This is a genomic window from Streptomyces fractus (assembly GCF_049844455.1).
Lineage (GTDB): Bacteria > Actinomycetota > Actinomycetes > Streptomycetales > Streptomycetaceae > Streptomyces > Streptomyces fractus.
In genome coordinates this window covers 3310817-3537953 of the sequence record NZ_JBMYHI010000002.1, presented here as the reverse complement: position 1 = coordinate 3537953, position 227137 = coordinate 3310817, and the positions used below count along the sequence as shown (strand labels likewise).

Below are 227137 nucleotides of genomic sequence, written 5' to 3'. Positions count from 1 at the left end.
GCATCGTCGACAAGCTCACGTCGGACGACCTGACCGGCGGCAAGTTCGTGGCCGGCACCGGCACCATCGACGACGACGGCAAGGTCGGCCCCATCGGCGGCATCGGCATGAAGACCGTCGGCGCGCGCGCCAAGGGCGCGCAGTACTTCCTGACGCCGAAGGACAACTGTGCCACCGCGGCCAAGGACACGCCGGACGGGCTGACGCTGGTCAAGGTGAACACCATGGACGACGCGATGCACGCCCTGAAGGACATCCGCAGCGGCGACACGGCGGACCTGCCCACGTGCACGGCCAAGAGCTGAGCGGGCGCGAACACCGCACTACGTAGAGGGGCGCCACCGGAACCCACCGGTGGCGCCCCTCTACGTAGACGAAGAAAACGTCACTCGGAGAACGTCACCGACAGGGCCTCCGCGAGCCCCGGTACGAGATTCGAGCCCGTGAGGACCTCCGTCGTCGCGTCCTTCTCGCGCAGCCGCAGCGCCGAGTCGCGGGTGCCGTCGCGCAGGACGCCGACCGTCATACGGACCTCCTGGCGGTCCGGGTGCTCGGCCACCCACTTGGTGAGCTTCGCGTCGCTGAGGCCCTCAGGGACGGACGCCTCCGCCGACGGCGGCAGCATGAGGCGCTCGACCGTCAGTGCGCAGCCCACGACGGCGTCGGGCCACGCGATGGTGCCGAGGAACTCGTCCAGCGGCTTTCCGGCAGGGATCTCGTCCTGCTCGATGGGGGTGAGGCCGGGGGCCTCCTGCTCGCCCTCGAGCCCGAGCTGGGCGGCGAGAGCGGGTTCCTGGGCGCGCAGCGCGGCGGTGTCGACGAGGGCGAAGAGGCGAGCGGGCTGGTCCCAGCCAAGCCCGGCGGCGTACTCGTCGATCTCGAGTACGGCTCGGGTGAGGGGGCTCGCTGCCATGGGAGTGTTGGACATGGTCACAATCCTGCCTCGTTCGTAGCCCGAACCGGGAACTGAGTAAAGCGTGAGTAAGTTGCATAGGTGATGGGTCCGCGATCTCGGGGGCCCGACCGACCGATCGAATACCGAACTTCGAGGTGCACACCTTGGCTTTCCAGATGCCGGACCGCGGCGGGGGCCCGACGGGACCGCGGATCAGAGTCGGCCGACCCTCCCGGCGTGCCCGGACGCTGTTGTTGACGCTGGGCGTCCTGGCCGTGCTCGGCATGGCCTTCGTCATGTTCGCCGGATTCTGGACCGACTGGCTCTGGTACCGCTCGGTCAAGTTCTCGTCCGTCTTTACGACCCAACTGTGGACGAAGATCGGGCTCTTCTTCGTCTTCGGACTGCTGATGGCGCTGGCCGTCGGCGTGAACGTCTGGCTGGCGCATCGGCTGCGTCCGCCGCTGAGCGCCATGTCGATGGAGCAGCAGAGCCTCGACCGCTACCGGATGGGCATCGCGCCCTTCAAGCGATGGCTGCTCGTCGGCATCACCGCCCTTGTGGGCCTGATCGCGGGAGCCTCGGCCGCCAGCCAGTGGCGTACGTGGCTGATGTTCGTGAACGGCGTGCCGTTCAACCAGAAGGACCCGCAGTTCCACATGGACGTGTCCTTCTACGCGTTCGATCTGCCCTGGTACCGCTTCCTGCTCGGCTTCGGGTTCGCGGCAGCCGTCATCGGCCTGGTCGCCGCCGCGCTGACGCACTACCTGTACGGCGGCCTGCGGATCACCAGCCCGGGCGCGCGTGCCACGGCCGCGGCGACGGGGCATCTCTCCGTCCTGCTGGGCGTGTTCGTCGCCCTGAAGGCGGTCGCGTACTGGCTCGACCGGTACGGGCTCGCGGTGAAGCAGAGCGACTTCAAGGCCACGGACAACTGGACGGGCCTCAGGTACGTCGACGCGAACGCGTATCTGCCAGCGAAGACGATCCTGTTCTGCATCGCCGTCATCTGCGCGATCCTCTTCTTCGCGACCCTGTGGCGGCGCACCTGGCAGCTCCCGGTCATCGGCTTCGGCCTGATGGTGCTCTCGGCGATCCTGATCGGTGGCCTGTACCCGGCCATCGTCCAGAAGTTCCAGGTCCAGCCGAACGAGCAGTCCAAGGAAGCCCCGTACATCAAGAAGAACATCGAGGCGACCCGTAAGGCGTACGGCATCGACAAGGCCAAGCCCGTGGACTACAAGGGCAAGGGTTCGGACGACGCCAAGAAGCAGCGGACGGAGTCCGACTCGGCGGCCAGCTACCGGCTGAACGACCCGAACATCGTCTCGCCGACCTTCCAGCAGCTCGAGCAGCAGCGGAAGTACTACCAGTTCCCGACGACCCTGGACGTGGACCGCTACAACGGCCAGGACACCGTGGTCGGCCTGCGCGAGCTGAACCTGAGCAAGCTCGACAAGCGCAACTGGATCAACGACCACTTCGTCTACACGCACGGCTACGGCGCCGTGACGGCGAAGGGGACGGCGACCTCCGGCGGCGCCCCGCAGTTCACCGAGTCGGGCCTGCCGACCGGCGGCGACCTGGGCAACTACAACCAGCGCATCTACTACGGCGAGAAGACGTCGCAGTACTCGATCGTCGGTGGCCCGCAGAAGGAGCTGGACTACGAGCAGGACGACGGCACGCAGAAGACGACCAGCTACAAGGGCAAGGGCGGCGTCAATCTGGCGAACCCGCTCAACCGCGCCGCGTACGCCGTCGCCTTCAGCGAGCCGCAGATCCTCTACTCGGGGGCCATCGGTGAAGGCTCGCGGATCCTCTACAACCGCACTCCCAAGGAGCGCGTCGAGGCCGTCGCGCCGTGGCTGACGATCGACGGAGACCCGTATCCGACGGTCGTGAACGGCAAGATCAAGTGGGTCATCGACGCCTACACGACGTCGAACGGCTATCCCTACGCGTCCCGTACGACGCTGGGCGACAGCACCGCCGACTCGCTCAACGAGGCGGACAGTCAGCGCGCCGTGGTGGCCCAGCAGAACCAGGTCAACTACATCCGCAACTCGGTGAAGGCGACCGTCGACGCGGGCACGGGCGAGGTCAAGCTCTACACGTGGGACGACAAGGACCCGGTCCTCAAGACCTGGAAGAAGGCGTTCCCCGGCACGGTCGAGCCCAAGAGCGCGATCCCGGCGTCCTTGAAGGAGCACCTGCGCTACCCGCAGGACATGTTCAAGGTCCAGCGTGAGCTGCTGAGCCTCTACCACGTGACGAACTCGAACCAGTTCTACAACGCGTCCGACGCGTGGCAGGTGCCGAACGACCCGACCAAGAAGGACAACAGCGCGGTCCCGCCGTACTACCTGTCCATGAAGATGCCGGGTCAGAACAGCCAGCAGTTCTCGCTGACGACGACGTTCACGCCGAGCGGGCGGCCCAACCTGAGAGCGTTCATGGCGGTCGACGCCGACGCGACCAGTAAGGACTACGGCGCAATAAGGCTGCTCAGAGTCACCGAGGACAAGGTCGCGGGACCCGAGCAGGTGCAGAACACGCTCAACTCCTCGAACACCGTGGCCAACTGGGTGCGCGATATGAAGGGTGCCGACTCGACGGTCCTGTACGGCAATCTGCTGACGGTGCCGCTCGACAAGGGCTTCCTCTACGTGGAGCCGATCTACGCCCAGGGCCGCAATGCCGAGTACCCACTCATGCGCAAGGTCGCGGTCTCGTACGGCAGCAAGATCGGGTTCGCGGACTCGCTGTCCGAGGCGCTCAACCAGGCCTTCGACGTGAACGCGGACACGCCATCCGAACCGGAGAAGCCCGGCGGTACCCAGCCGCCGGAGAACTCGACGGTGAAGGAGGCGCTCTCGGACGCGGACAAGGCGTTCCAGGACGGCCAGAAGGCCCTCAAGGACAACGACTGGACCGCGTACGGCAAGGCCCAGGACCGGCTGCAGGACGCCTTGCAGCGCGCCGAGGACGCGCAGAACAAGGCCGACAAGGCGGCAGGGGACAACAAGAACGGCAAGAGCGACAAGAACAGCGACAACAAGGAGGCGGCCGGCGGCTGACCGGTCAGGTGCCCCCTCCGCGCCGTGGTACGGTTTCAACACAACGGCGCGGGGTGGAGCAGCTCGGTAGCTCGCTGGGCTCATAACCCAGAGGTCGCAGGTTCAAATCCTGTCCCCGCTACTGATGATCGAAGGCTCGGAAGCTAAGGCTTCCGGGCCTTCGGTGCGTCGGGGCCCCTGATGTCATGAGCCACTGGCATGTGCGAAGCGTGTGCGAACGATGCCCCGCTCGAGGGGAGTTGAGAATTCCGTGTTTCACTTGTCGCCCTGTGGGCATGTCGACAAAACGCTGAAGTGACCTCACTGGCTGCGGTATACCAGGTGTACCCAGGTTGCAGGTGGTGCGACGATGGACGTTATGGGGGACAAGGCAACTCTGTTGGAGACAGGGCGGTTTGTGCAGCCGACAGATCGGGACGAACCCGGCGAGGCTGCGGAAGAAGCACGCCAGCGGCTGGCCGCGGAGGCCGGCGACGTCGAGGCGATGAGCGTCCTCGGCGCCATGCTGCTGCGCCGCGGAGATCTCGCCGGAGCCGAGCCCCTTCTTCGTGCTGCCACCGGCGCGGGTGACCGGGCCGCTGCCAACAACCTCGGAGTCCTGCTCCACCAGCGCGGTTACGCGGACGAGGCCGCAGGCTGGTGGCGCGTCGCCGCCGTCGCGGGCTCCGCGCCCGCCGCGCACGCCCTCGGCCGGCACTTCCGCGAGCGCGGTGACGAGCCCGCCGCCGAGTACTGGCTGCGCCAGGCCGCCGAGCACGGCCACACGCTGGGCGCGTACGCGCTCGCCGATCTTCTGGAACACCGCAGCGACGTCGGCGCCGAGCGCTGGATGCGGGTCGCCGCGGAGCGCGGGCACCGTGAGGCCGCGTACCGGCTCGCTCGCGCGCTCGACCGGAAAGGCGGCGCCGACGTACTCGTCTCCGGGGACGGCAGGAACCCGGCGGAGGAGGCCGAGCAGTGGTATCGGCAGGCCTCCGCGCGCGGGCACCGGCGGGCCGCGCTGCACCTCGGCTCGATCCTGGAGAAGCGCGGCGAGCTGAAGGAGGCCGGGCGCTGGTACTTGACGTCCGCCAAGGACGGTGAGGCGCGCGCCGCGTGCGCCCTCGCGTTCCTGCTGCGCGACGCGGGCGATGAGGAGAGCGCCGCCGTGTGGTGGCTGCGGGCCGCCCAGGACGGCGACGGCAACGCGGCGAACGCGCTGGGCGCGCTGCACGCCGAGCGCGGCGAGACGCAGACCGCCGAGCGCTGGTACCGCGCGGCCATGGACGCGGGCGACATCAACGGCGCGTACAACCTCGGCCTGCTCTGCGCCGAGCAGCAGCGCACCGCGCAGGCCGAGGGTTGGTACCGGCGCGCCGCCTACGCGGGTCACCGAGAGGCGGCCAACGCGCTCGCGGTGCTGCTCCTGCAGAACGGGGACGCGGTCGGCGCCGAGCCCTGGTTCTCCAAGGCCGCGGAGGCCGGCAGCGTCGACGCGGCGTTCAACCTGGGGATCCTGTACGCGAGTCGGGACGACGAGGCGGCAGCGTTGCAGTGGTACGAGCGGGCCGCCGCCGGTGGGCACACCGAGGCGGCGCTGCAGGCCGGCATCGCGCGCCAGCGTGAGGGTGACGAACAGGCCGCCGAGCGGCACCTGCGGTGTGCGGCCGGGGGCGGCAGCGGAGAGGCCGCGTATCGCCTCGCCTCGCTGCTCGATGTGCGGCGGCCGCCTGCGGTTCGGCACGAGCTGGGGGAGCCCGTCACCGAGAAGAGCGAGTGCGAGGAGTGGTACGAGCGGGCTGCCGAGCACGGGCATCGGCGGGCGCAGGTACGGGTCGGGATGCTGGCCGCCGCGCGGGGCGATGTGGTGGAGGCGGCGCGGTGGTACCGGGAGGCCGCGGAGGCCGGGTCGCGCAACGGGGCGTTCAACCTTGGGCTGTTGCTCGCCCGGGAGGGCAGTGAGCCGGAGGCGGCGTTGTGGTGGACGCGGGCGGCCGATGCGGGGCATGGGCGGGCGGCGCTTCGGCTTGCGTTGCTGTGTGCGCGGCGGGGTGATCTCGCCGAGGGGCAGAAGTGGGCGTCGCGGGCGGTGGAGTTGGGCCCCGCGGAGGTTGCGGAGCGGGCGGGGCGGTTGCGGGACGCGTTGCGGCAGGAGCTGTCGGCGTAGCGTCACGCGTGTGCGGCCTGCACCGGGGTTTCCGGCTGCGCCGGGGCGGGGCGCGATACATGTGCGGCCTGCACCTGGGTTCTCGGCTGCACCGGGGCCGTGGCCCGACGCGTGTGCGGCCTGCACCGGGCGCCGCCTTGCCCACCCTGCCGCCCAAGGCGGCAGATTGCCCAAGGCGGGGGTGGGGTCGACCGCGGCGGGTGGGGAGCGTTTTCCGGCGGCGGGCCGCCGAAGGCGGGGGTGGGGTCGACCGCGGCGGGTGGGGAGCGTTTCCTGGCGGCGGACCGCCCAAGGCGGAGGTGGGGTCGACCGCGGCGGGTGGGGAGCGTTTTCCGGCGGCGGGCCGCCGAAGGCGGGGGTGGGGTCGACCGCGGCGGGTGGGGAGCGTTTCTCGGCGACGAACCGCCCAAGGCGGGGGTGGGGTCGACCGCGGGGGGTGGGGAGCGTTTCCCGGCGGCGGGGCGCCGAAGGCCTGGTGGTCCACCGCGCTCGCACGTCCGTTCCCCGCGGAGCGGTTTGCGCTGGTCGGGGGCGTGCCGTACTGTTGGGTTCACCGACGCGGGGTGGAGCAGCTCGGTAGCTCGCTGGGCTCATAACCCAGAGGTCGCAGGTTCAAATCCTGTCCCCGCTACTGAAGGCCTGAGGCCCGGAACCAGAAATGGTTCCGGGCCTCAGGTGTTTCTCAGGGGGGGCTCAGGGCTTGTGGCCGACCGCCTCCTCGTACAGCTTCCTGTTCACCGTCTTCGACTCCGGCAGCGGGTCGCCCTCGGAGACGCCCGCCGCCTTGTACGCGGCCTGCAGCCGGTCCGTCGTGCCGGAGCGGATCTCCCAGTCCATCCGCAGCGACGGCGTCTCCTCCAGGACCTTCTTGTCCGTCTTCAGGAGGCTTGCCAGTTCGGTCACGAAGGCGGGGTCCTTCTTGTAGTCGCCCCGGAAGTACGTGTTCACGGTGCGGATGTACGCGCGCAGGAGCGCGACGCCCGCGTCCGGGTCCTTGGTGAGCAGGTTCGGGCCGAACAGCATGCCGCCGAGCGGCTCGCCCTGCGGCTGGCCGCCGAGGAACGCGTAGCGCTTGTCGCCGTCGACCTTGCGCCAGATCGGGTCGAGGAGCCAGGCCGAGTCGACGCCGCCGTTCTGGAGCCCGGTCAGCACGTCGGCCGAGCCGAGCTGCTGGAACTGGATCTTGCTGAGGCCGCCGCCGTGCTTCTTCAGGGCGATGTTCATCGGGTACGAGGCGACCGATCCCTTGCCGATCAGCGTGCCCATCTTCTTGCCCGCCATCCGGACCTGCGACGCGCTCTGCCCCTTCTTGAGGCGCACCCACAGCCCGCTCTTGGACTTGGGGTCGGGGGAGAAGTTGCCGGACACCCACTTGATGTCGAAGCCGCCGAGGATGCCGTTCATGACCGCCGCCTCCGGGGCGGCCCACTGGGCGTCGATGTCGCCCTTGGCGAGGAGGGGGAGGGCGTCGGGCGTGGGGAGGACCTTGAGCTTCACATCCAGGCCCTCCTTCTTGAACTCGCCCTTCTTGACGGCCATTTCGAGCGGGGCGACGTACTCGGCGCTCAGCGTGCCCGTCGCGATCGTCAGCTTGCGGGGCTTGCTGAGCTTGACCGGGGCCGGCGCGCCCTTGTCGCAGCGGGCCGGCGCGCGGCCCGGGGAGCGGTCCGCCGGATCGGTCCAGGAGCCCTTGCCGCAGCCCGCGACCGCCTTGATCGCACGCGGCTTGGCCGCGGCGTCGGAAGACGAGGTGTCGTTCTTCGCGCAGGACGTCGTGCCGAGCAGCAGGGCGCCGGCCGCGAGCAGGGTCGTACCTACGTATCTGGTGCGCATGGAGCCTCCGTACGGGGTGCGAATGGTGGGCGTCAGGACTGGCCGCGGCCGCGGTCGCGTGGCGCCCATGGGGTGAGGAACCGGCCTGCCAGGCGCACCAGTTCGGAGAAGAGGACGCCGAGGGCGGCGACGCAGACGATGCCGACGAACATCACGTCGTTCTGGAAGAGGGCGCGGGCGTCGAAGATCAGATGGCCGAGGCCGTCGTTCGCGGCGATCTGCTCCGAGGCGACGATGACCAGGACCGCGACCCCCGCCGCGATGCGCGCGCCGACCAGGACGGCGGGGAGCGAGGCGGGGAGGAGTACGTGGCGGAACATCTGCCAAGGGGAGGCGCCGAAGACCTGGCCCGCGTCCCGGTGGCCGGTGGGGACGGAGATCACCGCCGCCATCGTCGAGATCCATACGAAGAAGAAGACCGTCGCCGCGACGAGCGCGATCTGCGGTCCCTCGCCCAGGCCGAACATGTTCAGGAAGATCGGCAGCAGGGCGAGCTTCGGGACGACGTAGAGGGCGTCGAGGAGAGGTTCGAGGGCCGCGCGGACCAGGGAGATCGAGCCCATGAGGAGGCCGAGGAGGTAGCCCGACACCGTGCCGATGACGTAGCCGGCGAGGACCCGCTTCAGGGTGGCCCACACGTCCGGCCACAGCTCGCCGTCGGCCGCGCGCTGCCAGCCGTCGGCGAGGATCGTGGACGGGGCCGGGTAGACGCGCGCGTCGATCCAGGACTGGGAGGCCGCGAGCTGCCAGAGCAGGATCAGGACCACGGGGACCGCGACCGCGAGGGAGAGTTCGAGGGCGCGGCGCCTGCGCCGTGCGCGGACGGGGTGGAGCTCCTCGGGGCCCGGAGCGCGGACCAGCAGGCCGTCCGTGGCCTTCGTCTGGGTGAGGGAGCTCATGCCGGGACCGCCTCCTGGTGCACCTCGCCGCGCAGCAGATCCCACAACTCGCCCTTCAGGGACGTGAATTCGGGGGTGTCGCGGATGTCGCCGGTGCGCGGGCGCTCGAACGGCGGCCTGCGCTCGGCGATCACGCGTCCCGGCCGGGCCGACATCACCAGGACCCGGTCGCCGAGGACGATCGCCTCCTCCAGGCTGTGCGTGATGAAGAGCGTGGTGGTCCGCGTCGTCTGCGTGAGCGCCAGAAGCTCGTCCTGGAGGATCGTGCGGAGCTGGGCGTCGAGGGCCGCGAAGGGCTCGTCCATGAGGAGGATCTCCGGTTCGACCGCCAGCGCCCGCGCGATCGCGACGCGCTGGCGCATGCCGCCGGAGAGGGCGGACGGGTACGCGTCGGCGAAGTCGGCGAGGCCCATCCGGCCGAGCCAGTCGCGGGCGCGGGCGTTCGCCTCCTTGCGCGGGGTCTTCTGGATGTCGAGGCCGAAGCGGACGTTGGCCAGGACCGTCTTCCAGTCGTAGATCCCGTAGTCCTGGAAGATCATGGCTGCCGGCCGGGCGCTCGTCGTACGGATCTCCAGGGTGCCGCTGGACGGACGGGTGAGGCCAGCGGCCGTCCGGAGCAGGGTGGACTTCCCGCAGCCCGAGGGGCCGACCACACAGACGAACTCGCCGGGGGAGACCGCCAGGTCGAGCGGTCCGAGGGCGTGCGTGGTGCCGAAAGTCCTGGTGAGTGCGCGGGCTTGGAGCTTGGGATGCATGGGCCCTCCGGGGTGCGGCGGATTCACGTGGGCGACCGCGAGAATATGACGACCCGTCAGATTGCGGAAGGGGGTGCGTGGTCGGCGCACGCGTGGCCGGGTGGCGCCGCCCGGTGGGCGCACAGCAAAAGGCCCGCACCGTACGGTGCGGGCCTCATCGGCTGAAGAGGGGCTACGCCTTCGCGGCGCAGTCCGGGCACAGGCCCCGGTAGGTGACCTCGACGTCCGAGATCGTGAAGCCGAAGCGCTCGCCGGACGGCAGGGCCGTCAGCGGATTGCCCGTCGGGTGGACGTCGCGGATCTGGCCGCACAGGTCGCAGACCAGGTGCTGGTGCGGGCGGTGCGCGTTCGGGTCGTAGCGCTTGGCGCGCTTGTCCGTCGCGACCTCGATCACCTCGCCGAGCGAAACCATCTCGCCCAGCGTGTTGTAAACGGTGGCCCGGGAGATCTCCGGAAGCTTCGCTGTCGCCCGCGCATGCACCTCGTCAGCGGTGAGGTGTACGTGGTCCCCGTCGAGAACCTCGGCCACGACGCGTCGCTGCGCGGTCATCCGCCAGCCGCGTCCGCGCAGCCGTTCCAACAGGTCACTCATAAGGACCAGCCTAACAGTCAGGGGACCTGGGCCCCGATTGGATGTGACTTTGGAGCTTTCCTTGACTTAGACATTGTCCATTGTAGGATCAGGCTCGGCTATAGCCAAGCGACAGGACGACTCGGGAAGGGCAGCCAATGTCCGAGAAGAACGAAGAATTTGTCACGGACCCCAACGCGGAGGCGGGCGGTTGTCCGGTCGCGCACGGCCGAGCCGCGCACCCGACGCAGGGTGGCGGCAACCGGCAGTGGTGGCCCGAGAGCCTCAATCTGAAGATCCTTGCGAAGAACCCGGCCGTGGCGAACCCGCTGGGTGAGGAGTTCGACTACGCCGAGGCGTTCAACTCTCTGGACCTCCCCGCCGTGAAGCGGGACATCGCCGAGGTCCTGACCACCTCGAAGGACTGGTGGCCGGCCGACTTCGGGCACTACGGCCCGCTGATGATCCGTATGGCCTGGCACTCCGCCGGTACGTACCGGATCAGCGACGGCCGCGGTGGCGCGGGCGCGGGCCAGCAGCGCTTCGCCCCCCTGAACAGCTGGCCGGACAACGGCAACCTGGACAAGGCCCGCCGCCTGCTCTGGCCCGTGAAGAAGAAGTACGGCCAGAGCATCTCCTGGGCCGACCTTCTGATCCTCACCGGCAATGTCGCCCTGGAGACCATGGGCTTCGAGACCTTCGGCTTCGCCGGCGGCCGCCCGGACGTGTGGGAGCCGGACGAGGACGTCTACTGGGGCCCCGAGCAGATCTGGCTCGACGACAAGCGCTACACGGGCGACCGTGACCTCGAGGACCCGCTCGGCGCCGTCCAGATGGGTCTCATCTACGTCAACCCCGAGGGTCCCAACGGGAACCCGGACCCGATCGCCGCGGCCCGCGACATCCGTGAGACGTTCCGCCGCATGGCGATGAACGACGAGGAGACCGTCGCCCTCATCGCCGGTGGCCACACCTTCGGCAAGACGCACGGCGCGGGCGACGCGGACCTCGTGGGCGCCGAGCCCGAGGGCGCGCCGATGCAGCAGATGGGCCTCGGCTGGAAGTCGGGGCACGGCTCCGGCAAGGGCCGCGACGCCATCACCTCCGGCCTCGAGGTGACCTGGACCGAGACGCCCACGCAGTGGAGCAACTACTTCTTCAAGAACCTCTTCGAGTACGAGTACGAGCTCACGCAGTCCCCGGCCGGGGCCAACCAGTGGGTGGCGAAGAACGCCGAGGCGATCATCCCGGACCCCGAGGACCCCTCGGTCAAGCGTCTCCCGACGATGCTCACCACGGACCTCTCGCTGAAGTTCGACCCGATCTACGAGCCGATCTCGCGGCGCTACTACGAGAACCCGGAGGAGTTCGCGGACGCCTTCGCCCGCGCCTGGTACAAGCTGACGCACCGTGACATGGGACCGGTCGTCCGCTACCTCGGCCCGGAGGTCCCCTCCGAGGAGCTGATCTGGCAGGACCCGCTGCCGGCGAGCGAGGGCGAGGCCATCGACGCCTCCGACATCGCCACGCTCAAGCAGCAGGTCCTCGCCTCGGACCTCACGGTCCCGCAGCTGGTGTCCGCCGCCTGGGCCTCGGCCTCCTCGTTCCGCGGCAGCGACAAGCGCGGCGGTGCCAACGGCGCCCGTATCCGCCTCGAGCCGCAGCGCGGCTGGGAGGTCAACAACCCGGAGAGCCTCGCGCAGGTGCTCCGCGTGCTCGAGGGCATCCAGGAGTCCTTCAACGCCGCCGGCGGCAAGAAGGTCTCCCTGGCCGACCTGATCGTGCTCGCGGGCTCCGCGGCCGTCGAGCAGGCCGCCAAGGACGGCGGCGTCGAGGTCGAGGTGCCGTTCACGGCGGGCCGTGTCGACGCCTCGCAGGAGCAGACGGACATCGAGTCCTTCGCCGCCCTCGAGCCGAAGGCCGACGGCTTCCGCAACTACGTGGGCAAGGGCAACCGCCTCCCGGCGGAGTTCCTGCTCACCGACAAGGCGAACCTGCTGACCCTCAGCGCGCCCGAGATGACCGTCCTCGTCGGCGGCCTGCGCGTCATCGGGATCAACACGGGCGGTTCGAAGCACGGCGTCCTGACCGACCGGCCGGGCACGCTGAGCAACGACTTCTTCGTCAACATCACCGACATCGACACCCAGTGGGAGTCGACGTCGTCCGCGCAGGACGAGTTCCAGGGCCGCGACGCCTCGGGGCAGGTCAAGTGGACCGGCACCCGCGCCGACCTGGTCTTCGGCGCCAACTCCGAGCTGCGTGCGCTCTCCGAGGTGTACGCGAGCGACGACGCCAAGGAGAAGTTCGTGAAGGACTTCGTCGCGGCGTGGGCGAAGGTCATGGACCTCGACCGGTTCGACGTGCGCTGATCGAGAACCGTTGAGCACAGCGGGCCGGTTCCCTCACGGGGAGCCGGCCCGCTGTGTCGTGTCCGGGCCCGTCGTGTCTAGGCCGGGAGCGGGGCGGGTCGGCGCCGGGCCGGGGCCCAGCGGCGGATGATGTCGCGGACCGAGACGATGCCGACCGGCTCTTGTCCCTCGAGCACGATGAGATGCCGGAAGCCGCCGTGCGCCATGGCGGCGGCGGCCTCGTCCACGGTCCACGAAGGAGTGGCGAAGACGACGTCCGTCGTGGTGTGCGCGCCGGCGGTCTCCAGGTCCGGATTCTGGTTCCGGCCCAGGGCGTTGAGGATGTCGCGCTCGGTCAGGATCCCGATGCCGCTGCCGTCCGGGTCGAGGACGACGGCGGCGCCGACGCGGCGCTCGGACATCAGCCGGGCCGCCTGGCGCAGGGTGTGGTTGGGGCCGATGGTGAGGACCATCGTGCTCATGGCGTCACGGACGAGCATGGATGGAGCCACCTTCCTGTGTGAGGCACTTGTGGAACCGGTCCTGTGTCGAACGAGAAACGGTTCACAAGTTCACAAGTGGGGGGACTCTCAGAGTTGCAGGTAAAGGGAGTGTCAACAAGGGGGCGCGGGAGGCGAGTTCAGGCGCGCGAGTGACTCAACACGCGCTCACACCGAAGCGCGCAGGTAACTCAGCAACTGGTCGTGCAGCAGGCCGTTCGAGGCCGCCGCGTTGCCGCTGTGCGGGCCGGGGCGTCCGTCGAGCCCGGTGTAGCTGCCGCCCGCCTCCGACACGACGATCGCCGGCGCCGCCATGTCCCACAGGGAGAGCTCCGGTTCGGCGCACATGTCGATCGCCCCCTCGGCGACCATCATGTACGGCCAGAAGTCCCCGTAGCCGCGCGTGCGCCACACGGCCCGCGTCAGGTCGAGGAACCCGTCGAGCCTGCCCTGCTCCTCCCAGCCGGTCAGCGAGGAGTACGCGAACGAGGCGTCCTCCAGGCGGCCCACCTTGGAGGCGTGGATGCGCGTTGCGGAGGTCAGGCTGCGGCCCGTGTACGCGCCCGCTCCCTTCGCGGCCCACCAACGACGCTGGAGCGCGGGGGCGGAGACGACGCCGACGACCGGCTGGTAGCCGCCCTCGCCCGCCTCCATCAGCGAGATCAGCGTGGCCCAGACCGGGACGCCGCGCACGTAGTTCTTGGTGCCGTCGATCGGGTCGATGACCCAGCGGCGCGGGCCCGTGCCCTGAATCCCGTACTCCTCGCCCAAGATCGCGTCGCGCGGCCGGGCCCGTTGCAGATTGCCGCGGATCAACTCCTCGGCGGACTTGTCGGCCTCGCTCACCGGAGTCATGTCCGGCTTGGTCTCCACCTTCAGGTCGAGAGCCTTGAACCGGTCCATCGTCGCGGCATCGGCGACGTCCGCGAGGACGTGGGCGAGCCGCAGATCATCTTGGTAGTCGGGCATGAGTGAACAGTATCGATCGTGATACGCCGACTGCTACAGGGACCGATCCGGCGGCGGGCCCGGTGTGCTCGACGTGAGGCCTTGACACCGCGTACGAGCGCGTCAACTCTGGCCACACAGGCCTTACGAAGCCCGGCGAACCGGGGAGGCGACCATGCCCGCAGCGCGGGAATCCCTATTGGAAGCGGCCTACACGGCGCTCGCGCGGCGACCCTGGGGCGGGGTGCGGATGGTCGACGTGGCGGCCGTCGCCGGGGTCTCCCGGCAGACCCTCTACAACGAGTTCGGCAGCAAGGAGGGGCTCGCGCGCGCCCTCGTACGCAGGGAGGCCGACGCCTATCTCGCGGGCGTGGACCGGGTCCTGAAGGAGGGCGGGCTCGACGGTGTGGCCGAGTGGACCGTCGCCAGCGCGCGGCGCAATCCGCTGGTGCGGGCCGTGCTCACCGGGTGCTGGAGCGAGCGCCTGCCCTCGCCGACGCTGTCCGCCGTGCCGTCCTCCTCGTCCGTGCCGGCCCAGCGCCGGGCGGACGGTCCGCTGCCTGCGCCCGGCGACTTCGTGGCCGCGGTGCGGGACCGGAGCGTGGCCGCGCTCGGGGTGCCGGGCGTGGCGAAGAGCGAGACGGAGGCGCTGGCGCGGGACTGCGAGGTGGCGGTGCGGCTCGCGTTGTCCTGCGTGATGGCGCCGCCGGGGGAGGGCGGGGTCGCGCGGATGGTGCGCGAGGTCGTACGCCGGTAGCAGTGACGCCGGTGGAACGGACGCCGGTGGAACGGGCGGCTCAGTGCGCCGAGCCCGAGAGTTGCAGGCCGATCACGCCCGCGATCACCAGGCTGATCGAGACGATCTTGAGGACCGAGACCACGTCGCCGAGGAAGATCATGCCGTAGATCGCCGTGCCGGCCGCGCCGATGCCCGTCCACACCGCGTAGGCAGGACCCACGTCGAGCTTCTTCAGGGAGAGCGTGAGGAGGCCGAAGCTGCCGAGGGCGAACGCGGCGAACGCGATCGTCGGCCACAGCCGCGTGAAGCCGTGGGAGAGCTTCAGACAGACGGCGAACCCGGTCTCCAGGATCCCCGCGACGACGACCAGCAGCCACGCCATGTCCTTGTGCCTCCCGCGTTCCACTGATCTCTGAGTGCCCGTGATCTTGCGTCCGGCTTGGTGCGATTATGCCCTTACCTATGTGGCGCGGCAGCAAACAAGTGCGAGTTCAGTCGCCCTCGCGGCGCTCCCGTGTCGCGAGGAGGCGGCGCAGCGAGTACAGCCGGGCCGGATCCGCGTGCCCCTCCTCCACGTAGGCGTCCAGGGCGCAGTCGGGCTCGTCGTGGCTGCACGCGCGCGGGCAGTTCTCCGTGCCCGGCTCCAGGTCGGGGAAGGCGTGGATGACGCGCGACGGGTCGACGTGGTGCAGTCCGAACGACCGCACGCCGGGCGTGTCGATCACCCAGCCCGCGTCCCCCGACAGCGGCAGCGCGAGTGCCGACGTCGTCGTGTGCCGGCCGCGCCCCGTCACCGCGTTGACATGCCCTGTCGTACGCCGCTGATCGTCCGGCACCAGGGCGTTGACCAGCGTCGTCTTGCCGACGCCGGAGTGCCCGACGAACGCGGTGATCTTCCCGTCGAGCTGCTCTCGCACCCGCTCCACGGCCGTGCCGTCCTCCAGCTCGGCGCGGCTGGTGACGACGTACGGGATGTCGAGCGCCCCGTACAGGTCGAGCATCGCGTCCGGCGGGGCGAGGTCCGACTTGGTCAGGACGAGGAGCGGTGTGAGGCCGCCGTCGAACGCCGCCACCAGGCAGCGGTCGATCATGCGCGGGCGCGGCTCCGGGTCGGCGAGCGCGGTGACGATGGCCAGCTGGTCGGCATTGGCGACGACGACCCGCTCGTACGGGTCGTCGTCGTCCGCCGTGCGGCGCAGCAGGGAGCTGCGGCCCCCGATGCGGACGATGCGCGCGAGGGTGTCCTTCTTGCCGGACAGATCGCCGACGACGGAGACCCGGTCGCCCACGACCGCCGCCTTGCGGCCCAGCTCGCGGGCCTTCATGGCGGTCACGGGGACATCGTCGATGAGGACGGTGAGGCGGCCGCGGTCGACCGTGAGGACCATGCCCTCGGCCGCGTCCTCGTGCTTGGGACGGATGTTGCTCCGCGGCCGGTTGCCCTTGCGGTTCGGGCGCTGGCGGATGTCGTCCTCGTCGGTGTGCTTGCCGTAGCGGCGCATCGCGATGTGCCCCTACGCCCGGTCGGTCCCGAGCATCGCGGCCCACATGTCGGGGAAGTCCGGCAGCGTCTTCGCGGTGGTCGCCACGTTCTCGATCTGTACGTCCTTGACCGCGAGGCCGATGATCGCGCCCGCGGTGGCCATGCGGTGGTCGTCGTACGTGTGGAAGATCCCGCCGTGCAGCTTGCGGGGGCGGATGTGCAGACCGTCGGCGGTCTCCGTCACGTCACCGCCCAGCTCGTTGATCTCCTTGGTGAGCGCGGCGAGGCGGTCCGTCTCGTGCAGGCGCAGGTGGGCGACGCCGCGCAGCGTTGACGGGGAGTCGGCCAGGGCGGCCACCGCGGCGATGCCGGGGGTCAGCTCGCCGACCTCGCTCAGGTCGACGTCGATGCCGTGGATCGAGCCCGAACCGGTGAACTCGAGCCCGCGCTCGGTCAGTTCACAGCCGCCGCCCATCCGCGTGAAGATGTCGCGCAGCGCGTCGCCGGGCTGCGTGGTGTGCTCCGGCCAGTCGGGGATCGTCACCTTGCCGCCGGTGACGAGGGCCGCCGCCAGGAACGGCTGGGCGTTCGAGAGGTCCGGCTCGATGGTGATGTCCCGGCCGAGCAGGGCGCCGGGCGTGACCCGCCACACGTTCGCCTCGCCGCCCGACTCCGGGGAGTCGACCTGGGCGCCGACCGCCCGCAGCATGTCGACCGTCATGCGGATGTGCGGCATGGAGGGGACGGACGAGCCCGTGTGCCGGATCTCGACGCCCTGGTTGAAGCGGGGGCCCGACAGCAGCAGGGCGCTCACGAACTGGGAGGACGACGAGGCGTCGATCTCGACCGGGCCGCCCTCCAGGGCGCCCCCGCCGTGCACCGTCAGCGGCAGCGCGCCGCGCCCCCCATCGTCGATCCGGGCGCCCAGCGCGCGCAGGGCGTCGATCACGCCGTGCAGCGGACGCTCGTACGAACGCGGGTCGCCGTCGAACCGGATCGGACCGTCGGCGAGCGACGCGACCGGCGGCAGGAAGCGCATCACGGTGCCCGCGTTGCCGACGTCGACCGTGGCGGGCCCCTGAAGGCCGGACGGGATGACGCGCCAGGCCTCACCGGACCCGTCGGGACCCACGCCTTCTTCGATGCCCACGCCCATCGCGCGCAGCGCGGCCGCCATCAGCAGCGTGTCGCGGGAGCGCAGCGGGCGGCGCAGCCAGCCCGGCTCCGCGGCGAGCGCGGCGAGCACGAGCGCCCGGTTGGTGACGGATTTGGACCCCGGCACCTGAACAGTCGCGTCGACGGCTCCGCTCGCGAGAGGGGCGGGCCAGAGGGCGGTGTGGGCCGGGTTCGTGGTCATGCCCCAACTCTAGTCGGCCCCCGGGAAGGCACCTGCTCACAGCCCCAGCAGCCAGCGGCCACCGCCGAGCAGTGAGCACAGTGAGACGGCGTGGAAGAAAAACAGCCACATTCCCGCGGGGACGTGCGTGAGGCGCGAGAGCTGGTCGGCGTCGGAGTCTCCGGCGCCTCCCCTATGGCGCTTGCGCTGCAACTCGAAGGCGGGGCGTACGCCGCCGAGCAGCAGGAACCAGACGACGGTGTACGCGAAGGCCGCCTGGACCTGCGGCCCCGCGAGCCAGGAGACGAGGAGGAAGGCGCCGCCCGTGATCACCACGGTCAGCGCCCCGTACGCGTTCCGGATCATCACCAGCATCAGGACGAGCAGCGCCGTGGCCAGCCACAGCAGCAGCGTGATGTGCCCGTCCGAGAGCAGCGCCGCGCCGCCGAGGCCGAGCAGCGGCGGCGCCGTGTACCCGGCGGCCGCGGTCAGGATCATGCCGAGCCCGGTCGGCTTGCCCCGGCTGACGGTCAGGCCGCTGGTGTCGGAGTGCAGCCGGATGCCGTCGAGCCTGCGGCCCATGAGGAGCGCGATCAGGCCGTGGCCGCCCTCGTGGGCGATGGTGATGGCGTTCCGGGTCAGCCGCCAGATGTTGTGCGGGACGATCACGGCGAGCGCGACGACGGCCGTGGCGATCGTCACCCACTGGTCGGGGTCGGACTGGGTTCCGAAGATCCGGTCCCAGAGGCTGGCGTCCATGTGTTTCGGCTGCTCCCGTTCGGGTTCGGTGGCGGGTCGGCATCTGGCACTGTGGCACGTATGTGCGGACGTTATGCATCGAGTCGCAGGCCCGAGGATCTCGCAGGAATCTTTGAGATCGAGAAGTGGGAACCGGAGGAGGCCTATGAGGCCGACTTCAACGTGGCTCCCACCAAAGAGGTCTACGCGGTTCTCGACCGCCCGGTGAAAGACGCCGACGACCCGCGTCCGGTTCGCCAGCTGCGCAAGCTCAAGTGGGGGCTCGTGCCGTCGTGGTCCAAGACGCCGGAGGGCGGCGCCCGCATGATCAACGCGCGGGCCGAGACCGTGCACGAGAAGCCCTCGTACCGGCGGGCCTTCACCACGCGGCGCTGCATCCTGCCCGCGGACGGCTATTACGAGTGGGTGACCGCGGCGGCCGAGCGCGACCTGGAGGTCGAGGGCAAGAAGAAGCGGCCGCGCAAGCAGCCGTACTTCGTGACGCCGGCGGACGGATCGGTGTTCGCCATGGCGGGGCTGTACGAGTTCTGGCACGACCGCACGCTCCCGGACGAGCACCCGCTCGCCTGGTGGGTGACGTGCTCCGTGATCACCACGGAGGCGGAGACCGGGCCGCTCGGCGTGGCGCCGAAGGAGGGGCCGCGGTCACTCGCCGACATCCACCCCCGGATGCCGTTGATGCTGACGCCGGAGCGGTGGGACGCGTGGCTGGACCCGGCGCGTACCGACGTCGAGGACCTGCGGGCGCTTCTCGCCCCTCCTCCGGAGGGGCTGATGAAGGCGTATCCGGTGTCCACGGCCGTGAGCAACGTGCGGAACAACGGGCCGGAGTTGCTGAAGGAACTGGAGGGGCCCGAGGAGGGCACGCTGTTCTAGGCGGCGCCCACGGTGCACGATGGCCGGGTGACCAGCACCACTGAACTCGTCCCCACCGAGACCGGCGACGCCCGCATCACCTGGCACCCCGCCAAGAAGCCGAAACTGGTCCTGGCCGCGAGCCACGGCGCCGGTGGCGGTATCGAGGCCCGCGACCTGGTGGCCCTCGCCGCCACCCTGCCCGCCCACGGAGTGACCATCGCGCTCGTCGAGCAGCCCTGGCGCGTCGCGGGGAAGAAGCTCGCGCCCGCGCCGAAGACGCTCGACAAGGGGTGGCGGGGGATCTGGCCAGCGCTGGAGAAGCCCGGCCTCCCGGTGATCGCCGGGGGCCGCAGCGCGGGCGCCCGCGTCGCCTGCCGGACCGCGGGGGAACTCGGCGCCGCCGCGGTGCTCGCGCTCAGCTTCCCGCTGCACCCGCCGGGCAAGCCGGAGAAGTCGCGGGCCGAGGAACTGCTCGGCGCCGGCGTGCCCACCCTCGTCGTCCAGGGCGGCAACGACCCCTTCGGGAAGCCCGCGGAGTTCCCCGCGACCGGCACGTACGAACTCGCCGAAGTCCCCTATGGGGACCATGGATTCGCCGTCCCGAAGCGCGCCGACATCACCCAGGACGAGGCCCTCGCCGTCATCACCGACGCGGTCACGAAGTGGGCCGGATCACTCGTCTAGCGTCCGGGAATGTTGAGAGCGGTACGGCTGTTGTGCGGACTGTCGGTGCACAGAGTTCGTACGAGAGGAAGTCCGCCGCATGGGTTCAGTCGCTTGCCCCAGCCGTGCCACCGCTCCTGACCTGGAGTGGAGCGTGCTGAGCGCGGCCAAGACCGCTCCTGTTCGGGCGGCGGGCGGACCGGATCGTCGTCTATCCTCCGATTCGAGCGGGGTCTCGTTCGTCCCCGCGACGTCGCTTGAGGAGGTGGGTCCGGTCACAGGGACCGACGCAGGGACCGAGCACGGCCAGGCGGACGAGCGCCCGGAGAGCACTGCTGAGCGCAACGCCCGCTTCGAGCGGGACGCGCTGGAATTCCTCGACCAGATGTATTCGGCGGCGCTGCGCATGACGCGCAACCCGGCCGACGCCGAGGACCTGGTGCAGGAGACGTACGCCAAGGCGTACGCCTCGTTCCACCAGTTCCGTGAGGGCACGAACCTCAAGGCGTGGCTGTACCGGATCCTGACGAACACCTTCATCAACTCGTACCGCAAGAAGCAGCGCGAGCCCCAGCGCAGTGCCGCCGAGGAGATCGAGGACTGGCAGCTGGCCCGGGCCGAGTCGCACATGTCGACCGGTCTGCGCTCCGCCGAGTCGCAGGCGCTCGACCACCTGCCCGACTCGGACGTGAAGCGGGCCCTGCAGGCGATCCCCGAGGAATTCCGCATCGCGGTCTATCTCGCCGACGTAGAGGGCTTTGCGTACAAGGAGATCGCGGACATCATGGGAACACCTATCGGTACGGTGATGTCCCGGCTGCACCGTGGCCGTCGCCAGTTGCGCGGCATGCTCGAGGACTACGCCCGTGACCGCGGGCTCGTCCCGGCCGGTGCCGGTCAGGCGAACGAAGCGAAAGGCTCGGGCTCATGAGCTGCGGAGAGCCGCACGAGACGGACTGCAGTGAAGTCCTGGACCATCTCTACGAGTTCCTCGATCACGAGATGCCGGACAGCGACTGCACCAAGTTCGAGGTGCACTTCGAGGAGTGCTCCCCGTGCCTGGAGAAGTACGGCCTGGAGCAGGCCGTGAAGAAGCTGGTGAAGCGGTGCTGCGGTCATGACGACGTACCCACCGACCTCCGGGCCAAGGTCATGGGGCGGATCGAAGTGATCCGCTCGGGCCAGGCCACGCCCGAAGAGGGCATGGGTAACCCGCTCGCCTGAGCCGCTTCGGCGCCTTGTTCACCCGATCGTGCGAATCCGGGGCCCACGGCCCCGGCAATCCCCGCGATGCCGCGCGAGCGCCTTCCCACGCGTCCTATCCTCCCTGAACTGGACGCCTTGGGGAGGGAGTTGAGGCATGCGGTCGGTTCCGCCCGTGGCCCGTGCGTATGTGCTCCTGACCGCAGCTCTCGCCGCTTTCTGCGCCGCGCCCGCGTTCTCCGCCGCCACGTCGTGGCCCGGCGTCGCCCTGCTCGCGCTCCTCTACGCGGGATGTGAGCAGCTCGGCCGCTGCCGGCTCATCGGGCGGCGCGCGCCCAAGGGGATGGGTACCTTCTTTCCCGTACTGCTCGCCGGGGCGTTTCTGCTGCCACCGGCCGCCGCCGCGCTCGTCGCGCTGCCCGGCGCCCTGCTCGCCTCCGTCGAGCGGCGACCCGCGTGGCTGCGCAAGGTGTGGCGCGCGGCCCAACTCGCCCTCGCCTCCTGGGCCGCGGCCCAGGTCTTCGGGGCGCTCGGCGGGCCCGACGCGGTCTCCGCGCTCTCCGGGCCCCGGTTCCCCTACGCGCTCGTGCCCGGTGGCGCCGCGGTCCTCGCGTTCTGCGCCGCGCTCACCGTGCTCGACGGGGGCGTGCTCGCCGCCGCCGAGCGGGTCCCGGTGCGCAGCGCCTGGCGTGGGCTCTTCCTGCGGATGCTCGCGCCGGTGGCCGCGCACGGGCTCGCCGGTCTGGTGATGGCGACGATGTGGACGAGTTCGTACGGTCCGCTCGCCGCGCTGCTCGTGCTCCTGCCGATGTACATCTCCTGCTGGGTGTTCGCCCAGTACCAGCGGGAGTGGTCGGCCCACCAGGCCACGATCCGGGCGCTCGTGCAGGCCGTCGACATCAAGGACGGGTACACACGCGGGCACAGCGAGCGGGTCGGTCAGGCGTCGATGATGATCGCGCGCGAGCTCGGGATGGCGGGCGAGCGGGTGGAGGCGCTGCGGTTCGCCGGGATCCTGCACGACGTGGGGAAACTCGGCGTGCCCACACGGCTGTTGCGGAAGGACGGACCACTGACACCCGAGGAGCGCGAGGTCATTCAGCTGCACCCCGAGTACGGGCACGAGATGGTGCGCGGGATCGCGTTCCTCGGTGAGGCGCGGGCCGCGATCCTGCACCACCACGAGCGGCTCGACGGGAGCGGCTATCCGTACGGGCTCGCGGGAGCGCAGATTCCGGAGTTCGCGCGGGTGGTGGCGGTCGCGGACGCGTTCGACGCGATGACCTCCACACGCACGTACTCGCGGGCGCGGCCCGTTCCGGTGGCGTTGGCGGAGCTGGAGCGATGTGCCGGCTCGCAGTTCGATCCGGTGATGGTGGAGGCGCTGGTGCGGGTGCTGGTGCGGGACGGGTGGCATCCCGTGGTGACGGCGGACGAGGCGGTGGTGCCCCCGCCCCGTCCGGAAAGCGTCGCCGCTCCGCCGGCGGCGTCCCTGTGACGGCGGCCGAGCCGGAGCACGGCGCCGAAGGAAGCGACCTGCCCAGGGCGGGGCGGGTGCCCGGAGTGCTCGTGGTGGTGTTCGGGATCGCCGTGGTGGTCGCCGCCGTGGCCCTCGGGGACACCGTCTGGCACGGCGTCGTCGAGCGGGGGAACGCCCTCGCCTTCGGGGTGCTCGTCGCCGTGGGGGAGCTCACGCGATGGGGCGGAGCCGAGGACCGGGAGGCCGCGCCGCTCGGGTCCGCGGGGGCGCTCGCGTACGCGCTGCTCGGGGAGGTCGCGGGGCGGCCCACGCACCACGGCGCGCTACAGGTCGTCGCGATCGTCGTCGCCGGCACACTCGTCGGCTGCGTACCGCACGTGGCGCGCGGCAGGGGCGCCTCGCTCGACCACGTGGCGCGGCGCGTGCTCACCGTCGGGTTCGCCGCCATCTGCTTCCAACCGCTCTACAACCAAGGCGTGTTGGCGGAGTGGTTCGGCGACGGGGCGTACTACGCGCTGCTCCTCATCGGGCTGCTGGTGCTGACCGCGCTGTGCGACGCCGTGCTCGCCGCCGCCATGGCGCACGCCAGGACGCGCTGGCCGTTCGGCCCGCTGCTGCGCGACGAGCTGCGGGCGATGCTCGGCATCGGCTCGGCCGTGTGCGCGACGGGGGCCGTCATGGCGCTCGCCGTCGCCGTCGCCGGGCTGTGGGCGCTGCCCCTGATCAGCCTGCCGCTGCTGCTCACCCAGTTGGCGTTCCGGCGGTACTCCGTGGTCAAGGCCACGTACCGGCAGACCATCACCTCACTGGCCCGCGCCACCGAGATCGCCGGCTACACCCCGCACGGGCACGCCCGCCGGGTGGCCGCGCTCAGCCGGGCCGTCGGCCGCGACCTGGGCCTGTCCCAGCCCGACCTGTCGGTGCTGGAGTACGCGGCGCTGATGCACGACATCGGGCAGCTCTCGCTCGTCGACCCGGTGGCCGAGGGCGCCACCGCCGCGCTGCCGCCCGCCCAGCAGCGGCGGATAGCCCTGCTCGGCGGCGCCGTCGTCCGCCAGACCGGGGTGGACACCCAGGTGGCCGTGGTGGTCGAGCGGCAGGCCGATCCGTACCGCGAGCAGCCGCTCACCGCCCGGATTGTGCGGACAGCGAACGCGTACGACGAGATGGTGAGGGAACAGGGACCACAGGGGCCGCTCAGGGCGCTGGAGAGCCTGCGCCTGGCCACGGGCCGCGACTACCAGCCAGAGGTCGTGGAGGCGCTGGCCAGGGTGGTTTCCACGGCCGGTCTGAGCCTAGGGTCGGTTGGGTAACCCATGGGTAATGAGCGGTCGTCCGACCGTACGTGGTTGGATGCGAAGCAAGGCAGAAAACGCAGAGAACTCGAAGTCCGGGGGCACAGCCTCGAGTATCGGCAGGCGGGAATCGTGAGGATCTTCGGCAAGGGACGGCACCGGCCCTCCGCCTCCTGGCGGCAGGCCACGGATCGCGCGTTCACGCTGATCGGCGACGGCCGGTACGAGGACGCGGGAGCGCTGCTCACGCGGGCCGCCGACCTGGAGCCCTGGCTGTCGGAGTCCTGGTTCAACCTCGCGCTGCTGCACAAGTTCCGGCACGACTGGGAGCAGGCCCGCACCACGGGCCTGCGGGCCGTCGCCCTGCTCGAGAAGGAGGGCGGGGCACCGGACTGGTGGAACGTGGGCATCGCCGCCACCGCGCTCCAGGACTGGCCGCTCGCGCGCAGGGCCTGGCAGGCGTACGGGCTGAAGGTGCCGGGCGGCGTCGCCGCCGCCGGTGAGCCGACCGGGATGGACCTCGGGAGCGCCGCCGTACGGCTCTCGCCGGAGGGCGAGGCGGAGGTCGTGTGGGGGCGCAGGCTCGACCCCGCGCGCATCGAGCTGCTCTCGATCCCGCTGCCGTCGTCCGGGCGGCGCTGGGGTGAGGTCGTGCTGCACGACGGCGTCCCGCACGGTGAGCGGACCACGGCGTCCGGGCACTCGTACCCGGTCTTCGACGAGATCGAGCTGTGGGCGCCCTCCCCGGTACCCACCTGGGTGGTGCTGCTCGAGGCCGCCACCGAGGACGACCGGGACGCGCTGGAGCGGCTGGCCGCCGACGCGGGCTTCGCCGCCGAGGACTGGTCGTCCTCCGTACGGCTGCTGTGCCGGACGTGCTCCGAGTCGCGGATGCCGTCCGACGAGGGGGACGGCACGCATCTCGATCCGCACGACCACAGCGAGCCGGGGCACCCCGGCCCCCTCGGGCACCGGACCGACGGGCAGCTGTGGGTGCCGGAGCGGGAGTGCGGGGTGGCCGCGCCGGCCTCCCTGGTGCGCGGGCTGCTCGACGGGTGGGTCGCGGATTCGCCGGACTCCCGGGACTGGCGGGACCTCGAAGAGGTGTGCTGAGCCGCGCCGCGGAGCCCCCGTACCCTGTTAACCAGCATTCTCACCCCGTTTCCCAGGAAGGCTCGCGCCCGTCATGGCTCAGCAGGACACCGATCAGCAGCACACCGATGGGGTCCTCCCCGTGGACGACGAGGGTTTCGTCATCGACACCGAGGACTGCGAGGCGCGGGAGGCGGCGTACCGGGAGCGCGGCACGTCGCGGCCGATCACCGTCGTCGGGAACCCGGTGCTGCACAAGGAGTGCAAGGACGTCACCGAGTTCGACGACGAGCTGGCGAAGCTCGTCGACGACATGTTCGCGAGCCAGCACACCGCCGAGGGCGTGGGCCTCGCCGCCAACCAGATCGGCGTCGACCTGAAGGTCTTCGTGTACGACTGCCCGGACGACGACGGCGTGCGGCACACCGGCGTCGTCTGCAACCCGGTCCTGCGCGAGCTGCCCGCCGAGCAGCGCCGCCTCGACGACTCCAACGAGGGCTGCCTGTCCGTGCCGACGGCGTACGCCGAACTCGCCCGCCCCGACTACGCGGTGGTCGAGGGCCGGGACGAGAAGGGCAACCCGATCACGGTGCGCGGCACCGGCTACTTCGCGCGCTGCCTGCAGCACGAGACCGACCACCTGTACGGCTACCTGTACATCGACCGGCTGTCGAAGCGGGAGCGCAAGGGCGCGCTGAAGCAGATGGAGGAGGGGACGCCGCGTTACCCGGTGGTCCCCAACGACTGAGCAACTGCCGTTCCCCGTGGGGGAACTGAGGCGTCACGCGGCGTCCGGTGCGGAAGTGACTTCCGTCCGGGCGCCGTTCGCATGCTCAGGAAGGGGCAGGGGACCCGGCCGCGTACCGCCCGAATCCGGTCATGGCACGTGAAGAATCAGGAAGTGGGGGGTAGTGAGGGGAGCAAATCCGTTCCCAAGGCGGTCAGTTATGGTGCTGAATAGAAAGCGCGGGGTAACACAACGGCGCGCGACCGGCACAGCGGGAGGCGCGCGCTGCAGGCCACAGAGAGGGGTTACTACGTGCCTGCTTTCTCACATACGCCGGTACCGGCGGCTGTGGCGCTTCCGGTCGTCGAGGGTCGGTTTCCTCGTCGGCTGCACCCGTATTGGCCGAAGCTCCAAGGAAGGACCAGGTCCTGGCTCCTGGAAATGGAGCTCATGCCACCCGACAAGGTGGCCAAGTATGCCGACGGCCTGTGCTATTCGGACCTCGTCGCCGGCTACTACATCGGCGCACCCGACGAACTGCTCGCGACGATCAGCGACTACAGCGCGTGGTTCTTCGCCTGGGACGACCGGCACGACCGTGACGTGATCCACGGCCGCGCGGACGCCTGGCGGCGGCTCGTCGCCCAGTTGCACGCGGCGACCGAGGCGCCCGAGCTCCACCTGGACCACAGGGATCCGCTGGTCGCGGGGTTCGCCGACTGCCTCCAGCGGTTCTACGGCTCGCTGAGCCACACCTGGAACGTGCGGTTCGCCCGCCATTTCCACCCGGTGATCGACGCATACGACCAGGAGTTCAGGAACCGCACGACGGGGACCGTCCCCGATGTCGACGCGTACATAGAGTTGCGTCGGCAGACCTTCGCGCACTGGATCTGGATAGATCTGCTCGAGGCGACGGCGCAGTACGAACTCCCGGCATGGGTGCGCAGAACGCCGGCGTTCATGCGTGCGGCACTTGCCGTCCAGGACTTCTCCGCCTGGTACAACGACCTGTGTTCACTCCCCAAGGAACTCGCGGGGAACGAATTCCACAACCTCGGCATAAGTCTCATCGAGCATGAGGGACTTTCCGTCGCCGAAGCCTCGGCGGAAGTACGTCGCCGCGTCCTCGGGTGTGTCGACGATTTCCTGGAGGCGGAAATCGAGGTCGGGAATATCGCGGACGGCGTCGAGACGCTCGGAGAAAAAGGGAAAGAACTCTCCGCGGCCATGAGGTCGTGTCTGGAGAACATGCGGAACTGGTTCAGTTCCGTCTACTGGTTCCACCACGAATCCGGCCGATATCAGGTCGACGACTGGGAGGACCGCAGCAACCCGCCGTACGTCAGCGACGAGCCCGTCGGCGGCGCCCCCGCGCCCGGCACGGGTCGCGTCCCGAGGCAGGCTCCCCACCGGATCCCCGACCGGATCCCCGAACAGGCAGGTGAGTGCGCATGACTGTGGAATCCACGCTGCCGCCCCCGGCGCCCGGCCAGGCGGGAGCGTCGCTGCCGCCGCTCGCACCCGGCGGCGCGCCGCTGCTCGGCCACGTCCCGCAGATGCTCCGCGACCCGCTGGCCTTCCTGACCCGGCTGCGCGACGGCGGGGACGTGGTCCGGCTGCGGCTCGGCCCCAAGACGGTCTTCGCGGTCTGCGACCCCGTACTGGTCGAGAAGCTCCTCAAGAGCCCGGACTTCCTCGTCGGCGGCGCGATGTGGGACACCCTCGAGGTGCTCCTCGGCGAGGGCGTGGCGAGCAGCAACGGGCAGAAGCACCGGCGCCAGCGCCGCGCCATCCAGCCCGCGTTCCGGGCCGAGCGGATGGCCGACTACGCCACGTTGATGGCGGAGGAGGCGCAGGCCGCGGCCGACCGCTGGCAGGACGGGCAGACCGTCGACATCAACGCCGAGATGTTCCGCCTGGCGGCCCGGATCACGGCCCGCGCCATGCTGCACATCGACGCGGAGGACGACCGCTCGGACCGCCTCGGCGAGACACTGGGCACGGTCTTCGCCGGCATGTACCGGCGGATGATCCTTTCCTTCGGTCCGCTGTACCGGCTGCCCCTGCCGGCGAATCGGCGCTTCGAGCGCGCGATGGCCGAATTGCACCGCATGGTCGACGAGATCATCGTCGAGCGAAGGGCCCAGGCGGCCGAAGGAATCGACACGGGGGACCTTCTCGCGGCATTGCTCGACGCGCACGACGATGACGGGGAAGCGGTCACCGATCAAGAGATCCACGATCAGGTTCTCGCCCTCCTGTTGGCCGGAGGCGAGAATGTCTCCAAGACGCTGGCATGGACGCTCGGACTCCTCGCCGAACACCCCGACCACGAAAGCCGGTTGTACGAGGAGGTTGAATCGGCTACCGGTGGCGTCAGGCCGGTGGCTTTCGGTGACCTCGGGAATCTCGCATATATGCGGAATCTCGTTACCGAGTCGATGCGTATTCGCCCCAGCGTGTGGATATTCACGCGCATATCGGCGGTCGATACGGTGCTCGGTGAGTATCGCATTCCGGCCGGGACGGACATCATCTACAGTCCGTACGCGATGCAGCACGACCCGCGCTCGTTCGAAGACGTCGACGTCTTCGACCCCGACCGCTGGCTGCCCGAGCGTGTCACGGACGCCGCGAACGTGGCGCACCAGCCGTTCGGCACCGGCAACCGCAAGTGCCCGGGCGATCACTTCAGCATGGTCGAACTGTCCCTGATCCTGGGCACGTTGGCGTCCCGGTGGCGCTTCGAGAAGGTTCCCGAGACGGACGCGGCGGCGAAACTGGGGATCACCATCGGCCCCAAGAACGGCAACCTGCGCGTGCGGGCCCGCAGTTGAGCGTCCGGTGACCGGTCCGGACGCTAGGACGCGAGCCGTACGCGGAACGTCCTTCTGAAGGCGTTGGGCGTCGTGCCCAGCGCCTTCATGAACTGATGGCGCATCGCCGCCGCGTTGCCGAACCCGGCGCGCGCGGCGATCGCGTCCACCGTCTCGTCCGTGCGTTCCAGCAACTCCTGGGCGAACAACACCCGTTGGCGAAGCAACCAACGGTACGGCGTCGTCCCCGTCTCCTGCTGGAAGCGCCGAGCGAAGGAGCGCGGGGACATGTGGGCCCGCGCGGCGAGCTCCTCCACGGTGACCGTCTCGTCCAGGTGCCGCTCCATCCACGACAGCACCTCGCCCACCGTGTCGCAGCGCGTCGCCGGCAGCGGGCGCTCCACGAACTGGGCCTGCCCGCCGTCCCGGTGCGGCGGAACGACCATGCGACGGGCGATCGCGTTGGCGACCTCGGCGCCGTGCTCGGTCCGCACGATGTGCAGGCAGGCGTCGATGCCCGCGGCCGTCCCGGCGGAGGTGATCACCGGGCCCTCGTCGACGTACAGCACGTCGGTGTCGACGCGGGTGCGCGGGAACCGGGTGGCGAGCTCGCGCTCGTAGCGCCAGTGCACCGCGCAGCGGCGCCCGTCGAGCAGGCCCGCCGCGCCGAGTACGAACACGCCCGAGCACACGCTGAGGACGCGCGCGCCCCGGTCGACGGCGCGCCGCAACGCGTCGAGCAGGGCGGGCGGGAACCCGCCGGGCGGCTCCACCGCGGCCGGGACCGTGATGAGGTCGGCCTCCTCCAGGCGTTCGAGCCCGAAGGGCGTGGAGACGGTCATGCCCGGCACGTGCGTGCCGAGCGTCGGACCCGCGGCGGAGGCCACCGCGAAGTCGTACACAGGCAGTCCGTCCTCGCTCCGGTCGAGGCCGAACACCTCGCAGACGACGCCGAGTTCGAAGGGGTGCACGCCGTCGAGCAGCACTGCGGCCACGTTTTTCAGCATGCTCGGCAGTATGCCGCAGCCGTGGCAGTAATTCGAGGGTTGCTGGCGGTCCTGCCACTGCCGCGTGGCGGCGGGCGGGCGGAGAGTGGAGGACATGAACACAGCGATGAACTACCTCGCCGTCCTCTTCGTCTTCCTCCTCCTGGCCGCCCCTTCCCTGTACGGCATGGCGCACGACCGCCGCATCGACCGCCAGCTCCGGGCCGCCGCCGCGGCGCGGAGCACCGACAGCCGACACGTCCGCTACGAGAGGGTGGCCTGAGCGGGCCGCCGCCCGAAGGCCAGCAGATGCGAGCCGGCCACGAGCAGCTCCGGGTGCGCGTCGGCCATCCGGGCCGCAGCGAGCGCCGACCTGAACAGCCCGGATTCCATGGGGAGTTGGTGCCCGGTCGCGGTCTCGACGGCCTTCAAGAGCGCGTCGCCGGGCCCCTCCACCCCGTACAGCCGGACGCCTTCGAACCCGGCACCCCGCACCTCCGCCGCCAGATCCTCGGCCCGGTGGAAATAGGCGAAGGTGAACTCCCGCCCCTCGTTCACCCCGGTCGCCAGAACCCGCCCCGACCGTTCCTCCCGCCCGTCAAGATGCAGCCGTCCGTGCGACACGTGGTCGAAGAGCGCCGCGTAGCGCTGGATCCCGGCGACCACCCCGCCGGGCCGCACCACTCGCAACGCCTCCCTCAACGCCCGCTGTCGGTCCGCCAGTTCGGGCAGGTGGTACAGCGGTCCGAGCAGCAGCACGATGTCGTACGAGGAGTCGGCGGCGCCCAACTCCCGGGCGTCACCGACCTCGACCGTGCACCCGGCGTCCGCCGCCTCCCGCACGTGCCGCTCCACCGGGTCGACGAGATGGACGCGGTACCCGTCCTCGACCAGCCAGCGCGCGTGCGCGCCGGGTCCGCCGCCGACGTCGAGCACGCTCGCGGGCGCGGCGGGCAGGTGCCGTCTCAACAGCTCCTGCGTTCGGACGAGCTCGAGCATGCCGGCGGCGGACGAGGCCAGCCGGGCGTGCTCGTCGTAGCGGGTGGAGTAGTAGGCGATGACTTCGTCTGCGACCTGGGGTGCCGTCATGCCTCGAAATTGTGGCGAAGGGCCGGCGGGTGGCGCATCCCCATATGTGCCGTCCGCCGGGCCTTCGGCCTGCTTGCGGTCAGAAGTCCTCGTCGAACCCGACCGAGCCCTCGACCGCGACCTGGTAGGCCGAAGGGCGCCGCTCGAAGAAGTTGGTCAGTTCCTGGACGCCCTGGAGCTCCATGAAGGAGAAGGGGTTCTCCGAGCCGTAGAGCGGCGCGAAGCCGAGGCGCTGGAGGCGCTGGTCGGCGACGCACTCCAGGTACTGGCGCATCGAGTCGGTGTTCATGCCCGGCAGGCCCTCGCCGCACAGGTCCCGCCCGAACTGCAGCTCGGCCTCGACGGCTTCCTTGAGCATGTCAGTGACCTGCTGCTGCAATTCGTCGTCGAAGAGATCCGGCTCCTCCTTGCGGACCGTGTCCACGACGTCGAACGCGAAGCTCATGTGCATCGTCTCGTCGCGGAAAACCCAGTTGGTGCCGGTGGCGAGGCCATGCAGCAGGCCGCGCGAGCGGAACCAGTACACGTAGGCGAACGCCCCGTAGAAGAACAGGCCCTCGATGCACGCCGCGAAGCAGATCAGGTTGAGGAGGAAGCGGCGTCGGTCCGCCTTGGACTCCAGGCGGTCCAGCTGCTCGACCGAGTCCATCCATTTGAAGCAGAACTCGGCCTTCTCGCGGATCGACGGAATGTTCTCCACCGCCGCGAACGCCGCCGTCCGGTCCTCCGGGTCCGGGAGGTAGGTGTCGAGCAGCGTCAAGTAGAACTGGACGTGCACGGCCTCCTCGAAGAGCTGGCGGCTCAAGTACAGCCGCGCCTCGGGGGAGTTGATGTGCTTGTACAGGGTGAGGACCAGGTTGTTCGCGACGATCGAGTCGCCCGTCGCGAAGAACGCGACCAGGCGGCCGATCATGTGCTGCTCGCCCGGCGACAGCTTCGCGAGGTCGGCGACGTCCGAGTGGAGGTCGACCTCCTCCACGGTCCAGGTGTTCTTGATGGCGTCGCGGTAGCGCTCGTAGAAGTCCGGGTAGCGCATGGGGCGCAGGGTGAGTTCGAAGCCCGGGTCGAGGAGGTTCTTGTCCGAGGAAGAAGTGGTCATTACTGGCAGGCCTCGCAGGACTCGGGGTTTTCAAGGGAGCAGGCGACGGCTTCCGGGTCGGGCGTGGCCGTCTGCGCGGGGACAGTGCTGTTGCCCGCCGCCCGTGCGATGCGCGTCGCGGGGCGCGAGCGCAGGTAGTACGTCGTCTTCAGGCCCGACTTCCAGGCGTACGCGTACATCGAGGAGAGCTTGCCGATGGTGGGCGTCTCCATGAAGAGGTTCAGGGACTGGGCCTGGTCGAGGAACGGGGTGCGGGCCGCCGCCATGTCGATCAGGCCGCGCTGCGGGAGCTCCCACGCCGTGCGGTAGAGGGCCCGGACGTCGTCCGGGACCCACGTGAAGTCCTGGACGGAGCCGCTCGATTCGCGCAGCGCCTCGCGGGTCTGCGCGTCCCACACGCCCAGCTTCTTCAGCTCTTCGACGAGGTAGGCGTTGACCTGGAGGAACTCGCCGGACAGCGTCTCCCGCTTGAAGAGGTTGGAGACCTGCGGCTCGATGCACTCGTAGACGCCGGCGATGGAGGCGATCGTGGCGGTGGGCGCGATGGCCAGGAGGAGCGAGTTGCGCATGCCGACGTCGGCGATGCGTTCCCGCAGGGCGGCCCACCGCTCCGGCCAGGTGAGCGTCGCGTCGTAGTGGTCGGGGTGCAGGACGCCGCGTGCCGTACGGGTCTTCTCCCAGGCGGGAAGGGGGCCGTTCCGCTCGGCGAGGTCGGCCGACGCCTCGTAGGCCGCGAGCATGATGCGCTCCGCGATGCGGGTGGACAGGGCGCGGGCCTCCGCCGAGTCGAACGGCAGGCGCAGCTTGAAGAAGACGTCCTGGAGGCCCATCGCGCCGAGGCCCACCGGGCGCCACTTGGCGTTGGAGCGGCCGGCCTGGTCGGTCGGGTAGAAGTTGATGTCGACGACGCGGTCGAGGAAGGTGACGGCCGTACGGACCGTCTCGTCGAGGCGCTCCCAGTCGATGTCACCACCGGACACGAAGGCGCCCAGGTTCACGGAACCCAGGTTGCAGACGGCCGTCTCCCCGTCGTCCGTCACCTCCAGGATCTCCGTGCACAGGTTGGAGGAGTGGACGGTGTGGCCGGGCTCGGCGGTCTGGTTGGCGGTGCGGTTGGCGGCGTCCTTGAAGGTCAGCCAGCCGTTGCCGGTCTGCGCGAGGGTGCGCATCATGCGGCCGTACAGATCGCGGGCGGGGATGGTCCGCTGGGCCTTCCCGTCGGCCTCGGCCTTGCGGTACGCGGCGTCGAACTCCTCGCCCCACAGGTCGACCAGCTCGGGTACGTCGGCGGGGGAGAAGAGGGACCACGGCTCGTCGGCGTTCACCCGGCGCATGAACTCGTCGGGGATCCAGTGCGCGAGGTTCAGGTTGTGGGTGCGGCGCGCGTCCTCGCCGGTGTTGTCTCGCAGCTCCAGGAACTCCTCGATGTCGGCGTGCCAGGTCTCCAGGTAGACCGCCGCGGCGCCCTTGCGGCGACCGCCCTGGTTCACGGCGGCGACCGAGGCGTCCAGCGTCTTCAGGAACGGGACGATGCCGTTGGAGTGCCCGTTCGTGCCGCGGATCAGTGAACCGCGGCTGCGTACACGGGAGTACGAGAGGCCGATGCCGCCCGCGTGCTTCGAGAGGCGGGCGACCTGGTGGTACCGGTCGTAGATCGAGTCGAGCTCGTCGAGCGGGGAGTCGAGGAGGTAGCAGCTCGACATCTGGGGGTGGCGGGTGCCGGAGTTGAAGAGGGTGGGGGAGGAGGGCAGGTAGTCGAGGCGGCTCATCAGGCCGTAGAGGGAGGCGACTTCGTCCAGGGCGCGGACGCTGTCGTCCTCCGCGAGGCCGGCCGCCACGCGCAGCATGAAGTGCTGCGGGGTCTCGATGACCTGCCGGGTGATCGGGTGGCGCAGCAGGTAGCGGCTGTGCAGGGTGCGCAGGCCGAAGTAGCCGAAGCGGTCGTCGCCGGCGGTGTCGATGAGCGCGTCGAGGCGCGCCGCGTGGACGCGTACGAACTCGGCCGTGCGGTCCGCGATCAGGCCCTCGCGGTGGCCGACGGCGACCGATTCGGTGAAGGACGTGACGCCCTGCGAGGCGGCCTCGGCGGTGATGGAGCGGGTGAGGAGGCGGGCGGCGAGCCGGGAGTAGGTGGGGTCCTCGGAGATCAGCCCGGCCGCGGCCTCGGTGGCGAGATCGCGCAGCTCGGCCTCATCGGCCCGCGCCGAACGGCCACGCAGCGCGGCCGCCGCGATCCGGCCGGGGTCGGCGTCGGGGAGATCGGCGGTCAGCTCGGTCAGGGTGCGCAGCAGGGCTGCACCCGGGCCGTCCTGGGGGGTGGCTGAGACCGGTTCGGCGGGCGCGATGGTCACGTTGAGGCTCTCCCTCGCTCGGCTCGAGGCCTGCGGGGAGGAGGTGGCAGCGCGGGCGCGCAAACGCGGGCCCTCGTCCACCGGCCCTTTCCGCGAGGCCCGGACGTCGTCGACGCCCGGGCCGGTCGGCTCGGGCGTGCCGTCGACAGGTCATCGGACTCGCGTGAGCGCTTTTGTACGCCTACGCACACCGTTGCGGGACAGTTCCGGATTCGCACCGGATTCCCCTGTGGTGACAGCGAGAGCGAGCATACATGTTGTGTCGGGTCCTCGTGGCAGCCCCATATGTTGTGTCGGTGTTCCTTTCCCGCGCCCAATCCCTCAGTCGGCCGCCAGCTTCAACTCGTACGCGCGCAGCGTCACTTCCGGGATCGGGGCCCAGTCGCGGTCCGGGATCCGGGTGAAGCCGAGGCGTTCGTAGAGGCGGTGCGAGGCGGTCGCGAGCGGCTGGGTGCAGAGCACGACCGCGGTCTTGCCGGCCGCGCGGGCCCGGTCGATCACGGCCCGCACGAGCGCCTCGCCGACGCCCTGCCCGCGTGCCTCGACGGCGACGGCCAGCATCCGGAACTCGGCCTCCGAGGGGCGCGCCAGCTCCGCGTACGGGTGGTCGTGCGAGGAGACGTAGGTGACGCCGCCGAGGACCCGGCCTTCCGGGTCCTCGGCGACGAGCACCTCGGCCTGCCGCGCGCGTTTCTCGACGTCGCGCAGTTCGGCGGCGTACCAGTCGTCCTCGCCGAACGCGAGGAGGCCGCTGCCGAGATAGGCGCGGGCGCTCAACTCGCCGAGCGCGGCGTACTCATCGGGGCGCACTGTTCTGATCACGACGCCATGGTTACGCGACCCCCGGCCCTGGTCGCAACGCTTTCCGGAAAATGCGTCGGGCCCCTCCGCGGGGGAGGGGCCCGACACGCGCGTGTACGGCTCGACTAGTGGCCGGCGCCCGCCGTGATCGGCAGGTCGACCTGGACGCCCTTGTCGCCCGCGTCGGCCGTGTAGTCCTCGCGGGTCGTCTCGTCGACGCCGTCCGGGGCCTTGACCGCCTTCAGGACGAAGGTCAGGACGACGGTGACGACGACGTTGAGGACGAACGCCGTGAAGCCGATGTAGCCGATCTCACCGATGCCGGGGATCTCCGCCGACGAGCCGCCGAAGTGCTTCTGCGTCGGCGACGCGACGCCCCACGCGGCGAGCGTGCCGTACACCATGCCGACCGCCCAGCCGGCGAGCAGCGCCCAGCGGTGGAACCAGCGCGTGAACAGGCCGCCGACGAGGGCCGGGAAGGTCTGCAGGATCCAGATGCCGCCGAGCAGCTGGAAGTTGATGGCGACGGTCTTGTCCATGGTGAGGACGAAGGCCAGCGCGCCCACCTTCACGAGCAGCGACACCAGCTTGGAGACCTTGGTCTCCTGCGCGGGCGTCGCGTCCGGCTTGATGAAGTCCTTGTAGATGTTGCGCGTGAACAGGTTCGCGGCGGCGATGGACATGATGGCCGCCGGGACCAGCGCGCCGATGCCGATGGCGGCGAACGCGACGCCCGTGAACCAGTCGGGGAACATGTCCTCGAACAGCTGCGGAATCGCCAACTGCCCGTTCTGCACCTTGATCCCGGCCGCGATCGCCATGAACCCGAGCAGCGCGAGCAGGCCCAGCATCAGCGAGTACAGCGGCAGGATCGTGGTGTTGCGGCGGATCACGTTGCGGCTCTTGGAGGAGAGCGTCGCCGTGATCGAGTGCGGGTACATGAACAGCGCCAGGGCGGAGCCGATGGCGAGCGTCGCGTACGTCCACGTACCCGATGAGCCCGGAGCGAGCCCGGCGACCGGTTTGCCCGCCGCCTTGTTGGCCGCGTCGAACTTGTCGCTCGCCGCGGCGAAGATGTGCTCGAAGCCGCCCAGCTTGATCGGGATGTAGATGATGGCGACCGCGATCACGAGGTAGATCAGGCCGTCCTTGACGAACGCGATCAGCGCCGGGGCCCGCAGGCCCGAGGAGTACGTGTACGCGGCCAGCACGGCGAAGGCGATCAGCAGCGGCAGGTCCTTGACGAACCAGTTGGTGTCGTCGCCGCCGCCGACGCCCATCACGTCCAACACGGCCTGGATGCCGACCAGTTGGAGCGCGATGTAGGGCATCGTGGCGAGGATGCCGGTGATCGCGATCGCGAGCGAGAGGCCCTTGGAGCCGAAGCGGCCGCGCACGAAGTCCGAGGTCGTCACGTACCCGTGCTTGTGCGAGACCGACCACAGGCGGGGCAGGAACGTGAAGATCAGCGGGTACACGAGGATCGTGTACGGCACCGCGAAGAAGCCGGAGGCGCCGGCCGCGTAGATCGCCGCGGGGACGGCCACGAAGGTGTACGCGGTGTAGAGGTCGCCGCCGAGCAGGAACCAGGTGATCCAGGTGCCGAACGAGCGGCCGCCCAGGCCCCATTCGTCCAGCGAGGCGTCATTCTCGGCCTTCCGCCAGCGCGCCGCGAGGAAGCCCATGACCGTCACGGCCACGAAGAAGATGATGAAGACGGTGAGCGCGACACCGTTGACCCCGCCGTTCACGCCTGGCCTCCAGCCGACTGAGCAGACTTACGGGCGCGCTGATCGCGCTGCCACAGCTTGTACGCGATCATCGTGAGCGCGGTGGAGATGAGCACCCAGAGCATCTGGTACCAGTAGAAGAACGGGACGCCGATGAGCGTCGGTTCGACCTTGGCGTAGGAGCTGACCCAGAGCATCGCGACGAACGGTGCGACCAGACAGAGTGCAATGATCACGCGGACCGGCGTGACCACCGGTTGTTTCACTTCAGGCGCATCGGACATGACGCGGCTCCGTCCCCTCACTCATCAGAGATCCCACTTATCTCATGTTTAACGTGCGGGAAATCTAAGCGAGAGTCTTGATCTATGGAACCCCCGTCCGGATAACGGACGTGTCCGGGGGGCCGCTCAGCAGCAGCGGAACCCCTGTCGCGGATCCGATTCCTGGCGGTCCGTCCGCATGCGCTCGAAGTCGCGCCGGGACGGTACGGACGCGCCCGGGTGTGTCTCCCCGAGGTGCGTCACGTACCGCTCGTAGGCGCTCTCGTCCGTCAACTCCCGGACGAACCACCGCACATACCTAGCCACCCGTAGCACTGCCGACGCCGGCATCGCGCGCCTCCGCCTTCTCCTCCTGTGTGGGGACGAGCCCGGCCGGTGCCACCAGCGTGGACTCGACGTACGGCGCCTCGCTCAGCTTCGACGATTCCGGGTTCCGTACGTGCTTCACGCATACCCGCAGCGCGTCGAGGACCACCACGATGACGAGGAGGGCGAGCGCGGCCGAAAGGACGCCGTCCACCGTGGAGTTGGTGACCACGGTGTGCATGTCGTCCATGGTCTTCGCGGGCGGCAGGACCTTCCCGGCGTCGATGGCGTCCTGGTAGTTCGAGCGCTGCTGGAAGAAGCCGACGCGCGGGTCGGACGAGAACACCTTCTGCCAGCTGGCGGTCAGCGTCACGACGGTGTCCCAGACCAGCGGGATCCCGGTGATCCAGGCCCACTTGAGCCGCCCCGACTTCACGAGCAGCGTCGTGCAGACGGCGAGGGCGACGGCCGCGAGCAGCTGGTTGGAGATGCCGAAGATCGGGAAGAGCTGGTTGATCCCGCCGAGCGGCTCGTGCACGCCGACCCACAGGAAGTAGCCCCACAGGCCGACGACGACGGCGCTGGTGAGCAGGAGCCCCGGCTTCCAGCTGATGTTCTTGAACGGCTTGTAGACGTTGCCGAGCATGTCCTGGAGCATGAAGCGGCCCACGCGCGTGCCCGCGTCGAGCGCGGTCAGGATGAACAGCGCCTCGAACATGATCGCGAAGTGGTACCAGAAGGCACGCAGTCCGCCGCCGGTCACCTTCGAGAAGATCTCCGAGACGCCGACCGCGAGCGTCGGGGCGCCGCCCGTACGGGACAGCAGGCTCGCCTCCTCGACCTGGTGCGCGGCCTGCGCGAGGTCGGCCGGCGAGATCGAGTACCCGAAGCCCGCCACGGCCTGGGACGCGGACTGCACGCTGTCGCCGATGACTCCGGCGGGCGCGTTCATCGCGAAGTAGAGCCCGGGGTCGATGATCGAGGCGGCGACGAGCGCCATGATCGCCACTGCCGACTCCATCAGCATGGAGCCGTAGCCGATCATCCGGACCTGCGTCTCCTTCTGGATCATCTTCGGCGTCGTGCCCGACGAGATCAGCGCGTGGAATCCGGACAGGGCGCCGCACGCGATGGTGATGAAGACGAAGGGGAACAGCGAGCCCGCGAAGACCGGGCCGTCGCCGCGCGAGGCGAAGTCGGTGACCGCGTCCATCTTCAGCGTCGGCAGCGCGACCACGACGCCGATGGCGAGCAGGCCGATGGTGCCCAGCTTCAGATACGTCGACAGGTAGTCGCGCGGCGCGAGCAGCATCCACACCGGCAGGACCGAGGCGACGAAGCCGTAGATCACCATCCAGATCACGAGCGTCGACGGCGCGAGCGTGAAGGTGCCCGCCCATGAGGACTCGGCGACCCAGCGGCCCGCGATGAGCGCGATCAGCAGCAGCGCGACGCCGATGAGCGACACCTCGGACACCCGTCCGGGGCGCAGCACCCGCAGATAGAAGCCCATGAGCAGCGCGATCGGGATGGTCATCGCGATGGAGAAGGTGCCCCACGGCGACTCCGCCAGCGCGTTCACCACGACGAGCGCGAGCACCCCGAGCAGGATGATCATGATGGCGAAGGCGGCGACCAGGGCGGCGGCCCCGCCGAACGGGCCGATCTCCTCGCGCGCCATCTGCCCGAGCGAACGCCCGTCGCGCCGCGTCGAGAAGAACAGCACGACCATGTCCTGGACGGCGCCCGCGAAGATCACGCCGACGATGATCCAGATGGTGCCCGGCAGATACCCCATCTGCGCGGCGAGCACCGGCCCGACCAGTGGTCCGGCCCCCGCGATGGCCGCGAAGTGGTGGCCGAGCAGCACCCGCCGGTCGGTCGGGTGGAAGTCCATTCCGTTGCCCAGCCGCTCGGCGGGCGTGGCCCGTTTCCCGTCGACCTTCAGCACCTTGTTCGCGATGAACTTCGCGTAGAAGCGATAGGCGATGGCGTACGACCCGAGGGCGGCGGCCACCATCCACGCGGCGGAGACGTTCTCGCCCCGGGAGAGTGCGAGTACGGACCAGCCGGCCGCGCCCACGAGGGCGACGACGGTCCACAGGATCACGGTTCTTGGAGAAGCGGTACGCACTGGTGGGTCCTCCCCGTCCATGCGACGACGGGAGGACCGTAAGCCAGAGAATGTGAGCTGCGCTACACCGCGTGCGGGAAAGCGTCTACTCCGTTATCGGGAGCGGGAGTTGGGGCTGCGGAGGGGATCAGTCGACGGGCCGCTTCAGCCGCGCGACGAACTTGTAGCGGTCGCCGCGGTACACCGACCGCACCCACTCCACCGGCTGTCCCGAACCGTCGATCGAGTGGCGGGAGAGCATCAGCATCGGCAGGCCCACGTCCGTGCCGAGCAGGCCCGCCTCGCGGGGTGTCGCGAGGGAGGTCTCGATGGTCTCCTCGGCCTCGGCGAGGTGCACGTCGTAGACCTCGGCGAGCGCCGTGTAGAGGGAGGTGTACTTGGCGAGGCTGCGGCGCAGCGCGGGGAAGCGCTTCGCCGACAGGTGCGTGGTCTCGATCGCCATCGGCTCGCCGCTCGCGAGGCGAAGGCGTTCGATGCGCAGCACGCGGCCGCCGGCGGAGATGTCGAGGAGGTGCGCGAGCGTGTCGTCGGCGGTGACGTAGCCGATGTCGAGCAGCTGGGACGTCGGTTCGAGCCCCTGGGCCCTCATGTCCTCGGTGTACGAGGTGAGTTGGAGCGCCTGGGAGACCTTCGGCTTCGCGACGAAGGTGCCCTTGCCCTGGATCCGCTCGAGCCGGCCCTCGACGACGAGCTCCTGAAGGGCCTGGCGGACGGTGGTGCGGGAGGTGTCGAACTCGGAGGCGAGCGTGCGCTCGGGCGGGACCGGGGTGCCGGGCGGCAGCGTCTCCGTCATGTCGAGCAGGTGCTTCTTGAGGCGGTAGTACTTGGGCACGCGTGCGGTGCGGACGGGCGCCCCGCTCTCGTTCTCCGCACTGCTGACGTCGGTGCTCATGCTCCGCCTTCCCGGCTCCGGTGCCGATGTGGCCGACGTCCCCGTCGGCCACGGCTCACATCGTGGCACGGCTCGCTCGGAGGGACTCCCTTTGAGGCTTCTCGCACGCACCGTGATCCCTTCTTATACCGCCCGGTGACCGTCTGGTCTAGTCCACCCGCCGCAGTTGGTTGCCGGGCCCAACGACCGTGCCCCGACTGGCGGGTGTCGGTCCGGTAACGGACGCGGAGACCTCTCTCGGCCACCCTTGACAGCCCTATTGGTCTGGGCCAAGCTCCCCGTACTGGTCTACACCATTAAAGATCAGGTCCCAGTCCCGCGTGCACTACTCGTCGTATGCGCCGCTGTGGGTGGGGGGGTTGCTGGCATCCCTGAGGAGGGTGACGTGAAGCGCAAGCTCATTGCGGCCATCGGCGTCGCGGGCGTGTTGGTCTCGGTCGCGGCGTGCGGCGGCGACAACGAGGACGACGGCAAGAAGGCGGGTCCCGAGAGCTTCAAGGGACAGACGCTGACGGTCTGGGCCATGGACGGCTCCACGCCGGCGAAGTGGACCAAGGACCTGCAGGCCGCCTTCGAGAAGAAGACCGGCGCGAAGCTGAAGTTCGAGACCCAGAAGTGGGACGGCATCCAGCAGAAGATCACCACCGCGCTCTCCGAGCCCACTCCGCCGGACGTCATCGAGGTCGGCAACACCCAGACCCCGGCGTACGCGGCCACGGGCGGCCTCGCCGACCTGAGCGACCTCAAGAAGGAGATCGGCTCGGACTGGGCCGAGTCCGTCTCCAAGTCGTCGGTCTACGAGGGCAAGCAGTACGCCGCGCCGTGGTACTTCGCCAACCGCGTCGTCGTCTACAACAAGAAGGTCTGGGCCGACGCCGGCATCAAGGACACCCCGAAGACCCGCGACGAGTTCCTCAAGGACCTCGCGGCCATCGACAAGAAGACCGACGCCGAGCCGATCTATCTGCCCGGCCAGAACTGGTACTTCTTCGACGGTCTGACCATCGGTCAGGGCGCCGACCTGGTGAAGAAGGAAGGCGACAAGTACGTCTCCAACCTCGCCGACCCCAAGGTCTCCGCTGCGATGGAGATCTACAAGAAGTACGCCGCGTACTCCAAGGCCCCCAAGGACAAGGACGAGGCCACCCCGCAGCAGGCCGAGGTCTTCGCCAAGGGCAAGACCGGCGCCTTCATCGGCATGGGCTGGGAGGCCGGCACGGCCGTCGCCGCCAACAAGAAGATCGAGAAGGACATCGGCTACTTCACGATCCCGGGGGAGAGCGCCGACAAGCCCGAGGGCGTCTTCCTCGGCGGCTCGAACTTCGCGGTCGCCGCGGGCAGCAAGAAGCAGGAGCTCGCCAAGGAGTTCTTGAAGCTGGCCCTGGGCGACAAGTTCGAGGGCGCCCTCGCCAAGGAGAACGGCGTCATCCCGAACAAGAAGTCCCTGGAGAGCAACCTCAAGGGCAACGAGGTCGCCGAGGCCGCCGCCCCGGCCGCCGAGTTCGGCGGCACCACGCCGCTGATCCCCGAGTGGGCCGCGGTGGAGAACACCCCGAACCCGATCAAGAACTACATGACCTCCGTGCTGAACGGTAAGTCGCCCGCCGCCGCCGCGAAGGCGGTCGAGGGCGAGATCAACAAGCGCCTCGCGCAGAAGAACTGAGCCGTGCCGTGCCGGGGGCGTTCGACACGTCCCCGGCACGGATGCGCTCGACCGTACGGCCACAGAAGAAATGGCGAGTCATGTCAGTGCAGACCGAAGGCACGGACACGGCCGGGGCGACCGGTGTCCGCAAGTCCGAGGCGCCGCCCCCGCGTGATCCGGCGAAACCGGCGAGGAGCCGCGGCACCGCCCCCTACCTCCTGCTGCTTCCGGCGCTCGCGGCCACGCTGATCCTGCTCGGCTGGCCGCTGGTGAAGAACGGCATGCTGTCGTTCCAGAACCTCAACCCGCGCCAGCTCATCCTCCACCTCACCGAGTGGAACGGCTTCGACAACTACACGGAGGTCCTGGGCGGTTCGGACTTCTGGCGGGTCGTCGTGCGCTCGGTGATCTTCACCGCCGCCAACGTGGTGCTGATCATGCTGCTCGGTACCCTCGTCGGCCTGCTGCTGGCGCGGCTCGGCAAGCGGATGCGGCTGCTGCTCCTGCTCGGCCTCGTCCTCGCCTGGGCGATGCCGCTCCTCGCGGGCACCACCGTCTTCCAGTGGCTGTTCGCCCAGCGCTTCGGTGTCGTCAACGGCCTCCTGAACCAGCTCGGCTGGCACTCGATGGCCGACCACAACTGGCTCGACACCCAGTTCTCCACCTTCGCGGTGATCACCCTGCTGATCGTCTGGCAGTCGATCCCGTTCGTCGCCATCAACCTCTACGCGGCGACCACCACGATCCCGAAGGAGCTGTACGAGGCCGCGTCCCTGGACGGCGCCGGCGCCTGGACCTCCTGGACCTCGGTGACCTGGCCGTTCCTCAAGCCCTTCCTGCTGGCCACGACGTTCCTCGAGGTCATCTGGGTGTTCAAGGCGTTCCCGCAGGTCTTCGCGATGAACGAGGGCGGCCCCGACCGGCTCACCGAGACCCTGCCGATCTACGCGTTCGTCGAGGGCATGGGCAACCAGCACTTCGGCATGGGCGCGGCCATCTCGTTCCTGACGATCCTGGTGCTGCTGGTCATCACCTCGTACTACCTGCGCATGGTGCTCAAGCAAGACGATGAACAGGGGGCCGAGCTGTGAGGCGCACACTCTTGGGACGCCTGTGGCCGGGCGCGACCGCCACCGTCCTCTTCGTGATCTTCGCGTTCCCCGTCTACTGGATGTTCGCCACGGCCTTCAAGCCGACCAACGACATCCTCACGGACAACCCGGTCTGGTTCCCCACGAACATCACGTTCGACCACTTCGACCGGGCCGTGCACGCCGACCACTTCTGGACGCTGGTGGGCAACTCGCTCACCGTGACGCTGCTTTCGGTGTCGATGTCCCTGGTCATCGCCCTGGTCGCGTCCTTCGCGCTCGCCCGGATGCGGTTCAAGGGCCGGCGCGGCTTCCTCGTCGTCTTCATGCTCGCGCAGATGGCCCCGTGGGAGGTCATGGTCATCTCGATCTACATGATCGTGCGCGACAACGACATGCTCGACAGCCTGGTCCCGCTGACCGTCTTCTACACGATGATGGTGCTGCCCTTCACGATCCTGACGCTGCGCGGCTACGTCGCCGCGGTGCCCAAGGAGTTGGAGGAGTCCGCGATGGTCGACGGCTGCACCCGCACGCAGGCCTTCATCAAGGTGATCTTCCCGCTGCTCGCGCCTGGCCTGATGGCCACCTCGCTGTTCGGCTTCATCACCGCGTGGAACGAGTTCCCGCTCGTGCTGATCCTCAACAAGAGCGTCGAGAAGCAGACGCTGCCGCTGTGGATCTCGCAGTTCCGCACCGCCTTCGGTGACGACTGGGGTGCGACGATGGCGGCGTCCTCGCTGTTCGCCCTGCCCATCCTCGTCCTCTTCGTCTACCTCCAGCGCAAAGCCGTCAGCGGCCTCACCGCCGGCGCCGTGAAGGGATAACGCCCCCCGATGACGACATTGACACGTGGTACCGACACTCTGACGCGTGACGCCCTGACCGTCCTGCAGCCCGGGTTCACCGGCACGTCGGCGCCGGACTGGCTGCTCAGGCGGCTGGGGGAGGGGCTCGCCTCGGTCGGGCTCTTCGGCCGCAATATCGCGACGCCCGAGCAACTGGCCGCCCTCACCGCCCAACTGCGGTCCGAGCGCGACGACGTCCTGGTCGCCATCGACGAGGAGGGCGGCGACGTCACCCGCCTCGAGGTGCGCACCGGCTCGTCCTTCCCGGGCAACCACGCGCTCGGCGCGGTCGACGACACCGCGCTGACGAGGGACGTCGCCTCCGAGCTCGGCCACCGCCTCGCCGCGTGCGGGGTCAACCTCAACTGGGCGCCGTCCGCGGACGTCAACGCCAACCCGGACAACCCGGTGATCGGCGTACGTTCCTTCGGCGCGGACACCTCGCTCGTGGCCCGGCACACCGCCGCGTACGTCGAGGGCCTCCAGTCCGCCGGCGTCGCCGCCTGTACGAAGCACTTCCCGGGGCACGGGGACACGGCGGTCGACTCGCACCACGACGTGCCGCGCATCGACGTCGATCTGGACGTGCTGCACTCCCGCGACCTCGAGCCGTTCCGGGCGGCGATCGCGGCGGGTTCGCGGGCCGTGATGAGCGCGCACATCCTGGTGCCCGCGCTCGACCCGGAGTACCCGGCAACGTTGTCGCGCCGCATCCTCACGGGGCTGCTGCGCGAGGAGTTCGGCTACGAGGGCCTGATCGTCACGGACGGCATGGAGATGAAGGCCATCTCCGGCACGTACGGCATCGAGCGCGGCAGCGTCCTCGCCATCGCCGCGGGCGCCGACGCGATCTGTGTGGGCGGCGGGCTCGCCGACGACGACACGGTGCTGCGGCTGCGGGACGCCCTGGTGGGCGCGGTGCGCTCCGGTGAACTCCCGGAGGAGCGGCTCGCGGACGCGGCGGCGCGGGTCCGCGCGCTGTCGAAGTGGGCGACGGCGTCCAGCCGTTCGGGCACCGGGGCGGCGGCCGGTCGTGACCCCGAGGTCGGACTGGCCGCGGCGCGCCGCGCGGTCACGGTGACCCGGGGGGACGGCGCCGCGCCGGCCTCGGGACCCGTACATGTCGCGGCCTTCACGCCTGTCGCCAACATCGCGGTCGGCGACGAGACTCCGTGGGGCGTGGCCGCCGAGCTCGAACGCCTGCTGCCCGGCACCACCACCGGCTCCTACTCCGGTGCCGACGCGGGCACCGCCGCACTCGCTGCCGCGGGGGAGCGGCGAGTGGTGGCGGTGGTCCGCGACGAGCACCGGCATCCGTGGATGTCCCGGGCCCTGGACGACCTGCTGGCCGTCCGCCCGGACACGGTCGTCGTGGAGATGGGCGTCCCGCAGGCGCCGCCGCGTGGTGCTCTGCATATCGCTACGCATGGTGCGGCGCGGGTCTGCGGCGTCGCTGCCGCGGAGGCGATCGTCGGCGGTTGAGGCCACCCGTGGCCAGGCCTCGGGGCTCTGCCCCGGACCCCGCTGGCTCTCGTCCAAGAGCGGGGCTTGAAAGTACGGTGCCGGTCACCCCGCTCGGGGTGACCGGCACCGTCGCGTAGGGGCGGGGCCTACAGCCCCTGCCACTCCGGCTTGTTGGCGTACGTGTGGCGGAAGTAGTCCGCGAGCTTCAGCTTCGACGCGGCCGCCTCGTCGACCACGACGGTCGCGTGCGGGTGCAGTTGCAGCGCGGAGGCCGGCACCACGGAGGCGACCGGGCCCTCGACGGTCGCGGCCACCGCGTCCGCCTTGCCCTCACCGGTGGCGAGCAGCACCAGGTGCCGCGCCTCCAGGATCGTCCCGATGCCCTGCGTGATCACATGCCGCGGCACCTGGCTCAGGTCCCCGTCGAAGAAGCGCGCGTTGTCCGCGATGGTCTGCTCGGTCAGCGTCTTGATGCGGGTCCGCGAGGCGAGCGAGGAACACGGCTCGTTGAAGCCGATGTGCCCGTCCGTGCCGATGCCGAGCAGCTGAAGATCCACGCCCCCGGCCTCGACCAGCGCGCTGTCGTACGCCTCGCACGCGGCCTGCACGTCGGCGGCGCTGCCGTCGGGTCCCATGAACGCCGCCTCGCTCAGCCCGAGCGGCTCGACGACCTGCCGCAGCACCGTCGCCCGGTACGACTCGGGGTGCCCGGTCGGCAGTCCCACGTACTCGTCGAGCTGGGCGATCCGCGCCTTCGACGCGTCGACCGCACCGGCGCTCACCTGGGCCGCCAGCGCCTCGTAGATGGGCAGCGGAGTCGAGCCGGTGGCCACCCCGAGCAGTGCGTCGGGCTTGCGCCGCAGCAGCTGGGCCATGGCCTCGGCGATCAGCTCGCCACCTGCCTTGGCGTCCGGAACGATCACAACTTCCACGCTGGGCCTGCCGTTCTGGTCAGAGGAGACGGGATGACATGTGGTATAGACCAATCTAACAGAGCGCGACCCTGTCGGTCAGGCCCTTCGCCACACCTCTTCGTCCATGCTCGGCGCTGCGCTGTGGCTCGGCACCTCGAAGCGTCCGGTGGGCGGCGCGGGCCCCCTGCGGCCACAGTGGAGGGTGTCGGCCCGGTCCCCGTCCGCCCACCGGAGGTGCCCGTATGAACGCCACTCCGTCCGACCCGGAGCGCCCCGGTCGGATCATGACGCGGGAGATGCACGAACAGCCCGACGTGCTCCGGCGTCTCCTCGCCACCGGAGCCCCGCGCATCCAGGAGGTGGCCCGCCGGGTCGCCGACCGCGCCCCCCGCTTCGTCCTGCTCACCGCCCGCGGCACCTCCGACAACGCCGCGCTCTACGCCAAGTACCTGCTGGAGATCCGGCTCGGCCTGCCCTGCGGCCTCGCCTCGATGTCCACCACGACGGCCTACGGCGCCCGCCCCGATCTGCGCGACGTCCTCGTCGTCACGGTCAGTCAGTCCGGCGGCTCGCCCGACCTGGTCGCCTCGACGAAGGCCGCCCGCGAGGCCGGCGCGATCACCCTCGCCGTGACCAACAACCCGGACTCCCCGCTGGCCGCCGTCTCCGAGCACCACATCGACGTCATGGCCGGACCGGAGAAGGCGCTGCCCGCGACGAAGACGTACACCGCCTCGCTGCTCGCCCTGTACCTCTTCGTGGAGGGCCTGCGGGGCGGCGACGGGGCGGCCGCCGGCGTGCTGCCCGACCACGCGGCCCGGGTCCTCGCACGCCAGGACGAGGTCCGCGCCCTGGCCGCCCGCTACCGCTTTGCCGGGCGCATGGTGATCACGTCCCGCGGCTACGGCTATCCGACGGCCAAGGAAGCGGCCCTCAAGCTGATGGAGACCAGCTACATCCCGGCCCTCGCGTACTCCGGCGCCGACCTGCTGCACGGCCCCCTCGCCATGGTCGACAACATCTCCCCGGTGATCGCCGTGGTCACCGACGGCCGGGGCGGGGACGCCCTGCAACCCGTCCTCGACCGGCTCCGCGGGCGCGGGGCCGATCTGATGGTGGTCGGCCCCGAAGCCCAGGTGGCCCGCGCCTCCGCCGGATTCGTCCTGCCGACCGCCGGGGTGGCGGAGGAGGTGCAGCCGGTCCTGGAGATCCTCCCGCTCCAGCTCCTCGCGTACGAGGTGACCATCGCCCGTGGCCAGGACCCCGATGCCCCGCGCGCCCTCGCGAAGGTGACGGAGACCCGCTAGGACCTGTCTTGGGGCGCGTGGGGCTCAGGTGGCGTGATCGTCGGAGAAACAGACGACAACAAACCTCTGCCGACGCATAGACATGGGAGAATGGTCTAGTCCACAATGCGTAACTGAAGCTTCCGCCCTCCCCGCACAGGAGGACGGACAGAGGACCCGACGCTCTCTGCCCTGACCGCGTCGGATCCTCGATCGGCAGCCGGGAACCGCACACCTGGAAGCCGGTGCACCTGAAGGGCTGCGGTGCCAGGGAAAGGGCTGAGGGTCCCGACCCCCGGCGCCGCGGCCCGTCGGTCTTTTCGGCCCCCCGCACCCCGCCGGTTAAGCTCGGCCCGTGCCCTCCATGAACGATCTCGTCCGCCAGCACACCGCCCTCGGTGACTCCGATCTCGAGTGGCTCCATCTGCTGGTCTCGGAGTGGCAGTTGCTCTCCGACCTCTCCTTCGCCGACCTCGTCCTGTGGGTTCCCACCCACGACGGGACGCGATACGTCTCCGTCGCCCAGATGCGGCCCAACACCGGACCCACGTCCTACCAGGACGACATGGTCGGCCATCTGGTCCCGCGCGGGCGCCGCCCCATGCTGGACGTCGCGCTCGACGAGGGGCGCATCGTGCGCGAGGGCGACCCCGAGTGGCGCGAGGAGGTCCCGGTGCGGGTGGAGTCCATCCCCGTACGCAGGGAGGGCCGCGTCCTCGGCGTCATCGCGCGCAACACCAACCTGCTGACCGTCCGGACGCCCTCGCGCCTGGAGCTGACCTATCTCCAGTCGGCCTCCGACCTCGCGCAGATGATCGCGGCCGGCACCTTCCCGTTCCCGGACCAGCAGGTCGACATGGACGCCTCCCCGCGCGCGGGCGACGGCCTGATCCGGCTCGACGCGGACGGCGTGGTCCAGTACGCCTCGCCCAACGCCCTGTCCGCGTACCACCGGTTGGGCTTCCAGGCCGATCTGGTCGGCCACCACCTCGGCACGACGACGGCCGAACTCGCCCCGTCGCGCGGCCCGGTGGACGAGGCGCTCGCCAAGGTCGCCAGCGGATGGGCGCCGCGCGAGTTCGAGATCGAGGGCGAAGAGGGCTCGATCCAACTGCGGGCGATCCCGCTCAAGCCCAAGGGCGCGCGGATCGGTTCGCTGGTCCTGCTGCGCGACGTCACCGAACTGCGTCGCCGCGAACGCGAGTTGATCACCAAGGACGCGACCATCCGGGAGATCCACCACCGGGTGAAGAACAACCTCCAGACGGTCGCCGCCCTGCTCCGCCTCCAGGCCCGCCGCATCGGCTCCGACCGGGGACGCGAGGCGCTGGAGGAGGCGGTCCGCCGGGTCGGCTCCATCGCGATCGTGCACGAGACGCTCTCCCAGAACCTGGACGAGCGCGTGGAGTTCGACGAGATCGCCGACCGGGTGCTCGCCATGGTGGCGGAGATCTCACCGGGTCAGGTGGCGGCCCGGCGCACCGGCCACTTCGGCATCCTGGACGCCGAGGTCGCGACCCCGCTGTCCATGGTCCTCACCGAGGTGCTGCAGAACGCGCTGGAGCACGGCTTCCGGCAGGGCGACACCGGCACCGTCGAGGTCTCGGCCGTGCGCGGCGGCACCAGCAAGGAGGCCCGACTCCTGGTCACCGTCCAGGACGACGGCGTCGGCCTGCCCGAGAACTTCGACCCCAAGCGCGCCGGGAACCTGGGCCTGCAGATCGTACGCACGTTGGTGGAGGGCGAGTTGGGCGGAACGTTCGACATGGTGCCCGCACCGGAGCGCGGCACGCAGGTCATCCTCGACATCCCCGTACGCAGCAGCAAATAGCCGTACGCGGCGCGAACGCCCGGGCCCGAACGGCGGTGCCCGAACAGCAGTGAGCCCCGGACCGTCATACGGTCCGGGGCTCACTGCTCGCGTTGCTCGGGTCATGTCCCGGGCTGAGCCTGGGGGAGCATCGGGGGGTACTGCGCGCTGCGGCTCGGGGGCGGGAGATGCGTACGCGATGTACGCGCCGCCGGGCTCAGGCTCGATACGGGGTGGGGATCAGGCGGAGGCCTGACGGGCCCGGTTGCGAGCGGCGCGGCGCTTCATCGCGCGGCGCTCGTCCTCGCTGAGGCCACCCCAGACGCCGGAGTCCTGGCCGGACTCGAGCGCCCACTGCAGGCACTGCTCCATGACGGGGCAGCGGCGGCAGACGGCCTTGGCTTCCTCGATCTGCAGCAGCGCAGGACCGGTGTTGCCGATGGGGAAGAAGAGCTCGGGGTCTTCCTCGCGGCAAACGGCGTTGTGACGCCAGTCCATGGCTGCTACCTCTCCTTGGTATTACGTGCAAGTTGCTTGTGAATGTGAACGCTTTCACGAATCCCTCAACAAGTGAACCGGACGAACGTCACATCTGCGACGGATGTCCGTTGCTTTGAGGAGGGGATTCGGGCTCTCTGTGGGGCCGATGTTTCGGGCCGTCCCGAGCGCCATGTAGAGATTCGCAAACCTCGGCGACGGATACAACCCCTTCCGGAAAGTTTTTTTTGATTCCTCGGTGTCGGCTAGGTCACAGCCGTACTTCCATGGGGTGGATGCTGGCCCAAACGTTCGAGATGAAGGACTTTAGTCCCTTCCACTCACACAATCACACGCAGTGCACGGCGTACGCCTGTGAACGTCACGCTGGTCCGCAGTCCCAGGTGGTCACCGTCCATCTGAAGGGGCAGAGGCGCCTTCGAATGCAAGGTGAAGTCCGTCAGGTCGTGGAGCGTGACCGCGTTCTTTCCGTGCGGACCGCGCTCGGGCGTCGAGGCGAGCAGCTGGGTCCCGTAGCGGGCCACCGCGGGAGTCGAGAGTTTCTTGAGTCCCAGCACGTCAAGGCCGGTGTCGAAGGACGCCTGGGGCGTCGGATACAGCGGCCGGTTGCCCAGGAAGGACCACGGCGACGTGTTGCTGACTATGGAGACGACGAGATCCGTGACCGGATCCTCGCCCGGCCGTTCGAGCGTGATCGTGCCGTGCCGGCGGTCCGCCTCGCCGAGGAACTGGCGCACCACCTGTCGCACGTACAGGGCATGCGTCGAACGCTTGCCGCGCTCCCGCTGTTGCTCCACCCGGCCCACCACGCCCGCGTCGAAGCCGAGGCCCGAGGCGAACGTGAACCAGCGGGACGGCACGCCCTCGTCCTCCGTGCCCGCGGTGCCCGTGGCGAGGCCGAGGCCCACCGTGCGCCGCCGGCCCTCGCGCAGGGCGTCCAGGAGCTGCCCTGTGGCCTCCACGGGGTGGTTCGGCAGGCCGAGGGCGCGCGCGAAGACGTTCGTGGAGCCGCCCGGGACGACGGCGAGGCCGGGCAGCCGGTCGAGGTCGGGGCCGTGGTGCAGCAGGCCGTTCACGACCTCGTTGACCGTGCCGTCGCCGCCGAGGGCGACGACCAGCTCGATGTCCTTGCTCTCCGCGGCCTGCCGGCCGAGGTCGCGCGCGTGGCCCCGGTACTCGGTGGTGACGGCCTCGAGCTTCATCTCGCTCGCCAAGGCGTGGATCAGCACGTCACGCGTGCGCGCGCTGGTGGTGGTTGCCGCCGGATTGACCACGAGAAGTGCACGCATGCAAGGCAGCGTACCCAGCGCCCTTGATCGCGCCCAGACCGAGGTGGGCCTCGGGCGCGGGTCCACACACTTTCCGCGCGGGCTTCGCGCGCGGGGTCCGGGCTTCGGGGCGGCGCCGGCGGGCGGCTACTCTGCAAAGGTGACCTCAGAGCAGAACCCCGCCCCCGAACCTGTCGAAGAAGACGGCCCGCGACCCGGTCGGCTGACCGCCGCCGCGGCCCTGGCCGGGCTCGAAGGGCTCGCGCTCGCCGTGGGCGGTGCCTCCATGCTGGTCGCCGGCCTTGCCGGGCACCCGGACAACCCGGAGCAGGCCGCCACCGGCGGTGTCACGCTCATCGTCCTCGCGCTGCTGCCGCTGTTCGCCGCGCGCGGACTGCTCGCCCGCAAGCGCTGGAGCCGCGGCCCCGCGATCATCACGCAGATCATGGCGCTGCCGGTCGCCTACACGCTGCTGCAGGCCGACAGCATGGCCATCGGGGGCGGCATCGCGCTCGCCGCCGTGGCGATCGCCTCGCTGGTGCTGCTCGTCAATCCCGAGACCACGCGCGCGTTGGGCATCCGTACGCCGGGGTCCTCCCAGTAGCCCGTCACTCTTAGTGCACACGAGAAGGCGCCCGCCGCGGATCCGCGGCGGGCGCCTTCTCGTGTGCGTACGTGGGTCACTCCTCGACGAGGAGCCGGTCCCGGAGCTGGGCCAGCGTGCGGGCCAGCAGGCGGGAGACGTGCATCTGAGAGATGCCGACCTCCTGGGCGATCTGCGACTGCGTCATGTTCCCGAAGAACCGCAGCAGCAAGATGCGCTTCTCGCGCGGCGGCAGGTCCTCCAGGAGCGGCTTGAGGGACTCGCGGTACTCGACGCCCTCCAGCGCCTCGTCCTCGGAGCCCAGCGTGTCCGCGACCGCCGGGGACTCGTCGTCCGTGTCCGGGACGTCCAGGGACAGCGTGGAGTACGCGTTGGCCGACTCCAGGCCCTCCAGGACCTCCTCCTCGGAGATGGCCAGCTTCTCCGCCAGCTCATGGACCGTGGGGGAGCGGCCGTTCAGCTGGGACAGCTCCGCGGTCGCCGTCGTCAGAGCCAGGCGCAGCTCCTGGAGGCGGCGCGGTACGCGCACGGCCCAGCCCTTGTCGCGGAAGTGCCGCTTGATCTCACCGACCACCGTCGGCGTCGCGTACGTGGAGAACTCCACGCCGCGCTCGGGGTCGAAACGGTCGACCGACTTGATCAGGCCGATCGTCGCGACCTGGGTGAGGTCGTCCAGGGGCTCGCCGCGATTGCGGAAGCGGCGCGCCAGATGCTCGACGAGCGGCAGGTGCATGCGGACGAGCTGATTGCGCAGCTCCGCGTACTCGGGGCTGCCGTCCTTCAGGGTGCGCAGCTCGATGAACATCGCCCGCGCGCCGCTGCGGTCCGTCGGATCGTGCCGGCCGTGCCGCTCACCGTGTCGCTCGTGGTCGCTCATCAATCCCGCCCGTCGCGCGTCCGATCCCCCTGAGCCCCCGCGAGGTACGGCCCCCTGGGTCGGCGCTGCCTGCTGTGCCGCGTCGGCCGCCGGATCCGCCGTGTCCGCAGCGTCCTCTGGGTGTGGCAGGGCCTGCTGCTCGGGGATGCCGGTGGTCGGCCGCCGCATCCCGCCCGTGCCGTCGGCCGGGAGATCCCGTGTGCCGCGCTTGTCGTCCCGCACCGGACCGTCCCCGTTCCTCACGTCGGGCCGGGGCCCGCGCCGCGCTTCTTGTAGAGGCTGATGGAGACGGTCTTGTCCTCGGCCACCGTGGAGTCGACCTGGCCCGCGAGGGCCGACAACACCGTCCACGCGAAGGTGTCGCGCTCGGGAGCCCGGCCGTCGGTCGTCGGCGCGGAGACCGTCACCTCCAAGGAGTCGTCGACCAGCCGGAACACGCAGCTGAGCACGGAGCCCGCGACGGCCTGCTGAAGCAGGATCGCGCAGGCTTCGTCGACAGCGATGCGCAGGTCCTCGATCTCGTCGAGGGTGAAGTCCAAACGCGCTGCGAGGCCGGCCGTCGCCGTACGCAGCACCGACAGGTAGGCACCCGCAGCCGGGAGTCGGACTTCCACGAAGTCCTGATTTCCGGGGTCGCCTGCGATCTGGGACACCCTCACCTCCAAGGTGGTACAAGCACTTTCGGGCCCCGGAGGTGTCGTCCCCCGGCTGATGCGCCACTTATATCTGCGGTGACGCTACCGCGCGCCCGACTTTCCTGTCCCGGGGACCCCTGGCCCACTGCTGTCACTCATAGTAAGCCTACGGGTACGGACAGTGGCTAGAGGGCGTGCGGGCCCAATTGGAAAGAGCGGGCGCCGGTTTGACGTACCCAGGCGTCAGTGGATCGAACCCCGGAGGGGCCGGGCATCCGCCGGGTCAGACGAGAAGCGAGTCGACAAAGCACCAACGCCAGCTCTCACCAGGCTCGAAGGTGCGCATCACCGGATGGCCCGTCTCGGCATGGTGGGCCGTCGCGTGCTTGTACGGGGACGAGTCGCAGCACCCGACGTGACCGCAGTCCAGACACAGCCGTAGTTGCACAGGGTGACTGCCGACGGCCAGGCACTCCAGGCAGGTCTCGCTCAGAGGTGCGGGCTCGGGGTGCGGCAGCGCGGCGATGTGCGAGCACTCGTTCATGATGGCCAGGTTACGACGGGCGGCGCCGAGCAGGGCGGTGGAAGGCGGGTCATGGACGTATTGCCTCTGGTGGGTCTGATCGCCGCTAGCGCGGCAGTGGCGGGGGCGGCGCGCAGGACGCCCGTCCCCGCACCGCTCCTCCTGGTCGCCGTCGGCCTGATCGCGTCCTACGTGCCGTGGGTCCCGCAGTACGTCCTCGACCCGCACATCGTGCTGCCGCTGATCCTGCCCCCGCTGCTGCACACCGCCGCCCTGGAGAGCTCTTACCTGGACCTGCGGGCGAACATCAGGCCCGTCGCGCTGCTCTCCGTGGGCTACGTCCTGTTCGCCACGCTCGCGGTGGGCTGGCTGGCGTACGAGCTGATCCCGGACCTGCCGCTGACGGCCGCGCTCGTCCTGGGGGCGGTGATCGCGCCGCCGGACGCGGTGGCGGCCACGGCGATCGCCCGTCGGGTGGGGCTGCCCTCCCGGATCACCACGATCCTCCAGGGCGAGTCCCTGGTGAACGACGCGACCGCGATCACCGCCTACAAGGTGGCGCTCGCCGCAGCGGTGGGAGAGGGCGCGAGCTGGGCGGGCGGGATCCAGGAGTTCCTGGTGGCGGCCGTCGGCGGGGTCGGCGTGGGCCTGCTGCTGATGGTGCCGCTGCACTGGTTGCGCACGCACCTGAAGGAAGCGCTGTTGCAGAACACGCTCTCGCTGCTGATCCCCTTCGTCGCGTACGCGGTCGCGGAACAAGTGGGGGCGTCCGGGGTGCTCGCCGTCGTGACCGTGGCGCTCTACCTGGGGCACCGCTCCTGGCAGGTCGATTTCGAGACACGGCTGCAGGAGACCGCGGTGTGGAAGGTGGTCGCGTTCATCCTGGAGTCGGCGGTCTTCGCGCTCATCGGCCTCCAGCTGCGCTTCGTCCTCGAAGGGCTCGGCGAGTACAGCGTGTGGCAGGCCGTCTGGTACGCGGTCGGGGTGTTCGTCTTCGTGGTCGTGGTCCGCTTCGTGTGGTCGTATCCGGCCACCTATCTGCCGTGGTGCTTGTCGTCCCGCATCCGTGCGCGAGAGAGCGACACGGACTGGAAGCGGCCGCTGGTCGTGAGCTGGGCCGGCATGCGGGGCGTGGTGTCGCTGGCCATCGCGTTCTCCATTCCGCTGGTCACGGAGGACGGGGAACCGTTCCCCTCGCGCAACCTGGTGCTCTTCCTGACCTTTACGACGGTCATCGGCACGCTCGTCGTCCAGGGCCTCACGCTGCCGCCGCTCATCAAGCTCCTCAAGCTCCCGGGCCGGGACACGCAGGCCGAGACGCTCGCCGAGGCCCAGGCGCAGAACGCCGCCTCCGTGGCCGCGGAGGAGCGCGTGGAGGAGCTGATGCGGGACGAGCGCAACTGCCTGCCCACACCGCTCCAGGACCGTCTCCAGACCGTTCTGGAGCGGCGCCGCAACTCGGTGTGGGAGCGGCTCGGGCAGGCCAACCCGGTGACCGGTGAGTCCGCCGACGACACGTATCGCAGGCTCGCGCGGGAGGCGATCGCGGCCGAGCGCGAGGTCTTCGTACGGATGCGGGACGAGCGGCGGATCGACGACGAGATGCTGCGGACGCTGCTCCGCAAGCTCGACCTGGAGGAGGCCGCCGCCTATCGGGAGGTCGACGACTGAGCGTCCTCGAACGGGGCGCCCGTGATCACCGCGGCGAGCGTCGTGCCGCGCGGGAACGCGCCCTCCTGTGCGAGGGCGACGAGAGCGTACAGCGCCTTGGCCACGTAGAGGCGCTCCACGGGCACGCCGTGGCGGGCCTCGAAGTCCTCGGCGAACGCCGCGAGTTCAGCGGGCACGCGCGCGTAGCCGCCGAAATGGAATCGGTCCTCCACGCGCCAGGAGCCCCGCGGGCCGCCGAACGCGGCCTCTTGCAGGGCGCGCACGTCGGCGTCCAGGAACCCGCCCTTGAGGACGGCGACGCCCACGGCGCGCTGCTCGGGGGAGAGCCCGGCGGCGAGGCCCGCGAGGGTGCCGCCCGTGCCGCAGGCCAGCGCGACGACATCCGCGTGGCCGCGCAGCTCCCGGCCGAGGTCCGTACAGCCCTGAACGGCGAGGGAGTTGCTGCCGCCCTCGGGCACCACGTACGCGTCCCCGGCGTCAGCGGCGTCGAGCAGCCCGGCCAGCACGTCCGGATCGGTCTTGCGTCGGTACGTCGACCTGTCGACGAAATGCAGGCGCATCCCGTCGGCCGCGCAGCGCGACAGGGACGGGTTGAGCGGGCGGTCGGCGAGCTCCTGGCCGCGGACGACGCCGATGGTGGGCAGGCCCAGGAGGCGGCCCGCCGCGGCCGTGGCCCGCAGGTGGTTCGAGTACGCCCCTCCGAAGGTGACGATCGCGCGGCCCCGCGCCGCCGCCGCGTTGATGTTCGGCGCGAGCTTGCGCCACTTGTTGCCGATCAGGTCCGGGTGGATCAGGTCGTCCCGCTTGAGCAGCAGCCGCACGCCGTGGCGCCCGAAGCGCTCGTCGTCGACCTCCACGAGAGGAGACGGGAGGCGCGGGCGCAAGCCGGAGGCGGTGGGGCGGGACACCCGGCCATTGTCGGCCACCCGGCCGAGTTCCCGCCTGCTCGACGGTGGGCGGCTACTTGAGCCGGTCCCCGATGCGCTTGCGCATGGACGCCATGGTGAAGCCCTTGGGGTCGACCTTCCCCGGCTGCCACTCCAGGTGGCCGATAACCGAGCGCTCGGTCCAGCCGTGGTGGCGGCAGACCGCCGCGGCGGCCCGCTCGATGGCCTCCAACTGGGCGGCGGGCCAGGGGTCCTCCCCGTCGCCGAGGTTCTCGCACTCGAAGCCGTAGAAGCGGCTGTTGCCGTCGGTGTTCGCCTCGTTGTCGTGCGGCAGGGCCTTCTCCGCGATCACCGCGCGCAGCACGTCGTCGTCGCCCAGGCCCGCGTGGTTCGCCCGGCCGTAGCCGACCAGGTGGACGTGGCCGTCCTTCGTGATGACCCCGTGGCACAGCGGGCCCGGCAGGTTCGCGTGGCCGTCGCGGCAGACGCGCACCGTGCTGGCGCTCCCGGAAGTGGCGGTGTGATGGATCATCACCCCGTTCAACGGGCCCCAGTCGCCGATGTGATTGCGGTTGTGATGCCGCCAGTCGCCGACTTCGACCACCGTCAGGCCCTCGTCCTTGAGGGCCTTGATGAAGCTGTTTGCGGACATGGGTGGGGCCACGGCCGCCTCCTTCGCGGGAGCGACGGCCGCCGACTGCGCACCGTCTCGTACGGTTCGCTTTTACCCGGAACCGCCGTTCAGCGACCTACTGTTCGCATAACGTGCACAAGGTTCGCGGCGTCGGCGGCCAGGTCGCTCAGGCGCGCAGGGCGCCGTCCCCGTTCGCCGCGATGTGCGACTCGAGGGCCTGCAGCGCCTGCTGGGTCGCCTCCGGGCTGCCGGTGCCCTTGCGCTCCGCGTAGTACGCCGCGCCCAGTCGCTTCAGCAGGTCGCCGCCGGCACGCTGCGCCTGCACCTCGTCCAGCTTCTGCTTGCCCTGCGTCAGGCCGCGCTGCGCCTGCTCCTTGGCCCGGTCCATGAAGCCCGCCATGGTGATCAACCTTCCCGTCTTCGCCGTTCTCGTCTTTACCGTTTCCTGACCAACGCGCGCCGGGATCTTCGAGTTCCGGCCGGTGGCGGAACTCGGTCCGGGAGCGTGCGGAAGTGCCCACCCAATGCCCCGCCCGTCCGTCATCCATTCCCGCCCGTTTGTGTAATGGTGCGAGCGCGCTCCGTGCTGAAGGCTTGTCCATGCAGGTCAGTTCATGATCGGGAGGGCATTGCACATGTCGGTAGGCGAAGAGGTCCGCGAGCAGACCCCCGGACCGCAGAAGAGTCTGGGCACGTCCGCGGCGCGGAACCTGGCCACGACCACCAAGTCCGCACCGCAGATGCAGGAGATCAGCTCCCGCTGGCTGCTGCGGACGCTGCCCTGGGTGGATGTGAAGGGCGGTACGTACCGGGTCAACCGACGGTTGAGCTACTCGGTCGGGGACGGCCGCGTCACATTCGTGAAGACGGGGGACGACGTCCGGGTCATCCCCGCCGAGCTGGGGGAACTGCCCGCGCTGCGGGGGTACGAGGACGAGGACGTCCTTGCCGAGCTCGCCCAGCGCTGCACCCAGCGGGAGTTCGCGGCCGGCGAACTGCTCGCCTCCTTCGGTAGCCGGGCCGACGAGGTTTACCTGCTGGCGCACGGGCGCGTGGAGAAGGTCGGCACCGGCCCTTACGGGGACGACGCGGTGCTCGGAGTGCTCGCCGACGGCGCGTACTTCGGCGACCAGGCACTCCTCGACCCGGAGAGCATCTGGGAGTACACGGCGCGGGCGGCCACCGCGTGCACCGTGCTCACGCTGTCGCGGGGCGACTTCGAGCAGGTCGCCGAGCGCGCCGAATCGCTGCGTGGCCACCTCCAGCAACTGCGCTCGCTCCCCGAGCAGCGGTCCAACCATTACGGCGAGAAGGCGATCGACCTCGCGGCCGGCCACGTCGGGGAAGCCGTCCTGCCCGGCACCTTCGTCGACTACGAGCCCGCGCCGCGCGAGTACGAGTTGAGCGTCGCCCAGACCGTGCTGCGCATCCACTCGCGCGTGGCCGATCTCTACAACCAGCCCATGAACCAGACGGAACACCAGCTCCGGCTCACCGTCGAGGCGCTGAAGGAGCGCCAGGAGGACGAGCTCGTCAACAACCGGGAGTTCGGCCTGCTCAACAACTGCGAGTACGACCAGCGCCTGCAGCCGCACGACGGAGTGCCGAGCCCCGACGACATGGACGAACTGCTCAGCAGGCGGCGCGGCTCCAAGCTGTTCCTCGCGCACCCGAAGGCGATCGCCGCGTTCGGCCGCGAACTCAACAAGCGGGGCCTGGCCCCCGAGAGCATCGACGTCGGCGGGACCCGCATCCCGACCTGGCGCGGTGTGCCGATCTATCCGTGCAACAAGATCCCGGTGTCGGACACGCGAACCACATCCATCATCTGCATGCGTACGGGAGAGGAGGACCAGGGCGTCATCGGACTGCGCCAGTCCGGCATCCCGGACGAGATCGAGCCGAGCCTGTCCGTGCGGTTCATGGGCATCAGCGAGCAGGCGATCATCTCGTACCTGGTGACGACGTACTACTCGGCGGCGGTCCTGGTGCCCGATGCGCTCGGAGTGCTGGAGAACGTCGAGGTCGGCAGGTGGCGGTGACGAGCCGCGCCCCGTCCGCCGGGTTCCCGCCCGACCGGGCGGGTACACCGAGGGGGTACGCGCCCACCCGCAGCGGAACCGCCACCGTCCGCACCCTTTCGGGGGTGAGCCCATGACACAGCCGGCCGTGGATGAGCAGAGGCGCGTGGCAGCAGAGGCGGCCGGTGCGGCCGCGGCGGAGGGGCACGAGGCGCAGGAGGCGTCGGCGATCCTGGCGCAGGCCAGGGCCGCGGTCGACCCCGAACTGCGGCGGGCGGTCGAGGCCCTGCCGGGATCGATGCGCCGCGTCGCCCGCTACCACTTCGGCTGGGAGCACGCCGACGGCACGCCCGCGACGGGGAACGCGGGGAAGGCCGTGCGGCCCGCCCTCGTGCTCGCCGCGGCGCGGGCCCTCGGCGGGCGGCCCGAGCGGGCGGTGCGGGCGGCGGCCGCCGTGGAGCTGACCCACAACTTCACGCTGCTGCACGACGACGTGATGGACCGGGACGCCACCCGCAGACACCGGCCCACCGCGTGGGCGGTGTTCGGGGACGCCGACGCGATCCTCACGGGCGACGCGATACAGGCCCAGGCGCAGCGCCTGCTCGCCGAGGAGGGGCATCCGGTGGCCTCGGCCGCGGCCGCCCGGCTCGCGGCCTGTGTGGTGGAGCTGTGCGAGGGCCAGGCCGTCGACGTCGCCCTGGAGGGACGGGACCCGGCGGACGTGTCCCTGCCGGAGACGCTGGCCATGGCGGAGGCCAAGACCGGGGCGCTGCTCGGCTGCGCGTGCGCGGTGGGCGGGCTGTACGCGGGGGCGGGCGAGGAGGAGGTCGAGGCGCTCGACGCGTTCGGGCGCTGCGCCGGCCTCGCGTTCCAGCTGATCGACGACGTGATCGGGATCTGGGGCGACCCGGTCCGCACCGGCAAGCCGGCCTGCGCGGACCTGGCCGTGCGCAAGAAGTCCCTGCCCGTGGTCGCCGCGCTCGCCTCCGGCGGGGCGGCGGCGGACGAACTGGCGGCGCTGTACGGGCCGCCGGGGCCGACGAAGGAGGGAGTGGCGGAGCTGGAGGCGATCGCGCTGGCCGTGGAGCGGGCCGGTGGCCGGGACTGGGCGCAGGCGCAGGCCGCGGACCACATGTCCCGCGCGGTGGACCGCTTGTCGCGGGCGGTCCCGGTTCCGGAGGCGGCGGACGGTCTGCTGTCCCTGGCGGAGTTCGTCACGCGCCGCGGGTACTGACGCCTGCCGACCGGGCCGCCGTCGTGTGCCGACGGCGGCCCGGCCGGCGGCCCCGCGGCCCGGCAGTGGCACCGGTGGCCTCCCGGCCGGTGGGGGGACTTGATCGTCTAGAGTGCCAACGGGCGTACAGGGCACGCGGGTTGAGTGAGGGGCGATGTTGGTGGGTGTGGGGATTCGGCGGGCCGGGGCAGCGGACCGGGAGCTCGTGGTGCGGCTGCTCGACGAGGCGTTCATGGACGACCCGGTCAGCGGCTGGGTGTTCCCCGGTGAACAGCGGCGCAGGGAGCGGCACTCCGGGCTCATGGCGGCGTTCACGGACGCGACGTTCGCGGACGGCTTCGTGGATCTCACCGAGGACGGCTCGGCCGTCGCCCTGTGGGTCGACATGCCGGCCGACCCGGAGGACGAGGGCGAGGAGGACGTGCCCGCGCAGGTACGGGCGGCCGTCGACCCCGACAACGTACGGGTGGAGCAGATAGCCCGGTGGACGGCGCAGGCGCATCCCGTGGGCCGGGCGCACGCCTACCTGTGGATGATCGGCGTCACGCCCGAGCGGCAGGGCCGGGGCCTGGGGACCGCGCTGATGGCGCCGGTGCTCGAGCGCTGCGACCGCGAGGGGCTGCCCGCCTACCTGGAGGCCAGCAACCCGCGCAGCCGGGAGCTGTACGAGCGCCTCGGGTTCGTGTTCACCGGGACGGCGATCGACCTGCCGGACGGGCCGACGATCTGGCCCATGTGGCGGGAGCCCGACGCCGGTTGACGCCGCCGTGAGCCGGGCGGCGGCCGGTCAGGCGTCGGGGAAGCTCGCGAAGTACGTCGCGGCCATGTCCTCGTCGCCGTGCCCCTGCTCGGACGCGCGCTGGAAGCGGTCGCGGGCGGCCGCCACCGCGTCCACGCGGATGCCCGCGCGCTCGGCCGCGGCGAGCACCAGGCCCGCGTCCTTCGCCGCGTTGTCCACGGAGAAGCTCGGGGTGTAGTCGCCGCCGCGGATGGCCGCGGACTTGTTCTGGAAGTACGCGTTGTCCAGCGGCCCGCCGGTGATGGCTTCCACCAGGTCGTTCGCGTCCACGCCGAGCCCGCGGGCCAGCGCGAGGGCCTCGCCGACGCCTGTGGTCAGTGCGATCACCCAGGAGTTGAGGGCGAGCTTGAGGCGGCTGGCCGGACCCGGCTTGCCGTCGCCGACCCACAGCGTGCGGGAGCCGACGGCGTCGAAGAGCGGCTGAACGGTCTCGCGCGTGGCCTCGGGGCCGGCCGCGAGCACGGTCAACGCGCCCTGTTCGGCGGGCTGCCGGGTGCCCAGAACGGGCGCGTCGACGAAGAGGAGTCCGGCGCGGGCCGCGTACTCGGCCAGCTCGTCGACGCCCTCGCCCACGGTTCCGGACTGCACCCACACGGTGCCCGGCTTCGGCGTGGCCTCCCGGACGACGTCCAGGGTGCGCGGCCCGTCGGGCAGGACGGTCAGGACGACATCGGCGTCACGGACCGCGTCGGACGCGCTGTCCGTGACCGTCACGCCGTCGGCGGCCAGCGGCTCGGCCTTCGTACGCGTCCGGTTCCAGGCGCGCACGGTGAACCCGGCGCGGGCCAGATTGCGGGCCATCGGCGCTCCCATCGTGCCGGTGCCGAGCACGGCGACGACGGGGCGGGCGGCGGACGGGGCGGTGCTGCTCATGAGCGAACTCCCTGGGTGCGGTGTGTGCGGGTGTGTCCTCCGGGGGTCTCCACCTCAGACGCTAGCCCGTACCGAGGTCTCCATCGCGGCGACGAACGCCTCCCGCGTCGCCTCGTCCACCAGGTCGAGCGAGAGATACGGGTTGAGGTCCTCCAGCTCCACGAGGAGCAGCCCGCCGTCCGGGGCGCGGCAGGCGTCGACGCGCTGGATGCCGTGCGGGAGCGTGTTCCACTCGACGAAGGAGCGGGCGAACTCCCGGTCGGCGGCGGTCGGTTCGTACGGGCGCAGCTCCCAGCGGCGCGCCGGATCGGGCGCGTACAGGGCGTACAGCAGCTGGTCGTCGACGAAGTAGAACGACACCTCGTAGGCGAAGTCGATGCGCGGCTGCACCAGCAGGCCGTCCCCGAAGGAGAGTTCGGTCAGCTCGGCGGGGGGTACGGCGCGCAGGCCCACCGAGTCCGCGCCCAGCTTCGGCTTCGCGATGTACGTGTCGGCCTTCGGCAGCCGGTCCAGGTCCGCCGCCCGGTCGACCGTCGGGATGACCGGATACCCGCCCGCGGTCAGGTCCACGAGGTACTGCTTGCCGGCCATGTCGCCGCGCCCGGTCAGCGGGTTGTAGACGTTCGTGCCGCGTTCCAGGGCCCGCGTGCGGAACTCGTCGTACGCCTCCTGGTAGCCGAGCACCGGGCCGCTGTTGCGGACCACGACGGCGTCGAAGCCGTCCATGAGCGCGGTCGCGTCCAGCGGGTGGCACAGGGCGAGGTCGAACGCGGAGCGCAACCGGGAGGTGAGGTGGATGTCCTCGTCGCAGTAGCGGCGCCCCCGGGCGGGATACGCGAGATCGGTGACGTAGAGGACGCGGGGGCGGCGCGGGGACAAAACGGGACTCCTGATGGTGCCAAAAGGGTGATGCCGAAGAGGGATGCGCGAGGGGTGATGCCGAAGGGGCCCGGTCGGGCGGCAGTGCCGCCCGACCGGGCCCCTTCAGAGGTTCACGGACCCGCGGGGGTGCACCGCCCGCCGGTCGCCGGTGTGAACAGGACCTGGATCAGGCCTTCTTGGTCTCCCAGAAGATCTTGTCGATCTGGGCGATGTAGTCCAGAGCCTTCTGGCCCGTGGCCGGGTCCGACGAGCCCTTGGCGGCCGAGAGGGCCTTCAGGGTGTCGTTGACCAGCTGGTGCAGCTCCGGGTACTTCTCGAAGTGCGGCGGCTTGAAGTAGTCGCTCCACAGCACCGAGACGTGGTGCTTCGCGAGCTCGGCGCGCTGCTCCTTGATGCCGATGGCACGCGTCTGGAACTGCGGGTCGTCGTTGCCGGCCATCTTCTCCTGGACGGCCTTGACCGACTCGGCCTCGATGCGGGCCTGGGCGGGGTCGTACACGCCGCAGGGGAGGTCGCAGTGAGCGCTGGCCTTCACCTTGGGGGCGAACAGGCGGGAAAGCATGTAGCTGTTCCTTCCTCGTGATCGTCTTCTCGGGTGCGACATTACTCCGTGGGGAACGGCTTTTCTCGGGTGCCCCCGGGGGCTTAGGACAAAAGTCCGGGGTGAGACCCAGACCCGTGCGTCTGGTGGAGGATGGGACGGTAAGGGCAGCGGTCCGGCGGGAGTGGCTGCGCAGGCAGCGGTGGGAACCGGGGAGGTTTTCTGATGCCCGAGGCGATCGAGGAGATGCGCGAGGCGAAGGTGCCGTTTCAGATCATTGAGGTGGAGGGGCCCTCCATGGTCCCGACGCTGTACCCCGGTGACTGGATGCTGGTGCAGCACGGGGCGCGGGTGCGGGCGGGCGATGTGATCGTCCTGCGCCACCCCTTCCAGCAGGATCTGCTGGTGGTGAAGCGGATCGCCGAGCGGCGCGAGGGCGGTTGGTGGGTGCGCGGCGACAACCCGGGCGCCGGGGGCGACAGCACGGTGTACGGGGTCGTGCCGGACGAGCTGGTGCTCGCGAAGGTGCGCGGCCGGCTGCGGCGCCGCAGGCCGTGGGCCGAGGGCGAGGGTCAGCGCTCGGTGACGGCGGTGCTGTCCTGGGTCTTCTCGGCCGTACGTCCGGTGCTCTCGGACCGGTCGGCCTCCAAGCGCTTGCGGGCCCGGTAGGCGGCGACGTTCGCGCGGGTCGCGCAGCGGTCCGAGCAGTAGCGCCGGGAGCGGTTGGTGGACGTGTCCAGGAAGGCGTTGCGGCAGGGCGTCGCCTCGCACAGGCCGAGGCGGTCGACGCCGTACTCGGTGAGGTGGAAGGCGAGACCCATCGCGGCGATGGCGGCGTAACCGGCCGTCGCGTTCGACGGGTGGTCGGACAGATGCAGGTGCCACAGCGGACGGCCGTCGTCGTCGCGGTGGTTGTGTCCGGAGATCTGCGGGCTCACCGGGAACTCCAGGAGCAACGAGTTCAGCAGGTTCACCGCGAGTTCCTCGTCGCCCCCGGCGGCCGCCTCGAACACCGCGCGCAGCCGTCCTCGTACGCCCCTGAAGCGGGTCAGATCGGCGTCCGTGGCGCGGCGGGCCGCGTCCTTGCTGGCGCCGAAGAGCTCGCGCACCGCCTCCACCGACGTCAGGGAGTCCTTGCCGCGCATCGGCTCCTCGGTGTTGACGAGGCGCACGGCATAGTCCGAGTAATAGGCCAGTTCCACTTGTAGTCCTTACCGGTGCGCTCTATCGTCGTGTTGAGCGAGGGTAATACTCGCTCGCGACTTAAGGGTATTACGGGAGGGTTCATGTCCGAGACCGCCGCCACCACTCGTACCACCGACTGGCGAGCCTGGCAGGAGAGCTGGGACCGCCAGCAGGAGTGGTACATGCCGGACCGCGAGGAGCGGTTCCGGGTGATGCTCGACATGGTCGAGGCGTTCGTCGGCCCCGCGCCGCGCGTGCTTGACCTCGCCTGCGGCACCGGCAGCATCACCGACCGGCTGCTCACGCGGTTCCCCGACGCCACCAGCGTGGGCGTCGACCTCGATCCGGCGCTGCTCGCCATCGCGCGGGGCACGTTCGAGGGGGACGGGCGGGTCGAGTTCGTCACCGCCGACCTCAAGGATCCGCGCTGGACGAAGGCGCTGCCGCACGATGCGTACGATGCCGTGCTCACCGCCACCGCGCTGCACTGGCTGCACTCCGAACCCCTCGCGACGCTCTACGGTCAGGTCGCCGGGCTCGTCCGCGACGGCGGCGTCTTCATGAACGCGGACCACATGATCGACCAGACGACGCCGCGGATCAACGCCGCGGAGCGGGCGCTGCGGCATGCGCGGATGGCTGCCGCCAAGGGGGACGGCGCGGTGGACTGGGCGGATTGGTGGGCCCTCGCCGCGGAGGATCCGGTGCTGGCGGGGCCGACGGCCGAGCGGTTCGAGATCTATGGGGAGCACGCGGACGGGGATACGCCGTCGGCGGCGTGGCATGCGGCTGCGCTTCGCGCGGGCGGGTTCGGGGAGGCGCGGGCCGTGTGGTGTTCGCCCTCCGACGCGATGGTGTTGGGCGTGAAGTAGCCCCTGCGGCGACGGCGTTGCGGTCGCGGGGCGCTGCCCCGGACCCCGCTGCTCAATCGCCGCAGGGGCTTGATTCGCTCAGCCGCCGCTCGCGGAGCGGAGTGTTACAGCACCTTCGACAGGAAGGACTGGGTGCGTTCCTGCTTGGGGTTGGTCAGGACCTCGCGGGGGTCGCCGGATTCGACGACCACGCCGTCGTCCATGAAGACCAGGCTGTCGCCGACCTCGCGGGCGAAGCCCATCTCGTGCGTGACGACGATCATCGTCATGCCGGACTCGGCCAGGTCGCGCATGACGTCGAGGACCTCGCCGACCAGCTCCGGGTCGAGCGCCGACGTCGGCTCGTCGAACAGCATCAGTTTCGGTTCCATCGCGAGCGCGCGGGCGATCGCGACGCGCTGCTGCTGGCCGCCGGAGAGCTGCGAGGGGTAGCTGTCGGCCTTGTCGGCGAGGCCGACCCGGTCGAGCAGTTCCTTGGCCCGCGTACGGGCCTCGGACCTCGACTGCTTCTTGACCTGGACCGGGGCCTCCATGACGTTCTCGACGGCCGTCATGTGCGGGAACAGGTTGAAGCGCTGGAACACCATGCCGATGTCCCGGCGCTGCTGTGCGACCTCCCGGTCCCGCAGCTCGTACAGCTTGTCGCCCTGCTGCCGGTAGCCGACCAGGCTCCCGTCGACGTACAGCCGCCCGGCGTTGATCTTCTCCAGGTGGTTGATGCAGCGCAGGAACGTCGACTTTCCGGAGCCGGAGGGGCCGATGAGGCAGAAGACCTCGCCCTGCTTGACCTCCAGGTCGATGCCCTTGAGGACCTCGACGTGGCCGAAGGACTTGTGGACCTGCTCGGCCTTGACCATGGCGTGCTGCTCGGTCATGCCATGCCTCCGTTCGGGCGGCCCAGGGAGAACAGGCTCCCGCGCACCTTCTGCCAGGGGGTGGGCGCCAGTTGGCGGCTCGTGCCGCGGGCGTAGTGCCGCTCGATGTAGAACTGGCCGATGCTGAGGATCGACGTCATGACCAGGTACCAGGCGGCGGCCAGGAAGTACATCTCGACCGGCGAGCCGGACTGCTGGCCGATGTCCTGCGCCGCCCGGAACAGGTCGGGGAACTGCACGGCGGACACCAGCGAGGTCGTCTTCAGCATGTTGATGACCTCGTTGCCCGTGGGCGGCACGATCACGCGCATCGCCTGCGGGATGATCACCCGGCGCAGCGTCTTCGCGTGGCTCATGCCGAGCGCGTGCGAGGCCTCGGTCTGACCCTCGTCGACCGACTGGAGGCCGGCTCGGCAGATCTCCGCCATGTACGCGGCCTCGTTGAGGCCGAAGCCGAGCAGCGCCGTCAGGAACGGCGTCATGAAGGACGACCAGTAGTCCTTGTAGATCGGCCCGAGGTTGATGTACTCGAAGACCAGGCCCAGGTTGAACCAGACGAACAGCTGGACCAGGACCGGGGTGCCGCGGAAGAACCAGATGTAGAACCAGGCGATGGAGCTGGTCACCGGGTTCTTCGACAGGCGCATCACGGCGAGCAGGATGCCGCCGACGATGCCGATCACCATCGACAGGACCGTCAGGAGCAGCGTCTTGCCGGCTCCGGTGATGATCCGGTCGTCGAAGAAGTAGTCCGGGATGGCACCCCAGTTGATCTTGCCCTGCGCGAACGCGTAGACGATCAGGGCCAGAACGGCGACGGCGATCAGCGCCGAGAGATACCGCCCGTAGTGCCGCACCGGGATGGCCTTGATGGCTTCCGGCGGGGCCGCGGACGGCGTGCCCTCGGGCCCGCCGTCCGTCTTGTCTATGTCAACAGACACGGATGTTGCCTTTCACGACGTCGCGGACGTCCATGACGTGAGCCGCGCGGTCAATGACGTGGAACGCGCGGTCACTTGCCGCCGTTGAGGGACGCCGACTTCACGGCACCGGCCTCGACGCCCCACTTGGCGATGACCTTGTCGTACTCGCCGTTCTTGATGATCGCGTCGAGCGCGGCCTTGATCGCGTCGCGCAGCTGCTTCTGGTCCTTGGAGACCGCGATGCCGTACGGGGCGGCCTCGACCTGGTCGCCGACCATCTGGAAGTCCTTGCCGCCGCCCGAGGTCTTCACCGCGTACGCGGCGACCGGGAAGTCGGAGGAACCGGCGTCCGCGCCGCCCGAGCGCAGCCGGGTCTGGGCCTGCTGGTCGTCGTCGAAGGCCTGGATGCCGAGCTTCTTGCCGGACGGGCACTTCTTGGCCTGCGACTTGGCGAGGTCGTGGGAGACCGTGCCGCGCTGCACGACGATCTTCTTGCCGCAGAGGTCGTCCCAGGTCTTGATGCCCTGGGTCTTGCCCTTCGGGGTGTAGATCGAGACGCCGGCGTTGAAGTAGTCGATGAAGTCGACGCCCGAGCCGACCTTCTTGCCGGTGTCGGAGTCGATGCCCTCCTGACGGTCCTTGGTGTCCGTCATGGCCGACATGGCGAGGTCGTAGCGGTTCGACTTCAGGCCCGTGACCAGGGTGTCGAACGTGGCGTTCTGGAACTGGAACGTCACGCCGAGCTGCTTGCCGAGCGCCTTCGCGAGGTCGGGGTCGATGCCGATCGCCTTGCCGGACTTGTCCTTGAACTCGACGGGCGCGTAGGCGATGTCCGAGCCGACCCGGATGACGCCCTTGTCGCGGATCTCCTTGGGGAGCTTGTCCGCCAGCGGCGCGGACTTCGAGCCGCCCTTGGTGCTGTCGGACTTGGTCTGGTCACCGCAGCCGGTCAGCAGCAGAGTGCCGGCGACCGCGATCGCGCCGACCGCGGCTATCCGGGACTTCGCGGACTTCGCGGTCGTGCGCTGGGTGGTGCTTGCGGTCATGGTTGGTTCCTCCGGCTGGGTGTGGGAGTTGCCGTGCTGGTCGCCCTGGCACACACCTTCGGGTGTCGCGACCTCGTGTGATGAGGCATCTTGCCATTCGGACTCGCCGATTCAGGAGGTCGGCCATGTCAAAATCGGATAACGGGTGTCCGAAGAGTGCCAACCACCCCCGGTTTCAGGGTGCATGGGGAGTGCAGCATCTGCGGATCTTTCGCCCCGTGGCCGGAGATCCTCCGGCGGACCGCCCGCTGTCTCACCATTCGGGCGGACTTCCCTCGTTTTGTGCGATCGACTTGTGGACTTGTCCATATATTCGGCTATGAGTCATGTCACCGAGGCGTGATCGATCACGGGCGGGCTCGTCCCCGACACCGCCCGTCGGGTAAGAAGGTTCTTTACACCCCTCATCCGGGGCTCAGGGCGCGCGTGCGGCGCGTCCGTCGCGCAGGTGCCCACAGGGCGGCCCACAACAGGACCGTCCGGCGCGTGCGCGGTGCCCGCCCGTCCCTCAATCAGGGACGGAACCACCCTCAACCTGTGCAACATGACTTAAGGGGTCAGAAAAGTGGCAGCGGAGATCGTCAACCCTCGCAGCGACGCGAGTACCGGCAACGAGGGCTCCGACGAGCCCTTCGATCCGGCCTTCGCGCTGCACCGTGGCGGCAAGATGGCCGTGCAGGCCACCGTGCCGGTCCGCGACAAGGACGACCTGTCCCTGGCGTACACGCCCGGCGTCGCGAAGGTGTGCAGCGCGATCGCCGAGCAGCCGGAGCTCGTTCACGACTACACGTGGAAGTCCAGCGTCGTGGCCGTCGTGACGGACGGGTCGGCCGTTCTCGGACTCGGTGACATCGGTCCCGAGGCCTCCCTCCCGGTAATGGAGGGCAAGGCCATCCTCTTCAAGCAGTTCGGCGGCGTGGACGCGGTGCCGCTCGCGCTCTCGACGAACGACGTCGACGAGATCGTCGACACCGTCGTGCGCCTCGCCCCGTCCTTCGGCGGCGTGAACCTCGAGGACATCTCGGCCCCGCGTTGCTTCGAGATCGAGCAGAAGCTCCAGGAGCGCCTCGACATCCCCGTCTTCCACGACGACCAGCACGGCACCGCCGTCGTGACGCTGGCCGCCCTGAAGAACGCGGCCCGGCTCAGTGGCCGCACGCTCGGTGAGCTGCGCGCCGTGATCTCCGGCGCCGGTGCGGCGGGCGTCGCGATCGCGAAGTTCCTCCTCGAAGCGGGTCTCGGCGACGTCGCGGTCACGGACCGCAAGGGCATCGTCAGCCGGGACCGCGAGGACCTCACACCGGTCAAGCGCGAGCTCGCCGAGATCACCAACAAGGCGGGCCTTTCCGGCTCCCTCGAGGACGCCCTCGCGGGTGCCGACGTCTACATCGGCGTCTCCGGCGGTACGGTCCCCGAGCCCGCGGTCGCCTCCATGGCGAAGGGCGCCTTCGTGTTCGCGATGGCCAACCCGAACCCCGAGGTGCACCCCGACATCGCCCACAAGTACGCGGCTGTCGTGGCGACCGGGCGTTCGGACTTCCCGAACCAGATCAACAACGTGCTCGCGTTCCCCGGCATCTTCGCCGGCGCGCTCCAGGTCCGGGCCTCCCGGATCACCGAGACGATGAAGATCGCGGCGGCCGAGGCGCTGGCCGCGGTGGTCGGTGACGAGCTGTCCGCCGAGTACGTGATCCCGTCGCCGTTCGACGAGCGGGTGGCGCCGGCCGTCACCGCGGCGGTCGCAGCCGCCGCTCGGGCGGAGGGTGTGGCGCGCCGGTAGTCCGGTTCGTGCGGAGTTCGTTCCGCTTGGTGAAGGCCCCGCTCCGGCGGGGCCTTCGTCGTAACTGGGGTCACAGCGCGGCATGGTTCCCCGGCCTGGTCCCGCCGCCTATCGTCAAGGTCATGTTCGCCGCCTACGCAGCCCGAATCGACCGTGACCAGCCGCTGAACGGACTGGAGTTGGGGGAGCAGCCCGCCCCCGAGAACCGGCCCGGCTGGACCACCGTGAACGTCAGGGCCGCCTCTCTCAACCACCACGATCTGTGGTCGCTGCGCGGGGTCGGCCTCGGGGAGGAGTCCCTGCCGATGATCCTCGGCTGCGACGCAGCCGGGACCGACAGCGAGGGCAACGAGGTCGTCCTGCACTCCGTCATCGGCCAGACCGGATACGGGGTCGGGCCGCGCGAGAAGCGCTCCATCCTCACCGAGAAGTACCAGGGCACCTTCGCCGAGCAGGTCACCGTGCCCGAGTGGAACGTGCTGCGCAAGCCGAAGGAGCTCTCCTTCGAGGAGGCCGCGTGCCTGCCGACCGCGTGGCTCACCGCGTACCGGATGCTCTTCACCAACGCGGGCGTACGGCCCGGTGACTCGGTCCTCGTGCAGGGCGCGGGCGGCGGGGTCGCGACGGCCGCGATCGTCCTCGGCAAGGCCGCGGGCCTGCGGGTCTTCGCGACCAGCCGCGACGAGGCGAAGCGCAAGCGGGCCCTGGAGCTCGGTGCCGTGGAGGCCGTGGAGACGGGGGCGCGGCTTTCGCAGCGGGTGGACGCGGTGATCGAGACCGTGGGCGCCGCCACCTGGTCGCACTCCGTCAAGTCGCTGAAGCCGGGCGGGACTCTGGTCATCTCGGGCGCGACGAGCGGGCCGAACCCGCCCGCCGCGGAACTGAACCGGATCTTCTTCCTCGAACTCAAGGTCGTCGGCTCCACCATGGGGTCGAAGGACGAGCTGGAGGACCTGCTGTCCTTCTGCGCGGCCACGGGTGTCCGGCCGGTGATCGACGAGGTGCTGCCGCTGGACCGGGCCCGCGAGGGCTTCCAGAAGATGGCCGGTGGCGAACTGTTCGGCAAGGTCGTGCTGAGCGTCTGACGCCGCGGCCGCGCGGCGAGGGGCGTACCGGCGGCCTGCCGGGCGCCCCTTTTCGCGCCCGCTGTGCCGGGCCCTACGCCTTCGGTGTCCGCAGTGTCGCCGCGATATGGGCCGCCGCCGCCGACAAGTGGCGGCGGGTGTCCCGGAGTTGGGGCTCCGTCACGCCGTGGTCGCGGGCCGCGTCGCGAATGTCGTCGCGGAAGCGGTCCAGGAGGCGGTCCAGGTCGCGGGCCGGGTCGCCGCTGGAGTCCTCCGAGGCCCAGGACGGGACGTACTCGGCGGGCACCTCGTCGCCCGGGGGGCGGTACTGGGGGTCGGCCGGGGCGGTGTGCCCGGCGTCCTTGCTCCAGGACTTGCCGAACTCGCCGAACTCCTTGGCCAGTTCGGTCAGTCCCTCACGCACCCCCGTCGGCCAGTCGCCGCGCGTGAAGTGGTCCTGCACCTGCTCCTGGACGCGCTTGGCCATGCGCTGGAAGTCCTCCGCCGCCTGCGCCCGCACCTGCTCCTGCGACTCCTTGGCCTGGCGGCGCGCCCGCTGGGCCTCCTCGCGGGCCCGGCGGCTCTCGTCCTTCGCGCGCCGCGCCTGCTCCTTCCACTCGTGCTTGGCCCGCCGCACCTCCTCCTTGGTGGCGCGCCAGGCCTCCTTGTCGGTGAAGTCACCCGGCTCCGCGCGGGTCTGGGACGCGGCGGCACGCACCTCGCGGCGCAGATCGCCCGCCGCTCCCCGCACGTCGGCCCGGATCTCCGCCGCCAGCTCGGCCACCGACTCACGGATCTCCAGCTCCAGGTCGGCCAGCTCGCCGCTGCGGTCGGCCAGCTCGGCCCGGCCCGCCTCGGTGATCGCGTAGACCTTCCGGCCGCCCTCCGTGGTGTGCGTGACCAGGCCCTCCGACTCCAGCTTGGCGAGGCGCGGGTAGACCGTGCCGGCCGAGGGTGCGTACAGGCCCTGGAAGCGCTCCTCCAGGAGGCGGATGACCTCGTACCCGTGCCGCGGCGCCTCGTCGAGCAGCTTCAGCAGGTAGAGACGCAGGCGGCCGTGGGCGAAGACGGGGGGCATGTCAGAGCACCTTCTTGTCGGCGGGGTCGGCGTCCTGCGGCTCGGGGGTGTCCGAGGGCTCCTGAGGGTGCGGGTCCTGAGGGTGCGGGGCCTCCTCCGAGGGGGGCCTGCGCAGCAGGGCGATCGACCCGGAGACCGTCGTCGCCTTCAGTTTGCCGGTGCCCGCGCCCAGGCGGCCGGTGATCTTGTGTGCGCCCCAGGTGCCCGCCACCCGCAGGTCCTCGAAGGCGTTCGACACCGCGCCGCTCGCCGTGTTCGCCTCGACCTCCGTGTCCGCCGGGTGCGGGATGCGGATGGCGATCTCGCCGGAGACGCTCGTCAGGCTCACGTCCGTGGGCCCCGCGGGGTCCAGGTCCACGATCATCGACCCGCTCACCGTGTCCGCCTTGACGAAGGAGCCCGAGCCGTCCACGACGGTCAGGTCGCCGGAGACCGAGTTGAACCGGAGGTCGCCGGTGACCGCCTGTGCCTCGACGCCACCGGACACCGTGCTGGTGCGCACCGGGCCCGTGACGCCGACGAGTGTCGTGTCGCCCGTGACGCCCTTCACCTCGGTCACCCCCTCCGTGCCCGAGACCACGGCGCCGGCGCCGACCACGCCGACCTCGACCCGGGTGTCCGCCGGGACCGCGAGCGAGACGACCGCGCTGCGGTGCCAGCCCTTGCGGTCGAGCCATTTGAGGAAGCCCTTCCAGGGCAGGTCGTCGTACGCGACGGTGAGGGTGCCGCCCGACTGCGTCACGCGCAGAGGCGGTCCCTCGATCTCCGAGACCTCCAGGCGGGCCGGGCCCTCGGCCGTCCCCACCACATTCACCGCACCACTCACGATGCGTACGTGCAGGGCCGACACCGGCTCGTCGAAGACGAGCTTCTGCGGCTCCGTGACGGACCACTCGGGCATGGTGCGACCTCCTTGACGGCCAGGAGTGAACGCGCCATATCGCGTCCTCTGTCAAACACGATATATCGCGGTTGGGGAAAGTCAAGACTGTCGCGGAAGTCCGTGCCCCGACGCCCGGTGGGCCGTCCAATTGCTGCGGAAATGCACCGACTTGCCCTAGCGTGGGGCCATGTCGTCCCTCGAACCCGCCGGTGCGCTGCTGCTCTGCCGTGCCGAACCGTCCGTCGTCGGGCCCGCCGCCCAGCTGCTGCGCGAGCGGATGCTGCTCACCCGCGCCGGAGACGAGTGGAGCGTCCTCGTACCGGAGGCGAAGCCGTGGCTGTCCATGGAGGACGGCGGCGGCGAACCCGTCGACCGGGTGCTCGGCGGCTGGGCGGGCGCGCTCGCCGTCGGCGCGACCTGGCCGGTGCTCGCGCTGTGGTGGGACGCCGACCGCAGCGGATTCACGCTGGCGTCCGGCTTCCGTCGGCCCGTCGGCTACGAATGGCTCGCGAACGGCACCCCGGTCGGTGAGGCCGAGGCGCTGCGCACGTTCGCGGCGCGCCTGGGCCTGGATCCCGTACTCGACCTACAGGCCCTCGAAGCCCTCGCCAAACCGGACACCAACACCGGCACCAGCGACACCGACAGCGGCGGCGTGAACGACGCCCGCGCCCGCATGCTCGGCCTGCTCGCGGTCCTCACCCGCACCGGCCTCTCCCTCCCCACCGGACTGACCCCCGGCGAACCCGCCGACCGGCTGCGCGAGGTCGCGCGGATCCAGCCGGACGCGCAGCAGGTCAGCTGGTCGGGCTGGCGCGACGCCGTGCACGCCGAGCTCGACGTCGTGGAGGCCACGAGCGTCGGCCCCTGGCTGCGCGGTCCCAGGGCACGGCTGATCGCCGCTGCCCAGCTCGCGGCCGGGCTGCCGCTCACCGTGCACGGCCTGCGGCGGCGCAGCGGTGGTTGGACCACCGCGGGGGCGCTGCTCCTGCTGCACGGGGCGCTGGGATTCGCGTACGAGAGGATGCGCGCGGCGCGAAAGACCCCCTGGACGCAGTGACCAGCCCCCGACCAGCCCCCGACTAGGCCCCGACCAGGCCCCGAAGGGGCTACTGGATGAGTCCCCGGATATGCCCCCGAGGGGCTACTCGTCCTCGTCGTCCTCGTCGTCGAGCCGCGCCAGCCACGTGGCGAGCCGCTCCACCGGGACCTCGAAGTCCGGATTGAGGTCGACGAACGTCCGCAGCTGCTCGGCGAGCCACTCGAAGGTGACCTCCTCCTCGCCGCGCCGCTTCTCCAGCTCTTCGATGCCGCGGTCCGTGAAGTACATGGGGCTGTTTCTCCTGCGTGCGGGGCCCACGCGGGCGCGCGGGCGTGGTGTGACTGCCCACCAAGCCTATGGGGACGGGTGACCATGAAGCCCGCCCGAGGGGTAGCTCCCGCTCATCCAGGGAAGGACCCTTGTCCCGCAAGGCAGGTCGCGGGGAACGGAAAACGGGGGAGCGGTATGGGGCAGGAAGTGACCAGGGTCGCGCGGATCGCGCTGCCGGACGGGACGCCGGTGTGGGCCCGGATATCCGGCGATCCCGATGAACTGGGCGTACGAGAAGGTGAGTTGTCGTTCTCCGACACCGGATTCACGGACCGTGTGGAGGCGAGCGTCGAGAGCCTGCACGCGCTCGTGACGGGCGTCGCGCGCTCCCTCGCGCGGCCGCTGCGCGCCGTGCGCCCCGACGAGGTGAGCGTCGAGTTCGGCGTCGAGCTGACGGCCAAGGCGGGCAAGGTCGTGGGGCTGCTCGCGGACGGTGAGGCGAAGGCGGGCATCAAGGTCACGCTGACCTGGAACGAAGGACCGCCCGACCTGGAGAACCCGCAGGACCCCGCCACCCTCGCGGCCGGCGGCACGCCACCCGCTCCCCGCGCGGCCACGGGCGCGTCACCCGGCGCCCAGGCGCACGGGGGAGCCGACCCGACCGTCGCCGGGGCCGGGGCATGACACCTGGGCGCGACGGGGGCGCACAGGGCAAGCGGGATGGCGCCCTCCATGCACTGCGTGAACTCGTCATGGCGGCGACCGTGCGCATTCATCGCACGGGGCCCGGGTATGCAGCCGACGAACCCGAAAGCTTCGTCGGGAGCGGCTTCTTCATCGCCCCGAACTGGGTGTTGACCTGCGCACATGTGGCACGCGGCGGGGAAGGGGGCGAGCTGACGGTGGCCTACGAGAGCGGCACCGGCCGCGGCACGTCCCACGTACCGGGGGAGGTCGTGGCCACGCTCCCGGAGGGCGTCGACCAGGCGGTGCCCGGCAAGTGGCCCGTCCCCGACCTCGCCCTCGTGCGGCTGCGCGAACCCGTCGACCATGAGTGCGTCTACGTAGCCGAGCGGCCCGCCGTGTACTACAGCGAGGGCGAGGTCTTCTACGCCGGATGGACCGTGGTGGACGGACAGATGAGCCGCCTCGACGGGCCGATCGCCGTCAAGGGCACCCTCGGTGGCTCGTCCTCCGGCGTACTGCGCCTCGGGGAGAACGACCTGCCGTACGGGATCTCCGGCGGCCCCGTCGTCGACCCGGTGCGCGGCGAGGTCATCGGCGTACTGAAGTCGCGCGCGGACCACGGGCGGGGTGGCACGTCCATCGGGACCGAGCAGTTGCGCACGCTGCCGGGTCCGGTGCCGGGGCAGGCCGTGTGGGCCGAGCACGAGGACCTCTACCAGGCCGTCTTCCACGCCCACGACCGCTACCACCGGGACCGCCAGCGGCAGTCGCGGCCCGCGCGCAACACGTGGGCCGACGTGCAGAACCGGCTCGGCGCGCGGCCGGGGCGGACGCTCACCCCGGGCGAGCGCGCCCAGTTGCTCGGCCGGCTCGCCGACCTTCCGCCCCCGGTCAGCACCCGCGGTCTGCTCGACATCCTGGAGTCGCTCCCGGAGTTCGAGGGCGACATACCGCTGCCGTCGCCGCGCGGCTGGCGCGACGGGCTCGGCGCCCTGTACGAGGGCGCGCGCGACGAGGGAGTGCCCGGGCTCGTGCTCGACTACGCGATGCAGGCCCTGCTGGCCGAGCGCCCCTTCGTCACCCCGGGCACGACGGGCGCGGAGGAGTCCCTGTGGGAGTGGGTGCGGCAGGCCGCGGAGGGCTGGCTCGACGGGACGCGCAGACGGCGCATCGAGAAGCAGTGGGCCGAGCGTCCGAAGCGCATCACGGCGCCCTGCACCGGGCCGAAGCCGCCGCGGGACCCCGCGACCCGGCACACCGCGCTGCTCGAACTCGTCGAGCGGAGCTGGGAGCGTGGCCGCTGGGACTGGCAGGTGTACGTGACCAGGCCGGGGGGCGCGCGTGACTGCGTGCAGCAGGACGTGTGCACCCCGACCGACGCCCTCCCGGAGCGGCTCGCCGCGCCCCTCGCGGAGGCCTTCCGGCAGTGCGACGAGCCGGGTTGGCCCGCGATCCTCCAGGTGGTGCTCCCGCACGCCCGCCTCGACCTGCCGGTGGACGCCTGGCGGACGCGGCCCGACGAACCGCCGCTCGGCGCGCGCGGCCCCGTCGTGCTGCGCTGCGGGGACCGGGACCGGCTGCCGGGCGAGCACGGCTTCGCGGAGTGCGACCCGGCCCCGCCCGAGTGGGACGAGGACCGGGCGGACCGCTGGCGCTGGCTGCACGCGCACAACGCCACGGCCGAGTTCCTCGACTGCGACCAGGGAGTGCCGAGGCCGGTGCCGGAGGGCTTCGCGTTGCGCAATCTCCCGTCCGGATCCGTACCGGTGATGTGTCGCTATGGAGAGCACCATTACGAGGACGACACCGTGGCGCTGGCCCGGATACTGCTGGGCGGCTTCGGTGTCGCCCTGTGGCGCCGCGGCCCGGTTCGCTCGGCGGCGGTGTGCGGAGAGTTCCACCGCGGCGCCGCCGTCACGGTCGCCGACGCGCGCGGGGCACGTCATCTCCCGGAGCGGGTCCACGAGTTGCGCAGAAAGCTCCTGGAGAGCCACACGGAGGCGTACTGGGCGGACGGGATCGCCCTGATCTACGACGACCCGAACCTGGATCTGCCGGGCGCGGGAGAACTTCTGGAGGCGCCGTGACGCCACGGGCCGTCACAGAGACCTTCAGGCCAGCTCCCCACGGAGCCCTTACCAGCGCCACCAACCATCGATACCGTGAAGCACGTCCCTTCGACTGCCCCGCTGGACGAGTGACGACGAGGACCGGATCATGACCGAATCCAGTGAGTGGCTCATCTACCGTGGCGCCGGCGAACCCCACGAGGGCCTCGACCGCCTGCCCCCGCCGCCGCCCTGGCGCGACTTCTCGGGGCGGTCCGGCGACGCGTCGGCCGCGGGGGACGGTTCCGAGGACCGCAGGCTCGGCGCGCACCGGCACCTGGCGGAGCTGCACAGGCCCGGCGCCGAAGAACTCGAAATGATCAACGCGGCGCTGTACCTGCGCCGCCCCCTGCTCGTCACCGGAAGCCCCGGCGCGGGCAAGAGCACCCTCGCGCACTCCGTCGCGTACGAGCTGGGTCTGGGCAACGTACTGCGGTGGTCCATCGTCAGCCGGTCCACGCTCGCGGACGGCCTCTACCACTACGACGCGATCGCCCGCCTCCAGGACGTGCAGATCGCGGCGCAGGGCGGGTTCGGCTCCGCGGCCGGGTCGCCGGGGGCCGTCGAGGGCATCGGGAGCTATATCCGGCTCGGACCGCTGGGCACCGCGCTGCTGCCGTCGCCGACGCCGCGCGTGCTGCTCATCGACGAGCTCGACAAGAGCGACATCGACCTGCCCAACGACCTGTTGAACGTCCTGGAGGAGGGCGAGTTCGCGATACCCGAACTGGAGCGGGTCGCCGACCGGTTACCGGGCGGAGAGGCGGAAGTACTCACCTCCGACGGCGTCAAGGTACGCGTCCGTGACGGCCGGGTGCGCTGCAACGCCTTCCCTTTCGTCGTGCTCACCAGCAACGGCGAGCGCGACTTCCCCGCACCGCTGATGCGCCGCTGCATCCACCTCGAACTCGGCAGGCCCGACCACAACCGGCTCGCCACCTTCGTCCGCGCCCACCTCGGAGACGAGGCGGCACGCGCGGGCGACGATCTGATCAATCGGTTCCTGGAGCGTTCCCGTAGTGAACTCCTTGCCACCGACCAGCTGTTGAACGCGATCTATCTGACCGACGCGGCCGCCCCCACCAGCCGCGAATCCTTCGCCGACCTCCTGATCCAGCGACTCGACCGCCCGAGGTGAAGCGGTGACTCCCGACGCGACGGCGCGTCAGGGTCCCGGTTCGCCCTCGGAGCCCGGACGCCAGGGCGGCGACCCCGTCGCCGAACTCATCGCCAGGCTGCGGCAGATCGGGCTCGACCCCGACGCCGAAGGGCTGTGCGACGCGCTGTGGCTGGCCCGCTACGCGCGCCCGGCGCGGCCCACGGAGCGGCAGGAGCCCGTCCCCGGCGAGCGGCCCGCCTACGAAGGGCCGCGGCCGACGCAGGTACCGGCCACCCCGCACCCCGTGCCCGAGGAGCGCGAGCCCGAGCGGCCCGCTCCCCAGGTGTACGACGAGGGCGGCGACCGGCGCGTCGCCCTGTACCCCGTGCCGCGCTCCGGCAATGGACGCGCGCGTGGGACCGGCCGCGCCTCTCCGCTCCCGGTGGGCGTCCCGGCCGCGCCCGCGTTCCCCGCTCCGCTCGAACTCCAGCGCGCCCTCAGGCCGTTGCAGGGCTACCGCAGCGCCGCGCCGCCGCTGCGCTCGGTGCTCGACGAGACGGCGACCGCGGAGCGCACCGCGCGCGCGGGCGGCCTCGTCCTGCCCGTGTTCCGCGCGGTGACCCGCGCGGACGCACGGCTGAGTCTCGTGATGGACGCCTCCTCGTCGATGCGCGTGTGGGACCGGATGTTCACTGAACTGGAGCAGGTCTTCGGCCAGTTGGGCGCCTTCTGGGACATCCAGGTCAGCTATCTGCACGAGGGCCCGGACGCGCAGGCCGCCGTCAGCCGCAGCCCCGAGCTGTACGGGGCGCCGCTGCACTCCGCCGACCGGCTCAGCGACCCGTCGGGCCGCCAGGTCACCCTCCTCGTCAGCGACTGCGCGGGCCCCCTGTGGCGCAGCGGCCGGGCCCACCGGCTCCTGCCGCAGCGCATGTGGAACCGGACCCGGCTCCCGGTCACGTACGGGGAGTTGAGCCGCGGGGAGGCCCTGGGCGGCGCCGCCGCGCTGCGCGTGCGGACGGTCGCGGGGCCGTCGGCGCCGGGCCGCGCGGGCGCGCTCCCGGTGCCCGTCCTTCCGCCGGAACCGATGGCGCTCGGCGCCTGGGCGAGGCTCCTGTCGGGGGCCGGCGCGGGGCCGGTCGCGGGGGCCGTCGGCTGGGTCAGGGCGGACCAGCGGCGGGCCTCGGCGGGGCGCCAGGCGCAGCGACCCTCGGTGCTCGAACTGGTCTCCCGGTTCCGCTCCACCGCCTCACCCGACGCGAGCCGGCTCGCCGGATTCCTGGCGGCGGCCCCGCTGTGCCTGCCGGTGATGCAGTTGGTGCAGCGGACCATGCTGCCCGGCTCCGGCCCGTCCGAACTGGCCGAGGTGCTGCTCAGCGGGCTGCTCACCCGGGCCAAGGAGGACAACGGCGGCGAGGGCGTGCAGTGGTACGAGTTCGCGCCGGGCGTGCAGGAGTCGCTGCTCGGTCCGCTCGGCAGGGACGAGGCCGTGCTGGTCCTCAAGCACTGCTCGGAGTACATAGAGGCCCGCTTCGGCAAGGGCGGCCCCAACTTCCCCGCCCTCGCGCTGGCCCAGCTGGGCGACGGCGGCGTCGGCGGCGGCATCGGCGTCGGCGAGGAGGACGGGGGAGCGGGGCGCGCGTCCGGCACCGGATACCGGCCCCCGCACACCGTCGGCGGCGACAACGGTGACGTCGGGGCGAACGGCGTCGACCTGGTCCCGCAGCCCTTCGCCGAGGTCGCCGCGCGAGTCCTGGAGCGCTTCATGCCCTTGCCCGAACAGTTCGCGCTGTACGGGCGCCCGGGACAGGACGGGCAGCCGCGGGAGGCGCGGCCCACCCACCCCGCCGTCACCCGCGCCCGCGCGCTCGCCGCGCGCTTCGACGCCGAGCGCATGGTGCAGGACCTCATCGACGCGGTGCAGCTGCTGCGCGGTGCCACCGAGCACGAGCCGCCCACGGAGCGGGACTTCGAGCTGTGGGCCGAGTACGCCCACTGTGTGCTGCGCCTGTGGGAGGTGCAGGGCGGGGCGGAGCTCCTGCGCGAGGCCGAGCAGGCGGCCGAGAGCGCCGCCGCCCACCCGCACGCGCTGCGCGAACGTGCCGTCCTCGCGCGCGTGCTCTCCACCGCCGCCACCGACCGCAGGCGCCGTGGCGACCGGACCGGCGCGCTCGAACTCCTGCGCAGGGCCGACCGCGAGTACGCGGTGGCCTGCTCGGCGCCCGACCTGGCGGAGCAGGAGGCGCTACGGCTCACCCTGGAACGCGTAGGAGCCTTGGAGGCGCAGTGGCGGCTCGGCGGCGACAGCGCGCTGCTCCAGGGCGCGGTCGGCATGCTGGAGGCGTTCGTCGACACCTGGCAGGGCCGTAGCCAACCGCCCGAACTCCCGCTCGCCCACGGCCGGATCCTGCTCAGGCTGTCCAGTGCGGCGGCCGACGGCGAGCAGGCCGTCAAGTACGCGGAGCAGGCCGCCGTCTCGCTGCACGCCGCCCTGACCGGCGAGGCGGAGGACCCGGGCGGCGTACCACGGGTGCGGGTGCTGCTCGACCTGGTGGACGCCCTGCTCGTCTCCGGCGACGCCCTCGACGAGGCGGCGGCACGGGTCGACGAGGCGCTCGCGGCGGCCCACGACCAGCGGCTGCGCGCCGCGGTCCTGCTGCGGGCCGCACGCGTCGCCCGGGCCCGGCACGCGGAGTCCGGCGACCCGCGCGAACTGCAGGAGGCCGCACGCCACTTCGAGCAGGCGGCGCACTGGATGCCGAGGGACTCCGCGGACCACGCGGACGCGCTCGCCGAGTGGGGCGAGGTACTGCTGTGCAGGGCGGGCGCCGAACCGGCCACGCCCGCCGAGCAGGACGCGCTGTCGCGGGCGATCCGGGTGCTGCGGGACTGCCGCGCCCAGACCCCGGCGGGCAGCGCGCGGCTCGCCCACCGGCTGCTGCTGCTCGGCCGCGCCCTGATGTTGCGCTACCGCGCGCGTGGGGACCGCGTAGACCTGCGCGAGGCCGAGTACCTCCTGGGTCTCGCCGCCGCGGAGGCGGACGACTTCCTGCCGGCCGCGCGCAGCTGGCTGGAGCTCGGCCAGGTGAAGTTCGAGGTGTTCCGCAGCCTCGACCGCCCGGCCCGGCTCGACGAGGCGGTGGACGCGTTCCGGTACGCCGCCGAGTCGGCCCGCGGCGCCGAGCGGGAGGCCGATACGGACCGGTCCCGCAACGAAGCCGTCCTTCTCGGCGCGCAGGCACACCACTTGCGGGGTATGTCCTACGAAGCGGCGGCGCGCCCGCGTGCCGCCCGCGAGGCCTATCGGGCGGCACGCCGCGAGTGGTCGAGGCTGCCCGAGGACAACGTGACCAGGAGCGGACCGACGGCGTGGCAGACAGCGGAGCGCCTTGCCGAGCTGAACTGACACCGGGCCGTCGGCCGGGGAGAGGGGAACGCCATGGACGCACAGGAGCCGAGCCAGGAGCCGGCCGAACCGTGCCCGGACCTCACCGCCCTGAGCCTCGCCGGACTGCGCGAGGCTCAACACCCCGTCCTTGACGCGGTATTGGCGGATCTGCGAGAGCGCGAGGAGCGGCCGGGCGAGATGCTCTGGGGGTTCAACAGCGCGCTCTGACGCGGCACGGTCGCGCGCGGAGCTGGTTTCGGCCGCCCCGCGCGAACGAACCGGACAACGTTGAACAGACCACGTTTGTGCCGCGCGCCCCACCGGGAAGGCGCCCCGTACGCGCGAGCCCGTTCTGCGGGCGCACGGTATGGGGGGTACCGGAGTGGCTGGAGTCGCTGGAGTCCCCGAGGGGGCCGCCGCCGCACGGGAGCCACATCAACGGCCCGCTCCCTTCCGGCAGTTCGTCGTGAAGGTGCACGGCCGCTGCAACCTCGCCTGCCGCTACTGCTATCTGTACGAGGGCCCCGACCACACCTGGAGCACCCGCCCCGCCGCCGCGTCACCCGAGGTCCTCGACCGCACCGCGACCAGGATCGCCGAGCACGCGCGCGTACACGCACTCCCGCATCTCTCGCTCGTCCTGCACGGCGGCGAACCTCTGCTCGCGGGCGCCGCGACGCTCGGCCGCTTCACCGCCCTCGTCCGCGAGCGGGCCCCCACGGGCTGCGAGGTGCACGCCGTCGTACAGACCAACGCCACCCTGCTCACCGAGCGGCGCCTCGCGGACCTCGACCGGCACGGCGTCCGCGTCGGCATCAGCCTCGACGGCGGCCTGCCCGTCCACAACGCACGCCGGGTCGACCGGGCCGGACGCCCGTCCTGGGCCGCAGCCACCCGTGGCGCGCGCCTGGTCGCCGAGCGCTTCCCGGACGCGTACGCCGGGATCCTCGCCGTGATCGACCCCGCGCAGGACCCGGTGGAGACGTACGAGTCGCTGCTCACGCTCCGCCCGCCGACGCTCGATCTGCTCCTGCCGCACGGCAACTGGTCGGCACCACCGCCCGGTTGGGAGCCGAGCGGCACCGTGTACGGCGGCTGGCTGTGCGCCGCCTTCGACCGGTGGTGGGGCGCCGGACACCGGGAGACGCGGGTGCGCCTCTTCGAGGAGTGCCTGGCGCTGCTCCTCGGCCTGCCCTCGGCCGTCGAACCGCTCGGCCTCGCCCCGTTCGACGCCGTCGTCGTCGAGACGGACGGGACGATCGAGCAGGTCGACTCGCTCAAGTCCGCCTACGAAGGCGCGGCGTGGACCGGGCTCGACGTCTTCCGGCACGACTTCGACGCGGCGCTCGCCCACCCCGCCGTCGCGGCCCGGCAGGCGGGCGCCGCCGCGCTCGCCGCCGACTGCCGGGCCTGCCCGCTGCTCGACGTCTGCGGCGGTGGCCAGTACGCCCACCGTTACCGCGCGGGACACGGGTTCGCGAACCCGTCCGTGTACTGCGCGGACCTGCAGCGCTTCATCCGTCATGTGGCGGCGGTGCTCACCGCGGACACGGTGCCCGCCGCCCACCCCGAAGGGGACTCCCCTTGACCTCCGTCATGCTTCCGGCGATCCCGGACCACGCCCTGACCGAACTCGGCCGCACCGAAGGCGGCCCCCAAGCCCTCACGCTCCTCGTCCGCGCCCAGGACGCCCACAGACTGCTCACGCTGCGCGCCGTGCTCGACGCCGCGACGGAAGCGGACCCACGGCTCTGCCCGCCACCCGCCCGCAGGCGCCTCCGCCAGGACTGGGCGCTCATGGAGGCGGCGGACGCCACGACCCCGCGGCCCGCCGACTCGCCCGCCCGCGAACGCCTCCTGCACCCCCTGGCGGGTCCCTGGGCCCAGCGCTGCCTGGCGCTGCTGCGCACCGATCCCACCCGGCCCGGAGCGCACGGGCGCAGCCGCGAACTCACCCGGGAACTCGCCCACTTCAGCGCGATCGCCGCCGCGGCCGCCGCCCGCGCGGGCGTCTCCTTCAGCGTCCGCATGACGGCTCGCGACGGAGTCCTCGGGCTGCCCTCGCTCGGGGCGCTGCACACGTCGGCGCCGGACGACACGGCGTACGAAGTCACGTACAAATACGGCCAGTTGAAGATCCGCGGTCGCGGCTCCGCCCCCGTCGTCGTCCGCCTGGAGCGCGGCACCGGAGCCTGGTCCGACGACCCCGCCTGGACACCCGCGTACGCCCTCCCCGGTCTCACCGCGGGCGTGGACCCCACCCCGCTCGACGATCTCGACCCGTACCGCGGCGCGGAGGGCAGCGCTCACTACCGGGGCGCGGGCGAGCCGTTGGCCCTCGACGACGCCGAGCGCAAGCGCTGGCTGCAGGCCTGGTCGGGCACCGCCGTCGAGCTGCTCCTCGGCGGCGAACAGCGGCTCAACGAGGCCGTCGCCCTGCTGCGCTGCCTCGTGCCGCTCACCGCGCCGCCCGGCTCCGACCCGCACGACGCCACGGCCGGCACGTGCAGCGGCACCCGGCGCGAGGCCTTCGGCGCCGTCCTCAGCAGCACTCCGCCCACGGCCCCGGTGTTCGCGGCGACCCTCGTCCACGAGCTCCAGCACACCAAGCTCCTCGCGGTCGCCCAGCTGGTGCCGCTCCACCGGGCGGGCGGCGCGGCCCGCTACTTCGCGCCCTGGCGCCCCGACCCGCGCCCCTTCGACGGGCTGCTCCAGGGCGCCTACTCGCATCTGGCGCTCGCCGACTTCTTCCAGCGGCGCGCGCTCCGCGTCGGCGGCATCGCCGAGCGCGAGTCGGCGTGGGCCGTGCACGCGCGCTGCAAGGAGCAGGTGGGAGCCGCGCTCCCCGCCGTCGTCGGCTCGACGGACCTCACCCCGCAGGGGCGGCGCCTCGTGGACCAGATGGTCGCCACGTACGAACGGCTCGACGAGCACCCGCCGCCCCGCGGACACACCGCACGCGCGCGTGCCTACGTCGACGCGGCCCGTACCCTGTTCGCCGCACGCCGGATGCGGTCAACTGGGTGATATTCACGCCCGGTTGGGGCGAAGATCTGGGCATGGACGGGAAGGGACACGGGCACGGCGCGCGGAGCCGGGGCAGGGCCGTCCCGTCCCTGTCGCGGTGTCGTGCCGAGGTTCTACCATTACGTGCCGGGAGGCCGCTGCATGTCTGCAATCCGTAGGCCGGTCGGAGCCACCGGCAAGGGGGCCGGGAAATCCACGGTCACCATCAGCTTCGCCGGGTTCAACCGGGCCTGGGCGGCCTGGATCGGGGACCGGCTCGAGCGGCGCGGCCTGCGGGTCGTGTACGCGCGCTGGGACTCCCGCGCCGACGTACCGCTCGCCGACCTCCTGGGCGACCTGCTGCTCGCCGAGGGCCGGGTCCTCGTCATCGTCAGCGAGTGGTACTTCCAGCTCGGCCCGCGCACCCACGAGGAGTGGAACGCGGCGCTGCGCCGGATCGTCGCCCCCGATGCCGCCCGGTTCGCGGCCGTCTCCGTGACCACCGCGCCGCTGCCCACCGCGACGACCGTGCTGGCCGCGACGCAGCTCACCAACATGGGCGCCGACGAGGCAGAGCGCCGCCTGCTCGACCGGCTCGACCTCCCTACGGACCCGCTGCCCGAGCTTCCCACCGGCGAGCGGCGCGGGCCGCGCTTCCCCGCCTCCATGCCCGAGGTGTGGGGCGGCGTACCGCGCCGCAACACGCGCTTCACCGGCCGCGAGCCGCTGCTCAACGAGGCGTACCACCTGCTCCAGGGCGCCGAGTCCGGCGCGGGCGTCCTCACGATGCACGGCATGTCCGGGGTCGGCAAGACACAGCTCGCCGCCGAGTACGTCTACCGCTTCGGCTCCGAGTACGACGTCGTGTGGTGGGTCAACGCCGAGGGCCGGGTCACGTACCGCCGTCTGATGGCCGAACTCGCCCCGAAGCTCGGCCTGTCCACCGGGCCCGAGTACGGCGAGCGGCTGCGCGCCGTGCGCGACTCGCTGCGCCGGGGCGACCCCTACGGACGCTGGCTGCTCGTCCTGGACGGCGCCGACGAACCCGACCAGATCTGGGACCTCGTGCCCACCGGACCGGGACACGTCCTGATCACCTCCCGGAACCCCGAGTGGACCGAGCACAACAGCAAGCTCCTGGAGGTGCCGGTCTACTCCCGCGACGAGTCCGTGGCCTTCATCCGCCGCCGCGCGCCCCGGCTCTCGGAACCGGACGCCGACCAGCTGGCCGAGGCCCTGGAGGACCTGCCGCTGCTGCTCGACCAGACGGCCGGCTGGCTCAACGACTCGGACATGTCCGTCGAGGAGTACATCGGGCTCCTCGAAGGCGGCATCGACCAGGACGTCGTCAAGGTCTCCGCGGACTTCCCGGTCGCCTTCCAGACCGCCTGGTCGATCCTGCTCAACAAGCTGCGCGAGACCGTTCCCGAGTCCATCGACCTGCTGCGCCTGTGCACGTTCTTCGCTCCCGGCTTCATCCCCGTACGCCTTCTGCGGGAGATGCCGCACGACGAACTCCCCGAGCAGGTCGCCGGGTTGCTCAACGACCCGCTGCTGTGGAACAAGGCGATCAACCAGCTGCGTCAGTACTCCGTCGTCCGCCTGGAGTCGCACGAGACGGTGGGCGACGAGTCCGGGGCCGCCGGGGAGTCCCTGTACCTGCACCGCATGGTCCACCAGATCGTGCACAAGGACATGCCCGACGAGGACCGGCGCGAGTTCATCGACGTCGTCCGCAGGGCGCTCGCCGCCGCCGATCCCGGCCGGGCCACCGACACCCGCCTGTGGGACGAGTACGCGGCGATCGTGCCGCACCTGAAGTACGCCGACGTCCTGCACAGCAAGGACCGCAAGGTCCAGAACATGGTCCTCAACTGCCTGCGCTACATGTACTTCACGGGCGAGTACGTCTCCGGCATCAAGCTCGGCGAGCGCGCCCTCGCCACGTGGCGGCGCCGGCTCGGCGAGACCCACCAGCGGATCTGGGACCTCTCGTACCACCTGTCGAACCTGCTGCGCGCGGCCGGCGAGTACGAGCGCGCCGAGGAGATCGGAAGGATCGCGGTCGACCATCTGCTGGCGGAGCGCGGCGAGCAGGACCTGGACTATCTGCGCGCCAACATGGGCCGCGGCGCCGACCTCTGGGGCCTCGGCCGCTACGAGGAGGCGCGCGAGCTGTATGACTGGCTGTACCCGGCCTACCGCGACCTGCTCGGCGAGCAGGACTCCCGGACCCTCAACGCGCTGAACAACCTGGGGTTCGCGCTGCGCCTGCTCGGCCGCTACAAGGAGAGCCTCGACATCGACCGGCGCACCCTTGAGGCGCGCAGGCTGCTGCTGAAGAGCCGCCACCCCTGGGCGCTGTTCTCCGAGATCCACTACGCGACGAACCTGCGCCTCCTCGGCCGCTACACCGAGGCCGAGTCCATGCAGGGGAAGAACGTGCGGGAGTACCGCCTCGTCATGGGCGGCGACAACCCGCAGACGCTGCTCGCCGAGCACAACCTCGCGCAGTGCCTGTACCGGCTCGGCGACCACGGCCGGGCGGGCCCGCTGTTCACCCGCGTACGTGAGCGCTACGAGCGGCAGCTCGGGGAGAACGACCCGCAGACGCTCGCGGCCGCCGTCAGCCACAGCTGCTTCGCCCGCGAGCACGGCGACATCGACCAGGCGCGGGAGACCAGCGAGTACGTCCTCGCGCGTTACGAGCAGAGGCTCGCCGAAGGGCACCCCTTCATCGCCGGAGGCCGCGCCAACCACGCGCTGATCCTGCGCAGCGTGGGCGAGCGCGACCAGGCGCACGCGCTGATCGAGCAGGCGATGACCGACATGGCCGCGGCGGTCGGCGAGAACCACCCGTGGACCGTGGGCTGCGCCGTCAACGCTTCCGCCCTGCGCAACCTCGTCGGCGACACCGAGTCCGCGGCCGCCCTCAGCAGGTCGGCCGCCGCCCGCGCGACGGAGACCCTCGGCCGTACGCACCCGCTCACCCTCACGGCGCGCGTCGCGCACGCGGCCGACCTGCGGGGCCTCGGCGACCGGCAGGAGGCGGAGAAGACCGAGCAGGAGGCGCTGTCCGACCTGACCGCGACGCTGGGCAAGCAGCACATCCACACCGTGTCGGCGCGGGCCCGCAACCGGCCGTACTGGGACTTCGAACCACAGGTGACGTGAGCGCACCCCGATAGGCCGAAGGCCCGGCCCCCTCGAAAGGGACCGGGCCTTCGGCCTTGCTCGCTGTGCTTCTTCGGGGCTTACGCCTCGAACACCTCGCGCACCAGCTGCTCCTGCTCCGCCTGGTGACGCTTGGCCGAGCCGACCGCCGGGGACGAGCCGTGCGGCCGCGAGATGCGGCGCAGGCGCTCGGCGCCCGGGATGTCGGCGCCGACGGCCAGGTCCAGGTGGTCGATCAGGTTGAGCGCGATGAACGGCCAGGCACCCTGGTTCGCCGGCTCCTCCTGCGCCCAGAGGTACTTCTCGGCGTTCGGGAACTTGGCGATCTCGGCCTGGAGCTCGGCACCCGGCAGCGGGTACAGGCGCTCGACGCGGATGATCGCGGTGTCGGTGACGCCGCTCTTCTTCCGCTCGGCCTCGAGGTCGTAGTACAGCTTGCCCGCGACGAAGACGACCTTCTTGATGGCCTTCGGGTCCGTCGCACCGGAGTCGACCTCGGTGTCGCCGATGACCGGGCGGAAGCCGCCCGTCGTGAACTCCTCCACCTTCGACGCGGCGGCCTTGAGGCGCAGCATCGACTTCGGCGTGAAGACCACCAGCGGCTTGTGGTGCGGGTTGTGCACCTGCCACCGCAGGAGGTGGAAGTAGTTCGACGGCAGCGTCGGCATGGCGACCGTCATGTTGTTCTGGGCGCAGAGCTGGAGGAAGCGCTCCACGCGCGCGGACGAGTGGTCCGGGCCCTGGCCCTCGTAGCCGTGGGGGAGCAGGAGGGTGACGCCGGACGTCTGGCCCCACTTCTGCTCGGCGGCCGAGATGTACTCGTCGACGACGGTCTGCGCGCCGTTGACGAAGTCACCGAACTGCGCCTCCCACATCACGAGGGACTCGGGGCGCGCCAGCGAGTAGCCGTACTCGAAGCCCATGACCGCGTACTCGGAGAGCAGCGAGTCGTAGACGTTGTAGCGGGCCTGGTCCGGCGACAGGTAGAGGAGCGGGGTGAAGTCCTCGCCCGTCTTGTTGTCGATGAGGACCGCGTGGCGCTGACCGAAGGTGCCGCGGCGCGAGTCCTGGCCGGACAGCCGGACCGGCGTGCCCTCCAGGAGCAGCGAGCCGAGGGCGAGGGTCTCGCCCATGCCCCAGTCGATCGTCCCGTCCTCGATCATGGCCGCGCGGCGCTGCAGCTGCGGCAGCAGACGCGGGTGCACCGTGACGTGGTCGGGGATGTTGACCTGGGACTCGGCGATGCGCTTGACGACCTCCTGGGAGATCGCCGTCTGCACCTGCACCGGGAACTCGGCCTGCGGGTCCGGCACCTCGGCCGCGGCCGGGTGCGAGACGGCCTCGCGGACCTCGGTGAAGACCTTCTCCAGCTGCCCCTGGAAGTCCTGGAGCGCCTGCTCGGCCTCTTCGAGGGTGATGTCGCCGCGACCGATGAGGGACTCGGTGTAGAGCTTGCGCACCGAGCGCTTCTTGTCGATCAGGTCGTACATCAGCGGCTGCGTGAACGCCGGGTTGTCCGACTCGTTGTGACCGCGGCGGCGGTAGCAGATGAGGTCGATGACGACGTCCTTGTTGAACGCCTGGCGGAACTCGAAGGCCAGACGGGCAACGCGGACGACGGCCTCGGGGTCGTCGCCGTTCACGTGGAAGATCGGCGCCTCGATCATGCGGGCCACGTCCGTGGCGTACATGGAGGAGCGCGAGGACTCCGGGGCGGCGGTGAAGCCGACCTGGTTGTTGATGACGATGTGGACCGTGCCGCCCGTGCGGTAGCCGCGCAGCTGCGACATGTTGAGCGTCTCGGCGACCACACCCTGGCCCGCGAAGGCCGCGTCACCGTGCAGGGCGACGGGCAGGACCGTGAAGTCCGTGCCGCCCTTGTTGATGATGTCCTGCTTGGCGCGGACGATGCCCTCGATGACCGGGTCGACCGTCTCCAGGTGGGACGGGTTGGCGGCCAGCGAGACGTTGATCTGCTCGCCGTCCAGGCCGGTGAAGGTGCCCTGGGCGCCCAGGTGGTACTTCACGTCGCCGGAGCCGTGCATCGACTTCGGGTCGAGGTTGCCCTCGAACTCCCGGAAGATCTGCGCGTACGACTTGCCGACGATGTTCGCCAGGACGTTCAGACGGCCGCGGTGGGCCATGCCGATGACGACCTCGTCGAGGCGGTTCTCGGCGGCGGAGTCGATGACCGCGTCGAGCAGCGGGATGACGGACTCGCCGCCCTCCAGGGAGAACCGCTTCTGGCCGACGTACTTGGTCTGCAGGAAGGTCTCGAAGGCCTCCGCCGAGTTCAGCCGGCGCAGGATGCGCAGCTGCTCCTCGCGCTCCGGCTTGGCGTGCTGCCGCTCGATGCGGTCCTGCAGCCAGCGGCGCTGCTTCGGGTCCTGGATGTGCATGAACTCGACGCCGGTGGTGCGGCAGTACGAGTCGCGCAGCACGCCGAGGACGTCGCGCAGCTTCATCATCGACTTGCCGGCGAAGCCGCCGACGGCGAACTCGCGCTCCAGGTCCCAGAGCGTCAGGCCGTGCTCGGTGATGTCCAGGTCGGGGTGCTTGCGCTGCTGGTACTCCAGCGGGTCGGTGTCGGCCATGACGTGGCCGCGGACCCGGTAGGAGTGGATCAGCTCGAAGACGCGGGCGGCCTTGGTGACGTCGTCGTCGTGCGAGGCGTCGATGTCCTTGAGCCAGCGGACCGGCTCGTAGGGGATCCGCAGGGCCTTGAAGATCTCGTCGTAGAACTCGTTCTCCCCGAGGAGGAGGTTCGCGACGATGCGCAGGAACTCGCCGGAGGCGGCGCCCTGGATGACCCGGTGGTCGTAGGTCGACGTGAGCGTCATGACCTTCGAGATGCCGAGCTTGTTCAGGGTGTCCTGGGACGTGCCCTGGAATTCGGCCGGGTAGTCCATCGAGCCGACGCCCATGATGACCGACTGTCCGGGCATCAGGCGCGGGACCGAGTGGACGGTGCCGAGGCCGCCGGGGTTGGTCAGGGAGACCGTGACACCGGTGAAGTCGTCCATGCCGAGCTTGCCGTCGCGGGCGCGCCGGACGATGTCCTCGTAGGCCTGCCAGAACTCGAAGAAGTTCAGCGTCTCGGCCTTCTTGATGCCCGCGACGACCAGCTGACGGTCGCCGTTGGGCTTCACGAGGTCGATGGCCAGGCCGAAGTTGATGTGCTCCGGCTTGACCAGCGTCGGCTTGCCGTCCTTCTCCTGGAAGGAGTAGTTCATCGACGGCATGGCCTTGATGGCCTGCACCATCGCGTACCCGATGAGGTGCGTGAAGGAGATCTTCCCGCCGCGGGCGCGCTTGAGGTGGTTGTTGATGACGATGCGGTTGTCGAACAGCAGCTTCACCGGGACCGCGCGCACGGACGTCGCCGTGGGGACCTCGATGGACTTGTTCATGTTCTTCGCGACGGCGGCGGCGGGGCCGCGCAGCGTCACGAGCTCGGGGCCGGCAGGGGCCTCGGTCGTCACTTCTTCAGCCTTCTTCGGTGCGGGAGTGGCAGGCTTCGCGGCCTGAGCGGGCGCGGCGGCGGACTTCGGCGCGGTGGGCGCGGCCGGAGCCGGGGACGCGGCGGGCTTCGCGGCGGCAGCCTGTGCGGGAGCTGCGGCTGCGGGCTGCGCGGGCGCGGCGGGGGCCTGGGCTGCGGGTGCGGCCGGGGCCGCGGGCTTCTCGGCCGGCTTCGGGGTCGTCGCGGCCCCCGCGGCCGCGGCACCTGGCTTGTAGTCGGCGAAGAAGTCCCACCAGGCTCGGTCAACCGAATTCGGGTCCTGGAGGTACTGCTGATAGATCTCGTCGACGAGCCACTCGTTGGGGCCGAAGGCGGCCGCAGGGTTCTTACCCTGCCCGGCTTGGTCGGTCTCGGTGGAGATGCTCGAGTTACTGGGGGACTGTGGCGACACGGCGGTAACCGCCCTCTTCCGCTTCTCACAAGGTGATGGACAGCGGGAATAAAGGCTACGCCTCCATTCGCGGGACGTGCAGGCCGGGCCGGTCATCCGTCACGTAAGTCACATCGGAAGTCGCGTTTCGGGCCGGGAAATGGCGGGAAACAAGCGGGGTTTCGGAACGTTCGGATGCGCGCCCGGCGTGTTCGTGTGTGCCCGGCGCGCTCTTGACCCTTGCCTGACCGAAACCCTACGTCAACTTTGCGTTCCGGGCTCTCCCGGAAGGGTGACCTTGATCCGGCAGCCCCGAGCGGATTCGGCCACCCGGATCTGTCCGCCGTGCAGTTCCACGGCCCAGCGGGCGATGGCGAGGCCGAGGCCCGTGCCGCCGTCGCCCTTGCCCTTGTCACCGCCGGAGTCGGCATCGCCCCGGTTGAAGCGCTCGAAGACCCTGTGCCACTCGGACTGCGGGATGCCCGGGCCCTCGTCGAGCACCTCGAGGTCGAGCGACTCGGGGTAGGGGCCGCGGCGGGCGAGCACGGTGACGCGACCGTGCTGCGGCGAGTGCTTCACCGCGTTGTCGATGAGGTTCGCGACGACCTGGTGGATGCGCTCCGGGTCGGCGTGCGCCGTCAGCTCGGGCGGCGAGACGTCGAGGTGCAGATGGACGTCCGTACGCGTATGGGTGCCGGAGCCGGAGGCGAGTCCGGCGCGCTGGGAGACCGCCATGTTGGCCTCCTTCAGGACGCCCGACAGATACGGCCAGACCTCGAAGCGGCGCGTCTTCAGCGGGACGACGCCGTTGTCCAGGCGGGACAGGTCGAGGAGCGTGTCGACGAGGCGGCCGAGCCGCTCCGTCTGTTTGAGCGCCGTGCGCATCGTCTCGGGATCGGCGGACATCACGCCGTCGACGACGTTCTCCAGAACCGCGCGCAGGCCCGCGATGGGCGTGCGCAGCTCGTGCGAGACATTCGCCACGAGCTCCTTGCGCTGCTGGTCCTGGGCCGCCAGCTCGTCGGCCATGCGGTTGATGGTGACCGCGAGGTCGCCGATCTCGTCGCGCCGGCCCGCGCCGCGCACCCGGCGCGAGTAGTCACCGTTGGAGATGAACCGGGCGACCGTGTTCATCTCGTCGAGCGGGGCCGTCAGCGAGTGCGCCACGAACTGCGTGATCAGCAGCGTGGCGATGATCGAGAACACCGTGATGAAGCGCAGCTCCGTCGCCGTGTACATCGCCACCATGAGCAGGCCCGTGGTGATGAAGACGGAGACGACGACGAGCGTGCCGAGCTTCGCCTTGACGGAGAAGGGGCGCAGACCGCCGGACGCCCACTGAGGGTTGAACGGCGGCCGGTGCGGCCGCCCGCCCGATGCCCGGTTCCGGTCCCCGCCGCTCACGGGTTCGGCGTCTCCAGCGCGTAGCCCACGCCGTGCACGGTGCGGATGCGCTCCGCGCCGATCTTCCGGCGCAGCGCCTTGATGTGGCTGTCGACGGTGCGGGTGCCCGAGGCGTCCGCCCAGTCCCACACCTCGGCGAGCAGCTGCTCACGGGAGAGGACCGCGCGCGGCGTGTTCGCCAGGCACACGAGGAGGTCGAACTCGGTGGGAGTGAGGTGCACGTCCTCGCTCCTGACCCGCACGCGGCGCTGCGCGTGGTCGATCTCCAGCTCGCCGAGCCGCAGTATGCCGCTGCGCGGCGTCGTGGCCGCCAGTGCGGCCCGCTCGACCCGGCGCAGCAGCACGTGCACGCGCGCCGCCAGCTCCCGCATGGAGAACGGCTTGGTCATGTAGTCGTCGGCGCCGACGCCGAGTCCCACCAGCATGTCCGTCTCGTCGTCGCGCGCGGTGAGCATCATGACCGGCACCGGGCGCTGGGCCTGCACGCGGCGGCAGACCTCCAGGCCGTCGAAGCCGGGCAGCATGATGTCGAGGATCAGCAGGTCGGGCTGCCAGGCCTCGGCCGTGTCCACCGCCGCCGGTCCGTCCTGCGCGGTTTGCACGAGGAATCCCTCGGCACGCAGTCGGGCGGCGATGGCATCGACGATGGTCGGATCGTCCTCGACGACCAGGACCCGTCGCTGGGCTCCCTGAGTCGTCGTGGTGGTGTTGTGGGAGGTGTGTGTCTGCTCCATCGCCCCGCCCCTGAGTGCGCGCCGTCGTGACGCGCTTGACGCTTGAATGATCGGGTTTCGGACGTCAGCGTACGGGGAGTTACCGCCGGTCGGCTACGTGGGCCTCAGTGCGAGGTGCACCACGTCAGGGACGCCCCGGACAACCGGGATCTCTTCGGTGCGCACCGCCTGGAATCCGGCATTCCGCAAGGTTTCTTCGAAATTTGCTGACGGCTGTGCGGACCATACGGCGAGAACACCGCCCGGGTCGAGTCGGTCCCTGCAGGCGGCGAGGCCGGACGGTCCGTAAAGGGTGTCGTTGTCCTCGGTGACGGTCCAGTCGGGACCGTTGTCGATGTCGAGGCAGAGCGCGTCGTAGGTGTCCGTGGTCGTCCGCAGATGCCGTACGAGGTCGGCCTCGACGATGTCCGTACGAGGGTCGGCGAGCGCCTTCGCGGACAGCTCGCGCAGCGCGCCGCGCAGGTGCCAGTCGATGATCGCGGGCTCCCGCTCGACGACGGTGATGCGGCCCCAGCGCGGGTCGGCGGCCGCGTGCGCGAGGGAGAAGCCGACGCCGAGGCCTCCGATGAGGACGCGCGGCTTCTCGCGCCCGTCCAGTGCCGCGAGCGCCGAGAGCGCCGAGTCGACGAGCCGCCGCTCGGAGCGGCCGTCGGAGGTGTCCATCAGGAACGTGCCGTTGGCGATGATCTGGAGCAGGTCGCCGTGACGGCGCAGGACCACCTCGCCGAACGGGCCTTCGCGGCGATCGAGGACGACGGGTGGATCGGGGTGGTGCAGGGTCGTCATGGCCGCCATTGTGGCCGACGGTGCGGGTGGCCCGCGGGCATTTTCTGTGGCCCACGTCTCACATGGCGCTCGTCACAGAGGGTGATCCGCGGGAACCCCGAACCGGGCCACGCAGTGCCACAACTGCTTGATGTACTGCAGGACTTCATCCGGATCGCCGTACGCGGCCCAGTCCAGCGGAGACGTGACGGCGGAGGCCGCCGCGCGCCCGATCGCGGCGGCGTCGATCCCGCCCCCGTCGGCGAACCGCTCGCTCACCCGCGCCGCGACGGAGGGCAGCGCGGGCCCGCGGAAGGCCGCGAGTTCGTCCTCCAGACCTGCCGGGTGCAGCACGAACCCCGGGTGCCACTCGACCGGGACCCCGAGGCCTTCGAGGTGCCTGCCCGTGCGGGTGCCGCGGTACGACGGGTCGAGGACGAGCGCCTCCGCGTCCCTGGCCAGGTGGATGTCGCCGTGCACCTGGGCCTCTACGTAGAAGTCGAGCGAGCGCCCCGGGGGCCGGGGTCGGGCATGCGGCAGCGCGCGGATCTCCGCGACCGGGTCGGCCCCCGCGACACCGAGCGACTGCCCGCTTGCGGCGGCGTCCGCCACGACGGCGGCGAGCACGGGGTGCAGGGCGTCGAGCGTGCCGATGTCGGCCGGGCCGACGTGGCTGTCGCCGAAGCAGAACGTGGCCCGCTCGCCGACCTCCTGCCGCAACTGCACGTGGCACGCCCCGAACCGCGGTGCGCCCCCGTCCGCGTGCCGCATCAGGTTCAGGGCCCCGTACTTGGGGCGCTCGGAGGCGGCGGCCCGCTGGTACGCCCCGCCGAACAGTGCGTGCTCCCAGTTGTCCCGCAGCCCGCCCGTGTGCGCGCTGCGGCTCCCGTTCGACAGGCCCGTCTCGTACTGGCTGCGGTAGACGCCGTCCGCGGTGAGGCGCTCGGCGACGGTGGCGCGGGGGCCGGTTCCGGGCGGGACGCGGTCCGGGTGGAAGTTGAGGGTGACGCGGGCGTGCGCGCGCAGCGTCGCGATGAGCGCGTCGGCCTCGTCCTCAGTGACCCCGTGCCCCCTCAGCCGCGCGTGCGCCCCGGCGAGCCCCGCCCGTCCCGCCGCGCGCACCTGCCGCAGGGCGGCGCCCTGCGCGGTGGTGAGCGTGAGCACGGTGGCGTCCATCGCCCCAGTCTCGGCGCGTTCCGCCGACCTGGGCAAAGGAATTGATACGCCACAGGGGGGGATAAAGCCCCGCCGGCGATTGAGGCGCGGGGCCCGGTAGGTGTGATCGCTGATAGCGAACGCCCATGGCGGAACATCTGGGAGCTGTCGAGCATTGAGTCCTTGTAACTCAACTTGACTGCCAAAGGGGAGATCATGGCTTCGACGTCCACACCGCTCACCCTGCCCGTGCTGCCGCTCGACGACGAGGTCGTGCTGCCCGGAATGGTGGTGCCCCTGGACCTCAGCGACACCGACGTACGAGCCGCAGTGGAGGCCGCGCAGGCCGCCGCGCGTACTGGACCCAGCAAGCCGAAGGTGCTGCTTGTTCCACGCGTCGACGGGACGTACGCGAACACCGGCGTGCTCGGCACCGTCGAGCAGGTCGGCCGCCTCGCCGACGGCGACCCCGGCGCGCTCATCCGCGGCGTCGGCCGTGTGCGCATCGGCGCCGGTACGACCGGGCCCGGCGCCGCCCTGTGGGTGGAGGGCCTGACCGTCGAGGAAGAGGTGCCGGACCCCCTGCCCGGCGCCGTCACCGAACTCGTCAAGGAATACAAGGCGCTCGCCACGAACTGGCTCAAGAAGCGCGGCGCCTGGCAGGTCGTGGACCGCGTCCAGGCCATCGACGACGTGTCCGCGCTCGCCGACAACTCCGGCTACTCGCCGTTCCTCACCACCGCCCAGAAGGTCGAGCTGCTCGAAGCCGCCGACCCGGTGGAGCGGCTGAAGCTCGCCACCCAGCACCTGCGCGACCACCTCGCCGAGCAGGACGTCGCGGAGAGCATCGCCAAGGACGTCCAGGAAGGCGTCGACAAGCAGCAGCGCGAGTTCCTGCTGCGGCGCCAGCTCGACGCCGTCCGCAAGGAGCTGCGCGAGCTGAACGGCGAGAAGGGCGAGGGCGAGGAGTCCGACGACTACCGCACCCGCGTCGAGGCCGCCGACCTGCCCGAGAAGGTCCGCGAGGCCGCGCTCAAGGAGGTCGAGAAGCTGGAGCGGGCGAGCGACCAGTCGCCCGAGGGCTCCTGGATCCGCACCTGGCTCGACACCGTCCTCGAACTGCCGTGGAACGAGCGGACCGAGGACGAGTACGACATCCAGGGCGCCCGCGCCGTCCTCGACGCCGAGCATGCGGGCCTGGACGACGTGAAGGAGCGCATCACCGAATACCTGGCCGTGCGCAAGCGCCGCGCGGACCGTGGCCTCGGCGTGGTCGGCGGGCGGCGCGGCGGCGCCGTGCTCGCGCTCGTCGGCCCGCCCGGCGTCGGCAAGACCTCGCTCGGCGAGTCCGTGGCGCACGCGATGGGCCGTAAGTTCGTCCGCGTCGCGCTCGGCGGCGTACGGGACGAGGCGGAGATCCGCGGCCACCGGCGTACGTACGTGGGCGCGCTGCCGGGCCGCGTGGTGCGCGCCATCAAGGAGGCCGGATCGATGAACCCGGTGGTCCTCCTCGACGAGGTCGACAAGGTGGGCTCCGACTTCCGCGGCGACCCGGCCGCGGCGCTGCTCGAGGTCCTCGACCCGGCACAGAACCACACCTTCCGCGACCACTACCTGGAGGTCGAACTCGACCTGAGCGACGTGGTGTTCCTCGCCACCGCGAACGTCCTGGAGGCCATCCCGGAGGCCCTGCTCGACCGCATGGAGCTGGTCCGCCTCGACGGCTACACCGAGGACGAGAAGGTCACCATCGCCCGCGACCACCTGGTGCCGCGCCAGCTGGACCGCGCCGGGCTCGCGGTCGACGAGGTCACCATCGGCGACGACGCCCTGCGCAAGCTCGCCGGCGAGTACACGCGCGAGGCCGGCGTCCGCAACCTGGAGCGGTCCGTGACACGCGTGCTCCGCAAGGTGGCCGCACAGCACGAACTGGGCGAGCGGGAGCTGCCGTTCACCGTCGGCGAGGGCGATCTGCGCGGGCTCATCGGGCGGCCGCACCATGTGCCCGAGTCGGCGCAGGACCCGGCCGAGCGGCGCACGTCCGTGCCGGGCGTGGCGACGGGGCTCGCGGTCACCGGAGCCGGTGGTGACGTGCTCTTCGTGGAGGCGTCGCTCGCCGACCCGGAGACGGGCGCGGCGGGCCTGACCCTCACAGGTCAGCTCGGTGACGTCATGAAGGAGTCGGCGCAGATCGCGCTCTCCTTCCTGCGCTCGCACGGCGCCGAACTGGAGCTGCCCGTCGCCGACCTGAAGGAGCGCGGCGCGCACATCCACTTCCCGGCGGGCGCCGTCCCGAAGGACGGGCCGAGCGCGGGCGTCACGATGACGACGGCGCTGGCGTCCCTGCTGAGCGGGCGGCTCGTCCGCACGGACGTGGCGATGACCGGTGAGGTGTCGCTGACCGGGCGCGTGCTGCCGATCGGTGGCGTCAAGCAGAAGCTGCTGGCCGCGCACCGGGCCGGGATCACGACCGTCATCATCCCGAAGCGGAACGAGGCGGACCTGGACGATGTTCCTGCGGAGGTGCTGGAGAAGTTGGAGGTGCACCCGGTGAACGATGTGCGGCAGGTGCTTGAGCTGGCGCTGGTGCCGGCGGATGTGGCGGTGCCGGTGGCCGCCTGAGCCTGCGACGGGGCCGGGGTCCCGGGGCTCTGCCCCGGACCCCGCTGCTCAATCGCCGCAGGGGCTTGAAAGGCTCAACCGTCGCAGGGGCTTGAAAGGCTCAATCGCCGCAGGGGCTTGAAAGGGTCAATCGCCTCAGGGGCTCGATGAAGTCAGCCAGCCCCTCAGCGTCGCCCGCACCCCCGCCTGAAAACGTGTCTGGGCGTTCAGCATTGTCATCAGGCGGGTGATGCGGCGGCGCACCGTGTGGACGTGGACGTCGAGGCGGCGGGCTATCGCCTCGTCCTTGAGGCCCGAGGCCAGGAGGGTGAGCAACTCCCGGTCCTCGTCAGTGATGTCGCCGTCGGGGGAGTCCGCGCCGATCGGCACCGCCCGCTCCCACACCGCGTCGAAGAGCGGGACGAGGGCGTGGCTGAGCAGGGAGTCGCCGACGACCAGGGCCGAGGCCGTCGGGTCCGCCGCGTCCGTCGGCGGGAGCAGGGTCACCCTGCGGTCCACCGTGAAGAGCTTCGTCGGCAGGTCCTTGCCCACCCGGATCTGAACGCCCTGCGTGGCAAGGTCGTTGAGGCCCCGCGCGCGCCCCGCGAACGTGAGGCCCTCCCGGTCCACCACCACCCGCACCCGCGCCCCGCGCCGCACCGGGGCCGCCACGTCGAGCGGCGTCGGCATGCCGTCCGGCTGGCTGGAGGCGTACGGCGGACGGTCGAGCAGCGCCACGTCCGTGGTGGCGGAGGCCAGCATCGCCGCGACGCGCTCCGCGATGGCCCGGCCGCCGCGCACCGTTTCGATGCCCATCGCCCGGACGTCCGCGGGCGTGGCGGTCAGTAGCCCGGCCGCCAGCCGGTCCACCGCTCCCGTCAGGTCCTCCAACTCCGCCGAGCGGCGCAGCAGTTCCGCCTGGTGCCGGTGGATCAGGTTGCGCAGCGCCGTGGCCGGGGGCACCGCGAGCGGGAGGGCGGCGCCGCTCGGCGGCGGCAGCGTGCAGCCGCGCTCCGCGAGATGGCCGAGGGCGTCCGAGACCCGGCGCGCGGGCAGCCCGGTCGCGCGGGCGAGCGCCGCCCGTGAGTCGAGGTCGGCGGCGCCGAGCAGCGCCTCGTAGACCCTCAGTTCGCTCTCGCCGAGGCCGAGGGCCCGCCATTGCGCGTCGTCGTGCCCAGCCGGTGTCATCAGGGGATTTTCCGCCGAACCCGCAGGCCACACAAGTGTGCACGTCCACAAGTAAGCACCTGGAACGCATTGTTCACGTGAGGGCTCCGGTATTTGCATGGCCGCATCCGACATCCGTTCATGCATCAGTGGCCCCGGAGGGGAACCGTGCGGACCTCAGGACGTATACGTACATCTCGCATACGTAGAGACAGAAGCCCCGGCACAGCCGTCGGGCAGGGAGTGGCGGTGCTCCTCGCCGCCGCGGGGCTCGTGGTGGCCGGTCTGCCGGCCGCCCATGCCGCTCAGGCCGACCCGGTGGCGCCCGCCGCCGACACGGACACCCCGGCCCTCGTCACCGGCCTGCACGAGGCGGTCTCCGCCACGGACAGCCCCGCCGACGCGGCGCGCGGCCACCTCAAGGCGGAGCGGGGGCGCTATCACATCGCCGACACCTCGGCGAAGGATCTGACGTCCCTCGGCACCGAGACTGGCAAGGGCGGCAAGGAGACCGTTCGGCTCCAGCAGAAGTACAAGGGCGTCGAGGTGCTCGGCGGCCAGTACGTGGTCCGGATGGAGAAGAAGTCCGGGAAGCGGACCGTCACCGGCACCTCCGGCAAGTACTTCACGGAACTGAAGCTCGACACCGTCACGCCGAAGGTCTCCGAGAAGGTCGCGGTGCGCCGGGCGATCACCGCCGTCGGCTCGCAGCTCGGCGGGGCGCCGCTGCACGCCCCGGCCAAGGGCGAGAAGCGCGACAGGACCCCGCTCACCGGCAAGGCCACCGGCCTGACGATCCTGCCGCAGGGCGACGGCGTGCTCACCCGGCACATCACCGTCACGGGCACCAATCCGGCCGACGGCACGCCGGTCAAGCAGGAGGTGTACGTCGACGGGCACTCCGGTTTCCCGCTGACGCAGTACAGCTCCATCAAGACGTTCGGCGCGACGGACACCGCGACCGGTGACACGGACGGGGCGGCCGCCGCCCCCGGCGACACCTCCGCCGCCGCCACACAGCTCGTCGTCAAGGGCTCCGGCACCCGCTACAACGGCCAGAAGGCCGACCTCAACCTGTACCAGGGCGCCGACGGCGCGTACCAAATGCTCGACTACGGGTTCCGGGACGCCGCCACCCCGTACAGCGGGCCGCTGCTCAAGACCTACGACGCCCGTGGCGTCGACGTCTCGCGCGCCTCCGGCGTCTGGCCCACCGGCATCGACGTCTTCAAGTCAGCCACCCCCGAGTTCGGCGCCGACGCCACCAACTCCGGTGCCGTGGACGCCCATTGGGCCGCCAACAAGGTGTACGCGTACTACAAGAACCACTTCGGCCGTAAGGGGCTCGACGACAAGGACGGGTTCATCAACTCGCTCGTCGGCGTCACCGCCAACGGCCAGCCGTACGACAACGCCTTCTGGGACGGTTCCAAGATGGTGTACGGACAGGGCGGCGGCGACTACCGCACCTTCTCCGCCGACACCGACGTTGTGGGCCACGAGATGACGCACGGCGTCACCGAGCACACCGCGAACCTCGTCTACGCGGGCCAGTCCGGCGCGATCAACGAGGCGATATCCGACTACTTCGGCAACGCCATCGACCTGGAGGCCAACGGCCAGTCGATGGACGACCCGGACGCGGGTCTGCTCGGCGAGGACCTCTGCACCACCAAGGGCCCGCGCGAGTGCGCCCTGCGGGACCTGGACAACGACATGACGACGTCCAAGGACTTCATCGGCGTCTCCTACCGCGCCGACAGCGGCGGCGTGCACCTCAACTCCCCGATCTTCTCCGGCGCGTTGTGGGACGTCCGCCACGCCCTCGGCGGTGAGCTCGCCGACCAGATCGTCTACCGCGCCCTGACCGCGTACATGACGCCGCTCGACGGCTTCACCGAGGGCCGCGCCGCCGTCATCGCCGCCGCCCAGGAGCTGGGCGCTACGAAGGCCCAGGTCAAGACCGTCCAGGACGCCTTCGCCAAGCACGGCATCGTGCCCGGCTGGGAGACGAAGCTCGGCGTCGACACGGACACCCTGCTGCCCAAGGTCAACGTCTCCGGAACCGGCGTCGCCGCGGGCAACGGAACGTACGCCGTCTCCCGCTCCAACGAGGACGGCAGCGAGCCGTACTCGGTGTGGGCGGGCAGCACCAGCGGCTCGGGCGCCCCGCAGCAGCTGAGCGGGAACAACGGCAACTACAACGTCTACGCCAGCACCGACGGCAAGAACGTGGCCTGGGCCGAGTTCGCCGCGGACTCGGTCCACTTCCACGTGCGCCCGGTCAGCGGCGGCGTCGACAAGGTCGTCGGCGGGACCGCCAGCAACATCTCCGGGATCGTCCTGAACGGCGACATCCTCGCCTACACCGCCCCGGACCCGTACTACGGCCTGCAGCACGTCATGTACCTCAACATCAAGACCGGCGAGGTCAAGCAGGTCAACGACAGCTACGCCGTCTCCACGGCGCTGCCCTCGGTCCGCGACGGCAAGATCGCCTACGCGAAGATGTGGGCCGAGCCCGACAACTACAAGCTGGGCGTCGAGGTCCTGGACACCGCGACCGGCAAGACCACGCTGATGCCCGTCGACAAGGACAAGACGGCCGGCATCGGCCAGACCGCCCTCACCGACGACGGCGTCACCTGGATCGAGGACGACGACATCACCGACTCCGGACAGGCCGCGGTCAGGCGCGCCGCGCTCGACGGCTCGGGCGCGACCACCCTCACCCCGGAGTCCGGCACCGGCTCCCTGTACGCCTACTCGCTGACGGCCTCGGACGACGCGGTCACCGTCACGACGCTGCCACCGGCCGCCTCGTACGACAACGCGACGCTGCCGAAGCTCTACCAGGTCACGCCGGACGGCAAGGGCGGCGCCCAGCGCGTCTCCTGCAACCGCGGCGACCAGATCTACGCGGCCGCCGACACCGGCAAGCGCGTCCTGTGGCTGGACGGCACGACCGGCTACACGAACCTCGTGAAGCGCGACCGGCCGGCAGGCAAGTGCTGACCGGCGGCATGTGAACGGGGCGGCGGCCGGACTCCCGGAGGGGGGAGCCCGGCCGCCGCCCGCACGCGCGGGCTCAGCCGTTGGCGAGCGCCACGACGCGGTCGAGCGCGCCGTTGAACTTGTTGTGGTCACCGACCGTCGGTCCTGACGACGTGTACTGCCACATGGTCTGGTACGCCCAGCCTGCGGGAAGCGTCCCGACCGTGCTCGCGTAACGGGCGATCCACAGCGGGTTGTCGGCCGCGAAACCGCCGTAGTCGCCCGTGCACTGGGTCCACCAGCTGGTCGCCGTGTAGATGACGGCGTCGCGTCCCGTGCGGGCCTTGTACTGGTTCAGGAAGTCCCGGATCCACGTCACCATGGCGCTCTGCGTCTTGCCGTAGCAGGCGGCGCCGTACGGGTTCCACTCGATGTCGAGCGCGCCCGGCAGCGTCTTGCCGTCCTTGGACCAGCCGCCTCCGTGGTCCACGAAGTAGTTCGCCTGAGTGGCGCCGCCCGTGGTGTCCGGGGTCGCGAAGTGGTACGCGCCGCGGACCATGCCCACGTTGTACGAGCCGTTGTACTGCTGCGCGAAGTACGGGTTCGTGTAGTACGTGCCTTCCGTGGCCTTGGTGTAGGCCCAGCGCACGCCGCTGTTCCAGAGCGTCGACCAGGCCACGTTGCCCTGGTGGCTGGATACGTCGACGCCTTCGGTCTGTACGGCGGTGGCGCCGCCGCCGGGCGGCAGGGAGCCGACGCCGTCGTGCGCGGCTACCCCCATGCCCATGTGGGCCTCGCCGCGCGCGGGCGGGTCGGCGGCCTGCGCCGCGCCGGGCAGCGCGAGGAGGAGGGAGAGGGCCGAGAGCAGGGCGCCGGTGATTCCGAGGCGGGTGCCGCGTCTGCGGCGGGTCGGGGCAGGTCTGTGCACGGGCATGAGCGGCCTCCGAGAACGACGTGGGGTGACGTGCGGTGGCGCCGGTGCGCTCGATGGTGTGTACATGCCGCGAATGGGCAGTGAAAAAACTCTACGCATGTAGACCCAGGGGTGGGAAGAGGGGGCGGTGTGTGCCGTTGGTCTACTCCTGCGAAATACTGGTGGAACCACGGTGATGACCGTGATGGGCGAAAACTTGGCGATTCGGGAAGCTCCGGAAAGTAGGGGAAAATCTGGCCATGGGTGCTGACGTGGGCGAAGACGGAAACGGCGGGCGGCGGAGCGCGGAGACCGAACCGCGACCCGGCGCCGCGGCGACGGCTGTGGACGGCGAGTTCCTGGCCCTGGAGCGCGAGTTGACCGTCTTCCTGCGCCGGGCCCGGGCCTCGTCCGACGAGATGGCCCGCGAGGTCCACCCGGACCTGGAGTCGGCGGCGTACGGGCTGCTGGTCCGCCTGGAGGAGTGCGGCGCCCAGCGGGCCACCGAGCTCGCCGGGTACATCGGCGTCGGCAAGGCGACGATGAGCCGCCAGCTGCGGGCCCTGGAGGAGCTCGGCTTCGTCGACCGCGAGCCGGACCCCGTCGACGGCCGGGCGTGGCTCGTCTCGCTCACCGAGTACGGGCGCGAGCACTTCGGGCGGGTCCGCAACGCGCGGCGCATGCGGTACGTGCGGCAGCTGGACGGGTGGGACCGGCGCGAGGTGGCGGAACTGGCGCGGCTGCTGCACCAGTTGAACGCCGGCGCCGAATAGTTCTGCCGCACCGGCGCTCAGGCCTCGGGGCTCTGCCCCGGACCCCGCGCCTCAATCGCCGGCGGGGCTTATGGGAGCTCCACGTACGCCAGCGTCGCGTCGTCATGGGTCTTGCTGCGGCGCAGATACGTGCGGGTCTCCGCGTCCGCGTCCTCCAGCGCTCGGACCCGGGACACCACCGCCTCCGCGCCCTCCTTGCGCACGAGGGTGAACAGATCCGCCCAGTCGCCCTCGCGGAACTTCTCCACCCAGCGCGTCACGCCGTCCGTCATCGCGGCGAGCGCCCGCACCTCGCCGCGGGGGAGCGTGCCGGTCACCGCGCGCCGCGCCACCGACGGGTCCGCTGCGGCCGTGAAGAAGCCGCCCTCCTTGTTACGCACCGTGGCGTCGGCCACCTCGTTCGAGACGAGGTGGGCGCGCGGGACCCGGTCGAGGCGGTCGTCGAGCAGCGGTGTGACCGTGCCGTCGGGGGCCTCGACGAGCAACGCCGAGTCGGAGAGCACCAGATGCTCCACCCGCTCCGCGTCCCAGCGGGCGAGCACGACGGTCGCCTGCGGAGTGCGCGGGTGAGAAAGGTCACAGGTGTCCCGGTGGGCGTCGGCGGTCCGGGCGATCGCCGCGCCGAGCGCCTCGGCGAGGCTCATATCCCGCCGCGAAACGGACAGTTCGGCCAGCGCTCCGCCGAGGCGGGCGGTGAACCACGGGACGGAATGCAGGCAGCCGGCGTCGGTGGCCGGGGGAGTGACCCCGTCGAGGACGACGAGCGATCCACCGTGCCCGGCGGCCGGTGCGGCCACCGATACGTAGTCCTCGTTCGGTCGCTCGGCGGCGCCCGGCTCGGTGGTCAGTTCGATGCGCATGCGGTCAGTCTGCATGAGGCGCCCTCACGGAGCGGTGGTGCGCCGCGAGTTGGGACGAGCCGATCCGTAGGGATTCTGTGCAGAAAAGGCGGCGGGCCGAAGAAGCTTCTGAGCGCCGGGTTTGCGCGGAATGATCGCTTCCGTCGGAGGTGTGGCGGGGCATCTTGCCAAAGGCCGCCGAAGACGTCCAACCCGCGCGCGGTTGACAGAGGGTGATCGCGGCAAGGGAACTTGCTCCCCAACTCCCGCTCGATGTTCACTCCTTCGGGTGGCGGGCGAGGTGATGGGCGCCCCCTGCCCACCGGCACTGGAAGGGTCAGGGGCCAGGCCAGGAGGGTCATGAATGTTGACGCTGCGTCACCGGACCCATGGGTAGGACGAGTCAGGAATGCGAGCATCAGTGGGGAACACCTCCGACGGTAATGGGGCCAGTGGGCCGGGTGTGTCGGGTGATGTCGCACCGGGTCAGGCACCCGAGGTGAGCCGCACGGGTTCGGGCCGGGGCAAGCGCGCCCGGGTCCGCAGCCGGCTGATCGTGGCGGTGGCCGTGGTCGCCGCTGCCGTCGTCGGCGCCGGGGCGCCGGTGATCGTCGGCGCCTCCGACCGCGTGAGCGAATCACAGGACCTGGTCGACGAGGCGCAGCAGACGCAGAGCTCGCTCGCCCTCTCGCACGCGCTCGCGGACGAGCGGGACGAGGTCACCCGGTTCATCGCGGGCGGTCGCTCCAAGGGCGAGGGACTGAGCGAGGAGCGCGGGGCCCGCGTCGACCGCCAGGTCGACGAGCTGCGCGTGGACGCGCCCGCCGCGCTGCGCCGCACGCTCGACGAGGTCTCCGCCGTGCGCCGCTCCGCCCTCACCGGCAAGGGCTCCGCCCTGGAGGCGTACACCGCGTACTCGCGCTCCATCGGCGAACTGCACGCGCGCGCAGAGGATCTGGCCGAGCGGATACCCGTGCGCGCGGGTTCGGGCGCGTACGCCCTCGCGGACCTGGACCGCGCCGTCGAGCAGGCGTCCGCCGCGCGCGGCCTGCTGCTCGCCGCGCTCGCCGTGCCCCGCAGCACGACGACGCAGATCGACCCGGCGACCGGCCTGCGCAAGGCCGTCGTCGGCGAGTCCTCCGCCGCCCGCGGCCAGCGCGACGCGCTCAGCGCCGAGGGCCAGCGGGCCAGGGTGCGCGAGCAGGCCGCGCTCGACGACTTCCACGACTCGGGGACGAACGCCGCGGTCACCGCCTACGACTCCACCGTCACGGGCCCGGACGTCACGCGCGCCGAGACGTATCTGAAGCACCTCGCCGACGCCCCGACGCTCAGCGCGGCCGAGCTCCAGTACAACCCGAAGAGCGTCGAGGACGCCCTCACCGCCCGCATCGACCTCATGCGGGGCGCCGAGGCCGCGCTCGGGGACCAGCGGGTCAAGCGCCTGGAGCAGCTGCGCGACGACGACGTCACGGCGCTCGAGATCAGGATCGCGCTCGTCGGCGTCTGCCTGCTCGCCGCCGTCGGCGTGGCCATGGCGACGGCCCGCTCGCTGACCCGGCCGCTCGCCGCGCTGCGCATCGGCTCCGCGCGCGTCGCGGGCGACCCCGCGGCCGAGGACCCGGTCAAGTTCACCGGCCGCAACGACGAGTTCGCCCAGGTCGTCGACTCGATCAACGCCCTGCACGCGCACGCCGTCGGGCTGCACGGGCGCATCGGCACCCTGGAGTCCGACCGCAAGCACCTCGTCGGCGAGCGCCAGCGGATGGCCGACGACCGGGACCGGCTGCGGGCCGAACTCGCGGACACCGCCCGCAAGCTGGACCGGGTCAAGCACTCGATCCACGGCACGTTCGTCAACCTCGCGCTGCGCACCCTCGGGCTCGTCGAGCGCCAACTCGGCGTCATCGAGGGCCTGGAGGAGCGCGAGCAGGACCCGGAACGGCTCGCCACGCTCTACAAGCTCGACCACTCCGCCACCGTCATGCGGCGGCACAGCGAGAACCTCCTCGTCCTCGCGGGCACCGAGCGCGGTCCGCAGCACGGCGGTTCGGTGGCGCTCGTCGACATGGTGCGCGCCGCCGTCTCCGAGATCGAGCGCTACGAGCGGGTGCGCATCGCCGCGCTGCCGCCGCACGCGCACATCGCCGGATTCGCCGCCGACGACCTCAGCCACCTCATCGCCGAACTCCTGGAGAACGCCACGTCGTTCTCGCCGCCGGACGCCTCCGTCGAGGTCTCCGGCTGGCTCCTGGAGAGCGGCTCGGTCATGCTCTCCGTCCAGGACGAGGGCATAGGGATGACCGACGAGCGGATGCGCGAGCTGAACACCCGGCTCTCCTCCTTCACCGCCGAGGAGGCGCACGACCCCGAGGACGTCGACGGGTTCGGGCTCGGCCTCTACGTCGTCGCGCGCCTCGCCGTGCGCCACGGCGTGCGCGTCCGGCTGCGCGAGCAGAAGCAGGGCGGGGTGGCGGCCGTCGCCGTGCTGCCCGCCTCGCTCTTCGCCGCCGCGCCCGCGGCCTCGGTGCCGCCCGCCGTCCTGGTGCCCGGCGCCGCGCCCGCGGTCCGCCTCGCGGGCTCCGAGGCGGAGGCCAACTCCAATGAGCTGTACGGGCGTACGGAGCCGGAGCACCAGCTTCCGGCGTACGGCGACCCGCTGATCGAGGCGGCCGAACAGGCCGTACGCGATTCGGTCGAGCAGCCCGCGGAGACCCCCGCGGAAACGACCATGGAGCTGAGTACTCCGGTCCCGCCCGAGCCCGAGCCCGAGCCCGAGCCCGAACCGCGGCCCGAGCCGGCCCCGGCTCCGGAGCCCCGATCCGTCGCCGAGGTGCCGCACCCGCGCGCACCGCGGGACGAGCAGGACGGGCCCGCCGGTCACCCCGAGCAGCTTGACCAGCGGCTCGACCGGCAGCCCGAGCAGCGGCCCGAACCGGCCGAGCGCGTCACCGCCAAGGGCCTGCCCAAGCGCACCCCGAAGGCGGCCGCCCCCGCCCCCGCCCCGAAGCCGCGCACCGGCTCCGTGGACGCGGAGGCGCTGCGCCGCAAGCTCGGCGGGTTCCACCGCGGGGCCACCGCGGGCCGCCGTGACGTGACGGCGGAGTTCGCCGACAACCCTGGACGTAGAAGTGAAGCCGAGGGGGACACAGCTGAGGAGGCAAGCAGTTGACTGCGCCCACCCCTGCACTCAACGGACTCAAGGGAATGAACGGTCTCAGTAGCGAGGCACGCAATCTGCACTGGCTGCTCACCGACCTGGTCGGGGAGGTGCCAGGGCTGCAGTCCGTCGCGGTCGTCTCGTCCGACGGGCTGCTCCTGCTCTCCTCCGACCCGGGCCGGCACGACGCGGCCCCGGCGACCGACCCGAGCACAGGCCCCAAAGGGTCGAGCGCCGACCTGGCGGCCATCGTGGCCGGGCTCGGTTCGCTGACCATCGGAGCGGCCAAGCTGATGGACGGCGGAGGCATCAAGCAGACGATGGTCGCCATGGAGGAGGGAAGCCTCTTCGTCATGTCGATCAGCGACGGCTCCCTGCTCGGTGTGCACGCCTCCGCCGACTGCGACATGGGCGTCATCGCGTACCACATGGCGCTCTTCGTCGGGCGTGCCGGGCACGTCCTGACGCCCGAACTCCGCAGCGAGCTGCGCCAGTCGATGGAGGCCACCCGATGACCCCCGGCACCTCAGGCAGTGCACACGGTACGAACGGTACGAGCAGGACGTTCGGCTCGAGCAGGCTTCCCGTACGCGGTGGCGATCGCAGGCCCGCCCGCGTGCGCCCCTACTCGCTGACCGGCGGCCGCACCCGCTTCGGCCATGTGCTGCTCGTGGAGACGTTCATCGCCAGCACCGCGGCGATCGAGGGGCCCGACGAGCGCCCGGAGCTGGGCAAGGGCGGGCTCGCAGGCATCATGCCGGAGATGCACGCCATCGTCGCGCTGTGCCGCCGCATGCGGACGGTCGCGGAGATCTCCGCGCTGCTCAAGATGCCGCTCGGCGTGGTGCGTGTGCTGCTCAGCGACCTCGCCGACCAGGGAAAGATCCGTGTATACGGAACAGGCCACGGCCCCGGACAGCCGGACCGGGCACTCCTCGAAAGGGTGTTGAGTGGACTCCGCCGCCTCTGAACTGCTCGGCGAACTGCCCATGGAAGAAGAGCAGTTGCAGGCCTGGCAGACCGACAGGACCAGGGCCCCCGTCGCCACGAAGATCATCGTGGCGGGCGGCTTCGGCGTCGGCAAGACGACCCTGGTGTCGGCCGTGTCCGAGATCCAGCCCCTCGAGACCGAGGCGCTGATGACGCAGGCGAGCGAGGAGACCGACGACCTCACCGCGACGCCCGGCAAGAACACGACCACGGTCGCGATGGACTTCGGCCGCATCACGCTCGACGACGACCTGGTCCTGTACCTGTTCGGCACGCCCGGCCAGCAGCGGTTCTGGTTCATGTGGGACGACCTGGTGCGCGGCGCGATCGGCGCGGTCGTGCTCGCCGACACCCGCCGCCTGAAGGACTGCTTCCCGGCGCTCGACTACTTCGAGAGCTGCGGACTTCCCTACGTCGTGGCCGTCAACCACTTCGACGGCACGGAGGAGTTCGCGCCCGACGACGTACGGGAGGCGCTCACCGTGCCGCCGCACGTACCGGTGCTGATCATGGACGCGCGGCGCCGCATCGCGGCGGTCGAGACGCTCCTGGCGCTGGTCGGCCACGCGCTGGACGCCACTCCCGAATAGTGCCGCGGTCCCGGGTCACCTGGGTCGATTACAGTCGCCAAGCCCGCCCCCCATACATTAGTTACGGCAGTTAAGGCAGTCTCATATGTCGCGGAAGATACTCGTCGTGGGAGCCGGCCAGTCCGGCCTCCAGCTCGCCCTCGGCCTGCAGACCCAGGGGTACGAGGTCACCCTGATGTCCAACCGCACCGCCGACGAGATCCGTTCCGGGCGGGTCATGTCGACGCAGTGCATGTTCCACACGGCGCTCCAGCACGAGCGCGACCTCCAGCTCAACTTCTGGGAGTCGCAGGCCCCGCGCATCGAGGGCCTCGGCGTCTCGGTGGCCGCGCCGGGCTCGCACGACCCGGGCCCCACCCAGCGCGCCATCGACTGGGTGGGCAGGCTCGACGGCTACGCGCAGTCCGTCGACCAGCGCGTGAAGATGGCCGGCTGGATGGAGACGTTCGCGCAGCGCGGCGGGCAGCTCGTCATCCACGGCGCGGCCGTCTCCGACCTCGACTACTTCTCCCGCACGTACGACCTGGTGCTGGTCTCGGCGGGCAAGGGCGAACTGGTCTCGATGTTCGGCCGGGACGCGTCGCGGTCCCCGTACGCCGAGCCGCAGCGGGCCCTCGCGGTCGCCTACGTCCACGGGATGGGCGTCCGCCCCGAGCACCCGGACTTCGACGCGGTGCGCTGCAACCTGGTGCCCGGCGTCGGCGAGCTCTTCGTGATGCCCACGCTCACCACGTCGGGCCGCGCGGACATCCTCTTCTGGGAGGGCATCCCCGGTGGCCCGCTGGACGCGTTCAAGGGCGTGAAGGACCCCTCCGAGCACCTGGCGCTGACGCTGGAGCTGATGGAGAAGTTCACGCCGTGGGAGTACGCGCGCGCCACGAAGGTCGAACTGACCGATGCGAACGGTACGTTGGCCGGCCGCTACGCCCCGACCGTCCGCAACCCGATCGGCCGGCTGCCCGGCGGCGGGGCGGTGCTCGGCGTCGCGGACGTGGTCGTGGCGAACGACCCGATCACGGGGCAGGGCTCCAACTCGGCCTCCAAGTGCGCCGCGTCGTACCTCGCCGCCATCGTCGAGCACGGTGACAAGCCGTTCGACGAGGAGTGGATGCAGTCGGCGTTCGACCGGTACTGGGAGACGGCGCAGCACGTCACGAAGTGGACGAACACGATGCTTCAGGCGCCGCCGGAGCACGTCCTCAATCTGATCGGTGCGGCCGGTCAGCTCCAGCCGGCCGCCGACCGGTTCGCCAACGGGTTCAACGACCCGTCCGACTTCGAGAACTTCTTCTACGAGCCGGAGAAGACGGCGGCGTACTTGGGTTCGCTGACGGGCGCGTGACGAGCTTCTGACCAGCGGCGCGGCTGTCGTTGTTGGTCGTTGTTGGTCGACCTGGGCCACCCTCGGACGGCCCAGTGACGGCCCGAGCGAGAAGGTCATTCAGCCGCCCTCTCTACAGAGCAGAGGCCTGCCGGATATCCGACAGGCCTCTCGCTGGTCACCCGGCCCACTGATGTGCAGGAAGCCGTGGCTGGGCGCTACTGCGGAAGAAAGCCCGGCTTCTCTTGCCCGAGCGCGCGCAGGTGCCCCAAGTACTCCTGAGCGGCAGGCTCGGAGCTGTATCGACTCCTCATCTCGGCAGCGAGTTCGCGACTGGTCATGATGAGCGAGGGGACCGATTGGCGATCGCCTTGGAGAGCGCGTTCGCCCATCATCAGGGCCTGCTCCAGGTCGCCTTCGCGAGCGGCCGTGACGCCGAGCGTGATCCTGGCCTCCGAATTGCGCATAGGGCTGCGCTCAGTACCGTCGAAATCTGTTCCGGCCCTCAGGACTTCTTCCGCGAGCGTTCGCGCGATCTTGTCCTCTCCGACCAGCCGATAGCAGTCCATCGAGTAGAAATCGAACTTGGCGGGGTCCACCACGAAGTGGTTGTCGAGGTTGTCAGGGTGCGGCATACCTTCGAGCAGTCGGCGTCCCTTGTCCAAGGCGACCTCGACCTGTCGGCGATCGCCGAGACGCGCCCACGCCTTGGCTTCCTGACCCGCGAGTTGCACTGCCACGCTGTGATTCGGCGCCACCTCCGCGCCGGCCCGCGCTGCCGCGATCACGCCTCGATAGTCACCAGTGGTGAGAGCGAACCATGCCCGCATCTCATGAGCCCACCCGGCCACCTCTGCATGATCTGCTTCGGACGCAAGCGAGAGTGCTGCCTGGCGGGTCGACTCCGCCGCATGCCGCTCTCCGGAGTCGTATTCGACACAGCCGACGAGGAGCGCCAGCCAACCGGACAGCGCGAGCACCTCGCGATGCTGGGAAAGAGTGAGGCTCTTGTTGTGGAGTTCGACGACCCGCCGCAACCACTGCCGCCCCTCAATGAGGAGCTGAGCACTGGGCATGAAGGGGTACTCCGAGCACAGCCGATCTGTCGTGATCCGCAGAGCATCGAGGGTCGCACTGTCGACGTCGGACCTGTTGAGGCGACTGACGATCTCCAGCGTCTCCATGCCGCTTGCCGCAAGGATCTCTTTCTCACCGTCACGCCGTGACGGCGCCGGGAACAGCGCGTGTGTCACCGTGCCAAAGAGTTCCGCGATGATCGGTTGGTAGAAGTCATTCGGCGCCGTGCCTGACTCCCAGCGCTTCCACTGGCGAATCATGCTGTCCTCTGCGGGCAGCTCCGTGGGCGCGTGCGCCCGTAGGGCTCGGACCGCATCTCGCTGCGACCAGTCGCGCGCCGCTCGCTCCGCAGCGATGCGCCGTGCCCATGCAGGCCTGTCGTCGGTCATGCGCCCTCCTCTGAGTGCCTAGTCCGAGTGTCTCCCGCGAGCAGGGGGGACAGGGAAGGGGACAGGGGGGTGTCACTGGACATGTCCCCTGGACAGTGCGGCTGCCCCCAGGCTGTCACTTACATCACACCCTCCGTGATCGGCATTCTGGTTTCCGATCAAGCACCACCCGGCACGGAGCGGGTTTCGAGCGCTTCGAGCCTTTCAGTCAACGTCTGGAGCTGGGAGCGGATTTCCTTGATGTCGTCGCGAACGTCGCTATCGGGTGAGGAACCGTCGCTGACGAAGTTGCCGAGGTTGCCGGCCGACACGATCAACCCTTCGGCTCGGAGTGCGGCTAGCCCGTTCTGGATGGTCTGGCTCGCGTACCCGAAGCGGTCCATCAGTTCGCGTTGCGACGGGATTTTCTCCCCCGGCTTCATTCTCTTGATGTCTTCGCGCAGGGCGTCCGCGACCTGCACCGCTTTGGGCTTGGGCCCTCCTGTGACAGTCATGCTCTGAGCCTACCCACCACAGCGAACTAGAGCGCATCACCGCACGAAGGTTGTGCACCACAGCAGACTAGTGCAAGCTAGTCAGTAAGCGGTCGCCCGGAAAACGGGGTGGCAGTGGTTTGACCTGCACGAATGGGCGCTGAGTCTCCGGATTCGGCGCCAAGGGGCCCGGGATAGATCGGGCCGAGGTGTACCGGCGCCTTGTCATTGACCGGATGGCTTAGACCGCAAGGTCACGTCTCCACACGCCTACCACGTGGTCATGCCGCGCTACCTGATACGGGCGCGGCACCCGCGAAGGAGACACCGCATCACCTCAACTTCCGCCGCGCTCTCTGCGGCGGCCGGTTGCCTCCGTCGCTCGTCTCGTACGAGCGGCGCCGAGGGGAGCCGGATCTACCGACTTCAACGGCGCGCGGCCCCGGTGCTCGAACACCGGGGCCGCTGTTCGGGCCGTTGCCCACCGCTAGGGAGACCACGACCCATGGAACACATCGTCACTGTTCAGGACGCTGTTACCGCATTCGCTCCGTTCATGGAGCCGACGAACGCCGAGCTGGACGCCATCGAGGCCGAGATGCCCGTCATCCGCGCGGAGGTGGAGCTGCTGGACGCGCAGATCATCACCATCGACCGCACCCCGTGCGAGCTGGACGAGCGGCGCATCCGCCGGGCCCGCCGGCGCGTGCTCGCCGCCCACCGCGACCAGCTCAACGGCACCGCCGTGCAGACGGGCGGTGTCGCATGATCCGCATCGTCACCCGCAAGCACCTCGCTCGGCTCGAAGCCGACACGCACGCCGCGTTCGAGCGGGCCCGCGAGACGAGCGATGCCGCGAACAAGGCGACGGCCCGGCACGCGGACGAGCTGGCCGCCGCCACCGGCCGCGCCAAGCGTGCCGAGGAGAGCAAGAACGAAGTCGGCGCGATGTTCACCGGCGCCGTGGCCGAGCTGGCCGCCGCGCAGCAAGAGCTTCTGCTCAAGGGCAACGAGCTGCGGCGCCTGCGCGAGGAACTGGCCGAGGCGTGCAAGGCGGCCCGGCAGGTGTTCGTGCTCCTGCACTACGGCACTCCGGTGATGGTCTACGGCAGCCGTGAGGACGCGTACGCCGACACCGCCACCCACCACGCTCCGGCCGACAAGTGGGGTCCTGTTCATCGGTTTTGGGCGGATGCGGAATGGCTGCTCGCGGCGTTCATCTACGACGCCGCTTCGCAGGGCTTCCGTGGCTCGCTGGAGCCGGTGGCTGAACCGGTCGGGGGTGCGGCGTGAACAGTGTTCAGACGCGTTCAGCCGAGCGCGCACTGTCGGGCGGCACGTGGTTGATCGTGTGCGGCGCGATGCTCTACTCGATCCTCACCGTCACCCCGCTCATGGCCAAGCACACCGCCCCTGAGTGGGCCTGGACAGCGCCGATCCTGCCGCTCGTCGTGGACGCCGCTGTCGTCATCGTGGTCAAGCTCGATGACGTCCTGGCCCGTCTCGGTGGGCACGGCGGTAAGTGGCCCATCGCCCTGCGCTGGATGACCGGCCTCATGACCTGGGCGCTCAACATCGCGGACTCCGCGCTGAAGAAAGACCTGGTCGGGGTGGCTGTCCACTCGGTGGCGCCGCTGCTGCTCATCGTCACGGCGGAGACCAGCCTCGCCTACCGGCGGGCCCTGGCCGCCGCCCAAGCAGCCCTCAAGGCTGAGCAGACGGCCGAGCGCGAGCAGCGCGAGCAGGCGGCCCGCGAGCGTGCCGAGCGGGCCCGTGCCGAGGCCCGCGAGGAGCGCGAGCACGCCGCCGCCCTGGCGCGTGAACAGCGCGAGCACGAAGCCCACCTGCTCCGTGAACAGACGGAGCGGGAGGAGCGTCAGCGGCGCGAGGAGCGCGAAGCCCGCGAGCGGGCCGAGGCTGCCGAGCGGGAGGCCCGTGAACGCCGTGAACGCGAGCGTGAACAGCGTGAACAAGAGCGGCTGCGCCGTGAACAGCAGGCCCGCGAGCGGGCCCAAGCGGAACAGCGCGAGCGCGCTGCGGCGGCCGAGCGTGAACGCCGTGAACGCGACGAGCAGGCGGCCCGTGAACGCGCCGCACTACTCGATCGCGGCCCGGCTTCGAGCAAGCTGCCCGAGGACGAGGCGCGCCGGATCGTGGCCGCCGCGAGCAGCACCGGGCTGTCGGTGCGGCAGGCGGCCGAGCTGTGCGGCTGGTCGGTCGGGTGGGTGTCCTCCCGCTACGCCGAGCACCGCGAGCCCGACGCGGGCCGCCGCGTTGAACTCGCCATCGCGAGCAACTGATGGCCGCCCTGCCTACCTACCCGTGGCGCCTGGCCCCGGACGGCTTCGCGACCTATCGCCAGCTTCGTGCCCTCGGACTGCGGCCCGGCGGGCAGGAGGTGGCCGCGCAGGTGGAACGGCCCCGCCGGCGGCGGGGCCCGCTGGTCGCCTACCTCTACCGCATCGACGCCGCGAAACCGGTCCGTCCGATGACTCCGGCCCGGTGGGCGGCCCTGGCCAAGGCCAACGCCGCCCGCCGCACCTGCCCCGAGTGCGAGCGCGATGCCGGTTACGTCATCCCGCCGACGCTCGGCATGTGCTCCACCTGTGCCTTTCCCGACACCACCGGCCTGGAGGCTGCGTGATGGAAAACCTCCCCGCACAGCGGCCGTTGACGGTCGTTCAGCTCCCCGACGGCACCCACACCTACGCCGACCCCGCCTCCCTGGCGGTGCAACAGCAGGCGGGTCCGCAGGTGGTCCACATCCACCAGGCGCCCCCGGACCGCACGGTGCAGCGCATCGCGCTCGGCTCCGGCATCGGGGCCGGGACGGTCGCGGCCGGTGTCTACTTCGGCCCGCTGCTCGTCGGCGTCCTGACCGCCATCGCCGCGAACCTCGCGATGCTCGCGTTCATCACGCTCCTCCTCGGGTGGGCCGTGGTCACCGTGGTCCGCGCCGTGTCCGACAGCGGCAAGACAGGCGGCAAGAAGAGCCGCCGGGGCCATTGAGCAACTCGCGCCCCTAAACGGCCCGTAGAGCGCTCGAACCCCCTCGCGCGGGGTGGGAAACCCCCGGCCCCATGAACGGCCTTTCAGGGGCCCGCGAGGGGGTTGCACGGCCCGCTTTTCGACTGTCCCTCGCGCGCGGGCGCGTAGGGCCCCACCCCTCCCCCTTGCTCAACTCTGCAACGTCGCAGGTCAGATGCGGTTGCGGGGGTTCAACCGGTGCCGTCGGCGCAACCGACGGCGCCGCTGCCTGCAACTCGCTCGGGCCGACGGCCCTCATCCACGGTCTTGGAGGACTCTCGTGGACTGGAAGAAGGCATGGACGACCACGACCAACACCACCAACGGCGCGCTGGATTCGCTCTCCCCGGTGTGCGCTCCCTTCGCGGCGCGCTGGGATCAGGAGGCGGACCGGCGCAACAAGCTGCGCACGCCTGAGCACTTGAAGACGCTGATGGCCGCGCAGAAGGAGCACAACGCTGCGCGTTCCACGCTGTCCACGGCCAAGTCGCAGCACCACACGGCGCGGGCCGCGACCCGCAATCCGTTCTCGGCCGCGCGGCGCGCCGCGCGGGTCGCGAGCAAGGCAGCCGCGCGGCACGAGCGCGACACCAACGCCAAGCTCAAGGCCGCGCGGGTGAACTACCCGAGCACGCTCAAGGCCCGCGCGATCCAGGCGCATTCGGCGCACGCCGTGCCGAGCGTCCTCGCGTCCGCGCTCATGTCCACCTCGCATCTGACCGTGTGGCCGGCCACCACGTCGGCGCTGCTGATCGGCGCGAACGTGGCCGGGCTCGCGCTCGGCCGGCGCACCCTGCGGGTGCCGGTGGATGAGTCGCTGTCGCTGGAAGAGCGGCAGCTCATGGAGCGTCTCGACCCGTCGTACTGGGTCGAGCACGCGGAGGACCGGGGCCTGTCCGGGACGGTCACCACGCCCCCGGCCATCGAGCCGGGCGGCATCCGCTGTGAGGTCCGCCTGGACGGCACGTGGACGGTCAAGACGCTCGCGGACAAGGCCGACTCGGTGCGGGCGCTGCTCGGGGCCCGCACCGCGCTGCGGATACGGATCACGTCCGCCTCGCGCGGTGGCTGGGCCGTGCTGTCGCTGGCGACGCGTTCGGCAGCCGCGGGCGTCTCCTCGCTGTGGACCCCGGAGCGCATCCCCGACGACCCGATGGTGATGAGCCTGGGTCTGGACACCGAGACCGGGGATGAGGTCCTGGTCCCGTTCGACGAGCGGCTGTTGGTCTCCGGCGCGTCCGGCACCGGCAAGTCCTGGTCGTTCCGCCCGCTCATGGCCACCGCCCACCTGCGCGGCGACCTGCTGCTGATCGACGGCAAGGGCGAAGAGGCCAACATCTGGGAGTCGGTCTGCCGCGTCGCCGTGGAAGCCGACGAGATCGCGGCAGCCATCGACGACGCGCACGCGGAGATGACCCGCCGCAAGCACGACATGAAAAAGCGCGGCATCAGCGTGTGGGACGGCCGACAGCTCACCGTCCCCATCGACGAAGGGCAGGTCGTTCTCGCGGCGATCGCGCGGGACAGGGACCGGCTTCAGCGGCTGATCGAACTGTCCTCGCTCGGCCGCTCGCGCGGTGTCGTGTTGTGGTGGGCCACGCAGTACCCGCTCACCGACGGGTCCGCGCCCGGCGTGCACAAGCTGATCGCGCCCAACCTGCTCACCCGGTTCTCGCTGCGGGTGGCCGGTACAACTCAGGCGCAGGTCGCGCTCGACGACTGCGCGCACTACGCGCCCCACCAGATCCCCGACGGCCGCGAGTACCGGGGCCACGGCTACCTCAAGGGCTACGGGCCGCGCATGCTGCGGACCTGGACCCTCGACGACACGGGCGTCCGCGCCCTGCCCAAGTCGATCTGGAGCCCCGAGCAGGCCACCGAGGAATCGGCGCCGCGCACGCCACTGCGCCTGGTCAAGGACATCGCCGCCGCACCGGCCGGTGCGGCGACCAACCGGGACAAGGTGCTGGACGCCGTGCAGGCGGGCGCCCGCACGGCCAAGGCCGTGGCCGACGCGACCGGCCTCAACAAGGGCACCGTCTCCCGCGAAATCAAGGCCCTCACCGCCAGCGGGGCCTTGCACCGCACCGCCGACGGCCGACTCCTGCCCGGCCAGCGAGCAGCCTGACCGTTCCCACGCACGACGGCGGCGGCCCCCTTCCGCCAAGAACCGGGGCCGCCGCCAATCCACCAACCTGTGGAGGACTCCAGCATGACCCAACCCACCGACATCCGGCGAGACGGCCACCGGCCGTTACTGCTGGATCTCTTCTCCTGTTCCGGCGGCGCCGCCACGGGCTACGCCCGCGCCGGATTCTGCGTGCACGGATGCGACATCGCCGACCGGCCCAACTACCCGTTCACGTACCACCGGGGCGATGCGCTCGAATACCTCGCCCACCTGATCACCACGGGCGAGATCGAGCGGTATGCGGCCGTGCACGCCTCCCCGCCGTGCCAGGACAAGTGCGCTCTGACCGTGGGCACGAACCAGTCCCAGGGCTGGGGCGGCACCCACGTCGATCTCGTGGCACCCACCCGTGAACTGCTCGACCGGACGGGTCTTCCGTACGTGATCGAGCAGCCCAACGGCCGTGCGGAGATTCGCAAAGACCTCACGCTGTGCGGCGAGATGTTCGGGCTCGGGGTGATCCGGCACCGCAACTTCGAGTTGGGCGGCTGGTCCATCGAGCAGCTGGCGCACGTCCCGCACCGGGGCCGGGTTCGCGGCTACCGGCACGGCAAGTTCTACGACGGCCCGTACGTGGCCGCGTACGGCAACGGCGGCGGCAAGCCGAGCGTCTCGGAGCTTCAGGAAGCGCTCGGCATCACGTGGACGAATGTGCGCGAGGAGCTGACCGAGGCCATCCCGCCCGCCTACAGCGAGCACATCGGCCGCGCTTTCTTCACCACGGCCGCGCTGGGGGTGGCGGCGTGAACGAGCTGCACACCATCGCCTTGGACCTCGCCGAAGCCGGGGTCCCTGTACTGCCGCTGCGGGTAGGCAAGGTCCCGTTCGGCAACTGCCGGACCTGCGCCAAGAACGCGTGCGGCGGCCGGCCGAACATGAGGACCGCCGGGCCGTGCCACTGCCCGGCACCGTGCCACGCATGGGCCGCCGCCACGACCGACACGGACGTCATCGGCTCGCGTCTGTGGCGGCGCGCGTGGGGGCGGGCGGCTGCGGTCGCCTACCACCCCGGTGGGGCCGGGCTCACCGTCGTCGACCTCGACGACGCCGACGCCGTGGCCTGGGCCCGCGAGACCCTGCCGCCAACCCGGACCGTGGGCACGACGCGCGGTGAGCACTGGATCTACCAGGGCGTCATGCGCTCCGTGAACGCGGTCCGTGACGGCGTGGACCTCAAGTCCACGATGTCCTACGCCCGATGGCTCGGCACGGGCACCGGCGCCCTCGCGCCCCTGCCCGACGTCGTACGCGCCCTCGCCGACAAGGCTCCCGCTACGGTCCGGCCCGAGGCGTGCACCGTCGCGATGCCCGCCGGCGCCGGGCCTTGCCGCCATCGCACGCCCGCGTTCCTGGAGCGCGGTATCGCGATGGCCGAGCAGCGCATCGCCGAGGCCCGTAGCGCCGTGCACGCGACCGTCTACTGCACGTTCCTGGCGGTGCTGTCCACGCACGGCCGGTGCGGCTGCCTCACCGAGGACCACATCGCGCGCCTGTTCACGGCCGCGCAGACCAAGGGCGAGACGGCCCGCCACTGCACCGAAGCGTGGACCAACGCCCGTACGAAGTTGGGACTGTGAGCATGAGCGACGAGGACAAGACCCCGGCCCGCGAGGTCATCGCCGACTACGCACAGGCCCACTTCCGCTACTTCCGCACCGCCGACGGCACCGTCTACGCGCAGAAGAACGGCCACCCCGTCGCCCGCCCCATCCGCTCTCAGGGAACCTCGGGCAGCCACCGCCAGGAACTCATGGTCGGGCTGTTCAACGACGGGCGTGGCGTCTTCAACGGCACCGCCCTCAAGGAGGCGTTGGACTTGATCGAAGCACTCGCGATGAAGCAGGAAGTACAGCAAGTGCACATCCGCGTCGCGCCCGGATTCGACGGCGCGACCTGGCTCGACCTCGGGCGCAACGACGGCAAGTCGATCCGCATCCACCCCGCCGGATGGGACATCCTCACGCCCGACCCGGCCGAGGTGTGCTGGCGGCGCACCCAGCTCACTGGCGAACTGCCGCTCCCTGTGAAGGACACGGACGGCAAGGGCATCGATCTGCTGCTGCGGCTGTGCAACTTCGCCAACGCGGAGACCGAGGCCCTGGCCATCGCGTGGCTGATCGGCTGCCTCGGCCCGTCCGTGCCCGTGCCGGCGCCGTTCCTGACCGGGCCGCAGGGCGCGGGCAAGTCGACCGGCGGGCGGATGCTCGTGCGCATCATCGAGGGCATGAGCGGCGACCTGCGCCGCGCCCCAAAGGACGAGGAGAACCTGACGGCGGCTGTCGCGGCCGGATGGGTCACCGCGCTCGACAACCTCTCCTACCTCTCCCCGGACCTTTCCGACGCGATGTGCTGCATCGTCACCGGGGCCGAGACCGTCAAGCGGGCGCTGTACACCGACGGGGACGTGGTGCGGGCCCGCTACCGGCGCCCGCTGCTGATGACCGGCATCGACGTGGGCGTCATCCGCCCGGACCTCGCCGAACGGCTGCTGCCGCTACGTCTGGAGCGGCCCAAGGTGCGCAGGACCGAGGCGGAACTGTGGGCGGAGTACGAGGAAGCCCTACCGATCGTGCTCGGCTCGCTGCTCGACCTCACGGTCAAGGTCCGCGCCGCGCAGGCCGAGATCCCCACGGACCTGCGCATGGCGGACTTCGCGCACCTGTGCGCGCAGCTCGATGAGGCCACCGGGTTCGGGGCGCTGAGCGCCTACCGGCGCAGCCTGGACGACCTCAACGACGACGTGATCGAAGGTGACCTGCTGGCGCAGACCGTCCTTCAGCACGCTGCCACCATCGAGCCGGGGCGCGATCAGCGGATGCCGTCGGCCGAGTGGCTGGCGACCCTCAGCGTGCTCTACAGCGGCGAGGACTGCCGTCCGATGCCCAAGGGGTGGCCGACCACCGGCAAGGTGCTCTCCGACCGTCTCAAGCGGCTACAGCCGACCCTCGCCGCGCGGGGCGTGTTCATCGATTGGGGCCGCACCAGTTCGGCCCGCTACATCGAGATGAGTCGCCCGCCGGTCGAGCTGCTGAGCGAGCAGCAGCGGGCGTTCTGACCTGCGGCGATAGGGCCGCCCCTGAACAAGCAAGAAGAGCACCCGGCGCCGCGCAGAGTGCTCTTCTTGCTGTTCGGCGGCTTGCCGCCGCCCGAGGACGTGCCGCGAAGCGGCTCCTTCTACGCCCTTCGCTTTTCGCTCGTGAGAGCCGCGCACTACCAACAGACACCCCCTCTTTGTCCGAAGGAAAGAGACCCTGCGTCACCCCCGTCACGACAGGGCCGGGAACGGTTCTGACCTGCTGTTTCGGGGTGACGCAGACCGCAGATCGCTGCGTCATCGTGCGTCACCCGCGTCATCCCGTAACAGGGCCCCTGTGTCACCGATGACGCGCCGTCACGCCCCTGCGTCACGCCAAAACCGCAGGTCAGGGTCCACGCATGACAGACGTGACGCGATGACGCAGAAATCCCAACCTCGGACACACACGCCGCCAACCCACATGCACCGCGACTCAACTCCCGAGGACGCCATGAGCCGACCCCGTTCCGCTCAACCTGACCCCCGCGCCACCCTGCGCGGCGGCCTCCCCGACCGGTACCTCACCCCCGACGACATCGCCGAGATCTTCGGCGTCCCCCTCGAAACCGTCTACCAGTGGCGCAAGAAGCGCTCCGGCCCGCCCGGCTTCCGCATCGGCAAACACCTGCGTTACGACCCTGCCGACGTGCAGACCTACGTCACCGAGCTGCGGCGCGTGGACGCCGACGCCGCCTGACTTCGCAGTCGAACTCCACTGTTCCACCCCTCAGGGAGGGCCACTCCGTGGCCCTCCCTGAGCGCTGTCGAGAAGGGACCGCGCCACATGGCAGGCCACATCCAAGACCGCTGGTTCAAGACCGACACCGACGACGACGGGAACCCCGTCCTCGGCAGTGACGGCAAGCCTTGCCGCGTAAGGTCCGACCGCTACGGCAAGGGCATGCGCTACCGGGCCCGCTACATCGGTCCCGACGGGACCGAGAAGTCAAAGAGCTTCCCCGACGGCCAGAAGCGCCGTGCCGAGAAGTGGCTAAGCAGCATCGAGACTGACATGAGCAGCGGGCAGTACGTCGACCCGCGCGCGGCCAAGAAGACCTTTCAGCAGTACACGGAGAAGTGGCTGAGCACGCTCGGATCGGACCCCAACACCCTGGAGTCCATGCGGTCCCAACTCGGGCTGCACGCCTACCCGCACATCGGGTCCCGCCCGCTCGGGTCGTTCAAGCCGGAGCACATCCGTGAGTGGGTGGCCGTGCTCGAAACGAGCGTGCCCGGCTCGTACGGCCGGATCATCTACGCCAACGTGCGGTCCGCACTGAACGCGGCCGTTGACGACGGCTACCTGAGCCGCAACCCCATTTCGGCCCGCTCGGTGAAGCCGCCGGCGGTTGACTCGAAGCGCATCGTGCCGTGGACGGACGAGCGCGTGTTCGCCGTGCGGGATGCGCTGCCGGAGCGGTACCAGGCGATGGTCGACCTGGGCGCAGGGTGCGGCATGCGGCAAGGGGAGATCATGGGCATCGCCGTGGACGCGCTCGACTTCGAGTCGGACACGCTCCACGTGGTTCAGCAGCTCAAGCTCAGCGAGAGTAAGCCCGTGTTCGCCCTCCCGAAGGGCGGCAAGACGCGGGACGTACCGCTACCGGGGCCGGTGGCCGATGCGCTCCGGGCCCACATGAAGCGGTTCCCGCCGGTTGAGATCACCTTGCCGTGGCGGAAGGCTGACGGGCCGCCGGTGACCCGCCGAATCGTCTTCACGGCGCCCCGTGGCAACCACGTATGGCGCACGACCCTGAACGAGGAGGCATGGAAGCCCGCCCTCGTCGCGGCCGGAGTCATCCCCGAGCCGGAGACGAAGGGTGACGCGTACGCGGCAGCTCGGGAGCACGGCATGCACGCGCTCAGGCACTTCTACGCGTCCGCACTTCTGGACGCGGGGGAGAGCATCAAGGCAGTCAGCGAGTACCTTGGGCACAGCAACGCGGCCCTGACGCTGAGGATCTACGCCCACCTCATGCCGAGCAGCCAGGAGCGTACGCGGACAGCTATCGCGACCGTCTACGACAGGGCACAACGATCGCTCTGACGGCCCACAGACGGCCCACGGCCCCTGACGGGCCCACCAGTTGGGGCGAAACCCCTGGTAGGAAGCCTGTCAGGCCGTGAGCTTGCTTCTCCGAGCCGGAGAAGACGGCGGCGTACCTCAACTCGCTCACGGGCGCGTAACCGCTCCGCGGGTGGCGGGCCCGCGCCTCGGGCGATCCGGCCCCCGGTGCCGCGTGTCGGGACGACGGCGTTGCGGCCTCGGGGCTCTGCCCCGGACCCCGCGCCTCAATCGCCGGCGGGGCTTGAAATGCCCCGCCGGCGCTCAGCCCGTTGGGGCACCCGCCGCCCCGTACCCCGCATCGCCACCCGCCTTCGCCCCGCTCGGCAGGGCCGGCGCCCGGTAGCCCGTCATCGGCGGTGCTCCCGGGTCCGGGCGGACCGCGCCGAGGAGGGGGTTCGCGGCGATGGGGGAGACCTTGACGCGGGCGCCGGGGCGGGGGGCCTGCACCACCATGCCGTCGCCCAGGTACATCGCCACGTGCGTGGCCTTGGGGAAGTAGATGACCAGGTCACCGGGGCGCAGCTCCGACATGGGGACGCGTGGCAGCGACGCCCACTGTTCCTGCGACGTCCGCGGGATGACCCGCCCGGCGTGGGCCCAGGCCTGCGACGTGAGGCCCGAGCAGTCGAACGAGTCCGGCCCCTCCGCGCCCCAGACGTACGGCTTGCCGATCTGGCGGACGGCGTAGGAGAGCGCCTCGTCGCCCGCCTTCGACGGGGCCCTGCCCGTCGAACTCAGCGCTCCGGACGCCATGAACGTCTGCTGCGCCCGGGACGTGCCCTGCGCCTCCAGGCGTGCCACGTCCGCCAGTTGGTCGGCGCTGAGGGAGGCGAGCAGCTGCTCGACCTCCTTCAGCCGGTCCCGTACCGCGTCCCGTTCCTTCTTCTGCCGCTCCGCGAGGCGCAGCTGAGCGTCCAGCGCGCCCCGCGCCTTCGTCGCCAGCGCGTCGGCCTTCTTCTCCTGCCCGGTGAGCCGGTCGACGGTGGCCTGCCGCTCACGCGCGGCCCGCCGCATCACATGGCCCTCTTCGAGCGCCCGCTGCGGATCGCGCGCGAGGAGGAGGCGCAGGTAGGGGGAGAACTCGCTGCGCCCCTGGTACTGCTCGCGCGCGAGCCGCCCGGCGTCGGTGCGGCTGCTGTGCAGCGACGTCCGCGCGGCGGCCAGCTTCTTCGCGAGGCCGTCCGCGTCCTTGCGGCGCTCCTTGAGTGCCTCCTCCGTCGCGTTGTACGTCTCCGTGGCCGCCTCGGCGTCCTGGTACAGGCGCTGGAGGTCCGAGAGGAGGTCGGCGACGGACTGCGTCCCGCCGGCCCCCGGCCGCGGCTCGGGCCCCGGCGCCGCACCCGCGGGCAACGGCGTGAGCAGCACCCCCGCCACGGCCACCGCGCACACCCCCCTTACAAGCCTGCCTGACACCTGATCACCTCCGGTGCGGGGCAGCCTCCGTGCCCCACACCGTGAACATGAACAGAAAGGCGGGCCGCCCACGCGTCGGGCTGCTCGCTTCGGCGCAACTCCGCCACCCGTCCGGTGTCCGCCCGGCGAGCCGCCTTTACGCCTCCGGCGGCCGCGTCTCCCGCGACCCGGTCCTCGACCACGGCCACTTGACCGCCCGCTCGACCTTCCCGTCCGGCGCGAACACGTAACGCCACTTCGCCACGAGCCGCACCCGTTTCCCGTCGGGCACGGCCTCCCGTACGTACACGAGCACGGTGTCCGGGCCCCCGTCGGCGTCCGGCACCGGCACCTTGTACGCCTTGGGCGGATTCCCGGTGGCGGTCACGAACACCGGCAGCACCCGCCCGTCGAGGGGCCCGCCGACAAAGGGGAAGTCTTCGCTCTTCACGCCACCAGTGTCACGCAGAGCGGCACGCGGCGCGGGTCACAGCAGGTGCGCCGCATCGCTCACCACCGGCAGCACCCGCCGCGCCAGTTCTCCCACGGGCCCGTCCGGCGACTCCAGCGCGAGCGCGTGCCGCACCACGTCCGCGGTCTGCGGGTCACGGCCCGCCGTCGCCGTCAGGACCGCCATGAACTGGTCGACGAGGCCGTCGCGCAGCTCGTCCAGCGGCGGCTGCTTGTCCTCGTCCAGCCAGATCAGGGAGGCCGCCTCCACCGCCGTGATCCACATCCGGACGGTCATCCGCAGGCGGGGCCCGGGCGAGGCCTGGCCGAGGTGGCTGAGGATGTGCTCGGCGGCGGCCCTGCGCACCCCGTCCACGATCGCCGTCGTACGGGAGGTCTCCACGACGCTGCCGCCCTGGAGCAGCGCCGCGAAGCCCATGTCGTGCTGGTCGACGAAGCCCAGGTAGCGGTCGAGCGCGCGGGTGAGGCGCGCGGTGAGCGGGCCCTCCGGGGGTTCCGCGAAGCACTGCTCCAGGTCGTCGGCGGCGGAGCGCAGCGCGGCCTCGTACAACTGCTGCTTGCCGCCGGGGAAGTAGCGGTAGACGAGGGGCCGGGACACCCCGGCGACCTCCGCCACGTCGTCCAGCGAGACCTCTTCCGGGGCCCGGTGCGCGAACAGCGACAGCGCCGATTCGAGCAACTGCGCCCGCCGCACCTCGACGCTGAGCCGCTTGTAGGCGGGCGTACCGGTGGCCGAGGTCATGCTCCGAGCGTAACCGGCACCGTCACCCGCGGCGTCAGGCCAGAAGTCCCGAGGAGCGCCACATCTGCCGGCCGACGCCGCGCAGCACCCCGATGTCGTCGAGGAAGTCGGTCAGGCGCTTGGCGCCGGACTGCATGACCTCGCGGCGGTGGCCGCTGGCCTTGACCTGGGCCATGGCCTCCTTCTTGTTCAGGCCCACGTTCTCGTACACCTGGGGGTTGATGAACGCCACGGAGAAGACGCGGGCGAACTCGCCGGAGGTGAGGCGGGTGAACTCCTGCGACCAGCGCGGCGCCGTCATCATCTGGCGCCGCAACTCCTCGCGCGCGTACCGGACATGGCGTGCCTCCTCCACGACGTGGATGCGGGTCACGCCGCGGATGAGCGTCTGCACGCGCTCGTCGGGGAACGTCAGCCGCTGCATCCAGTCGAGGACCTCCTCGCCGAGCAGCGTCGCCGTGAACGAACCGGGCGTCGTGGAGACGGTCTTGAAGAGGCGGCCCAGGTTGTGATGGACCGGCGCCACCGGGTACCACGGCGTATCGCCGCGCTGGATCAGCCGCGCGAACATCTTCGAGTGCCGGCACTCGTCCTCGATCTCGGTCAGCGCGTACCGCACGTGCGCGCTCGTCGCCGCCTTGTCGTACACGTGGCGGACGAGCAGCTGCATCAGGATCAGCTCGAACCAGATGCCCAGCGATGCCAGCGCCGCCGCCTCGTGCTGCGACAGCTTGATCCGCTGCTCCTCGCTCATCCGCTTCCACAGCGGCGTGCCGTAGAGCGACACCAGCTCGGGCGGCCAGAACCACTTGCCCTCTTCGAAGGGAGCGTTCCAGTCCAGCTCCTTGTCCGGGTCGAAGGAGTGCTTGGCGGAAGAGTCGAGCAGCCGCTCGGCCACCTGCTCCCGGTCCTTGAGCAGACCGAGCGCGTCGCGCAGTCCCGCCAGCGCGTCGGCTTCCGTCATGGTCGTCATGGCTGTCCCCACCTCGTCGTACGGGTGTTCATCGGGCACCGCGGGTTACCGGCGGTCACGCCCGCCTCCGCTCTTATGAGACTGCGCGTCAGCAAGGCCGTCAATCCCTTGCGCACGACTTGTTGACCCCGCGTCTACCACCGTGTGAGCCTGCCAGCATGGCGACGCATGAGCTGTACACCAAGGTCCCCGATGGGTCCAACTGGCAAGTACCCTCGGCCAGTTCGGCTCGCCTCAGCTGGGAGTACGACGACGGGCGCGACCGCCTCCTGTCCCTCTACCAAAAGGGCAAGGACAAGCAGTGGGACGGCGCCAAGCGGATCGACTGGGACCTGGAGGTCGACCCGTACGACCCCCTCGGCACCCCCGACGACGCGCTGGCCCTCTACAACACGCCCTACTGGGCGAAGATGACCGACAAGGACAAGGCCGAGCTGCGAAAGCACTCCGCCTCCTGGCAGTTCAGCCAGTTCCTGCACGGCGAGCAGGGCGCGATGGTGTGCGCCGCGCGCATCGTGGAGTCCGTGCCGGACCTCGACGCCAAGTTCTACTCGGCGACGCAGACCATGGACGAGGCGCGGCACGCGGAGATCTACGGCCGCTTCCTGCACGAGAAGCTCGGCATGCTCTACCCGATCAACGACAACCTGCAGTCCCTGCTCGGCGACACCCTGCGCGATTCCCGCTGGGACATGCCGTACCTGGGCATGCAGGTCCTCATCGAGGGCCTCGCCCTCGCCGCCTTCGGCCTGCTCCGCGACACGACGGACAAGCCGCTGCCCAAGCAGATTCTCGCGTACGTGATGCAGGACGAGGCCCGGCACGTGGCCTTCGGGCGGATGGCGCTGCGCGACTACTACAAGCAGCTCAGCGACGCCGAACTGCGCGAGCGCGAGGAGTTCGTCATCGAGGGCTGCTACCTGATGCGCGACCGGCTGCGCGGCATCGAGGTCCTGGAGAACTTCGGCATCCCCAAGGCGGACGCGGAGAAGTACACCGAGCAGTCCGAATTCCTGGCCATGTTCCGGCAGTTGCTGTTCTCGCGGATCGTCCCGTGCGTCAAGGACATCGGACTGTGGGGCAAGCGCCTTCAGCAGGCCTACGTCGACATGGGCGTGTTCGACATGGGCAACTCCAACCTCGACCAGCTCATGGCCCAGGACGAGGAGATCGCCGAACAGCTCGACGCGCAGCGATTCGCGGCGGAGGAGCAGGCGCGGGTGGCGGAGGTGTCGGAGGCCGTCGAGGCCGGCGAATCAATCTGAGCCAAGGACCGCTTCCATCACCGACTTGGCGATGGGCGCCGCGCTGCCGCCACCACTGATGTCGTCACGGTTCGCGGCCGCGTCCTCCACGACGACGGCGACCGCGACCTTCGGCGTCGCGGCGCCGGACTTCTTGGCGTAGGAGATGAACCAGGCGTACGGCGTGCCCTCGTTGTTCTCGCCGTGCTGCGCGGTGCCGGTCTTGCCGCCGACGGTCGCGCCGGAGATCCGCGCCCCGGTGCCCGTTCCCTCGGAGACGACGTCCTCCATCATGGTCTGCAACTGCGTCGCCGTGTACGGGGACATGACCTGCTTGTAGGTGTCGTCGCCGGTCTCCGAGACCGTGTCGCCGTCGTTCGTCGTGGTCTTGTCGACGAGGTGCGGCTTCATCAGGGCGCCGCCGTTGGCGACGGCCGACGACACCATCGCCATTTGCAGCGGCGTCGCGGCGGTGTCGTACTGGCCGATGGAGGAGAGCGCCAGCTGCGAGTCGTTCATGTCGGTGTCGAAGTTCGACTTGGCGGCCGCCATCGGGACCTTGATCCCGCTGTCGTTGAAGCCGAAGTTCTCCGACATCTTCACCATGTCCGAGAGCCCCGTCTTCACCCCGAGGTTCGCGAACACGGTGTTGCAGGAGACCCGCAGCGCGTACTCCAACGTTGCGTTCGTGCAGGCATCCGACGCCGACTCGTTCGTCAGCTGTGTCGTCGTGCCCGGCAGGGTGTACGGGGACGGGGTGTCGGTCGACGCGTTGATGCCGCCCACGACGTTGTTCTCCAGGATCGCGGCGGCCGTGACGACCTTGAATGTGGAGCCCGGCGGATACGTCTGGCGCAGCGCCCGGTTGAGCATCGGCTGGTCCTCGGACTTGTTCAGCGCGTCCCACGCGTCGGTCGAGGAGGAGCTGGTGCCGGCGATCCTCCCGGGGTCGTACGACGGGGTGGAGACCAGCGCCAGGATCTTCCCGGTCGACGGGTCGATCGCCGCGACCGCGCCCTTCTTGCCGCCGAGCCCGGAGTACGCGGCCTGCTGCGCGCGGGCGTTGATGGTGGTCTTCACGTTGCCGCCGGGCTCCTGGACGCGCGAGATCTCGTTCCAGAACGGGACGGGGGACAGCATCGGGTCGGTGCCGGAGAGGATGTCGTCCTCGGCGCTCTCCACGAACGTCGTGCCGTACGTCTGCGAGGCGTAGCCGGTGACGGGGGCGTAGAGCGGCCCGTTCTTGTACGTCCGCTCGTAGCGCAGCGACTCCCCGGTGTCCTTCGATCCGGTCACCGACTTCCCTTGTACGAGAATGTCGCCGCGCGGCTGTCCGTAACGCTCGATCGTGGAGCGCCGGTTGGCCGAGTTGTTGTCGAGCTTGTCGGCCTGGAAGAACTGGATGCGGGCCGCGTTGATGAGCAGCGCGACCAGCAGGATCAGGCAGAAGACCGAGGCCCGGCGGATGTACTTGGTCACTTGGCGCCCTCCACGGGGTCCGAGGCGTTCTCGGCGGACGGCGGCAGCAGCTGGCTCCGCGCCCGGTCGCTGACCCGGATGATGATCGCGACGATGATCCAGTTGGTGACGAGGGACGAACCGCCCTGCGCGAGGAACGGCATCGCCATGCCGGTGAGCGGGATGAGCCCCATCACGCCGCCCGCGATGACGAAGACCTGTAGCGCCACGATCGAGGCGAGCCCGATGGAGAGCAGCCGGCCGAACGGATCGCGCAGCGCGAGCCCCGCCCGGTAGCCGCGCTCCACGAGCAGCGCGTACAGCAGGAAGATCGCGGTGAGCCCGGCGAGCCCCAGCTCCTCGCCGGCCGTCGCCAGGATGAAGTCCGACTTGGCTGCGAAGCCGATGAGGATGGAATGCCCGAGGCCGAGGCCCGTGCCGAGCATGCCGCCCGCCGCGAACGCGAACAGCGACTGCGCGAGCTGGCTGGCGCCCTGGCCCGCGTCGATGGACGCGAAGGGGTGCAGCCAGTCCTCGACGCGGCTGTGCACATGCGGCTCGAACGAGGCGACGATGACCGCGCCCACGGCCGCGAGCACGAGCCCGATGGCGATCCAGCTGCCGCGGCCCGACGCCACGTACAGCATGATCACGAACAGGCCGAAGAACAGCAGCGAGGTGCCGAGGTCGGTCTCCAGGACAAGCACGCCGACGGTCATCAGCCAGATCACCAGGATCGGCGCGAACACCCGCATCGTCGGGAACTGGAACTTCCAGTACTTCTTGCCGGTGTACGCGAGGGCGTGCCGGTTGGCCGCGAGATAGCTGGCGAAGAAGATCGCGAGCAGGATCTTGGCGAACTCGCCCGGCTGGATGGAGAAGCTGCCGATCCGGATCCAGATCCGGGCGCCGTTCACGGCGGGGAAGAAGATCGGCAGGATCATCAGGACCAGGGCCGTGACCACGCAGATGTACGCGTATCTCTGAAGCACCCGGTGGTCGCGCAGGAAGAGCACGGTGAGGATGAACAGGGCGACGCCGAGTGTCGACCAGATCAGCTGGGTGGGCGCCGCCTGGTCGCTCGGGGTCTCCAGGTCGAGCCGCCAGATCAGCACCAGGCCGAGGCCGTTGAGCAGCACGGCGATCGGCAGCACCAGCGGATCGGCGTACGGGGCACGGAAGCGGACCACGAGGTGCGCGACGAGCGCGAGCGCCCCGAGCCCGGCGCCGTAGCCGAGCGCCCCGCCGGGGACCCTGCTGTCCTTGGCGAGCCCGACGTCGATGTATCCGTAGACGCTGAGCAGCACGGCGACGACGAGCAGGGCCAGTTCGGTGCCCCGGCGCCGGGGGACGCGCACAGCGGGCACCGCGGAGGAGGTGTTGGTTCCCGACGTACCCGATGATCCGGTCATACCGGGAACGTAGCAAGCAACTACCTGATATCAGCTCATGTCAGCACCAGCGCGGCACGGCGCCGATGTTCTGGATGTACTTCGCCGAACCCCACGCCCATGTGCCGTCGGTGAGGAGGTACCAGTACGAGTTCCCGCCGACGCTGTCGCCCGAGGTCTTGCAGAAGATCGGGACGATGGCGCGGTACGGCTCGGAGCGGACGACCTTGGCGCCGCGGGTCGGGGCGTCGCGCAGCAGCAGCCCGGACTTCGCGATGACGCGGCCCTTGTAGACCGGCGGCCGGTCGCCGGCGCCGTGGGAGCCGCCGGTCTGGGCGACGGCGGGGACGGCGGCGGTCGTGACGAGGGTGGCGACGGCGGCGATGCCCACGCCGAGACGGGTGGTGAGGGACATGCGAGTCCTCCTGGGGCGGGAGTGAGGGACGTGAGGGGACGGGACGGGACAAGCGGGGTGTGAGGGGCGAGAGGGAGTGCAAGAAATACCCTTGAACGCCCGGTTTCACCCTAAAAGCGGCACGCAGGGCACGCAAAAGGTCACTCTCCGCTACGGGTCCCGGGGTCCGCCCCCTCGTACGGAAGCGTCAGCGTCGCCACCGCGCCGCCGTCCGGCGCGTTCGTGAACTCCAGCCGTGCGCCCAGGACTTCGGCCTGCCCGAGCGCGATGGTCAGGCCGAGCCCGTGCCCACGGGCGCCGCCCTCGGTGCGGAAACGCTGCGGTCCGTGCTCCACGAGATAGCCGGGATAGCCCGCGCCGTGGTCGCGCACCGTGATCACCGGCCCGTCCACGGTCAGGGTGACCGGCGCGGCGCCGTGCCGGTGCGCGTTCGCCACGAGATTGCCGAGGACCCGCTCCAGGCGCCGACGGTCCGTCAGCACACAGACGTCCCGCACGACATCGACCTCGGTGTCCGTGCCGGACGCCCGCACCACGCGCTCCGCGACCGGCCCGAGCCGGTTCTCGTCCAGGTCGAGGCGCTCGCTGCGCGCGTCGAGCCGGGAGATCTCCAGTAGGTCCTCGGTGAGCGTGCGCAGGGCGGCGACCCGGTCCCGCACCAGCTCCGTGGGCCGCCCCGGCGGCAGCAGCTCGGCGGCGGCGTGCAGCCCGGTCAGCGGCGTGCGCAGCTCGTGCGCGACATCGGCGGTGAACCGCTGCTCGGTCAGGATCCGGGCCTGTAGCGAACCGGCCATGCTGTCGAGCGCGCCCGCGACATCGGCCACCTCGTCGTGGCGCCGCCCCGGATCCTTCGTCCGGCGGTCGTCGACGCGCGCGTCCATGTCGCCCGCGCTGATCCTGCGCGCCACCCGCGCCGTCGCGTGCAGGCGCCGCGTCACACGGGTCACCGCGAACGCGCCGACCAGCAGCGTCGCCCCGATCGCGAGCACGGACGAGGTGAGGATCGCCCCGTCGAGCCCGTCGATGGTGCGCCTGCCCTGCGCGAAGTCGACCCGCACCGCGAGGGCCCGCCCGCCGCCCCGGCCGGTGGCCGCGGGGCCCGCCGCCCACATGGTCGGCCGCTCCCCGTACGCGGCGATCATCGTGCCGCGCTCCCCGCGCGCGGCGAGGGCGCTCAACTCGGCGGGCAGGCCCGGCGGATCGAGGCCCGCGCCCGGCGCGAGCCGGCCCCCGGCCTCGTACCGCTTGGTGCTGGACTTCAGGAGGGTGAGCGCGCGTTCGCGGGCCTGCCCCGTCGTCTGGTCGGTGACCGAGACGTGCACCAGGACGCCGAGCAGCGCGGCGAGCGCACAGCACATCACGGTGATGAACACGGTCGCCTTCCACGTCAGGGACGCGGTCCAGGCGGGCAGCCGCGGCGCGCGCGGACTCATGAGCGGCTCGGTGACGGCATGCCGGGGGTGGGCGCGGATCCGGTGCGCAGGATCTCGTCGCGGGTCGGCAGCATCGCCTTCTGGTGACCGTCGTACGACCAGGACGTGCGGTACTCGTATCCGGTCAGGTCGGCGGCGGCGCGCACCACGATGTTCCGGCCCGCCAGATGCACGTTGATGACGGCGTCCTTGTCGTCCATGATCTGCGTCAGCTTCCCGCCCGAGTACGTGTACGCCTGGACGTACGCCTGGCGGTGCGGGGCGCGGACGGCGACCAGCAGGTCGTCCCGGCCGTCGCCGGTCAGATCCCGGTAGTACCCGCCGAGCACGGGGCAGTCGCCTCCGCCGTGCGGGTCGGGGCAGTCGGCGACGTCCGACGCGACGTCCTTGTAGTCGTCGGGCGCGGCCGCGACGCGCGCCCGCACGATCGTCACCGGGGCGACCTCGCGCAGCTTCCCGCCCGGCACGTCGACGCCCTTGACCACCGCCGTTTCCCCGGCGCCGTAGTCGTCGGCGGCGCGGGTCGCGGGCGGCAGCGAGGGCCACAGGCGCTCGGGGCCGACGGCCGTCGGCGTCGGGCCCGCGCTCTCCAGGCCGCCCTGGTCCCCGCAGCCGGCGCACACGCAGAGCAGCGCGGCGGCGGGCACGGCGAGCACCGACCGGGCGACGGTTCGAGGGCAGGGTCTGGGCGTCACTGCACTCCTGCCTGCCGGGTCGAACGGGTCGCGTTGGACATCATGCCGGGCCTGCGGGCTTCTTGCCCTGCGGCATGGCTTGCTGCTCCCATGGTCGTGGGGTGATGGGGCATGAGCGGACTGCGCGTCATACCGACCTGGCGGCACGGCCAGGAGTGGCTCTACGTGTGCGGGGACGACGGCACGAACGTCGCCTGGTACGACCGGGACGCGGGTCGGGTGAACCTGCTCAGCGAGACCCGTCGGGCGGATGTGCTCGACGTGCTCCGCCCGTTCATCACCGGCCAGGTCGCCGTCGGCCCGCCCCCGGTGCCCACCCCCTCCGAACTGGCCGGGCTCACCCTCCACCCCGACGACGACCTCGCGCCGAACCGGCCGGGCGAGGCCCTCGTCATCTCCCTGGACCGGGACCCGGGCCCGCAGCGCCGGCTGCGCACCGACCCGCGGCGCAGGGCGCTCGCCGCGCAGGCGCGGGTGGGGGAGGTCCTCGACGGCCTGGAGGCGGTGGGCTGGCGGGTGCTGCACTCGGTGCCGCTGCCCGGCGGGTCCCACATCCACCACCTGCTGATCGGCCCCGGCGGCCTGTTCGCGCTGCACACCCTGCCCGCGCGCAGGCAACGGGTGCGGGTCGGCGCCGCCGAGGTGACGGCGGGCCGCGGGGAGCCGCAACCCCTGCTGCGCCGGGTCCGCGCCGACGCCTCGCGGGCCTCCTTCGCCCTCACCGCGGAGGTCCGGGCGGGCCTGGTCCTGGTGGAACCGTCGACCGTGGAGGTGACGACGCCACCGCGCGACGTCCGCCTCTTCACGGACACGAACCTGCCGACCCTCGCCCGCACCGGCGGCCTCCTCAAACCGGCGGACGTGGAGGCACTGCACATGATGGCGCGGGCCCGGGGAACGTGGTCCCGCGTGTGACCCAATCCAGCCCCTCCGGGGTGTTCTTTTCAAGCCCCGCCTTTGGGACGAGAGCCAGCGGGGTCCGGGGCAGAGCCCCGCGACCGGGTCACCATCCGCGTCAGGGAAGCACCCCCGCCCGCCCCGCATCGAACAACGGCCCAAGCAAATCCCCGTACCGCCGAAGCCGCGCAACAACGTCCCCCGCAACAAAGACCAGTTCACCCGCGGAACCGCACCCCTCGACCTCCTCCCACGTCACCGGCGCCGACACGGTCGGCTCCGCCCGGGCCCGCAACGTATAAGCCGTCGCCGTCGTCTTCGCCGCGGAATTCTGACTGTGGTCGACGAACACCTTCCCGGTCCGCAGATCGCGCGCCATGCGGTGCACGACGAGCCGCGGCAGCGCCCCCTCCGCCTCCCGCGCGAGCCCCTTCGCGTACGCACTGACCCGCTCGGACGCCGTGGGCACCAGCGGCACGAGCAGATGCAGCCCCTTGGACCCGGACGTCTTCGCGTACGCGTCGAGCCCGTCCCGCGCCAGCCGCTCCCGCAGCCAGCCGGCCACCTCGCAGCACTGCACGATGTCGGCCGGTGCGCCCGGGTCCAGGTCGAACACGAGCCGGTCCGCGCGCCCCGGCGCGTCCGCCCGCCACTGCGGTGTGTGGAACTCGGTGACCAGGTTCGCCGCCCACATCAGCGTCGGCAGGTCCTGTACGAGGATCTGCCGCGAGACCCCGTCCGAGCGCGTCACCTCGGCCGTCTCCACCCAGGAGGGCGTCCCCGGCGGCACGTTCTTGGCGAAGAACCGCTGGCCCTCGGGCCCGTCGGGGAAGCGCAGGAAGGAGACCGGGCGGTCCCGGAGGTGCGGGAGCAGTGCCTCGGCGGTCGTCGCGTAGTAGTGCAGCAGCTCGCCCTTGGTGAACCCGGAGGCCGGATACAGCACCTTCTCCAGATTGCTGAGCGTGAGCCGCCGCCCCTCCACTTCTGTGATGGGAGCCATACGGTAATACTCTGGCAATCCGGCACGTTATGTCCGCAATGTCGCTTGTCGGCGCGAACCGGGAGGTCCACCGTGCGCTCCATATGGAACGGCGCCATCTCCTTCGGCCTGGTCAGCATCCCGATCAAGCTGGTCAACGCCACCGAGAACCACTCGATCTCCTTCCGCCAGATCCACCTGGAGGACGGCGGCCGCATCCGCTATCACAAGGTGTGCGAGCTGGAGGACAAGGAGGTCGCGAACGACGAGATCGGCAAGGGGTACGAGGACGCCGACGGCTCGATCATCCCCATCACCGAGGACGACCTGGCCCAGCTCCCGATCCCCACGGCCAAGACGATCGAGATCGTGTCGTTCGTGCCGGCCGAGCGGATCGACCCGCTCCAGATGGGCACGGCGTACTACCTCCAGGCCAACGGCGTCCCGGCCGCCAAGCCGTACACGCTCCTGCGCGAGGCGCTCAAGCGCAGCAACAAGGTGGCCATCGCCAAGTTCGCGCTGCGCGGCCGGGAGCGGCTCGGGATGCTGCGGGTCGTCGACGACGTCATCGCGATGCACGGACTGCTCTGGCCGGACGAGATCCGGGCCCCCGAGGAAGCCGCCCCCGACTCCCACGTCACGGTCCGCGACGCGGAACTCGACCTGGCGGACGCCCTGATGGACACGCTCGGCGAGGTCGACATGGACTCGCTGCACGACGACTACCGGGACGCCGTGGAGGAGATGATCGAGGCGAAGTCGTCCGGCGCCGAACCGGCCGGAACCCCCAAGAAGTCGGACGGCGGAGGCGGCAAGGTCATCGACCTCATGTCGGCGCTGGAGAGCAGCGTACGGGCGGCCAAGAAGGCGCGGGGCGGGGGCGGCGGCGAGGACGTGGCCGAGGTGACGGAGCTGGCGTCGCGGTCCGGTTCCCGTACGAGCAAGAAGGCGGCGCCGAAGAAGGCCGCGGCGAAGAAGACGACCACGAAGAAGACCGCGGCCAAGAAGACGACGGCCAAGAAGACGGCTTCCAAGTCGGCAAAGAAAAAGCCGACGCCTCGCAAGAAGACGTCGGCCTGAGCATTCAAGCCCCGCCTTTGGGACGCGAGCCAGCGGGGCCCGGGGCAGAGCCCCGAGACCGCAACCCCGCCGCCGAGCTAGCGCGCCTTGGCGAGCTTCGCGGCGTCCCGCTTGAACGCCCACTCCATCTTCGGCTCCATCACGAACCGGAACACCCGCTGCACCGGTGGCGTGCACAGCACGGTGATGAGGGTTCCCGCGAGCAGCGTCACCACGACCTCACCCCACGGCGTGTGCATCCAGGCGTTGTCGTACCAGTCCCAGAAGCGCGAGCCCTTGGCGACGAAGCCGTGCAGCAGGTAGCCGTACAGGGTGCCCGCGCCGAGCGCCGTGAACCACAGCTTGCGGCCCGGCACCCACGCGAAGAAGCAGGCGGTGAGGATCACCGAGCAGCCGAACATGGCCAGCGTCATGACGATGCCGGTCCAGCCGGGTGCGCCCAACTCCTGCGCGCTGTCCCGGTGGTACGTCCACGCCGCAGTCATCCGGGGCGCCGCCCAGTACGCGAAGAGCAGCGCGGCCGCGAAGACCGGCACCGCGACGATCCGCGCCTCCTTGCGGCGCACCAGCTGGAAGTGCTCGGGCTTGAGGCACAGGCCGAGGACGAAGAACGGGAGGAACTGCAGCAGGCGCTGCATGTCCAGGTCGTCGCCGATGCTGGGGGAGACGGAGGCGAGCGCCGCGATGGCGAGCGCCACCGGCAGCGGCCAGCGGATCGTCTTCCAGATCGGCGTGCTCAGCCGCCACACGAACAGCGAGACCAGGAACCAGGTCAGGTACCAGGGGTCCAGGAGGCTGAAGTCGTATCCGGGGTCGTCACCGGCGTACCGCTTGAAGAGCGTGTAGGCGACCTCGAACACCACGTACGGCACGGCCACACCCGTGATCAGCCGCTTCAGCCGAGCAGGGCTCGCGTCGAACGACCGCGAGAAGTAGCCGGAGATCACGATGAACGCCGGCATGTGGAACGTGTACACGATGATGTACAGGGCGGAGGCCGCCCGGCTACCGTCGCGCAGCGGCTCCCAGGAGTGGCCCATCGCGACCAGGACGATGGCCAGGTACTTCGCGTTGTCGTAGAACGCGTCCCGCGCCTTGCCGGACTTCGGAGTCGCGGTGGTGGCCGGCGCGGCCGCGTGTCTCCTGGACGGAGTGCTCGCGGGCGGTGCGACGGTCTCCTGCTGATCGGGCAGCGGGGCCCGATGAGCCGCGAGCTGTACCGGTTCGCTCACGATCCCTCCCGTTGGGAACCCCGGCTACCGGATACGCATCTTCCTGGATTCGTGAGGTTCAAGTGGCTGCGAGACATCGACCGAACCGTAGTCATGCCGTGGGGCACGAGTAAACCTGGATCGGACCCGCGTGGCGCCTCTCACAGTCCTGATCAGGAATGACAAACACTCAAACGGATTCTCCGCTGGTCTCCGTAGCGAGAAGTCGACAACGGCCGAAAGTGGCCGTCAGCCGAGCCCGGCCTCCGCGACCCTCCGCAGCAGCTCGTGGAGCGTCTCGCACTCGTCCGGGTCCAGCGGCGCGAGCAGCTCGCTCGTCACGCGCAGCCCCGCCTCGTCCGTGCCGCGCAGGAAGTCCCGGCCGTCGTCCGTGAGCACCACGATCCGGCTGCGCCGGTCGCCCGGGGACGGCCGCCGCTCCACGAACGAGGCCTTCTCCAGGTCGTCGACGAGGCCCACGATCGCGCTCGGGTCGTAGCCGAGCTGCACGCTCAACTCCCTTTGCGGCGCGCCCTCGCCCGTGGCCAGGAAGCGCAGTACCGCGTAGTGCCGCAGGCGCAGCCCCGACTCCTGGAGCGAGGCGTTGAACAGCTGCCCCGAGCGCAGCCCGAGCCGGTACAGCAGATAGCCCGTGTCGGCGTGCAGTCCGCGCATCCATGGCTCGTGCGCGTCGATCGGGGCGGGGGTCATGGGGTCTCCCTGGGGTGGGCCTGCGGCGTGACGCGACAGTCTCTCGCACATGCGGGTCGGCGACAACTATTGACGTCACCAATTATTGCTCTTAGCTTCCTTCTTGCCCCTCGTATTACCCCGTCCATCGCCCCCGCATTGCCGCAGGAAGGGATCCACACGTGTCCATCGATCTCACTGGAAAGGCGGCCGTGGTCACCGGCAGCGGCCGTGGCCTCGGCCTCTCCTACGCCCACACCCTCGCCGCCCACGGCGCCTCCGTCGTCATCAACGACGTCGACGAGGCCGTCGCCGAAGCGGCCGTGAAGTCCATCCGCGAGGCGGGCGGCACGGCCGTCGCAGAGGTGGTCCCGGTCGGTACGGCCGAGGCCGCGGACCGCCTGGTCGAGCGGGCGGTGAGCGAGTTCGGCCGCCTCGACATCCTGGTGACCAACGCCGGCATCCTGCGCGACAAGGTCCTGTGGAAGATGTCCGACGACGACTTCGACGCGGTGGTCACCACCCACCTGAAGGGCACCTTCACCTGCGCCCGGGCCGCCGCGGTCCGCATGCGCGAGCAGGGTGAGGGAGGCACGCTCGTCCTCGTCGGCTCGCCCGCGGGACAACGAGGCAATTTCGGCCAGACGAACTACTCCGCCGCGAAGGCCGGCATCGTCGCCATGGCCCGTACGTGGTCGATGGAGCTGTCCCGCGCGAACATCACGGTCAACGCGATCGTCCCGGTCGCCGCGACGGCCATGACGGAGACGATCCCGGCGTTCGCCCCGTACGTCGAGGCCCTGCGCGGCGGCGAACCGCTCCCGTCCTTCCTGCGCAAGGGCGAGGGCTTCGGCACACCGGAGGACTGCGCGGCCCTCGTCCCCTTCCTCGCCTCCGAAGCGGCCCGCTCCGTGACGGGCCAGGCGATCGGCATCGGCGGCGACCGGCTCACGCTCTGGTCGCACCCGCAGGAGATCAAGTCGGCCTACGCGGACGGGGGCTGGACCCCGGACACGCTCGCCGACGCCTGGCCGACGTCGGTCGGCGCCGAACTCGAGACGGTGGGCATCCCGGCCCCGAAGATTCCGGAGGCATGAGTTGAGCACGCAGAGCACGGGCGGCCCCATGAACATCGACGAGCTGGCGGCCATCGACGTCCACACCCACGCGGAGGTCTCGTCCAAGGGAAAGGCATCCCTCGACGACGAACTCCACGAGGCCTCGTCCGCGTACTTCAAGATCGAGGGCAACCGGAAGCCGACCCTCGAGGAGACGGCGGCCTACTACCGCGAGCGGAAGATGGCCGCCGTGATCTTCACGGTCGACGCCGAGTCCGCGACCGGCACGGAACCCGTACCGAACGAGGAGGTCGCGGAGGCCGCGGCCGCCCACCCGGACGTCCTGATCCCCTTCGCCTCGATCGACCCGTTCCGCGGCAAGGCGGGCGTGAAGCAGGCCCGCCGCCTCGTGGAGGAGTACGGGGTGAAGGGCTTCAAGTTCCACCCGTCCATCCAGGCCTTCTTCCCGAACGACCGCTCCGTGGCCTACGAGCTCTACGAGCTGATCGAGGAAACGGGCACGATCGCCCTCTTCCACACCGGCCAGACGGGCATCGGCGCGGGCGTGCCGGGCGGCGGCGGGATCCGCCTGAAGTACTCGAACCCCCTGCACGTGGACGACGTCGCGGCCGACTTCCCGCACATGAAGATCATCCTGGCGCACCCGTCGTTCCCCTGGCAGGACGAGGCGCTGGCGGTGGCGACGCACAAGCCGGGCGTGCACATCGACCTCTCCGGCTGGTCCCCGAAGTACTTCCCGCCGCAGCTGATCCAGTACGCGAACACGCTCCTCAAGGACAAGGTCCTGTTCGGCTCGGACTACCCGGTCCTGACCCCGGACCGCTGGCTCGCGGACTTCGCGAAGCTCCAGATCAAGGACGAGGTCCGCCCCAAGATCCTCAAGGAGAACGCGGCCCGCCTGCTGGGCCTGACGAAGCCGTAGCGGGCACAGCCGTAGTAGGCGCCGGAGCCATAGGAGGCACGGATGCGCAACGAGGGACTGGGGTCATGGCCCGCACGCCGGGCCCGCAAGACCCCGCACCGCACCGCCCTGATCCACAACGGCACGGCGTACTCGTACGCCGACCTGTACGACCGCACGACCCGCCTGGCGCACGTCCTGCGCTCCCAGGGCGTGCGCCGCGGCGACCGTGTCGCGTACCTCGGCCCGAACCACCCCTCGTACCTGGAGACGCTGTTCGCGGCGGGCACCCTGGGGGCGGTCTTCGTCCCGCTCAACACGCGCCTGTCGCCGGCCGAACTCGCGTATCAGATACGGGACTCAGGAGCGCAGACCCTCCTGCACACCGGAGACGGGGAAGCCGCCGAGGCGCTGTCGGTCCCGCTGACGATCGAGGCCGAGGGGGCCGGATACGAGGAACTCCTCGCGGCCGCCCCGTCCGCCCTGTCGGACCCGGTCGACGAGGCGGTCGGCGGCGACGACCTCTGCCTCATCATGTACACCTCGGGCACGACGGGCCGCCCCAAGGGCGCCATGCTCACCCACGCCAACCTGACCTGGAACGCGATCAACGTCCTGGTCGACCACGACCTGATCGCGGACGAGGTCGCCCTCGTCTCGGCGCCCCTGTTCCACACGGCGGGCCTGAACATGCTGACGCTGCCGGTGCTGCTCAAGGGCGGTACGTGCGTCCTGGTGGGCGCCTTCGACCCGGCGGCCACGTTCGACCTGGTGCAGCGGCACGGGGTGACGTTCATGTTCGGCGTCCCGACGATGTTCGACCTGCTGACCCGGCAGCCGGCGTGGCAGGCGGCCGACCTCTCCTCCCTCCGCATCCTGACTTGCGGAGGAGCCCCGGTACCGCCCCCGCTGATCGCGGCGTACCAGGAACGCGGCCTCACCTTCCTCCAGGGCTACGGCATGACCGAGGCGGCCCCCGGCACCCTCTTCCTCGACGCGGAACACGCGGTGACCAAGGCGGGCTCGGCGGGCGTGCCGCACTTCTTCAGCGACGTACAGGTGGTGGGCCAGGACCTGACCCCGGTGGACGTCGGCGAGACGGGCGAGGTGGTGGTCCGCGGCCCGCACGTGATGCCGGGCTACTGGGGCCTGCCGGCGGAGACCGAGGCCGCCTTCTCCGACGGCTGGTTCCGCACCGGGGACGCGGCACGCGTGGACGCCGACGGCTACGTCACCATCGTCGACCGCTTCAAGGACATGATCATCTCCGGCGGCGAGAACATCTACCCCGCCGAGATCGAGGCCGCCCTCCTCGCACACCCCGACGTGGCGGAGTGCGCGGTGATCGGGATCCCCGACGAGAAATGGGGCGAGGTCCCCCGCGCGATCGTGGTCCCGCACCCGGGCACCACCCCACCCCCGAGTCGATCCTGGCCTCCCTCTCCGGCCAGTTGGCGAAATACAAGATCCCCAAATCCCTGATCCTGACCGGCGAACTCCCTCGCACGGCATCCGGAAAACTCATCAAATCCCGCCTCCGCACGGCATACGGCACCACGCCCGCGCCCAACGAACAGGACACCTGACAGCAATGACGACGACGCTCACGGTGAACGGCCTGGCCGAACTCACGAAGCTCACCGGAACCGACCTCGGCACCAGCGACTGGCTCGAGATCACCCAGGACCGCATCAACACGTTCGCAGACGCGACGGGCGACCACCAGTGGATCCACGTGGACCCCGAACGCGCCGCGGCGGGCCCCTTCGGCGCCCCGATCGCCCACGGTTACCTGACCCTCTCCCTCTTCATCCCCCTCTTCACCGACCTCCTGGACGTCCAGGGCGTCACGACGAAGGTCAACTACGGCCTCAACAAGGTCCGCTTCCCCTCCCCGGTCAAGGCGGGCTCCCGCATCCGGCTGGCGGCGAAGGTGGCATCAGTGGAGGAGGTCCCCGGGGGAGGAGCCCAGATCACGATCGACGGAACCATAGAAATCGAGGGCGCCCCCAAGCCCGCAGCAGTCCTCCAAAGCGTCTCCCGCTTCTACGCCTGACCGGCTGTTGGGTGCGGGACCCGCAACCCGCACCCAGCCAGGGTTCATCGCTCGGACGTGGTGACGGGCTCGCGGACTTGTGAAGGCGAGTTCGTTCGGGAGGAACGGGCCAGTGCCGCCGTGAGGACCGCCATGGCGACGACGAGCGCGACGCTGATCCAGGCCGCGGTCACGGTGGCCGAGGCGTAGCTGGACGCGCCTGCGGGGTGGGTTCCGAGTGCGTTGAAGAACACGGTCCCGATGACCGCGAGGCCGGCCGCGCCGGCGAACTGTTGCGTGGTGTTCAGCATCCCGGAGGCGATTCCGGCTTGCCGGGGTTGCACACCGGCGAGGGTGGCACCGATCAGCGCCGGGAGGATCAGGGTGTTACCCAGGCCCATCAGGGCGAGTTCTGCGGCGAGCCAAAGGACCCCGACGTGTCCGCCCTGGCGGTTCAGCGTGAGGGCGAGGGCAAGGTTGGCGAGAAGGTCGATGGCGCAGCCGAGCAGTATGACCTTGGTCGTGCCGTAAGCGACGACCCATCGCTTCCCCACCAGCGGTGCGACGACTCCGGCGACGGCCATCGGCGCGAACGTCAGCCCGGCCTGTACCGGGGTGAGCCCGAGGCCGTTCTGGAGCAGCAGGCTGACCACGAAGATGCTGCTGGTGAAGTAGCTCATGAACGCCACGCTGACGGCCAGGCCGGAGCTGAACGTACGGACCCGCAGGAGGGACAGGTCCAGCAGCGGTGCACTCCCGCGTGCGAGCATCCGACGCTCGTACGACAGGGTCAGCAGAGCGGCCGGAACGGACGCGACGAGCAGGACCCAGCACCACAGCGGCCAGCCCTGACCGCGACCGAGCATCAGCGGCACCAGGGCGAGTGCCAGTGAACCGGAAACACCCAGGACGCCCACGGGGTCCAGAGCGGCGGGCCGACCGGCCGCACCCCGGGGCAGCACACGTGCGGCGAGGGCCAGGACGACGACTCCGACCGGCATGTTGAGCAGGAAGATCACCCGCCATCCCAGGCCGAACACATCGGCATCCAGCAGCAGTCCGCCGAGGACCTGGCCGAACACTCCGCTGACGGCGGCCGTCACGCCGAACCAGGCCAACGCTCTGGGGCGTTCCTCCGCGGCGAAGTTGCCCATGATCAGGGCCAGGATCTGCGGCACCATCATCGCCGCCGTCAGCCCTTGCAGCAGACGTGCCGCTACCAGCTGACCAGGGGACTCGGCGATGCCGCACAGCACCGAGGCGAGCGTGAAGGCCGCCATGCCGAGGAGGAACATCCGGCGGTGGCCGACCAGGTCACCGAGGCGCCCACCGGTCACCAGCCCCGCAGCGTACGCGAAGGCGTATCCCCCCACCACGAGCTCCAACGCCACCTGCCCGGCGTGCAGTTCGTGCTGCAGTGACGGGACGGCGACGTTGACCACGTTGAGGTCGAAGCCGTACATGAACATCGCCGCGAGGACGACCGGCAGCAGCAGCCGGTGGCGGCGTTCAGATGTATCCATGACACTCCCCAGAGGTGTTCGATGAATATCGACGACGTCGAAACTCATCGAACACTACGAGGAAGTTCGACATACGGAAAGCCCCGATCTACGATCCGTACGTGACGGTGATGACGGACGGGATGCACCCCGATGTGAGCGAGCTGCGGCTCGCCAAGGTGCTGGCGGCGCTCGGCGATGAGGGGCGGCTGGCCACCGTGCAGGCCCTTGCCCGACTCGGGGAGTCGGACTGCACCAGGCTCCAGGCCGACGCGGGCCTGACGATGAGCCGATCCACGTTCTCGCACCACCAGAAGGTGCTACGCGAAGCGGGAGTCCTGCACGCGCGAGTCCAAGGTTCCCAACGGTTCCTCACGCTGCGCAGGGCCGACCTGAACGCCCGCTTCCCGGGACTGCTCGACGCGATCCTCGCCTCGCCCGCTGCCCGCCCACCCAACGGTTAGGCCCGAACTGCGTCACGAACAGCCGTGGACAACGAGAAAGAGCGGGAGTCAGTGACACTGACTCCCGCCCTCTTCTTCAGGCATCCGCCCAGCTCAGCGCATGATTCTCACTGACTGTGTGGCGAGTGCCCCCGGCAGGATTCGAACCTGCGCACACGGCTCCGGAGGCCGTTGCTCTATCCCCTGAGCTACGGGGGCGTGTGTCGCGTGGTGCTTGGCGACGGGTAGAACACTACCAGCTCCTTTGAGGTCCTCAGGAACGGGTTATGGCGCGGGGGGACGGCGGGGTTCGGGTCGCCTGTACGGGGCGGAAGTGGGGAAAACCCGGACGCGGTGGCCGGTGTCGACCTACTCTCGAGTTGTGCCAGGCGCGTCCGGCCGAGTCCTTGTCGTGGACGACAACAAGGTCATTCGGCAGCTGATCAGGGTCAATCTCGAGCTGGAGGGCTTCGAGGTCGTGACCGCGGCCGATGGTGCCGAATGTCTGGAAGTGATCGACCAGGTGCGGCCCGATGTCGTCACGCTCGACGTCGTCATGCCCCGGCTCGACGGGCTGCGGACCGCCGCGCGGCTGCGGGCGGATGTCCGTACGCGTTCGCTGCCCATCGTCGTCGTCAGCGCCTGCACCCAGTACGAGGTCGAGAGCGGGCTCGATGTGGGGGTCGACGCGTTCTTGGCCAAGCCCTTCGAGCCCAGCGAACTGGTGCGTGTCGTAGGCCAGTTGAGCGAGCAGGGGCGCGCGGGGGTCGGTTCCGCCGGTGGCTCTCGGGCGGGCGCCGTGCGTGCCGTGAGGGCCGCCGAAGACTCCGAGCAGGCCACCCGCACCGCCGACGCCTGAGCACCTTGCCGCCCAGGTGCCCCGTCCGTATCCCGGACTCAACGGGAAACCGGGTCGCCTGCCCACCCCCCTCCTCCCATACGCTTGTCCCGTGACCCCCGCCGAGCTCTCCCGCACCGTCCTGCGCGCCGTACGTCGCGCGGTCGACGACGGTGAGCTCGACGCGGCCGTGTGCGCGGCGGGGGAGGGGCGGATCGTCGTCGAGCGGCCGCGGGCCGGAGGGCAGGGCGACTACGCCACCAACGTCGCGCTGCAGCTCGCCCGCCCCGCCGGCCGGCCCCCGCGCCAGGTCGCCGAGATCCTGTCCCGTCGGCTCGGCGAGAGCCCCGGTATCGCCGAGGTCGCTGTCACCGGACCCGGCTTTCTCAACGTCACGCTGCGGGAATCCGCGTCCGCGACCGGCGCGCTCGTCGCGGAGATCCTGCGCGCCGGGGCCCGGTACGGCTTCGCCGAAGGGCACAGCGGCCGACTCGTTCAGCTCCACGCCCCCGACGAGGTGCGCGCTCTCGTCGTCATGGATTCCGTCGCCCGTCTCCTGCGTTCCCAGGGTGTCCTCGTGCGGACCAGTTGTGCGGGTCGGCCCCGGCCCGAGTGGGGCGACGTCCTCGGCGTCCAGGTCGACGCGAGCGGCAGCCTCGACGACCCGGCCCCCCTCGACGTCAACATCCGGCCCGTGCCCGCCCCCGCCGACCCCGTGCCCCTCGGCCGCGACGCCGCCCGCTGGGCCCTCCTCCACCCCGCGGGCCACGACCGCCCCCGGATCGGCGGCGAGAGTCACGGACACGGCGGATGCGACAGCTACGACGGGCGCGACGCGCACCTCATCCAGCGTGAGAGCAACCCCCTCTTCCGCGTCCAATACGCCCACGCCCGCACCCGCGCCCTCACCCACAACGCCGCGGATCTCGGTTTTACCGCCGACACGACCGGACAAGACGTACCCCGCATACCCGCCGTACCAGGCGCCCCCGCCGCACCAGGCACACCCGCCGTCCCCGCCACACCCGGTCAGCAAGATCTCGTCGCCGTCCTCGCCGACCACCCACGCATCCTGCGCACCGCAGCCGAGCAGCACGCCCCCGACCGGCTCGCCCGGCACCTCGTCGGCGTCGCCGACATCTTCATGGCCTCGCTCCATCCGGCCGTACTGCCCCAAGGCGAGGAGAAACCCTCGGCCGCCCACCGTGCCCGGCTCGCACTCGCCGAAGCCGTCGGGACGGTGCTCGCAGGCGGCCTGACCCTGCTCGGCATCGACGCCCCCGCACATCTGTGACACAGAAGTAGACGAAGAGAGCCACCGCAGCCATGAGCCGTTCCGCACACCCCGCCGGCCCCCGTCACGCCGACGTCCTGCCCGAGGGCCACTACAACAGCGCCCCGCCCACCGACCTCAACGTCCTCGACCCGAAGGTGTGGGCGCGGACCGTCGCCCGTACCGGCGACGGCGCCGTCACCGTCGGCGGCGTCGAAGTCGCCCGGCTCGCCGAGGAGTTCGGCACCCCGGCGTACTTCCTCGACGAGGACGACTTCCGCGCCCGGTGCGCCGCCTGGCGCGACGCCTTCGGTCCCGACGCCGATGTCTTCTACGCCGGTAAGGCCTTCCTGTCGCGTGCCGTCGTGCGGTGGCTGGACGAGGAGGGGCTGAATCTGGATGTGTGTTCCGGCGGTGAGCTCGCCACCGCGCTCTCCGCCGGAATGCCCGCCGAGCGCATCGCCTTCCACGGCAACAACAAGACCGAGGAAGAGATCAGCCGCGCGGTCCAGGTCGGCGTCGGGCGCATCGTGCTCGACTCCTTCCAGGAGATCGCGCGCGTCGCCCACATCGCCGACGGCCTCGGCAAGCGGCAGCGCGTGCAGATCCGCGTCACGGTGGGCGTCGAGGCGCACACCCACGAGTTCATCGCCACCGCGCACGAGGACCAGAAGTTCGGCATCGCCCTCGCCGACGGGCAGGCGGCGGAGGCCGTGCGGCGCGCCATCAAGCTCGATGGCATCGAGCTCATCGGGATCCACTCCCACATCGGGTCGCAGATCTTCGACATGGCCGGCTTCGAGGTCGCCGCGCGCCGCGTCGTCGGCCTGCTCGCCGAGGTGCGGGACGAGCACGGCATCGAGCTGCCCGAGATCGACCTCGGTGGCGGGCTCGGTATCGCGTACACGAGCGAGGACGACCCGCGTGAGCCGCACGAGATCGCCAAGGCGCTGAACGAGATCGTCACGCGTGAGTGCGAGGCGGCGAACCTGCGCACTCCTCGCATCTCCGTCGAGCCGGGGCGTGCCATCGTCGGCCCGACCGCCTTCACGCTCTACACCGTCGGCACCGTCAAGCCGCTCGAAGGACTGCGGACCTACGTCTCCGTCGACGGCGGCATGTCCGACAACATTCGCACCGCGCTCTACGACGCCGAGTACACCGTCGCCCTCGTCTCCCGCACCTCCGACGCCGCCCCGATGCTCGTCCGTGTCGTCGGCAAGCACTGTGAGAGTGGCGACATCGTCGTGAAGGACGCGTTCCTGCCTGCCGATGTCGCTGCCGGTGATTTGATCGCCGTGCCGGCCACCGGCGCGTACTGCCGTTCCATGGCCAGCAACTACAACCACGCGCTTCGCCCGCCGGTCGTCGCCGTGCGCGACGGCGAGGCCCGGGTGATCGTGCGGCGCGAGACGGAGGAAGATCTCCTGCGGCTCGACGTCGGATAAATGAAATCTACGTCTCACGATCCGGACCCCGGGCTGAAACCCCGGTTCGGTGGGTGAGACTGGTCCCACCGCAGAAACACGTAGCAGTAGAGGAAACGAGGTCGGATGATGCGTACGCGTCCGCTGAAGGTGGCGCTGCTGGGCTGTGGGGTTGTCGGCTCAGAGGTGGCGCGCATCATGACGACGCACGCCGACGACCTCGCCGCCCGGATCGGTGCCCCCGTCGAACTCGCGGGTGTGGCCGTGCGGCGGCCCTCCCGGGTGCGCGAGGGAATCGATCCTGCCCTGGTCACCACCGACGCCACCGCGCTCGTGAAACGCGGTGACATCGACGTGGTGGTCGAGGTCATCGGTGGCATCGAGCCCGCGCGCACCCTCATCACCACCGCCTTCGAGCACGGCGCCTCCGTCGTCTCCGCCAACAAGGCGCTCGTCGCCCAGGACGGCGAGGCCCTGCACGCCGCGGCCGTGGAGCACGGTGAGGACCTCTACTACGAGGCCGCGGTCGCCGGCGCGATTCCGCTGGTCAGGCCGCTGCGCGAGTCGCTCGCGGGGGACAAGGTCAACCGCGTCCTCGGCATCGTGAACGGCACGACGAACTTCATCCTCGACGCGATGGACACGACCGGCGCCGGCTACCAGGAGGCGCTCGACGAGGCCACCGCCCTCGGATACGCCGAAGCCGACCCGACCGCCGACGTCGAGGGCTTCGACGCCGCGGCCAAGGCCGCCATCCTCGCCGGCATCGCCTTCCACACCCGCGTACGCCTCGACGACGTGTACCGCGAGGGCATGACCGAGGTGACCGCCGCCGACTTCGCGTCCGCGAAGCAGATGGGCTGCACCATCAAGCTGCTCGCCATCTGCGAGCGGGCCGCCGACGGGCAGTCCGTCACCGCCCGCGTGCACCCGGCGATGATCCCGCTGTCCCACCCGCTGGCCTCCGTGCGCGGCGCGTACAACGCCGTGTTCGTCGAGGCCGAGGCCGCGGGTCAGCTCATGTTCTACGGGCCCGGTGCCGGCGGCTCGCCGACCGCGTCCGCCGTACTCGGCGACCTCGTCGCCGTCTGCCGCAACCGCCTCAACGGCGCGACGGGACCCGGCCAGTCCGCGTACACACAGCTGCCCGTCTCGCCGATGGGCGATGTCGTGACGCGGTACCACATCAGCCTCGACGTGGCCGACAAGCCGGGCGTACTCGCCCAGGTCGCGACGGTCTTCGCCGAGCATGGCGTCTCCATCGACACCGTGCGGCAGTCGGGGAAGGACGGCGAGGCGAGTCTCGTCGTCGTCACCCATCGCGCGGCGGACGCGGCCCTCACCGGGACCGTGGACGCGCTGCGTCAGCTCGACACCGTGCGCGGTGTCGCCAGCATCATGCGTGTTGAAGGGGAGTAGCAGGGATGACCGGAATGACCCACCAGTGGCGCGGCATCGTCGAGGAGTACCGGGACCGGCTCCCGGTGACCGACACCACGCCGGTCGTGACGCTGCGCGAGGGCGGCACGCCGCTCGTACCCGCGCAGATGCTCTCCGAGCGCACCGGCTGTGAGGTGCACCTGAAGGTCGAGGGCGCCAACCCGACCGGTTCGTTCAAGGACCGCGGCATGACCATGGCCATCACGAAGGCCAAGGAGGAGGGCGCGCAGGCCGTCATCTGCGCCTCCACCGGCAACACCTCGGCCTCCGCCGCCGCGTACGCCGTGCGCGCCGGGATGGTCTGCGCCGTCCTCGTGCCGCAGGGCAAGATCGCCCTCGGCAAGATGGGCCAGGCGCTCGTCTACGGCTCGAAGATCCTCCAGGTCGACGGCAACTTCGACGACTGCCTGAACCTGGCCCGCAGCCTCTCCGAGAACTACCCGGTGGCGCTGGTCAACTCGGTGAACCCGTACCGCATCGAGGGCCAGAAGACGGCCTCGTTCGAGATCGTGGACGCGCTCGGCGACGCCCCCGACATCCACGTGCTGCCCGTCGGCAACGCCGGCAACATCACGGCCTACTGGAAGGGCTACAAGGAGTACGCGGCCGACAGCGTCTCCTCCCGTACGCCCCGGATGTGGGGCTTCCAGGCCTCGGGCTCCGCGCCGATCGTGCGCGGCGAGATCGTGAAGGACCCGTCGACGATCGCGACCGCGATCCGCATCGGAAACCCCGCCTCGTGGCAGTACGCGCTCGCCGCGCGCGAGGAGTCCGGCGGCTTCATCGACGAGGTGACGGACCGTGAGATCCTGCGCGCCTACAAGCTGTTGGCGTCCCAGGAGGGTGTCTTCGTCGAGCCCGCCTCGGCCGCGTCCGTGGCCGGTCTGCTGAAGGCCGCCGAGCAGGGCAAGGTCGACCCCGGCCAGAAGATCGTCTGCACCGTCACGGGCAACGGTCTGAAGGACCCGGACTGGGCCGTCGCCGGCGCCCCGCAGCCCGTCACCGTCCCGGTCGACGCCGCCGCGGCCGCCGAGCGCCTCGGCCTCGCCTGAGCCGCACCGCCACGGCGGGCGGCTTTAGGCGACACTGACACCTCGTCAACTGGGCGTTTCCGTACAGGGGGTGCACAGGGGGGCTTACGACACGCATCGTGCGCCTCCTGTGCGCCCTATGTCGCCACGGAACCTTCCTTCGATAAGCTGTGTCGAACCCGCCCACCGCATATGCCGTGGTGCCGCCGCTGCTTTGTCGATCGCGGCCCGGGTGTCGACGCACGCATCACCAGAACATCGACGCATCACAAGACATCGGAAGTTCTCGAAACATCCCGCAGCTCAAGGAGAGTCATCGACCGATGGCCGGTCCCGCTTTCCGCGCCGCCGCCGTCAGGGTGCGCGTCCCCGCCACCAGCGCCAATCTCGGCCCGGGCTTCGACAGCCTCGGCCTGTCGCTGGGGCTCTACGACGACGTGGTCGTCAGGGTCGCCGACTCCGGGCTGAACATCGACATCGCAGGCGAGGGCTCCGAGAGCCTGCCCCGCGACGAGTCGCACCTCCTCGTACGGTCCCTGCGCACGGCCTTCGACGCCCTCGGCGGACAGCCGCGCGGGCTCGAGATCGTCTGCGCCAACCGCATCCCGCACGGCCGTGGCCTGGGCTCCTCGTCCGCCGCGATCGTGTCGGCCGTCGTCGCCGCGCGCGCCGTGACGATAGGCGGCGCCGCCCTGCTCGACGACGCCGCGCTGCTCGAACTCGCCACCGAGATCGAGGGCCACCCCGACAACGTGGCCCCGTGCCTGCTCGGTGGCTTCACCATCGCGTGGACGGAGACCGGCGCGGGCCGGGCGATCCGTCTCGACGCCGCCAGTTCCATCGTTCCGGTGGTCTTCGTCCCCGGAAAGCCCGTCCTCACCGAAATGGCGCGAGGACTGCTGCCGCGCACCGTCCCCCACGTGGACGCCGCGGCCAACGCGGGCCGGGCGGCCCTGCTCGTAGAGGCCCTGACAAGGCGCCCCGAGCTGCTGCTCCCGGCCACCGAGGACCGACTTCACCAGGAGTACCGGGCGCCGGCGATGCCGGAGAGCGCCGCACTGGTGGAGCGGCTGCGGGCCGACGGGGTGCCCGCGATGATCTCCGGAGCGGGGCCGACGGTCCTCGCTCTGGTGGAGGAAGAAACGGCCGACAAGGTCGCCCGGCTGGCCGGGGAGGGGTGGGCGGCGAACCGCCTTGACCTCGATGTCGACGGAGCGAGCGTGCTGCCGCTTGGCTCCTGACACCCGGTTGCCGGAATACGAGAGGGGGAATGTTTGTTGGATCCGGTAGTGTTAACCTCAAGTCTGCACCCGGCCCTACCATGGCGAGGTGCTGTGTGTCCCCGTCAGGGACAACCATTCTTCCGGGAGCCTCCCCAGCTGTTCCGTGCGTTCTTCTCGCATGCCGAGACGTGGCACTGAAGAGTGGCGAGCACGCTCCGGAACCGGCGTGATCGAGCCGCGTGACACAGAAATCCAGTGCACCCGCGGAATCGGGCTACGCCGTCACCACCGAATTCTTCCGCCTCTTCGGCGGACAACCGCCCCGGCACGGTCCGTACAGGCAGGACCTCCGCCGGACAGCACAACCGGTCGCCGAGCCAGACAGGCCGACGTCCGCTCCAGGGAAGGACCCTTCGTGAGCGACACCACCGATCTGATGGGCGTGACTGCCGACAGCTCTGCTGCCGCGCCCGCCGCGTCCTCTGCGGACGCCTCCGCTGCGCCCGCCGCCGGTGCTTCGGGCTCCCGGCGGCGCCGCGGTACCGGCCTTGACGGCATGGTGCTGGCCGAGCTGCAGCAGGTCGCATCGGGCCTCGGAATCAAGGGCACTGCGCGCATGCGCAAGAGCCAGTTGATCGAGGTCATCAAGGAGGCCCAGTCCGGGGAGGCAACTCGCAGGCCCCCGCGAAGAGCGCCGACGCCGCCGAGACGAAGCCGAAGCGGCGGGCCACCTCGAAGGCCCGCACCGGCGACGAGCCCGCGGCAGACGCGGCGCCCGCGAAGTCGGCTGCCAAGGCGGACAAGGCCGAGACGGCCGACGTCAAGGCGAAGAAGGCCACCGCCCAGCAGCAGATCGAGATCCCCGGCCAGGGCGCCAGTGACGAGCAGCCGGCCGGCGAGCGTCGTCGCCGCCGTGCCACGTCCGAGGCGGGCAGCCCCGAGACGGTCACCGCCGAGGCCAAGGCCGACACGCGGCAGGACAAGCAGGACCGCCAGCAGGAGCGTCAGGACGGCGGCGACGGCAACAAGGGCGACGGCGGCCAGGACGGCAACCACGAGGGCCGTCGCGACCGCCGGGACCGCGGCGACCGTGGTGACCGCCGGGAGCGTGGCGACCGCGGTGACCGTGGTGGACGCGACCGTGACCGCCGCGGCGGCAAGGGCGACGACCAGGGCGGCAACAACCAGCAGGGCGGCGGCCGGAACAACCAGCAGGGCGGCGGCGGCCGGAACAACCAGCAGGACGACGGCTACGACGACGACGGCGGCGGCCGCCGCGGGCGCCGGGGCCGTTACCGCGACCGCCGTGGGCGTCGCGGGCGCGACGAGCAGGGCTTCGGCAACGAGCCGCAGATCTCCGAGGACGACGTCCTGATCCCCGTCGCGGGCATCCTCGACATCCTCGACAACTACGCCTTCATCCGTACGTCGGGCTACCTGCCGGGTCCCAATGACGTCTACGTCTCCCTGGCCCAGGTCCGCAAGAACGGCCTGCGCAAGGGTGACCACGTCACCGGTGCCGTACGTCAGCCGAAGGACGGCGAGCGCCGCGAGAAGTTCAACGCTCTGGTCCGCCTCGACTCGGCGAACGGCATGGCGGCCGAATCCGGCCGCGGGCGCCCGGAGTTCAACAAGCTGACGCCCCTCTACCCGCAGGACCGCCTCCGCCTGGAGACGGACCCGGGTGTGCTGACGACGCGCATCATCGACCTCGTCGCGCCGATCGGTAAGGGCCAGCGCGGTCTGATCGTGGCCCCGCCGAAGACCGGCAAGACCATGATCCTGCAGTCGATCGCCAACGCGATCACCGTGAACAACCCCGAGTGCCACCTGATGGTCGTCCTCGTCGACGAGCGTCCGGAAGAGGTCACGGACATGCAGCGGTCGGTGAAGGGCGAGGTCATCTCCTCGACCTTCGACCGTCCGGCCGAGGACCACACCACGGTCGCCGAGCTCGCCATCGAGCGCGCCAAGCGCCTCGTGGAGCTGGGTCACGACGTCGTCGTGCTGCTCGACTCGATCACCCGCCTGGGCCGCGCGTACAACCTCGCGGCGCCGGCCTCCGGCCGCATCCTGTCCGGTGGTGTCGACTCGACCGCCCTGTACCCGCCGAAGCGCTTCTTCGGTGCGGCCCGCAACATCGAGGACGGCGGCTCGCTGACCATCCTCGCCACCGCCCTGGTGGACACCGGGTCCCGCATGGACGAGGTCATCTTCGAGGAGTTCAAGGGCACCGGCAACGCCGAGCTCAAGCTCGACCGCAAGCTCGCCGACAAGCGCATCTTCCCCGCGGTGGACGTCGACGCGTCCGGTACCCGTAAGGAAGAGATCCTGCTCGGCAGCGACGAGCTGGCGATCACCTGGAAGCTGCGTCGCGTGCTGCACGCGCTCGACCAGCAGCAGGCGATCGAGCTGCTGCTCGACAAGATGAAGCAGACGAAGTCCAACGCGGAGTTCCTGCTGCAGATCCAGAAGACGACGCCGACGCCGGGCAACGGCAACGACTGACGCTTCACCGGATTCCGAGGGCTGGGCCCCGCCGCTTCGTGCGGCGGGGCCCAGCCCTTTCCCGTACGTGGTCCCGTGCCTGGCCGGGACGTTTCGGGGCACTCGTCGGCCGGAGACCTTCACCACACGTATAAGGATCTGTGCCCTCTGTGAAGCATGCGGCACATGGGCGTGAAAGTGCAGGTGAGAGGCTTGCTGCTGCCTGGTCCCACTACGTACGGTCGCCGTTCCGCCCCAGAATGCGCACACGTGTTTGTGCAACCCTTCTCTGCGGTCCGCCGTCACACCGAGTGAACGCAGAAGCGGACCGAAGGACCAGAAGCAGACGAACCTGCGAGGAGTTATGCCGGACCGTGACAGCAAGCCCGGGCGCCACCGCAGCGCCAAGGGCAGCCGCCGCAAGGCCCGCAGTGGGCGCAGCAAGGCGCTGCGTATCGCGGCGTGGAGTGCCGCGGGCGTCGTCGTCCTCGGTGGAACAGGCTTGGGGTACGTCTACTTCCAGCTCAACGGCAACATCAAGAGCGTCGACATCGACTCGCAGCTGGGCACCGACCGCCCGCAGAACGTGGACAACGGCTCACAGGACATCCTCGTCCTCGGCTCCGACACCCGGGCCGGCGCCAACGAGAAGGTCGGCGGCGGCGCCGACGAGGGCTCGGCGCGCTCGGACACCGCGATGGTCGTCCACGTCTACAAGGGCCACAAGCGGGCCAGCGTCGTCTCCATCCCCCGGGACACGCTCGTCGACCGCCCCTCGTGCACCGACAAGAAGGGCAACGAGTACCCGGCGCAGAACGAGGTCATGTTCAACTCCGCGTACTCGACGGGCGGCGCCGCCTGCGCGGTCAAGACCGTCGAGTCGATGAGCGGCATCCGGATGGACCACTACGTCGAGGTCGACTTCAGCGGCTTCCAGAAGCTGATCGACGACCTCGGGGGCGTCAAGGTCACCACCACGAAGGCGATCGACGACCCGGACAGCCATCTGAACCTCAGTGCCGGCACGCACAAGCTCAGCGGCAAGCAGTCGCTCGGCCTCGTCCGCACCCGGCACGGCGTCGGCGACGGCAGCGACCTGGGCCGCATCCAGCTCCAGCAGTCGTTCATGAAGGCCCTGATGGACCAGATCAAGAGCGTCGGCGTCTTCACCAGCCCGAGCAAGCTGTACGCACTCGCGAACACCGCCACGAAGACGGTGACCACGGACTCGCAGCTGGCCTCGGTCAAGGACCTGACCTCGTTCGCGAGCGGGCTCAAGGGCATCGGCTCCGGCGACATGAACATGGTGACGCTGCCCGTGCGCTACGACCCGAACGACGCCAACCGCGTGCTGCTCGACGAGACCGATTCGGCGAAGGTCTGGAAGGCCCTCAAGGCCGACAAGGCCGTCCCGAAGTCGGCCACGGCGGACTCCGCCAAGGGCTCCGCCGACAGCGTCGTGAAGTAGCTCCGACCCCCTCGGGGAGCGGCCGGGAATACTTCCGGGCCCTCCCCGGTTTTGGGGGATACGGCCAGTCCTGGCAGACTGGTACGTCGGCCCCGGTTCACGCTCCCGCATCCCGCGTCAGCGACCCGGAGCCCTCCATGAACCTAGGAGACACCTTGAAGCGCGACATCCACCCCGAGTACGTCGAGACGCAGGTCTCCTGCACCTGCGGCGCGTCGTTCACCACCCGTAGCACCATCTCGTCCGGCACCGTCCGTGCCGAGGTCTGCTCCGAGTGCCACCCGTTCTACACGGGCAAGCAGAAGATCCTCGACACCGGTGGCCGTGTGGCCCGCTTCGAGGCCCGCTTCGGCAAGGCTGCCGCTGCCAAGAAGTAGCGAAGCTCCAGCGCCGGTCCACGGTGCCCCTGTTCGCGCGGGGGCACCGGGACCGGCGCTTTGCGGTGCAGCCCCTTTTGATCCCCCGTAACTGCAGGAGCCGGAGATGTTCGAGGCCGTCGAGGAACTGATCGGTGAGCACGCCGATCTGGAGCAGAAGCTCGCGGACCCCTCGGTCCACGCCGACCAGGCGAACGCGCGCAAGCTCAACAAGCGCTACGCCGAGCTGACCCCGATCGTCGCCACGTACCGCTCCTGGAAGCAGACCGGGGAAGACGTCGAGACGGCCAAGGAGTTCGCCGCCGACGACCCGGACTTCGCGGCGGAGGTCAAGGAACTCGAGCAGCAGCGCGAGGAGATCACCGAGAAGCTGCGGCTCCTCCTGGTCCCGCGCGACCCGTCCGACGACAAGGACGTGATCCTCGAGGTCAAGGCCGGCGCCGGTGGCGACGAGTCCGCGCTGTTCGCCGGTGACCTGCTGCGCATGTACCTGCGCTACGCCGAGCGCGTCGGCTGGAAGACCGAGATCATCGACGCCACCGAGTCCGAGCTGGGCGGCTACAAGGACGTCCAGGTCGCCGTGAAGACCAAGGGCGGGAACGGCGCGACCGAGCCCGGCCAGGGTGTCTGGGCCCGCCTGAAGTACGAGGGCGGCGTGCACCGCGTGCAGCGTGTGCCGTCGACCGAGTCGCAGGGCCGCATCCACACCTCCGCCGCCGGCGTGCTCGTCACGCCCGAGGCCGAGGAGGTCGACGTCGAGATCCACGCGAACGACCTGCGCATCGACGTCTACCGCTCGTCAGGACCCGGCGGGCAGTCCGTCAACACGACCGACTCCGCCGTCCGCATCACGCACATCCCCACCGGCGTCGTGGCTTCCTGCCAGAACGAGAAGTCCCAGCTGCAGAACAAGGAGCAGGCGATGCGTATCCTGCGCTCCAGGCTCCTCGCAGCGGCGCAGGAGGAAGCGGAGAAGAACGCCGCCGACGCCCGCCGCAGCCAGGTCCGCACCGTCGACCGCTCCGAGAAGATCCGCACGTACAACTTCCCGGAGAACCGCATCTCGGACCACCGCGTCGGCTTCAAGGCCTACAACCTGGACCAGGTGCTCGACGGCGATCTCGACGCCGTGATCCAGGCGTGCGTCGACGCGGACTCGGCCGCCAAGCTCGCCGCCGCGTAGAACCGCACCGCCCGCCCCGTACGACAGCTCAGCCCGGAGGATCAGCGTGCAGCAACATTTTGGGGGGCGACCCCCGAACCCCCGCAGCGTGCTGCTCGCGGAAGTGGCCCAGGCCACCCAGCGGCTCGCCGACGCCGGCGTGCCCTCGCCGCGCAATGACGCGGAGGAGCTCGCCGCCTACGTGCACGCGGTCAAGCGGGGCGAGCTGCACACCGTCAAGGACGTGGACTTCGACGCCCGGTACTGGGAGACGATCGCGCGCCGCGAGGCCCGCGAGCCGCTCCAGCACATCACCGGGCACGCGTACTTCCGCTATCTGGAGCTCCAGGTCGGTCCCGGTGTCTTCGTGCCGCGCCCGGAGACCGAGTCGGTCGTCGGCTGGGCCATAGACGCCGTGCGCGCGATGGATGTCGTCGAGCCGCTGATCGTCGATCTGTGCTCCGGCTCAGGCGCCATCGCGCTGGCGCTCGCGCAGGAGGTCCCGCGCTCGCGCGTGCACGCCGTGGAGCTGTCCGAGGACGCGCTCAAATGGACGCGCAAGAACGTCGAGGGGTCCAGGGTCGACCTGCGTCAGGGCGACGCCCTGACGGCCTTCCCGGACCTCGACGGCCAGGTCGATCTGGTGATCTCCAACCCGCCGTACATCCCGCTCACCGAGTGGGAGTACGTCGCCCCCGAGGCCCGCGATTACGACCCGGACCTGGCCCTGTTCTCCGGCGAGGACGGCCTCGACCTGATCCGCGGCATCGAGCGCACCGCCCACCGTCTGCTGCGCCCCGGCGGCATCGTCGTCATCGAGCACGCGGACACGCAGGGCGGCCAGGTGCCGTGGATCTTCACCGAGGAGCGGGGCTGGGCGGACGCCGCCGACCACCCCGACCTCAACAACCGCCCGAGGTTCGCGACCGCCCGCAAGGCGCTGCCGTGACCGACGCGTTGTCCTTTCAGTTTGACGATTTCGAGCGATCCGCAGATCAGCACACCGAGCAGGAGGCCCGCTAGATGGCACGGCGTTACGACACCAACGACGCAGTCGACCGCGCTACCGGTCTGCGTGAAGCCGCCTCCGCAGTCCGCCGCGGAGAGCTGGTCGTGCTGCCCACCGACACCGTGTACGGCATCGGTGCGGACGCCTTCACGCCCGAGGCCGTCGGTGACCTCCTGGAAGCCAAGGGCCGCGGCCGCAACATGCCGACGCCCGTCGTCATCCCGTCGCCGAACACGCTGCACGGTCTCGTCACGGACTTCTCCGAGATGGCCTGGGAACTGGTCGACGCGTTCTGGCCGGGCGGCCTGACCCTCGTCGCCAAGCAGCAGCCGTCGCTTCAGTGGGACCTCGGCAACACCAACGGCACCGTCGCGATCCGCATGCCGCTGCACCCCGTCGCCATCGAACTGCTCACCGAGGTCGGCCCGATGGCGCTCTCCTCGGCGAACCTGACGGGACACCCCTCGCCCGAGGACTGCGACGCCGCGCAGGACATGCTCGGCGACTCCGTCTCCGTCTACCTCGACGGGGGGCCGACGCCCGGCAACATCCCGTCGTCCATCGTCGACGTCACCGGCAAGGTCCCGGTCCTGCTGCGCGCGGGCGCGCTGACCGCGGACGAGCTGCGCAAGGTCGTACCCGACCTCGAGGTGGCGAATTGACAGCCCCTGAGACGGGGCGTGGCATAGGCAACGGGTACGTACGCACGCCGGCACTCCCCGGCGACACCTTCCGCATCCTCCACGTCAGCACCGGCAACGTGTGCCGCTCGCCGATCACCGAGCGGCTGACCCGGCATGCCCTCGCGGACCGGCTCGGCGCGCCGCTCGCCGGCGGTCTCGTCGTGGAGAGCGCGGGCACCTGGGGCCACGAGGGCGCGCCCATGGAGGCCAACGCGGAAACGGTCCTGGCCGACTTCGGCGCGGACGCCTCAGGCTTCGTGGGCCGCGAGCTCCTCGACGACCACGTCATAAGGGCCGACCTGGTCCTCACCGCGACCCGCGACCACCGCGCGCAGGTCATCTCCATGGGCCACAGCGCGGGCCTGCGCACGTTCACGCTGAAGGAGTTCACGCGGCTCGTGCAGGCCATAGACCCGGCCACGCTGCCGGACCCCCTGGAGTCCGGCGTGGTCGAGCGCGCCCGCTCCCTGGTCCGCGCGGCGGCCGCTCTACGCGGGTGGCTGCTCGCCCCGTCCGTGGAAGCGGACGAGGTCTACGACCCGTATGGCGCCCCCCTCCCGTTCTTCCAGTCGGTGGGCGGCGAGATCAACGAGGCGCTGGCCCCGGTGGTGACAGCCCTGACGGGCGTCCACAAGTAAGCCCCTGCGGTGGTTGAGCAGCGGAGCCCCGTGGCGTGAGCCCGGGCGGCCGTAACCGCACGGATCTACATTGGAAGGCACCCACCTCCCCGACGCGAGGCCCGGAGCCGACCATGCCGGTGATGACAGAACCCGCAGCCACAGCGGAGCTACAGCGGCAAGACCCCGAAATGGCCGAGATCCTCCTGGGGGAGGCGGCCCGCCAGGCCGATTCCCTTCAGCTCATCGCCGCGGAGAACTTCACGTCACCCGCGGTCCTCGCCGCCCTCGGCTCCCCGCTCGCCAACAAGTACGCGGAGGGCTACCCCGGCGCCCGCCACCACGGCGGCTGCGAACTCGTCGACGTCGCCGAACGCCTCGCGGTCGACCGCGCGAAGGCCCTCTTCGGCGCCGAACACGTCAACGTGCAGGCGCACAGCGGCTCTTCGGCCGTGCTCGCCGCGTACGCCGTACTGCTGAAACCCGGCGACACCGTCCTCGCGATGGGCCTGCCGTCCGGCGGCCACCTCACGCACGGCTCAGCGGCCAACTTCTCCGGCCGCTGGTTCGACTTCGTCCCCTACGGCGTCGACGCGGAGAGCGGGTTCATCGACTACGAGGAGGTCCGCGCGGCGGCCCGCGCCCACCGGCCCAAGGCCATCGTGTGCGGCTCGATCTCGTACCCCCGGCACATCGACTACGCGGCCTTCCGGGAGATCGCCGACGACGTGGGCGCCCACCTCATCGCCGACGCCGCGCACCCCATCGGCCTCGTCGCCGGGGGAGCGGCCCCGAACCCGGTCCCGTACGCCGACATCGTCTGCGCCACCACGCACAAGGTGCTGCGCGGACCGCGCGGCGGGATGCTGCTGTGCGCGGCGGAGCTGGCCGACCGCGTCGACCGGGCCGTCTTCCCCTTCACCCAGGGCGGCGCCCAGATGCACACGATCGCCGCGAAGGCCGTCGCGTTCGGCGAGGCGGCGCGGCCCGCCTTCACCGCGTACGCCCATCAGGTCGTCGCCAACGCGCGGCTGCTCGCGGGCGCGCTCGCGGCGGAGGGCTTCGGCGTCACCACCGGCGGCACCGACACCCATCTGCTGACCGTGGACCCGGCCCCGCTCGGCGTCGCGGGCGCGGTGGCGCGTGGCCGGCTGGCCTCCGCGGGCATGATCCTCGACACATGCGCGCTGCCACGCTGCGGAGCAGCTGATGTCACGGCCGAGGCTGGCCGCGGTCTGCGCCTCGGCACCGCCGCCGTCACCACACAGGGCATGGGTGAAGCAGAGATGGCCCGCGTCGCGGTGCTCCTGTCGGGTGTCGTACAGGGCGTTCTCGACGTCCGGACGGTGCGCGAAGAGGTGCGCGAGCTGGCCGGAAGATTCCCCCCGTACCCCGCCTGAAACGGGGTAGGCGGCCGACAAGACACCCCTTGCGACGCACCAGTACGTCTCCGGAACCGTCAGCCGTGCAACCATCGTCGCTACCCGGAAGTCCCCAACCCTAAGCACGCGAGACTAGGGTGTGGGGCTGAGATGGCCAGCGATACCTGTGGGGAAGCCCGTGCGTGAATACCTGCTGACGCTCTGCATCACGGCCGCGGTGACCTATCTGCTCACAGGCCCGGTGCGGAAGTTCGCGATCGTGGCCGGCGCCATGCCGGAGATCCGTGCGCGTGACGTGCACCGGGAGCCCACGCCGCGGCTCGGCGGTATCGCCATGTTCTTCGGACTGTGCGCGGGCCTGCTCGTCGCGGATCACCTCACCAACCTGGACAAGGTCTTCGAGTCCTCGAACGAACCGCGCGCGCTGCTCTCCGGCGCCGCGCTGATCTGGCTGATCGGCGTCCTGGACGACAAGTTCGAGATCGACGCCCTCATCAAGCTCGGCGGCCAGATGATCGCCGCGGGCGTGATGGTGATGCAGGGCCTGACGATCCTGTGGCTGCCGATCCCCGGTGTCGGGACGGTGTCCCTCACCCAGTGGCAGGGGACGCTGCTCACCGTCGCGCTCGTCGTCATCACCATCAACGCGGTGAACTTCGTCGACGGCCTGGACGGCCTCGCGGCCGGCATGGTGTGCATCGCCGCCTGCGCGTTCTTCCTGTACGCGTACCGGATCTGGTACGGCTACGGCATCGAGTCCGCGGCCCCGGCCACGCTGTTCGCGGCGATCCTGATGGGCATGTGTCTGGGCTTCCTGCCGCACAACATCCATCCGGCGAGAATCTTCATGGGCGACTCGGGCTCCATGCTCATCGGCCTCGTCCTCGCGGCCGGCGCGATCTCCATCACGGGCCAGGTCGACCCGGACGCGCTGAAGCTCAACCTCGGTGGCTCCACCCGGGACACCACGCACGCGATGCTCCCCGTCTTCCTGCCGCTGCTGATGCCGTTGACGATCATCGCGATCCCGTTCGCCGACCTCGTCCTCGCGATCGTGCGCCGCACCTGGAACGGGCAGTCGCCGTTCGCCGCGGACCGCGGGCATCTGCACCACCGGCTCCTGGAGATCGGCCACTCGCACTCCCGCGCGGTGCTGATCATGTACTTCTGGTCGGGCCTCATCGCCTTCGGCGCGGTCGCCTACTCCGTGCACTCCGCGTCCGGGATGTGGGTCATGCTCACCATCGTCGCGCTGAGCTTCGTCGGGCTCGTCATGCTGCTGTTGCCGCGCTTCACACCGCACGCGCCGCGCTGGGCCCAGCACTTGGTGCCGCCGCGCTACCGGCGGCCGGCCGGAGTCGCGGAGGGGGACGAGGCGGCCGAGCCGTCCGAGACCTCCGACGGCGAACCGGACCGCAGCCGGATTCCCGCAGGAGTCAACGGGGCGACGGCGATTGGCGCTCGTTCGCGCTTCACGGATCGGCGTAAGGCCGGAACGCCCCGTTGACGGGGGCGATCACGATGCCTGAAATGAGCCCAATACCAGACATGTTGACCTCGCGGCTGCACAGACGCGCACGTTCCCCCTCACGTGTGACGGTTGGCACACCTTCTAGGTAAAGACCGCATCAAATAGTTTGTGATACCGTTCACGAAGCCGGGGGAAGGACCGAAAGGCCGTAGTGCGACGGTCATTTGGCCCGAATCGGACTGCCGTATCCCCGGACTACGCTCGTCCATGACGACACCTGCCCCACACCAGTAAGCGGAGCTGCCGCCATGCCGTCCAATGACGCACGGACCCTTCTTCACACCGTCGTACCCACCATCGCCGCAGGCGTGATTGCCGCGGTGGTCAGTGGTGTGGTTGCGGGCGGCAAGGGGGCCATCGGTGCGCTGGTCGGTGCTCTGGTGGTGATCGTGTTCATGGGCCTCGGGCAGGTCGTGCTGATTCGCACGGCAAAATCGCTTCCGCAGTTGTTCCAGGCGATGGGGCTGATGCTCTACGTCGCCCAGCTGTTGCTGCTCATGATCTTCGTGGCCATCTTCAAGGACACGACTCTGTTCAACCCCAAGACCTTTGCCGTCGCTCTGGTCGTTTCGACCGTGGTGTGGATGGCCGCTCAGGCCCGCGCGCACATGAAGGCCAAGGTTTTCTATATCGACCCCGAGGCGGCGCCCGGCTCCAAGGGGACCGGGTCCGGTGAGAAGGCCGAGAAGACCGGGTCGTCGTCGTGAGAGGTAGGGCCGGGATAAACGCCCGTTCGGCGGGCTGCTATCGTCCGGTGCCAACTGCGGCATCGCCGGCGCGGGCACGAGAGCTGACGCCTGCACGATCGCGAGGCTCACTGCCTGCCCGCCGCCCCCACGCCCGAAACACCAGACCGGTGCCGATCCGCGGCTGCACGCCGCACCGACACAACGAGGTTGCCGTACTTATGCGTCACGCCGAAGGAGCCCGCGGTGAGTGCTGACACGACCCAGCTCGCCTTTGACTGGAGCTGTCGGATCATGTCCGACAACGGATGCGGCTTCCCGGCGCCGGGCCTGCACTCCTTCCTGTTCGAACCGATCGCCGACTTCGGCTGGTTCTACTTCAACAAGGTGATGCTGCTCGCCCTGCTCACCACCATCGTCATCTGCTGGTTCTTCTACGCCGCGTTCGGCCGCTCGAAGGTCGTGCCCGGGAAGATCCAGATGATCGGTGAGGCCGGCTACGACTTCGTCCGCCGCACCATCGTCTACGAGACGCTGGGCAAGAAGGAGGGCGAGAAGTACGTACCGGTCATGGTCTCGATGTTCTTCTTCATCTGGATCATGAACGTCTGGTCGGTCATTCCGCTGGCCCAGTTCCCGGTCTCGTCGGTCATCGCCTACCCGGCGATCCTTGCGGCCCTCGTCTACCTGATCTGGGTGCCGCTGACCTTCAAGCGCCATGGTTTCGTGGGTGGTTGGAAGAACATCACCGGCTACGACCCGTCGCTCGGCGGCATCAAGTGGCTGGTCTCGTTCATCGAGTTCTTCTCGAACCTGCTGGTCCGCCCGTTCACGCACGCGGTCCGACTCTTCGCGAACATGTTCGCGGGTCACCTGATGCTGGTGATGTTCACCGTCGCCTCCTGGTACCTGCTGAACAGCTGGATGATCCCGGCCGCGGGCGTCTCCTTCGTGATGACGATCGCGATGATCCTCTTCGAGCTTTTCGTTCAGGCCGTCCAGGCGTACGTCTTCGTCCTCCTGGCCTGCACGTACATTCAGGGCGCTCTCGCCGAGCAGCACTGAGCCCCACCCCGTCCAACCACCCCCAGGTCGTCCGGTGGACAACCCCCACCGGTTCGTAAAGAAAAGGAAGTAACGGCATGTCCGCGTCCATCGAACTCGCCGCTGGCGTCTCCGGCTCCCTCGGTTCCATCGGTTACGGTCTCGCCGCGATCGGCCCCGGCATCGGTGTCGGCATCGTCTTCGGTAACGGCACCCAGGCCCTGGCCCGCCAGCCCGAGGCTGCCGGCCTGATCCGCGCCAACCAGATCCTCGGCTTCGCCTTCTGTGAGGCGCTCGCCCTGATCGGCATCGTTATGCCGTTCGTGTTCGGTCAGTAATTACCGCGTACTGACTGATCACTTTCGACGAAAGGCACTGATGTGATCGCCAACCTGGTTGCACTCGCGGCCGAGGAGAAGCAGAACCCGCTTCTCCCGCCCGGCCCCGAGCTGCTCATTGGCACCCTTGCCTTCGCCATCGTCTTCTTCTTCTTCGCCAAGAAGCTCCTTCCGCGCATCAACAAGACGCTGGAAGAGCGCCACGCGCAGATCGAAGGCGGTATCGAGAAGGCCGAGGCGCTTCAGACCGAGGCCCAGAGCGTGCTCGAGCAGTACAAGGCTCAGCTCGCCGAGGCCCGGCACGAGGCCGCGCGGCTGCGCCAGGAGGCGCAGGAGCAGGGTGCCTCGCTCATCGCCGAGATGCGTGCGGAAGGCCAGCGGCAGCGTGAGGAGATCATCGCCGCCGGCCACTCGCAGATCGAGGCCGACCGCAAGGCCGCCGCTCAGGCGCTGCGTCAGGACGTGGGCCTGCTGGCCACCGACCTGGCCGGCAAGCTGGTCGGCGAGTCCCTCGAGGACTCCGCCCGGCAGTCGCGCACGATCGACCGCTTCCTCGACGAACTCGAAGAGAAGGCAGAGGCCGCTCGATGACCGCCCACGGAGCGAGCCGCGAGGCACTGGCCGCCGCGCGCGAGCGTCTGGACGCGCTGACCGACTCCACGTCGGTCGACGCCGAGGCGCTCGCCGGTGACCTGGCCTCGGTGACCGCGCTGCTGCAGCGCGAGGTCAGCCTGCGGCGGGTCCTGACCGACCCGGCGCAGGCCGGTGAGGCCAAGGCCGAGCTCGCGAGCCGCCTGCTCGGCGGCCAGGTCGGCGGCGAGACCGTCGACCTGGTGTCCGGCCTGGTCCGCTCCCGGTGGTCGGCCTCCCGCGACCTGGTCGACTCCCTGGAGGAGCTGGCCAACACCGCGGACCTGACCGCGGCGCAGAAGCGCGGTGACCTCGACGACGTCGAGGACGAGCTGTTCCGGTTCGGCCGGATCGTCTCCTCCAACACCGAGCTGCGTGCCGCACTGACCGACAAGTCGGCCTCGGCCCCGGCCAAGGGCGAGCTGGTGAAGCAGCTGCTCGACGGGCGGGCCAAGCCGACCACCGAGCGGATCGTCGGCCGTCTTGTGACCGCGCCGCGTGGACGTAGCCTGGAAGCGGGACTCGAGTCCCTCTCCAAGCTCGCCGCCGAGCGTCGCGAGCGCATGGTGGCGGTCGTCACCACGGCGGTCCCGCTGAGCGACGCGCAGAAGCGGCGTCTGGGTGCGTCCCTGGCGAAGCTCTACGGGCGTCAGATGCATCTGAACCTGGACGTGGACCCCGAGGTCCTCGGCGGGATCAAGGTGCAGGTGGGCGACGAGGTCATCAACGGCTCCATCGCGGACCGCATCGAGGAGGCCGGCCGCCGCATGGCCGGCTGACCGCAACAAGCTCAAAACGTACGACTACGGCCCTAGTTGGGCCGTGCAGAGGATTCCTGGGGGCCCGCGGCGTAGCCGTTGAGGTACACAGCCCCAGACCCCCCAAGAACACTTCGGGCCCAACAAGGAGAGCAGGGAACCCAGATGGCGGAGCTCACGATCCGGCCGGAGGAGATCCGGGACGCGCTGGAGAACTTTGTCCAGGCGTACAAGCCGGACGCGGCCTCGCGCGAGGAGGTCGGTACGGTCACCCTTGCCGGCGACGGCATCGCGAAGGTCGAGGGTCTTCCCTCGGCCATGGCCAACGAACTGCTGAAGTTCGAGGACGGCACCCTCGGCCTCGCACTCAACCTGGAAGAGCGCGAGATCGGCGCCATCGTCCTGGGCGAGTTCAGTGGCGTCGAGGAGGGACAGCCGGTCACGCGTACCGGCGAGGTCCTGTCCGTCGGTGTCGGCGAGGGCTACCTGGGTCGCGTCGTCGACCCGCTCGGCAACCCGATCGACGGCCTCGGCGAGATCGAGACGTCCGGCCGCCGCGCCCTCGAGCTGCAGGCCCCGGGCGTCATGGCCCGTAAGTCGGTGCACGAGCCGATGGAGACCGGCTACAAGGCCGTCGACGCGATGACCCCCGTCGGCCGTGGCCAGCGTCAGCTGATCATCGGTGACCGCCAGACCGGCAAGACCGCCCTGGCCGTCGACACGATCATCAACCAGCGTGACAACTGGCGCACCGGCGACCCGAAGAAGCAGGTCCGCTGCGTCTACGTCGCCGTCGGTCAGAAGGGCTCCACCATCGCCTCCGTGCGCGGTGCCCTCGAAGAGGCCGGCGCGCTGGAGTACACGACCATCGTCGCCGCCCCGGCGTCCGACCCGGCCGGCTTCAAGTACCTGGCGCCGTACACCGGTTCGGCCATCGGCCAGCAGTGGATGTACGAGGGCAAGCACGTCCTCATCATCTTCGACGACCTCTCGAAGCAGGCCGACGCCTACCGCGCCGTGTCCCTGCTGCTCCGCCGCCCGCCGGGGCGCGAGGCCTACCCGGGTGACGTCTTCTACCTGCACTCGCGTCTGCTCGAGCGCTGCGCGAAGCTGTCGGACGAGCTCGGTGCCGGTTCGATGACGGGTCTGCCGATCGTCGAGACGAAGGCGAACGACGTGTCGGCGTTCATTCCGACCAACGTCATCTCCATCACCGACGGTCAGTGCTTCCTCGAGTCCGACCTGTTCAACGCCGGTCAGCGCCCCGCGCTGAACGTCGGTATCTCGGTCTCCCGTGTGGGTGGCAGCGCCCAGCACAAGGCCATGAAGCAGGTCTCCGGCCGACTCCGTCTGGACCTCGCCCAGTACCGTGAGCTGGAGGCGTTCGCCGCCTTCGGTTCCGACCTGGACGCCGCGTCGAAGGCTCAGCTGGAGCGCGGTATGCGCCTGGTCGAGCTGCTGAAGCAGGCCCAGTACCAGCCGATGGCCACCGAGGACCAGGTCGTCTCCGTCTGGGCCGGTACCAACGGCAAGATGGACGAGGTGCCGGTCGCCGACATCCGCCGCTTCGAGAAGGAGCTCCTTGAGCACCTGCACCGCAAGGAGCAGGGCCTCATGACCTCCATCAAGGAGGGCGGGAAGATGTCGAACGACACCATCCAGGCCATCGACGAAGCCGTCGCCGACTTCAAGAAGCAGTTCGAGACCTCGGACGGGAAGCTTCTCGGCGAGGACGCTCCGGCCGCCGCCAAGTGACGTAAGGAAGGGACCTGACTCATGGGAGCCCAGCTCCGGGTCTACAAGCGTCGCATCCGATCCGTCACCGCGACCAAGAAGATCACCAAGGCGATGGAGATGATCGCTGCCTCGCGTGTCGTCAAGGCACAGCGCAAGGTGGCGGCCTCCACGCCGTACGCGACCGAGCTGACGCGCGCGGTCACGGCGGTGGGGACCGGGTCGAACACCAAGCACCCGCTGACGACCGAGTCGGAGACGGCGACCCGTTCCGCGGTTCTGCTCCTCACGAGCGACCGCGGTCTGGCCGGCGCCTTCAACTCGAACGCCATCAAGGCCGCCGAGCAGCTCACCGAGCGGCTCGAGGCCGAGGGCAAGGAGGTCGACACGTACATCGTCGGCCGCCGCGGTCTGGCCCACTACAACTTCCGCGAGCGCAAGGTCGTGGAGTCGTGGGCGGGCTTCACCGACGAGCCCACGTACGCGGACGCCAAGAAGGTCGCGGCCCCGCTGATCGAGGCGATCGAGAAGGAGACGGCGGAGGGCGGCGTGGATGAACTCCACATCGTCTACACCGAGTTCGTCTCGATGATGACGCAGACGGCCATCGACGGCCGGCTGCTGCCGCTCAGCCTCGAAGAGGTGGCGGAGGAGTCGAAGGCGTCCGGCAAGGGCGACGAGATCCTTCCGCTGTACGACTTCGAGTCGTCGGCGGAGGACGTCCTCGACGCCCTGCTGCCGCGCTACGTCGAGAGCCGGATCTACAACGCGCTGCTCCAGTCGGCTGCCTCCAAGCACGCCGCCACGCGCCGCGCGATGAAGTCGGCGACCGACAACGCGGGAGAGCTGATCAACAACCTCTCCCGTCTTGCCAACGCGGCCCGCCAGGCCGAAATCACCCAGGAAATCAGCGAGATCGTCGGTGGCGCCAGCGCCCTGGCCGACGCGAACGCGGGGAGTGACAAGTAATGACGACCACTGTTGAGACCGCGACGGCCACGGGCCGCGTCGCCCGGGTCATCGGCCCGGTCGTCGACGTGGAGTTCCCCGTCGACGCGATGCCGGACATCTACAACGCCCTGCACGTCGAGGTCAACGACCCGGCCGAGGACGGCAAGCGCAAGACCCTGACGCTCGAGGTCGCCCAGCACCTCGGTGACGGCCTGGTCCGCGCGATCTCCATGCAGCCGACCGACGGCCTGGTCCGCCAGGCCCCGGTCGTCGACACCGGCGCCTCCATCACGGTGCCCGTCGGCGACTTCACCAAGGGCAAGGTGTTCAACACCCTCGGCGAGGTCCTGAACGTCGACGAGCAGTACACCGGCGAGCGCTGGGGCATCCACCGCAAGGCGCCGAACTTCGACGAGCTCGAGTCGAAGACCGAGATGTTCGAGACCGGCATCAAGGTCGTCGACCTTCTCACCCCGTACGTCAAGGGTGGAAAGATCGGCCTCTTCGGCGGTGCCGGCGTCGGCAAGACGGTGCTCATCCAGGAGATGATCTACCGCGTCGCCAACAACCACGACGGTGTCTCCGTGTTCGCCGGTGTCGGCGAGCGCACCCGTGAGGGCAACGACCTCATCGAGGAGATGGCCGAGTCCGGCGTCATCGACAAGACCGCGCTTGTCTTCGGTCAGATGGACGAGCCGCCGGGCACCCGTCTGCGCGTGGCCCTCGCGGGTCTGACCATGGCGGAGTACTTCCGCGATGTGCAGAAGCAGGACGTGCTGTTCTTCATCGACAACATCTTCCGCTTCACGCAGGCCGGTTCCGAGGTCTCGACCCTCCTTGGTCGCATGCCCTCGGCCGTGGGTTACCAGCCGAACCTCGCCGACGAGATGGGCCTCCTCCAGGAGCGCATCACCTCGACGCGTGGTCACTCGATCACGTCCATGCAGGCCATTTACGTGCCCGCGGACGACCTGACCGACCCGGCCCCGGCGACCACGTTCGCCCACCTCGACGCGACGACGGTGCTTTCCCGTCCGATCTCCGAGAAGGGCATCTACCCGGCCGTGGACCCGCTGGACTCCACGTCCCGCATCCTGGACCCCCGCTACATCGCGGCGGACCACTACAACACGGCCATGCGTGTCAAGACGGTCCTCCAGAAGTACAAGGACCTTCAGGACATCATCGCGATCCTCGGTATCGACGAGCTCGGCGAGGAGGACAAGCTCACTGTCCACCGCGCCCGTCGCGTGGAGCGCTTCCTGTCGCAGAACACCCACGTCGCCAAGCAGTTCACCGGCGTCGACGGGTCGGACGTGCCGCTGGACGAGACGATCACGGCCTTCAACGCGATCATCGACGGCGATTACGACCACTTCCCGGAGCAGGCGTTCTTCCTGTGCGGTGGCATTGAGGACCTCAAGGCCAACGCCAAGGAGCTCGGCGTCTCCTGAGCCCCGTGCTCGCAGGGAGGGTCGGGGGTATGTCCCGGCCCTCCCGTCACGCCCACTAGACTTTGAACCGACACCCGGCAGCGGATGCCGCCGGGTGGTGACCCGAGGAGCCCACCTTGGCTGCTGAGCTGCACGTCGAGCTCGTCGCCGCGGACCGCAGTGTCTGGTCCGGCGAGGCCACCCTGGTCGTCGCGCGTACCACGTCCGGCGACATCGGCGTCATGCCCGGTCACCAGCCGCTGCTCGGTGTGCTGGAGTCGGGACCCGTGACGATCCGTACGACGGACGGGGGGACGATCGTGGCGGCTGTCCACGGCGGTTTCATCTCGTTCGCCGACAACAAGCTGTCCCTGCTGGCCGAGATCGCCGAGCTTTCGGACGAGATCGACGCCCAGCGGGCGGAGCGGGCGCTGGAGCGCGCGAAGTCGGACGCCGACGCGTCCGCGGAGCGTCGCGCCGACGTACGACTCCGTACGGTGGCGGCGCGCTGAATCCAGCGAGCCACATGATGTACCTCAGCCGCGGTCCAGGCCGGAGATAATCTCCGGACCGGGTCGCGGCTGAGGCGATCTACCGGTAGTTGCTGTTTTTGCAGTTCCGTTATCAGGCATCCGGTGCCTGATCGGTCGAGAAGCGAGGAGGTCGGTGCGGATGGTCCTCGTTCTCGTGCTGTGCGTGGTCGCGGTCGTCGTGCTCGTGGTGGTGGGGCTTGTCGCCTTCGGGGTGCGGCGGCGGCTCATCCAGCGTTCCGGTGGCACGTTCGACTGTTCGTTGCGCTGGGACGCGCCGGCGCCCGACGAGGCCGACGCCTCCGGCAAAGGGTGGGGCTACGGCATCGCCCGCTACAACGGCGACCGGGTCGAGTGGTTCCGCGTCTTCTCGTACGCGCCCCGCCCGAAGCGGATCCTGGAGCGGGCGGCCATCGAGGTCACCGGGCGGCGGTCCCCGGAGGGCGAGGAGGAACTTGCGCTCCTCTCCGACGCGATGATCCTGGCCTGTACGCATCGCGGTACGCGTCTCGAACTCGCCATGTCCGAGGACGCGTTGACCGGTTTCCTGGCGTGGCTCGAGGCGGCGCCTCCGGGCCAGCGGGTCAACGTGGCGTAACGCCTCGGGGCTCCGCCCCGGACCCCGCTGCTCAATCGCCGCAGGGGCTTGAAAACGGAAGAAGCCGGGCGCACGGGGGGCGTTCCCGTGGGCCCGGCTTCGGCTTTGGGGCCCGCTACTTCAGGCCGGAGTTGATGGCTGTGACCAGTTCACCGTTCGCGGTGTCTCCCGAGAACTCCCAGAAGAACGCGCCGCCCAGGCCCTGCGACTTGGCCCAGGTCATCTTCGAGCCGATCGTCGCCGGGGTGTCGTAGGACCACCAGTCCGAGCCGCAGTACGCGTACGCCGTACCGGCGACCGTGCCGTTCGACGGGCACTTGGTCTTGAGGACCTTGTAGTCCTCGATGCCCTGCTCGTACGTGCCGGCCGCGGGACCCGTGGCCGTGCCGCCCGGCTCCTTCTGCGTGACGCCGGTCCAGCCGCGCCCGTAGAAGCCGATGCCCAGCAACAGCTTGCTCGCCGGGACGCCCTGCGCCTTCAGCTTGGCGATCGCCTCGGCGGAGTTGAAGCCCTGCTGCGGGATGCCGGAGTACGAGGTGAGCGGCGAGTGCGGGGCCGTCGGGCCCTTCGCGTCCCAGGCGCCGAAGAAGTCGTACGTCATGACGTTGTACCAGTCGAGGGACTGGGCGGCGCCCGCGTAGTCGTTCTTCTCGATCTTGCCGCCGGAGGAGGCGTCGGCCGTGATCGCCGCCGTCACCAGGTTCTGCGAGCCGAACTTCGAACGCAGCGCCGTGGACAGCTTCTTGAGCGCGTCCTGGCCGCTCGTGTCGCAGCTCAGACCGCACGCGTTCGGGTACTCCCAGTCGATGTCGATGCCGTCGAAGACATCGGCCCAGCGCGGGTCCTCGACCAGCTTGTAGCAGGAGTCGGCGAACGCGGCCGGATCCTTCGCGGCCTCACCGAAGCCGCCGGACCAGGTCCAGCCGCCGAAGGACCAGAGGATCTTGAGGTTCGGGTGCTTGGCCTTCAGCTGGCGCAGCTGGTTGATGGCGCCCCGCAGCGGCTGGTCCCAGGTGTCGGCCTGCCCGGAGACGGAGTTGGCGGCCGTGTACGCCATGTCGGTGTCGGCGTAGGAATCGCCCATGGTGCACTTGCCGCCCTGGACGTTGCCGAAGGCGTAGTTGATGTGCGTGACCTTGGCGGCCGAGCCGGAGGTCTCCAGGTTCTTCGGGTAGTACTGGCGGCCGTAGACGCCCCAGTCGGTGAAGTAGCCCAGGTTCACCTTGCCGCCGGTGCCAGGGCCGGGGTCCGTGCCGCCGCCCGTCGTGTGCACCTTGACGGAGCCGGACACCGGGCCCGTCTGGTCGGCGGTGTCGCGGGCCCGCATCGTGTACGAGTAGTCGGTGCCGGCGCTCAGCCCCGTGTCGGTGTACGAGGTGCCGGTCACCGTCGCGACCTTGGCGCCGTCGCGCAGCACGTCGTAGTTCTTGACGCCCTTGTCGTCGGTGGCGGCTCCCCAGGACAGCTTGGCGGAGGTGTCGGTGACGCCCGATGCGGTCGGCGTGCCGGGAGCGGAGGGTGCCGCGTCGCCGGGTACGTCGCCGCCGTCGCAGGAGGCGCCGTTGAGCTTGCAGCCCGTGGGGGCGCCGGAGCCGGTGCCGTTGAAGCCGAAGGAGACCGAGGCTCCGGGGGCGAGGGACCCGTTCCAGGAGAGGTTCTTGCCGGTCCAGTGGTCGGCGGAGTTGGTGACGGTCGCGTCCCAGGCCGAGGTCACCTTCGTACCGGACGGGAAGTCCCACTCGACGGCCCATGAACTGACCGCGCTGGTACCGGAGTTCTTGATGGTCCACTTGCCCTCGAAGCCGCTGCCCCAGTCCTGGGTCTTGGCATACGTGGCGGTGACGGTGGAGGCGTCTGCGGCGGCGTGGGAGGGGGTGGCGAGGCCGACGAGGGCGGCGGCCGGGAGGACGAGGGTCGCGAGTGCCGCGGTCCCTCTGTGCCGAAGTCTCTTTCTGGGCGGGTCGGTCGGGTGCATCGGATGCATCGGGTGCTCCTCGGGAGGTCCGGGGTCCGTGATGGGGGTGGAACCCTGCGACGCCCATGAGCACCGGAGTGGGGGGTGTGCTCACCGCAGTGCGGCGAGAATAGAAAGGTCTGGACCAGCGGTCAAGGTCTAAACCAATCACGGCTTTCGGCCAATTTCCTGGGCCAGTACGGCCGCCTGGACCCTGCTGCGGAGGTTCAACTTGGCCAGCAGGCGGCTGACATGGGTTTTCACCGTGGCCTCGGCCATATCGAGGCGGTCCGCGATCTCCGCGTTGGACAGGCCCTGGCCCAGGCGGTCCAGGACCTCGCGCTCGCGGCGCGTCAGGGTCTCCAACTCCGCGGGAGGCGCCGCCTGTTCACCTCCGGTGGGGTGCGCGAACTCGGCGATGAGCCGGCGCGTGACGGCTGCCGCGATCAGCCCCTCGCCGCGCGCCACCGTCCGTACGCCCTCGATCAGGTCCTTCGCGTCCGCGTTCTTGAGCAGGAACCCGGACGCCCCCGCGCGCAGCGCCCCGAAGACATACGCGTCGAGGTCGAAGGTGGTCAGCACGAGCACGTCGGCGAGCCCCTCGGCGACCACCGCGCGCGTGGCCGAAACCCCGTCGAGCCGCGGCATCTGTACGTCCATCAGGACCAGATCGGCCCGCAGCTCGCGGGCCAGTTCCACCGCCCGCTCGCCGTCCTCGGCCTCGCCGACGACCTCGATGTCGGGCGCGCTGTTCAGAATGAGCACGAGCCCGGCCCGTACGGCGGACTGGTCCTCGGCGACGAGTACGCGGATCACTCGGTGACTCCTTCCAGGGGGAGGCGGGCGCACACCCGCCAGACCTTTCCGCCCGCGGTGTCGGGCCCCGCCTCGAACGTGCCGCCGAGCAGCGCCGCCCGCTCCCGCATCCCGACGAGCCCGGCACCGGAGCCCGGCGCGCGCGGCCCGTCCCGGTCACCGTACGGACTGTCGACCCGCACCTCGACGCGATCGGCGGAGCGGTCGACGGCCACCGTGACCGGGCCCTGCGCCGCGTGCTTGAGCGCGTTCGTGAGGGATTCCTGGACGATGCGGTAGGCGGCGAGCTCGACCGGCGCGGGCAGGCCGGTGACGGCGCCGGACACGGCCAGCCGGACGTCGAGACCGTTCGTGCGGGACTGCTCGACGAGGGCGCCGAGGCCCGCCAGGGTGGGCGCGGCGAACGGCTCGGAGTCCTCGCCCGCGTCCCGCAGGATGCCGATGAGGCGGCGCATCTCGGCGAGGCCGTCGACGCTGTTCTCGCGGATCGTCGTCAGCGCCGTACGCGTGGTGTCCGGATCGTCGAGGGAGAGCGCGGCCGTGGAGTGGATCGCGATCGCCGACAGGTGGTTCGCCACCATGTCGTGCAGCTCGCGGGCCATCCGGGCGCGCTCAGCGGTCACCGCCTGCGCCCGGTCGAGCTCGGCGAGCAGCGCGGTCTGCTCGGCCCGCAGCCGCTCGGCCTGCGCGGCCTCGCGGTGGCCGCGCACCAGCAGGCCGGTGGCGGCGGGACCGAACGCGACGAGTCCGGTCGCGACACCGATCAGGATCGCCTCCGGCTGCCGCAGCCAGGCGAAGAACCCGAGGGTGACGGCGACGGTCACCAGGCCGGTGACGACCGGGAGGCGGCGGGCCGCGGCCGGGGTCCCGTACAGCGCGGCCGCGTACATCAGGTCCGTGTACATGAGCACCGTGGCCAGGCTGCCCTGCGTGAACTGGTCGGCGATCAGGACGAGCGTGCCGGTGACGACAGCGAAGCGCGGGTTGGTGCGGCGCAGCAGTTCGAGACCCGCCATCGCGACGAGCGGCACGAGCACCCAGGAACCGTAGAAGACCCGTCCCGTGTTCATGCCGAGCCCGACGCCCCACAGCACGAGCCCGCCGAGCAGCCCGCCGACGGCGATGCGCACGTCGTCCCGGTGCGGACGGGGAAGGGCGGTGGCCTGCATACCCCCATCCAACACGGCCGCAGCGATCCTGCCATGGTGCCGCGGGACGAGCGGGGGAGCGGCGGCACTACATCGAAGGATGCAGTCCCACTTCGTCATGTACGACGACGATCACGCGGCCCCCGGCAGGGAGCCTGGAAGTGGGGAACGAGAGGAGTCCACCGTGATCGTCACGCTGATCGTCATCTGCGAGGTCGCCTTCTGGGTGCTCCTCGCCGCAGGCCTCGTCCTGCGCTACTGGGCGAAGATGCCGCGCGCGAGCGTCGCCGTGCTGCTGTGCGAGCCGCTCCTCGAAGTGCTGCTGCTCGTCGTCACGGCCATCGACCTGAAGAACGGCGCCGAGCCGGACTGGAAGCACGGCCTCGCCGCCGTCTACATCGGCTACTCCGTCGCCCTCGGCCACTACACGGTCAAGTGGGTCGACGTCCGCGTCGCCCACCGCTTCGCGGGCGGCCCGCCCCCGTCGACGCCCAAGTACGGGGTGGCGCGCGCGATCCACGAGTGGAAGCTGGCCGCGCGCTGGATCCTCGCCGCCGTCATCGCGATGGGCCTGTTGCAGGCGGCGATCTGGTACGTGGGTCCCGACGGGGCCACCGATTCGCTCACGCAGTGGCAGCAGCGCATGCTCTTCCTGATCGCGATCAACGTGATCATCGCGCTGAGCTACACGGTGTTCCCGAAGAGGGCCCCGGCCGTGACGACGAACAAGGGATAGGCCCTAACGCTCGCCGCCCGGCACCCACAGCACGTCCCCGACCTCCTTGTTCGCGATGCGGGCCAAGATGAACAGGAGGTCGGAGAGGCGGTTCAGGTAGGTCGCGGTGAGCGGGTTCATCGTCTCGCCGTGGACCTCCATCGCCGCCCACGTCGACCGCTCCGCGCGCCGCGCGACGGTGCAGGCCTGGTGCAGGAGGGCCGCGCCGGCGGTGCCGCCCGGCAGGATGAAGGAGCGGAGCTTCTCCAACTGCTCGTTGAAGTGGTCGCAGTCCGCCTCCAGCTTGTCGACGTAGAACTGCTCGACACGCAGCGGCGGGAACTCGGGGTTCTCGACGACGGGGGTGGAGAGGTCCGCGCCGACGTCGAACAGGTCGTTCTGCACGCGCACCAGCACCTTCACCACCTCCTCCTCGAGGCCGCCGAGGGCGATCGCCGTGCCGATGACGGCGTTGGCCTCGTTGGCGTCCGCGTACGCCGAGATCCGCGGATCGGTCTTGGCGGTGCGGCTCATGTCGCCGAGGGCGGTGCTGCCCTTGTCTCCGGTACGGGTGTAGATGCGCGTCAGATTGACCATGCGACCACCCTAATTAGTCCCGCCCGTCACCCACCGCCGCCCTTGAACGAAGCCCTGCGGGCTGCCCCTATTGTCTGGCCCGCCGGAAGCCGCGTGTGCCGACCGTCACGGCGAGCGCCGCGAAGGCGAGCGCGACCAGCACCCCGTACAGCATGTTCGCCGTCGCGTAGTGGCCGACGTACGCGTCCCGCATCGCGTCCACGAGGTAGCGCAGCGGCATCACGTGCGAGAGCGCGTCCAGCCAGCCGGGTGCGAGGGCCATCGGCAGCATCAGGCCCGAGAGCAGCATCGACGGCATGGTGACGGCGTTGATGACGGGCCCGAACTCCTGCGGCGTACGGGCCTTGAAGGCGAGCGCGTACGACAGGGACGCCAGCGACACCGTCAGGAGCGCCACGAAGGCGAAGCCGATCAGGATGCCCGCGAGCGGTGCCCGCAGGCCCATCGCGAGCGCGGTGAGCACGAGCAGTACGGCCTGGAAGGCGAACAGCGCGGTGTCGCGCAGCACGCGGCCGAGCAGCAGCGCGAGCCGGCTGACGGGCGTGACCTGCATGCGCTGGACCACTCCGGTGTTCTTCTCGAGGATGATGCCGAAACCGCAGAACGCGGCGCCGAACAGGCTGAGTTGAAGCAGCAGGCCGGGCACGAGCACCTGCCAGGAGCTGCCGCTGGAACCCAGCGGGAGGCCGGTCAGCAGCGGACCGAAGAACAGCAGGTACAGCAGCGGCATGAGGATGCCGAAGAGCATCTGGAACCGGGAGGAGAGGGTCTGGCGGGCGTAGCGCCCGAAGATGATCGCGGTGTCGGAAGCCAAGGTTCTCATCGTGCTCACACCGCCACCGGGGTCGTGTCCACGGGTGCGGGACCGCGCCCGGTGATCGCCAGGAAGGTGTCCTGGAGCGTCGCGTCGATCGACCCGCCGTGCGCCAGCTTGAGTGCGCTGGGCGTGCCCTCGGCGGCCACGACTCCCTTGTCCACGACGACGATCCGGTCCGCGAGCGCGTCCGCCTCGTCGAGGTAGTGCGTGGTCAGGAAGACGGTCGTGCCGTGCTCCGCGCGCAGCCTGCGGACCAGGTCCCACAGGTCGGCGCGGCTGCCGGGGTCGAGCCCTGTCGTCGGCTCGTCGAGGAAGAGCACCTTGGGGTGGTGAACGAGCCCCATCGCGATGTCGAGGCGGCGCCGCTGCCCGCCGGAGAGCGCGGCGGTTCTGCGCTCCATGAGGCCCGTGAGGCCGAGATCCGCCGCCAACTCCTCGGCGCGCGCGGCGGCCCGGGGCTTCGGGAGGCGGTAGAGGCGGCCCTGCGTGACCAGTTCCTCGCGCACGGAGACGTTCGGGTCGACGCCGCCGGACTGGGCGACGTAGCCGACCGAGCGTCGCACCCCCGCGGGGTCGCTCGCCAGGTCGTGTCCCGCGACGGTGGCCGCGCCGCCGGTGGGCGCGAGCAACGTGGCGAGCATCCGCAGAGTCGTGGTCTTGCCCGCGCCGTTCGGGCCGAGGAAGCCGAGGATCTCGCCCGGCTCGACGCGCAGGTCGATGGAGCGGACCGCCTCGACGGGGCCGTTCTTGGTGGTGAAGGTCCGGGCGAGCCCGGACGCGCTGATGACTGCCATACGAGCCAGAAAAACAGAGTCGCTGAAATTTTGCAACGTCCCCAAAATTTCAGCGAGGCCAGCAAACCCGTAGAATCGGCGCATGGCAGAAGGGCTCAGGGAGCGGAAGAAGCGGCAGACCAGGCAGTACATCTCGGACGTGGCGACCGGGCTGTTCCTGGAGCGCGGCTTCGACGCGGTGACCGTCGCGGAGATCGCGGACGCGGCGAACGTCTCCGTGAACACCGTCTACAACTACTTCCCGGCGAAGGAGGACCTGTTCCTCGACCGGTCCAAGGGCGTCGTCGACCGCATGTCGAGATGGGTGCGCGCCCGAGACGCGGGGGAGTCCGCGGCCGCCGCCGTGCTGCGCGAACTGCGTGAGGAGATCGAGTCGGTCTCGCCGCGCGTCGGACTCATGGACGGCTACAGCGAGTTCATGCGCGTCGTGCACGCCGCACCCGCCCTGCGCTCCCGGCTGTGGGCCATCCAGCAGGAGGTCCACGACAACCTCGTGGAGACGCTGCGCGAGGAGACCGGCGCCGCGGGGGACGACCCGCTGCCGGACCTGATCGCGGGTCAGATCGGCTGGGTCCACCAGACGGTGATGGCGGGCATCGGGCGCCGGATGGTCGAGGGCGGCAGCCCCGCCGAGGTCTCCCGTCAGATGCTCGACGTGCTCGACGAGATGGAGGAACTTCTGAGCGAGAAGGTGCTCAACTACGCCGTCCGTGACGCCTGATGACCATGAATGATCGATCACTGCGCCGGACCAGTGTGATGTCCGTCATTCGAGACGTGACGCGCATCTCTTAGCGGTCACACGGCCGCTCACGGGCGCTAGTGTCCGCCGGAGAACAACGTAAACAGCGGTTAAGCGGTCGCGCGGGACACGCGGTTAGGGGACGTACGTGGCAGGGAAGCTCGCCGTCATCGGAGCCGGCCTCATGGGGTCGGGCATCGCTCAGGTCTCCGCCCAGGCGGGCTGGGACGTCGTGTTGCGCGACGTCACCGACGAAGCGCTCACGCGCGGCACCGACGGCATCAAGGCCTCGTACGACAAGTTCGTGGGCAAGGGGAAGATGGACGCCGAGGCCGCCGAGGCGGCGCTCGGCCGCATCACCGCGACCACCGACCTGGACGCGGCGGCCGACGCGGACGTCGTCGTCGAGGCCGTCTTCGAGAAGCTCGAGGTGAAGCACGAGATCTTCCGCGCGCTCGACAAGATCGTGCGGGACGACACCGTGCTCGCCTCGAACACCTCGGCCATCCCGATCACCAAGATCGCGGCGGCGACCGCGCACCCGGAGCGCGTCGTCGGCGCGCACTTCTTCTCGCCCGTGCCGATGATGCGGCTGTGCGAGCTGGTGCGCGGCTACAAGACGAGCGACGAAACACTCGCCACCGCGCGGGAGTTCGCCGAGTCCGTCGGCAAGACCTGCATCGTGGTGAACCGGGACGTCGCCGGCTTCGTGACGACCCGTCTCATCTCCGCCCTCGTCGTCGAGGCCGCGAAGCTGTACGAGTCGGGGGTCGCCACCGCCGAGGACATCGACGTCGCCTGCAAGCTGGGCTTCGGGCACGCGATGGGGCCGCTCGCCACCGCGGACCTGACGGGCGTCGACATCCTGCTGCACGCGACCGAGAACATCTACACCGAGTCGCAGGACGAGAAGTTCGCGCCGCCGGAGCTGATGCGCCGGATGGTGGACGCCGGTGACATCGGCCGCAAGAGCGGGCAGGGCTTCTACAAGCACGCTTGATCGCACAGCTGATGCCATGTCACCCCTCGGGGTGAATTCGGTATCGGTTCGCTTACAGACGGCAACTTTCGGCCCCCGCGGCCCGTCAGTTGCAGTGACATACCCAGATCACCCGGATCACCCAGATCACCCAGATCACCTGGATCACATGAACAGCTGAGTACCGGCTCAGAAGCAGTCGCGTACTCCGACCACGCCGAGCACTTCTGTATTTCCCACGGGGAGCGCATATGTACATCAGGGGCGACCACGTCGAGCTGGTCGTCGGGGGCCGCCTCGACGTCCGCAGCGCGGCGGACGCCCGTTCGGTCCTGCACACCGCCGTCGACGACGGAATCGGCGACCTGGTGCTCGACCTGTCCGAACTCGACTCCTGGGACGCGACGGGGCTCGGTGTCATCATGGGCGCCCACCGCCGCGCGGGCCGCTGCGGACGCCGGCTCGTGCTGCGCCGCGTGCCGCCCCAGATGCAGCGCCTGCTCGTCGCCACCAGACTGCACCGGATCCTGGCCATCGAAGGCGGCATCGGCGTCGAGTCCCTGCCGCGCGTCTGAGGCGGAAGGCCGCGCGCGGCCGGGAGTTGCGCGGCCGAACCGGAAGCCATGCCCCCGGAAGGCGTGAACCAGTCATTCCGGTGGGAATCGCCGCCAATCCTCACGAGACTGTGACGTCTCGGGCGACGCGGTACCTCCTGGCGTCGTAGATACTGAGCGAAGCGACAGCGCGGTGCGCACAGGCCGGGAGGGGCAAGCGGCACACCACGCTTATGGGGGGCTTTGACGATGGACCCGACGAACCGGGGACCGGAAGATTTCAGCCAGGAACGGCACGACGGGACGGGGACCGGCGGGGCGCGCCCGCGCCCGCCCCGCGACCCGTCGCCCGACTACGCCCAGGCGTCACCCGCGCTCGCCCGCACCGTGCGACTCGCCTCGGGCGACCACCTGCTGACCGTCAATCCCGTCGACGGCAGCGAGATCGAACCCTGCCCGCCCGGTGAGCGCCCGGACCGGCCCGCCAAGTACGACGCCACGGAGCGTGCGGCGCTCGCCCGCGCCGCCCGGCCACCGCTGCCGCCCGGCCCCGCCCAGCCCCAACTGCCGCTCCTGGAGCGGCAGGAGGAGCGGGAGCGCCTGGTGCGGCTCCTGGCGCGCGGCCGCTCCGTACGGCTCACAGGGCCCCGCGGATCCGGGCGCACGGCGCTGCTCGACCAGATCACCGAGGACTGCGCCGACATCGCGCCCGACGGCGTCGTCCGCCTCTGCGGCCACCGGCGCTCCGTCGAGGACCTGCTGTACGAGCTGTTCGGCGCGGTCCACAAGGCGCCGCTGCACCGCCCCGACCGCGCGCTGCTGCTCGAACTCGTCCACGAGATCGGCGCCGTCGTCGTCCTCGACGACCTCGAGTTCGGCGGCGCCGCGCTCGACGAACTCCTCGAAGCGACGCCCGAGTGCGCCTTCCTGCTGTCCGCGACGCCCGACGTGCCGGCGCCGTCCGCCGACTCGCACGTCGAGGAGGTCTTCCTCGCCGGGCTCGGCCGCGGCGGCGGACAGGAGCTCCTGGAGCGGGCCGTCGGCCGGGTGCTCACCGACGAGGAGGCGCAGTGGGCCGCCGACCTCTGGTTCGAGTCCGAGGGCCTGCCGCTCCGGTTCGTCCAGGCGGGCGCCCTGCTCCGGCAGCGCGACCAACTCCGCACCGACCCCGAGGCGTTCGACGCGTTCGGGTACTACGAGGGCCCCGACGCGGCACCGGTCGACGCGCCCTTCGACGCCGACGGGCACGACGTGCCGCTGCCCGGGCTCGCCGAGGCCGCGGCGCCCGCCGCGCTGCTCGCGTCCCGGCTCGGCGCGTCCGCGCGCGCCACGCTGGAGTTCGCGGTCGCGCTCGGCGGCGAGATCCCGCACCAGGCGCATCTGCCGGCCATCGTCGGTGACACGCACGCCGACGCGGCCCTCGCCGAACTCGTCGCCGGCGCCCTCGTCACCCCGGTCGGCGGCCGCTACCGCCTCGCGGCCGGCGTACGGCAGCAGCTGGAGGCCGCGGGCTACGCGGCCGACTCCGCCGCACGCGGGCGCACCGCCGCCCAGCACTACGCCTGGTGGGCCGCGCACCCGTCCGTGGCGCCCGAGCGGGCGGCCGCCGAGTCCGACGCGGTGCTCGCGGCCCTCGCGGCGACGACGGACCCGGAGGCGTCCGTGGAGCTGGCCCGCGCGGCCGCGCCCGCGTTCGCCGCCGGGCTCGCCTGGAGCGCGTGGGAGCGCGCCCTCAGGTCCGGCCTCGAAGCCGCGCGCGCCACGGGACAGGTCGCTGAAGAGGCGTACTTCCACCACGAGTTGGGCATCCTCGCGCTCCTCGGCGGGCAGCTCGACCGGGCGCGCGTCGAGCTGGAGGCATCCATCGCGCTGCGCGGCGCCGTCGCCGACAAGCACGGCACGATCGCCGGGCGCCGGGCCCTCGCCCTGGTCGCCGACCGCTCGGGCGGCGCGCTGACCGGTGGGCGTACGGCGGCGGGGGAGGAGGTCCCGGACGCGATGTCCGAGGAGTCGGCCTCGCCGCCCGGCGGAGTCCCCGCGTACGCACGGTCCGAGGCGCCGAGCGAGCCCGACACGCTGCTGACCCGTCAGGCCGCCCTGCCCACACCGCCCGCACCGCCCGTGGCGCCCGCCCCGACCGTCGTCGGCGCCAAGGCGCCCTCGCGCAAATCGGTGGTCGGCGGAGCCCGGCGCAACATGGTGGCGGCGGGCGCGGGCGCGCTGCTCGCGGCGGTGCTCGGCACGGTCGTCACGCTCGGCGCCACGTCGGGCAACGACGACCCGCCGTCGGACAGGGTCGACACGAAACCGTCGGCGACGGCGGGGGAGAACGGCGGGGACCTGGGCGCCGACAAGGCGGGCGGCGGCGGTGACGACGGCACGACGAGCGCGGCGCCGACCGACCCGGGCAAGGACGGCGTCCTCGGGACGGCGGACGACCCGACCCCGTCGAGCGGGGCGAGCGACGGGCCCTCCGGCTCGCCGAGCGGCTCGAAGACCCCGGACGACCCGACGAAGTCGCCGAGCAAGTCGCCCACGAAGTCCCCGACCAAGCCGCCGACCAAGACCCCGACGAAGCCGCCCACTTCACCCCCGACGAAGCCGCCGACCACCCCGCCGACGACGCCACCGACAACTCCTCCGACGACACCGCCGACGACCGGGCCAACGACCCCGACCACGGCGAGCGGCCCCATCACGACAACGCCGGGCACTCCGACCATCTGAGCCCCGGCGGCGATTGAGGCGCGGGGACCGGGGCAGAGCCCCGAGACGTCAACCCCGGACCCGCGCGACGCTCAGAAGAGGCGCAGCTTGTCGTCCTCGATGCCTCGCAGCGCGTCATAGTCCAGCACGGCGCAACCGATCCCCCGGTCCGTCGCAAGCACCCGCGCCTGCGGCTTGATCTCCTGCGCCGCGAAGACACCCCGCACTGGGGCAAGGTGCGGATCCCGGTTCAACAGCTCCAGGTAGCGCGTGAGTTGCTCGACACCGTCGATCTCGCCACGGCGCTTGATCTCGACGGCCACGGTCTGTCCGTCGGCGTCCCGGCACAGGATGTCGACCGGGCCGATCGCCGTCATGTACTCGCGGCGAATGAGCGTGTAGCCGTCGCCGAGCGTGTCGATGCGGTCGGCGAGCAGCTCCTGGAGGTGGGCCTCGACGCCGTCCTTGATGAGGCCGGGGTCCACACCGAGCTCGTGCGAGGAGTCGTGGAGGATCTCCTCCATCGTGATGATGAGCTTCTCACCCGCCTTGTTGACGACGGTCCACTTGCCCTCGTCGTCCCCGGTGCCCTCCTTCAGGGTGCACGGCGGCGACATCCAGTTGAGGGGCTTGTAGGCGCGGTCGTCCGCATGGATCGAGACACTGCCGTCCGCCTTCACGAGGATGAGGCGGGGTGCCGACGGGAGGTGGGCGGTGAGCCGGCCCGCGTAATCCACGGAGCAACGGGCGATGACGAGACGCATGGTCGGCAACGCTACTCGAACCCCACGGCTCCACGCACTTCGCCCTAGTAAGCACGGTAAGCACGCGTTCACCATTGGCCGGTTGTGTACGAACGAATACTCCTACGCCCTGTTGCCGTTCGGACACGTTGCCTACCGTAGAAGACAGGAGGTCGCGGCGCGTGCACGCTGCGTGTTCCACGGGCCGTGCGTGCCGAGGCTTCTGCCCTGTCCGTCAACCCCCGCTCCCCGGGGGTGCGAGAGGAGAACCCATGTCGCTCGACGTCTCACCGGCACTGTTGGAACAGGCCGAGCGAGGCGAGGTTGACGAGAAGGACTTCGTCGACTGCGTCCGGACCTCCCTGCCTTACGCATGGGAGATGATCAGCTCCCTGGTGGCTCAGCTGAAGGTCGACGGCGGAGCGTTCGCCGACAACCAGACGCCGCCCCCGGACGAGCAGGCGCGCGGACAGCTTCTGCGTGCGCTCGCGAGTGACGCCATACGTGGGGCGCTGCAGCGGCACTTCGGTGTCCGCCTCGCGTTCCAGAACTGCCACCGGGTCGCGGTGTTCCCGCAGGACCCGGCGGTGGACGAGACGCTCGCCCGCTTCACCTCGGCTCGCAACCAGCTCCTCAACCAGTCACCGGAACTGCGTGACTGCTGAGGGCTGAGGGCGGAACAGCCTTTGCCTGTCGGCCCGTACGCGGGAGGTGCATCTGTACGGGCCGGCGGGTGCCGGGGTGAAGTCCCCACGGCGTCAGTCGAGTTGTGGCAAGACCTCGGCCCCCAGGCGCCGGACGTTCTCCTCCGTCGCCGTGAGATCCCCCGAACCCTCGACGAGCAGCGCGAACCGGGTGATCCCCGTCCGCTCCGAGGTGGCCGCGAGGCGGTCCGCGCACAACTGCGGCGTGCCCACCGGGTGCAGGGAACAGAGCAGCTCCGTGTACGCGTACGGGTCGCGCATCGCCCGCGCCCTGCCGTCGACCGTCACATGGGCGTCGAGCCCCTGCTTCAGCCAGCCGGGCATCGCCTTCAGGAGTGTCTCCGCGGCCTCCGACTCGGTGTCACCGATCTGGGCGACACCGCCGGACACGTGCGCCGCCGCGTAGACCTCCTCGACCGAGCGGCCGGACTCGCGCGCGCGGCGCCGCCACAGGCCGACCATCTCGGCCTTCTCCTCGTCCCCGATGTGCATGCCGAGCAGCATCGGCAGACCCCGCTCGGCGGCGAGCCGCACGCTCTTCGGCGACGTACAGGCGACGATCACTTCCGGCCCTTCCTGGCCCGCGTCGCCGACGGCCCCGCCGATCGCCTCGGTCGGGCGCGGCACGACCGGGACCTCGCGGAAGGCGAAGCGCTCCCCGGAGCCCCCGACGCGCTCGTCCCGGAGCCACTTGAGGAGCAGGTCGAGGGATTCCGGGAACCCCTTCTCGTACGCCTCGAGGCCCGCCCCGAAGACCTCCAGGTCCACCCAGGGCCCGCCCCTGCCGACGCCGAGCGAGAACCGGCCGCCGGACGTGACGTGCAGCAATGCCGCCTGCTCGCCGAGGGCGACCGGGTGCGCGGTGGGCAGCACGCTGACCGCCGTGCCGACCCGGAGTGTGTTCGTGCGGCCGAGCAGCAGCGCGGCCAGTGTGACGGCCGAGGGACAGGTCCCGTACGGCACGAAGTGGTGCTCGGCGAGCCACACCGAGTCGAGCCCCGCCTCTTCGGCGACCTCCGCGGACCGCACCGCGCGGTGCAGGGCCTCTCCCTGCCCCTGGCCCGGAAACTGGGCCGCCAGTACAAACGTCCCTACACGCATCGCACTCCTGCCTCTCTTGGCGCCGACGCGGGCACTCCCCCTGAAGGCAATAACGGTTGGCAAGTGCCAAGGACACGGCCTCCCAAGAAGATTGGCGGATTTTCCGGCAAGTCTTGACGAGACCCCCGCAGCACGGTCCGCGAGTACCTCCCGGCCTTCGGCGTAGGCTTGATACGACCTCCCGCTCCGTTCACACATCCCGAGGTGAGACGTGTCCCCGCGCCGCAACCGCCCGAAGGCAGGCGGATCGTTCAGCAACAGCGAGTCCACCAGGGGCGGGGACGAAGCGAGGCGCTACGGCGGGTTCCAGTCCACGGAGAGCTGGCAGGGCGAGCAGTGGAGCCTGCGCCATGTGGCGGGCGCGAGCGCGGCCGGAAAGACGTACCGCTGCCCCGGCTGCGACCAGCAGATCCCCTCCGGGGTCGCCCATGTCGTGGCCTGGCCGGAGTACGGGGGAGTGGACGACCGGCGGCACTGGCACAAGGCGTGCTGGAACGCGAAGGACCGCCGCACCACGAAGGTGCAGCGGTCCAGGAACGCGCCGAGGTACTGAGGCCGCCGGGCCTGAGGCCCTTATACGTCTATACGTCGCGGTTGTTGAGCGAGAGGAACGCGCCGCCGAGCGCCACCGCGGTGATCCCCGCCATGATCCACAGCGGCTGCCAGCCGGTCGGGCCCGAGCCCGCGGTCACCGAGTTGTCGTAGAGCACGGCGAGCTGGCTGGGGACCGAGTACTCAAGGAGCGCCTGCTGCAGGTCCTTGAGCGACTCCGCGAACATGAAGATCGCCATGACGAGTGGCAGCAGCACGACGCCGACCATGATGGTGATCGCGCCCGCCGAGTGCCGTACGAGGGTGCCGACGGCGAGGCCGAGCAGGCCCAGCAGCGCGACGAACAGGCCGACGCCGAGCGTCGACTTCGCCCACGTGCCGCCCGCCGGGGAGCCCGCGCCCACGATGCCCACCTGGAGCGCGCCGACGAGCGCGGCGAACACGGTCGTCAGCACCGTGACGAGCAGGAAGAAGACGATCGCCTTGGCGGCGAGCACCCGGCTCCGGCTGGAGCAGGCCGTCATCGTCGTACGGATCATGCCGGTGCCGTACTCGGAGGCGATGGTGAGGACGCCGAGGGTCATCACGCAGATGGTGCCGAGCAGTGTGCCGAAGAAGCCGAGGCTGAGCACCTGGTCGCTGCTGGGCGACGAGTTGTCGTCGGCGGCGACCACGGCCGCCGAGGCCAGACCGAGTCCGACCATCAGCACGATCATCACGCCCAGCGTCCACATCGTGGAGCGCACGGAACGGATCTTCGTCCACTCCGACGCGAGCGCGTCGCCGAGGTGCGCCTTGCGGATCGGGATGGGCGAGGCGTACGAGGCACCGGGTGCGGCGAGGGGCGGGGGCGGCGTGCTCATCGGGCGTCCTTGTCCATCGGCGGGGCGGTCGGGGGCATCGGGGCCGCGTACGGATTCTGGTCAATGACGGGCGGCTGGACCGGGGGCTGCATCGGTGCCTGGGGCGGTGGCGGGGCGTACCAGCCGGGCTGGCCCTGGCCGGGCACGGGCATCTGGGCGGGCGGCATCGCGCCGGGCGGCAGCGGCTCGTGCAGGCCGGCGCGCTGGTCGGCGGTCGAGCGGAAGTCGACGGCGCCCTGCGTCATCCGCATGTACGCCTCTTCCAGCGAGGCCTGGTGCGGAGACAGCTCCCACAGCCGTACGTCCGCGCCGTGCGCCAGATCGCTGATGCGCGGCAGCGGCAGGCCCGTGACCCGGAGCCCGCCGTCCTGCTCGGGCATCACCTGGCCGCCCGCCTCGGTCAGCGCGGCCGTCAGCTTCTCGCGCTGCTGCGGCTCGCTGTCGGGGGTGCGCACCCGCGCGAAGCCGGCCGAGTTGTGCGCGATGAAGTCCCGCACGCTCATGTCGGCGAGCAGCTGTCCGCGCCCGATCACGATCAGGTGCTCGGCCGTGAGCGCCATCTCGCTCATCAGGTGCGAGGAGACGAAGACCGTGCGCCCCTCGGAGGCGAGCTGCTTCATCAGGTTCCTGACCCAGAGGATGCCCTCGGGGTCCAGCCCGTTGACCGGCTCGTCGAAGAGCAGCACCTGCGGGTCGCCGAGGAGCGCGGCGGCGATGCCGAGCCGCTGCCCCATGCCGAGCGAGAACCCCTTGGAACGCCGCTTCGCGACGTCCTGGAGCCCGACGACGCCGAGCACCTCGTCGACCCGGCGGGCCGGGATGCCGGAGAGCTGGGCCAGGCTCAGCAGATGGCTCCGGGCGGTCCTGCCGCCGTGCACGGCCTTCGCGTCGAGCAGCGCGCCGACCTGGCGCGGCGCGTTCGGCAGCCTGTTGTACGGATATCCGCCGATGGTCACATGGCCGGCGGTCGGCTGGTCGAGGCCGAGGATCATGCGCATCGTCGTGGACTTGCCCGAACCGTTCGGCCCGAGGAATCCGGTCACGGTCCCCGGCCGTACCTGGAAGGAAAGGTTGTACACGGCTGTCTTCGCGCCGTAGCGCTTCGTCAGGCCGACTGCCTCGATCATTCTCCGCACCCATCGGAAGGTTCTGAGAGTTCAGGACGTCGGGGCACACGCCCCCCGTAAGAGTTAGGAGGGTATACGCGAGCTGACGGTTCCGGCCAAGAGTGCGTAAAGGGTCGGACTGGTCCGTGTGGTGCCTACGCGTCCCGCTTCTTCAGCAGCGCGTATCCGACGATCAGTGCCACCGCCACCCACACCAGTAGGATCGCGAGCCCGCCCCACGGCCCGTACGGCGCGTCGTCGCTGGGCGGGTCCACCACCTGCATGATCTTCAGGCCCGCCTGGTCGGGGAAGTACTGGGCGACCTTCTTCGTGGCCGAGACGCTGCCGAGGATCGGTGAGACCAGGAAGAAGAACGGCATCAGGATGCCGAGCGAGAGCATGGGGGAGCGGAGCATCGCCGCGACGCCCATGGAGAACATCGTCATCAGCGTCATGTAGACGGCGGCGCCGAACACCGCGCGCAGCACGTTCGGGGCGCCCAGGTCCGTGCTGTGGTCGCCGAGCATCAGCTGGCCGAGGAAGAACGACGCGAAGCTGGTGACCAGCGCGACGACGAGGGCGAGCAGCGCGGCGACCAGAACCTTGGAGAAGAGGAACGTGCCGCGCTGCGGGACCGCCGCGAGCGAGGTGCGGATCATGCCCGTGCTGTACTCGCTCGCGACCACCAGGACCCCGAAGACCAGCATCGCGAGCTGGCCGAGGGTGAGGCCGGAGAAGGAGATGAAGGTCGGGTCGAAGGTCAGCTTGTCGCCGGTCGACATCTTGTCGAACTCGTTGCTGGTGAGCGCGCTGATCAGCATGCCGAGGCCGACGGAGACGATCACCGCGAGACCGAGCGTGAGGGCCGTCGAGTTCACCGATTTGATCTTGGTCCACTCGGAGCGGAGGACCTGGGCCGCGGCCATCTCAGGCGCCCTTCTCTCGGTTCGCTTGATCCCAGCTCGAACCCCAGGCGGACTGCTGCGGGTTCTGTGGGGTCTGCGGGTTGGGGGGAGTCTGCGGGTCTTGCGGGGCCTGCGGGCCTTGTGGGTTTCCCTGTTCCGGTGCGTCCGTGTGCGCGTGGTACTCCACCGACTCCGCCGTCAGTTGCATGAACGCCTCTTCCAGGGAAGCCTGCTGCGGGCTCAGCTCGTGCAGGACGAGCTGGTTCCGCGCGGCGAGCTCGCCGAGCTCCTCGGCAGGGTGGCCGTCCACTTCGAGGGCGCCGCCGGACTCCACGACAGTGATGCCGGCCCGGTGCAGCACGTCGAGCAGGCGCTCGTGCTGGGGCGAGCGCAGCCGGACGTAGGAGCGCGAGTTCTGCCGGATGAAGTCCGGCATCGACATGTCGGCAAGCAGGCGTCCCTGTCCGATGACCACCAGGTGGTCGGCGGTGAGCGCCATCTCGCTCATCAGGTGGGAGGAGACGAAGACCGTACGGCCGGCGGTCGCGAGGGATTTCATCAGGTTGCGGATCCAGTGGATGCCCTCGGGGTCGAGCCCGTTGACCGGCTCGTCGAACATCAGGATCTGCGGGTCGCCGAGCAGCGCGCCGGCGATGCCGAGGCGCTGGCCCATGCCGAGCGAGAAGCCCTTCGCCTTCTTGCGGGACACGGCCGTGAGGCCGACGGTGTCGAGCACCTCGTGGACGCGGCTCCTGGGGATGCCATTGGACTGCGCCAGGCACAGGAGGTGGTTGTAGGCGCTGCGGCCGCCGTGCATCGCCTTCGCGTCGAGCAGCGCGCCGATGTAGCGCAGCGGGTCCTTCAGCTGGGCGTAGTGCTTGCCGTCGATCCGGACGTCGCCGGCGGTCGGGTTGTCGAGGCCGAGCATCATCCGCATCGTGGTGGACTTGCCCGCGCCGTTCGGGCCGAGGAAGCCGGTGACGATTCCTGGCCGGACGGAGAAGGTGAGGTCGTCCACGGCCGTCTTCTCGCCGTAGCGCTTGGTCAGCCCCGAGAGCTCGATCATGCGGCCCACGCTAGAACGTGACAAAGCCCCCGGCCACTTAAGTGTGACCGGGGGCAATATCAAGCCTCGTCGGCGTCCATCAAGCCCCGCCGGCGATTGAGGCGCGGGGTCCGGGGCAGAGCCCCGCGGCCTCAGCCCCGGCGAAGGGTGCATGACTCGGGGCTCCGCCCCGGACCCCGCTGCTCAATCGCCGCAGGGGCTTGATTGCCCCGCCGGCGCCGAAGAACTAACGGGACTGCTGCGCCGGCACTCCGCGGGAGATGGGCTCCTCCGCCTCCGGGGCACCCGCGGCAGCGACCGCCGCGCCGGTGAGCGTGGCCAGCATCTCGCGGACGTTCGTCAGCTGCGCGTTGATCGAGTCGCGGCGGTTGGTGAGGGCCGCCAGCTCGCGCTCGGACTCGCTGCGGATGCGGTCCGCCTTGGCGTTCGCGTCCGCGACGATGTCCTCGGCCTGGCGCTGGGCCGTCTCCACCGTCTGGCGGGCACGCCGCTCCGCGTCCGTGCGGAGCTTCTCGGCCTCCAGGCGGAGCTGCTCGGCGCGGTGCTCGATCTCGGCGAGGCGCTTCTCGGCCTTGGCCTGACGCGAGGCCAGGTCGCGCTCCGACTGCTCGCGGCGCTTGGCCAGGTTCGTCTCGAAGTCGGCGGCGGCCTGAGCGGCCTTGGCACGCGTCTCCTCGAAGAGGGCGTCCGCCTCCTCGCGCTTGGACTGCGCGTCCTTCTGCGCCTCGGTGCGCAGCGCGGTGGCCTCGCCCTTGGCCTTCTCGACGATCCGAACGCCCTCGTCCTCGGCCTTCGACTTGCGCTCGGCGGCGAACGACTCCGCGTCGTTGCGCACCTGCTGGGCCGCGGACTCGGCGAGCTCCCGGTGCTGCTCGGCCGCCCTGCGGGCCTCTTCGCGCAGGTCCTTGGCCTCCTCCTCGGCGAGGCGGAGGATCTTCTCGACGCGCGCGCCGAGGCCGGCGTACGACGGCTCCGCGTCGTTCACCTGCGCCTGGGCGTTCTGCGTCTCGAGGTGGAGTTCCTCGATGCGCTTTTCCAGAGCAGTGATACGGGCAAGAGCACTGTCACGGTCGGAGACGAGCTTGGAGATCCGTTCGTCCACCTGAGCGCGGTCGTACCCACGCCGCACAAGCTCGAAGCCGTAGGGGGAAGTGTCGCTCATGGGGTTCCTGTCGAATGAGACCGGTGAGGTGATAGGGGGAATCCTAGGGGGCGTAGCGGCGTGTCATCGGGCAGATGTCGGATTGATCAGCCTTCAGCTCTAGAATGTCACCCCTTTTGAGTGGCGTAAGGACGGAGTGCTTGCCAGAACAGGGCCAAAGGTCCTTGGCGAGCACGGTAGTTGGCCGAAAGGCTAGCCCTCCGAGCCCTTGCCACCCGAACGTGTGGCCCCCGCCGCAGCCCCCGCCTTGACGCCCCCGTCCTTGCCTCCCCCGCCGGACGGAGCCTCAAAACTCTCCAACGCCTCCAGCACGTCCTGGACACGGGAGATCTCGGCATTGATGTCCTCACGGCGCCTGACCAGCACGTCGAGGTCCCGCTGACCCTTTTCGATCATGGCGGTCGCCTCCTGTTCGGCGTCCGCCTTGATCTTGTCCGCCTCGCGGGACAGCTCGGCCTTCTTCTGCTCGGCTTCCTTGAGGAGTCCTTCGGCCTTCTTCACGGCCGCGATCCGGACGCTGCCGGCCTCCGAATTCGCGTCGTTCAGCAGCTCCTTGGCCTTTGCCTGTGCCTCGGAGAGCTGCTCCTCCGCGGCCTTGACCAAGGCGTCGCAGCGCTCGCCGGCGCTCTTCATGGCCTCGGCGGACTCGCGGCGCGCGCGCTCGTGCAGTTCCTCGATCTCGGCCGTGATCCGGTCGCGCAGCTCCTCGGCGCGCTCCCTGATCTGCGTCGCGTCCCTGCGGGCGCCGACGAGCAGCTCGTCCGCGTCCGTACGGGCCTTCTCCACGATCGAGTTGCCCTCGACGGTCGACTCCGCGACCAGGCGCTCGGCCTCCGTGCGGGCCGCGCCGACCATCGTGTCGGCCTGCGACTCGGCGTCGGCGGTCGTCTTCTGCGCCGCCTCCTGCGCCTCGCGGGTCAGCTTGTCGGCCTCGGTCGCGGACTCCGTGATGAGCTTGTCGACCTGCTCCGCGGCCTCCGTGCGCCGCTTGTTGGCGTCCTTGCGGGCCTCGTCCAGGGTGCGCTCGGCCTCCTCGCGCGCGGCCGTCGTGATGCTCTCCGCCTCCGCCGCCGCGTCCGCCTTGACGCGCTCGGCCTCCGTACGGATCCGCTCGGCGTGCTGCTGCGCGGACGTGACCGTCTCGGCGGCCTCGGCGCGCAGCCGCTCCGCGTCGCCGGACGCGTCCGAGATCAGCTTCTCGGCCTTGGCCACGGACTCGGTCCGTACGCGCTCGGCCTCGGCCCGCGTCTCGTTGGTCAACTGCTCGGCGGCGGCCGTCGATTCGGCGCGCAGCCGCTCGGCCTCGGTGCTCGCGTCGCCGACGAGCTTCTCGGCCTTCGCGGTGGACTCGGAGCGGACCCGCTCCGCCTCCGCGTTGGTCTCCGTCGTCAGGCGCTCGGCCTCGGCGGTCGCCTCGGTGATCAGCGTGTCCGCCTGCTCGGCCGCGTCGGAGCGGATCCGGTTGGCGTCCTCGCGGGCGTCCGCGCGAGTGCGCGAGGCGTCCTGGTCGGCCGCCGCACGCAGGTCGGAGGCCTCCGTGCGGACCTGCTGGGCGTGCTCGGAGGCGTCCGTGCGCAGCCGCTCCGCCTCGGTGAAGGCCTCGGAAACGGTGCGCTCCGCCATCGCCTTGGCGGCCTCCGCCTCGGCGGTCGCGTCGGAACGGAGCCGGTTCGCGTCCTCGCTGGCGCGCTCGCGCTCCGCGTAGGCGTCGGAGCGGACCCGGTCGGCCTCCTCCTGTGCCTCCGTGCGCGTGCGCTCCGCGGCGTGCTCGGCGGCGGACCGCAGCCCGGTGATCTCCTCCTGGGCCTGCTCGTGAAGCCCGGCCACGGAGTCGCGCACCTGCTGAGCCGTCTGCTCGGCGGTGGAGACCATCTCGGTCGCCCGCTGGTCCGCCTCCTCGACCAGACGTACGGCCTCGGCCTGCGCCTCGTCGACGCGGGCGCGCGCCACGGCGAGCAGTTCCTCGCTCTGCTCGCGGGCCCGCGAGCGCTCCTGCTCGGCCTCCTCGCGCGCGCCGGCGAGCGTCTCCTCGGCCTCGCGGCGGCGCCGCGCCGCCTCCTCCTGGGCGGCGGCCAGCGTCTCCGCGGCCTCCTCGGCGATCCGCTCGGCGGCGGTCCGCGCCTCGGCGCGGGTCCGGTCGGCGGACTCCTGCGCCTCCGTCTTGAGCCGCTCGGCCTCCGCGGCGGCCTCGGACCGCAGTCGTACGGCGGCGTTCTCCGCCTCGGAGCGGGTCGTCGAGGCGTCGGACGCCGCCTCGGTGCGAAGGCGCTCGGCCTCCGTCTCGGCCTGCGCCTGCACCGTACGGGCGCGCTCGGCGGCGTCCGCACGCAGCCGCTCGACCTCGTCGGCCGCCTCGCGGCGCAGCGTCTCGCCCTGCTCCCGTGCCTCGTTCAGCGCCGTCTCCGACGCGGTCAGGCGCTCCTCGGCCTCCGTGTGCAGGCGGGTCAGCTCGCGGGCCGCCTCCTCCTGCTTGGCCCGCATCGCCTGCTCGGCCTCGTCCTTGAGCGCCTGCGCCGCGCGCTCCGCCTCGGCGCGGGTGGCCTCGGCCTGCTCCTCGGCCTCGGCGCGGTACCGCTCGGCCTCCGCGCGCGTGCGCTCCAGGGTCTCCTCGGCCTGCTTGCGCAGCGACGTGGCCCGCTCGATGGCCTCCGTACGGACGCGCTCGCTCTCCGTCGTCGCGGCGGTCCGCAGTTCGTCGGCGTCCGCCTTCGCCTTGGAGAGCAGCTGCTCGGCGGTGCTGGCCGACTCCTCGATCTGCTGGACGGCCTCGCGGCGGGCCTCGGCCCGGATCCGCTCGCCCTCCTCGACGGCCTCGGCCCGCAGCTGCTCGGCCTCACCGCGCAGCCGCCGCGCCTCCTCCTGGAGCTCGACGGTCTTGGCGCGGTACTCCTTGGTGTCGTCCTTGGCCGCGCCCTTGAGCTCGGTGGCCAGGTCGTGCGCCTCGGCGCGCAGCCGGTCCGCCTCGGCCTCGGCGTCGGCGCGCAACCGCTCCGCCTCGTCGGCCGCCGCCTTCGTCGTCGCCTTGGCTTCCTCGGACGCCTTGTTCAGTACTTCTTCCGCCGTGCGGGCGGCCTTCGCGAGCTCGCCCGCGGTCTCCTCGGCGGTGACCGTACGGGCCTTCTCCTTGGCGTCGGCGATCAGCTTCTCGGCCTCGGCGCGCGCGTCGGCGACGACCTGCTCGGCCTCCGACTTCGTGGTCTCCGCGTCCTTGGTGGCCTCCTGGACGAGACGGGCCACCTGCTCTTTCGCGGTACGGGTGCGCTGCTCGTTGGCCGCTTCGACGCTCGCGAGCTGCTTGCCCGCGGCCTCCTTCGCCTCCGCGAGCACCTTGTCGGCCTCGGCGCGGGCCTCGCGCAGCGCGGTGTCCGCCTCGGCGATCTTCTGCTCGGCGGCGCGGCTCAGCTCGCCGGACCGGCGGCGGGCCTGCTCGGACTCCTCGCTCGTCGACGTCCGCAGCTGCTCGGCGTGGTCGGTGGCCTCCTGCGCCTGCGTCGACGCGGCGTTCAGCAGGCGCTCGGCGTCCTGCCGGGCGCGGGCCAGGATCGACTGCGCCTCGGCGCGCGCCTCCTCGGCCTCGGAGGTGAGGCGCCGGCGGGCCTGGTCGGCGACCCGCTCGGCCTCGGCGCGGGCGGCGGCGAGCGCCTGGTCGGCCTCGGCGCGCGACTCGTCGAGGAGGCGGCGGGCCTGCTGCTCGGTGCGGGCGCGCAGCTGCTCGGCCCACTGCACGTTCTCGTTGACGTGCGTCTCGACCGTGCGGCGGCGCTCGGCGAGCTCCTGGTCGAGCTGCTGGCGGCGGTTGACGGCCTCCGTGTGCAGCTCGGACTGGAGCCGGGACTGCTGCTCGGCGTGTTCCTGGAGGATCCGCTGGGTCTGCGCGCGGGCGTCGCGCAGCTCGCGCTCGGCGTCGGCGCGCAGCTGGTCGGCCTGGATCTGCGCGTTACGGAGGAGCTGCTCGGCCTGGTAGCCGATGTCCGACCCGTCGTAGGCAGGCCGGGACGCGAGGCTGCGGCGCGCCTCGTGCAGCTTGGCGCGCAACACCTCCACCTGGTAGCCGAGGTCCTCGGCGTGCTGGACGGCCTTCTCCCGATCGGTCTTCAGCCGGTCCATCTCGGCTTCGAACCGCGAGAGATGGTCGGTCTCAGCCGGCCGTCGGCCGTCCTGGCTCTCATAGCCCCGCACTGCGCGGTCCCATCCGTCCCCTGGTCGCAAGTTCTTCTTACGAGCCCCGCCCGTCTCGCGAACGGGGCCCCCGGGGAATGGTGTCAGATCGAATCAGACGGTGCCGTCGGACCGGCTCGGCTGACGCCGTGTGCTGCCCGACTTGCCCCGACCCTCGTCCCCCGATACCCGGACCCCGGCCCACGACTCGCCGTTGGTGACGGCAGCCGCCCCACAACCCTACCGGCCCGGCTATGTGGAGGTCAGTGCTCCGCCGAGTCCTTCGGTGCGGCGGTGACGAGTTCGGTGAGTACGCCGTGGCAGTCCTTGGGGTGCAGGAACGTGATGCGCGAGTCCATCGAGCCGCGCCGGGGCTCGTCGTAGAGGACGCGTACGCCCTTGTCCTTGATGTCGTTCGCGTCGGTGTCGACGTCGGCCGTGCCGAAGGCGATGTGATGCACACCCTCGCCGTTCTTGGCCAGCCACTTGCCCACGGCGGAGTCGTCGCGGGTGGGTTCGAGCAGCTGGAGATAGGTGGCGCCCCCGTCGCTCGTCCCGTTGACCTTGAGCATGGCCTCGCGCACGCCCTGCTCCTCGTTGACCTCGGAGTGGTACACCTCGAAGCCGTACGTGGCCCGGTAGAACTCGACGGTCTTGTCGAGGTCGAAGCAGGCGATCCCGATGTGGTCGATTCGCGTCAGCATGCTGTAAGTGCAGCGCGGTTCGAGGCGGTTACGCAACGTGCGCGCGATCACACTCGTGCGGCGATGACGCGGGCCGTACCGGTCAGTACCTTTCTAGGTAAACCCTCGTTCACTCCTCACCTCCAAGGGGCCGTGCCTCATGTCAGGAACGACCGGTACCACCTCAGTGATCGTCGCGGGCGCGCGAACGCCCATGGGCCGCCTGCTCGGCTCGCTCAAGTCCTTCTCCGGAGCCGACCTCGGCGGCTTCGCGATCAAGGCCGCCCTCGACCGTGCGGGGATCGGTGGCGACCAGGTGCAGTACGTGATCATGGGCCAGGTGCTGCAGGCCGGGGCGGGGCAGATCCCGGCGCGCCAGGCCGCGGTCAAGGCGGGCATCCCGATGAACGTCCCGGCGCTCACGATCAACAAGGTGTGCCTGTCCGGGCTCGACGCCATCGCGCTGGCCGACCAGCTCGTTCGCGCCGGCGAATTCGACGTGGTCGTGGCCGGTGGCCAGGAGTCCATGACGAACGCCCCGCACCTGCTGCCGAAGTCCCGCGAGGGCTACAAGTACGGCGCGGTCGAGATGCTCGACGCGATGGCGCACGACGGGCTCACCGACTCCTTCGAGAACATCCCCATGGGTGCCTCGACGGAGAAGCACAACACCCGCCTCGGCATCGCCCGTCCCGAGCAGGACGAGGTGGCCGCCCTGTCGCACCAGCGGGCCGCCGCGGCGCAGAAGAACGGCATCTTCGAGGCCGAGATCACGCCCGTCGAGATCCCGCAGCGCAAGGGCGAGCCGGTCGTCTTCAGCAAGGACGAGGGCATCCGCGCGGAGACCACCGCGGAGTCCCTCGGCAAGCTGCGCCCGGCCTTCGCCAAGGACGGCACGATCACCGCCGGCACCTCCTCGCAGATCTCGGACGGGGCCGCGGCGGTCGTCGTCATGAGCAAGGCGAAGGCGCAGGAGCTGGGCCTCGACTGGATCGCCGAGATCGGCGCGCACGGTAACGTCGCGGGGCCGGACAACTCGTTGCAGTCGCAGCCCTCGAACGCCATCCAGCACGCCCTCAAGAAGGAGGGCATCGGCACGGAGGACCTCGACCTCATCGAGATCAACGAGGCCTTCGCGGCGGTCGCCGTGCAGTCAATGAAGGACCTCGGCGTGTCCTCGGAAAAGGTGAACGTCAACGGCGGGGCCATCGCCCTCGGTCACCCGATCGGCATGTCCGGCGCCCGCATCGTCCTGCACCTCGCCCTGGAGCTGAAGCGGCGCGGCGGCGGCGTCGGCGCGGCCGCCCTGTGCGGTGGCGGCGGTCAGGGTGACGCGCTGGTCGTGCGGGTACCCAAGGCGTAACACGCCTTTGTCAGTGGCTGTGGCTGTGGCTTGAGCGAACGGAGCTGTGATGCAGGACGTCCCCACGTTGGTCGCGCAGGCGAGGGAGGGCAGGCCGCGTGCGGTGGCCCGGCTGATCTCGCTGGTGGAGGGGGCGTCCCCGCAGCTGCGCGAGGTCATGGCCGCGCTGGCCCCGCTGACCGGGAACGCGTACGTGGTCGGGCTCACCGGCTCGCCCGGTGTCGGCAAGTCGACGTCCACGTCGGCGCTCGTGAGCGCGTACCGGCGGGCCGGGAAGCGGGTCGGCGTGCTCGCCGTCGACCCGTCGTCGCCGTTCAGCGGCGGCGCGCTCCTCGGCGACCGGGTCCGGATGTCCGAGCACGCGTCCGACCCAGGCGTCTACATCCGCTCCATGGCCACGCGCGGCCACCTGGGCGGCCTGGCCTGGGCCGCGCCACAGGCGATCCGGGTCCTCGACGCCGCCGGCTGCGACGTGATCCTGGTCGAGACGGTCGGCGTCGGGCAGTCCGAGGTCGAGATCGCCTCCCAGGCGGACACGTCGGTGGTGCTCCTCGCGCCCGGCATGGGTGACGGGATCCAGGCGGCCAAGGCCGGAATCCTGGAGATCGGCGACGTGTACGTGGTCAACAAGGCGGACCGTGACGGGGCCGACGCCACGGCCCGCGAGCTGAACCACATGCTCGGCCTCGGCGAGTCCCGCGCCCCCGGCGACTGGCGCCCCCCGATCGTGAAGACGGTCGCCGCGCGCGGCGAGGGCGTCGACGAGGTCGTCGAGGCGCTGGAGAAGCACCGGGCGTGGATGGAGGAGCACGACGTGCTCTCCGAGCGCCGTGCGGCGCGCGCGGCCCGCGAGGTCGAGACGATCGCGGTGACAGCCCTGCGCGAACGCATCGGCGACCTTTCGGGCGACCGCCGCCTGGGCACCCTGGCCGAACGCATCGTCTCCGGCGACCTCGACCCGTACCGCGCGGCGGACGAACTGGTGGCGGGCCTGACGGGCCACTGATCCAAGCCGCCTGCGGCGGGTGGGCATTTCAAGCCCCTGCGGCGATTGAGCAGCGGGGTCCGGGGCGGAGCCCCGCGACCGCAACGCCGATTCCGGCCGAACCTCAGTCATCGTCCGACGAGTGATCCACGGTCACCGCCCCCGACCGGAGGTCCACATGCCAGTCGTGCTGCGCGCCGTTCGGTGACGTCGTCTCGACCTCCCAGACCTTGACCGCGCCGTCGTCGTCGGCGTCCACGGAGGTGACCGTGCCCTTCGGGGCCGCGGCCCTGGCGGCGTCCTCGGCCGACGTCGACGCGTCCTTCAGGACCGCCGCGACTCGGGCCGCGCTGTCGTCGTCGTCGCGCTCGGTGTGGGAGCCGAGCACCTTGCCCGTGCCGGGGTCGACATCGACGTGCTGCCACGTGGCGCCGGAGCCGATCACGTCGACCTCCCAGACGAGGCGCCCGTCGTCGGAGTCGAGGTCGGCGCCGACGGCCGTACCCGGTGTGTGCTTCAGGGCGGCGGCGATGGCGTCCTCCGCCGACACCTTGGCGCCCTTGGCCTCGTTGGCCTCCTCCTGCGCGTCGCTCACGCCGTCGTCGTCCTTGACCCGTACGGACGACTTGGTCGCGCTCGACGAACCGTCGTCGTCGGACACCGCGACCGCGGTGGCCGTGCCCCCGCCCAGCAGCGCGACGGCGGCGATGGCGGAGATGACAGTGGTACGGCGCTTCATGGGGTTCCTCCCGTGGTGGTGTTCCGACGAGGAACACACTGCCCGGACGACCCTGAAGCCCCGCTGAAGAAGCCTGAAGGGTTCTTCAGGTTCGACCTGACACCCTTGCCCCCATGCGCTTGTTGATCGTCGAGGATGAGAAGCGGCTCGCCCTGTCGCTGGCCAAGGGCCTCACCGCCGAGGGCTACGCCGTCGACGTGGTCCACGACGGCCTCGAGGGCCTGCACCAGGCGAGCGAGGCGGCATACGACCTGGTCGTCCTCGACATCATGCTGCCCGGCATGAACGGCTACCGCGTGTGTGCCGCCCTGCGCGCCGCGGGCAACGACGTGCCGATCCTGATGCTGACCGCGAAGGACGGCGAGTACGACGAGGCCGAGGGGCTCGACACCGGCGCGGACGACTATCTGACCAAGCCGTTCTCGTACGTCGTCCTCGTCGCGCGCGTGAAGGCGCTGCTGCGGCGCCGCGGGAGCGCGGGCGCGAACCCCGTGCACACCGTCGGGCCCTACGCCGTCGACACCGCCGCGCGCCGTGTCACGCACGCCGAGGACGGCGAAGTCGCGCTCACCACCAAGGAGTTCGCGGTCCTGGAGCAGCTCGTGACGCGTGCCGGTGAGGTCGTGTCCAAGGGCGAGATCCTCGACCACGTATGGGACTTCGCGTACGAGGGGGACCCGAACATCGTCGAGGTGTACGTCAGCGCGCTGCGCCGCAAGCTCGGCGCCTCCCTCATTCGCACGGTGCGCGGCGCCGGGTACCGGTTCGAGGTGCCCCGATGAGCGCGCCGAGGAGGCGCTTCAGCTCCGTACGGGCCCGCGCCGCCCTCGCCGCCACCCTCGTCGTCGCGGTCGCCCTGGTCGCGGCCGGCGCCACCGTGCTGCTCTCGCTGCGCGGCAACCTCACCGATCAGGCGGGCGGCGACGCCGACTCCACCGCCCGCCGCGTCGCCACCTCCCTGGCCACCGGCACCGCGCCCGACGCGCTCGACCTGGACGACGAGGACCCGGTCCAGGTCGTCGACGAGGACGGCAGGGTGCTGGCCGCGTCCGAGGACCTGGAGAAGATCTCCGGCACCGGCGTGAGCGACGTGAAGCCCGCCGCGGCGCGCCCCGATGACGACGGCGACGACGACGGGGGAGACGACGACAACCGGAACGGCAGCGTCTCCGACCACACCGACTACACCGACGGCAGCGCCACCATCGACGGCGACAGCGCCGGCTACCGCTTCGCCTCCGTCGAGGTCGAGGACACCGCGTACGGGGATCTGACCGTCCACGCGGGCGGCTCCCTCGAGGCCGAACAGAGCGCGGTCAGCACGGCGTTGACCTCCATGCTGATCGGCTTTCCCGTGCTGCTCGTCATCGTGGGCGGGGTGACGTACCTGGTGACCCGGCGCGCGCTGCGGCCCGTGGAGGGCATCCGCGCCGAGATGGCCGCGATCACGGCGTCGCAGGACCTGGGGAGGCGGGTGCCGGAACCGGACACCCACGACGAGGTGGCCCGGCTCGCCGGCACCACGAACGAGACACTCGCGGCGCTCGAGGCCTCCGTGGACCGTCAGCGCCGCTTCGTCGCCGACGCCTCGCACGAACTGCGCAGCCCCATCGCCTCGCTGCGCACCCAGCTCGAAGTCGGCGCGGCCCACCCGGAGTTGCTCGATGTGGACGGGGCCGTCGAGGACACGGTGCGGCTCCAGGAACTGGCGGCGGATCTGCTTCTGCTGGCCCGGCTCGACGCGGGGGAGAGGCCCGGCGGCGCCGAGGTCGACCTCGGCGCCCTGGTGCGCGAGGAGCTGTCACAGCGCACGGGCGACCGCGTCCCCGTCGCCGTGGAGGTGAGTGCGGTGCCTCAGGTCAGCGGCTCCCGCGGCCAGTTGGCGCGGGTCCTCGCCAACCTCGTGGACAACGCGCAGCGGCACGCCCGCGCCGGGGTCCGGGTGGCGGTGCGTGCGCAGGACGGACGGGTGGTGCTGACGGTCGCCGACGACGGAGAGGGGGTGCCGGAGGGCGAGCGGGAGAGGATCTTCGAGCGGTTCGTACGGCTCGACGACGCGCGCACCCGGGACGGCGGCGGGGCCGGTCTCGGCCTCGCCATCGCCCGGGACGTGGCGGAGCGGCACGGCGGCTCGCTCACGGTGCGGTCCGCGCCGGAGGGCGGCGCGCTCTTCGAACTCGCGCTGCCCGCCGGCTAGCGGCTCAGAGGTGCGTCACGGTTTGCCGCGTTGCGAACGCAGGTGTTCCGCGATGGGGGAGAGGGCCTGGCGCAGGCTGCCCAGCTCCTGTGCGGAAACGAGGTCCACGAAGTTTCTGCGGACGGACGCCACGTGGTGCGGGGCGACCTTCCGCATGGTCTCCATGCCGTGGTCGGTGAGCACGGTGTAGAGGCCCCGGCGGTCCGACTCGCAGTTCTCGCGGCGGACCAGGCCGGCGTTCTCCATGCGGGTGATCTGGTGCGAGAGCCGGCTCTTGGACTGCAGGGTCGCGGCCGCGAGGTCGCTCATCCGCATCCGGAGATCCTCCGCCTCGGAGAGGTTCACCAGGATCTCGTAGTCGTTCATCGTCAGGCCGAAGGGCTGGAGATCCTTCTCCAGCTGATAATTGAGCAGTCTGTTGACCTCCAGGTGGGTGCGCCAGGCGCACTGCTCCTCGTCGGTCAGCCACGGCGTGGCCGTCTGGGTCTCCATGGAATCGATTCTACCTAAGAAGTTGAAAGGTGAACGAATGTGGGGGGTGACACTGCGCACCCCGGCACACCCAAGGGGTGCGGACTCAGGAAAATGGGGTCACGCGTTCGACGTCACACTCCGCAGACTACCGCTCACAGCCCGAAGCGACGCTGGAGGTCGCCGAGCTGTCCGGGAAGACGCGGTGCCGCCGACTGGCCTCCGGACGCCCCTCCTCCACCGGGAACTCCTCCCTGGTGAGGTACGTCACCCACCGGCTGTTCCGGCATCAACGACTCGCTGGATTGCAGCAGCACCGTCCCCGCGCCCACGAACTCGAACTGATGCTCCTCGCCCGAGACCCCGCCGATGCCCGTCATCGCACGTAGACCGCCGATCACGCCCGTCAGGTATCCGTGGTCGTAGTGGTGGCACGGCGAGGGGCAGTCGGCCCAGCCGACGAGCGCCTGCGGATCGACCCTGATCGGCGGCTCCATGAACACGACCGGACCGTTTGACGCCGCAACGAATTTGCCGGTGCCAATGAGTGTGAGGAAGCCGGGAACGATCGACTGCTTCAGCGCGAGAGTTGGCTGAAAAGCGAGCAGATTCCCCGCGCGGATGGTCAGGTTCCCGTCGTCGAGGTCGTACGAGTTCACGTCGAAGGCCCGGTCCGCGAGCAGCATCTTGCCGCTGCCCTCCGCGACCACCCAGTCGCTCGCGTGCAGCGGAGAGTGGAACGAGGTGCGCACGAGCCGGTCGAGCCGGCCGTGCCCGATGCCGTTGAAGTCGATCCGCCCGTAATGGGCGATCATCTTCCCCTTCTGCAGGAACCACTGGCTGCCCCGCAGTTCCACGCAGAACGTGTACGCGTTGACGTTGTCGTCGACCGGCAGCGTCGCCGGGTCGTACACGATCGGGGTCACAGCTTTTCCTCCGACGCCTGGACGTACACCGCACCGCTCCCGCTCAGCTCCAACTGGAACGCCTCGCCGCTGCCGCGCCCCACCATGTCCCGCCAACCGAGCGCCGTGGACAGCTTGTTGCGCACGTCGCCGTGGTGCGCCACGTACGCCTGCGGGTCGACGTGCACGGACCGGCCGGGGGAGATCGGGACCTCGATGACCCCGCCGTGCGCCATCACCGCCACCGAGCCGTGCCCCTGCAACGTCGTCGTGAACAGGCCCTGCCCGGTCACCTGGCCGCGGACCATGCCCATCACGCCGCCCTGCGCGCCCATGAACATCGTCCCCTGCCGCAGCGCCCCGTCGAAGGCGAGCAGCCGGTCCGCCTCCACGTACAGGGTGTCGCCGGACAGCGTGATGACCTGCACGTGGTGTCCGCCGTGCCCGAACAGCACGGTGCCGCTGCCCTCGACCGTCATCAGCGGCGTCGACTCGTTCGCGACCCGCCGCCCGATCATGCCCATCACGCCGCCCTGCCCGCCCTGGACGTTCGGGGTGAAGGAGACGTCGCCCTTGTACGCGAGCATCGCGCCGCGCTGGCTGTAGAGCCGCTGCCCCGGCACGACGGTCGCCTCGACCATCTTCGAGTTGACCTCACGGAACGCCGCCGCCGTCGTCATACGTCCCCCGCGATCGTGTTGCGCTCACTGGGCTGTACGTAGACGAGCCCGTCGCCCTCGAAGAGGATCTGGAAGGCCTCGCCGCCGCCCTCGCCGAGGAACGTGCGGAAGGTCACCCCCGACTGGAACGACTGCCGCAGATTGCCCTGGTGCGCGATGTACGCGCCGGGGTCGACGGTCAGCGGGTAGTCGCCGCTGACCCGGAGCACCACGGCCGGCCCCTCGCTCATGATCGCCGCCTGGCCGTGGCCCTCGACGGTCGTCGTGAACAGGCCGTTGCCCTGGGAGGCGCCGCGTACGCCGGTGAAGGAGGTGCCGGTGCGCAGGCCGGCGTCCGTGCAGAGCAGGTTGCTCGACTCGACGTAGAGCTTGTCGCCCCGCAGCCCGACGAGGTTGATCTCGCTCGCCCGGTCCGCGAACCAGCAGGTGCCCTCCCCTTTGACCTCCATCACGGTCAGCTGCTCGCCGGTGACGCGCCGGGTCACCATGCCCCGCAGCCCCTCGCCGCCCCCGCTCAGCTTCTTGAACGCCATCCGGCCGTCGTACGCGACCATCGAGCCGTTCTTCGCCTTCACGCTGTCGCCTGTCATGTCGACGGCCAGCACCTTGCTGCCCTGTAGTCGGAACGTAGCCACGAGGTCGAAGGTAGCCGCCGACGGGAGCCCGCCGACAGGCCCCCATCGGAGCGATGCCACAATGGGAAAACGCTTGTGCGTACATTCACAAGATCAATGACCGTCCGCCCGCTCAGCCGAAGGTGCACCTGTGGACCTCAAGACCGCCTCCGCCCTCCGACGCCTCCGCCTGGTCTCCGCCCCGGAGGCCGTCTCCTTCCTCCTGCTGCTGATCTGCTCGGTCCTCAAGCGGACGACGGACTTCAACGCGGTGCCCGTGATGGGCATGGTCCACGGCGTCCTCTTCGTCCTGTACGTGATCTTCTGGCTCGACGCCTGGAACCGTACGAAGTGGAGCTTCGGCCGCGCCGCCCTCTACTTCGTCCTCTCCGTCCTGCCCACCGGCGGCTTCTTCGCCGAGCGCAAGCTCAAGCGCGAGGGCGAGGCCGCGGTGATCGCGGGCCGCGCCCGCCAGGAAGGTGTCGTGAACGCATGATCGTCGCCTTCTCCGTGACCCCGCTCGGGGTCGGCGAGGACGTGGGGGAGTACGTCGCCGATGCGGTCCGCGTGGTCCGCGAATCCGGCCTCCCGAACCGCACCGACGCGATGTTCACCTCGATCGAAGGTGAGTGGGACGAGGTGATGGCGGTGATCAAGCGCGCCGTCGCGGTGGTGGAGGCGCGCGCGCCGCGCGTCTCGGTCGTCATGAAGGCGGACATCCGCCCAGGCGTGACGGACGGTCTGACCTCGAAGGTCGAAACCGTGGAGCGGCAACTCTCCGACGGCTGACCGGCGTAGCTCTCGCGCTCCCTCACTCTTACGCCCTCCTCTGGTCGACACGCCCGGGAAAGTCCCCTTTTGTGGGGGTACCGAGACGGTCGAACACCAGATGCTGGAGGGCGCTGTGCGGCCTGACGAGGGCTACGACTACGACACCTACAGCCGGCTCGCCGGGCCGCTCACCGAGCCGCCCGCCGACGGCGACTACCGGGTGCAGTACACCTCGCTCCTGGCGAACGAGCCGCACCGAATACGAGCGGTTCTCCTGATGACGCTCGCGCCCCTGCTCACCGGGGCGCTCCTCGTGTACCTGGTGTGGCCCACCCACTGGGTGGAACGAGAGGGCGGCGAGCGCTGGTTGGTCTCGCTCGACATCGTGATGCTCGTCGCGATCGGGCTCATCGAGCTGTTCATGCTCGTCAACGTCATCTCCATCGCCCACGCGACGATGGTCGCCAGGGACCCGGTCCCGGTGCGCGCCGAACCCGGCACCCGCGTCGCGTTCCTCACGACGTACGTACCCGGCAAGGAACCCCTCGCGATGGTGCGGGCCACCCTCGAAGGGGCCGTGCGCGTCACGCACGAAGGGCCGCTTGACGTCTGGCTCCTGGACGAGGGGGACGACCCCGACGTCAAGGCGCTCTGCGCCCGGCTCGGCGTCCGCCACTTCACCCGCAAGGGCGTCCCGGAGTGGAACCAGAAGAAGGGCCCCACAAGACCCGCACCAAGCACGGCAATTACAACGCCTGGCTCGCCGCGCACGGCGCGGACTACGACTTCTACGCCTCCGTCGACACCGACCACGTCCCGCACCCCGAGTTCCTGGAGCGGATGCTCGGCTACTTCCGGGACCCGGACGTCGCCTTCGTCGTCGGCCCGCAGGTCTACGGCAATTACGACTCCCCGGTCACCAAGGCCGCCGAGTCCCAGCAGTTCCTCTTCCACGCGCTGATCCAGCGCGCCGGGAACCGCTACCGCGCGCCCATGTTCGTCGGCACCAACAACGTCGTACGGATCTCCGCCCTGAAGCAGATCGGCGGGCTCGTCGACTCGATCACCGAGGACATGGCGACCGGCTTCGAGATCCACCGCCACCGCAACCCGGACACCCACGAGCGCTGGCGCTCCGTCTACACCCCAGACGTGCTCGCCGTCGGCGAGGGCCCCGCCTCCTGGACGGACTTCTTCACCCAGCAGACCCGCTGGTCGCGCGGCACGTACGAGACGCTGTTCCGGCAGTACTGGAAGGCCCCGGCCTCGATGCCGCCCGGCCGCCTCTTCTCGTACTCGATGATGCTCGTCTACTACCCGATGACGGCCGTCAACTGGCTGCTCGGCGTGCTGAGTTGCGTGCTGTTCCTGTGGACCGGCGCCTCCGGCACGCAGGTGTCCGCGTCCGTGTGGCTCATGCTCTACAGCGACGCGGCCGCCCTCCAGATCGGCCTCTACCTCTGGAACCGGCGGCACAACGTGTCGCCGCACGAACCCGAGGGATCGGGCGGCCTCGCCGGCATGGCTATGTCGGCGATCTCCGCGCCCATCTACCTCAAGTCGCTCGGTGCGGCCCTCCTCGGCCGCCCCAGCCGCTTCGTCGTCACCCCCAAGGGCGGCGACGCCAGCGCCGACCGGCCGCTGACCTTCCGTATCCATCTGGCCTGGGCGGCCGTGCTCGCCACGTCGCTCGTGGCGTCCGTCGCCCTCGACCACACCCACGTCGCCATGCGCACCTGGGCGGTCCTCGCCCTGTGCATCGCGCTCGCGCCGCCCGTCGTGTGGTTCGCCTCGCAGCGCCGCGAGGCCAGGGCTGCCGTCGCGGCGAGGACGGAGCCCGAGCCGCTCCGCACCGTGCAGCCGGTCTCCAGCACGTCGACCCCAGGAGGGAACTGACCCATGGCCTACAGACCTTCACGCCGGATGAGGAGGACCGTCCTCGGAGCGGGTGGCGTCGCCCTCCTCGTCGGCCTGAACGCCCCGGCCGCCTGGACCTTCGCCTCCGAACGGTACGAGGACTGGAAGATCGCCCAGCCCGGCTACAAGGCCAAGTACGGCTCCTGGTCGCAGGTCGACATCCCGCAGGAGTACCGCACCAACGCGATCCACGCCGCGCTCCTGCACACCGGCAAGGTGCTCATCGTCGCGGGCTCGGGCAACGAGCAGAGGAAATTCGACGCGGGCACCTTCGACACCGTCCTGTGGGACCCGAAGGCGAACACCTTCAAGAAGATCCCCACCCCCGCCGACTTCTTCTGCGGCGGCCACGCCCAACTCCCCGGCGGGCGCCTCCTGGTGGCCGGCGGAACCGCCCGCTACGAGCGGCTCGACGGCGAGGTCGAGAAGGCCGGCGGCGGCATGCGCGTCAAGAACGAGAGCCCCGACAAGGCGGTGCACCTGAAGAAGGGGACGACGTTCCGCTCCCCGTCCGGCACCGAGTACGTCTCGAAGTTCGACGTGACCGTGCCGAAGGCGAAGCGCACCTTCGACAAGAAGCGCAACGCGGCCGGCGTCATGCAGCCATGGAAGACCAGGGTCAAGGCGAGCGAGGCCCGCGTCTTCGTCGAGGCCGCCCAGAAGGGCAAGCAGTACGTCACCGACGACAACGCCCAGTACGAGATCGAGGGCCTGCGGGGCAAGGACGCCGACAACACGTACGGCCTCTCCGAGAAGATCACCATGGAGAAGCAGGACTTCCAGGGGATCAAGGAGGCGTACGAGTTCGATCCCGTCGCCGAGCGGTACGTGCCGGTCGACCCGATGGAGAAGGCCCGCTGGTATCCGACACTGGTCGGCCTGGACGACGGCAAGGTGCTCGCGGTCTCCGGGCTCGACGACGTCGGCATGATCGACCCCGGCGACAACGAGATCTACGACCCGAAGACCAAGAAGTGGTCGATGGGCCCGAAGCGCTACTTCCCGACGTACCCGGCGCTCTTCCTCACCAAGGGCGGCAAACTCTTCTACCCGGCCTCGAACGCCGGTTACGGCCCCGCCACCAAGGGGCGCGTCCCCGGCCTGTGGGACCTGAAGACCAACAAGTTCGAGAAGGTCCCGGGCCTCACCGACATGGACCAGACGGAGACCTCGTCCTCGCTGCTGCTGCCGCCCGCGCAGGACCAGCGGGTCATGATCCTCGGCGGCGGAGGTGTCGGCGAGTCCAAGAAGGCGACGTCCCGCACGGCGGTCGTGGACCTGAAGAAGGAGAACCCCTCCTTCCGGACCGGTCCCCAACTCCCGCAGGGCACCCGCTACTTGAACTCCGTCATCATGCCGGACGACTCCGTCTTCACGACGAACGGCTCCAAGGACTACCGCGGCCGCAGCGCCAGCAACATCTTCAAGGCGCAGTTCTACGACCCCGAGCAGAACGCCTTCCAGGAGGCCGCCTCCCCGAAGGTCGGCCGCAACTACCACTCCGAGGCGCTGCTGCTGCCCGACGGTCGGGTCGCCAGCTTCGGCTCCGACCCGCTCTACGACAACCAGCAGAACACCAAGCTCGGCCACTTCGAGCAGCGCATGGAGATCTACACGCCGCCCGCGCTGCACCGGGGCGGCGACCAGCGGCCCGTCCTCGGCGCGGGTCCGGAGACCCTCCCGGCGAGCGGCAAGGCCACGTTCCGTACGAAGCAGGCCGACGGCATCGTCAAGGCCCGCCTCATGCGGCCGTCCGCCGTGACCCACACGACGGACGTGGAGCAGCGCTCGATCGCCCTCGATCTGAAGAAGTCCAAGGGCGCGGTGACGGTGGAGGTCCCCAAGGACAGGGCGCTGGTCCCTCCGGGCTGGTACATGGTGTTCGTGTCGGACGCGGACGGGGTCTCGTCCGAGGCGAAGTGGATCCAGGTGACCTAGGCAAATCCAGCCCCGCCGGCGATTGAGGCGCGGGGTCCGGGGCAGAGCCCCGAGACCGCAACCCCGGCGGGGTTCAGCGCTTGGTGTTCCGGGCAAGCCCCAACGCGTAATCCGCCCACCACGTCCCCGCGGCCGGCCCCCCGCGACACGTGCCGTCCGATTCGCCGGGGCGCTTGATCCACAGGTTCGCGTCGTTCAGGGCGTCCCCCGTGCGCGTGGTCGGGGCGGAGCCGAGCGCGCGGCCCGGCGGGTTGCACCACGCGTCGCCCTGGCCGTCCCCGTAGGGGCCCGCGCCGTTGCGGCTCGTGTCGACGACGAAGTGTGCGCCGCCGAGCAGCCCGGACAGCCGGCGTCCGTACCGCGAACTGTCCTCGTCCGTCTGGAAGTTGGACACGTTCAGCGAGAACCCGTCCGCCTTCCCGATCCCGGCCCGCCGCAGCGGCTCCACCAGTTTGCCCGCGTCGGGGATCCAGGCCGGGTTCCCGGCGTCGACGTACACCTTGGTGTTCGGCTGGCGCTTGAGGCGGTCGATCGCCGACGACATCAGCGCGTACCGCTCGTCCTCGTACCGCTTCGGGGTGCAGCCGCTGACGATGTGTCCGATCGCGTCCGGTTCGAGGACGACGACGGCCTTCGCCTTTCCGATGCCGGAGGCGAACGCGTCGATCCACTGGTGGTAGAAGTTCGCGCTGTGCGCCCCGCCCGCCGAGTGCTGGCCGCAGTCGCGGTGCGGGATGTTGTACGCGACCAGGACCAGCGTCTTGCCCGCCTTCCCGGCCTGTGCGGCGGCCTCGGAGACCGGCGGGCGCGGATAGTCGCCCGGCGCCCACATCGCCTGCGGGTGCAGGGCGATGCGCTCGATCAGGGCGGCGTCGGCGCCGCGGCCCTCCCGCTTCCACGTCGCGACCTGGTTCGAGGCGTCGGAGTCCGGGTCGACCCAGAACGGCGAGGAGTCGGTGGCGGAGCCGGACGGGGCGGTCCGCCGCGCGGCCTCGGCGGCGGAGTCGCGGCCGCCGCCGCTGCTGCCCGCGCCGCCGCCACCGCCGCCGTCCGAGCAGCCGATGACGAAGCCGGCCAGGAGGAGCGCGGCGGTGCCGAGCGCGAGGGTGCGGGTGGGTGGACGGGCGGGCGTGTGGCTGGGTGGGACGGGCATCCTGCCCCCTGGTTCGGAGCGCGTACAGGGCGTACGAAGACGTGCGAAGGCTTACCTGGGTGCGTGAAGGCCCAGAAAGCGTATATACCGGGCAATCGTTACACGGGGTTGTCGTTTCGCCGTGGATGAAGCGCCGCGTCAGGCGCCCTGATCACCCGTCACGAGCGCGCTGCCGAGGGGCGTCTGCGCGTACAGCACCTGGTGGCCGTGGCGCCGCGACGACAGCAGCCCCGCCGCGCGCAGCACCGCCAGATGCGCGGACACGGACGACGGCGCGCGGCCGAGCCGGTGCGCGAGCGCGCTGGTCGAGGCGGGATCGGTGAGCGCGCACAGCACGTCGGCGCGGCCCCGGCCGAGCAGGTTCGCCAGGGCGTCGGGGGCTCTCGCGGCGGGCGCGGACCACAGGGCGCCGACGCCGCGGGCCGGGTACGCGACGGTGGGCTGCCAGGGCGGGTCGAAGCCGCTGACCACATCCGGCCAGCAGAAGACGCTGGGCAGCAGCACCAGGCCCCGGCCTTCGAGGTCCCGGCTGTGCTCGATCGCGCGGGCGGTGAGGGTGAGGGTGCCGGGCTCCCAGCCGACCTGTGGATGCAGTTCCCGGAGCAGTCCTTCGAGGCCGACCTCGGCGAGGCGACGCGAGTGGTGCGCCACGTCCGCTTCGAGAAGCGCCCGCAGCCGGGGCCACTCGGGCTCGACCAGGACCTGCCAGGCCCGCTCCACGAGGTCGGCCAACTCCCTTACGGCGCGCGCCGGTTCGTTGAGCAGGGTGCGCCCGAGCGGGGTTTCGGCGGCGCCCGGCGTGCACGCCAGCGACTGGGTGATGCCGCGCAGCGCCTCGTCGGGACCGGTCGCGCGCAACGCGGCGATCTCCTCGTCGAAGGTGGCGGCGGGGCCGATCGGGGGCGGGCCGAGGAAGTCCGGGCTGTGCCCGCGACGCGGCATCAGCAGCCACACCGGCGTCAGGTCGAGCCCCCGCGCGGCGTCCCGGATCCGGCGCAGCCACGGCAGGTGATACCCGTGCCGGTCCGGCCGCTTGAGCGTACGGATCGCCTCCTGCGTCTCCCAGAGCGGCGAGATCGCGAACCGGCACCGCGACAGATCCTCCTGGCCGAACCGGAGATGCAACGGCACCCCGCCCCTCCTCCCCGAACATTCGTCCCCGGCCGAAACACTACGATCGCCCCCGCGCGGACGTCAGGGTGCAGCCATGACCATCGACAAGCCCCAGGAGACATCCGGCGGTGTGGGCCGCGAACGGGCCGGGTACGCGAGGCTCTTCCGGATCGCCGAGTTCCGTGTCGTGTTCATCGCGCACGCCGCCTCCCTCTTCGGTGTCGTCGTCGCGGAGATCTCGCTGAGCGTCCTCGTGTACGGGCTGACCGGGTCGCCGCTGCTCAGCGCGCTCACCTTCACGCTCGGGTTCCTGCCGTACCTCGTCGGCGGGACGCTGCTGTCCGGGATCGCCGACCGGTTCCCCGCGCGGCGGGTGCTCGTGGGCTGCGACCTCGTGTGCGCCGGGTGCGCGGCGCTGATGGCGCTGCCGGTCACCTCGGTCGGCGGGCTGCTCGCGCTGCGCTGCGTCATCGCGCTCGTGTCACCGGTGTTCAACGGGACCCGCATGGCCACGCTCACCGATGTGCTCGGCGACGGCGACCTGTTCGTGCTCGGCCGCTCGCTGCTGCGCATCGTGTCGCAGAGCGCGCTCCTCGTCGGCTTCGGTCTCGGCGGCGTACTCCTCACTGTCGTGTCCCCGCGCGGCGCGCTCACCATCACCGTCGTCACCTTCCTCTGCTCGGCCACCCTGCTGCGCCTGGGCACGAAGGCCCGTCCCGCGCGGGAACGGGAAGGGGAACAGGAAGGGGAAGGGGGAGAGGAACAGGAAGGGGCCAAGGGCGGAGCCCTGTTGCGGTACTCGCTGGCCGGTGCCCGGCAGCTCCTTGGCCACCGCCGCCTCCGCGCGCTGCTGCTCCTGCTCTGGGTGCCGCCCATGTTCGTCATCGCCCCGGAGGCGCTCGCGGCGGCGTACGCGGACGAGATCGGGGCGGGCGCGGCGGCCGTCGGGTTCCTGATGTGCTCGATGGCCGTCGGCACCGTCGCGAGCGAACTCGCCGCGGGCTCGCTGCTCTCGCCGTCGGCCCGGTCGCGGATCGCGCTGCCGCTCGCGTCCGTGACCCTGCTGCCCCTCATCGGCTACGCGGTCACGCCCGGGCTCCCGTGGGCGGTCGTGATCCTGCTGCTCGCCGGGGCCGGATCCGCGTACACGCTCGGGCTCGACCGCTGGTTCGTGGACGCCGTGCCGGAGGAGCTGCGCGGCCGGGCCATGACGCTGCACAACGCGGGCCTGATGACCATCCAGGGCGTCGGGACCGCGCTCGCCGGGGCGGCCGCCGAAGTCCTCGACGTGTCCACCGTGGTGGCGGGCGCGGGGGTCGTGGGCGGGCTGTGCTGCGCGGCGCTCGCCCTGGAAGTACGGGCCTCCGCGCGCGCCGAGGGCCCAAAGGCCGAGACGGGGCTGACCGCGATATGACCGCCCGGTAAGGTCGGATGCGTGCCGAAGCCCCTCTCTCTCGCCTTCGATCCGATCGCCCGCGCCGACGAACTCTGGAAGCAGCGGTGGGGATCCGTGCCCTCCATGGGCGCCATCACCTCGATCATGCGCGCGCACCAGATCCTGCTCGCCGAGGTCGACGCGGTCGTCAAGCCGTACGGGCTCACGTTCGCGCGCTACGAGGCGCTCGTCCTGCTCACCTTCTCCAAGGCGGGCGAGCTGCCCATGTCGAAGATCGGCGAGCGGCTCATGGTGCACCCCACGTCAGTGACGAACACGGTCGACCGGCTCGTGAAGTCCGGCCTCGTCGACAAGCGGCCCAACCCCAACGACGGCCGCGGCACGCTCGCCACCATCACGGACAAGGGCCGCGAGGCCGTCGACGCGGCCACCCGCGACCTCATGGCGATGGACTTCGGCCTCGGCGTGTACGACGCGGAGGAGTGCGGCGAGATCTTCGCGATGCTGCGCCCCCTGCGGGTGGCGGCGAAGGATTTCGACGACGAGTGAGACGGGCCACCCGGCCCGCCCGAAGATCGCGCAAAACGGGCGGTTACCCTCGACCCATGAAGAAGAGCGTGCTGACCCGCTACCGCACCATGGCCTACGTCACCGGTGTGCTCCTGGTCCTCCTGTGTCTCGGCATGATCGCCAAGTACGTGTTCGGCATGGACGGCGCCGCGGACTTCACGCGCGTCATCGCCATCGCCCACGGCTGGCTGTACGTCGTGTACCTGGTCTTCGCCTTCGACCTCGGCTCCAAGGCGAAGTGGCCGGTCGGCAAGCAGCTGTGGGTGCTGATCGCCGGCACGATCCCGACGGCCGCGTTCTTCGTGGAGCGCAAGATCTCCGCCGAGCTCGAGGGCAAGGTCGCGGGCAGCACCTCGAAGCTCGCCAAGGCCTGACCCCGGCCCGGCACCGGACCTCGCGCGCGTCCCTCCGCGGAGTGGACGCGCGCGTTTTCTGTGACCAGGAGCGTCCGTTCGTACGCTCGGCTCGATGACGTGCCACTTCGCCGTCTCCACAGGCACGTACGGCCCCGAGGAGCACCCGCATGACCGCCACCGCGTCCCCCGCGTCGAGGACCTTGAGGACCACCCGCTGGTGAAGGCCGCGCGCCGGCTCGCGGACGATGTCCTCGCGCCCGCCGCCGAGGCCCACGACCGCACCGGGGTCACCCCGGAGGCGATCGCCGCGGTCAAGGCCTCGGGGGTGCTCGGCGTGAACGCGCCCGTCGCGTACGGGGGTTCGGGGGCGTCGGCCGCCGTGGGGCGGGAGGTCGCGGAGATCCTGGCGGGCGCGTGCTGCTCGACGTTCTTCGTGCAGGTCCAGCACCACACGCCGGTACGCACCCTCGCCACGGGCGACGCGGAGGCCCGCGAGCGGTGGCTGCGGCCACTGGCCGAGGGCACGGCGCTCGCCGGCATCGCCTTCTCGCACCTGCGGGCGTTCCCGAAGCTGCCGGTGCGGGCGACGCCGCTCGCGGGCGGCGGGGTGCGCTTCGACGGGCGGGTGCCCTGGTACACGGGCTGGGGCCTCAATGACGTGTTCCTGCTCGGTGGCGCGACCGAGGACGGCGAGGTCGTCTTCGCGGTGGCGCGGCCGCGCGAGCAGCCGGGCCTCACCCCCACGGCCCCGCTCGCACTCGCCGCGCTCACGGGCACCCGCACCGTCGGCCTGGCCTTGGACGGCCTCACGGTGCCCGAGGAGGACATCGTCGTACGGCAGCCGTACGAGGAGTGGGCGCGCGCCGACCGGCCCAAGAACACCAACACCAACCCGGCGGTCTTCGGTGTCGCGCGCGCCGCCCTCGGCCTGCTCGACGCGGCCGGGGACGCGGAGGCCAAGGAGACGGCGGGCGTGCTGCGCGCTCGCCTCGACGGCGCGCGCCGGGACGCGTACGCGCTGGTCGACGAGGTTCCGGCGGGGGAGCGGCTCGCGGACCGGCTCGCGGTGAAGACGCGCGCGTACGACCTGATGCGGGCGGCGACGACGGCCGCGGTCGTGGCCGGGGGCGGACGCGCTTTCAGCCTGTCTGCACCGGCCCAGCGACTGGCCCGCGAGGGCCTGTTCCTGGTGGTGCAGGGGCAGACGGCGGACGTCCGTGCGGCGCATCTGGCGGCGCTGCGGGCCTGAGCGCGTCGCGGTTCGTGGCGATCGGCCGCCGTGGACCATCGACATTTAGTAGGACGTCCAAGTAAATTTGAAGCATGGACGCTGACGCGATCGAGGAAGGCCGCCGACGCTGGCAGGCCCGCTACGACAAGGCCCGCAAGCGCGACGCGGACTTCACCACACTCTCCGGGGACCAGGTCGACCCCGCCTACGGGCCGCGACCCGGCGACACGTACGAGGGCTTCGAGCGGATCGGATGGCCGGGCGAGTACCCGTTCACCCGCGGCCTGTACCCGACCGGGTACCGGGGGCGCACGTGGACGATCCGCCAGTTCGCCGGGTTCGGCAACGCCGAGCAGACCAACGAGCGCTACAAGATGATCCTCCGCAACGGCGGCGGCGGGCTCTCGGTCGCCTTCGACATGCCTACGTTGATGGGGCGGGACTCCGACGACCCGCGCTCGCTCGGCGAGGTCGGGCACTGCGGTGTCGCGATCGACTCGGCGGCCGACATGGAGGTCCTGTTCCAGGGCATCCCGCTGGGCGACGTCACGACATCGATGACGATCAGCGGCCCCGCCGTGCCCGTCTTCTGCATGTACCTGGTGGCCGCCGAGCGGCAGGGCGTCGACCCGTCCGTGCTCAACGGCACGCTCCAGACCGACATCTTCAAGGAGTACATCGCGCAGAAGGAGTGGCTCTTCCAGCCCGAGCCGCATCTGCGCCTGATCGGCGACCTGATGGAGCACTGCGCGTCGGCCATCCCGGCGTACAAGCCGCTCTCGGTCTCCGGCTATCACATCCGCGAGGCCGGCTCGACGGCCGCGCAGGAGCTGGCGTACACGCTCGCCGACGGGTTCGGGTACGTGGAACTGGGGCTTTCGCGCGGCCTCGACGTGGACGTCTTCGCCCCGGGCCTGTCCTTCTTCTTCGACGCGCACGTGGACTTCTTCGAGGAGATCGCCAAGTTCCGCGCCGCGCGTCGCATCTGGGCCCGCTGGATGCGCGACGTGTACGGGGCGAAGAGCGAGAAGGCGCAGTGGCTGCGCTTCCATACGCAGACCGCGGGCGTCTCGCTGACGGCGCAGCAGCCGTACAACAACGTCGTGCGGACGGCGGTCGAGGCGCTCGCGGCCGTGCTCGGCGGCACCAACTCCCTGCACACGAACGCCCTCGACGAGACCCTCGCGCTGCCGAGCGAGCAGGCCGCCGAGATCGCGCTGCGCACGCAGCAGGTGCTGATGGAGGAGACCGGCGTCGGCAACGTCGCGGACCCGCTGGGCGGTTCCTGGTACGTCGAGCAGCTCACGGACCGGATCGAGGCCGACGCCGAGAAGATCTTCGAGCAGATCAGGGAGCGCGGGCTGCGGGCGCACCCGGACGGGCAGCACCCGATCGGGCCGATCACGTCCGGGATCCTGCGCGGGATCGAGGACGGCTGGTTCACCGGGGAGATCGCCGAGTCGGCGTTCCGCTACCAGCAGTCCCTGGAGAAGGGCGAGAAGCGTGTGGTCGGCGTCAATGTGGCGGAAGGTTCCGTCACCGGCGACCTGGAGATCCTGCGGGTCAGCCACGAGGTCGAGCGGGACCAGGTGCGGGTGCTGGGCGAGCGCAGGTCGGGCCGGGACGACGCGGCGGTACGGGTGGCTCTCGACCGGATGGTGGGGGCGGCGCGGGACGGTTCGAACATGATCGCCCCGATGCTCGACGCGGCCCGCGCGGAGGCGACCCTCGGCGAAATCTGCGGAGCGCTCCGCGAAGAATGGGGCACCTACACGGAACCTCCGGGCTTCTGAGGGCACCCCCGAGCCCTTCAAGCGCCTGGGGAGGGTGAGCATTTCAAGCCCCTGCGGCGATTGAGCAGCGGGGTCCGGGGCGGAGCCCCGATCTTTTGAGGCACGGGTGGCCGGGAGTGACAGGTGTCACCCAGTGATCTTGGGGTAGGCGCGGACACGCCAAGTGTCCGCGACCACCCAGGAGCCACCCGTGCCACTGCCCGCGCTCAACCGCACCACGACCACCGTCGGCGCCGCCGCCCTCGCCCTCCTCGGAGGCATCGCCATCGGCGGCGCGGGCGCGGTGAGCGCGAGCCCGCCCGCCGAGCCGAAGGTGCAGAACAGCTTCGACTCGCTCGGCGCGGACGTGCGTGCCACCGACCTGTCCTCCGGCCGCACCGCGCACTACACGGACTCGGGCCCGGCCGACGGCACCCCCGTGCTCTACATCGGCGGCACCGGGACCAGCGCCCGCGCCGTCCACATGACCGACTTCATGCGCACCACCAGGGAGAACCTGGGCCTTCGCATGATCACGGTCGAGCGCAACGGGTTCGGCGACACCGATTACGACCCGAAGCTCGGCAAGGCCGACTACGCCAAGGACGCCCTCGAGGTCCTCGACAAGCTCGGCGTGAAGAAGTTCAAGGTGATCGCGATATCCGGCGGCGGCCCGTACGCCGCCGAGATCGCAGCGAAGGCCCCCGAGCGGATCAGCGCCCTGCACCTCGGCGCGGCCCTGCCGCCGTACGGCGAGAAGCCCGCGTTCTGCTCCCTGACGGACGACCAGATGGCCGCCGCCGTCAAGGACGAGATCAAGGACCCGCGCAAGTGGTGGGCCTTCCCCGACGACAGCCCGGTCAAGTCCATCCCCGGCTTCGCCGACACCGCGTACGAGGAGGGGGCGCGGACCTACAACCAGCGCGGCCAGCAGGCCGATCCGGCGCCGCAGGTGCACGAGCAGCGGCTGTACTGCGACCGCCCGGGCCCGGACCTGTCGAAGCTGAAGGCGCCGGTGTTCCTGTACCACGGCGACAAGGACACGACCGTGCCCGCGAGCACGCTCAAGGCCTGGCGCGACAACCTTCCGGACACGGCGCCCGTGAAGACCCGTACGTACGCCGACACCGGGCACGACGTCCAGTACCGCCACTGGGACCAGATCCTGGTCGACCTGGCCGGCCGCTCCGACCGCACGGTGGTCTGCCACGACAAGCGGACGCGCGCGCTGCCGGCCGGCGAGGCGGACGCCCTGGTCGCCAAGAAGCGTGCCACGCTGGGCAGCTGCGCCTGGAACGACTAGGCGGCACCAGCATCCGTAACCAGCACTAATCGGTGGCGGCGGCCGCGAGTCCTCCCAGGAGGAGGGCCGTGAACCGCCGCACCCACTCCGCGTCGGCCGGCTCCGCGCTCACCAGGGTGCGGTGCACGACCGCCCCCGCCGCCACGTCGTAGATCAGATCCGCCGTGGCCGCGGCGGCGGCCGGGTCGGGGGCCGACGGGAGTTCGCCGCGGCGCTCGGCGCGCGCCCGCCCCTCCAGTACGAGCCGCTTCTGGCGGTCGACGATCGACGTGCGGATCCGGTCCCGCAGCGGGGCGTCGCGGGTGGACTCGGCGACCACGGCCATCAGCGCCGTCTTCGCCTCCGGCCGGTCCAGGATCGCCGCGAACTGCCGCACCACACCCTCCACATCGGCGGCGAGCGAGCCCCGGTCGGGCAGTTCGAGCTCGTCGAAGAGGACCGCGACCGCGTCCACGACGAGCTCGCTCTTGCCCGGCCAGCGCCGGTACAGCGTCGTCTTCGCGACGCCCGCGCGCGTGGCCACGTCGCCGAGCGTCAGCTTCGACCAGCCGAGCTCCACGAGCGCCGCCCTGGTCGCCTCCAGAATCGCCTCATCCGCCGCGGCGGAACGCGGACGCCCCGTCCGGACGTTGGAGGGGTGGGACGGACGGGAAGGACGGGAGGAGGGAGACGGCGTGCGGCTCTGCATGGTCGTCGACCATACCGGCGGGTAGGGCCTCTCTGACGGATCAGGCTGGATCCGGGCGGCGTCCACGGGCGGTTCCGGTGAGCGGGGGCTGGTGCGTGCAGCTGCAAGGCGGAGGAGGGCGTCAACGCGGAGCGTTGGCAACCGACGACAACGCCGCAGATGGGCGTGCCAGCCCCTGCGGCTCCAGCAAGATCCGTCAGAGAGGCCCTGAAGCTGAAAGATCGCGTGAGGCAGATCACGGGGTGAGCGCCGGGCCCCTGTTCCCGCGTCCCGCTCATGGCAGTTACGCTACGAGGCGTAGCGAAAGCTCGATCTCGTACGAGTGCCTCGGATCTGCACCCCGGGGCGGCCCGGACGAGCGGCAACCACAAGGCGCCGGGTGGGGACCCGGTGCCGAAAGCACACCAGGCCGAGTCCGCTCCGTGCCTCCAGATGCATCTCGCATTCCGGCGGGAGGCGCACGGGGCAGGACCCGGCCCACAACCGTCCGCGGAAGGGGGAGACTGTACGCATGCAGCCACGGAACATGTCCATGAGCGGAGTCGTCGATCTCGCCGCGGTGAAGGCGGCCCAGGAGGCCAAGGCGAAGGCGGAGCAGACTCGCGCCGAGCAGGCCCGGCAGGGTGGCGGCGGCGCCGTGCCGCCGTCGAGCCTGGTCATCGACGTCAGTGAGGCCGACTTCGAGAGCGCCGTACTGCAGCGCTCCGCCGAAGTGCCCGTCGTCATTGACTTCTGGGCCGAGTGGTGCGAGCCCTGCAAGCAGCTGAGCCCGCTCCTGGAGCGGCTCGCCGCCGAGTACAGCGGCCGCTTCGTGCTCGCCAAGATCGACGTAGACGCCAACCAGATGCTGATGCAGCAGTTCGGGGTCCAGGGGATCCCGGCTGTCTTCGCCGTTGTCGCGGGCCAGGCCCTCCCGCTCTTCCAGGGCGCCGCCCCCGAGTCCCAGATCCGGGGCACGCTCGACCAGTTGATCCAGGTCGCCGAGGAGCGCTTCGGGCTCACCGGCATCGCGGTCGACCCGGGAGCGGAGGGCGAGGCACCGGTCGTGGAGGAGGCCCCCGCGGGCCCGTACGACGCCCTCCTCGAAGCGGCCGTGCAGGCCCTGGACGCCGGCGACCTCGACGGCGCCGTGCAGGCCTACAAGAACGTCCTGTCCGACGACCCGGGCAACTCCGAGGCCAAGCTCGGCCTCGGCCAGGCCCAGCTCCTCCAGCGCGTACAGGGGCTCGACCCGCAGCAGGTCCGCAAGGACGCCGCGGAGAAGCCCGCCGATGTGCAGGCGCAGATCGCGGCGGCCGATCTGGATCTGGTGGGCGGTCATGTCGAGGACGCCTTCGGGCGCCTCGTCGAGACGGTGGGGCGCACGGCGGGCGAGGACAGGGACGCGGCGCGTGTGCGACTGCTCGAACTGTTCGAGGTCGTGGGCTCCGACGATCCGCGCGTGACGACCGCGCGTACGGCTCTGGCCCGAGTTCTCTTCTGAGTCGTCAGTGACCAGTTGTTAAACACTGCGGCTTGTGATGCCGGAGTGAAAATTCTGTTGTCGGAGGCGCACAGCGGCCGCGTTTTACCAAAACTTGGTAATCGCGGCCGCTGTTACTTGGAGTAAGTCGGACTCGATCTTCTGTCCGGTTCCGTCCCGTATTCAACCTGTTTAACAACTCCCTTGACGGCACCCTCAGTTGTTGTTCGGTACCGCTCCGTCGGTGTTCGGTTATCCGTCCGTTACCCACCAGTAACGAACCCCCTTGTGTCCGCGCCTCGAATGCACCACGATCGGGCACGCTCGGTCCTCTCCCCACCGCCCGACAGCCAATCGCGCGGCGGGGTTTTTGGGTCCCCACCGAGTAGGTCGACGGCGAACCAGCGGGAGCGTCGGCGGTCTTGGACAGGGGGGTCTCAGCCGTCCGGCTGGGCCTGTCCGGCAGGTTGCGCGTGATGGCTCAGGTGCGACCAGTGGTTGTCGCTCGGGGGTGATCGCCGGTGATCAGGGTGCGGAATCAAACCAGCACTCCGGACGCCGTCGCTCTCCTTCCCGAGGACGTAGCACTTCTCCCATCCCTGCCCGGTAGAGCCGCTGCACGTGGCAGCCAGGGCCGGAGATGTACGTCCGAGAAGGAGGAACAGTCATGAATTCCATGATTCGTGGCGGAACCAGATGGAAGCGGTTCGCCGTAGTCATGGTGCCGAGCGTCGCGGCGACTGCCGCGATAGGTGTCGCCCTGTCCCAGGGTGCGCTTGCGGCATCGTTCAGTGTGTCGGGTCAGTCGTTCAAGGTGGCGGCCGACTCTCTCGACGGCCAGGGCTTCGTCCAGTACGGAGCGGTCGACTCGGGCAAGACGGGTAACCATCCGGTCGCCGTGGTCGGCATCAAGTCGGCCCAGATCACCGGTATGTGCCAGTCCGTGGTTGTCCCGGTCCCGGTCTTCGGCGATGTGTCGATGAACCTGACGGCCGGCGCCAAGGGCGGCCCTCGTGTCGAGGCGAAGAACTTCTACATCGACGCCGATGACATGAAGACCGACGCGACCTTCAACAACATCGACATCGGTGTGGCCGCGGGTGACTCCAAGAAGGGCCCGGGTGTCCACCAGGGCGACAAGACCGACCCGAACTCGTTCGCGCAGCAGGCCGACTCGGTGCACTTCGAGAACGTCCAGCAGCGTGCATGGGCCACCACGGCCGGCACTCTCAAGCTCTCCGGCCTGCACATGAAGGTCTCGAAGGGCAAGCACGAGTGCTACTAGGCCCGCAGGGCCCGACCACGGGCCGGGGTCTTGGTACTTGATGTGCTGAACGGCCGGGCGCGGGGGCACTCGCAGTGACAGGGTCGTCCCCGTGCCCGTATCCGGACAGCCACCATCACCACAGAACAACGCCTTTCCCGAGGAGCTGTACGACATGAGCGCCGAAGCGCACGCAGGACTGGGCCCCAAGCTTGGTCAGATGCGCCAATCGTTCCGAGGGTGGCGCGGTCAGCGCCCGTTCTGGGGCGGTCTGCTGTCAATCCTCGGCGGCCTCCCGATCATGTACTTCCCGTACGCGAACCTCGCGGTCGGCAACATGACGATCAAGATGGCGACCACGGCAGGTGCCGGTTCGCTGATCATCGGTGTTCTGCTGGTCGTGCTCGGCCTGACGCTGTGGTTCCAACCGCACTCCCGTGTGTTCGCGGGCGTCGCGGCGATTCTTCTCGCCCTGGTCTCCCTCGTGGTGTCGAACTTCGGCGGCTTTGTCATCGGTTTCCTGCTCTCTCTCGTCGGTGGCGCCCTCGGTATCGCCTGGGCCCCGGCGGAAGCGCAGCAGGACGACTCGGCCAAGAAGGGCGGTGACCACGCCACGTCCCCCGACGCGGCGCCGGTCGTGCCGCCGGTCGCGGGAGCCACCTATCAGGTCGCGGGCGTAAACGACGACGTGTCAGGGACGAGCCCGAACAACGGGACGAACGGGAGGCACCGTGCCGGCTGACGAGGTGCAGTACGAGGGCTCCGCACCGGAGTCCCGTGCGAGAACCGGGCCGCGGCATGCGGCGCGGCGGCATGCGGCACCAAAGAAGCATCTCTTCACCAAGATGCACATGCCCGCGGGCAAGGCGGTGGCGATCGCGGCCATGCCCACGGCCGTGCTCATGGGACTTGGTATGACGCCGACGCTCGCGTCGGCGAAGGACAACCCGACGAAGTTCTCGGTGGACGACTACAAGGCGTGCGCCGACGCCGTCGAGTCGAACAGGGACGGCGGGTCCGACGAGGCCAAGGACAAGGCCAAGGAGTCGGCGAAGCCGACCCCGTCGCCCTCCGCCTCCGCGTCCAAGGACAGCGCCGAGGACAAGAAGAAGGAGAAGGCGACCCCGACTCCTTCGCCGTCCGCCTCCGCGTCCAAGGACTCCGCCGGCTCCGACGACAAGGACGCGGCCACGCCGTCGCCCTCCGCGTCGGAGACCAAGAACCCCTTGGACCCGCTGGGTGTCGGCGACGCCCTGAAGAAGCTGACGTCCGGGGACAAGGAGTCGGAGAGCGCGACTCCTTCGCCGTCGGCGTCGCAGTCCTCGGGCGGGCTGCTCGGTGGCACCACCGACAAGGTGGGCGACACGGTCAAGGACACGACCGGGTCGGTCAAGGACACCACGGACAAGCTCGGCGACACGGTCAAGGACACCACCGACAAGGTCAAGGACACGACCGACAAGGTGGGGGAAGCGGCCAAGGACGCGACCAAGAACGTGGGCAACCCGCAGGGCTCCGGCGATGTGCCGGACAACTGCCCCGCGGCCACGGACGCGTCGGGCGCCGACGAGGACACCCCGTCCCAGCTGCCGGACAAGACCTGGAAGCTGGAGGCCAGTTCGCTCCTGCTCAAGGGGGCGGACTACAAGGGCCTGGTGGACGTCCGCATGGCCGACGGGTCGACCAAGCGCGTCATGAAGTACGTCATCTCCAAGGGCACGGACATCGGTGATCTGCACCAGATCGCTCCGGGCCCGAACGGGAAGTTCTTCCACATCCGTTCGGACAAGGGCTCCACGTCCACCATCCGCGACGGGAAGACGACGATGTACACGGAGGAGCTCTCGGGCAATCTGCTCGGGCTCATCCCGCTGACGTTCAACGCCAAGAACCCGCCGCCGGTCAACCTGCCGACCCTGTTCTTCACGAACGTCAAGGTCACGCAGGCCGCGCAGTTCGGCGGGAACCTGCACGTGCCCGGTCTGCGCACCACGGTCGAGGACAGCTGACCGTAGCCTCAAGGCCCGTTCGGGAGCCGCACACGACAAAGGGCGCCCCCCCTCAAGGGGGCGCCCTTTGTCATGCGCTCAAGGCCGTGCGCCCGGGCGAAGACAGCCCGTCAGTCGCGCTCGCCGCCGCCCAGGTGGTGCACCCGGACCATGTTGGTGGTGCCGGGGACGCCGGGGGGCGAACCGGCGGTGATGACCACGGTGTCGCCGTCGTCGAAGCGGGCCAGCTTCACGAGCTCGGCGTCGACGAGGTCGACCATGCCGTCGGTGTTGTCCACGTGCGGCACGACGTGCGACTCGACGCCCCAGCTCAGCGCGAGCTGGTTGCGGGTCTCCTCGTCCGTGGTGAACGCCAGGATCGGCTGGGCCGCGCGGTAGCGGGACAGGCGGCGGGCCGTGTCACCGGACTTGGTGAAGGCGACCAGCGCCTTGCCGTCCAGGAAGTCCGCGATCTCGCACGCGGCACGGGCCACCGAACCGCCCTGCGTACGCGGCTTCTTGCCGGGCACGAGCGGCTGCAGGCCCTTGGAGAGCAGCTCCTCCTCGGCCGCCGTGACGATCTTCGACATCGTCTTGACGGTCTCGATCGGGTACGCGCCCACGGAGGACTCGGCGGACAGCATGACCGCGTCGGCACCGTCGAGGATCGCGTTCGCGACGTCGGAGGCCTCGGCGCGCGTGGGGCGCGAGTTGGTGATCATCGACTCCATCATCTGGGTCGCGACGATCACCGGCTTGGCGTTGCGGCGGCACATCTCCACGAGGCGCTTCTGCACCATCGGGACCTTCTCGAGCGGGTACTCGACGGCGAGGTCACCACGGGCGACCATGATCCAGTCGAAGGCCGCGACGACGCCCTCCATGTTGGCGACGGCCTGCGGCTTCTCGACCTTGGCGCCGACGGGGACCCGGCGGCCCTCCTCGTCCATGATCTTGTGGACGTCCTTGACGTCGTTGGCGTCGCGCACGAAGGACAGGGCGACCATGTCGCAGCCCATCTTCAGGGCGAAGCGCAGGTCCTCGATGTCCTTCTCGGACAGGGCCGGCACGTTCACCGCCGCGCCGGGCAGGTTGATGCCCTTGTGGTCGGAGATGACACCGCCCTCGACGACGATCGTCTTCACGCGCGGTCCGTCGACCTCGACGACCCGCAGCTCGACGTTGCCGTCGTTGATCAGGACCTGGTCGCCCTTGGAGACGTCGCCGGGCAGACCCTTGTAGGTCGTGCCGCAGATCGACTTGTCCCCGGGCACGTCCTCGGTGGTGATGGTGAACTCGTCACCGCGCACCAGCTCGACGGGGCCCTCGGCGAAGGTCTCCAGGCGGATCTTCGGGCCCTGGAGGTCGGCGAGCACGCCCACGGCGCGGCCCGTCTTCTTGGCGGCGGCGCGAACACGGTCGTAGCGACCCTGGTGTTCGGCGTGGGTGCCGTGGCTGAAGTTGAAGCGGGCCACATTCATGCCGGCCTCGATCAGCGAGACGAGCTGCTCTTCGGAGTCGACGGCGGGGCCCAGCGTGCAGACGATTTTGGAACGGCGCATAGGGGCGATCCTATCGGTTTGTTTCGCTACGGAATATTCCGTCTGGTGGAATCTACAAATGGGCGGGTGTGCGCTCAGTCGTTGCGGTTCTGATCCGTGCTCTGAACCAGGGCGTAGGTCTGCTGCGCGATCTCCAGCTCCTCGTCGGTCGGCACCACGGCGACGGCCACCCGGGCGTACTCGGGGGAGATGAGCCGCGGCTCGTCGGAACGTACGGAATTGAGCTCGCCGTCGACCGCGAGACCCAGCTCCTCCAGGCCCGCGACGGCAGCCTCGCGCACCGGCGCCGCGTTCTCGCCGACCCCGGCCGTGAACGCGATCGCGTCCACCCGGCCGAGCACCGCGTAGTAGGAGCCGATGTACTTCTTCAGGCGGTGGATGTAGATGTCGAAGGCGAGCCGCGCCTCCTCGTCGCCCTCGTCGATACGACGGCGGATCTCGCGCATGTCGTTGTCGCCGCACAGACCGATCAGGCCCGACTTCTTGTTCAGCAGGACGTCGATCTCGTCCGCCGACATATTGCCGACCCGCATCAGATGGAAGATGACGGCCGGGTCGACATCTCCCGAACGCGTACCCATCACGAGGCCCTCAAGCGGCGTGAGCCCCATCGATGTGTCCACGCACGTCCCGCCGCGCACCGCGGAGGCCGAGGCGCCGTTGCCCAGGTGCAGGACGATGACGTTGACGTCCTCCGGCTCCTTGCCGAGCAGCTCGGCCGTCTTGCGCGACACGTACGCGTGCGACGTGCCGTGGAAGCCGTAGCGCCGGATGCGGTGCTCGTCGGCGGTCTTCACGTCGATCGCGTAGCGCGAGGCCGACTCCGGCATCGTCGTGTGGAACGCCGTGTCGAAGACGGCGACCTGCGGCAGGTCGGGGCGCAGGCCCATCGCCGTACGGATGCCGGTCAGGTTCGCCGGGTTGTGCAGCGGCGCCACCGGGATGAGTCGCTCGATCTCGGCGAGCACCGCGTCGTCGATGACGGTCGGCTGCGAGAAGAACAGGCCGCCGTGCACCACCCGGTGGCCGATCGCGGCCAGCTCGGGGGAGTCGAGGCCGAGCCCGTCCTCGGTCAGCTCCGCGGCGACCGCCTTGAGCGCCTCTTCGTGGTCGGCGATCGGCCCGTTCTGCTCGCGGGCCGCGCCGCCCGTGGCGATCGGGGTGTGCTTGAGGCGTGAGGTGTCCTCACCGATGCGCTCGACCAGGCCGACGGCGAGGCGGGAGCGGTCCGCCATGTCGAGGAGCTGGTACTTCACCGACGAGGAGCCGGAGTTGAGGACGAGGATGCGAGTCGCTGTCACGGGTACTGCTTTCGGTGGTGGTGGGGGTCAGTTGGCGGGCGTCTGGGCCTGGATCGCCGTGATGACGACCGTGTTCACGATGTCCTGAACGAGCGCGCCGCGCGACAGGTCGTTGACCGGCTTGCGCAGGCCCTGGAGGACCGGTCCCACGGCGATCGCGCCGGCCGAGCGCTGCACGGCCTTGTAGGTGTTGTTGCCGGTGTTGAGGTCGGGGAAGATCAGCACGCTCGCCTGTCCCGCGACCTCGGAGTCGGGCAGCTTGGTGGCGGCCACGGACGGCTCGACGGCGGCGTCGTACTGGATCGGCCCCTCGATCCGCAGATCGGGGCGGGCCGCCTTGACGATCTCCGTGGCCTCGCGGACCTTGTCGACGTCGGCGCCGGAGCCCGAGGTGCCGGTGGAGTACGACAGCATCGCGATCCGCGGCTCGACGCCGAACTGCGAGGCGGTGGCGGCCGACTGCGTGGCGATGTCGGCGAGCTGCTGGGCGTTCGGGTCCGGGTTCACGGCGCAGTCGCCGTAGACGAGGACCTTGTCGGCCAGGCACATGAAGAAGACCGAGGAGACGATCGCGGCGTCCGGCTTGGTCTTGATGATCTCGAAGGCGGGCCGGATCGTGGCGGCCGTGGAGTGCACGGACCCCGACACCATGCCGTCGGCGAGCCCCTCCTGGACCATCAGCGTGCCGAAGTAGTTCACGTCGGCGACCACGTCGTGGGCCAGCTCCGGCGTGACGCCCTTGTGGGCGCGCAGCGCCGCGTACGCGTCGGCGAACCGTTCCCGCAGCGCCGAGGTCTGCGGGTCGATGATGTCGCTGTCGGCGAGGTCGACGCCGAGGTCGGCGGCCTTCTTGCGGATCTGCTCGACCGGGCCGAGCAGGGTCAGGTCGCAGACGCCGCGGCGCAGGAGCACGTCGGCGGCGCGCAGCACGCGCTCCTCGGTGCCCTCGGGCAGCACGACGCGGCGCTTGTCGGAGCGGGCCTGCTCCAGGAGCTTGTGCTCGAACATCATCGGCGTGAGGCGGTCGGAGGACGGCGCCTGGATGGTCTTCAGCAGGCCCACCGTGTCGACGTACTTCTCGAAGACGCCGAGGGCGGTCTCCGCCTTGCGCGGCGTCGCCGCGTTCAACTTGCCTTCCATGGCGAAGAGTTCGGCCGCCGTCGGGAAGGAGCCGCCGGCCACCGCGATCACCGGGGTGCCGGGCGCGAGGCGCTCGGAGAGCTTGAGGATGGCCTCGCCGGGCCGCTCGTTCAGGGTGAGGATCACGCCCGCGATCGGCGGGGTGCCCGCACTGTGCGCGGCGAGCGCGCCGACGACCAGGTCCGCGCGGTCGCCCGGGGTGACGACCATGCAGCCGGGCGTCAGGGCGTTGAGGAAGTTCGGCAGCATGGCGCCGCCGAAGACGAAGTCGAGGGCGTCGCGGGCGAGCCCCGAGTCGTCGCCGAGCAGCACCTGGCCGCCCAGCGCGTGGGTGATCTGGGCGACGGTCGGGGCGGCGAGCGCGGGCTCGTCGGGCAGGACGTAGCAGGGCACGGGCAGCCGGTTGTCGAGCCGGTCCGCGATGTCGTCGCGGTCGGCGGGCACCACCCGGTTCACGACCATCGCGAGGACGTCGCAGCCCAGGCCGTCGTAGGCGCGGTAGGCGTTGCGGGCCTCGGCGCGC

Annotated in this window: 204 protein-coding genes, 3 tRNA genes, 2 pseudogenes and 1 riboswitch (2 of these 210 cut by a window edge); of the genes and pseudogenes, 119 read left to right on the top strand and 90 right to left on the bottom strand. The window is 70.5% G+C overall.

Annotated elements, in window-relative coordinates; all coding sequences use genetic code 11:
- On the top strand, window positions 1–305 hold the end of the coding sequence (locus ACP4E5_RS17725; RefSeq protein ID WP_425829802.1) for a YlbL family protein. It extends 784 nt beyond the left edge of the window; 305 of the gene's 1089 nt are visible here — the last part of the coding sequence; the start codon falls outside the window, past its left edge; its stop codon occupies window positions 303–305.
- Window positions 306–385: 80 nt separating this feature from the next.
- Here ACP4E5_RS17725 and ACP4E5_RS17720 read toward each other — a convergent pair whose 3' ends face one another.
- Entirely contained in the window at window positions 386–928 is a 543-nt protein-coding gene (locus tag ACP4E5_RS17720; protein WP_425829800.1) for a PPA1309 family protein, read from the bottom strand.
- Between the two features lie 143 nt (window positions 929–1071).
- On the opposite strand from ACP4E5_RS17720, the gene ACP4E5_RS17715 reads away from it, so the two are divergent.
- The 4 genes from ACP4E5_RS17715 to ACP4E5_RS17700 all read left to right on the top strand — a co-directional run bounded on the left by ACP4E5_RS17715 (window position 1072) and on the right by ACP4E5_RS17700 (window position 6752).
- A complete protein-coding gene (locus ACP4E5_RS17715; protein ID WP_425841433.1) occupies window positions 1072–3975 on the top strand; it encodes a UPF0182 family membrane protein in 2904 nt (967 codons plus the stop codon).
- A 47-nt stretch (window positions 3976–4022) separates the two neighbouring features.
- Window positions 4023–4096, top strand: a tRNA-Met gene (locus tag ACP4E5_RS17710).
- Window positions 4097–4324: 228 nt separating this feature from the next.
- Window positions 4325–6121, top strand: a complete 1797-nt coding sequence (locus ACP4E5_RS17705; RefSeq protein WP_425829798.1) for a tetratricopeptide repeat protein — start codon at window positions 4325–4327, stop codon at window positions 6119–6121.
- Between the two features lie 557 nt (window positions 6122–6678).
- A tRNA-Met gene (locus tag ACP4E5_RS17700) sits at window positions 6679–6752 on the top strand.
- A gap of 62 nt (window positions 6753–6814) precedes the next feature.
- On the opposite strand, the gene ACP4E5_RS17695 is transcribed toward ACP4E5_RS17700, so the two are convergent.
- The 4 genes from ACP4E5_RS17695 to ACP4E5_RS17680 form a co-directional block, all read right to left on the bottom strand.
- The gene (locus tag ACP4E5_RS17695; RefSeq protein WP_425829796.1) at window positions 6815–7954 is read right to left on the bottom strand and encodes an ABC transporter substrate-binding protein; all 1140 of its coding nucleotides are present in this window, start codon (window positions 7952–7954) and stop codon (window positions 6815–6817) included.
- A gap of 32 nt (window positions 7955–7986) precedes the next feature.
- Window positions 7987–8853, bottom strand: coding sequence for an ABC transporter permease (locus ACP4E5_RS17690; protein ID WP_425829794.1), 867 nt, complete (start codon window positions 8851–8853; stop codon window positions 7987–7989).
- Window positions 8850–9608, bottom strand: coding sequence for an ABC transporter ATP-binding protein (locus ACP4E5_RS17685; RefSeq protein WP_425829792.1), 759 nt, complete (start codon window positions 9606–9608; stop codon window positions 8850–8852). Before ACP4E5_RS17685 ends, ACP4E5_RS17690 begins: the two co-directional genes overlap by 4 nt.
- Window positions 9609–9780: 172 nt before the next feature.
- Window positions 9781–10200 carry a Fur family transcriptional regulator gene (locus tag ACP4E5_RS17680; RefSeq protein ID WP_425829790.1) on the bottom strand — a complete coding sequence of 140 codons (420 nt, stop codon included), beginning with the start codon at window positions 10198–10200 and terminating at the stop codon, window positions 9781–9783.
- A 137-nt stretch (window positions 10201–10337) separates the two neighbouring features.
- Here ACP4E5_RS17680 and katG point away from each other — a divergent pair, with 137 nt between their 5' ends.
- Window positions 10338–12551 (top strand): catalase/peroxidase HPI, encoded by a 2214-nt coding sequence (gene katG, locus ACP4E5_RS17675; protein ID WP_425829788.1) that lies wholly within the window; start codon window positions 10338–10340, stop codon window positions 12549–12551.
- Window positions 12552–12628: 77 nt separating this feature from the next.
- On the opposite strand, the gene ACP4E5_RS17670 is transcribed toward katG, so the two are convergent.
- Window positions 12629–13030 (bottom strand): CBS domain-containing protein, encoded by a 402-nt coding sequence (locus ACP4E5_RS17670; RefSeq protein ID WP_425829786.1) that lies wholly within the window; start codon window positions 13028–13030, stop codon window positions 12629–12631.
- A gap of 168 nt (window positions 13031–13198) precedes the next feature.
- The gene (gene hisN, locus ACP4E5_RS17665; RefSeq protein ID WP_425829784.1) at window positions 13199–13999 is read right to left on the bottom strand and encodes a histidinol-phosphatase; all 801 of its coding nucleotides are present in this window, start codon (window positions 13997–13999) and stop codon (window positions 13199–13201) included.
- A 154-nt stretch (window positions 14000–14153) separates the two neighbouring features.
- Here hisN and ACP4E5_RS17660 point away from each other — a divergent pair, with 154 nt between their 5' ends.
- Window positions 14154–14735 carry a TetR/AcrR family transcriptional regulator gene (locus ACP4E5_RS17660; RefSeq protein ID WP_425829782.1) on the top strand — a complete coding sequence of 194 codons (582 nt, stop codon included), beginning with the start codon at window positions 14154–14156 and terminating at the stop codon, window positions 14733–14735.
- Window positions 14736–14775: 40 nt separating this feature from the next.
- Here ACP4E5_RS17660 and ACP4E5_RS17655 read toward each other — a convergent pair whose 3' ends face one another.
- From ACP4E5_RS17655 to ACP4E5_RS17640, 4 genes are all read right to left on the bottom strand, one after another.
- Window positions 14776–15099: a DMT family transporter gene (locus ACP4E5_RS17655; RefSeq protein WP_425829780.1), complete on the bottom strand. Its 324-nt coding sequence runs from the start codon at window positions 15097–15099 to the stop codon at window positions 14776–14778.
- A 109-nt stretch (window positions 15100–15208) separates the two neighbouring features.
- A complete protein-coding gene (rsgA, locus tag ACP4E5_RS17650) occupies window positions 15209–16219 on the bottom strand; it encodes a ribosome small subunit-dependent GTPase A (protein WP_425829778.1) in 1011 nt (336 codons plus the stop codon).
- A 12-nt stretch (window positions 16220–16231) separates the two neighbouring features.
- Window positions 16232–17557, bottom strand: coding sequence for a 3-phosphoshikimate 1-carboxyvinyltransferase (aroA, locus tag ACP4E5_RS17645; protein ID WP_425829776.1), 1326 nt, complete (start codon window positions 17555–17557; stop codon window positions 16232–16234).
- A gap of 36 nt (window positions 17558–17593) precedes the next feature.
- Window positions 17594–18295, bottom strand: coding sequence for a M50 family metallopeptidase (locus tag ACP4E5_RS17640; protein ID WP_425829774.1), 702 nt, complete (start codon window positions 18293–18295; stop codon window positions 17594–17596).
- A gap of 60 nt (window positions 18296–18355) precedes the next feature.
- Here ACP4E5_RS17640 and ACP4E5_RS17635 point away from each other — a divergent pair, with 60 nt between their 5' ends.
- The 10 genes from ACP4E5_RS17635 to ACP4E5_RS17590 all read left to right on the top strand — a co-directional run bounded on the left by ACP4E5_RS17635 (window position 18356) and on the right by ACP4E5_RS17590 (window position 28453).
- Window positions 18356–19171: an SOS response-associated peptidase gene (locus tag ACP4E5_RS17635; protein ID WP_425829772.1), complete on the top strand. Its 816-nt coding sequence runs from the start codon at window positions 18356–18358 to the stop codon at window positions 19169–19171.
- A 27-nt stretch (window positions 19172–19198) separates the two neighbouring features.
- A complete protein-coding gene (locus ACP4E5_RS17630; protein WP_425829770.1) occupies window positions 19199–19837 on the top strand; it encodes an alpha/beta hydrolase family protein in 639 nt (212 codons plus the stop codon).
- A 244-nt stretch (window positions 19838–20081) separates the two neighbouring features.
- The gene (locus ACP4E5_RS17625; protein WP_425829768.1) at window positions 20082–20747 is read left to right on the top strand and encodes a sigma-70 family RNA polymerase sigma factor; all 666 of its coding nucleotides are present in this window, start codon (window positions 20082–20084) and stop codon (window positions 20745–20747) included.
- A complete protein-coding gene (gene rsrA / locus ACP4E5_RS17620) occupies window positions 20744–21040 on the top strand; it encodes a mycothiol system anti-sigma-R factor (protein ID WP_351338991.1) in 297 nt (98 codons plus the stop codon). The genes ACP4E5_RS17625 and rsrA overlap by 4 nt, the downstream gene beginning before the upstream one ends.
- A 136-nt stretch (window positions 21041–21176) precedes the next feature.
- A complete protein-coding gene (locus ACP4E5_RS17615; RefSeq protein ID WP_425829766.1) occupies window positions 21177–22517 on the top strand; it encodes an HD-GYP domain-containing protein in 1341 nt (446 codons plus the stop codon).
- A gap of 56 nt (window positions 22518–22573) precedes the next feature.
- Entirely contained in the window at window positions 22574–23812 is a 1239-nt protein-coding gene (locus ACP4E5_RS17610) for an HD-GYP domain-containing protein (RefSeq protein ID WP_425841430.1), read from the top strand.
- Window positions 23813–23926: 114 nt separating this feature from the next.
- The gene (locus ACP4E5_RS17605; RefSeq protein ID WP_425829764.1) at window positions 23927–24907 is read left to right on the top strand and encodes a tetratricopeptide repeat protein; all 981 of its coding nucleotides are present in this window, start codon (window positions 23927–23929) and stop codon (window positions 24905–24907) included.
- Window positions 24908–24980: 73 nt separating this feature from the next.
- Entirely contained in the window at window positions 24981–25634 is a 654-nt protein-coding gene (def, locus tag ACP4E5_RS17600; protein ID WP_425829762.1) for a peptide deformylase, read from the top strand.
- Window positions 25635–25925: 291 nt separating this feature from the next.
- Window positions 25926–27071, top strand: coding sequence for a terpene synthase family protein (locus ACP4E5_RS17595; RefSeq protein WP_425829760.1), 1146 nt, complete (start codon window positions 25926–25928; stop codon window positions 27069–27071).
- Window positions 27068–28453 carry a cytochrome P450 gene (locus ACP4E5_RS17590; RefSeq protein ID WP_425829758.1) on the top strand — a complete coding sequence of 462 codons (1386 nt, stop codon included), beginning with the start codon at window positions 27068–27070 and terminating at the stop codon, window positions 28451–28453. Before ACP4E5_RS17595 ends, ACP4E5_RS17590 begins: the two co-directional genes overlap by 4 nt.
- A gap of 23 nt (window positions 28454–28476) precedes the next feature.
- On the opposite strand, the gene ACP4E5_RS17585 is transcribed toward ACP4E5_RS17590, so the two are convergent.
- Window positions 28477–29439 carry a helix-turn-helix domain-containing protein gene (locus tag ACP4E5_RS17585; protein ID WP_425829756.1) on the bottom strand — a complete coding sequence of 321 codons (963 nt, stop codon included), beginning with the start codon at window positions 29437–29439 and terminating at the stop codon, window positions 28477–28479.
- Window positions 29440–29533: 94 nt separating this feature from the next.
- On the opposite strand from ACP4E5_RS17585, the gene ACP4E5_RS17580 reads away from it, so the two are divergent.
- On the top strand, window positions 29534–29701 hold the full coding sequence (locus ACP4E5_RS17580; protein ID WP_425829754.1) for a hypothetical protein: 168 nt from the start codon (window positions 29534–29536) through the stop codon (window positions 29699–29701).
- On the opposite strand, the gene ACP4E5_RS17575 is transcribed toward ACP4E5_RS17580, so the two are convergent.
- The 9 genes from ACP4E5_RS17575 to ACP4E5_RS17535 form a co-directional block, all read right to left on the bottom strand.
- The gene (locus ACP4E5_RS17575; protein ID WP_425829752.1) at window positions 29683–30507 is read right to left on the bottom strand and encodes a class I SAM-dependent methyltransferase; all 825 of its coding nucleotides are present in this window, start codon (window positions 30505–30507) and stop codon (window positions 29683–29685) included. The genes ACP4E5_RS17580 and ACP4E5_RS17575 overlap by 19 nt on opposite strands.
- Window positions 30508–30586: 79 nt before the next feature.
- The gene (locus ACP4E5_RS17570; protein WP_425829750.1) at window positions 30587–31606 is read right to left on the bottom strand and encodes a ribonucleotide-diphosphate reductase subunit beta; all 1020 of its coding nucleotides are present in this window, start codon (window positions 31604–31606) and stop codon (window positions 30587–30589) included.
- Window positions 31606–33957 (bottom strand): ribonucleoside-diphosphate reductase subunit alpha, encoded by a 2352-nt coding sequence (locus ACP4E5_RS17565; protein ID WP_425829748.1) that lies wholly within the window; start codon window positions 33955–33957, stop codon window positions 31606–31608. Before ACP4E5_RS17565 ends, ACP4E5_RS17570 begins: the two co-directional genes overlap by 1 nt.
- 127 nt (window positions 33958–34084) lie before the next feature.
- Window positions 34085–34215: riboswitch (cobalamin riboswitch) on the bottom strand.
- A gap of 63 nt (window positions 34216–34278) precedes the next feature.
- Window positions 34279–34779 (bottom strand): GNAT family N-acetyltransferase, encoded by a 501-nt coding sequence (locus ACP4E5_RS17560; protein WP_425829746.1) that lies wholly within the window; start codon window positions 34777–34779, stop codon window positions 34279–34281.
- 104 nt (window positions 34780–34883) lie between these two features.
- Window positions 34884–36509 (bottom strand): monocarboxylate uptake permease MctP, encoded by a 1626-nt coding sequence (mctP, locus tag ACP4E5_RS17555; protein WP_425829744.1) that lies wholly within the window; start codon window positions 36507–36509, stop codon window positions 34884–34886.
- On the bottom strand, window positions 36506–36772 hold the full coding sequence (locus tag ACP4E5_RS17550) for a DUF3311 domain-containing protein (protein ID WP_425829742.1): 267 nt from the start codon (window positions 36770–36772) through the stop codon (window positions 36506–36508). Before ACP4E5_RS17550 ends, mctP begins: the two co-directional genes overlap by 4 nt.
- Window positions 36773–36898: 126 nt before the next feature.
- Window positions 36899–37102 (bottom strand): YbdD/YjiX family protein, encoded by a 204-nt coding sequence (locus ACP4E5_RS17545; RefSeq protein ID WP_327661653.1) that lies wholly within the window; start codon window positions 37100–37102, stop codon window positions 36899–36901.
- On the bottom strand, window positions 37071–39212 hold the full coding sequence (locus tag ACP4E5_RS17540) for a carbon starvation CstA family protein (RefSeq protein WP_425829740.1): 2142 nt from the start codon (window positions 39210–39212) through the stop codon (window positions 37071–37073). Before ACP4E5_RS17540 ends, ACP4E5_RS17545 begins: the two co-directional genes overlap by 32 nt.
- Window positions 39213–39339: 127 nt before the next feature.
- The gene (locus tag ACP4E5_RS17535) at window positions 39340–40104 is read right to left on the bottom strand and encodes a GntR family transcriptional regulator (RefSeq protein ID WP_425829738.1); all 765 of its coding nucleotides are present in this window, start codon (window positions 40102–40104) and stop codon (window positions 39340–39342) included.
- Between the two features lie 385 nt (window positions 40105–40489).
- Between ACP4E5_RS17535 and ACP4E5_RS17530 the strand changes: the two genes are divergently transcribed.
- The 4 genes from ACP4E5_RS17530 (at window position 40490) to ACP4E5_RS17515 (ending at window position 45170) form a co-directional block, all read left to right on the top strand.
- The gene (locus ACP4E5_RS17530; protein ID WP_425829736.1) at window positions 40490–41767 is read left to right on the top strand and encodes an extracellular solute-binding protein; all 1278 of its coding nucleotides are present in this window, start codon (window positions 40490–40492) and stop codon (window positions 41765–41767) included.
- Window positions 41768–41847: 80 nt separating this feature from the next.
- The gene (locus tag ACP4E5_RS17525; protein WP_425829734.1) at window positions 41848–42840 is read left to right on the top strand and encodes a carbohydrate ABC transporter permease; all 993 of its coding nucleotides are present in this window, start codon (window positions 41848–41850) and stop codon (window positions 42838–42840) included.
- The gene (locus ACP4E5_RS17520) at window positions 42837–43667 is read left to right on the top strand and encodes a carbohydrate ABC transporter permease (RefSeq protein ID WP_425829732.1); all 831 of its coding nucleotides are present in this window, start codon (window positions 42837–42839) and stop codon (window positions 43665–43667) included. The genes ACP4E5_RS17525 and ACP4E5_RS17520 overlap by 4 nt, the downstream gene beginning before the upstream one ends.
- Before the next feature lie 9 nt (window positions 43668–43676).
- Window positions 43677–45170, top strand: a complete 1494-nt coding sequence (locus tag ACP4E5_RS17515) for a glycoside hydrolase family 3 protein (RefSeq protein ID WP_425829730.1) — start codon at window positions 43677–43679, stop codon at window positions 45168–45170.
- 128 nt (window positions 45171–45298) lie between these two features.
- Here the strand turns inward: ACP4E5_RS17515 and nagB are convergent, their stop codons facing one another.
- On the bottom strand, window positions 45299–46084 hold the full coding sequence (gene nagB, locus ACP4E5_RS17510; protein WP_425829729.1) for a glucosamine-6-phosphate deaminase: 786 nt from the start codon (window positions 46082–46084) through the stop codon (window positions 45299–45301).
- Between the two features lie 224 nt (window positions 46085–46308).
- Here nagB and ACP4E5_RS17505 point away from each other — a divergent pair, with 224 nt between their 5' ends.
- Both ACP4E5_RS17505 and ACP4E5_RS17500 read left to right on the top strand, forming a co-directional pair.
- Window positions 46309–47373 (top strand): SIS domain-containing protein, encoded by a 1065-nt coding sequence (locus ACP4E5_RS17505; RefSeq protein ID WP_425829727.1) that lies wholly within the window; start codon window positions 46309–46311, stop codon window positions 47371–47373.
- Between the two features lie 343 nt (window positions 47374–47716).
- A complete protein-coding gene (locus ACP4E5_RS17500; RefSeq protein ID WP_425841427.1) occupies window positions 47717–49183 on the top strand; it encodes a sensor histidine kinase in 1467 nt (488 codons plus the stop codon).
- 219 nt (window positions 49184–49402) lie between these two features.
- Here ACP4E5_RS17500 and ACP4E5_RS17495 read toward each other — a convergent pair whose 3' ends face one another.
- Both ACP4E5_RS17495 and ACP4E5_RS17490 read right to left on the bottom strand, forming a co-directional pair.
- On the bottom strand, window positions 49403–49660 hold the full coding sequence (locus ACP4E5_RS17495; protein WP_016639615.1) for a WhiB family transcriptional regulator: 258 nt from the start codon (window positions 49658–49660) through the stop codon (window positions 49403–49405).
- Window positions 49661–49980: 320 nt separating this feature from the next.
- Window positions 49981–50949, bottom strand: a complete 969-nt coding sequence (locus ACP4E5_RS17490; protein ID WP_425829721.1) for a diacylglycerol/lipid kinase family protein — start codon at window positions 50947–50949, stop codon at window positions 49981–49983.
- A gap of 139 nt (window positions 50950–51088) precedes the next feature.
- Between ACP4E5_RS17490 and ACP4E5_RS17485 the strand changes: the two genes are divergently transcribed.
- Window positions 51089–51532 (top strand): hypothetical protein, encoded by a 444-nt coding sequence (locus ACP4E5_RS17485; protein ID WP_425829719.1) that lies wholly within the window; start codon window positions 51089–51091, stop codon window positions 51530–51532.
- Between the two features lie 76 nt (window positions 51533–51608).
- Here the strand turns inward: ACP4E5_RS17485 and ACP4E5_RS17480 are convergent, their stop codons facing one another.
- From ACP4E5_RS17480 to ACP4E5_RS17470, 3 genes are all read right to left on the bottom strand, one after another.
- On the bottom strand, window positions 51609–52652 hold the full coding sequence (locus tag ACP4E5_RS17480; RefSeq protein ID WP_425829717.1) for an RNA polymerase sigma factor SigF: 1044 nt from the start codon (window positions 52650–52652) through the stop codon (window positions 51609–51611).
- Complete coding sequence (locus ACP4E5_RS17475) at window positions 52649–53062, bottom strand: ATP-binding protein (protein ID WP_266713954.1); 414 nt, start codon at window positions 53060–53062, stop codon at window positions 52649–52651. The genes ACP4E5_RS17480 and ACP4E5_RS17475 overlap by 4 nt, the downstream gene beginning before the upstream one ends.
- Before the next feature lie 265 nt (window positions 53063–53327).
- Complete coding sequence (locus tag ACP4E5_RS17470; protein ID WP_425829715.1) at window positions 53328–53588, bottom strand: UBP-type zinc finger domain-containing protein; 261 nt, start codon at window positions 53586–53588, stop codon at window positions 53328–53330.
- A gap of 51 nt (window positions 53589–53639) precedes the next feature.
- Between ACP4E5_RS17470 and ACP4E5_RS17465 the strand changes: the two genes are divergently transcribed.
- The gene (locus ACP4E5_RS17465) at window positions 53640–55238 is read left to right on the top strand and encodes a Na+/H+ antiporter (protein ID WP_425829713.1); all 1599 of its coding nucleotides are present in this window, start codon (window positions 53640–53642) and stop codon (window positions 55236–55238) included.
- On the opposite strand, the gene ACP4E5_RS17460 is transcribed toward ACP4E5_RS17465, so the two are convergent.
- The 3 genes from ACP4E5_RS17460 to ACP4E5_RS17450 form a co-directional block, all read right to left on the bottom strand.
- Window positions 55217–56146, bottom strand: a complete 930-nt coding sequence (locus tag ACP4E5_RS17460) for a 1-aminocyclopropane-1-carboxylate deaminase/D-cysteine desulfhydrase (RefSeq protein WP_425829711.1) — start codon at window positions 56144–56146, stop codon at window positions 55217–55219. The two genes, ACP4E5_RS17465 and ACP4E5_RS17460, sit on opposite strands and share 22 nt — an antisense overlap.
- Before the next feature lie 52 nt (window positions 56147–56198).
- Complete coding sequence (locus ACP4E5_RS17455) at window positions 56199–56789, bottom strand: N-acetylmuramoyl-L-alanine amidase (RefSeq protein ID WP_425829709.1); 591 nt, start codon at window positions 56787–56789, stop codon at window positions 56199–56201.
- A gap of 136 nt (window positions 56790–56925) precedes the next feature.
- Window positions 56926–57159 carry a hypothetical protein gene (locus tag ACP4E5_RS17450; RefSeq protein WP_425829707.1) on the bottom strand — a complete coding sequence of 78 codons (234 nt, stop codon included), beginning with the start codon at window positions 57157–57159 and terminating at the stop codon, window positions 56926–56928.
- A gap of 235 nt (window positions 57160–57394) precedes the next feature.
- Here ACP4E5_RS17450 and ACP4E5_RS17445 point away from each other — a divergent pair, with 235 nt between their 5' ends.
- The 3 genes from ACP4E5_RS17445 (at window position 57395) to ACP4E5_RS17435 (ending at window position 60777) form a co-directional block, all read left to right on the top strand.
- The gene (locus tag ACP4E5_RS17445) at window positions 57395–58801 is read left to right on the top strand and encodes a family 2B encapsulin nanocompartment shell protein (RefSeq protein ID WP_425829705.1); all 1407 of its coding nucleotides are present in this window, start codon (window positions 57395–57397) and stop codon (window positions 58799–58801) included.
- Between the two features lie 112 nt (window positions 58802–58913).
- Window positions 58914–60017: a family 2 encapsulin nanocompartment cargo protein polyprenyl transferase gene (locus tag ACP4E5_RS17440; protein ID WP_425829703.1), complete on the top strand. Its 1104-nt coding sequence runs from the start codon at window positions 58914–58916 to the stop codon at window positions 60015–60017.
- A gap of 160 nt (window positions 60018–60177) precedes the next feature.
- Window positions 60178–60777, top strand: a complete 600-nt coding sequence (locus tag ACP4E5_RS17435; RefSeq protein WP_425829701.1) for a GNAT family N-acetyltransferase — start codon at window positions 60178–60180, stop codon at window positions 60775–60777.
- 27 nt (window positions 60778–60804) lie between these two features.
- Here ACP4E5_RS17435 and ACP4E5_RS17430 read toward each other — a convergent pair whose 3' ends face one another.
- From ACP4E5_RS17430 to sodN, 3 genes are all read right to left on the bottom strand, one after another.
- Complete coding sequence (locus ACP4E5_RS17430) at window positions 60805–61689, bottom strand: NAD(P)-dependent oxidoreductase (RefSeq protein ID WP_425829699.1); 885 nt, start codon at window positions 61687–61689, stop codon at window positions 60805–60807.
- Between the two features lie 54 nt (window positions 61690–61743).
- Window positions 61744–62568: an ATP-grasp domain-containing protein gene (locus ACP4E5_RS17425; RefSeq protein WP_425829697.1), complete on the bottom strand. Its 825-nt coding sequence runs from the start codon at window positions 62566–62568 to the stop codon at window positions 61744–61746.
- A 169-nt stretch (window positions 62569–62737) separates the two neighbouring features.
- Window positions 62738–63133: a superoxide dismutase, Ni gene (gene sodN, locus ACP4E5_RS17420; RefSeq protein ID WP_306323441.1), complete on the bottom strand. Its 396-nt coding sequence runs from the start codon at window positions 63131–63133 to the stop codon at window positions 62738–62740.
- Window positions 63134–63337: 204 nt separating this feature from the next.
- On the opposite strand from sodN, the gene sodX reads away from it, so the two are divergent.
- Entirely contained in the window at window positions 63338–63781 is a 444-nt protein-coding gene (gene sodX / locus ACP4E5_RS17415) for a nickel-type superoxide dismutase maturation protease (RefSeq protein WP_425829695.1), read from the top strand.
- On the opposite strand, the gene ACP4E5_RS17410 is transcribed toward sodX, so the two are convergent.
- Entirely contained in the window at window positions 63685–64314 is a 630-nt protein-coding gene (locus ACP4E5_RS17410) for a CGNR zinc finger domain-containing protein (RefSeq protein ID WP_425829693.1), read from the bottom strand. The two genes, sodX and ACP4E5_RS17410, sit on opposite strands and share 97 nt — an antisense overlap.
- An 84-nt stretch (window positions 64315–64398) precedes the next feature.
- Here ACP4E5_RS17410 and ACP4E5_RS17405 point away from each other — a divergent pair, with 84 nt between their 5' ends.
- Entirely contained in the window at window positions 64399–65169 is a 771-nt protein-coding gene (locus tag ACP4E5_RS17405) for a class I SAM-dependent methyltransferase (RefSeq protein WP_425829691.1), read from the top strand.
- 104 nt (window positions 65170–65273) lie between these two features.
- Here the strand turns inward: ACP4E5_RS17405 and ACP4E5_RS17400 are convergent, their stop codons facing one another.
- From ACP4E5_RS17400 to ACP4E5_RS17390, 3 genes are all read right to left on the bottom strand, one after another.
- Complete coding sequence (locus ACP4E5_RS17400) at window positions 65274–66026, bottom strand: amino acid ABC transporter ATP-binding protein (RefSeq protein ID WP_425841424.1); 753 nt, start codon at window positions 66024–66026, stop codon at window positions 65274–65276.
- 14 nt (window positions 66027–66040) lie between these two features.
- A complete protein-coding gene (locus tag ACP4E5_RS17395; protein WP_425829689.1) occupies window positions 66041–66985 on the bottom strand; it encodes an amino acid ABC transporter permease in 945 nt (314 codons plus the stop codon).
- A 71-nt stretch (window positions 66986–67056) separates the two neighbouring features.
- Window positions 67057–68013, bottom strand: a complete 957-nt coding sequence (locus ACP4E5_RS17390; RefSeq protein WP_425829687.1) for an ABC transporter substrate-binding protein — start codon at window positions 68011–68013, stop codon at window positions 67057–67059.
- Window positions 68014–68578: 565 nt separating this feature from the next.
- Between ACP4E5_RS17390 and ACP4E5_RS17385 the strand changes: the two genes are divergently transcribed.
- Together ACP4E5_RS17385 and ACP4E5_RS17380 are read left to right on the top strand one after the other, a co-directional pair.
- Window positions 68579–69793, top strand: a complete 1215-nt coding sequence (locus tag ACP4E5_RS17385) for an NAD(P)-dependent malic enzyme (RefSeq protein WP_425829685.1) — start codon at window positions 68579–68581, stop codon at window positions 69791–69793.
- A 122-nt stretch (window positions 69794–69915) separates the two neighbouring features.
- Window positions 69916–70878 carry a zinc-binding dehydrogenase gene (locus ACP4E5_RS17380; RefSeq protein WP_425829683.1) on the top strand — a complete coding sequence of 321 codons (963 nt, stop codon included), beginning with the start codon at window positions 69916–69918 and terminating at the stop codon, window positions 70876–70878.
- A gap of 73 nt (window positions 70879–70951) precedes the next feature.
- Here the strand turns inward: ACP4E5_RS17380 and ACP4E5_RS17375 are convergent, their stop codons facing one another.
- A complete protein-coding gene (locus tag ACP4E5_RS17375) occupies window positions 70952–71935 on the bottom strand; it encodes a PadR family transcriptional regulator (RefSeq protein ID WP_425829681.1) in 984 nt (327 codons plus the stop codon).
- 1 nt (window position 71936) lies between these two features.
- Complete coding sequence (locus ACP4E5_RS17370) at window positions 71937–72836, bottom strand: DUF4097 family beta strand repeat-containing protein (protein ID WP_425829679.1); 900 nt, start codon at window positions 72834–72836, stop codon at window positions 71937–71939.
- 169 nt (window positions 72837–73005) lie between these two features.
- On the opposite strand from ACP4E5_RS17370, the gene ACP4E5_RS17365 reads away from it, so the two are divergent.
- Window positions 73006–73878: a hypothetical protein gene (locus ACP4E5_RS17365; RefSeq protein ID WP_425829677.1), complete on the top strand. Its 873-nt coding sequence runs from the start codon at window positions 73006–73008 to the stop codon at window positions 73876–73878.
- 84 nt (window positions 73879–73962) lie between these two features.
- Here ACP4E5_RS17365 and ACP4E5_RS17360 read toward each other — a convergent pair whose 3' ends face one another.
- The gene (locus ACP4E5_RS17360) at window positions 73963–74148 is read right to left on the bottom strand and encodes a DUF6104 family protein (protein ID WP_010061466.1); all 186 of its coding nucleotides are present in this window, start codon (window positions 74146–74148) and stop codon (window positions 73963–73965) included.
- A gap of 177 nt (window positions 74149–74325) precedes the next feature.
- Here ACP4E5_RS17360 and ACP4E5_RS17355 point away from each other — a divergent pair, with 177 nt between their 5' ends.
- The 8 genes from ACP4E5_RS17355 (at window position 74326) to fxsT (ending at window position 87592) form a co-directional block, all read left to right on the top strand.
- A complete protein-coding gene (locus ACP4E5_RS17355) occupies window positions 74326–74814 on the top strand; it encodes a CU044_2847 family protein (protein ID WP_425829674.1) in 489 nt (162 codons plus the stop codon).
- Window positions 74811–76904 carry a VMAP-C domain-containing protein gene (locus ACP4E5_RS17350; protein ID WP_425829672.1) on the top strand — a complete coding sequence of 698 codons (2094 nt, stop codon included), beginning with the start codon at window positions 74811–74813 and terminating at the stop codon, window positions 76902–76904. The genes ACP4E5_RS17355 and ACP4E5_RS17350 overlap by 4 nt, the downstream gene beginning before the upstream one ends.
- 130 nt (window positions 76905–77034) lie before the next feature.
- Window positions 77035–78063, top strand: a complete 1029-nt coding sequence (locus ACP4E5_RS17345; RefSeq protein WP_425829670.1) for an AAA family ATPase — start codon at window positions 77035–77037, stop codon at window positions 78061–78063.
- A gap of 4 nt (window positions 78064–78067) precedes the next feature.
- Entirely contained in the window at window positions 78068–81430 is a 3363-nt protein-coding gene (locus tag ACP4E5_RS17340; protein ID WP_425829668.1) for an SAV_2336 N-terminal domain-related protein, read from the top strand.
- Between the two features lie 33 nt (window positions 81431–81463).
- Window positions 81464–81640: an FxSxx-COOH cyclophane-containing RiPP peptide gene (gene fxsA / locus ACP4E5_RS17335; RefSeq protein WP_425829666.1), complete on the top strand. Its 177-nt coding sequence runs from the start codon at window positions 81464–81466 to the stop codon at window positions 81638–81640.
- A 139-nt stretch (window positions 81641–81779) separates the two neighbouring features.
- The gene (locus ACP4E5_RS17330) at window positions 81780–83000 is read left to right on the top strand and encodes an FxsB family cyclophane-forming radical SAM/SPASM peptide maturase (protein ID WP_425829664.1); all 1221 of its coding nucleotides are present in this window, start codon (window positions 81780–81782) and stop codon (window positions 82998–83000) included.
- 8 nt (window positions 83001–83008) lie between these two features.
- Window positions 83009–84439, top strand: coding sequence for an aKG-HExxH-type peptide beta-hydroxylase (locus tag ACP4E5_RS17325; protein ID WP_425841421.1), 1431 nt, complete (start codon window positions 83009–83011; stop codon window positions 84437–84439).
- A 141-nt stretch (window positions 84440–84580) separates the two neighbouring features.
- A complete protein-coding gene (fxsT, locus tag ACP4E5_RS17320; RefSeq protein WP_425829662.1) occupies window positions 84581–87592 on the top strand; it encodes an FxSxx-COOH system tetratricopeptide repeat protein in 3012 nt (1003 codons plus the stop codon).
- A gap of 80 nt (window positions 87593–87672) precedes the next feature.
- Here the strand turns inward: fxsT and ACP4E5_RS17315 are convergent, their stop codons facing one another.
- From ACP4E5_RS17315 to ACP4E5_RS17295, 5 genes are all read right to left on the bottom strand, one after another.
- Entirely contained in the window at window positions 87673–91503 is a 3831-nt protein-coding gene (locus ACP4E5_RS17315; RefSeq protein ID WP_425829660.1) for a multifunctional oxoglutarate decarboxylase/oxoglutarate dehydrogenase thiamine pyrophosphate-binding subunit/dihydrolipoyllysine-residue succinyltransferase subunit, read from the bottom strand.
- 240 nt (window positions 91504–91743) lie between these two features.
- Window positions 91744–92886: a HAMP domain-containing sensor histidine kinase gene (locus ACP4E5_RS17310; RefSeq protein WP_425829658.1), complete on the bottom strand. Its 1143-nt coding sequence runs from the start codon at window positions 92884–92886 to the stop codon at window positions 91744–91746.
- Window positions 92883–93620 (bottom strand): response regulator transcription factor, encoded by a 738-nt coding sequence (locus ACP4E5_RS17305; RefSeq protein WP_266714016.1) that lies wholly within the window; start codon window positions 93618–93620, stop codon window positions 92883–92885. Before ACP4E5_RS17305 ends, ACP4E5_RS17310 begins: the two co-directional genes overlap by 4 nt.
- A 93-nt stretch (window positions 93621–93713) precedes the next feature.
- The gene (locus ACP4E5_RS17300) at window positions 93714–94415 is read right to left on the bottom strand and encodes a spermine/spermidine synthase domain-containing protein (protein ID WP_425829655.1); all 702 of its coding nucleotides are present in this window, start codon (window positions 94413–94415) and stop codon (window positions 93714–93716) included.
- Between the two features lie 63 nt (window positions 94416–94478).
- Window positions 94479–95561 carry a DUF3626 domain-containing protein gene (locus ACP4E5_RS17295; RefSeq protein ID WP_425829653.1) on the bottom strand — a complete coding sequence of 361 codons (1083 nt, stop codon included), beginning with the start codon at window positions 95559–95561 and terminating at the stop codon, window positions 94479–94481.
- 195 nt (window positions 95562–95756) lie between these two features.
- Between ACP4E5_RS17295 and lon the strand changes: the two genes are divergently transcribed.
- A complete protein-coding gene (lon, locus tag ACP4E5_RS17290) occupies window positions 95757–98162 on the top strand; it encodes an endopeptidase La (protein WP_425829651.1) in 2406 nt (801 codons plus the stop codon).
- 135 nt (window positions 98163–98297) lie between these two features.
- Here lon and ACP4E5_RS17285 read toward each other — a convergent pair whose 3' ends face one another.
- Window positions 98298–99329: a LuxR family transcriptional regulator gene (locus tag ACP4E5_RS17285; protein ID WP_425829649.1), complete on the bottom strand. Its 1032-nt coding sequence runs from the start codon at window positions 99327–99329 to the stop codon at window positions 98298–98300.
- A 222-nt stretch (window positions 99330–99551) separates the two neighbouring features.
- On the opposite strand from ACP4E5_RS17285, the gene ACP4E5_RS17280 reads away from it, so the two are divergent.
- The gene (locus ACP4E5_RS17280) at window positions 99552–102323 is read left to right on the top strand and encodes a M4 family metallopeptidase (RefSeq protein ID WP_425829647.1); all 2772 of its coding nucleotides are present in this window, start codon (window positions 99552–99554) and stop codon (window positions 102321–102323) included.
- Window positions 102324–102396: 73 nt separating this feature from the next.
- Here ACP4E5_RS17280 and ACP4E5_RS17275 read toward each other — a convergent pair whose 3' ends face one another.
- Window positions 102397–103236, bottom strand: coding sequence for a lysozyme (locus ACP4E5_RS17275; protein ID WP_425829645.1), 840 nt, complete (start codon window positions 103234–103236; stop codon window positions 102397–102399).
- A 251-nt stretch (window positions 103237–103487) separates the two neighbouring features.
- Here ACP4E5_RS17275 and ACP4E5_RS17270 point away from each other — a divergent pair, with 251 nt between their 5' ends.
- A complete protein-coding gene (locus ACP4E5_RS17270) occupies window positions 103488–103988 on the top strand; it encodes a MarR family winged helix-turn-helix transcriptional regulator (RefSeq protein WP_425841418.1) in 501 nt (166 codons plus the stop codon).
- Between the two features lie 68 nt (window positions 103989–104056).
- Here ACP4E5_RS17270 and ACP4E5_RS17265 read toward each other — a convergent pair whose 3' ends face one another.
- The gene (locus ACP4E5_RS17265; protein ID WP_425829643.1) at window positions 104057–104848 is read right to left on the bottom strand and encodes a protein phosphatase 2C domain-containing protein; all 792 of its coding nucleotides are present in this window, start codon (window positions 104846–104848) and stop codon (window positions 104057–104059) included.
- Between the two features lie 388 nt (window positions 104849–105236).
- On the opposite strand from ACP4E5_RS17265, the gene ACP4E5_RS17260 reads away from it, so the two are divergent.
- From ACP4E5_RS17260 to ACP4E5_RS17240, 5 genes are all read left to right on the top strand, one after another.
- Complete coding sequence (locus tag ACP4E5_RS17260; protein WP_425829641.1) at window positions 105237–107999, top strand: sensor histidine kinase; 2763 nt, start codon at window positions 105237–105239, stop codon at window positions 107997–107999.
- Between the two features lie 35 nt (window positions 108000–108034).
- Window positions 108035–108502 (top strand): roadblock/LC7 domain-containing protein, encoded by a 468-nt coding sequence (locus ACP4E5_RS17255; RefSeq protein WP_425829639.1) that lies wholly within the window; start codon window positions 108035–108037, stop codon window positions 108500–108502.
- Window positions 108499–108957, top strand: coding sequence for a DUF742 domain-containing protein (locus tag ACP4E5_RS17250; RefSeq protein WP_425829637.1), 459 nt, complete (start codon window positions 108499–108501; stop codon window positions 108955–108957). Before ACP4E5_RS17255 ends, ACP4E5_RS17250 begins: the two co-directional genes overlap by 4 nt.
- Window positions 108958–108976: 19 nt before the next feature.
- Window positions 108977–109567 carry a GTP-binding protein gene (locus tag ACP4E5_RS17245; protein ID WP_425841415.1) on the top strand — a complete coding sequence of 197 codons (591 nt, stop codon included), beginning with the start codon at window positions 108977–108979 and terminating at the stop codon, window positions 109565–109567.
- A gap of 85 nt (window positions 109568–109652) precedes the next feature.
- Window positions 109653–110909: a styrene monooxygenase/indole monooxygenase family protein gene (locus ACP4E5_RS17240; protein WP_425829635.1), complete on the top strand. Its 1257-nt coding sequence runs from the start codon at window positions 109653–109655 to the stop codon at window positions 110907–110909.
- A gap of 197 nt (window positions 110910–111106) precedes the next feature.
- Here ACP4E5_RS17240 and ACP4E5_RS17235 read toward each other — a convergent pair whose 3' ends face one another.
- Window positions 111107–112354, bottom strand: coding sequence for an NsdA family TPR-like regulatory protein (locus ACP4E5_RS17235; RefSeq protein WP_425829633.1), 1248 nt, complete (start codon window positions 112352–112354; stop codon window positions 111107–111109).
- A gap of 158 nt (window positions 112355–112512) precedes the next feature.
- Complete coding sequence (locus tag ACP4E5_RS17230) at window positions 112513–112848, bottom strand: winged helix-turn-helix domain-containing protein (protein ID WP_425829631.1); 336 nt, start codon at window positions 112846–112848, stop codon at window positions 112513–112515.
- A 484-nt stretch (window positions 112849–113332) separates the two neighbouring features.
- Here ACP4E5_RS17230 and ACP4E5_RS17225 point away from each other — a divergent pair, with 484 nt between their 5' ends.
- From ACP4E5_RS17225 to ACP4E5_RS17175, 11 genes are all read left to right on the top strand, one after another.
- Window positions 113333–113596, top strand: a complete 264-nt coding sequence (locus ACP4E5_RS17225) for a DUF6284 family protein (RefSeq protein ID WP_425829629.1) — start codon at window positions 113333–113335, stop codon at window positions 113594–113596.
- Window positions 113593–114120, top strand: a complete 528-nt coding sequence (locus ACP4E5_RS17220) for a hypothetical protein (RefSeq protein WP_425829627.1) — start codon at window positions 113593–113595, stop codon at window positions 114118–114120. Before ACP4E5_RS17225 ends, ACP4E5_RS17220 begins: the two co-directional genes overlap by 4 nt.
- A complete protein-coding gene (locus ACP4E5_RS17215; protein WP_425829625.1) occupies window positions 114117–115127 on the top strand; it encodes a DUF2637 domain-containing protein in 1011 nt (336 codons plus the stop codon). Before ACP4E5_RS17220 ends, ACP4E5_RS17215 begins: the two co-directional genes overlap by 4 nt.
- Complete coding sequence (locus tag ACP4E5_RS17210) at window positions 115127–115471, top strand: RRQRL motif-containing zinc-binding protein (protein WP_425829623.1); 345 nt, start codon at window positions 115127–115129, stop codon at window positions 115469–115471. Before ACP4E5_RS17215 ends, ACP4E5_RS17210 begins: the two co-directional genes overlap by 1 nt.
- On the top strand, window positions 115471–115836 hold the full coding sequence (locus ACP4E5_RS17205) for a DUF6251 family protein (protein ID WP_425829621.1): 366 nt from the start codon (window positions 115471–115473) through the stop codon (window positions 115834–115836). Before ACP4E5_RS17210 ends, ACP4E5_RS17205 begins: the two co-directional genes overlap by 1 nt.
- A gap of 298 nt (window positions 115837–116134) precedes the next feature.
- On the top strand, window positions 116135–117982 hold the full coding sequence (locus tag ACP4E5_RS17200; RefSeq protein ID WP_425829619.1) for an ATP-binding protein: 1848 nt from the start codon (window positions 116135–116137) through the stop codon (window positions 117980–117982).
- Between the two features lie 84 nt (window positions 117983–118066).
- Complete coding sequence (locus tag ACP4E5_RS17195) at window positions 118067–118792, top strand: DNA methylase (RefSeq protein ID WP_425829617.1); 726 nt, start codon at window positions 118067–118069, stop codon at window positions 118790–118792.
- Entirely contained in the window at window positions 118789–119622 is an 834-nt protein-coding gene (locus ACP4E5_RS17190; protein WP_425829615.1) for a bifunctional DNA primase/polymerase, read from the top strand. Before ACP4E5_RS17195 ends, ACP4E5_RS17190 begins: the two co-directional genes overlap by 4 nt.
- Before the next feature lie 2 nt (window positions 119623–119624).
- Window positions 119625–121100, top strand: coding sequence for an ATP-binding protein (locus ACP4E5_RS17185; protein WP_425829613.1), 1476 nt, complete (start codon window positions 119625–119627; stop codon window positions 121098–121100).
- Window positions 121101–121572: 472 nt separating this feature from the next.
- Entirely contained in the window at window positions 121573–121818 is a 246-nt protein-coding gene (locus ACP4E5_RS17180) for a helix-turn-helix domain-containing protein (protein ID WP_425829611.1), read from the top strand.
- 87 nt (window positions 121819–121905) lie between these two features.
- The gene (locus ACP4E5_RS17175) at window positions 121906–123168 is read left to right on the top strand and encodes a site-specific integrase (RefSeq protein WP_425829609.1); all 1263 of its coding nucleotides are present in this window, start codon (window positions 121906–121908) and stop codon (window positions 123166–123168) included.
- A gap of 282 nt (window positions 123169–123450) precedes the next feature.
- Here ACP4E5_RS17175 and ACP4E5_RS17170 read toward each other — a convergent pair whose 3' ends face one another.
- The 4 genes from ACP4E5_RS17170 to ACP4E5_RS17155 all read right to left on the bottom strand — a co-directional run bounded on the left by ACP4E5_RS17170 (window position 123451) and on the right by ACP4E5_RS17155 (window position 126767).
- Entirely contained in the window at window positions 123451–124602 is a 1152-nt protein-coding gene (locus ACP4E5_RS17170) for a C40 family peptidase (protein WP_425829607.1), read from the bottom strand.
- Window positions 124603–124738: 136 nt separating this feature from the next.
- Complete coding sequence (locus ACP4E5_RS17165; RefSeq protein ID WP_425829605.1) at window positions 124739–125032, bottom strand: hypothetical protein; 294 nt, start codon at window positions 125030–125032, stop codon at window positions 124739–124741.
- 36 nt (window positions 125033–125068) lie between these two features.
- Complete coding sequence (locus ACP4E5_RS17160; RefSeq protein WP_425829603.1) at window positions 125069–125794, bottom strand: TetR/AcrR family transcriptional regulator; 726 nt, start codon at window positions 125792–125794, stop codon at window positions 125069–125071.
- Between the two features lie 34 nt (window positions 125795–125828).
- Window positions 125829–126767 (bottom strand): AurF N-oxygenase family protein, encoded by a 939-nt coding sequence (locus ACP4E5_RS17155; protein WP_425829601.1) that lies wholly within the window; start codon window positions 126765–126767, stop codon window positions 125829–125831.
- A 158-nt stretch (window positions 126768–126925) separates the two neighbouring features.
- Between ACP4E5_RS17155 and ACP4E5_RS17150 the strand changes: the two genes are divergently transcribed.
- On the top strand, window positions 126926–128032 hold the full coding sequence (locus tag ACP4E5_RS17150) for a ferritin-like domain-containing protein (protein WP_425829599.1): 1107 nt from the start codon (window positions 126926–126928) through the stop codon (window positions 128030–128032).
- On the opposite strand, the gene ACP4E5_RS17145 is transcribed toward ACP4E5_RS17150, so the two are convergent.
- From ACP4E5_RS17145 to ACP4E5_RS17125, 5 genes are all read right to left on the bottom strand, one after another.
- A complete protein-coding gene (locus tag ACP4E5_RS17145; protein WP_425829597.1) occupies window positions 128024–129490 on the bottom strand; it encodes a peptidoglycan D,D-transpeptidase FtsI family protein in 1467 nt (488 codons plus the stop codon). The genes ACP4E5_RS17150 and ACP4E5_RS17145 overlap by 9 nt on opposite strands.
- The gene (locus tag ACP4E5_RS17140; protein WP_425829595.1) at window positions 129487–130881 is read right to left on the bottom strand and encodes an FtsW/RodA/SpoVE family cell cycle protein; all 1395 of its coding nucleotides are present in this window, start codon (window positions 130879–130881) and stop codon (window positions 129487–129489) included. The genes ACP4E5_RS17145 and ACP4E5_RS17140 overlap by 4 nt, the downstream gene beginning before the upstream one ends.
- A gap of 40 nt (window positions 130882–130921) precedes the next feature.
- A complete protein-coding gene (locus ACP4E5_RS17135; protein ID WP_425829593.1) occupies window positions 130922–131275 on the bottom strand; it encodes an SH3 domain-containing protein in 354 nt (117 codons plus the stop codon).
- Between the two features lie 140 nt (window positions 131276–131415).
- Window positions 131416–132708: an ATP-binding protein gene (locus ACP4E5_RS17130; protein WP_425829591.1), complete on the bottom strand. Its 1293-nt coding sequence runs from the start codon at window positions 132706–132708 to the stop codon at window positions 131416–131418.
- Window positions 132705–133403, bottom strand: coding sequence for a hypothetical protein (locus tag ACP4E5_RS17125; RefSeq protein ID WP_425829589.1), 699 nt, complete (start codon window positions 133401–133403; stop codon window positions 132705–132707). The genes ACP4E5_RS17130 and ACP4E5_RS17125 overlap by 4 nt, the downstream gene beginning before the upstream one ends.
- A 111-nt stretch (window positions 133404–133514) precedes the next feature.
- Here ACP4E5_RS17125 and ACP4E5_RS17120 point away from each other — a divergent pair, with 111 nt between their 5' ends.
- Window positions 133515–134318 (top strand): NERD domain-containing protein, encoded by an 804-nt coding sequence (locus ACP4E5_RS17120; RefSeq protein ID WP_425829587.1) that lies wholly within the window; start codon window positions 133515–133517, stop codon window positions 134316–134318.
- 100 nt (window positions 134319–134418) lie between these two features.
- Here ACP4E5_RS17120 and ligD read toward each other — a convergent pair whose 3' ends face one another.
- Entirely contained in the window at window positions 134419–135300 is an 882-nt protein-coding gene (ligD, locus tag ACP4E5_RS17115) for a non-homologous end-joining DNA ligase (protein ID WP_425829585.1), read from the bottom strand.
- A gap of 72 nt (window positions 135301–135372) precedes the next feature.
- Between ligD and ku the strand changes: the two genes are divergently transcribed.
- Window positions 135373–136359, top strand: a complete 987-nt coding sequence (ku, locus tag ACP4E5_RS17110; RefSeq protein WP_425829583.1) for a non-homologous end joining protein Ku — start codon at window positions 135373–135375, stop codon at window positions 136357–136359.
- Between the two features lie 77 nt (window positions 136360–136436).
- Here the strand turns inward: ku and ACP4E5_RS17105 are convergent, their stop codons facing one another.
- Together ACP4E5_RS17105 and ACP4E5_RS17100 are read right to left on the bottom strand one after the other, a co-directional pair.
- Window positions 136437–137591, bottom strand: coding sequence for an acyltransferase family protein (locus ACP4E5_RS17105; protein ID WP_425829581.1), 1155 nt, complete (start codon window positions 137589–137591; stop codon window positions 136437–136439).
- A 228-nt stretch (window positions 137592–137819) separates the two neighbouring features.
- On the bottom strand, window positions 137820–138281 hold the full coding sequence (locus tag ACP4E5_RS17100) for a MarR family winged helix-turn-helix transcriptional regulator (RefSeq protein WP_425829579.1): 462 nt from the start codon (window positions 138279–138281) through the stop codon (window positions 137820–137822).
- A gap of 161 nt (window positions 138282–138442) precedes the next feature.
- Here ACP4E5_RS17100 and ACP4E5_RS17095 point away from each other — a divergent pair, with 161 nt between their 5' ends.
- The 4 genes from ACP4E5_RS17095 (at window position 138443) to ACP4E5_RS17080 (ending at window position 142296) form a co-directional block, all read left to right on the top strand.
- Window positions 138443–139357 carry an SDR family NAD(P)-dependent oxidoreductase gene (locus ACP4E5_RS17095; protein ID WP_425829577.1) on the top strand — a complete coding sequence of 305 codons (915 nt, stop codon included), beginning with the start codon at window positions 138443–138445 and terminating at the stop codon, window positions 139355–139357.
- A gap of 28 nt (window positions 139358–139385) precedes the next feature.
- Window positions 139386–140261 carry an amidohydrolase family protein gene (locus ACP4E5_RS17090; protein ID WP_425841413.1) on the top strand — a complete coding sequence of 292 codons (876 nt, stop codon included), beginning with the start codon at window positions 139386–139388 and terminating at the stop codon, window positions 140259–140261.
- A 42-nt stretch (window positions 140262–140303) separates the two neighbouring features.
- Window positions 140304–141722: an acyl-CoA synthetase gene (locus ACP4E5_RS17085; protein WP_425829575.1), complete on the top strand. Its 1419-nt coding sequence runs from the start codon at window positions 140304–140306 to the stop codon at window positions 141720–141722.
- A 109-nt stretch (window positions 141723–141831) separates the two neighbouring features.
- Window positions 141832–142296 (top strand): MaoC family dehydratase, encoded by a 465-nt coding sequence (locus tag ACP4E5_RS17080; protein WP_425829573.1) that lies wholly within the window; start codon window positions 141832–141834, stop codon window positions 142294–142296.
- 44 nt (window positions 142297–142340) lie between these two features.
- Here ACP4E5_RS17080 and ACP4E5_RS17075 read toward each other — a convergent pair whose 3' ends face one another.
- Window positions 142341–143798: an MFS transporter gene (locus tag ACP4E5_RS17075; protein WP_425829571.1), complete on the bottom strand. Its 1458-nt coding sequence runs from the start codon at window positions 143796–143798 to the stop codon at window positions 142341–142343.
- A gap of 110 nt (window positions 143799–143908) precedes the next feature.
- Between ACP4E5_RS17075 and ACP4E5_RS17070 the strand changes: the two genes are divergently transcribed.
- Window positions 143909–144241, top strand: coding sequence for an ArsR/SmtB family transcription factor (locus ACP4E5_RS17070; RefSeq protein WP_425841410.1), 333 nt, complete (start codon window positions 143909–143911; stop codon window positions 144239–144241).
- A gap of 126 nt (window positions 144242–144367) precedes the next feature.
- Here ACP4E5_RS17070 and ACP4E5_RS17065 read toward each other — a convergent pair.
- Window positions 144368–144439 (bottom strand) — tRNA-Arg (locus tag ACP4E5_RS17065).
- A gap of 115 nt (window positions 144440–144554) precedes the next feature.
- Between ACP4E5_RS17065 and ACP4E5_RS17060 the strand changes: the two genes are divergently transcribed.
- From ACP4E5_RS17060 to ACP4E5_RS16940, 25 genes and pseudogenes are all read left to right on the top strand, one after another.
- Window positions 144555–145079, top strand: coding sequence for a response regulator (locus ACP4E5_RS17060; protein WP_425829569.1), 525 nt, complete (start codon window positions 144555–144557; stop codon window positions 145077–145079).
- A 91-nt stretch (window positions 145080–145170) separates the two neighbouring features.
- Window positions 145171–146352, top strand: coding sequence for an ArgS-related anticodon-binding protein NrtL (gene nrtL / locus ACP4E5_RS17055; RefSeq protein ID WP_425829567.1), 1182 nt, complete (start codon window positions 145171–145173; stop codon window positions 146350–146352).
- Window positions 146353–146384: 32 nt separating this feature from the next.
- Window positions 146385–147779 (top strand): diaminopimelate decarboxylase, encoded by a 1395-nt coding sequence (gene lysA / locus ACP4E5_RS17050; RefSeq protein WP_425829565.1) that lies wholly within the window; start codon window positions 146385–146387, stop codon window positions 147777–147779.
- Window positions 147780–147884: 105 nt separating this feature from the next.
- On the top strand, window positions 147885–149177 hold the full coding sequence (locus tag ACP4E5_RS17045; RefSeq protein ID WP_425829563.1) for a homoserine dehydrogenase: 1293 nt from the start codon (window positions 147885–147887) through the stop codon (window positions 149175–149177).
- Between the two features lie 14 nt (window positions 149178–149191).
- Window positions 149192–150250: a threonine synthase gene (gene thrC / locus ACP4E5_RS17040; RefSeq protein ID WP_425841407.1), complete on the top strand. Its 1059-nt coding sequence runs from the start codon at window positions 149192–149194 to the stop codon at window positions 150248–150250.
- A 302-nt stretch (window positions 150251–150552) separates the two neighbouring features.
- On the top strand, window positions 150553–151470 hold the full coding sequence (gene thrB, locus ACP4E5_RS17035; protein ID WP_425829561.1) for a homoserine kinase: 918 nt from the start codon (window positions 150553–150555) through the stop codon (window positions 151468–151470).
- A 397-nt stretch (window positions 151471–151867) separates the two neighbouring features.
- A pseudogene (gene rho / locus ACP4E5_RS17030) lies at window positions 151868–153960 on the top strand (transcription termination factor Rho).
- Window positions 153961–154303: 343 nt separating this feature from the next.
- The gene (locus ACP4E5_RS17025; protein WP_425829559.1) at window positions 154304–155407 is read left to right on the top strand and encodes an LCP family protein; all 1104 of its coding nucleotides are present in this window, start codon (window positions 154304–154306) and stop codon (window positions 155405–155407) included.
- Between the two features lie 155 nt (window positions 155408–155562).
- The gene (gene rpmE, locus ACP4E5_RS17020; protein ID WP_010984345.1) at window positions 155563–155784 is read left to right on the top strand and encodes a 50S ribosomal protein L31; all 222 of its coding nucleotides are present in this window, start codon (window positions 155563–155565) and stop codon (window positions 155782–155784) included.
- Between the two features lie 106 nt (window positions 155785–155890).
- Window positions 155891–156967, top strand: coding sequence for a peptide chain release factor 1 (gene prfA, locus ACP4E5_RS17015; protein ID WP_425829557.1), 1077 nt, complete (start codon window positions 155891–155893; stop codon window positions 156965–156967).
- Between the two features lie 88 nt (window positions 156968–157055).
- The gene (gene prmC, locus ACP4E5_RS17010; RefSeq protein ID WP_425829555.1) at window positions 157056–157895 is read left to right on the top strand and encodes a peptide chain release factor N(5)-glutamine methyltransferase; all 840 of its coding nucleotides are present in this window, start codon (window positions 157056–157058) and stop codon (window positions 157893–157895) included.
- 74 nt (window positions 157896–157969) lie between these two features.
- A complete protein-coding gene (locus tag ACP4E5_RS17005) occupies window positions 157970–158617 on the top strand; it encodes an L-threonylcarbamoyladenylate synthase (protein ID WP_425829553.1) in 648 nt (215 codons plus the stop codon).
- The gene (locus ACP4E5_RS17000; RefSeq protein ID WP_425829551.1) at window positions 158614–159276 is read left to right on the top strand and encodes an arsenate reductase/protein-tyrosine-phosphatase family protein; all 663 of its coding nucleotides are present in this window, start codon (window positions 158614–158616) and stop codon (window positions 159274–159276) included. Before ACP4E5_RS17005 ends, ACP4E5_RS17000 begins: the two co-directional genes overlap by 4 nt.
- A 113-nt stretch (window positions 159277–159389) precedes the next feature.
- A complete protein-coding gene (locus ACP4E5_RS16995) occupies window positions 159390–160655 on the top strand; it encodes a serine hydroxymethyltransferase (protein ID WP_425829549.1) in 1266 nt (421 codons plus the stop codon).
- A gap of 160 nt (window positions 160656–160815) precedes the next feature.
- Complete coding sequence (locus ACP4E5_RS16990; protein ID WP_425829547.1) at window positions 160816–162144, top strand: MraY family glycosyltransferase; 1329 nt, start codon at window positions 160816–160818, stop codon at window positions 162142–162144.
- Window positions 162145–162416: 272 nt separating this feature from the next.
- Complete coding sequence (locus tag ACP4E5_RS16985; RefSeq protein WP_425829545.1) at window positions 162417–162875, top strand: Cg1360 family ATP-synthase-associated protein; 459 nt, start codon at window positions 162417–162419, stop codon at window positions 162873–162875.
- A gap of 225 nt (window positions 162876–163100) precedes the next feature.
- A complete protein-coding gene (gene atpB / locus ACP4E5_RS16980) occupies window positions 163101–163919 on the top strand; it encodes a F0F1 ATP synthase subunit A (RefSeq protein ID WP_483030243.1) in 819 nt (272 codons plus the stop codon).
- Window positions 163920–163996: 77 nt separating this feature from the next.
- Window positions 163997–164236 carry an ATP synthase F0 subunit C gene (gene atpE, locus ACP4E5_RS16975; protein ID WP_385762526.1) on the top strand — a complete coding sequence of 80 codons (240 nt, stop codon included), beginning with the start codon at window positions 163997–163999 and terminating at the stop codon, window positions 164234–164236.
- Window positions 164237–164278: 42 nt separating this feature from the next.
- Window positions 164279–164827 (top strand): F0F1 ATP synthase subunit B, encoded by a 549-nt coding sequence (locus tag ACP4E5_RS16970; protein WP_425829543.1) that lies wholly within the window; start codon window positions 164279–164281, stop codon window positions 164825–164827.
- Window positions 164824–165645: a F0F1 ATP synthase subunit delta gene (locus tag ACP4E5_RS16965; RefSeq protein WP_425829541.1), complete on the top strand. Its 822-nt coding sequence runs from the start codon at window positions 164824–164826 to the stop codon at window positions 165643–165645. The genes ACP4E5_RS16970 and ACP4E5_RS16965 overlap by 4 nt, the downstream gene beginning before the upstream one ends.
- A gap of 144 nt (window positions 165646–165789) precedes the next feature.
- Window positions 165790–167379 (top strand): F0F1 ATP synthase subunit alpha, encoded by a 1590-nt coding sequence (gene atpA / locus ACP4E5_RS16960; protein ID WP_425829539.1) that lies wholly within the window; start codon window positions 165790–165792, stop codon window positions 167377–167379.
- 21 nt (window positions 167380–167400) lie between these two features.
- On the top strand, window positions 167401–168327 hold the full coding sequence (locus ACP4E5_RS16955) for a F0F1 ATP synthase subunit gamma (protein WP_425829537.1): 927 nt from the start codon (window positions 167401–167403) through the stop codon (window positions 168325–168327).
- Window positions 168327–169763: a F0F1 ATP synthase subunit beta gene (atpD, locus tag ACP4E5_RS16950; protein ID WP_425829535.1), complete on the top strand. Its 1437-nt coding sequence runs from the start codon at window positions 168327–168329 to the stop codon at window positions 169761–169763. The genes ACP4E5_RS16955 and atpD overlap by 1 nt, the downstream gene beginning before the upstream one ends.
- A 116-nt stretch (window positions 169764–169879) precedes the next feature.
- Window positions 169880–170254: a F0F1 ATP synthase subunit epsilon gene (locus ACP4E5_RS16945; RefSeq protein ID WP_385762538.1), complete on the top strand. Its 375-nt coding sequence runs from the start codon at window positions 169880–169882 to the stop codon at window positions 170252–170254.
- A gap of 160 nt (window positions 170255–170414) precedes the next feature.
- Window positions 170415–170870, top strand: a complete 456-nt coding sequence (locus tag ACP4E5_RS16940) for a DUF2550 domain-containing protein (protein WP_425829532.1) — start codon at window positions 170415–170417, stop codon at window positions 170868–170870.
- Between the two features lie 115 nt (window positions 170871–170985).
- Here ACP4E5_RS16940 and ACP4E5_RS16935 read toward each other — a convergent pair whose 3' ends face one another.
- From ACP4E5_RS16935 to ACP4E5_RS16925, 3 genes are all read right to left on the bottom strand, one after another.
- On the bottom strand, window positions 170986–172845 hold the full coding sequence (locus ACP4E5_RS16935; protein WP_425841399.1) for a glycosyl hydrolase family 18 protein: 1860 nt from the start codon (window positions 172843–172845) through the stop codon (window positions 170986–170988).
- Window positions 172846–172992: 147 nt separating this feature from the next.
- Window positions 172993–173640, bottom strand: coding sequence for a response regulator (locus ACP4E5_RS16930; protein WP_425829530.1), 648 nt, complete (start codon window positions 173638–173640; stop codon window positions 172993–172995).
- Entirely contained in the window at window positions 173637–174809 is a 1173-nt protein-coding gene (locus ACP4E5_RS16925) for a sensor histidine kinase (RefSeq protein WP_425829528.1), read from the bottom strand. The genes ACP4E5_RS16930 and ACP4E5_RS16925 overlap by 4 nt, the downstream gene beginning before the upstream one ends.
- Before the next feature lie 163 nt (window positions 174810–174972).
- Here ACP4E5_RS16925 and ACP4E5_RS16920 point away from each other — a divergent pair, with 163 nt between their 5' ends.
- Window positions 174973–175524, top strand: coding sequence for a hypothetical protein (locus tag ACP4E5_RS16920; protein ID WP_425829526.1), 552 nt, complete (start codon window positions 174973–174975; stop codon window positions 175522–175524).
- Between the two features lie 3 nt (window positions 175525–175527).
- Here the strand turns inward: ACP4E5_RS16920 and ACP4E5_RS16915 are convergent, their stop codons facing one another.
- From ACP4E5_RS16915 to ACP4E5_RS16905, 3 genes are all read right to left on the bottom strand, one after another.
- Window positions 175528–176100: a cob(I)yrinic acid a,c-diamide adenosyltransferase gene (locus ACP4E5_RS16915; RefSeq protein ID WP_425829524.1), complete on the bottom strand. Its 573-nt coding sequence runs from the start codon at window positions 176098–176100 to the stop codon at window positions 175528–175530.
- Between the two features lie 67 nt (window positions 176101–176167).
- Window positions 176168–176923, bottom strand: coding sequence for an ABC transporter permease (locus ACP4E5_RS16910; protein ID WP_425829522.1), 756 nt, complete (start codon window positions 176921–176923; stop codon window positions 176168–176170).
- A gap of 5 nt (window positions 176924–176928) precedes the next feature.
- Window positions 176929–177711: an ABC transporter ATP-binding protein gene (locus ACP4E5_RS16905; RefSeq protein ID WP_425829520.1), complete on the bottom strand. Its 783-nt coding sequence runs from the start codon at window positions 177709–177711 to the stop codon at window positions 176929–176931.
- A gap of 82 nt (window positions 177712–177793) precedes the next feature.
- Between ACP4E5_RS16905 and ACP4E5_RS16900 the strand changes: the two genes are divergently transcribed.
- The 4 genes from ACP4E5_RS16900 (at window position 177794) to ACP4E5_RS16885 (ending at window position 182713) form a co-directional block, all read left to right on the top strand.
- Window positions 177794–178432: a TetR/AcrR family transcriptional regulator gene (locus ACP4E5_RS16900; protein ID WP_425829518.1), complete on the top strand. Its 639-nt coding sequence runs from the start codon at window positions 177794–177796 to the stop codon at window positions 178430–178432.
- Window positions 178433–178601: 169 nt separating this feature from the next.
- On the top strand, window positions 178602–179453 hold the full coding sequence (locus ACP4E5_RS16895) for a 3-hydroxyacyl-CoA dehydrogenase family protein (RefSeq protein WP_425829516.1): 852 nt from the start codon (window positions 178602–178604) through the stop codon (window positions 179451–179453).
- A gap of 230 nt (window positions 179454–179683) precedes the next feature.
- Complete coding sequence (locus ACP4E5_RS16890) at window positions 179684–180007, top strand: STAS domain-containing protein (protein WP_266714147.1); 324 nt, start codon at window positions 179684–179686, stop codon at window positions 180005–180007.
- A 228-nt stretch (window positions 180008–180235) separates the two neighbouring features.
- Window positions 180236–182713: an ATP-binding protein gene (locus ACP4E5_RS16885; protein ID WP_425829513.1), complete on the top strand. Its 2478-nt coding sequence runs from the start codon at window positions 180236–180238 to the stop codon at window positions 182711–182713.
- Window positions 182714–182784: 71 nt separating this feature from the next.
- Here ACP4E5_RS16885 and nucS read toward each other — a convergent pair whose 3' ends face one another.
- Window positions 182785–183456 carry an endonuclease NucS gene (gene nucS, locus ACP4E5_RS16880; protein WP_425829511.1) on the bottom strand — a complete coding sequence of 224 codons (672 nt, stop codon included), beginning with the start codon at window positions 183454–183456 and terminating at the stop codon, window positions 182785–182787.
- A 251-nt stretch (window positions 183457–183707) separates the two neighbouring features.
- On the opposite strand from nucS, the gene ACP4E5_RS16875 reads away from it, so the two are divergent.
- The gene (locus tag ACP4E5_RS16875) at window positions 183708–184100 is read left to right on the top strand and encodes an SCO5389 family protein (protein ID WP_425829509.1); all 393 of its coding nucleotides are present in this window, start codon (window positions 183708–183710) and stop codon (window positions 184098–184100) included.
- Window positions 184101–184193: 93 nt separating this feature from the next.
- On the opposite strand, the gene ACP4E5_RS16870 is transcribed toward ACP4E5_RS16875, so the two are convergent.
- Window positions 184194–185240, bottom strand: coding sequence for an LLM class flavin-dependent oxidoreductase (locus ACP4E5_RS16870; RefSeq protein WP_425829507.1), 1047 nt, complete (start codon window positions 185238–185240; stop codon window positions 184194–184196).
- A 211-nt stretch (window positions 185241–185451) separates the two neighbouring features.
- Between ACP4E5_RS16870 and ACP4E5_RS16865 the strand changes: the two genes are divergently transcribed.
- Complete coding sequence (locus ACP4E5_RS16865; RefSeq protein ID WP_425829505.1) at window positions 185452–185793, top strand: ATP/GTP-binding protein; 342 nt, start codon at window positions 185452–185454, stop codon at window positions 185791–185793.
- Window positions 185794–185821: 28 nt separating this feature from the next.
- On the opposite strand, the gene ACP4E5_RS16860 is transcribed toward ACP4E5_RS16865, so the two are convergent.
- The 7 genes from ACP4E5_RS16860 to mce form a co-directional block, all read right to left on the bottom strand.
- Window positions 185822–186655, bottom strand: a complete 834-nt coding sequence (locus tag ACP4E5_RS16860; RefSeq protein ID WP_425829503.1) for an ABC transporter permease — start codon at window positions 186653–186655, stop codon at window positions 185822–185824.
- Entirely contained in the window at window positions 186652–187782 is a 1131-nt protein-coding gene (locus ACP4E5_RS16855) for an ABC transporter ATP-binding protein (RefSeq protein ID WP_425829501.1), read from the bottom strand. Before ACP4E5_RS16855 ends, ACP4E5_RS16860 begins: the two co-directional genes overlap by 4 nt.
- 134 nt (window positions 187783–187916) lie before the next feature.
- The gene (locus ACP4E5_RS16850; RefSeq protein ID WP_425829499.1) at window positions 187917–188687 is read right to left on the bottom strand and encodes an ABC transporter permease; all 771 of its coding nucleotides are present in this window, start codon (window positions 188685–188687) and stop codon (window positions 187917–187919) included.
- 1 nt (window position 188688) lies between these two features.
- Complete coding sequence (locus ACP4E5_RS16845; RefSeq protein WP_425829497.1) at window positions 188689–189732, bottom strand: ABC transporter ATP-binding protein; 1044 nt, start codon at window positions 189730–189732, stop codon at window positions 188689–188691.
- 226 nt (window positions 189733–189958) lie between these two features.
- A complete protein-coding gene (locus tag ACP4E5_RS16840) occupies window positions 189959–190894 on the bottom strand; it encodes a coiled-coil domain-containing protein (protein ID WP_425829495.1) in 936 nt (311 codons plus the stop codon).
- Between the two features lie 192 nt (window positions 190895–191086).
- Window positions 191087–195073, bottom strand: a complete 3987-nt coding sequence (gene scy / locus ACP4E5_RS16835) for a polarized growth protein Scy (RefSeq protein ID WP_425829493.1) — start codon at window positions 195071–195073, stop codon at window positions 191087–191089.
- A 242-nt stretch (window positions 195074–195315) separates the two neighbouring features.
- Window positions 195316–195756, bottom strand: coding sequence for a methylmalonyl-CoA epimerase (gene mce / locus ACP4E5_RS16830; protein WP_425829491.1), 441 nt, complete (start codon window positions 195754–195756; stop codon window positions 195316–195318).
- 139 nt (window positions 195757–195895) lie between these two features.
- Between mce and ACP4E5_RS16825 the strand changes: the two genes are divergently transcribed.
- Complete coding sequence (locus tag ACP4E5_RS16825) at window positions 195896–197098, top strand: acetyl-CoA C-acetyltransferase (RefSeq protein WP_425829489.1); 1203 nt, start codon at window positions 195896–195898, stop codon at window positions 197096–197098.
- Between the two features lie 49 nt (window positions 197099–197147).
- Entirely contained in the window at window positions 197148–198104 is a 957-nt protein-coding gene (meaB, locus tag ACP4E5_RS16820; RefSeq protein WP_425829487.1) for a methylmalonyl Co-A mutase-associated GTPase MeaB, read from the top strand.
- A 103-nt stretch (window positions 198105–198207) separates the two neighbouring features.
- Here the strand turns inward: meaB and ACP4E5_RS16815 are convergent, their stop codons facing one another.
- Window positions 198208–198822: a PepSY domain-containing protein gene (locus tag ACP4E5_RS16815; RefSeq protein WP_425829485.1), complete on the bottom strand. Its 615-nt coding sequence runs from the start codon at window positions 198820–198822 to the stop codon at window positions 198208–198210.
- A gap of 113 nt (window positions 198823–198935) precedes the next feature.
- Between ACP4E5_RS16815 and ACP4E5_RS16810 the strand changes: the two genes are divergently transcribed.
- Both ACP4E5_RS16810 and ACP4E5_RS16805 read left to right on the top strand, forming a co-directional pair.
- The gene (locus tag ACP4E5_RS16810) at window positions 198936–199604 is read left to right on the top strand and encodes a response regulator transcription factor (RefSeq protein ID WP_425829483.1); all 669 of its coding nucleotides are present in this window, start codon (window positions 198936–198938) and stop codon (window positions 199602–199604) included.
- Entirely contained in the window at window positions 199601–201019 is a 1419-nt protein-coding gene (locus ACP4E5_RS16805; RefSeq protein ID WP_425829481.1) for a sensor histidine kinase, read from the top strand. Before ACP4E5_RS16810 ends, ACP4E5_RS16805 begins: the two co-directional genes overlap by 4 nt.
- 15 nt (window positions 201020–201034) lie before the next feature.
- On the opposite strand, the gene ACP4E5_RS16800 is transcribed toward ACP4E5_RS16805, so the two are convergent.
- The 4 genes from ACP4E5_RS16800 to ACP4E5_RS16785 all read right to left on the bottom strand — a co-directional run bounded on the left by ACP4E5_RS16800 (window position 201035) and on the right by ACP4E5_RS16785 (window position 203710).
- Window positions 201035–201511: a MarR family winged helix-turn-helix transcriptional regulator gene (locus ACP4E5_RS16800; protein WP_425829479.1), complete on the bottom strand. Its 477-nt coding sequence runs from the start codon at window positions 201509–201511 to the stop codon at window positions 201035–201037.
- A 134-nt stretch (window positions 201512–201645) separates the two neighbouring features.
- On the bottom strand, window positions 201646–202416 hold the full coding sequence (locus ACP4E5_RS16795) for an AIM24 family protein (RefSeq protein ID WP_425829477.1): 771 nt from the start codon (window positions 202414–202416) through the stop codon (window positions 201646–201648).
- Entirely contained in the window at window positions 202413–203075 is a 663-nt protein-coding gene (locus ACP4E5_RS16790; protein WP_425829475.1) for an AIM24 family protein, read from the bottom strand. Before ACP4E5_RS16790 ends, ACP4E5_RS16795 begins: the two co-directional genes overlap by 4 nt.
- On the bottom strand, window positions 203072–203710 hold the full coding sequence (locus ACP4E5_RS16785) for an AIM24 family protein (RefSeq protein WP_425829473.1): 639 nt from the start codon (window positions 203708–203710) through the stop codon (window positions 203072–203074). Before ACP4E5_RS16785 ends, ACP4E5_RS16790 begins: the two co-directional genes overlap by 4 nt.
- A 130-nt stretch (window positions 203711–203840) precedes the next feature.
- Here ACP4E5_RS16785 and ACP4E5_RS16780 point away from each other — a divergent pair, with 130 nt between their 5' ends.
- The 4 genes and pseudogenes from ACP4E5_RS16780 (at window position 203841) to glxA (ending at window position 208315) form a co-directional block, all read left to right on the top strand.
- Complete coding sequence (locus ACP4E5_RS16780) at window positions 203841–204185, top strand: DUF3817 domain-containing protein (RefSeq protein WP_425829471.1); 345 nt, start codon at window positions 203841–203843, stop codon at window positions 204183–204185.
- A complete protein-coding gene (locus tag ACP4E5_RS16775; protein ID WP_425829469.1) occupies window positions 204182–204478 on the top strand; it encodes an MTH1187 family thiamine-binding protein in 297 nt (98 codons plus the stop codon). The genes ACP4E5_RS16780 and ACP4E5_RS16775 overlap by 4 nt, the downstream gene beginning before the upstream one ends.
- 100 nt (window positions 204479–204578) lie before the next feature.
- Window positions 204579–206356 (top strand): annotated as a pseudogene (locus tag ACP4E5_RS16770) (glycosyltransferase family 2 protein).
- Between the two features lie 3 nt (window positions 206357–206359).
- Entirely contained in the window at window positions 206360–208315 is a 1956-nt protein-coding gene (gene glxA / locus ACP4E5_RS16765) for a radical copper oxidase GlxA (protein WP_425829467.1), read from the top strand.
- A 73-nt stretch (window positions 208316–208388) separates the two neighbouring features.
- Here glxA and ACP4E5_RS16760 read toward each other — a convergent pair whose 3' ends face one another.
- Window positions 208389–209468: a glycoside hydrolase family 6 protein gene (locus ACP4E5_RS16760; RefSeq protein ID WP_425829465.1), complete on the bottom strand. Its 1080-nt coding sequence runs from the start codon at window positions 209466–209468 to the stop codon at window positions 208389–208391.
- 138 nt (window positions 209469–209606) lie between these two features.
- A complete protein-coding gene (locus tag ACP4E5_RS16755) occupies window positions 209607–210599 on the bottom strand; it encodes an ArsR/SmtB family transcription factor (protein WP_425829463.1) in 993 nt (330 codons plus the stop codon).
- Between the two features lie 76 nt (window positions 210600–210675).
- Between ACP4E5_RS16755 and ACP4E5_RS16750 the strand changes: the two genes are divergently transcribed.
- The 6 genes from ACP4E5_RS16750 (at window position 210676) to ACP4E5_RS16725 (ending at window position 217209) form a co-directional block, all read left to right on the top strand.
- Window positions 210676–211995, top strand: a complete 1320-nt coding sequence (locus ACP4E5_RS16750; protein ID WP_425829461.1) for an MFS transporter — start codon at window positions 210676–210678, stop codon at window positions 211993–211995.
- 21 nt (window positions 211996–212016) lie between these two features.
- Window positions 212017–212526, top strand: coding sequence for a MarR family winged helix-turn-helix transcriptional regulator (locus ACP4E5_RS16745; RefSeq protein WP_425829459.1), 510 nt, complete (start codon window positions 212017–212019; stop codon window positions 212524–212526).
- A gap of 56 nt (window positions 212527–212582) precedes the next feature.
- Window positions 212583–212921, top strand: a complete 339-nt coding sequence (locus ACP4E5_RS16740; protein ID WP_425829457.1) for a DUF3817 domain-containing protein — start codon at window positions 212583–212585, stop codon at window positions 212919–212921.
- A gap of 94 nt (window positions 212922–213015) precedes the next feature.
- Window positions 213016–214152 carry an acyl-CoA dehydrogenase family protein gene (locus ACP4E5_RS16735; protein ID WP_425829455.1) on the top strand — a complete coding sequence of 379 codons (1137 nt, stop codon included), beginning with the start codon at window positions 213016–213018 and terminating at the stop codon, window positions 214150–214152.
- Window positions 214153–214226: 74 nt separating this feature from the next.
- Window positions 214227–215927, top strand: coding sequence for a coenzyme B12-dependent isobutyryl-CoA mutase large subunit (icmA, locus tag ACP4E5_RS16730; RefSeq protein ID WP_425829453.1), 1701 nt, complete (start codon window positions 214227–214229; stop codon window positions 215925–215927).
- Between the two features lie 190 nt (window positions 215928–216117).
- Window positions 216118–217209, top strand: coding sequence for an alpha/beta fold hydrolase (locus ACP4E5_RS16725; protein WP_425829451.1), 1092 nt, complete (start codon window positions 216118–216120; stop codon window positions 217207–217209).
- Window positions 217210–217234: 25 nt separating this feature from the next.
- Here the strand turns inward: ACP4E5_RS16725 and ACP4E5_RS16720 are convergent, their stop codons facing one another.
- Complete coding sequence (locus ACP4E5_RS16720; protein WP_425829449.1) at window positions 217235–217897, bottom strand: TetR/AcrR family transcriptional regulator; 663 nt, start codon at window positions 217895–217897, stop codon at window positions 217235–217237.
- A gap of 511 nt (window positions 217898–218408) precedes the next feature.
- On the opposite strand from ACP4E5_RS16720, the gene ACP4E5_RS16715 reads away from it, so the two are divergent.
- The 4 genes from ACP4E5_RS16715 to ACP4E5_RS16700 all read left to right on the top strand — a co-directional run bounded on the left by ACP4E5_RS16715 (window position 218409) and on the right by ACP4E5_RS16700 (window position 222632).
- Window positions 218409–219380 carry a tetratricopeptide repeat protein gene (locus ACP4E5_RS16715; RefSeq protein ID WP_425829447.1) on the top strand — a complete coding sequence of 324 codons (972 nt, stop codon included), beginning with the start codon at window positions 218409–218411 and terminating at the stop codon, window positions 219378–219380.
- Between the two features lie 646 nt (window positions 219381–220026).
- Complete coding sequence (locus ACP4E5_RS16710) at window positions 220027–220644, top strand: DUF6230 family protein (RefSeq protein ID WP_425829445.1); 618 nt, start codon at window positions 220027–220029, stop codon at window positions 220642–220644.
- A 154-nt stretch (window positions 220645–220798) separates the two neighbouring features.
- Window positions 220799–221365 (top strand): DUF6114 domain-containing protein, encoded by a 567-nt coding sequence (locus ACP4E5_RS16705; RefSeq protein ID WP_425829443.1) that lies wholly within the window; start codon window positions 220799–220801, stop codon window positions 221363–221365.
- Window positions 221355–222632, top strand: coding sequence for a hypothetical protein (locus ACP4E5_RS16700; RefSeq protein ID WP_425829441.1), 1278 nt, complete (start codon window positions 221355–221357; stop codon window positions 222630–222632). The genes ACP4E5_RS16705 and ACP4E5_RS16700 overlap by 11 nt, the downstream gene beginning before the upstream one ends.
- A 110-nt stretch (window positions 222633–222742) precedes the next feature.
- Here the strand turns inward: ACP4E5_RS16700 and pyk are convergent, their stop codons facing one another.
- The 3 genes from pyk to pta form a co-directional block, all read right to left on the bottom strand.
- Window positions 222743–224173 carry a pyruvate kinase gene (gene pyk, locus ACP4E5_RS16695; protein WP_425829439.1) on the bottom strand — a complete coding sequence of 477 codons (1431 nt, stop codon included), beginning with the start codon at window positions 224171–224173 and terminating at the stop codon, window positions 222743–222745.
- A 74-nt stretch (window positions 224174–224247) separates the two neighbouring features.
- Window positions 224248–225474, bottom strand: coding sequence for an acetate kinase (locus ACP4E5_RS16690; protein ID WP_425829437.1), 1227 nt, complete (start codon window positions 225472–225474; stop codon window positions 224248–224250).
- Window positions 225475–225501: 27 nt separating this feature from the next.
- Window positions 225502–227137: the 3' portion of a phosphate acetyltransferase gene (gene pta, locus ACP4E5_RS16685; protein WP_425829435.1), read on the bottom strand. It continues 440 nt past the right edge of the window; only the last 1636 of its 2076 coding nucleotides appear in the window; the start codon falls outside the window, past its right edge; the stop codon is at window positions 225502–225504.

What these genes read in the sequence shown, in the direction of transcription:
- ACP4E5_RS16790 (WP_425829475.1), bottom strand. Translation starts at nt 203,075, where the DNA reads ATGACGACGGCGGCGGCGTTCCGTGAGGTCAACTCGAAGATGGTCGAG.
- ACP4E5_RS17705 (WP_425829798.1), top strand. Translation starts at nt 4,325, where the DNA reads ATGGACGTTATGGGGGACAAGGCAACTCTGTTGGAGACAGGGCGGTTT.
- ACP4E5_RS16915 (WP_425829524.1), bottom strand. Translation starts at nt 176,100, where the DNA reads ATGGTCAATCTGACGCGCATCTACACCCGTACCGGAGACAAGGGCAGC.
- ACP4E5_RS17370 (WP_425829679.1), bottom strand. Translation starts at nt 72,836, where the DNA reads ATGCCCGAGTGGTCCGTCACGGAGCCGCAGAAGCTCGTCTTCGACGAG.
- ACP4E5_RS16840 (WP_425829495.1), bottom strand. Translation starts at nt 190,894, where the DNA reads ATGAGCGACACTTCCCCCTACGGCTTCGAGCTTGTGCGGCGTGGGTAC.
- ACP4E5_RS16815 (WP_425829485.1), bottom strand. Translation starts at nt 198,822, where the DNA reads ATGAAGCGCCGTACCACTGTCATCTCCGCCATCGCCGCCGTCGCGCTG.
- ACP4E5_RS17220 (WP_425829627.1), top strand. Translation starts at nt 113,593, where the DNA reads ATGATCCGCATCGTCACCCGCAAGCACCTCGCTCGGCTCGAAGCCGAC.
- ACP4E5_RS17580 (WP_425829754.1), top strand. Translation starts at nt 29,534, where the DNA reads ATGAACACAGCGATGAACTACCTCGCCGTCCTCTTCGTCTTCCTCCTC.
- pyk (WP_425829439.1), bottom strand. Translation starts at nt 224,173, where the DNA reads ATGCGCCGTTCCAAAATCGTCTGCACGCTGGGCCCCGCCGTCGACTCC.
- ACP4E5_RS17130 (WP_425829591.1), bottom strand. Translation starts at nt 132,708, where the DNA reads ATGAGTCCGCGCGCGCCGCGGCTGCCCGCCTGGACCGCGTCCCTGACG.
- ACP4E5_RS17495 (WP_016639615.1), bottom strand. Translation starts at nt 49,660, where the DNA reads ATGGACTGGCGTCACAACGCCGTTTGCCGCGAGGAAGACCCCGAGCTC.
- ACP4E5_RS16740 (WP_425829457.1), top strand. Translation starts at nt 212,583, where the DNA reads ATGAAGAAGAGCGTGCTGACCCGCTACCGCACCATGGCCTACGTCACC.
- ACP4E5_RS17490 (WP_425829721.1), bottom strand. Translation starts at nt 50,949, where the DNA reads ATGCGTGCACTTCTCGTGGTCAATCCGGCGGCAACCACCACCAGCGCG.
- ACP4E5_RS17535 (WP_425829738.1), bottom strand. Translation starts at nt 40,104, where the DNA reads ATGAGCACCGACGTCAGCAGTGCGGAGAACGAGAGCGGGGCGCCCGTC.
- ACP4E5_RS16985 (WP_425829545.1), top strand. Translation starts at nt 162,417, where the DNA reads ATGCCGTCCAATGACGCACGGACCCTTCTTCACACCGTCGTACCCACC.
- ACP4E5_RS16705 (WP_425829443.1), top strand. Translation starts at nt 220,799, where the DNA reads ATGAGCGCCGAAGCGCACGCAGGACTGGGCCCCAAGCTTGGTCAGATG.
- ACP4E5_RS17240 (WP_425829635.1), top strand. Translation starts at nt 109,653, where the DNA reads ATGTCGCGGAAGATACTCGTCGTGGGAGCCGGCCAGTCCGGCCTCCAG.
- atpD (WP_425829535.1), top strand. Translation starts at nt 168,327, where the DNA reads ATGACGACCACTGTTGAGACCGCGACGGCCACGGGCCGCGTCGCCCGG.
- ACP4E5_RS17305 (WP_266714016.1), bottom strand. Translation starts at nt 93,620, where the DNA reads ATGGAGCAGACACACACCTCCCACAACACCACCACGACGACTCAGGGA.
- ACP4E5_RS16940 (WP_425829532.1), top strand. Translation starts at nt 170,415, where the DNA reads ATGGTCCTCGTTCTCGTGCTGTGCGTGGTCGCGGTCGTCGTGCTCGTG.
- ACP4E5_RS17225 (WP_425829629.1), top strand. Translation starts at nt 113,333, where the DNA reads ATGGAACACATCGTCACTGTTCAGGACGCTGTTACCGCATTCGCTCCG.
- ACP4E5_RS17430 (WP_425829699.1), bottom strand. Translation starts at nt 61,689, where the DNA reads ATGAGCAGCACCGCCCCGTCCGCCGCCCGCCCCGTCGTCGCCGTGCTC.
- lon (WP_425829651.1), top strand. Translation starts at nt 95,757, where the DNA reads ATGGCTTCGACGTCCACACCGCTCACCCTGCCCGTGCTGCCGCTCGAC.
- ACP4E5_RS17075 (WP_425829571.1), bottom strand. Translation starts at nt 143,798, where the DNA reads ATGGATACATCTGAACGCCGCCACCGGCTGCTGCTGCCGGTCGTCCTC.
- ACP4E5_RS17670 (WP_425829786.1), bottom strand. Translation starts at nt 13,030, where the DNA reads ATGCTCGTCCGTGACGCCATGAGCACGATGGTCCTCACCATCGGCCCC.
- ACP4E5_RS16810 (WP_425829483.1), top strand. Translation starts at nt 198,936, where the DNA reads ATGCGCTTGTTGATCGTCGAGGATGAGAAGCGGCTCGCCCTGTCGCTG.
- ACP4E5_RS17640 (WP_425829774.1), bottom strand. Translation starts at nt 18,295, where the DNA reads ATGGACGCCAGCCTCTGGGACCGGATCTTCGGAACCCAGTCCGACCCC.
- katG (WP_425829788.1), top strand. Translation starts at nt 10,338, where the DNA reads ATGTCCGAGAAGAACGAAGAATTTGTCACGGACCCCAACGCGGAGGCG.
- icmA (WP_425829453.1), top strand. Translation starts at nt 214,227, where the DNA reads ATGGACGCTGACGCGATCGAGGAAGGCCGCCGACGCTGGCAGGCCCGC.
- ACP4E5_RS17345 (WP_425829670.1), top strand. Translation starts at nt 77,035, where the DNA reads ATGACCGAATCCAGTGAGTGGCTCATCTACCGTGGCGCCGGCGAACCC.
- ACP4E5_RS17155 (WP_425829601.1), bottom strand. Translation starts at nt 126,767, where the DNA reads ATGACGACCATGACGGAAGCCGACGCGCTGGCGGGACTGCGCGACGCG.
- ACP4E5_RS17210 (WP_425829623.1), top strand. Translation starts at nt 115,127, where the DNA reads ATGGCCGCCCTGCCTACCTACCCGTGGCGCCTGGCCCCGGACGGCTTC.
- ACP4E5_RS17120 (WP_425829587.1), top strand. Translation starts at nt 133,515, where the DNA reads ATGAGCGGACTGCGCGTCATACCGACCTGGCGGCACGGCCAGGAGTGG.
- ACP4E5_RS16850 (WP_425829499.1), bottom strand. Translation starts at nt 188,687, where the DNA reads ATGGCCGCGGCCCAGGTCCTCCGCTCCGAGTGGACCAAGATCAAATCG.
- ACP4E5_RS17230 (WP_425829631.1), bottom strand. Translation starts at nt 112,848, where the DNA reads ATGACTGTCACAGGAGGGCCCAAGCCCAAAGCGGTGCAGGTCGCGGAC.
- nucS (WP_425829511.1), bottom strand. Translation starts at nt 183,456, where the DNA reads ATGCGTCTCGTCATCGCCCGTTGCTCCGTGGATTACGCGGGCCGGCTC.
- ACP4E5_RS16825 (WP_425829489.1), top strand. Translation starts at nt 195,896, where the DNA reads ATGTCAGGAACGACCGGTACCACCTCAGTGATCGTCGCGGGCGCGCGA.
- ACP4E5_RS16900 (WP_425829518.1), top strand. Translation starts at nt 177,794, where the DNA reads ATGGCAGAAGGGCTCAGGGAGCGGAAGAAGCGGCAGACCAGGCAGTAC.
- ACP4E5_RS17585 (WP_425829756.1), bottom strand. Translation starts at nt 29,439, where the DNA reads ATGCTGAAAAACGTGGCCGCAGTGCTGCTCGACGGCGTGCACCCCTTC.
- ACP4E5_RS17390 (WP_425829687.1), bottom strand. Translation starts at nt 68,013, where the DNA reads ATGACCGCAAGCACCACCCAGCGCACGACCGCGAAGTCCGCGAAGTCC.
- ACP4E5_RS17255 (WP_425829639.1), top strand. Translation starts at nt 108,035, where the DNA reads ATGAACGGTCTCAGTAGCGAGGCACGCAATCTGCACTGGCTGCTCACC.
- thrC (WP_425841407.1), top strand. Translation starts at nt 149,192, where the DNA reads ATGACCCACCAGTGGCGCGGCATCGTCGAGGAGTACCGGGACCGGCTC.
- ACP4E5_RS16905 (WP_425829520.1), bottom strand. Translation starts at nt 177,711, where the DNA reads ATGGCAGTCATCAGCGCGTCCGGGCTCGCCCGGACCTTCACCACCAAG.
- fxsT (WP_425829662.1), top strand. Translation starts at nt 84,581, where the DNA reads ATGTCTGCAATCCGTAGGCCGGTCGGAGCCACCGGCAAGGGGGCCGGG.
- ACP4E5_RS17615 (WP_425829766.1), top strand. Translation starts at nt 21,177, where the DNA reads ATGCGGTCGGTTCCGCCCGTGGCCCGTGCGTATGTGCTCCTGACCGCA.
- ACP4E5_RS17375 (WP_425829681.1), bottom strand. Translation starts at nt 71,935, where the DNA reads ATGCCCCCCGTCTTCGCCCACGGCCGCCTGCGTCTCTACCTGCTGAAG.
- ACP4E5_RS17025 (WP_425829559.1), top strand. Translation starts at nt 154,304, where the DNA reads ATGCCGGACCGTGACAGCAAGCCCGGGCGCCACCGCAGCGCCAAGGGC.
- atpA (WP_425829539.1), top strand. Translation starts at nt 165,790, where the DNA reads ATGGCGGAGCTCACGATCCGGCCGGAGGAGATCCGGGACGCGCTGGAG.
- ACP4E5_RS17085 (WP_425829575.1), top strand. Translation starts at nt 140,304, where the DNA reads ATGCGCAACGAGGGACTGGGGTCATGGCCCGCACGCCGGGCCCGCAAG.
- ACP4E5_RS17350 (WP_425829672.1), top strand. Translation starts at nt 74,811, where the DNA reads ATGACACCTGGGCGCGACGGGGGCGCACAGGGCAAGCGGGATGGCGCC.
- ACP4E5_RS17360 (WP_010061466.1), bottom strand. Translation starts at nt 74,148, where the DNA reads ATGTACTTCACGGACCGCGGCATCGAAGAGCTGGAGAAGCGGCGCGGC.
- ACP4E5_RS17245 (WP_425841415.1), top strand. Translation starts at nt 108,977, where the DNA reads ATGGAAGAAGAGCAGTTGCAGGCCTGGCAGACCGACAGGACCAGGGCC.
- ACP4E5_RS17265 (WP_425829643.1), bottom strand. Translation starts at nt 104,848, where the DNA reads ATGCGCATCGAACTGACCACCGAGCCGGGCGCCGCCGAGCGACCGAAC.
- ACP4E5_RS17450 (WP_425829707.1), bottom strand. Translation starts at nt 57,159, where the DNA reads ATGGCGGGCTTCATGGACCGGGCCAAGGAGCAGGCGCAGCGCGGCCTG.
- ACP4E5_RS17195 (WP_425829617.1), top strand. Translation starts at nt 118,067, where the DNA reads ATGACCCAACCCACCGACATCCGGCGAGACGGCCACCGGCCGTTACTG.
- ACP4E5_RS17180 (WP_425829611.1), top strand. Translation starts at nt 121,573, where the DNA reads ATGAGCCGACCCCGTTCCGCTCAACCTGACCCCCGCGCCACCCTGCGC.
- ACP4E5_RS17545 (WP_327661653.1), bottom strand. Translation starts at nt 37,102, where the DNA reads ATGCCGGCGTCGGCAGTGCTACGGGTGGCTAGGTATGTGCGGTGGTTC.
- ACP4E5_RS17285 (WP_425829649.1), bottom strand. Translation starts at nt 99,329, where the DNA reads ATGACACCGGCTGGGCACGACGACGCGCAATGGCGGGCCCTCGGCCTC.
- ACP4E5_RS17295 (WP_425829653.1), bottom strand. Translation starts at nt 95,561, where the DNA reads ATGGACGCCACCGTGCTCACGCTCACCACCGCGCAGGGCGCCGCCCTG.
- ligD (WP_425829585.1), bottom strand. Translation starts at nt 135,300, where the DNA reads ATGGCTCCCATCACAGAAGTGGAGGGGCGGCGGCTCACGCTCAGCAAT.
- thrB (WP_425829561.1), top strand. Translation starts at nt 150,553, where the DNA reads ATGGCCGGTCCCGCTTTCCGCGCCGCCGCCGTCAGGGTGCGCGTCCCC.
- ACP4E5_RS17275 (WP_425829645.1), bottom strand. Translation starts at nt 103,236, where the DNA reads ATGCCCGTGCACAGACCTGCCCCGACCCGCCGCAGACGCGGCACCCGC.
- ACP4E5_RS17005 (WP_425829553.1), top strand. Translation starts at nt 157,970, where the DNA reads ATGGCACGGCGTTACGACACCAACGACGCAGTCGACCGCGCTACCGGT.
- ACP4E5_RS17160 (WP_425829603.1), bottom strand. Translation starts at nt 125,794, where the DNA reads ATGACCTCGGCCACCGGTACGCCCGCCTACAAGCGGCTCAGCGTCGAG.
- ACP4E5_RS17465 (WP_425829713.1), top strand. Translation starts at nt 53,640, where the DNA reads ATGGACGTATTGCCTCTGGTGGGTCTGATCGCCGCTAGCGCGGCAGTG.
- ACP4E5_RS16870 (WP_425829507.1), bottom strand. Translation starts at nt 185,240, where the DNA reads ATGCGTGTAGGGACGTTTGTACTGGCGGCCCAGTTTCCGGGCCAGGGG.
- ACP4E5_RS17400 (WP_425841424.1), bottom strand. Translation starts at nt 66,026, where the DNA reads ATGGTCAAGGCCGAGCAGGTCCACAAGTCCTTCGGCCACGTCGAGGTC.
- glxA (WP_425829467.1), top strand. Translation starts at nt 206,360, where the DNA reads ATGGCCTACAGACCTTCACGCCGGATGAGGAGGACCGTCCTCGGAGCG.
- rsrA (WP_351338991.1), top strand. Translation starts at nt 20,744, where the DNA reads ATGAGCTGCGGAGAGCCGCACGAGACGGACTGCAGTGAAGTCCTGGAC.
- ACP4E5_RS17140 (WP_425829595.1), bottom strand. Translation starts at nt 130,881, where the DNA reads ATGACCGGATCATCGGGTACGTCGGGAACCAACACCTCCTCCGCGGTG.
- ACP4E5_RS17260 (WP_425829641.1), top strand. Translation starts at nt 105,237, where the DNA reads ATGCGAGCATCAGTGGGGAACACCTCCGACGGTAATGGGGCCAGTGGG.
- ACP4E5_RS16995 (WP_425829549.1), top strand. Translation starts at nt 159,390, where the DNA reads ATGCCGGTGATGACAGAACCCGCAGCCACAGCGGAGCTACAGCGGCAA.
- ACP4E5_RS17590 (WP_425829758.1), top strand. Translation starts at nt 27,068, where the DNA reads ATGACTGTGGAATCCACGCTGCCGCCCCCGGCGCCCGGCCAGGCGGGA.
- ACP4E5_RS16750 (WP_425829461.1), top strand. Translation starts at nt 210,676, where the DNA reads ATGACCATCGACAAGCCCCAGGAGACATCCGGCGGTGTGGGCCGCGAA.
- ACP4E5_RS16800 (WP_425829479.1), bottom strand. Translation starts at nt 201,511, where the DNA reads ATGGAGACCCAGACGGCCACGCCGTGGCTGACCGACGAGGAGCAGTGC.
- ACP4E5_RS17300 (WP_425829655.1), bottom strand. Translation starts at nt 94,415, where the DNA reads ATGGCGGCCATGACGACCCTGCACCACCCCGATCCACCCGTCGTCCTC.
- ACP4E5_RS16910 (WP_425829522.1), bottom strand. Translation starts at nt 176,923, where the DNA reads ATGAGAACCTTGGCTTCCGACACCGCGATCATCTTCGGGCGCTACGCC.
- ACP4E5_RS17440 (WP_425829703.1), top strand. Translation starts at nt 58,914, where the DNA reads ATGACACAGCCGGCCGTGGATGAGCAGAGGCGCGTGGCAGCAGAGGCG.
- ACP4E5_RS16925 (WP_425829528.1), bottom strand. Translation starts at nt 174,809, where the DNA reads ATGCAGGCCACCGCCCTTCCCCGTCCGCACCGGGACGACGTGCGCATC.
- ACP4E5_RS17150 (WP_425829599.1), top strand. Translation starts at nt 126,926, where the DNA reads ATGGCGACGCATGAGCTGTACACCAAGGTCCCCGATGGGTCCAACTGG.
- ACP4E5_RS17235 (WP_425829633.1), bottom strand. Translation starts at nt 112,354, where the DNA reads ATGACCGACGACAGGCCTGCATGGGCACGGCGCATCGCTGCGGAGCGA.
- ACP4E5_RS17325 (WP_425841421.1), top strand. Translation starts at nt 83,009, where the DNA reads ATGCTTCCGGCGATCCCGGACCACGCCCTGACCGAACTCGGCCGCACC.
- ACP4E5_RS16885 (WP_425829513.1), top strand. Translation starts at nt 180,236, where the DNA reads ATGGACCCGACGAACCGGGGACCGGAAGATTTCAGCCAGGAACGGCAC.
- ACP4E5_RS17500 (WP_425841427.1), top strand. Translation starts at nt 47,717, where the DNA reads ATGAACGATCTCGTCCGCCAGCACACCGCCCTCGGTGACTCCGATCTC.
- ACP4E5_RS17445 (WP_425829705.1), top strand. Translation starts at nt 57,395, where the DNA reads ATGTCGGTAGGCGAAGAGGTCCGCGAGCAGACCCCCGGACCGCAGAAG.
- ACP4E5_RS17515 (WP_425829730.1), top strand. Translation starts at nt 43,677, where the DNA reads ATGACGACATTGACACGTGGTACCGACACTCTGACGCGTGACGCCCTG.
- ACP4E5_RS17405 (WP_425829691.1), top strand. Translation starts at nt 64,399, where the DNA reads ATGTCCGAGACCGCCGCCACCACTCGTACCACCGACTGGCGAGCCTGG.
- prfA (WP_425829557.1), top strand. Translation starts at nt 155,891, where the DNA reads ATGTTCGAGGCCGTCGAGGAACTGATCGGTGAGCACGCCGATCTGGAG.
- sodN (WP_306323441.1), bottom strand. Translation starts at nt 63,133, where the DNA reads ATGCTTTCCCGCCTGTTCGCCCCCAAGGTGAAGGCCAGCGCTCACTGC.
- ACP4E5_RS16805 (WP_425829481.1), top strand. Translation starts at nt 199,601, where the DNA reads ATGAGCGCGCCGAGGAGGCGCTTCAGCTCCGTACGGGCCCGCGCCGCC.
- ACP4E5_RS16890 (WP_266714147.1), top strand. Translation starts at nt 179,684, where the DNA reads ATGTACATCAGGGGCGACCACGTCGAGCTGGTCGTCGGGGGCCGCCTC.
- ACP4E5_RS17715 (WP_425841433.1), top strand. Translation starts at nt 1,072, where the DNA reads ATGCCGGACCGCGGCGGGGGCCCGACGGGACCGCGGATCAGAGTCGGC.
- def (WP_425829762.1), top strand. Translation starts at nt 24,981, where the DNA reads ATGGCTCAGCAGGACACCGATCAGCAGCACACCGATGGGGTCCTCCCC.
- aroA (WP_425829776.1), bottom strand. Translation starts at nt 17,557, where the DNA reads ATGACCACGAACCCGGCCCACACCGCCCTCTGGCCCGCCCCTCTCGCG.
- ACP4E5_RS17655 (WP_425829780.1), bottom strand. Translation starts at nt 15,099, where the DNA reads ATGGCGTGGCTGCTGGTCGTCGTCGCGGGGATCCTGGAGACCGGGTTC.
- atpE (WP_385762526.1), top strand. Translation starts at nt 163,997, where the DNA reads ATGTCCGCGTCCATCGAACTCGCCGCTGGCGTCTCCGGCTCCCTCGGT.
- ACP4E5_RS17690 (WP_425829794.1), bottom strand. Translation starts at nt 8,853, where the DNA reads ATGAGCTCCCTCACCCAGACGAAGGCCACGGACGGCCTGCTGGTCCGC.
- ACP4E5_RS17380 (WP_425829683.1), top strand. Translation starts at nt 69,916, where the DNA reads ATGTTCGCCGCCTACGCAGCCCGAATCGACCGTGACCAGCCGCTGAAC.
- hisN (WP_425829784.1), bottom strand. Translation starts at nt 13,999, where the DNA reads ATGCCCGACTACCAAGATGATCTGCGGCTCGCCCACGTCCTCGCGGAC.
- ACP4E5_RS16860 (WP_425829503.1), bottom strand. Translation starts at nt 186,655, where the DNA reads ATGAGCACGCCGCCCCCGCCCCTCGCCGCACCCGGTGCCTCGTACGCC.
- ACP4E5_RS17070 (WP_425841410.1), top strand. Translation starts at nt 143,909, where the DNA reads ATGACGGACGGGATGCACCCCGATGTGAGCGAGCTGCGGCTCGCCAAG.
- ACP4E5_RS17695 (WP_425829796.1), bottom strand. Translation starts at nt 7,954, where the DNA reads ATGCGCACCAGATACGTAGGTACGACCCTGCTCGCGGCCGGCGCCCTG.
- lysA (WP_425829565.1), top strand. Translation starts at nt 146,385, where the DNA reads ATGAGCCGTTCCGCACACCCCGCCGGCCCCCGTCACGCCGACGTCCTG.
- ACP4E5_RS17135 (WP_425829593.1), bottom strand. Translation starts at nt 131,275, where the DNA reads ATGTCCCTCACCACCCGTCTCGGCGTGGGCATCGCCGCCGTCGCCACC.
- ACP4E5_RS17100 (WP_425829579.1), bottom strand. Translation starts at nt 138,281, where the DNA reads ATGACCCCCGCCCCGATCGACGCGCACGAGCCATGGATGCGCGGACTG.
- ACP4E5_RS17365 (WP_425829677.1), top strand. Translation starts at nt 73,006, where the DNA reads ATGTCGTCCCTCGAACCCGCCGGTGCGCTGCTGCTCTGCCGTGCCGAA.
- ACP4E5_RS17355 (WP_425829674.1), top strand. Translation starts at nt 74,326, where the DNA reads ATGGGGCAGGAAGTGACCAGGGTCGCGCGGATCGCGCTGCCGGACGGG.
- ACP4E5_RS16760 (WP_425829465.1), bottom strand. Translation starts at nt 209,468, where the DNA reads ATGCCCGTCCCACCCAGCCACACGCCCGCCCGTCCACCCACCCGCACC.
- ACP4E5_RS16710 (WP_425829445.1), top strand. Translation starts at nt 220,027, where the DNA reads ATGAATTCCATGATTCGTGGCGGAACCAGATGGAAGCGGTTCGCCGTA.
- ACP4E5_RS17720 (WP_425829800.1), bottom strand. Translation starts at nt 928, where the DNA reads ATGTCCAACACTCCCATGGCAGCGAGCCCCCTCACCCGAGCCGTACTC.
- ACP4E5_RS16875 (WP_425829509.1), top strand. Translation starts at nt 183,708, where the DNA reads ATGTCGCTCGACGTCTCACCGGCACTGTTGGAACAGGCCGAGCGAGGC.
- ACP4E5_RS17090 (WP_425841413.1), top strand. Translation starts at nt 139,386, where the DNA reads ATGAACATCGACGAGCTGGCGGCCATCGACGTCCACACCCACGCGGAG.
- ACP4E5_RS16855 (WP_425829501.1), bottom strand. Translation starts at nt 187,782, where the DNA reads ATGATCGAGGCAGTCGGCCTGACGAAGCGCTACGGCGCGAAGACAGCC.
- ACP4E5_RS16775 (WP_425829469.1), top strand. Translation starts at nt 204,182, where the DNA reads ATGATCGTCGCCTTCTCCGTGACCCCGCTCGGGGTCGGCGAGGACGTG.
- ACP4E5_RS17045 (WP_425829563.1), top strand. Translation starts at nt 147,885, where the DNA reads ATGATGCGTACGCGTCCGCTGAAGGTGGCGCTGCTGGGCTGTGGGGTT.
- ACP4E5_RS17685 (WP_425829792.1), bottom strand. Translation starts at nt 9,608, where the DNA reads ATGCATCCCAAGCTCCAAGCCCGCGCACTCACCAGGACTTTCGGCACC.
- ACP4E5_RS16720 (WP_425829449.1), bottom strand. Translation starts at nt 217,897, where the DNA reads ATGCAGAGCCGCACGCCGTCTCCCTCCTCCCGTCCTTCCCGTCCGTCC.
- ACP4E5_RS17505 (WP_425829727.1), top strand. Translation starts at nt 46,309, where the DNA reads ATGAACGCCACTCCGTCCGACCCGGAGCGCCCCGGTCGGATCATGACG.
- ACP4E5_RS17570 (WP_425829750.1), bottom strand. Translation starts at nt 31,606, where the DNA reads ATGACCACTTCTTCCTCGGACAAGAACCTCCTCGACCCGGGCTTCGAA.
- ACP4E5_RS17550 (WP_425829742.1), bottom strand. Translation starts at nt 36,772, where the DNA reads ATGTCCGATGCGCCTGAAGTGAAACAACCGGTGGTCACGCCGGTCCGC.
- ACP4E5_RS17660 (WP_425829782.1), top strand. Translation starts at nt 14,154, where the DNA reads ATGCCCGCAGCGCGGGAATCCCTATTGGAAGCGGCCTACACGGCGCTC.
- ACP4E5_RS16955 (WP_425829537.1), top strand. Translation starts at nt 167,401, where the DNA reads ATGGGAGCCCAGCTCCGGGTCTACAAGCGTCGCATCCGATCCGTCACC.
- ACP4E5_RS17575 (WP_425829752.1), bottom strand. Translation starts at nt 30,507, where the DNA reads ATGACGGCACCCCAGGTCGCAGACGAAGTCATCGCCTACTACTCCACC.
- ACP4E5_RS17185 (WP_425829613.1), top strand. Translation starts at nt 119,625, where the DNA reads ATGAGCGACGAGGACAAGACCCCGGCCCGCGAGGTCATCGCCGACTAC.
- meaB (WP_425829487.1), top strand. Translation starts at nt 197,148, where the DNA reads ATGCAGGACGTCCCCACGTTGGTCGCGCAGGCGAGGGAGGGCAGGCCG.
- ACP4E5_RS16965 (WP_425829541.1), top strand. Translation starts at nt 164,824, where the DNA reads ATGACCGCCCACGGAGCGAGCCGCGAGGCACTGGCCGCCGCGCGCGAG.
- ACP4E5_RS17250 (WP_425829637.1), top strand. Translation starts at nt 108,499, where the DNA reads ATGACCCCCGGCACCTCAGGCAGTGCACACGGTACGAACGGTACGAGC.
- ACP4E5_RS17080 (WP_425829573.1), top strand. Translation starts at nt 141,832, where the DNA reads ATGACGACGACGCTCACGGTGAACGGCCTGGCCGAACTCACGAAGCTC.
- ACP4E5_RS16845 (WP_425829497.1), bottom strand. Translation starts at nt 189,732, where the DNA reads ATGATCGAGCTCTCGGGGCTGACCAAGCGCTACGGCGAGAAGACGGCC.
- sodX (WP_425829695.1), top strand. Translation starts at nt 63,338, where the DNA reads ATGCCCGAGGCGATCGAGGAGATGCGCGAGGCGAAGGTGCCGTTTCAG.
- ACP4E5_RS16935 (WP_425841399.1), bottom strand. Translation starts at nt 172,845, where the DNA reads ATGCACCCGACCGACCCGCCCAGAAAGAGACTTCGGCACAGAGGGACC.
- rsgA (WP_425829778.1), bottom strand. Translation starts at nt 16,219, where the DNA reads ATGCGCCGCTACGGCAAGCACACCGACGAGGACGACATCCGCCAGCGC.
- ACP4E5_RS17205 (WP_425829621.1), top strand. Translation starts at nt 115,471, where the DNA reads ATGGAAAACCTCCCCGCACAGCGGCCGTTGACGGTCGTTCAGCTCCCC.
- ACP4E5_RS17635 (WP_425829772.1), top strand. Translation starts at nt 18,356, where the DNA reads ATGTGCGGACGTTATGCATCGAGTCGCAGGCCCGAGGATCTCGCAGGA.
- mce (WP_425829491.1), bottom strand. Translation starts at nt 195,756, where the DNA reads ATGCTGACGCGAATCGACCACATCGGGATCGCCTGCTTCGACCTCGAC.
- fxsA (WP_425829666.1), top strand. Translation starts at nt 81,464, where the DNA reads ATGGACGCACAGGAGCCGAGCCAGGAGCCGGCCGAACCGTGCCCGGAC.
- ACP4E5_RS17680 (WP_425829790.1), bottom strand. Translation starts at nt 10,200, where the DNA reads ATGAGTGACCTGTTGGAACGGCTGCGCGGACGCGGCTGGCGGATGACC.
- ACP4E5_RS16735 (WP_425829455.1), top strand. Translation starts at nt 213,016, where the DNA reads ATGACGTGCCACTTCGCCGTCTCCACAGGCACGTACGGCCCCGAGGAG.
- ACP4E5_RS16715 (WP_425829447.1), top strand. Translation starts at nt 218,409, where the DNA reads ATGCAGCCACGGAACATGTCCATGAGCGGAGTCGTCGATCTCGCCGCG.
- ACP4E5_RS17470 (WP_425829715.1), bottom strand. Translation starts at nt 53,588, where the DNA reads ATGAACGAGTGCTCGCACATCGCCGCGCTGCCGCACCCCGAGCCCGCA.
- ACP4E5_RS17175 (WP_425829609.1), top strand. Translation starts at nt 121,906, where the DNA reads ATGGCAGGCCACATCCAAGACCGCTGGTTCAAGACCGACACCGACGAC.
- ACP4E5_RS17330 (WP_425829664.1), top strand. Translation starts at nt 81,780, where the DNA reads ATGGGGGGTACCGGAGTGGCTGGAGTCGCTGGAGTCCCCGAGGGGGCC.
- ACP4E5_RS17525 (WP_425829734.1), top strand. Translation starts at nt 41,848, where the DNA reads ATGTCAGTGCAGACCGAAGGCACGGACACGGCCGGGGCGACCGGTGTC.